Consider the following 230,686-nt stretch of genomic DNA (forward strand, 5'->3'; position numbering starts at 1 on the left):
GTACAAGTCGACGGTCGCCAAGAGCCGCAAGCTCCAGCGTGACGCCGGCGCCATCCGGCACGACTACGCGACCAAGGAGCAGGACGCGCTGCGGACCCTGCTCGGCTGGAAGACCGACCAGTACCGCCGCACCGGCCGCACCGACAGGTTCGCCAGGCCGTGGATCGTCCAGCTCGTCGAACGGCTCCTCGACACCGACAACGAGCACTTCGCCGGTGTGCTGGACATGATCTACGTCGACGGCCGCCCGGTGGCCGGCCACTTCGGCCTGCGCACCCGGAACACGCTCGTCGGCTGGTTCCCCGCCTACGACACGACGTTCGCCAAGTACTCCCCCGGGCTGATCCACCACCTCGCCCTGACGGAACGCGCCGCCGAGGCGGGCATCCAGGTCTTCGACCTGGGCCGGGGCGAGAAGGAGTACAAGGAGAAACTGAAGAACGGCGAGTACTTCGTGGCGGAGGGCCGCGTCGCCAGGCGCAGCGTGGGCGCCGGGGCCCACTGGATACTCCAGGTCCCGGTCCGCAAGGTCAGGAACACCGTGCTCGCCAGCCCGTTACTGCGCACCACGGCCGACCGCGCCCTGAAGACGTACGGCCGGCTGCGCACCGCACTCCAATCGTGAACGGCCTCCAACGGCGCTGCCTGGCACTCCCGTCGAACCGCCTCGGCCTCTACCTGGCGCTGCGCCACTGGTGCACGCCGGGTCAGCGGGTGCTGATGTCGTCGGTCTCCGCCGACGAGATCCTGTTCCTGGTGCTCGCCGCCGGGCTGCGGCCGGTCATCGCGCCGCTCTCGCCACGTGACGGCAACATCGACGTCCGGGCCGCCGACCTGGACGGGGTCGACGCGGTCCTGACCACCAACCTGTACGGCCTGCCCGACGACGTGGCCGCGCTCGCCGGTGACAGGATCCTGATCGAGGACGTCGCGCACGCGATGGAGACCACCGTGAACGGCCGGCGGATCGGCACCTTCGGCCACGCCGGGGTGTTCAGCCTCTCCAAGCACGCCGGCGCGGGCTCGGGCGGCGTGCTGGCCGTCGAGGACGAGGCCGACTACCGGGCGCTGGAACGCGAACGCGACCTGCTGCTGAAGCCCGGCGTGCTGCGCAAGGAGATCGTCTCCGTGCTGACCTCGATGGCCAGGCAGGCGGCCCTCCGCCTCGATCTCGTACGGCCGGCGCTGAAGCTGGCGCGGGCCTTCGGGATGCAGGAGGAACGCGAGGGCTACCGGATCGCGTTGCGGGCGGACGAGTTGTCCCTCGCCATGAAGACGGTCCCCGGGCTCCCCCCGTTCGACCCCTGGGTCAGGGCCGACCTGCACGGCTACCGCACCCGCCGGGGCCCGCTCGCGCAGTGGTACCAGCGGCGGCGGGTGGCCAGACTGCCCAGGGAACGGGATCGCCGGGTGGCCGGAGTGGACCGGCTGGCCGATCTGCCGGTCGTGGCGCCCGCCGTACGGGAGTTGAGGGACCAGCCGTTGTTCCGGGTTCCGCTGCTGGTCACCGACCGGGACGCGGCCATCGCGGCGCTGGAGCGGGACGGCGTCGCCACCGGGTACCTCTACGACCCGCCGTACGACGACTACGCCCCCGCCTTCATCGAGCCCTCACCCGCGCCGGAGGCCGCCCGCTGGTGGGCCAGGCACGTCCTTCCGGTGGATCCCCTGTACGCCCACCGCGCCCTCCCGGTGATCAGCTCGCTCCGGCCTGCGCCGCCCGTGACGGGCTGACCGCTCAACGGTCCGCGAGCAGTTTCGCCACCACTTCGCAGCCCTTCCTGACCTCGTTCACGGTCGCGGAGCCGTACCCCAGCACGAGGCCGTGGACCCGCAACGGGCCGTGGTGGTGCCGCTCGGTCGAGTCCAGCATGACGCCGCGCTCCCACGCGGCGGCGACCAGCGGCCGGACGGCCGCGGCCGGCAGCTCCACCAGGACGTGCAGCCCCGCCGTGTCGCCGCGCACCCGGTCGCCGAGGATGTCCACGATGACCGCCCGCCGCCGGGCGTACTCCAGCCGCATCCGGCGCAGGTGCCGGGCGAGGTCGCCACGCTCCAGCAGCACCGCCACGGCCGCCTGCACCGGCCCGGGCGTCTTGTCCGCCAGCCGTTTCCTGGTGGCCGCGAGCCCGTCGAGCAGCTCGGGCGCGGCGAGCACCCACCCGACGCCCACATCGGGCGCCAGCGACTTCGACAGCGTCCCGAGCAGCACGACGCCGGCCGGATCCAGCCCGTAGAGAGCGGGCAACGGGGTGACGTCGTAGCGGAACTCGGCGTCGTAGTCGTCCTCGATCACGATCGCCCCGGTACGGCGCGCCCAGGCGAGCAGCCGTTCCCTGCGGGAGATCGGCAACCTGCCGCCGACCGGATACTGGTGGGCCGGCGTCGTGTACAGCAGCACGAGGTCGTCGGGCAGTTCCTCGACGATCACGCCGTCCGCGTCCACCGGGCAGGGCACGATCTCCGCTCCTCGCGCGGCGAAGATATGCCGGGCCGTCCGATATCCCGGCTCCTCCACCCCCACCCGGTCCCCCGGCCGCAGCAACGTCGCCGCCACCAGGTCCAGCCCGTTGCCGGTGCCGCTGGTGACCATCACATCGCCCATGGCCGCCGGGACCGCCCGCGTCCGCCGCAGATGCGCCGCCAGCGCCTCCCTGAGCCGCGGCATCCCGTACGGATCGGGCCGGTCCGTCGGCGCCACCTCCCCCGCCAGCCGCCAGGCCCGCCGCCAGGCCACCTCGTCGTACCCCTTGACCCAGGGCGCGCCCGGCCGCAGATCCACCATTTCGCCGGCGCTCGCGCCGAGCGGCGCGGGCCGCTCGGCGCTCAGCGGCCTGCGGCGCGGAGACCGAGGGGCGGGGGCGGCGTGGGCGTAGTCGGGGAGATCGGCGACGCGGGTTCCCGAACCGTGCCGGCCTTCGAGCCAGCCCTCGGCGTAGAGCTGCTGGAACGCCTCGGTGACGACGGTACGGCTGACGGAGAGCTGGCGGGCCAGGGCTCGGGTGGAGGGCAGGCGCTCGCCCACGGAGAGCACGCCCGCGCGCATGGTCTCCCGCAACTGGCCGGCGAGCTGGCTGGTGAGGGACGCGGCGGCCGCCCGGTCGAGCACGATCGGCAGTTCGGGAACGTTCCGCCCGACCGGACGCGGCGAAGTGGTCTCCGAAGAATGGCCCATAGTGGATGTATTATCCCAGACCACCTCAGGGCAGCCTGGAACCATGTCAGCAACGCTCTCGCCCACGCCCCGGACCACCCTCAACCGCGCGAAGGAACGGGCCAGGACCGAACGCGAGGACCTGTACGGCGTGCTGGACGCCGGACTCGTCTGCCACCTCGGCGTCCTCGTGGACGGCGCGCCGATGGTGGTCCCGACCGGCTACGGCAGGCTCGGCGACACCCTCTACCTGCACGGCTCCACCGGCGCGCGGTCACTCAGGAGCGCGCACGGCACCCAGGTGTGCGTCACCGTCACCCACCTGGACGGCATCGTGCTGGCGCGGTCGATCTTCCACCACTCGGTCAACTACCGCTCCGCCGTCGTCTACGGCACCGCCGCCGTCGTCGAGGACCCCGACGAGCGCCTCACCGCCCTGCGGGCCCTGTCCGAGCAGCTGGCCCCCGGCCAGTGGGACACGGTCCGCCAGCCGACCGCCAAGGAACTGGCCGCGACCGTCGTCCTCTCCCTGCCCCTCTCCGAGGCGTCCGTCAAGATCCGCCAGGGCCCGCCCAAGGACGACGAAGCGGACTACGCGCTCCCCCACTGGGCAGGCGTGCTCCCGCTCACGACCGTCTGGGGCCCGCCGCAGCCCGACCCGGCCCTCCCCCCGGGCCGCCCCGCCCCCGCCCACATCACCGACCGCGCATGACCCACGGCCCCGGCGACCGTACGGCAGGCGGCCTCCCGGCCGCCCGCCGACCACGGCGGTCCTCGCCGGGCCAACGCCCGATTACCGGGCCGACAAGGTCGTGATCCGTTCGCTCGCCGAGTTCTGTCTCGTCCTCGACACCGTCCTGGCCGTGGCGATCGTGATCGTGACCGCACAAGCCTGAGTCTCCGGGCGCCTCGAACCTTGTGGATCAATTGCCGGCACCGCCCGGCGCGGATGTGAAGATCAGCTTTCCATGCCGGTAAAAGACCTGGTCACCTGCGCCGCCGAGGGCTTCGCCGTACGAAAGTCGGGATCTTCGAGCCGCCTTTCTCTCACCGGCGGCAAGTGGTGCATTCAATTCGATCACAAAACGCCACATGAACCACATCCATCCCAATTTCCTATTGATTATGAGGAATGCTGCCAACCGGATGACAGGATTGGACGTCTCAAGGGTCGGAACCCCGTTCCCCCGGCAGGACTGGAGATCGTCATGGCGGCGACCGGTGAGTGGCGCGTGCCCGGCTATACCGAGGTGCGAGGGCTCGGCACGGGAGGGAGCGGCCGCGTCGTGCTGGCCACCCACGACGCGTCGGGCGGCACGGTGGCGATCAAGTATCTGGCCGACGTGCTCAGGGCCGACCCCGCGTTCCTCCAGCGCTTCCAGCAGGAGGCGCGGATGATGGTCGAGCTGACGGATCCCCACGTCGCCCGGCTGTACGAGTACGTCCAGACTCCGCAGGGCGCGGCCATCGTGATGGAGCCGGTGAACGGGGTCTCGCTGCGCGCGCTGCTCCGCGAGAACGGCTCGACGGGGCCCGAGGCGGCGCTGGTCGTGCTCAAGGGCTCGCTGCTCGGGCTCGCGGGAGCGCACCGGCTGGGCCTGGTGCACCGGGACTACAAGCCCGAGAACGTGCTGGTCCAGACCGACGGCGTGAGCAAGCTCGTCGACTTCGGCATCGCGGTGCGCGCGGGCGAGGGCGGGATCGCCGCAGGAACGCCGCCCTACATGGCCCCCGAGCAGTGGGAGGGACGGCCGGCGTCGCCCGCGACCGACGTCTACGCCGCGACGGCCGTGTTCTTCGAGTGCCTGACCGGTCACCGGCCCTACCAGGCGACCGCGCAGATCGTGCTCAGGTTCCAGCACGAACGCGCTCCGGTGCCCGTCGGCGAGGTGCCGGAACCGGTTCGCGAACTGGTGGCCAGAGGACTGGCCAAGGACCCGTTCGCGCGGCCCGAGGGGGCGGCGGCGTTCGTGGCGGAGCTGGAGCGGGTGGCACGCCAGGCGTACGGCGAGGAGTGGGAGGAGCGAGGGCGGCGACGGCTCGCCGCGCTGGTGGCGCTGCTCGCGCTGCTGCTCCCGATCCAGCAGCCGCCGGTCCCCGCCGGCGGCAGCACGCTGTTCCGCACGACACTCGACTCGCTCAGGCGGTCGGCGCGCGGGAACGCCAAGCTGCTCGCGGTGGGCGCCGGCGTGCTGATCGTGGCGGCGGGCGCGACCACCTACGTGCTCGCGGCCGACAGGCCGCCCGCCCAGCGGATCGACATCGTGGCGGCCGCACCGACCGAAACGCCGACCCTGCCCGCTCCCGCGGAGATCCTGCCCCCGGTGGAGACCTCCCCCACGCCCGTCGACCCACCGCCGGGCGGGGAGGACTCCCCCGAGGCGGACCGTCCCACCAGTGAGCAGCGCGCTCCCACCGGCCCGGCCGCCACCCCCAGCCAGACGGACGAGCCCACCGCCGCCACGGCCACGCCCACCCCCAAGACGCCCACCCCCAAGGCCCCCAGAACCACGCCTCCCCGGACCACACCCCGCGTCACCCCGCCCCCCACCTTGAACCCCACCTTGAACCCGCCCACCAGAAGACCACCCACCAGAACGCCGACACCGACACCGACACCCACGCCCACACCGACACCGACGCCCACACCGACGCCGCCGACCACGGTGCGGAACCTGGAGATCACCGGCCTGTCGGTGGACCGCGCCCCCGGCCGTACCCTCCGGGCCGCCTTCTCCCTCACCACCACGGGCACCGCGAGGCTGACCATGCGAGCGGACGTCCTGGCCGCCGGCCGTACGGTCGACAGCAGGCGGTCCACGCTGAGCGGCGACACGTCCTACACCCGGCGGGTGTCCTACACCTTCCCCGAGCGGCCCTGCGGCACCACCGTGGGGATCAGGGTCACCGTCGGAGCGAAGACCGCGACCCGCCAGGTACGGGTGACCTGCCCGCCCAGCGTGCGCTCCGTCGAGGTGCTGCGGGCCGTGGTGGGCCAGTCCGGCGGTGAAGGCGGCGAGACCAGGGGCAGGTCCGCGGCCGCCGCGGCGGGCGAGAGGATCGGCGCGTCCGCGACGGTCCGGGTGATCACCGGCAGCACCGCTCCCGTACGGCTGAGCGTGGCGCTGCGCCTGGGCGGCCAGACCTTCCGGGCGGGGGTCACGCTGTCGGGAGAGACGTCCTACACCACCACGGTCACGCTCGACGCCGGGAAGATCCCGTGTGGGACGGCCTGGCAGGTCACCGCGGCGACCTCGCCCACCGCCGGGAACGGCTCCGACACCTTGACGGGAAGGACCGCGGCCTGCCCCGAACCGACGGAGGAGCCGACGGGGCAACCGACCGAGGAGCCGACGGAGCAACCGACGCGGGAACCGACCGGCAAGCCAGAAGAGTCACCCAAGACGAAGAACCCCGAGATCGGATGATCTACGATACAGATGCGTGATTTATCGGCGGATGTGGCTTCCGCTCATTAAGCTACGTCCGTCTGATACGGGTGGGGGCCCAGGCATAAGGGAGAACGTCTATGTTCGGCATGCCGTCAGCCTGGCAGGTCCCCGGGTTCACCGAGATCCGCGAGCTGGGCTCCGGTGTCTCGGGCCGCGTGGTGATGGCCAGGCACGACACCGACGGCCTGATGGTGGCGATCAAGTATCTGTCCGACGAACTCCGCGAGGACGTGGGGTTCGTGGCCAGGTTCCGCCGCGAGGCACGCTTACTGGAGTCGCTCGACGATCCACAGGTGGCCCGGCTCTACCAGTACGTGGAGTCGGGCGAGGGCGCGGCCATCGTGATGGAGCTGGTGGACGGCGTGGCGCTGCGCGCCCTGCTCCGCACCGAGGGGCCCACCGGGCCTGAGGCCGCGCTGACCATCCTGAAGGGGGCGCTGCTCGGCCTGGCCACGGCGCACGCGGCGGGCGTCGTGCACCGCGACTTCAAGCCCGAGAACATCATGGTCGGCGACGACGGCGCCAGCAAACTCGTCGACTTCGGCATCGCCGTACGCTCCGGCGAGGGCGGGAGCGCCGCGGGGACCCCGCCGTACATGGCGCCGGAGCAGTGGACGGGCGCGCCGGCCGGTCCGGCCACGGACGTGTACGCCGCGACCGTGGTGTTCTTCGAGTGCCTCACCGGCAACCGGCCGTTCCGGTCGCGGAACCTCGCCGCGCTCGCGCACGACCACCAGTCCACGCCGCCGCCCGTCGAGGAGATCCCGCCGCCGCTGCAGTCCTTCGTCGAGCGCGGCCTGGCCAAGCAGCCGGCGGGGCGCCCGCCCACCGCGGCGGCCTTCCTGACCGAGCTGGAGGCCGTGGCCGCGGACGCCTACGGCCCCGACTGGGAACGCAAGGGACGGCGCCGCCTGGCGGCGCTGGCCGGGTTGCTGGCCCTGCAGTTCCCGCTGGCCAACCAGCCGCCCGGCTTCGACACCTCGCTCGCCGAGACCCGGCTCGGCGACAACTCGGGGCACGCCCGGAACACGGGGCGCGCCCGGAACACGGAGCGGGGCGGGAACTTCGGCGCGGACGCCGAGCCGAACCTCGCCGCCGAACTGGCGGACGTCCCGCTGCGCAGGCTCGGCGTGAAGATCGCCGTCGGGGTCGGATGCGTCGCGATGGTGACGGTGGTGGCCATCGCGCTGCTCAACTCCGGCGGCGAGGACCCCGAGCTCAGGGCGCAGACCTCCACGGCCACCCCGACCGTGTCGCTCTCTCCGGCCGAGGAGCCGACCGCCGACCCCACGCCGGAGCCCTCCGAGCCCGTGGCGGAGGAGCCCTCGCCGACACCGACCGCCACGGTGAGCGCGGCCCCCACCACAGCGCTCCCTCCGGTGCCCACCTCGACGCCGACGCCATCCGCCAAGCCGTCCAAGACACCGTCGAAGAAGCCGACCGAGAAGCCCGCCAAGAAGCCGACGCCGAAGCCGACGCCCTCTTCCGAGGCGACCCCCAGCCCGACGCCGGAGCCCTCGATCAGCTACGGCGGGCCCGAGGACCCGAAGCCCCGCCCGACACCCACCCCCACGCCCTCGATCACCAGTCCCCCGCCGCAGCCCCCTCGGCCGTCGCAGCCGACGACCCCGCCCCCCACCCCGACCCAGACGACGCCCACCAAGACGGAGAATCCGCAGGCCACCGGTGAGATCTCGCCCAGCGCGCCGGCCACCCCGACCCTGCCCCAGTCGCCGTCCGAGAACCCATCCGAGAACCCGTCCGAGAGCACGGGAACCGCTCCCCGGATCGACGTCAGACTCTCCCTCGGCGGCCCGGTCACCCGATCCCCGTCCGCGGACGCCGAACCCGGCCACCGGCTCGACGTCGAACTCTCGCTCAGCGGACCTGGCCGGTCCCCGTCCGAGGGCACCGAACCCGCCCCGCGGCTCGACGCCGGACTCTCACTCGGTGAGTTGTCGCTTCTCGGCCTCGTGACGGCGGGCCTGGTTCCGTTCACACTGGCGAGGAAGCAGGGACGGCACCGGAGGCGGCGCTAGATGCTCGGAGTGATCAGGCGAGCGTGCATATGAACGCGCACAGGGGGCGGATCGCCGGGTTCCGGCTGGCCGGACGGGGCAGCCTCGGCGAGGTGGGGACCTGGAGCGATGCCCTGGCCCCGGACGGCTCGCGGGCCGGCGCGCTGCTGTTCGACGAGTTCCTGGTGGCCGTGCCGGGTGCCACCCAGCGGCTGGCCGCGACCGTGGCGGCCGATCGCCGGCTCACCCAGGGCGGGCAGACGGGCCTCCTGCCGATCGTGGACCTGGTGGCCGCGAGCGGCGAGGTCTGGCTGCTCACCGGTCATCCGGCGAGCCCGGCCGTGGCCGATCTGCTGACCGGTACCGGCGGCCCCGCGCCCGATGCGGGAAGCGCGGCCACCGTCCTGGTGGAGTCGGCGCAGACCCTGCTCGCCGTACACGCGGCGGGGCTGGCGCACGGCTCGCTCCAGCCGGGGAACGTCGTGATCGGCGACGACGGCGCGACGTTGCTGGCGGAGCGTGGCCTGAACGACGCGCTGCGCGGCCGTACGCCGGCGCCCGAGCAGGACGTCGCGGCGTGGGCCTCGCTCGCCCGCGCTCTCGCCCCGGGGTGGGCGGGCGCGTCTCCCGCCGCGGCCGAACTGATCGAGCGGGCCGCGACCACCTCGACCACGTACGGCCTCGCCGCGGCCCGCGACCTGCTGGTGGCCGGGCGCGAGCACTTCCCCGACGGGTTCGCCGGACGTGACCGGCTGGTGGCGGCGACCCGCTGGTGGCGGCACGACCAGGGGGCCACGGACGTGGGCCCGACCGCGTACGGCGACCGCGACGAGGGCGAGATCGTCACGTTGCTGCACGTTCCTTCACCCGTCGTGGCCCCGCCCGTTCCTGCTGCCGTGCCTTCGGAGGCGTCCGCGCCCATGCCGGTCTCCGCGTGGGAGACCGACGAGCCGGAGGTCCGGTTCGGTCCCGGTCTGCCCACCGAGAGCACCGCGGAGCAGATCTGGCGGGCCGGGCGGCAGGAGAACACCGTCCACCAGCAGGAGCGGCGGTCGGCGGAACGCGCCGCGTCCAGGAAGCGCCGCCGTACGGCACTGTCCGCGGCGGTCTTCGCGCTGGTCATCGCGGGGGCGGTGCTGGCCTGGCTGCTGCTGGGCGGCAGCGGGCCGACGCTGGCCGTGTCGGGGGTGGACGTCAAGGCGCCGAAGAAGACGCAGGGCTGCGACTCGGCCATCGTGATCACCGGGGTGATCACCACGAACGGGGCGGACGGGCAGGTGCGCTACGAGTGGCGGCGCAGCGACCGCAAGCAGGCCATCCAGCAGACCGAGGCGGTGCGCGCGGGAACCACCTCCTACGAGGTGAACCTGAGATGGACGGTGAAGGGTGAGGGATCCTTCAAGGGAACCGCCACGCTGAGGGTGCTCTCACCGCCGGGTGAGAAGCGGATCCAGGACAAGGCGACCTTCACCTATCGATGTCGGTAGCCGCTGGGATGCCGCCCGCAAATGCACGGCAAAGCGGTTCTTACTACTCTGGCCGCCATGACCACGCAAACCCCCGCCGGCTGGTATCCCGATCCCTACGGATCCCCACAACTCCGTTGGTGGGACGGGAACCAGTGGACCGATGCCACCCACCCGCTGGAGGGCCCTGGCCGGCAGACACCCCAGACCGGGCCGCAGCAGCACCAGCCGGGCCCGCCGACCGGGCCGCAGCACCACCAGCAGATGCCCCAGACCGGCGCTCAGCAATACCAGCAAGGCCCGCCGACAGGGCCGTCCGCCGTTCCCTCCGCCCAGCAGGGCGGCCAGGGCCAGCCTCAGGGCGGCATCGGCGCTCCCCCATCGCAGTACCAGGACGGCGCCGACGCACCTCCGCCGCAGTACCAGGGCGGACCTGACGCACCTCCGCCGCAGTCGCAGGGCGGACCTGACGCGCCGACCGACCGGGTTTCGCAGCAGTACCAGGGCGGACCCGACGTGCCGACCAACCGGATGCCGGGGCAGCCCACCGGTCAGTGGGGCGGCCAGCCGAACTGGCAGGGCGGCACTGCGCAGATGCCGGTGCCCGACTTCGGCCCGCCCGGCGGCCCGCCCAAGCGGACCAACGTCTGGCCGTGGGTCCTCGGCGGCGGCGGCGCGCTGCTCCTGGTGGCCGCGATCATCGTGGGTGTCATCTTCGTGAACCGCGGCGCCGACACCGTCGCGGGCCCGCCGACGCCGGCCCCCACCTCCCCGAGCCAGGGCCCGGAGATCCTGCCCTCGCCGCTCCCGCCCCTGCCCACCGGGCCGTCGGCAGGCCCTGAGCAGGTCCCGCTCCCCCAGCCGCAGGACGGCCGGATCACCGACCCGAAGACCGGCTTCTCCTTCGAGGTCCCCGAGGGCGACGAGTGGAAGGTGCCCGCCGAGGGGCTCAACTCCGCCGACCCCGCGCAGCAGAAGTGGTCCAGCGGGGTGCAGGCGCTCTCCCACGAGAACTACCAGCAGGACAGCGACTGGATCGGCAACATCTACACCGGCGAGTTGCACGAGTCCTTCCCCTACGCCGGCCCCGCGTCCCTCCGCAGCACCACCGCGACGCTCTTCCAGCTGTACGAGAAGGAGTTCTACGCGCTGCCGCACAAGGGCAAGGTCGTGAAGAACGAGGCCATCAAGATCGGCGACAGGGACGCGTGGGTGCTGGAGTTCGAGCTGGACTTCTCGGCGGACGCGGAGAAGAACGGCTGGAAGTGGAAGACGGAACGGGGCGCCATCGTGCTGCTGGACCGTCCAGAAGGGGCCCGTCCGGCTCTGCTCTATATGTCCGTGCCGGACAACCTGGGCACCTCGACCGTCGGTGAGGTGCTCAACTCGCTCAAGGTCTCCTAAGAAGGGCACTACGCTGTCTCTATGAGTGACCTGCTGGTCTGGATCGACTGTGAGATGACCGGGCTCGACCTCGGCCGTGACGCGCTCGTCGAGGTGGCCTGTGTCATCACCGACGGTGAGCTGAACCAGCTGGACGAAGGCGTGGATGTGGTCATCAAGCCTCCGCCCGAAGCGCTGGAGCAGATGTCGGATGTCGTGCGCGAGATGCACACCGCCTCCGGTCTGCTGCCCGAGCTCGGCGGAGGCGTCACGCTGGCCGAGGCCGAGTCCATGGTGCTCGACTACATCCGCACCCATGTGCCCGAGTCCAAGAGGGCGCCGTTGTGCGGCAACTCGATCGCCACCGACCGCGCCTTCATCTCGCGTGACATGCCGACCGTCGACTCCTACCTGCACTACCGCATGATCGACGTGTCCTCGATCAAGGAACTGGTCCGCAGGTGGTATCCGCGGGTCTACTTCGCGGCTCCCGAGAAGCAGGGCGGGCACCGGGCGCTGGCCGACATCACGGAGAGCATCCGCGAGCTGCGCTACTACCGCGCGGCGGTGTTCGTGGCGCAGCCGGGGCCCGACTCCAACACGGCACGCGGGGTGGCGGAGCTGATCATCGGGTCCTGACGCCGGCGGGCGAATCGACTGCGAAAAACCGCTACACTTCTAACGTGCCGCCACGCGGTGGCCATGGTGGGTGTAGCTCAGGTGGCAGAGCGCCAGGTTGTGGTCCTGGATGTCGGGGGTTCAAGTCCCCTCACTCACCCCATGAAAACGGCCGGTCCTTCGGGACCGGCCGTTTCGCGTTGGTGAGCATCCGCTTCGGGTGACACGTCCGTGGGCGACGAATGTTTTTCGCCCTACCTGACCGACTTAGCCCCCAAAGTTTGATATTGGGAGTTATGCTCGCTGTCAACCGATACGCCGGAAGGGCGGGGGCCTCGGCGACTGATCGTGCCACCGGAGGCCGGATGAGAGTCGACGACCCCGCGTACGGAGCCGGAAGCACCGATGTCCGGCTCGCGACGGGACTCAGCAAGCGGGAGACCGAGGTCATGGACCTGATCGCGACCGGTCATTCCAACGGTGAGATCGCCCAGCGCCTGTTCCTCAGCGAGAAGACCGTGAAGAACCACGTCAACCGGATCTACGCCAAGCTCGGCGTGGACTGCCGTGGCACGGCGATCGGCCTGTGGCGCAGCCTCACTCCAGGCGAGAAACCGGTCTGACCTCTTCCCCGATCCGGTTTCCCGATTCGATTTCCCCGATCCGGGCCAAGGGCTGACCGTGCACCGGAACGAGTCCAGCACCCGGTCAGCCCCTGGCCGCGCTGTCATTCCGGCCAGTGGTCGCCCGGTGGAGCGGAGTGCCGGACCAGCGCACCCGCGATGGCGGCCACGCCGTACTCGATCTCGTCGGGTGTGACGGACAGGGCCGGGCGGAGCCTGATCGAGCGCTCGCCGCACGGCAGGACCAGCACCCCGCCGTCCTCGCGGATGCGGGCGACCATCGCGTCACGCACGGCGGCGTCCGGCAGGTCGAAGGCGCACATCAGTCCTCGCCCCCGGGCGGCGGTGACCAGGTCGGGGTGATCGGCCTGGAGCTTGTTGAGCCCGGCGAGGAGCCGTTCGCCGAGGATCCCGGCGTTCTCGATCAGGCCGTCGCGTTCGATGATCTCCAGCATCCGCCGGGAACGGACCATGTCGACCAGGCCGCCGCCCCAGGTGGAGTTGATCCGGCCGCTGACCGTGAAGACGTTGTCCGGCACCTCGTCCACCCTGCGGCCGGCCATGACCCCGCCGACCTGGGCCTTCTTGGCGAAGGCGACGAGGTCGGGGCGCAGGCCGAGTTGCTGGTACGCCCAGGGCGTGCCGGTCAGGCCGACCCCGGTCTGCACCTCGTCCAGCACGAACAGGGCGTCGTTCCGATGGCACAGCTCCTGCATCGCCTGGAGGAACTCCGCCCGCAGATGGTTGTCGCCCCCTTCGCCCTGGATCGGCTCGGCCACGAAGCAGGCGATGTCGTGCGGATGGGCGGCGAACGCCTCCCGCGCCTGGGTGAGCGCGCGCTCCTCCGCCGCCGCCACGCCGCCGGGCTCGTCCTGGTGGAGGTGGATCGCCGGGACCTCGACGCGCGGCCAGCCGAACTTGGGGAATCGGTCGGTCTTGAGCGGCTCGGTGTTGGTCAGCGACAGCGTGTAGCCGCTGCGCCCGTGGAAGGCCCGGGTGAGGTGCAGGACCTGGGTGCCGAGTTCGGGGGATCTGCCGTTGGCCTCGTTGTGCCTGCTCTTCCAGTCGAAGGCGGCCTTGAGCGCGTTCTCCACGGCCAGCGCGCCCCCCTCGACGAAGAACAGATGGGGAAGCTCCGGGTCGCCGAGCACCCGGGAGAAGGTGTCGGCGAAGTCGGCCAGGTGCTCCGTGTAGAGGTCGGAGTTGGCGGGCTTGTTGGCGGCGACCCTGCCGAGCAGGGCCATGAACTCGGGGTCGTCGCCGAAGGGGTTGACCCCCAGCGGCGCCGAGGCGAAGAACGTGTAGAAGTCGAGATAACGGCGGTGGGTCCGGGCGTCGACCAGCCAGGATCCCCCGCTCAGGTCGAGATCGGGTTCGAGGTGGTATCCGTCGATCAGCAGATGGCGGGCGAGCCGGTCACGAAGGTCCATGTCCCCTCCACGTTGAGCTGGACAGTACCCCGATGATTCCCCGCCATCCGCTTAGTTATACGGAAGACTTACGCTCATCATGGACATTTGAGGGAGAATATTCAGACCACCGCCGTTCCGCCCGGCATCCCCGGCGCGTGCCGCCCGGCCGTCCTGCCGCCCAGCTTCCGCACCCGGAAGGCCAGGACCAGCAGCGAGATCCCGTACACCAGAGCCATGGCGCCGATCAGCCACGTCACGGCGAGCGCGCCCGTCGCGGGCCAGACGAAGAGCAGGACTCCGAAGACGACCGCCAGCACTCCGCTGAGGATGAACATCCACTCGCCCTGGATCTCCTTGCGCAGCCGGATCCCCGCGATGATCTCGATGATCCCGATCACCACGGCCCAGATCGCGATCAGCATCAGCAGCGCCAGCGCCGTGATCCCCGGCCAGACCAGCGCGATGATGCCCGCCACGATGCCCAGCACCCCGGCGATGGCCAGCCACCAGCGCGACTCCCCCGGCGTCCCGCCGAAGGCCCCGAACAGCGAGAAGATCCCGTTCACGATCGCGTAGGCGCCGAAGAAGATCACCAGCGCGAAGACCGTGATGCCCGGCCAGACAAGGGCGAAGAGACCAAAGACGATCGCGCAGATCCCCCTGATGAGGATCATCCACCATGTGTCCGCTACCCGACCCATCTCGCCCTCCCTTCCTATGAAGAGGACGTTTCCGGCCACAGGCACGCGGCACACCACGCGTGCGTCAAGACTTGGCCGTGTTTACGGCTCAGGATGAAGAGACGACCATGAATACCGCGACGTACTGGACGACGTAGGCGGCGAGGGTCAGGGCGTGGAAGACCTCGTGGAAACCGAACCAGCGGGGCGAGGGGTCGGGACGGCGCAGGCCGTACACGACGCCGCCGGCGCTGTAGAGGACGCCGCCGACGATGACCAGCACCACCGCGGCGACGCCCGCGCCCGCCACGAGTTGCGGCAGGACGAAGACGGCGGCCCAGCCGAGCGCGATGTAGAGCGCCGTGTAGAGCCAGCGGGGCGCGCCCAGCCACAGGACGCGGAACAGCACGCCCGCGACCGCTCCCGTCCAGATCACGGCGAGCACGGCCACCCTGGCCGGGCCGTCCAGGGCGAGCAGCGCGAACGGGGTGTAGGTGCCCGCGATGATCAGGAAGATGTTGGCGTGGTCGAGCCTGCGCAGCACCTCGGCCGTACGTGGGCCCGGGGTGCCCCGGTGATAGGTCGCGGAGACGCCGAAGAGCAGGGCCGAGGTCACCGCGTAGATCGCGGCGGCCGCCCGCGCCTGCATCGTCTCGCCCATGGTCACCAGCACGAACCCGGCGACCACCGCGATCGGCAGCGCGCCCGCGTGCAACCACCCCCGCAGTCGCGGCTTCACGGCCAACCCGGCGACGCTCATCACAACACCTCCACGTAACCTACGCTAGCGTAGGTTACGCTCCAGTAGGTTGTGATGTTGGTTACCCCTTGGCGGCGCGCCCCGCACCAACGGCATCGCCTCGGGGCCGGTCCTGGCCTCACGGACACCCACCGCCGGGTGGCCGCCGTCCTGGCCTACCTCGGCGCTCCTCCTGGCGGGTCTGCGGACTAACCGTCATAATTACCGAAACCGACGAATATTCCATCAGGAGTTCGCGTATGCCGCTCTCGGACCTCCAGCCCGTGCCCAGGGACCAGCTCCACTTCCCGCTGCCGCCGAAGTTCGAGGACGTCAGGGAGGAACGGCAGCACCGCAAGGAACGGCTCGCCGCGGCGCTGCGCCTGTTCGGCCGCTTCGGCTTCGAGGAGGGCGTCGCCGGGCACATCACGGCCCGCGACCCCGAGCACACCGATCACTTCTGGGTCAACCCGTTCGGCATGAGCTTCAAGCACATCAGGGTCAGCGACCTCATCCTGGTCAACCACGAGGGCGCGGTCGTCGACGGCCGCCACCACGTCAACGAGGCCGCCTTCGCCATCCACTCGATGATCCACCAGGCCCGCCCCGACGCGGTGGCCGCCGCGCACAGCCATTCCGTGTACGGCAAGGCGCTGTCGTCCCTCGGCACCCTGCTGGAACCGCTGACCCAGGACGCGTGCGCGTTCTACGAGGACCACGCCCTGTTCGACGACTACACGGGCGTGGTGCTGGAGACCGAGGAGGGCCGCAGGATCGCCCAGACGCTCGGCTCCGCCAAGGCCGTGATCCTGCGCAACCACGGGCTGCTCACCGTGGGCGACACGGTCGACGCCGCCGCCTGGTGGTTCATCACCATGGAGCGCTCCGCGCAGGCCCAGCTCGCCGCCAAGGCCGCCGGGCAGACGGTCCCGATCTCGCACGAGAACGCCAAGCTCACCCACGGCCAGATCGGCAACGACTTCGTCGGCTGGGTCAACTTCCAGCCGCTGCACGACCAGATCGTCAGAGCCGAACCCGACCTCCTGGACTGATCCCGGCCTCGGAGCCCTGCCACGATTCCGCTCCGCCGTACCATCCGGTGACCGAGTGGGCGACCGCCGAGGAGAGGCCGCGGGCCACACCTTCCAGGCCCCTGGCGGAGCCGGGGAAGCTCCGCCGGGGGCGCACTTCATTGATCGTCGAAAAAGAGCTCTTCGATCTTCAGGTCGAACAGCTTGGCGAGACGGAAGGCGACGGGAAGGCTCGGGTCGAACTTCCCTGTTTCGATCGCGTTGATCGCCTGCCTTGACACGCTGACACGCTGAGCCAGGTCAGCCTGCGTCCAGGCGCGTTCGGCCCGAAGGTCCTTGATGCGGTTCCTCATCGGTATCTGATCTTGCCGACGACGATGGTGATCAAGTAGACGACTCCTAGAAGCACGGGGAAGACTGCGATATCGACGTCGTAGACGACGAGGCCGGCGGCGTCCGCGACGACGTAGGCGAATCCGCCGACCCACCCCACTCCGAGGGCGACCGCCAGCGCATCCTGAATGATCTTCCGTTGAAACTCATCTTGTGCTCGGAGAAAGCGCGCGAAGGCGACGATCCATCCGATGCCGACGACAAGATTGGCGGCAACTGCGGCCCAGCTCGCCACCGGTTGCCGAGAATCCCACAAGAGTCCGGGACCGAACTTGGCCAAGGCAAGGGCCGCCGCCCAAGCGAGCGTCCAGAGTACAAGTCGAACGGCTGTCTCGATCGAGTTCCGATAGGCCCCGGTCTCGTTGTGTGCTTGCACGAGCTGCCCTTCCTGCGGCGAGAAGTCAAGTACACCTGACACGGTAAAAGGCACCCCCGGCGATGTCAAGTTCACCTGACAATGGCGCTGACCCCTACGCGCTCAGCCGGCCACCTTCGCGGTGCTGATCGGCTGGTCGCTGCTGTACCGTCGGCGGCGGATGAGCAAGGCCACGGCCGGCTGACGAAATCCCGCAGGCCGATCGGCCCGTGGGAAGATCCCTTGGCGATTTCTGCTGTTTCCGGTGAGGAAGAGGACGATGTACGCGATATCCCTGGGCGATGACGGTGCGGAGCTGCGCCCGCTCGAGCCTTGGCTGGCGGAGGAATTCCTGACCCACATCGACCGGGGACGGGAGTTCATCGGGCAGTACATCGGGATGCCGGACGCCGTCACGGACCTGGAGTCGAGCCGTTCGTTCCTCCGGGCGTACGCGGAGAAGGCGGTGACCGACACCGGGCGGATCCACGGCATCTGGACGGACGGCAAGCTGGTCGGCGGGGTCATGTTCCGGACGATGGACGTCGAGCGGGGCATCGCCGAGGCGGGCTGCTGGCTGGAGCCGTCGGCCGCGGGCAGGGGCCTGGTGACCCGGGCCGTGCGCGTGATCATCGACTGGGCCGTCGAGGAACGGGGCATCCACCGCGTGGAGTGGCTGGTCGCGGCCGCGAACGAGGCCAGCATCGCCGTGGCCCGGCGGCTCGGGATGACGAAGGACGGCGTGCTGCGCGAGATGTACCTGTACCGGGGCGAGCGGCACGACATGGAGATCTGGTCGATGCTCGCACCGGAGTGGCGGGCGGCCAGGCAGCCGTCTCGGAATCCCGCCTAGCCCTGCCGTACCGCGGCCTTCAGGAACCCGCCCAGCCTGCCGTACGGCGAGGCCGGGCGTGGGCTCAGGAGCCGAAGACGGCGGGCGGCGGCACCGGGGCGATGACCGTCTGGCCGTCGTGGATGGGGTGGGCTCCGGCGACGAACCGGGTCAGGTCGTCCCCGTGGACGCAGCGGGCCTGGGTGAGGCCGCCCGCGGCGCGGCGGGTCAGGTCCCGGAGCGGGAGCTCCACCCGGGAGGCCGCGACGATGAGGTTGCCGAACCTGCGCCCGCGCATGACGCCCGGCTCGGCGAGCAGCGCGACGTGCCGGAAGGTGTCGCGGACCGTCGCCACGAACCTGCGCGCGAAGGCCAGCCCCTTGCCGTCGGCCAGGTTGACCAGCAGGGTGCCGGGGTAGCGGAGCACTCTGGCCACGTCGGCGAGGTACTCGGCGGTGGCGAGGCCGACCGGCATGACGGCCCCGGTGAACGCGTCGAGCACCACCAGGTCCGCCGAGTCGTCCCAGGTCGCCTCGACGGCGGCGCGGCCGTCGGCGATCCGCACCTTCAGCAGCGGCACCGACTTCAGCCTGAGCTGGTCGCGGACGAGCTGGACCAGCTCGGCGTCGGGCTCGACGACGGTCTGCCGGGATCCCGGCCGGGTGGCGGCGACGTAGCGCGGCACGGTGCAGCCGCCGCCGCCGACGTGCACCACCTCCAGCGGGCCGTCGTCGATCAGGTCGATCACGTCGGCCATCAACCGGACGTACTCGAAGTCGAGGTACTCCGGGTCGTCGAGATCCACGTACGACTGGGGGACCCCGCCGGAGGAGAGGATCCAGCCGTTGGGCCGGTCCAGGTCCTGGAGAAGCTCGACCTCGCCGAAGCTGACCGGGTAGCGACCTGGCACGGGCTCGCGTGGCACACGTCTGGCCATTAAGCCGGATCCTTCATGTTCGGTTCCCTTTAGTGTTGTTCGTTCTGATATACCCCTGGAGGACACGCCCCCCGGGAGAAACCGTATGCCGATGAGAAGGCTCCTCGTACTGCTGGCCGCGGTACTCGTCATGGGAGGAGCGGCCAGCCTGGGAGTGGTGGCCTGGTTCGGGCAGGTCGACGGCACCGCCGACGACACGGCCAGGTCCTACCTCGCCGCCTGGGAGGCGGGCGACCTGGAGGGGATGCGCGCGCTGGTCGACGACCCGCCGAGCGACTTCGCGGACCGGCACCGCCGCTTCGACGAGGACCTGCGGGTGGACTCGCTCACCCTGAAGAGGGGGACCATCGTGCGCGGCGACGACTCGGCTGAGCTGCCCCTGGAGGGGACGAGACAGATCCAGGACCTCGGCGCCTGGCCGTTCGCGACCACGCTGCGCCTGGCGGTCAGAGACCGCGCCTGGAAGGTGGTCTGGTCCCCGGAGACGCTGCACCCCGCGCTGCGAGACGACGGAGAGCTGAAACTCAGCCAGGTCAAGGTGCCCACCGCCGAACTGGTCACCCGGACCGGCTCGCAGCTGCCGAACGACAGCGCGGCCGAGCCGTACCTCGCCGAGCTGAACCGGCGGCTGGGCCGGAGCACCACCGGCTGGACGATCGAGTCGGTGCGGGGCGGCGTGTCCAAGCAGCTCGTCGTCTACCAGCCGGAACCGGCCAGAAAGGTGCGCACCACGCTCTCGCGTGCCGTTCAGGCGGCGGCGGCCCGTGCGCTGGACGGCGTGCGGCAGCCCGCGACGCTCGTCGCCGTGCGCACCGGCACCGGGGAGGTGCTCGCGGTCGCGGACCGCCTGGGCGACGGGCGGCGCGCCTTCGACGAGACGTACTCCCCCGGCGGGGCGTTCATGATGGTGACCGCCGCCGCGCTGTTGTCGGCGGGGCTGACGCCGGAGAGCCAGGTCTCGTGTCCCGCCGGGTACACGCCGCCGGGGGGCCGCTCGGTGGACAACGCCGGGCGCGCGGCGCACGGCACGGTCTCCCTGGCCGAGGCCCTGGCGCTGTCGTGCAACACCACGTTCGCCCAGCAGGCCGTGGAACGGCTCACCGCGGGCCGGCTGGCCGAGCAGGCGGGGGCGCTCGGGTTCGGCCGGCGGCTCGGCTCCGGCGTCGGCGGTACCTGCGGCCGGACCCCGTCGCCGAAGCAGGAGGACGGCCGCCTGGCGCCGGAGGCCATCGGCCAGGGCAAGGTGACGGCCACGCCGCTGTGCATGGCGCTGGTCGCGGCGGCCGTGGAGAACGGGACCTGGCGCTCCCCCAGGCTGGTGACGAAGAAGGCCGCGGCGGCCCTCGACAAGATCACCTCCAGCCAGGCGGAGGTCCCGGCGGACGTGCTCGGCGGGCTGCGTGACATGATGCGCGCCGAGGCCGCGCAGGGCCGCCTCCCGAAGGGCTCGGCCGGGCACTCGGGAGTCACCCGGCCCGGCTCGGACGGCCGCGCCGACGCGTGGTTCGTGGGTTACCGCGAGAACGTGGCCTTCGCCGTCTTCGTCAAGGACGGCCGTACGGCACGCGCCACCGCCACCCCCATCGCCTCCCGCTTCCTCCGCGCCCTCTAGTGCCGCCCGCGACCGCGCTGAGCCGCCTCGCCCTTCGGGGGTGGCGTCATCGTGGGCCGGCTTTGCTCAGGACGCGTTCGGTGAAGCGGGCGGCGTCGACGACGACGCGCTCATGGGTTCCGGTGCTGATGACGTCATAGCCGTCGTCGGCCGCCACCTCGAAGGCCAGGCGGCGGCCGTCGATGCCGGTCAGGCGCACCCGGCAGGTGACGCTCAGTCCGGGCGGGGTGGCCGCGCAATGGCTGACGGCGATGTGGGTTCCGACCGTCTGCTCACGCGGCCAGTCCAGGTACGGCACCAGCGCCCGCACGCACGTCCACTCCAGCAGCCCGACGAGGAACCCGGTGGCCAGCACGGGTGGCATCGCCGCGAACTCCGGCGACTCCGGGTACAACGCCGCGACGATTTCGCCGTGCGAGATCGGGAAGGTGAACTCGTGCTCCAGGTCGCTCGGCAGCTCACGCATCGGTCACGCCGATCAGCCTGGCCGCCGGACGTCGCCGTCCGACGAGGTGGCCTTCTAGTCGTCGGACGGGTTCAGGGTCAGGCAGGCGACCCGGTCACCGGCCTGGCCGGCCTGCGGACCCGTGGTCGTGGTCTCCTTGGCGTGGATGACCACCGAGCCGGGGAGCCTGTCCTTCGTGAGGGCCCACGGCTGGGTCGCGTGCGCGTCGCCGTCGCCCTCGCCGTTGGTGCTGATGTCGAGCCAGATCTCGTTCTCGCGGGTGGCGGGCTGGTTGGGAGAGGCGCTGGGCGACGCCTCCCACCGGAAGTGCGGGCCGGAGTCGTCGGGCTTCTCCCCGCACGCGTTGACGTGCAGGTGCGCGCCGTACTTCCGGTTGGGGAGCATGCCCTCCAGGAACAGCTCGGACTCGGTCTCCGTGCCGGTGGACTCGATCGTGGCCTCGCCCATCGCGCCGGAGGGGACGAGCTTCTCGTCGTAGACGACGGCGGTCGCGCCCTGCTTGTAGGGCTCGAACGTGCCCTCGCCGACGAGATGGACTTCCTTCCCGGTCGGGGAGCCGGTCGGGGAGCCCTCAGGCGTGGCGCCGGTCGGCGAAGCGGAAGCCGGGACCGCGCCGGGACCTCCGTCCTGGGGAGCCACCTCCTGCGCGGCACAGCCGGCAGCCAGAAGTGCGAATATGACAACAGGGAGGTGGCGGCGCATCTCGGACATCCCCTTAACGGAGCCTACGGAACGCCACCGACTCTAACAAGTAATCGATCGACTACACGCCGTGACTCTCCGCGATGCGGTCGATCTCGCCCGCGAGTGCGAAGTCGGCCTCGGTGAGCCCTCCGGCGTCATGCGTCGTCAGCGCGAGGTGCACCTTACGCCAGCGGATGTCGATGTCCGGATGGTGGTTCCGTTCCTCCGCCCGCACGGCGATCTCGTCCACGACGCGGATGGCGGCGGGGAAGTCGGGGGCGGTGATGGTGCGCCTGATCTCCCGGCCGGAGAGCCGCCACTCCGGCACCCCGCGCAGCCTTTCGGCAATCTCTGATTCGTCGAGCATGGGCCCACCCCACCACGGCCGGGCCGCCGTGTCCAAGCTCAACACGAGACCCGCGCGCGGCGGGCCATCGCCGCGACCCCGCGCACCATGGCGGTGGCGTGGGTCTGGGTTCGCGAGGTGGCGGCCTGCTCCAGGATGGGCGTCAGGCACGGCATCAGCTCGGGGAGCCGCAGGAGGCTCCACTCGTGCCAGTCGGACAGGTCGGTGCCGCCGCCGTCGCGATCCTCTCCCCGGTAGGCCAGCAGCACCGGGCAGTGCCGGTTGATCTCGTGCAGCCACCGTTCGAGGTGGGCGTTGAAGGCCGCCACCCGGGAGGGCGCGGCGAACAGCCAGCCGTCCTCGCCGAGCCGGTCGCGCTCCCCCTCCGCCAGGGGATACCTCTTGACCAGCGCGGAGTGCAGCGAGAGACCGCTGGCCACCATGAGCTGCCGCCCGTCGCACCAGTCGAGGATCTCCGCGACCGGCTGCGGGATTCCGGCCTCCAGCTGCGACCGCTGGTAGCTGGAGGGCTCCCTGGCGAAACGCACGTGGACCTCGGCCCACATGTAGTAACGGGCCTCCCCCGCCCCGAAGAACGGGAACGGATAGGTCTGTTCGAGTTCAGCCATGGTGTGGAATCTCCGCGTGGCATCGGGTTCGAGGGGTGCGGAGAAGAGACGTTTCGGACTACCAACTGGATTACCGGCGAACCAAACTATTTAACAGCACCGGTAGTCAGGCCGGACTGAATCTGCCGCTGGAAGACGATGTAGACCACCAGCATCGGGAAGATCGCCATGCTCAGCGCCGCGAACAGGCCCGGCCAGTCCGCCTCGTAGCCCGCGATCGTGGAGATGTCCGCGATGCCCTGGGTGATCACCCATTTCTCCCGGTCGCCCGACAGCAGCACGATCGGCAGCAGGTACTGGTTCCACTGGCCGAGGACGTTGAAGACGGCGATGCTGACCAGGCCCGGTCTGGCCATCGGCAGCATGATCTGGAAGAACGTCCGGGTGTGCGAGCAGCCGTCCATCATCGCCGCCTCCGCCACCGAGGCCGGCAGGGTGCGGAAGAACGCGGCGAGGAAGAACACGGTGAACGGCAGCGAGTAGGCGATGTAGACCAGGACCAGGCCGGTGTGCGTGTTGAGCAGGCCGAACTGGTCGACCACGAAGAACAGCGGGACCAGGGCGAGGAACACCGGGAAGGCCATGCCGGAGACGAACAGGTAGTAGATCAGCCGGTTGCCGGGGAACCGGTAGCGGGCGAGCACGTAGGCCGCCATCGACCCGAGCAGCATGGTGCCCGCCGTACTCACCGCGACGACCAGCACGCTGTTGAGCATGTAACGCCCGACGTGGGCCGTCTCCCAGGCGCGGGCCCAGTTCTCCCAGCGGATCGCGCCCGGCAGCGTCCAGGCGTCGCCGAAGATCTCGGTGTTGTCCTTGAAGGAGGCCAGGAAGGTCCACAGCAGCGGGATGATGACCAGCAGCGCCCAGACGAACAGGGCCGCGTGCGACAGCGCGGCGAACGGGCTCCACCGGGGGCGCTTCGAGGGTACGGCCATGCTCAGTACTCGATCCTCTCGCGCCTGGACACCCGCAGGGTCAGCGCCGCGAACGTGATGGTCATGAAGAACAACGCGACCCCCATCGCCGAGGCGTAACCGAACTTGGTGTAGCTGAAGGCCGTCTTCCAGATCTCCAGCGGCAGCACGGTGGTGGCGTTCTCCGGCCCGCCCCGGTCCACCGACAACACCTGGACCAGGGCGAAGCCGTCGAAGGCCGCGATCCCCAGATAGACCCAGCCGACCTGGAGGGTGTCCCAGAGCAGCGGGAGCGTGACGCTGAAGAACAGCCGGAACCGGCCGGCGCCGTCCAGGGCCGCGGCCTCGAAGACGTCACCGGGGATGGCCGCCATGCCGGCCGAGAACAGGACCACGTAGAAGCCCACGGCCTGCCAGACCATCACCGCGAGGATCGACCAGAAGGCCAGGCTCGGCTCGGTGAGCCAGCCGACCGGCTCCAGGCCCAGCCGGATCAACGCGCCGTTCAGGACGCCGCTGTCGTCGGGCCGGTAGATCGCCTGGAACAGCACGCCGACCACGGCCACCGCCAGGACCTGGGGAAAGAAGAACACGACCCGGTAGAACTTCGATCCCCAGATCCCGGACATGACCCCGCCGCGCACGCCGCCGCCCAGGTTCAGCAGGAAGGCGAAGACGAGCGCGATGGAGATCGTGAGGAGCGGCAGGGCGAGCAGCAGCACCCCGTGGTGCCGCACCGCCTCCCAGAAGACCTCGTCGTCGACGAGCCTGGCGAAGTTCTCGAACCCGATGTACTCGGGGTTCGCCGAGATCCCGCGCCAGTTCGTCAGCGCGATCTGGAACGCCTGGAGGTACGGGCTGATCACGAAGACGACGTAGAGGGTCACCGGGGCGATGAGGAAGCCGACGATGAACAGGGGCCTGCGGTGCCGCCCCATCCCTAGACGCTCCGAGTCTGCTTGCTGACGGAGGAGTCCTTCTTGATGGCGTCGGCCTTCTTCTGCATCCGGTCGGCGAACTCCTCGGGGGTGATCCGGCCGGCCATCGCCGAGTTGGTCTGCGCCTGGGAGTAGTCGAAGAGCTCCTTGTACCAGCCCTCGAACCGGGCGTCGGTGATGATGTTCCGGCCCGCCGCGTCCTGCACCTTGGCCGCGCTCCGCAGGCCGGGGGGCAGGTCCAGTCCTTCGGCCGCGCCGTTGACCACGGTGAGGTTCTTGGTCTTGTCCGTGAAGCCCTTCGCGCCCTCCTTGGAGAGCATCACGCGCAGGTACTCCAGGCCGCCGGCGGGGTTCTTGCCCTTGGCGGACACGAAGAAGTTCTCCCCGACGCCGACGAAGAACGCCTCGGGCGGCATCTTGTCGGTGGCCGTCACGTTCGGATTGGGCATCACGGCGTACTCGAAGCCGGCCGGGGTGTCCTTGACCATCTCGTTCTCGATCCAGGAGCCGCACGGGTAGAGCGCGACCTTGTTCTGGAGCTGCTTGAGCTGGGTCTGGGTGTGGTCGAGGCCGAAGTACGCCTTGTCGCCGAACCGCTTCTGGACGTCGGCCCAGGCGGTGACCGCCTGGACGACGGCGGGGTTGCGCCAGGCGTCGTCGACGAGGTTGTCGATGTCGATGAGCACCTGGTTGCCGCCGGTCTTCGCGGCGGTGTAGAGCAGGTTCCACGTCTGGTAGAACGGCCCGACCTGACCGGGGTAGGCGAACGGGGTGATGCCGGCCGACTTGATCTGCTCGCACAGGGCCAGGAAGGCGTCCCAGGTGGTGGGCACCTGCCAGCCCTTCTCCGCGAACAGCTTGGCGTTGTACCACAGGCCGCGGTGCGAGACCGTGTAGTTCAGCACGTGTGGTTTGCCCGCGACCAGGGAGTTCTCCAGCACCCCGCCGGTCAGCGTGTCCAGCACCTTCTTGGCCGGGTCGTCGATCGAGGGCGCCTCGAACAGCGGCGTCAGGTCGGCCAGGTGTCCCTCCTGCTGGAGGGCGACCAGGTCCAGCGTCTCGGCCCCGGAGTTGTTCACCACGTCGGGCACGTCGCCGCTGACGAAACGCGGCCGGAGCTGGGTGCCGATCTTCTGGGTGGCCGTGTGCTTGATGACCGACTGGGCGTAGGTCTTGTTGAACAGCGGCTCGTGGATCTGGGTGGCGTAGGCGTCGGTGTAACCGCCGCTGAAGATGACCACTTCCAGCGGCGCGGCCGCCCGTACCCCGAAGGGATTGGCGGCGGAGGTGGCGGCGGCGGACGCGGTCGGGGCGGTGGAGGAGGCGGAACCACCACCGGCGGTGGCGCAGGCGCTCAGCAGGCCCGCTCCGGGTCCGGCGGCGAGCGCGGTCAGGCCGATGCGGCGCAGTACCTGGCGCCGGGTGATGTCGGCGGAGTCGGACATCAGCCCTCCTGATTTCGGGGGGATCAGTTAGGAAAGTTTCCTAATGTACTGCCCGAAGGTACGAAGCGACCCTCGCGGCCGTCAAGGGGCCCGCCGACGTCTAGATCGAGCCGTGACCTTCACCGCCGGACACAGAACGTCCACGGATCGGACAACTCACGCATCCCTCCGCGTAAGTGGCTAACGTGGCCATCTGATACGGCCCTCCGATACCCCGAGGAGCGATGGGTTGCCGCTGCAGATGACGGGCGCTCCGAGCGATCCCGACCTCATCCGCCTGCCCTGGGACCTGCCGCTGGAGACGTGGCCGGCACACCACCTGGTCACGCTGCCGCGTGGCATCTCACGGCACGTCGTGCGCTTCGTCCGGCTCTCCGGCCGGGTCTACGCGATCAAGGAGATCAGCGAACGGTACGCCAGGGGTGAATACCGCCTGCTCTGGGACCTCAACCGGATGGACGCCCCCTCGGTCGAGCCCGTCGCGGTGGTCACCGGCAGGACCGGCGAGGACGGCGAGCCGCTGGACTCCGCCCTGATCACCCGCCACCTCCAGTTCTCCCTGCCCTACCGGGCGGTCATGTCGGGCACCCTGCGCCCGGAGACGCTCACCCGGCTGCTGGACGCCCTCGCCGTACTGCTCGTCCGCCTGCACCTCTACGGCTTCTACTGGGGCGACTGCTCGCTGTCCAACACGCTCTTCCGCAGGGACGCCGGCTCCTTCGCCGCCTACCTGGTGGACGCGGAGACCGGCGAGCTGCATCCGATGATCAGCGAGGGCCAGCGCGCCCACGACATCGACATCGCGCACACCAACATCTTCGGCGAGATGCTCGACCTGGAGGCGGGCGGCCTGCTGCACCCGTCGATCGACCCGGAGCAGATCGCCGGGGAAATCTGCGAGCGCTACCACCGGCTGTGGCGCGAGCTGACCCAGGACGAGATCATCGAGGAGGTCGACTGGCACCGGGTCGAGCAGCGCATCCGCCGCCTCAACTCCCTCGGCTTCGACGTCGCGGAGATGATGGTCCGCCGCAAGGCGGGCACCGGCCGGCTGATCGTCCGGCCCAAGGTCGTCGACTCCGGCCACCACCAGCGCCGCCTGCTCCGCCTCACCGGCCTCGACGTGGAGGAGAACCAGGCCCGCCGGCTGCTGAACGACCTCGACTCCTTCCGGGTGCAGAACGGCCTGCGGCACGAGGACGAGGCGATCGTCGCGCACCGCTGGCTGGCCGAGATCTTCCAGCCCACCGTCGCGGGCATCCCCGTCGACATGCGCCGCAAGCTGGAACCCGCCCAGCTCTTCCACGAGGTGCTCGACCACCGGTGGTTCCTGTCCGAGGACGCCGGGCAGGACGTGGGGCTGCCTGCCGCCGTGGACTCGTACGTGAACAAGGTGTTGGTCTTCAAACCCGATGAAAAGGCACTGATCACCGAATGACGCTGCATTTCCTTCTATGTAGTTGAAATATCATTCCACTCGGTGCAGGTTCCTTGTATCTCGCGATCTCGGCGGCGAAACAGCGACCCTGCCTGCGCTTACGCTGGCCTGACTGATCCTTCCGGGCGGCGTGAGGCGTGGGAGGAGCAGCGCTCTGCGACGTGCGCGCGGTCCCACGCCCTCACACCCACTATCCGGGGCCGGGGCCGTGCGCACTTCGTCGGTTCACGCCGTTCGGCGTGGCAAAAAGACGACGGGCGCCCTCGGGGGGAACGAGGGCGCCCGTCGGAGCGGTCACACGGGCGAGCGGGCCCGCGCGACCTGTGGGAGAGGGTCAGCGGGAGAACAGCCGGCGGATCCGGTCGCGGCCCACGTACAGGCCGATGCCGGCGACGCCCACACCGGCGAGCGCGGCCACGCCGCCGGAGGCGCCGTTCTCCTCGCGCTGGCCGAGGGCCTCGGTCTTGGCGGTGTCGCCGGCGACGTCCTCGCCGCCGTCCGCGACCACGGCGCCGGTGTCCGCCACGTCGTTCCCGGCGGACTTGCCGGGAGCGGCCTTCACCTGAGGCCGGGAGACCTCCGGCGGCTTGGCCGGGTTCTTGTCCTTCTTGCCCCACGCGCCGGTGGAGAAGGCGACCGGGTGGTTCTTCTTGCCCACCCCCGCACCCCACTTGGTGACGGTGTAGTCGACCTTGATGTGGCCCATGCCGCCGTTGCCCGTGACCATCAGGGAGGAACTGTTGAACTTCCCGCCGGTCAGGTCGGCGAAGGTCTTGGCGTCGATGTCGAGCATGACGCCGCTGTTGGAGGGCGTGCCCGGGCCGCGGTCACCGATGAAGAACTCAGCCTTCTTGCCCTTGTAGGTGACGTAGCCCTCGGTGCCGAGGGGCCAGCTCGGGCTGGCGAACATGCCCTTCTCCATGGGCTTGCCGATGGCCGGGAGGCCGGTGTCGCCGGCGCGGCCGGAGGCGTCGTCCCAGAAGTAGGACGCCTTGGTCGAGCCGTTCAGCAGGGCGCGCTCGTTGTCGTCCGCGTGGGCCGCCGTGCTGGTGCCGAGGGCGGCGGCTCCGGCGAGGGAGAGACCGAGCAAAGAGGTCACTAGAATTCGGTTCGGGCGCATGCCAAAGGTGATGTTCATTAAAAAATGGGGCTCTTTCGCGAGGCAACAGGGGGCAGCCACGTGCGCCACGAAGGGCAACAGCACGGGCGAGGGGCGCTCAGCAAAGGGTTGGGGAAAGACGTGGCGACGACAGATCGCTACACGGAGCGCGGGGTCAGGCAAAGGCCGCCGAAGTCACGGCGACGGAGATCGTCAGATGCCGACCGGCAAAGGTGGGCCCTCGGAAGGGCCATACGGGTGGGGGCGACCCATAGGGGTTCTCCTCTCCATTGCGCCTACCGGGTTAGCTGTCGGGTTCGGACATGGAGCTGCCCTACCGTGCGATTACGGATTCACCCCAAGGAGCACATACGCTCCCAAAGTGGGTCCCCGGCTCCCGCGACACCCCTCGCAAGGGGGGTCCGAGACTCGGCGTCGATCAGCCGCCCTTCCGGAGTGAAGAGCGTGTCACCAATCGATAACAAAAGGGACTCTAGTGTCCATCCCGGGGCAAAGCAAACAAAACGCCACGAACAGGTCAGAAGATCTACCTTTGGCGACAAAGGGCGGCGCTTGCCTACGGGGGTGATCATCTCCGGATTTAGGGGCGAGTTTCCCCGCACTTTGGCCGGTCCTCACCCGTGAGGACTAATGCTCGATAGCGTGAGCCAGACATCCCAGCCACGCATCGTCGTGGGCTTCAGCCACTCGATCGCCTCGGCCTCCGCTCTGCTCTGGGCGATCCGCGAAGCCCAGCTCCGCGGGGCGGTCGTCGAACCCGTGCACGCCTGGCAGTGGTCCGGGGAGGGGCGCGCGTCCTACGCTCCGATGGACACCTGGCGATGCCCTGACGACGAGCAGTCGGCGATCACCCGCAGCACGGCTCTGGCCATCTCCGAACTCGCGCCGGGCCTGCGTCCCGTGGTGCTCCAGGGGCCCGCCGTACAGGTGCTGCTGCACCAGGCCGAGGCCGCCGACCTGCTCATTCTCGGCAGCCGGCCGTTCGACCCGGACACTCCCGCCACCGTCGGCCCGGTCGTGGGGGCCTGCCTGGTCAGAGCGCCGTGCCCGGTGGTGGTCGTCTCGCCAGACGTGGTCCCCGCGCAGCGCGCCCGCCCCCGCCACCTCGCCTACGCCGGCATCCCGCCCCGCCCCGGAACGTAGGGTCACCGAAGGGCATGTCCAGCGGGCGAGGCGTTACGGCGCCCCGCCGCATCACCCCGGTGAGCGCCGGTGCGCGGACCTCCGCCCCGGACGGCGGGCGGCCGACACCGGGCCTGCCGTAATCTGTGGCCTCAACCGGTGAGCGGGCCGTTCTTGGCCTGGGGGAAGTAGTTCTTGTCGTGGGGCGCGTCGCGCCGGTAGACCATCACCGACCGCCGCCAGGACATCACCTCGTCGCCGTCCTGGTTGAGCCCCCGCGTACGGCAGGACACGATCCCCGCGTACGGCCGTGACTTCGACTCGCGTTTGTCGAGCACCACCGACTCCGCGTACAGCGTGTCACCGAGAAACACCGGATGTGTGAGCTTTATCTCCTCCCAGCCCAGATTCATCAGCGCCGTCTGGCTCATGTCCACCACGGACAGCCCGAGCACGATCGCCACCGTCAGCCCCGAATTGGCGATGATCTTCCCGTACGGCGCGCGGGCCGCGAAGTGCGCGTTGAAGTGGTTCTGGTTGGTGTTCATGGTGAGCAGGGTGAACCAGGTGTTGTCCGCCTCGCTGATCGTGCGTCCCAGCGGATGCTGGTAGACGTCTCCGACCTCGAAATCCTCGTAGTAACGGCCGAGGCCGGGTTCGTGAACGGTCACCTGCGCCACTGTGCCAGCCGGACTCCCGGTGATCAAGGGATGAACCTCCCACCCGCCACACGCGTACCTCGCGTCGTAAGCGCAAGCCGACGAGAGAAGGAGGCCCCATGCGGCCACGCATCGTCACGCTCTGCGCCGCGGCCCTCGTGCTGGGAACCACTACCGGCACCATCCCCGCGCAGGCAACCTCGGCAGGCACTACCACCACCCCCGCCACCCGGTTCACGCAGACCAACCTGGTCTCGGACGTCAAGGGACAGGCGGCCGTCCATGATCCGAAACTCATCAACCCCTGGGGACTGGCCCTGGGCAAGACCCTCTGGGTCTCCGACGCCGGCTCCGACGTCTCGACCGTCTACTCGGGCCTCCCCGGGTCCGTCAAGAAGGAGCAGACGGAGGTCCACATCCCCGGCGGACGGCCCACCGGCCAGATCTTCAACAGCACGGAGGAGTTCGTCGTCAAGGGCAAGCTGGGCTCGGGTCCGGCGACGTTCATCACCGCCAGCCCGAGCGGCGCGATCACCGGCTGGAGCGCGAAGGCCGACCCCAAGCAGGCCGTCATCGCCGCCTTCACCAAGGGCGCCGACTACAAGGGCCTCGCCCTGATGGAGACCAACCAGGGGCCGTTCCTGCTGGCCGCCGACTTCGCGCACAACCGCGTCAACGTCTTCGACGGCGACTTCGACCGCGTACGGCTCGCCCGCGACGCCTTCAAGGACCCCCGGGTGCCCCAGACCTACGCGCCGTTCAACGTCGAGGTCGTCGGCCGCTGGGTCTACGTCGCCTACGCCCTGCGCGACGCCGCGACCGGCAAGTCGGTCGCCGGCGCGGGCAAGGGCTTCGTCAGCCGGTTCTCCGCCGAAGGCCGCCTCGTGGGACGCCTGGCCGGCCGTGGACCGCTCAACGCCCCCTGGGCCATGACCATGGCCCCGAGCAACTTCGGCAAGTACTCCGGCGCCGTGCTGGTCGGCAACTTCGGCGACGGCTGGATCAACGCCTACAACCCGCGCAACGGACGTCACCTGGGCGCGCTACGGCACGGGAACGGCAAGGCGATCGCCATCTCGGGACTGTGGGACCTGGAGGTCGGCAACGCCGCCAACGGCGGCCCGAACGCGCTGTGGTTCAGCGGCGGCACCGACGGCGGCAAGCACGGCCTGCTCGGCGTGATCACCGCCGGGGGTTCGCGGACGTCCTCCCCGCCCCCGACCAACAGGCAGGATGACGACGACGACGGCTACGGCTCCTACTGATCGAACGGGTGTGGGGATCGGGGGGTCCCCACACCCGAAAGGCGACCGGTTAGACTAGAACAACATTCGGTCTCACCGGGAGCACAGATGACGTCGTGGTTCACCTCACCCTCCGAAGTCCATGACCGGCTGGCCGCCGTCCACTACCTACCCGACGCATCCATCGCGACCTCGGTGTTCCTGGCCGCCGCCCTCGGCAAGCCGCTGCTCGCCGAAGGGCCGGCCGGAGTCGGCAAGACCCAGCTCGCCAAGGCCGTGGCCGCCGCCACCGGGGCCCGGCTGGTCCGCCTGCAGTGCTACGAGGGCCTCGACGAGGCCAGGGCGTTGTACGAGTGGAACTACAAGAAGCAGTTGCTGCGGATCCAGGCGGGCGCCGGGGAAGACTGGGACTCGACCCACGACGACATCTTCACCGAGGAGTTCCTGCTCGAACGCCCGCTGCTGAACGCGATCCGCTCCCCCGAGCCGACCGTGCTGCTGATCGACGAGACCGACAAGGCCGACGTCGAGGTCGAGGGACTGCTGCTGGAGATCCTCTCCGACTACCAGGTCACGATCCCCGAACTGGGCACGATCAGCGCGGTGCGCAAGCCGTACGTGATCCTGACCTCCAACGCGACCCGCGAGCTGTCGGAGGCGCTCAAGCGGCGCTGCCTCTACCTGCACCTCGACTACCCGACGCCGGAGCGGGAGCGGGACATCGTGCTGGCGCAGGTGCCGGGCATCCAGGCGGGGCTCGCCGAGCAACTCGCCCGGATGGCCGCCACCCTGCGCACGCTGGAGCTGAAGAAGTCGCCGTCGATCGCCGAGACCATCGACTGGGCGCACACCATGATCGCGCTCGGCCGCGACGACCTCAACGAGGCCGCCGTCGCCGACACCCTCGGAGTGGTGCTCAAGCACGCCTCCGACCAGGTCCGTGCGCGCAAGGAGCTGGGCTTTTGAGCATTGTCGACCGGCATGTCGGCTTCGTGCACGCGTTGCGCGAGGCGGGATTGCCGGTGTCACTGGCGGAAGGGCTCGACGCGGCGCGGGCGCTCGGCGTGATCGACCTGGCCGAACGCGAGTCGCTGCGGGCCGCCTACGCCGCGACGCTGGTCAAGCGCCCTTCGCACCGGCCCGGCTTCGACATGCTCTTCGACCTGTGGTTCCCGCCGGTCACCACGGGACTGGCCGCCGCGCGCGGCACCCGCGACACCCGTGACGACCAAGACACCGGGGACGCGGCGAGCGACGAGCGCGCCGAGCACCGCGACCGGCTGGCCGACCTGCTGATGGGCGCGCCCGGGATGGCGGAGTTCGTCCAGGCCATGGTGGAACGGTACGGCAGGCAGCAGGCCGCCGCGGGCCGGCAGAACTGGTTCTCCTACTCGGTGCTCCGCGCGCTGTCCCCCGAGACCCTGATGGCCAGGATCCTGGCCGAGGTGCTGGCCGGCCAGGAGCGCGGCGGGCTCGCGGAGAAGATGGCCAGACAGCGGGTCAACGCCGGGATCAGGGAGTTCGAGGACGCGGTGGCCGCCGACGTCCGCCGCAGAATCGCCGAGGACTCGGGCCGGGAACGGATCGCCCGCTCCGCCGTACGGCCGCCGCTGGACCAGATCGACTTCCTCCGGGTGACCAAGGCCGACCTGGCCAACCTGCGCAGGGAGGTCTATCCGCTGGCCCGGCGGCTCGCCACCCGGCTGACGATCAAGCACCGGCATGGGCACCGGGGCCGGCTCGACTTCCGGCGCACCGTGCGCGCCTCGCTGAGCACCGGCGGCGTACCGCTCACCACCCACAACCGGCCACGCCGCCCACACCGGCCCGAACTGGTCATCCTGTGCGACACCAGCGACTCGGTCTCCTCCTTCGCCCACTTCACCCTGCTGCTGACCTACGCGTTGCGCGAGCAGTTCGCCAAGGTCCGCGCGTTCGGGTTCGTGGACACGGTGGACGAGATCACCCGCTTCTTCGTGCCGGGCGCCGATGTGGTGGAGGCGATGACCCGCTTGGCCAACGAGGCGGACATGTCACGCTTCGGCCGTACGAACTACGGGCACTCGTTCGAGCGCTTCGCCGAGTCGTACGGCGACGCCATCGGGCCGAAGTCGTCGCTGCTGATCCTCGGCGACGCCCGGTCGAACTACCAGCCGCTCGCGCTGCCCACCCTGAGACGGCTCGCGGACCAGGCCAGGCATGCGCACTGGCTCAACCCGGAGCCGCGCCGCCAGTGGGACACCGGCGACTCCGCCGCCACCGCGTACGGCGCAGTGGTGCCGATGCACGAATGCCGCAACGTGACCCAGCTCACCGCCTTCATCGAGGACCTCGCCTAGCGGCACCGCCTCGCCGGTCGGCCCGGTCGGGGCCATCGATGGCGATGAGGACGCGAACATGCTCTGACCAGCAGTCGAAGGCGGCCACGGATCCTTCAGGGGTCCGACGGACAGTGGATAGACGAGATGAATCCGGGAAAGGCGAACTAGTGAAGGCCTCTCTGTAAGGCCGCTGCTTCCCGTAAGAAGAGGAGACGACATGTCTTCTGCTATGCACCGTTCCATGCAGGTCGCCGAGCCTGGCGGGGACCTGTCTCTGGTTCAGGCGGCTACCCAGGAGCCGGGCCCGAGCCAGGTGCGGGTCACCGTCGAGGCGTGTGGGGTGTGCCACTCCGACGCGTTGATCACCGGCGGACACATTCCGGGCACCACCTTTCCCGTCACGACAGGGCACGAGATCGCGGGACGCATCGACGCGATCGGCGGCGACGTCACCGGCTGGTCAGTCGGTGATCGGGTGGCGGTCGGCTGGTACGGAGGCAGTTGTGGCCACTGCGACGCCTGCAGGGAGGGCGACGGCGTCCTGTGTCCCGAGCTTCAGGTGCCGGGTGTCGCCTACGCCGGCGGGTTCGCTGACTCCGTCGTGGTGCCGGCCGTCGCCCTGGCCTCAGTCCCGGACGAGCTGACGGCGGTGGAGGCCGCGCCCCTGGCCTGCGCCGGCGTGACCGTGTACAACGCGCTGCGCCGCAGCTCCGCGCGTCCAGGCGACACCGTCGCGGTCCTCGGTCTGGGCGGCCTGGGGCACCTGGGCGTTCAGTTCGCTTCGAAGATGGGCTTCAATACCATCGCGATGGCCCGCGGTCCCGAAAAGGCGTCGCTGGCTCACAAGCTCGGCGCGTCTCACTACATCGACAGTGCCACCGAGAAGACGGCCGACGCGCTGCGGGCCCACGGGGGAGCCAAGGTGGTGTTGGCGACGGTGACCAACGCCGCGGCGATGTCCGCGACGGTCGACGGGCTGGGGCGCCGCGGCGAGCTCATCATCGTCGGCGTCGCCATGGAGCCGGTGGACGTCACGCCCCTGCAGCTCGTGAGCGGGGCTAAGCGGGTGTACGGGCACGCTTCCGGCATCGCGGTCGACACCCAGAACACCATGAGGTTCGCCGCCCAGAGCGGCGTCCGGTCGTGGACCGAGGAGGTTCCGCTGGAGGAAGCCGGTGCGGCGTTCCAGAAGATGCTCTCCGGCCAGGCCCGCTTCCGCATGGTCCTCACCACCGGCAACTGAATACCTCGTGGGAAGGGGGAGAACCCATGGCCGAGACGTACGACCCCCGCCGCACGGCGGTTCTGCTGGTCGATCCCTACAACGACTTCATCTCCGAGGGCGGCAAGCTCTGGCCGCGACTCGAGCCCGTAGCGAAGGCGGTCGGCCTGGTGGACAACCTGCGTTCCGTGGTCGCCTCCGCCCGCGAGGCCGACATCCAAGTGGTGTTCGTCCCGCACCGCCGCTGGGAGCCGGGCGACTACGAGACCTGGGCTCACCCGAACCCGACCCAGCGCGCCATCGAAGAGCGGCATACCTTCGCCCGGGGCTCCTGGGGCGGGGAGTTCCATCCCGACTTCCAGCCGCAGGCGGGCGACGTCGTCGTCCACGAGCACTGGGCGCAGAGCGGGTTCGCCAACACCGACCTGGACTTCCAGCTCAAGCAGCACGGCATCACCCACGCGGTGGTCATCGGCGTGCTGGCGAACACCTGCATCGAGTCCACCGGTCGTTTCGCCATGGAGCTCGGCTACCACGTGACGCTGGTTCGCGACGCCACCGCTGCCTTTCTCCCCGAGATGATGAACGCCGCACATGAGCTGAACGGCCCCACCTACGCCCACGCCATCGTCACCACGGGAGAGCTCGTCACCGCATTCGATTACCCGTCCAAGATGCGGTGACGGGCCACTAGCTCATCTTGTGCAGCTCCCTGGCGGCCGTCCTGGCCAGGACCTCGACCTGTTCCGGTGTGTAGGCGTCGGTGGCGCGGGCCCGGATCACCCGGGGAACCAGGCGCGGCTTGAGCAGGATCAGTCCCTCGGCGCTCACCATGCCGCCGCGCGGCATCCGGCCGCCGAAGACGGCCAGGATCGGCTCGATGGTGACCTGGATGCCGGACTGCCGGGTGAGGATCTCGGCGAGGGAACCGGCCGCGTCGCCGAGCCCCTTGGCCATGGTCGCGCCGTACTTCTCGCCGAAGAACAGCCGCCCGCCGTACTGCGCGATGTCGATCTCGGGGCCGAAGGCCTCGTTGTCGACGATCCACACGCCGCCGGGGCCGATCACCAGGTGGTCGATGGACGCCTGACCGCGTACGGCGCGGCCGTTGAGCACGCGGTAGCCGTCCTTGGCGAGCCTGCGGCGCAGCGTCCGGCCGGTGATGACCTCGCCCCTGCGCTTGCCGCGCCAGACGGCGGTGTCCTCGTGGGCCCGCCACGCGAGGTACGCGTCGACGGCCGCGACCACGATCGCGGTGAACAGGCCGACCGCGACCGGCCAGGGGATGGCGAAGCGGATGGCGAGCGCGATGCCGGCGGCGAGGCCCACCACGGCCTTGACCACGCGCATCTTCCTGCGCTCGCTGATCGCCTCGACCCAGAACTTCTCATACATCTGCTGGGGGGACTGACCGGTGAACTTCTCGTCCTCCGGCACATAGATGGACCCGCCTGGCATGGCACACCCCGGGAGCTCGGCCTGCTGTGGCACTGATTTCTGGCATCTGGCATGACTCGGGCACAGATTTGGGCATGGTCGAGCAATCTGCCACGCTGAAGCCCTCGCCGCGGATGGGATTCCCCGCTTGGCGACAGGGGAATCAGAAGGTGACGTAATTAGGACAACTCCGCCAGTGTCCCCGCTAGTTGACCGACCAGTCGGTATCCTTACCTCGGCGGCCGGTTTCGCCGCCAGATGGGAGGTCCCGCGATGGCCAGAAGCGGAACGGCGGCCAATGTCGAGCAGGTGGAACCTGTGCGCCGGCGCCTGCTCGGCGAGGCGACGCGGTTGTTCGCCGAGCGAGGCTTCGAGAGCACATCCGTCCAGGAAATCGTAGCGGCAGCGGGCGTCACCAAGGGCGCGATGTACCACTACTTCGACTCCAAGGACGATCTCCTGAAGGAGATCTACGGGCGGGTGCTCCGGATGCAGATGGAGCGGCTCGCCAGGTTCGCCGACGGGCCGGGCACGGTCACCACCCGCCTGCACGCGGCGGCGGCCGACGTCGTCCGCACCACGGTCGAGAACCTGGACGACTCCAAGATCTTCTTCCGGTCGATGCACCAGCTCGCGCCCGACACCTACAAGGCGGTCCGCGCCGATCGCCGCCGCTACCACGAGCGGTTCAGGGACCTGGTCGCCGAGGGGCAGAAGGAAGGCGTCTTCCGCGCCGACGTGCCGGCCGACATCGTCGTCGACTTCTTCTTCGGCTCGGTCCACCACCTCGGCACCTGGTACCACGCCGACGGCCCGCTCTCGGGCGCCGAGGTCGGCACCCACTTCGCCGACCTGCTCCTCACGTCCCTCCGCCCGGCCTAGCCCCCAGCCGCTTTCGGCAGACGTACGGCCCGCCAGATTTCGGCGGCTCGCCGTTGGTGGCGAGGGTCTCCGGGGCCAACGCTTCTCGGGCGAGCGCGGCCGGTCGCCGTCACGGCCGGCCAGCTGGACGTGTTCTCCGGTTCAGACCCGTGATCGCATCTGTGGTGTGCGGGTGGCGTCATGGGAGATCACAGACAAATCCATCGCTCTCGCGTGAGGGCGAATGTCAGAATCGCCGCCATGGAGCCCATTTCGCTGACGACATCCCGTCTGCTGCTGCGTCCTCATGATTCCGGCGACGAGGATGTGGTCTTCGCCGCTTGCCAAGATGCCGGCATCCAGCGGTGGACGGACTTTCCGACACCGTACGAACGCCAGCACGCGGCCTTCTACCTGGATCAGATAGTGCCGCGTGGCTGGCGTGATGACACGATGTACCACTTCGCGGTGGAAACCCGGGACGACGGAGATCTGGTCGCATCGGTCAATGTGCACCGTCACCATGACACGTGGGCGGTCGGGTACTGGACTGTGGCAGAGCATAGGGGCCGCGGCTACGCAGCAGAGGCGGTACGCGCCTTGGCCACCTGGTCCTTCACCGAACTGGGGGTGCAGCGCCTGGAGTGGCGGGCGGAAGCAGGGAATACGGCCTCCTGGGCGGTGGCGAAGAAGGTCGGCTTTGTCATGGAGGGGGTTCTGCGTGCGGCGCAGACCAATGACAATTCGTTGCGGGATACCTGGATCGGCGCTCTCCTGCCCTCCGACCTCGGTTTGCCTTTCGCCATCCCCCACCACGCCGCGCAGGTGAACGCTCCGGCTTGACGAGTCCTGGCCAGGCTCTGCGGTGTCGTGCGCGAGGTCGGCTGGGTAGGCAGGCACACCCAACGCGCGACGATCCTCAGATGGTGATCGCCGAAGAGCGGCAATGGACGGTCGAAGGCAGCGGAACAGATGCGAGCACGGGCTTGAACCGAAGAGCCACTTCAAGGGCCCATCGGTTACGGCGGTCAGCCACCCACGCCCGAGTGCCATGAACCCACGGACGCCCGCCGCCTACGGCGAATGGCGCCGACTTGGCGTGCCGTACGCGAAACATACGCGGACGTGGGGCGGCGCGGGGAATTAGGCGGGGGCGGGGATGTCGGCGAGTTGGGCGGTTCGGGTGCGGTGGTCGCCTGGGGTTCCCAGTGCTATCTGGGTGGACTTGGCGCGTTTGAGGAAGAGGTGCAGGGGGTGTTCCCAGGTCATCCCGATGCCGCCGTGAAGTTGCAGCGCCTCCTCGGCGGCGTGCACGGCGACGTCGGCGCACCAGGACTGGGCGACCGCGACGGCGAGGCCGGGGTCCTCGGCCGAGGCCAGCGCGTCCGCGGCGTTGCGGGCCGCGGCGCGGGCCCGGACCACGTCCAGCCACAGGTCGGCGAGGCGGTGCTTGATCGACTGGAAGGACCCGACGGGCCGGGCGAACTGGTGACGCTCCTTGACGTAGGCCAGGGTCGTGCTCAGGCACCATTCGGCCACGCCGAGCTGTTCGGAGGCGAGCAGGCCCGCGCCGTACAGCAGCGCGTCCCCGATCCCCTCCCCCACCGCCTGCGCGGGCGCCGAGGCGAGGGTCACGGTGGACAACGGCCGGGTCTGGTCGAGCGAGGGCACCGGCCGGGTGGTCGCGTCCGCCGCCCGCACGGCGTACAGGGTGGAACCGGACGGCACGAGCAGCACACTCGCCGCGTCCGCCCCGGCCACCGCCTTCACCTCGCCGCTGAGCGTCCCGTCCTCGTCCCGCCTGACGTCCCCGCCGACCGCTGAGTACGGCGACGCGGCGAAGGAGACGGCGAGGGCGGCGGTGGTCTCACCGGAGGCGAGCCGGGTCAGCAGCGCTCCGGCCGCCGGCGTCCCGGCGGCCAGCAGGGCACGGGTGGCGAGGACGGCGCTGGTCAGGAAGGGCACGGGGGAGGCCGATCGGCCGATCTCCTCGCACACGACCGCCGCCTCCCGGGCCGACGCCCCCGCTCCGCCGTACTCGTCGGGGATGAGCAGGCCGGCGACGCCGATGTCGCCGGCGAGGGCCTTCCACACGCCGGGATCGGGCGGCGAGCCGAGCCCGGCCAGGACCGAGGCGGGCGCGCACGTGTCGGCGAGCAGGTCGCGGACCGCCGACCGCAGTTCCTCCTCGACCTCCGTGTAGAGCAGACTGGTCATCGAATCTCCTTGAGCGGCCAGGGCGAGGCGGTCAACGGGGGAGGTCCTTCCAGGGCACGTCCTTGTCCACCCGGGGTTCCGAGGGCAGGCCGAGCACCCGCTCGGCGATGATGTTGCGCAGGATCTCCGAGGTGCCGCCCTCGATGGAGTTGCCCTTGGCGCGCAGGTAGCGGTAGCCGATGTCGCGGCCGGCGAAGTCGACGGACTCGGACCGGCGGAAGCTCCAGTCGTCGTAGCCGAGCCCCTCCTCGCGGTGCATCTCCAGGTCGAGCCCGGTGAGCGCCTGGTTGAGCGTGGCGAAGGAGAGCTTCATGCCGGAGCCCTCCGGCCCCGGCTGGCCGGCGGCGAGCTGCTCGCGCAGGCGGGCGCCCGCCAGCCTGGTCACCTCGGCCTCGATCCACAGGCGGACGAGCCGCTGGTGCAGGTCGTGGTCGCGCAGTTCGGGCCGGTCGCGCCAGGTTCGGGTGACGAGGCCGATCATGCCGCCGCCCCGGCGGGCGGGCGCGCCGCCGATCGCGACGCGTTCGTTCATCAGCGTGGTCTGCGCCACCCGCCAGCCGTCGCCGACGCCGCCGAGCCGCAGGTCGTCTCCGAGGCGCACGCCGGTGAGGAAGACCTCGTTGAACTCGGCCTCGCCGGTGATCTGCCGCAGCGGGCGCACGTCGACGCCGGGCGCCTGCATGTCGCACACGAAGTAGGTCATACCGCGGTGCTTGGGCTGGTCGGGGTCGGTGCGGGCGACGAGGATGGCCCACCGGGCGTGGTGCGCGCCCGAGGTCCAGACCTTCTGGCCGTCGACGACCCACTCCTCGCCGTCGCGGACCGCCCTGGTGGCGAGCGTGGCGAGGTCGGATCCGGCGCCCGGCTCACTGAAGAGCTGGCACCAGATCTCCTCCCCGGTCCACAGCGGACGCAGGAAGCGTCTCTGCTGCTCCTCCGTGCCGAAGGCGAGGATGGTGGGGGCCGCCATACCGAGTCCGATGGCCTGCACTCCGGGCCGGAGCTGGGGGGTGGACTCCAGCTCCCGCTCGACCACCTGCTGCAGTTCGCGCGGCGCGCCGAGGCCGCCGAGGCCGGGCGGGAAGTGCACCCAGGCCAGTCCGGCGTCGAAGCGGGCCCGCAGGAAGCCGAGGCGGTCGGCGGCGGGATCGTTCGCGGCGAGGAACTCCCGCACCCGCTCTTTGATGTCTTCTTCGTTCAAGAGGGTTCCTTGTCAAACGTCGGCGACCATGTGCTTCTTGAGTTCCCGGTAGGCGAGGGAGCGCTTGTGCACCTCGTCGGGCCCATCGGCCAGGCGCAGCGACCGTGCCCCGGCCCAGAGCCCGGCGAGCGGGAAGTCCTGGCTGACCCCGCCCGCGCCGTGCACCTGGATGGCCTTGTCCAGGATCCACTCGACGTCACGCGGGGTCGCGATCTTGATGGCCTGGATCTCGGTGTGCGCGCCCCGGTTGCCGACGGTGTCCATCAGCCAGGCGGTCTTCAGCACCAGCAGCCTGAGCTGTTCGATCCGCACCCGCGACTCGGCGATCCAGTCCTGGACGACGCCCTGGTCCGCGATTGGCTTGCCAAAGGCGGTGCGGGCGAGGGCCCGTTCGCACATGAGCTGGACGGCCCGCTCGGCGATGCCGATCAGCCGCATGCAGTGGTGGATGCGGCCGGGGCCGAGCCGGGCCTGGGCGATGGCGAAGCCGCCGCCCTCCTCGCTGATCAGGTTCGCAAGCGGCACGCGGACGTCCTCGAACAGCAACTCGGCGTGGCCCCCGTGATCGGCGTCGGAGTAGCCGAAGACGTGCATGCCGCGCTTGACCGTCAGGCCAGGGGTGTCGCGGGGCACCAGCACCATGCTCTGCCTGCGGTGTTTGGGCGCGTCGGGGTTGGTCTGGCCCATCACGATGAAGATCTTGCAGTTGGGGTTCATCGCGCCGGAGGCGAACCACTTGCGGCCGTTGATCACGTATTCGCCGCCGTCACGGGTGATCGAGGTCGCGATGTTGGTGGCGTCGGAGGAGGCCACGTCGGGTTCGGTCATCGCGAACGCGGAGCGGATCTCGCCGCGCAGCAGCGGGTCCAGCCACTCCTTGCGCTGCCACTCGCTGCCGAACTCGGCGAGGACCTCCATGTTGCCGGTGTCGGGGGCGGCGCAGTTGGTGGCCGTCGGGGCGATGCGCGGGCTCCTGCCCATGATCTCCGCGAGCGGGGCGTACTGGAGGTTGGTGAGGCCGGCGCCGTGCGCGCCGGGCAGGAACAGGTTCCACAGCCCTCGGCCGCGTGCCTCGTCCTTGATGTCCGCCAGCAGCGGCGGGCTGCTCCAGCCGCTCTCCGCGGCCTGCTCCTCGAACGCCGCCTCGGCCGGGTAGACGCATTCCTCCATGAACAGGGTCAGTCGTTCCCGCAGGTCCTCGGTTTTGGCGTCATAGGTGAAGTCCATGGGCCCTCCTGTCTAGCCAGTGAGCGTACCGACCAGCCGGTATGTATGTCGACCTTCGTTCTCCGCTTTACCCTCCAAACATGGAACCATCGGCGTCACCGTCGAACGGGTGAACTCGCCTATGGGGGCGGTGTATGTCGCGGTCCTCGGTCGCCTCGGAGGGGGACCCTCACTCCCGCACAGCACGCCTGTCGCCGGCGCCCAGGCAGAGCGGAAGCGCCTGAATGATCAGCTTGCTCGTCGCTTCGACGCGGGAGTCGTCGACGGTCTGGCCGGTGTTGAGGACACGCCACTGCGTGAGCCCGACCAGTAGGTCGAGGGCCAGGTCGAGGTCGAGGTCGGCGGGCAACTGGCCACGCTCCACCGCGCTCCTCAGAAACCGCTCGCACGCGGCCCTGCGCGGCTGCCGGATCGCGGTGTCGAATGCCGCGGAGAGCCCGGGATTGCGAGCGGCCTCGGCCGTCAGATCGAGCACGATGCGCATGACCACGGGATCCGACAGCGTATCCGCCGCCGCGCGGACGTAGGCTCGCACGTCGCTACTCAGGTCACCGGCCCCGCCTGCCGGGACCTGCTGGGAGGCGACGACGTCGATGAGGTCGACCACCATCGCCTCTTTCGACGGCCACCGCCGGTAGAGCGCGGCCTTTCCCGTACCGGCCCGCCGGGCCACCGCGCCCATTGACATACCGGCATAGCCTGCCTCCGCCAACTCGGCGACCGCCGCCGCGACGATGGTGTCGGTGACTGTCTGGCGCAGCACGGCGGCGCCACGACCACGCGGGCGGATCTCAGTCATATCGGCGATAGTAACACGAGACGGAACGGTTGCGTCCCGACTTCACGGTCGCTTATTCTTCAAATGGAACGGATAGGTTCCGTCCCGAATCGAGGGAAGACATGACCGACGTAGACGTACTCATCGTCGGAGGCGGACCGACGGGGCTGACGCTGGCTTGCGAGCTGGCCCGGCGCGGCGTCACCTTCCGAGTGATCGACAGATCTCCCGAATTCCACCACCAGTCTCGGGGCAAGGGCATACAGCCGCGCAGCCTGGAGGTGTTCGACGATCTCGGCGTGGTCCAGGACTTCCTGGACGCGGGGACGTCCGAGATGCCGGCGCGGATTTACATGGACCGCCGGTTCATCGCGGAGCTGCACCTCCTGGCCGGTGTCCACTCGCGGCCGGATGTGCCGTACCCGACGCTCGTCCTGCTGCCGCAGTGGCGCACCGAGCAGATACTCCGCGCCCGCCTGACCGAGTTGGGCGGCCAGGTAGAGCGCGGCCTGCAACTGACCGACCTCAAGCAGTCCGACAGCCAGGTCGTCGCGCAGCTCGCCACGGGTGAGGTGATCCACGCCTCCTACCTCGTAGGCTGCGACGGCGGCGGTAGCGCCGTGCGCGAGGCCGCCGGGATCACCTTCCCCGGGCTGGTGTCGGAGACCGAGCACTACCTGCTCGGCGACGTGGAGGTGGACGGCCTGCCTCGCGACGGCTCCTATGTCTGGTACGCAGCGAACGAATCCTCCGTGGGCCTCGCGCTGCTACCCGGCACGCTGTCGTGGCAGTTCGGCCTCACCGTACGCCCCGGCGAGGAGGGCGCCGGCCAGGAGCCCTCACTCGAGCTTTTCCAGCGCCTGTTCGCGCAGCGCACCGGCCGGACGGATGTGCGCCTGCACAACGCCACCTGGCTGTCGCGCTTCAGCTACAAGGTACGGCTCGCCGACCGCTACCGTGCCGGCCGCGTCTTCATCGCCGGAGACGCCGCCCACGTCCACCCGATCGCGGGCGGGCTCGGCATGAACACCGGCATCCAGGACGCCTACAACCTCGGCTGGAAGCTGGCCCTCGCGGTACGCGGCCGAGTCCCCGACAGCCTGCTCGACACGTATGAGCGGGAGCGCCGCCCGGTGGCCGAATCCGTGCTCAAGACCAGCGGCGCCGGCATGACCGCGCTGTTCTCCACCAAGCCTCTGATGACCTTCCTGCGCGACTGGATCATCCTGCCGCTGATGCGCAGCCCCGTGGTGACCAAGGCGATCGTAAGCAAGACCTCCCAGCTCGGCGTGAACTACCGCGACTCCGAGCTGTCCGTCGGCGACAAGGGCAAGGTCCGTCCCGGCGACCGGGCGCCCGACTCGCCGTGCCGGCACCCAGTGACCGGCGAGCAGTCGCGGCTGTTCGACCTCTTCCGCGGCCCCCACTTCACGCTGCTCCAGTTCGGCGCGGTGATGCCAGGTCTGGCCGAGCGCCTGGACAGGCTCTACGGCGACGACATCCGCGTCTACCAGCTGGAGCCAGGCCCCCCGAGCAAGCGCTACGGCGCCAACAGGGGCACGCTCGTCCTCGTCCGGCCGGACGGCTATGTGGCCGTACGGACCCGGTCAGGCGACGCAGTGGTCGACTACCTGAGGACGATCTCGATGGCCTGAACCGGGACGAGCCGCTGCCAGCCGCTGCTGCCAGATCCGCTCCAGCTCGGCTCACTCGGCCACACCGGATAAATCGATGTTCAGCAGCACATGATCCCCGCCGCCTACGCGCGCTGGCTGCGCGAGCATGGGGTCCACGCTCCCGGCGGGCGCGAACTGCCCGAGTGGAGCCCGGCCCTGGCGCTGGAGCTGATGTACCGCCAGGGCATCGCCGCCGCTGTCCTGTCTGGTCGCAGGAGGCCGCAAGACCATCGAGGTCCGCGACGCACAAGTGGTCTTCGTCTCCGGCCGGTAAGTGGACGTCCACATCGTCCGCTCCGCCGTCTAATGTCATCCGCATGACCGCCCATCTCCCCGTCCCCGTCACCCTCGACGGCCCCGCCGTACGGCTGGAGCCGCTCGCTCCGGCGCACGTCCCCGACCTCTTCCTGGCCGCGGGAGGCGACGACGACGTGTGGCGCTGGCTGCCGACGACCACCCCGCGAACCGTGGACGAGTTGTCGCGGATCGCCGAGGGACTGATCGCCGATGACGCGCACACCCCGTTCGCGGTCATCCTGAAGGAGACCGGCCGCGCCGTCGGCTGGACCACCTACGGCGGCGTGCCCGGCTTCGACGCCAGCGTGGAGATCGGCTGGACCTGGTACGGCAGGGCCGTGTGGCGGACGGCGGTGAACACCGAGTGCAAGCTGCTGTTGATCGACCACGCCTTCGACAAGCTCGGTTTCAACCGGGTGCTGCTGAAGACCGACAGCCTCAACACCCGTTCGCAGGCCGCCATCCGGCGGATCGGCGGCGTCCACGAGGGCACCCTGCGCCGCCACCGCCGCCGCCCGGACGGCACCTGGCGCGACACCGTCTACTTCGGCATCCTCGACGACGAGTGGCCCGCCCACCGAACCCGCCTCACCGCCTGAGCTTCCACGGAGGCAGCCGGGAATACGCCGGAAGCGGACCGCAGCCGCCGAGACCGTCATGATTCCCGGACCAGGAGCCGGCGCGGGCCGGTCCCCTCCGCTCCGAGGCGGTCGTCGGGATTGCGCAGGACGCATCGGTCGATCGACAGGCAGCCGCAGCCGATGCAGTCGGATAGGTCATCGCGTAGCCGTACCAACTGCTCAATGCGGAGATCGAGTTCGGCGCGCCACCCGGCCGACAGGCGCGCCCAGTCTTCACGGGTGGGCGTCCGGCCCTCGGGAAGGGTGGCCAGGGCTTCGCCGACCAGGCGCAGCGGGATGCCGACACGCTGCGCGACCCGGATGAAGGCCACCCTGCGCAGAGTGTCGCGCGGGTAGCGGCGCTGGTTGCCGGGTGTCCGCCGGCTGTGGATCAGGCCCTTGTCCTCGTAGAAGTGCAACGCCGTAACCGCGACGCCGGAGCGGGCGGAGAGCTGGCCGACCGTGAGTTCCTTGGCGATGTTCATGACCGGATGCTAGGGATTGACCTCTACTTTAGTCGAGGTTTCAGACTTGCGTTCATGACCACTGCTTCTCCGGTACGGGCCGGACAACGGGCATGGATCGGCCTGGCCGTTCTGGCTCTACCCGCCCTGCTGGCCTCACTCGAACTGACCGTCACGAACCTGGCGCTCCCCGCCATCGGCGCCGATCTGAGCGCGAGCAGCACCCAACTGCTGTGGATCGTGGACATCTACGCCTTCCTGCTGGCCGGCTCGCTGCTCGTCATGGGCGCGCTCGGCGACCGGATCGGGCGGCGCAGGCTGTTGCTAATCGGATCCGCGGCTTACGGCGTGGCCTCGGTCGTGGCCGCCTATGCGCCCAACCCGGAGAGCTTGATCGTCGCGCGTGCGCTGATGGGGATCGCCGGATCGACGCTGATGCCGACCACGTTGTCGCTGGCCGCGTCCATGTTCACGCACCCGAGGCAGCGGACGGTGGCCATCGGCGTGATCATCTCCAGCGTCTCGGGCGGAACGGCCATCGGCCCGCTGGTCGGCGGCTGGCTGCTTGAGCAGTTCTGGTGGGGTTCGGCGTTCCTGCTGGCCGTTCCGGTCATGGTGCTGATCCTGGTGGCGGGGCCGTTCCTGCTGCCCGAGCATCGAGACGGCACCGCCGGGCGGCTGGACGTGGCGAGCGCCCTGTTGTCGCTCGCGGCCGTACTGCCAGTGGTCTACGGGCTCAAGCAGATCGCGGCGGCCGGTCTGGAGGCGGGTTCGGCGGCGGCGGTGCCGGCCGGGCTCGTGATGGCCGTGGCGTTCGTCCGCAGGCAGCGCCGCCTGCCCGTGCCCCTCATCGACCTGCGGCTGTTCGCCGACCGGGCGATCAGTATCCCGGCGGTCACGCTCGCGCTGGGCATCTTCGTCCTGTGGGGATCGAACTACGCCCTGGCACAGTACCTACAACTGGTGCACGGCCTGTCGCCGCTGGAGGCCGGGCTGTGGACGGCTCCTGCGGCCATCGGCACCATCGCCGGGTCGATCCTGGCCCCGCGGATCGTGCGCCGGGTGAGCGCGCCCGTCGTCATCGGCACCGGGCTGGCGATCTCCGCGGCCGGCTACCTCGTGCTCACCCAGACTACGGAGAGCCTGGCCGTCCTGGTCACCGGAGCAGTCATCGTCTCGGCCGGGCTGGGCCCGATGATGGCGCTGGCGACAGACCTGATCGTCGGTTCCGCGCCGCCGGAGCGGGCCGGTGCGGCGGCCGCGATCTCCACCACGGCTCCGCAGATCGGCGGGGCACTGGGCATCGCCGTTCTCGGCAGCATCGTCACGGCCGTCTACCGGGGACAGATGTCCGCGGCCGCCGTGCCGGAGGCCGTCCATGACAGCCTGACCGCCGCGGTGACGGCGGCCGGGAACGCCCCGGCCCTCCTCGATGCCGCCCGCGCGGCCTTCGTCCAGGGGTTCCACGTCGCCGCGCTGGTCAGCGCCGCGCTGATGGCCGGCATCGCCTGCCTGGTCGTGGCACTGCTCCGCAGGACGTAGGAGACGGTTGCCCGCAGGGTTGGGACGACCGCGAGAAGTGGCCGTCCTCGGCATGGCCGGCCGGGCTCGTCCTGCGCATGGGCAGGGCCTCCGCCGAAACTCGAACCCGGCACGTCTCCCGGCGCACGCCCTCGACGACGCGGGCATGCTGATGGGCGCGGACGCCGCGACCAGGTCGGGGTGCTCATCCTCCCAGGCCGTGATCGCATGCAGCAGCCGGTCAAAAGGTCTCATCGTCCATACTGGACTCGCGGGACCCGTGGTACGCCTCGGCAGTTTCGATGATGTCGGGGTGATTTCGCTGGGTGGTGGGGGGACGTGGAACAGGTGCGTTCGGTACCGGCGCTGCACACCGTCTCCCCGCATCTGACACGAATGCTGGTCAGGGCGGCCGTCACGGCAGGGCTCGATCGGTCGCAACTAGCCATCGTTCCCGGCATGGCCGTCCTAGGGGAGGATCCGGATCGGATTCCCACCGCAACGATGCTGCGGATCTGGGAGGTGATCTCCGCTCCGCTGCGGGAGGTGGGCGGGAGCGGCCAGGTGATGCAGCTGTGGCGGCCGGGGACACTGGGCGTGTGGGATTACCTGTTCCACCCTGCCGAGACGCTCGCCGGCGCGCTGCGCGACAGCGCCCGTCACTTCTCCGTCATCGCCGACCCCGCCGACGAGGTCGTTGTGGTGCGCGACGACGACGGAGTGACCGTGAGCTGGAACGGTCCCTACATCGACCATCCGAGTTACCTGCTGATCGCGGAGCTCGTGCCCGCCATGTTCCTGACGACGGCGAGCTCGGGGGTCGGGCGTCCGCTCACGCCGGCGAGCGTACGGCTGCCCCACAGCGCCCCGGCCCGGCACGACCGCCTGATCGATCTGTACGGCACCCGCCGCATCGATTTCGACGCCGGGCCCCCGTCGGTCACCTTCGCCGAGGCGGACGCCGACGCGCCGCTGCCGCGCGCCGACCCGGCGCTGTCGGCGATCCTGAACGACCACGCGCGGACCACGGTCGCCACCGCCCGGCCGGTGCTGGGCTGGCTGGACCGATTCCAGGCCGCACTCCAGACCGCGGTCGACAGCGGATGCCCCGACCAGAGCCGGGTGGCGCACCGGCTCGGCATGAGCCCTCGCACGCTGCAGCGCCATCTGCGTGAGAAGGGGACGAGCTGGCGAGAGGAATTGGAGACGTACCGGCAGCGGCGGGTGGGTCAGTTGCTGCGGGAGACCTCGCTGAGTGTGGAGTCGATCGCCGCGAGGGTCGGCTACTCCGATCCTCGCGCGCTGCGCCGCGCCATCCACCGCTGGTACGGCCAGGGCCCGGCCGCGACCCGGACAGCAACGCGGCAGCGCATTCTCTGACGCGTTTGGTCCTCCTCGTGACGCGTTCGGCCCTCCCACCGCCAGAGCCGCCTTTCTAGCGTTTCCAGCATGAATACAGAGAAGAAAGGGAAGGCCGGACCGCGGGAGTGGTTGGGCCTGGCGGCGTTGCTGCTGCCCACCATGCTGCTCACCGCCGACCTCGGAGTGTTGTGGCTGGCCACGCCGTACATCACCGCCGACCTGAACCCGAGCAGCGCAGAGCTGTTGTGGATCACGGACATCTACGGGTTCATGACCTCCGGGTTCCTGGTCGTCATGGGCACGCTGGGCGATCGTGCCGGCCGTCGCCGGCTGCTCCTGAGCGGCGCGGCGGCGTACCTGCTGCTCGAAGTGGCGATGCTGGTGTCGGCCGTGGTGGCCAGCCCGGAACTGCTGATCGGGGCGCGCGCGTTGCTCGGCGTCGCGGGAGCCGCGATCCTTCCGTCAACGTTGTCGCTGATCAGCGCCATGTTCACCGACCCGGGGCAGCGGACGAGAGCCATCTCGCTGTGGGCGACCGCGCTGGCTCTGGGCGTGGGGCTGGGCCCGGTGTTCGGCGGGCTCATGCTCGGCGGGTTGTGGTGGGGATGGGTGTTCCTGATGGGCGCGCCGATCATGGTGCTGGTTCTGGCGGTGGGGCGGCTGCTGCTGCCCGAGCATCGTGACACCTCTGCCGGGCGGCTGGATCTGGCCAGCGTGGTGCTGTTCCTGCTGGGTATCCTGCCGGTCGTCTACGCGGTCAAGCGGATCGCCGAGTACGGCTGGCAGGCGCCCGCCATCGTGGCCGGGCTGGCCGGGCTGGTCTTCGCCTACCTGTTCGTACGCCGGCAGCGCCGGCTGACCTCCCCGCTGCTGGATCTGCGGCTGTTCACCAACAGATCCTTCGCCGCCGCGCTGGCCGTCCTGTTCGTGGGCATGATGGCGCTCAACAGCGTGGAGTACCTGGTCCCGCAGTTCCTGCAACTGGTCGGTGGGCTGTCGCCGCTGGCGGGCGGGCTCTGGCTGCTGCCGTCGGCCGCGACGTTCCTGCTCGGTTCGCAGCTCACCCCGATGATGGTGCGCCGTTTCCAGCCCGCGTACGTCATCGCGGGCGGCACGCTGATCTCCCTGATCGGCTATGTGGTGGCCATCCAGGCCACCACCCCGCTCGCCGCCGCCGTCGCGGTGACGATCATCATGCTCGGCATCGGCCCGATCAGCGTGCTCGGCACCGACCTGGCGGTGAACGCCGCCCCGCCGGAGAGTGCCGGATCGGCCGCGGCGGCCGGGCAGACCGCCTACGACCTGGGCCTGGCCATGGGCATCGCGGTCACCGGCAGCGTAGCCGTGGCCGTCTACCGCGACAGCATGGCCACGACCACACCGGCCGGAACGCCGTCCGAGGCCGCCGAGGCCGCCCACGACACGCTCGGCGCCGCCGTCGCCGCGGCCCAGGACCTCCCGGATTCTGTCGCCGCCCAGCTGGTCCAGGCGGCCAAGGACGCGTTCGTCTCGGGGTTCCAGGTCGCCGCGACGGTCAGCGCGGTCCTAGCCGTGATCGTCATCGCCATCGCCGTCACGGTGTTGCGCTACCGGCCGACCACGGCGGCTGAGGCAGAACCCCAACTCCAGAAGGTCACATCATGAATCGCGAGGTCCTGCTCACTTCCCGGCCGGTAGAGGACGTCGGTCCTGAGCACTTCAGGTTGGTCCGCGTCCCACTGCCCGAACCACGCCCCGGCCAGATCCTGGTCCGCAACACCTGGATGTCGGTCGACCCGTACATGCGGCAGGCGATGCGGGGGAACCCGTATCTCCCACCCCTTCAACCGGGCAACGTCCTGCACGGCGCAGCCATCGGCGAGGTCGTGGACTCCCGAGCCGCGGCCCTCCCGGTGGGCACCCCCGTCTCCCACTTCGCCGGTTGGCGAGACTACGCCGTCGTCGACGCCGCGGACGCGACCGTCGTCGACACCACGCTCGCGCCCGCGCCGGCCTACCTCGGTGTGCTGGGCACTACGGGCCTGACCGCCTACGCGGCCATGACAGAAGCGGCGCCGGTTCGCCAGGGCGACGTGGTCTTCGTGTCAGCCGCGGCCGGCGCCGTGGGCAGCATCGCCGGCCAGCTCGCCAGGAAGCTCGGCGCGGCCAAGGTGATCGGCTCGGCCGGCGGCCCGGACAAGGCCCGCAAGCTCGTCACGGCCTTCGGCTTCGACGAGAGCATCGATTACAAGGCGGGGCCCGTCGCCGAGCAGTTGGCCAAGGCCGCCCCCGACGGCATCGACTACTACTTCGACAACGTCGGCGGCGAACACTTGGAGGCGGCCATCGGCGCGCTGCGCGAGCGGGGCCGGATCGCCCTGGTGGGCGCGATCGGCTCCGCGGGCACGGGCCCCGGCAACCTGATCGATCTGGCCTTCAAGAACGCCGGCCTGCACGGCCTGCTCATCGACGCCTACGGCCACCTGCGCGCGGAATGGATCAAGCGCGCCGGCGGCTGGCTCGCCGACGGCACCCTGCACGCCGAACAGACCGTCATCGAGGGTCTTGAGCAGGCGCCCGCCGCCCTCATCGGAGTCCTGCGCGGGAGCAACACCGGGAAGATGCTCGTCCACCTCGGTACAACCAGGTAAAGGAAGAACGATGGACAACGAACTTTACGACTACAGCCCGATCGTCGAGCGCGAGCCTGTGCGCTGGCCGGGTGGCGCACGTGTCGCGTTCTACGTGGGGCTGAACGTCGAGCACTTTCTGATCGACCGTCCCTCGACGAGCCTCAATGAGGCGACGGCTCCCTTGGTGCCGGATCCGCTGAACTATGGCTGGCGCGATTACGGGCCGCGGGTGGGCATCTGGCGGATGATGGAAAGCTTCGACCGGCACGGGATCCGCCCGAGCGTGTTGCTCAACTCCGATGCCGCCGACCGGTACCCGCACATCATCGAGGCCGGCCGGGCACGGAACTGGGCCTGGCTGGCCCACGGCAAGAACAACTCCGTCCTGCAGGCGGACATGGCCCCCGACGAGGAACGCGCCTTCCTTACCGAGGTCATCGCCACCATTGAGAAGGCCACCGGTCAACGGCCGCGCGGCTGGCTGGGGCCGGCGCTCACGGAGACCTTCCAGACCCCCGCGCTGCTGGCCGAGCTCGGCCTGAGCTACGTGCTTGACTGGACCAACGACGACCAGCCATATCGGCTGAACGTGCCAGGGATGCTGAGCCTGCCGTACTCCGTCGAACTCAACGATCTCGGCCTGTTCACCATGAAGAGCTTCACCGGGCCGGATTTCGTGCAGATCGTCAAAGACCAGTTCGATCAGCTCCACGCCGAAGGCGGCCGGGTTATGGCGCTGGCCCTGCACCCCTTCGTCACCGGCCAGCCGTTCCGCCTCAAGTATCTGAACCAGGCCCTCGAATACGTCGTGAACCACCCTGGGGTCTGGGTGACCACAAGCGACGAGATCGCCGAGCACTACACCGAATGCCACGACCGTTCGTTGAACTCGTCTCTTCAAGGGTCCTAACGCAAGCACCGGACGAGGTCGCCCCGGCAAGGCCCGGCCGGGGCGACCGTCAGGAGACCGGCTGCGGGACCGGGGCGGGCTGGACGTGCTTGTCGGGGGTCAGCCGGCCCAGTGTGATCGTGCCCGCCACCAGCACGGCCGCGGCCAACAGCGCGGGAATGGCGGTACTGGCCCCGACCGGCAGCGGCTCGCCGAGCAGGATCGCCCCCGCGAGCACCGACGTGATCGGATCGACCACCTGCACGCCCGCGTAGGCGATGCCGAAGTAACCGACGGCGTACGACTTCTGCAGCAGCACCACCGCGAAGATCAGCATCACCGGGATCACCGCGCTGAACCAGTGCAGCAGCCTGCTGAAGTCGCCGCCGAGCCCGCCGCCGACGACCCGCACGAAGGTGGAGACGGTCGCGGTGACCGCGCCCGCGCCGATGGACAGCAGCAGCGCCTTGGCCGGGCCGGACGCCTTGCGCGCCACCAGATGGCACACCACCACGATGCCGCCGACGCAGGCGAGGAAGCCCAGCGCGCCCCCGTCGCTCAGGTACGGCGTCGACACCTCGTGCGGCACCAGCAGCATGAGGCCGATCAGCCCGCCGGCGACCGCGATGGAACCGAGGATCTCGGCCCGGCGCGGTCGCCTGCCGTACATCATGGCGGCCAGCGGGACGGCGAAGACCAGCGTGGCCACGCTCACCGGCTGGATCGCGACGAGCGGCGCGAAGCTGAGGGCAACGGCGTGCAGGCAGGCGCCGGTGAAGCCGATGATCCCGCCGATCACCCAGCGGGGGCGCCTGATCAGCTTGAGGGTGGCGCCGTCACGAACCGCCTCGAACTGCTGGAGTGCCGCGCCGAGCGCGTATCCGAGCGCTCCCACGAGGGCGATCGACACTCCGACCCAGATCATCGGTGGCCGCCGGGGGAGTCCCCGATCGAGGGCGTGGCAGAGGGATGGCGTCGGGACAGCATCCCCCAAGCTTAGGCAATTACCGGCGCGGTCGGGCCGTCACGACTTCTCCGGGCAGACGCAGAACATGTGCCCCTCGGGGTCGGCGAGCACGGTCCAGCCGTCGCCCCCGGGCTGGAACTCGGGCTTCGTGGCCCCCAGCGCGAGGTAGTCGGCCACGGCCCCGGCCACGTCGGGAACCCGGAAGTCGAGGTGGAACTGCTTGCCGGGCCCCGGCCACGCGGCGGGCACCCGCTCCGGCACCCGGCCGAAATAGAGGTTGGTCGTGCCGTCGCCGACGGCGGCGTACTCGTCCTCCGAGTACTGGATCTCGAAACCGGTGACGGCGGCGTAGAACGCGGCGAGCTTCCTGGGCTCCGCGCAGTCGATGGTGAAGGCGAAGAGCTTGGCGGTCGTTGTCATGACGGCCACTCTTCCCGGCTTACCTGTCAGGTCGTGTCAGGTACCGGAAACACGGTTGCGCGCTCTCGATACGCTCGGCACGTGTACTGGGTCATCTCTCCGCCGCCCGCCCTCTAGCGGGCGGTATTTCTCCATATAGCCGGATCTGGGCGATCCGGTCGATGGTCGCCGCCCGCACACGGGCCTCCCTCTGACGACCATCCCTTCTGGAGAGATCTCGATGACGCACGTCTCCGTACGGCAGGGCCTGCTGTACGTGTCCATCGCCGCGACCGCCTGGGGTACCGGCGGGGCCGCCGCCGCGCTGCTCCACCGGTTCGGCGACCTCGGCCCGATCGGCGCGTCCTTCTGGCGGTGCCTCATCGGCGCCGCCCTGCTGGCCGCCGTCCACCGCCGGCTCCCCCGCAACCCCCGGCACCTGCTCGTCACCGGCGCGGGCATCGCCGTCTACCAGACCGCCTACTTCGCCGCGATCGAGGAGTCGGGCCTCGCCGTCGCCACCGTCGTCACGCTGGGCGCCACACCCGTGCTGGTCGCCGTGTTCGCCGGGCTCGCGCTCGGCGAACGGCTCGGCCGTGCCGGGGCGGCCGGCATCGGCGCGGCCGTCACGGGCCTGCTCATGCTGACGCTCGACGGCGTCTGGGGCGCCACCTCGGGCGGTGTCGCGCCGGCCGGGCTGGGCTGGGCGCTGCTGTCGGCCGCCGGGTACGCGGCGGTGACCATGGCCAACCGAGCCGTCCACGACGACCCGTACGGCGCGGCGGCCGGCGGCCTGGCCGTCAGCGGGCTCTGCCTCCTGCCCCTCGCCCTCGTCTCGGGCGTGCTTCCCTCCGGCGGGGATCCCCTGATTTCCGCCGGGCTGATCCTCTACCTGGGCGCGGTGCCGACCGCCCTGGCGTACGGGCTGTTCTTCGCCGGGCTCACCGCCGTGCGCGCCACCACGGCCTCGGTGATCGTCCTGGTGGAACCCGTGGGCGCGACGGTCATCGGCGTGCTCCTCCTCGGCGAGCGTCTCACCGTCCTGTCGGCGGCCGGCGCCGCCGTACTCCTGCTCGCCGTCGCACTTCCCGCACTCTCCGAGCGCGGCTGACGGCCTCCCGTACGGCGGTGCGGGGGCATACTGAGGGACGGAGGGGAACGCCACCCTCAGACAGGTCGTTGGAGGGTACGTGGCCTCGATACCTCAGTTGTTCCGGCGCTTTCTGGAGCGTCCCGGCTCGCTCGACCTCGCGCCCTTCGAGCGTGTGGTCGCCCGCGCCGCCGAGCGGGAGGAGCGGATCAGGGCTCTCGACGAGCTGCCGGTCCCGCCCACCGACGATCTCGCGGAGTTCTGCGCGATCGCCCGCGAGGCGGCCCACCGCACCCTCGGCCTGCGGCCCTACGACGTGCAGCTCGTGGGCACGCTGGCGCTGCTGGCGGGCAACGTGGCCGAGATGGCCACCGGCGAGGGCAAGACGCTCTCCGGGGCCATGGCCGCCGCCGGCTACGCGTTGCAGGGCAAGCGGGTCCATGTCATCTCGGTCAACGACTACCTGGCCAGGCGCGACGCCGAGTGGATGGGCCCGCTGTACGAAGCGCTCGGCGTCAGCGTCGGCTGGATCGGGCAGACCTCCACGCCCGAGGAGCGGCGCGAGGCGTACGAGCAGGAGGTCACGTACGGCTCGGTCAGCGAGATCGGCTTCGACGTGCTGCGCGACCGGCTCGCCACCGGCGCGGCCGACCTCGTCCTGCCCGAGCCGAACGTCGCGCTGATCGACGAGGCCGACTCGGTGCTGGTCGACGAGGCGCGGGTGCCGCTGGTCCTGGCCGGAGCGGCCGACCCCGGCGCGGCGGTGCCGAAGACGGCGGCGCTGGTCAGGCAGTTGATGCGGGGCCACCACTACGAGATCGACGAGCAGGGACGCAACGTCTTCCTCACCCCCGCGGGCACCGACGCGGTCGAGACCGCCCTGGGCGGCGACAACCTCTACGACGCGCCCGAGACCGTGAGCGAGGTCAACCTCGCGCTGCACGCGCACGCCCTGCTCACCCGTGACATCGACTACATCGTGCGCGAGGGCAGGGTCCAGCTCATCAACCACTCGCGCGGCCGGGTGTCGCTGCTCCAGCGCTGGCCCGACGGCCTGCAGGCGGCGGTCGAGGCCAAGGAGGCGCTGCCGGCGAGCGAGACGGGCGAGATCCTCGACTCGATCACGGTCCAGGGGCTCATCACCCGCTATCCCGAGAAGTGCGGCATGACGGGCACCGCGGTCGCGGTGGGCGAGCAACTCCGCGAGTTCTACGACCTGCAGGTCGCCGTGATCCCGCCCAACGTGCCGTGTGTCCGGGCCGACGACCCCGACGTGTTGTTCGCCACCGTGACCGACCGCGACATGGCACTGGTCAACAAGATCACCGAAGTGCACGCCACCGGACAGCCGATCCTGATCGGCACGCTCGACGTGGCCGAGTCCGAGCGCCTGGCCCTCACCCTGAGCGGGCGCGACCTCGACTGCGTGGTGCTGAACGCCAAGAACGACGCCGAGGAGGCGTCGATCATCGCCAAGGCCGGCGAACGCGGCACGATCACGGTCTCCACCCAGATGGCCGGCCGGGGCACCGACATCCGGCTCGGCGACGGCGTGGCAGGCCTCGGCGGGCTGTACGTGATCGGCTCGGGCCGGCACTCCAGCAGCCGCCTCGACGACCAGCTCCGCGGCCGGGCCGGCCGGCAGGGCGATCCGGGCGGCTCGGCCTTCTACGTGAGCCTGGAAGACGAGCTGATCACCAGGTTCGCCCCCGACGAGCGACCGCCCGCCGCCGAGCGCGACGGCGTCGTCCGGAACAAGCGCGGCGGCCAGATCGTCGGCCACGCCCAGCGCGTCGCCGAGGGCGCCAACCTGGAGATCCACCGCAACACCTGGCGCTACACCCGCCTCCTCGAACACCAGCGCGCCCTGGTGCTCGAACGCCGCGACAAGGTCCTGCACGGGGACGCCGCCGCCGACGCCCTCGCGCGGGCCCGTCCCGAACGCTGGGCGGAGCTGCTGGAGAGCGCGGGCGAGGCGGTCCTGCACGAGGCGGCCAGGCAGATCGTGCTGTTCCACCTCGACCGGGCCTGGACCACCCACGTGGCGTTCCTATCCGACCTGCGCGAAGGGATCCACCTGCGGGTCCTCGGCCGGATGAACCCGCTCGACGAGTTCCACCGCGAGGCCGTCACCGCCTACCAGAGCCTGCTGGCCGAGATCGAGTCCGAGGCCGTCGCCACCTTCGAGACGGCCCCGATCGGCCCCGACGGCATCGACCTCGACGGCGCCGGCCTCAAACGGCCCACCGCCACCTGGACCTACATGGTCCAGGACAACCCGTTCGGCACCGCCTGGGAGCGCATCCTGAAACGCGTCACCGACAAGGTCCGCGGCCGGTCCTAGCCCGGCCGGATCCCCGACGGAGGCGGCGACTGCGGGCGTCGCCTCCTGATCACCACCGGCGGGCCCCGCACGACCTGGGCGACCTCATCACCCGCACCCGCGTGTCAAAGCACCTCGATCACTGCGCGGGCCGGTGACCCGCGTGGCGGTGTCGCCCCCGACCACCCACCCGCGTGCAAGCCAACCCTCGATCACCACGGCGCGGAGCGGGGGCGACCGGTGACCCGCGTGGCGGTGTCGCCCCCGACCACCCACCCGCGTGCAAGCCATCCCTCGATCACCACGGCGCGGAGCGGGGGCGACCGGTGACCCGCGTGGCGGTGTCGCCGAACACGAAGGGGCTCGGCTCGCACTCGGCGATGAAGTCGCCCGGGAAGCCCAGCTCGAAGTCCACCGCCGACTCCAGTTGCCGGATCGCCTCCTCGGGCAGGTGGACGTCGACCGAGCCCAGGTTGTCGGCGAGCTGCTCGACGCTGCTCGCCCCCATGAGCGGGTGCACGCCGGCGAACCGGGAACGGGTCCAGGCGAGCGCCACCTGGGCCGGGGTGACCCCAAGCTCGTCGGCGACCTTCTGCACCGCGCGGGCGGCGGCGTGGTCGCGCTCGGTGAGGGACGCCGGGTCGACCCGGCTCCCGGGCTTGACCCCGCCGGGACGGGTGACTTTCCCGGACAGCACCCCGCCGGCGAGCGGCGCCCAGGCCGCCACGCTCATCCCCAACCCCTCAGCCATCGGCAACAGCTCTCGCTCGACGTCCCGTCGCAGCAGGTTGTAGGGAACCTGAAGGCCGGCGAACGGCGTCCAGCCGCGCCACTCGGCCAGGGTGTTCGCTCGGGCGACCACCCAGGCCGGCGCGTCGGAGATCCCCACATAGAGGATCTTCCCGGCGCGCACGGCGTCGTCCAGGGCGCGCATCGTCTCCTCCACCGGCGTGTGCCGATCCCAGATGTGCACCCAGTACAGGTCGATGTAGTCGGTGCGCAGCCGCCGCAGGCTCTCCTCCAGCGACAGGGTGAGGTTCTTGCGGTGGTTGCCGCCGGCGTTCGGATCGCTGTGGTCGCGGGAGAGCGTGTACTTCGTGGCGAGCACGAAGCGGTCGCGACGGTCGTCGAGGATCTCGCCGACGATGCTCTCGCTCTCTCCGTACGCCGAGGCCGTGTCGATCACATTGCCGCCCGCCTCGGCGTACAGGTCGACCAGGCGGCGGGCCGTCTGCGGGTCGCCGAAGGTCATCGCGCCGAGGAACAGCTCCGACACGCGCAGCCCGGTCGTGCCCAGCAGTCGATAACGCATGGAATTCTCCCTTTCAGTGCTGTGTCACGTCGCGTGCGGACAGCTCGAACGAGCCGTTGTCGATGCCCCACGACAGGATCCGCCGCGGCAGGACCCGGATGTACGCGTGATCGAACGGGAACCCGGCGTCGAGGCTCTCGCCGACCTCCTTGCCGCCGTCGGTGTGCGTCTCCGCGTGCCCGCGGATCTCGATGCCACGGGGGGTCCACGGATCGACGGCCGCGAGATCGTCGATGACCAGCGCGACGTCCGGCCGGCGCTCGGCGTCGCGGAACTTCCTGCTCGCGGCCATGTCCAGGCCGCCGATCACGATGGCCTGGGTGCCGGGCTCCAGGAAGAATCCCACCGGTTTGACCTGCGGCCTGCCGTTGGGGCCGACGGTCGCCAGGCGTCCGAGCGGCTGGCCGTCCAAGTAGGCGACTTCGGCGTCGGTGAATGTGGTCAACGTCTCTCCAAAGGTAATGGTCGGTCGGGCGCCTCACCACCATGCTGGGCCGGTCGCTCGGGAGGAAGGCCGGGCTGAGGGTAGCCCTGGCAGGGCCACGCTGGGATGAACGGCTCGGGCGAGGCCCTGCCGTGTGATCGCCATCGGCACGGGCGAGGCCCTGCGAGACGGTCACCACCGCCACAGACCAGACCCTTCCAGGCGGTCACCACCGCCACCGGCCAGGCCGTTCCAGACGGGTCGCCACCGGCACGGCCACGCTGGGCGGTCGTGGAGCCGGTAGGCTCCGTTCGTGACCGATAACGCGCTGGGCACCTTCCTGCGCAACCGCCGGGAGGCTGTCGCACCCGCCGAGGTGGGGCTCCCCACTGGTTCCCGTCGGCGCGCGCCCGGTCTGCGCCGGGCGGAGCTCGCCACCCTCTCCGGGATCAGCGTCGAATACCTCACGCGGCTGGAGCAGGGACGCGACCGCCGCCCTTCCCTCCAGATCCTCGGCGCGCTCGCCGACGCCCTGGGCCTCTCCCCCGACGAACGGGTCCACATGCACCGTCTCGTCAAGCTGGGCGACGGCGGATCATGCCTCGGAGCCCAGCCGCCGCCCCAGGTGATGCGCCCCACCGTGCGTGCGCTGCTCGACCGGCTCGACCCCGCTCCGGCGCTGGTGGTCAACCGGCTGGGCGACGTGCTCGCCCGCACGGCCGGGTACGAACGGCTCGCCGGGCCGGTCGGCCTGCTGGACGGTCTACCGCCCAACCTCGCCAGGTTCGTGTTCACCGATGACCGGGCGCCGGCCGTCTTCCCCGACTGGGAGCACGTCGCCGACGAGCGGGCCGCCGGACTGCGGACCGCGGCCTCCCTGGGCGACGGTCCGGCCGCGGCGCTCGCCGAGGAGCTGAGCATCACCGCGGGCGTCTCGTTCGCCGGTCGGTACGAGACGTCGGCCGTCCTCCCCGAATACACCGGCGTCGAACGGTGGGCGCATCCCGTCGCGGGCGAGCTGCGGCTGGCCTACGAGAGCCTGGAGCTGCCCGGCACCGACGAGCACCGGCTCGTCGTCTACCTGGCGGCCGACGACGCCACCTCGTCCGCCCTCGCTCACCTATCCGAACCCGGAGCCGAACCCGGAGCCGACGCGCTGGCCACGGCGACCGCCCGGCGTTGACGGCGAATCGGAAAGCCTGACATCTCTCGGACCCACTGCATCTGACTGTCACCCGTCGTAGACGACGTGGAAGGGGTGTCGCAAGGTTCGTGCGCACTGACGGCCTGTCTCGTCCGGGCCTGGTCGTCTGATCCCTACCGCTGGTCTCTCCTGGGCGCGGGTTCCTGGTGCCGCGGTCCCGGTTGCTGCGGTCCTCCGTACGTTGATCCGGGGTGCGGCCGTACGTGCTGCGGGCCCGCGTGCCGCTGGACCTGGTTCGCCGGTTTCGTGGTGGCCGGTTCCGGCCTGTCACCGCTGGTCAGGGCGAGACCGAAGGCGATCACGCCCAGGGTGCAGGCGATCGCACGGAAATTGTTCGCCGGATTCCAGTACGTCAGGAACCGCGACCATTCGGCCGCGCCCTCCGGTGTGGTGGGATCGACCGCCGCGAGTTGGTCGTTCAGTGGGACGTTGATGGCGGTGGTGATCATCATGCCCGCGAGGTAGAGCACGGAGCCGGTCAGCGACCACCACTTGCCCGGGCTGTCCTGGATGAGGCCGAGCACGGGAAGCACCAGGCAGACCAAGCCGGTGCCCATGAGGATCAGCATGAAGAGCGGGTTGTAGATCTGGACGTTGACCACGTTCATCGTGGCGGCGCCCTGGCCGGCCGGCATTCGTTCCAGCGAGCCCATCACCGAATTGCCGTAGGCGAAGAACACCCCGCCCATCAGCGCGGAGCCGGTGAGTGCCGCGAAGGTGAGGATTCTGATGAGGGTCATGTCGACCACGCCCCGGTCAGCGCGGCGCTTCGCGCCCAGTCGGTGAAGTCGCGAGGTTCCCGGCCGAGTACCTGCCGCACGCCGTCGGAGACGTACTCGGAACGGTGGTTGCGGATCACCGTGAACAGGTCGCGGAGGGCCTCGGCCTCGTCTAGGGATGCGCCGCTTCCGACGATCTCGGCGACATGCTTCTCGGGTTCGACGTCGACGTACCCGATCTGCCGGCCGGTCGCGGCGGAGAGCTCGGCCGCGACCTCGGTCAGGATGAGTGTGCGCGGACCGGACAGCGAGTACGTCTCGCCCGTGTGCTTCTCGTTCAGCAGTGCGGTCACCATCACGTCGGCGACGTCTTCGGTGTCGATCCACGGCTCAGCGCCATCGCCTGCCGGCAACCGGAGCTCGCCGGCCACCACCTGGCCGTGGATGAAGTCTTCGCTGAAGTTCTGCATGAACCATGCGGGCCGGACGATGGTCCAGTCGACACCGCTGTCCTTGACCGCGTTCTCCAGTTCGAGCTGACCCTGGTAGACCGCGAACTCGCGGCCGGGACTGCCGACGCCGCGGCCGGACAGCAGTACCACCCGGCGCAAGCCGTCCGCTGCCGCTTGCTTGACGAACCGCCCGGCCTGCGCGAGTCCCGGCGGGTCGACCAGCGGGGCCAGGTAGGCCGTGTCGATCCCGGCCGCCGCCGTGATCCAGGTGCTTTCGTCGTGCCAGTCGAACCGCTGCTCGCTCGACCGCGAGGCCAGCCGGATCGGGACGCCGTGCGCCTGGAGCTGCCCGGCGACGTGGCGGCCGGTCTTGCCTCTGCCGCCCAGGATGAGAATCGGTGTGGTTGTCATAGCCCTAGTTCATCGCGAAGAGATGAGACAAACCATGGTTGTGTGCCGCATTTCCATGTCTGAGAGTCTCAGCTAAGCTGGCGGCCATGGATGTGCTCGACGATCTGCTGGCCGGTACCAAGGCTCGCGGCGGGATCTTCAACCTGACGATCATGGACCCGCCGTGGGCGGTGCACATCGCCGACGAGGCGCCACTCGCGCTCGCGTCCCTCGTGCGCGGCTCGGCCTGGATCGTCCGGGACGGCGCGGAACCCGTCCGGATGGAGGAGCGCGACGTCGCCGTCCTGCGTGGCCCGGAACCGTACGTCGTCGCCGACGAGCCTGGGACCGCACCGCAACTGCGAATCCACCCAGGCGGACTCTGCGAACCTCTGCCTGGAGCCCCCGTCGACTACAGCGCGCGGCTCGGGGTCCGGACGCACGGCGGACGCCCGGAAGGCGCCGCGATGGTGGTCAGCGGCACCTATCAACTCGACGGTGACGTCAGCCGCCGGCTGCTCACCGCCCTGCCATCGGTGCTGGTGGTACCGGCTGCCGAGGTCGCCGGACATGTGATGGATCTGGTGCTCGGCGAGATCCAGAACGACGAGCCCGGCCAGCAGAGCGTGCTGGACCGGTGGCTCGACCTGGCGCTGATCACCACGCTGCGGGCCTGGTTCGCCCGGCCGGAGTCGCACGCGCCGGGGTGGTACCGAGCCCAGAGCGACCCGGTCGTCGGCTTGGCGCTCCGCCTGCTGCACGAGGCTCCAGCGCATCCGTGGAATGTCGTCGAGCTGGCCGAGCGCACCGATGTCTCCCGCGCAAGCCTGTCCCGCCGCTTCACCGCCCTGGTCGGCGAAGCGCCGATCGCGTACCTGACCGGCTGGCGGATCACGCTGGCCGCCGACTCTCTGCGGACGACCGACGACACCGTCGAGACGATCGCCCGTCGCGTCGGCTACGCGAACGCTTTCGCCCTGTCCGTCGCCTTCAAGCGCGTCCGCGGCATCAGCCCGACAGCCCACCGCCGCTCGCCGGCGGCCTGACCGTCCCGACGGCTCAGACGGGGGACGGCGTGGCGGCCATGGCGGCCATGATGCCCTCCTCGGTCACCGCGGGGCCGATCAGCTCGCCGGTGACCGTACCGTCGTGCAGCACGATGACGCGGTCGCAATTCTCCACCAGCTCCGACACATCGGAGGAGATCAACAGTACGGCGAGGCCGTCCACGGCGAGGTCGTCGATCAGTTCCCGCAGCTCCGTCCGGGCCGCCACGTCGACCCCGCGGGTGAGCTCGTCTAGGAGCAGAATCCTGGGGTTCATCGCCAGCCACCGGGCGAGCAGCACCTTCTGCTGGTTGCCGCCCGACAGTTCGCCGACCGGCTGCCGCGGCGAGACGGCCTTGATGCCCAGACGGCCCATGAAGGTCGCGACGATCCGGTCCACCCGCGTGTCGGAGACGATGCCCGCGCGGGAGAGGCGGGGCAGGGCGGCGAGCGCGATGTTGTCGCGCACGGAGAGTGTGGGGACGATCCCCTCGGTGGTGCGGTTCTCCGGGACGAGGCCGACGCCGGCCCGGATGGCTCCCCTGATCGACCATTTGCGCGGCGGGCTGCCCGCGATCGTGACCTGGCCCGCGTCCACGGCCAGCACGCCGGCGATGGCCTTGGCGGTCTCGCTGCGGCCGGCGCCGAGCAGCCCGCCGAGGCCGAGCACCTCGCCCTGCCGCAGGGCGATGGAGACGCCGGACAGCACGTTCCGGCGGGTGAGGCCGGTGGCCTCCAGGATGGGCAGGTCGGCGGGCGGGTCGAAGACGCCCGCAGGCGCGGGCTCGCCGCCGCCGGCCGGGGTGCCGCGGCGGAGCGGGCTGCCGACCATCAGGGAGACCAATCTGACCCGGTCGAGCCCGGGCAGCGGTCCCGTGTGCACCACCTTGCCGTCGCGCAGCACGGTCACCGTGTCGCAGGTGCGGTAGAGCTCCTCCAGCCGGTGGCTCACGTAGATCACCGAACGTCCCTCGTCGCGCAGCCGGGCCACGGCCGAGAACAGGGTCTCCATCTCCGGCGGCTCCAGCGACGACGCCGGTTCGTCCATCACGACCACCCGGGCGTCCATGGAGGCGGCCCGGGCGAGCGCGACGATCTGCTGCGCGCCCGCGCCGAGCGAGCCGAGCGGCCGGCGGACGTCGGTGTGCAGGCCGTACGTCTTGACGATCTCCTGGGCGGTGGTGTGCATGTGGGCGAAGTCGATCAGTCCGAAGCGGCCGCGCGGTTCCCTTCCGAGGAACAGGTTGCGGGCGACGCTCATCGGCGGGACCAGGTTGGACTCCTGGTGGACGGCGGCGATTCCGGCGCGCCTGGCCTCGGCGGGCGAGCAGGACCGGACCGGCTCACCCAGGTAGCGGAGTTCGCCGGCGTCGGGTTGGTGGACGCCGGTCAGCAGTTTGACCAGGGTGGACTTGCCGGCGCCGTTGCCGCCGACGAGCGCGTGCACCTCGCCGGGCCCGATCGTGAAGGAGACGTGGTCCAGCGCGCGGACACCCTGGAAGCTCTTCAGGATGCCGGCGGTCTGGAGAACCGTGCTGCCCATCTCGCGCGACCTTTCAGACGCCCCCGATGAACCGATCGGTGAGTCCCCTGGGAAACATTCCCGTAACGGAACGAACGTTATCGCGTCACAGCCGATCAAATCCAGTCATTCAGAGTCGGGCGACGTGCAGGCGGACGCCCCGGCCCGCGAGCTCGTCGAGCACGTCGCGGGGAGCGCCGTCGTCGGTGACGAGGTGGTCGAAGGTGGGCACGGTCTGCACCATCGTGTCGATACCGATCTTGGTGTGGTCGGCGAGCACGACCACCTCCTCGGCCGCCGCCGCGAGCGCCCGGTCGGTGCTGGCGACCTGCATGTTGGGGGTGGAGAGGCCGCGTTCCGCGGTGAGGCCGTTGCCGGAGATGAAGGCGCGCCGTACGCGCAGGCCGGACAGCGACTGCTCGGCGGCGCTGCCGACCAGGGCGAGGATGGAGCCGCGCAGGGTGCCGCCGGTCAGCATGACCTCCACGCGCGGGGAGTTGGCCAGCGCCTGCGCCACCAGCAGGGAGTTGGTGACCACGGCCAGTTCGGTGTTCCTGTTCAGCCGCCTGGCGAACTCGTGGGTGGTGGTGCCGGGGCCGATCACGATGGCGTCGCCGTCCTCGACCAGGGAGACGGCCAGGTCGGCGATCGCGGTCTTCTCCGCCGAGGCGACCTGTGCCTTCTGCGAGTGGGTGGGCTCCCTGGACAGCTCCCCCGGCAGCGTCGCGCCGCCGTGGTGACGGTTGAGCAGCCCTTCGGCCTCCAGGGCGCGCAGGTCGCGGCGCACCGTGACCTCGGAGGATCGCACCGCCTGGGCCAGCTCACGCAGCGAGACCGCGCCGTTGGCCCGGACCAGCTCGATGATGCGCTGGCGGCGCTCGGCGGCGAACACGGGCCGCCGGCCGTCGCCCGGCGCGTGTGTCTCGCCCACGGTATCCACCTGTCCGTCCGCGCTCGCAGCCTGGCCGAATCCGATCATAGTCGGCCACCGACACCCTCGCGAGCGTGGCTCGCAGGATCGATTTCTGACCGATTTAGAACGAGTCTGATCGTCAAGGATCCCGCCTTCGCCACGCTGGGCCAGGGCGAACTCCTGGGCCTGACCTACCCCGTCTACATCACCATCGCCCTCGCCCTGGGCGGCATGCTCCTGCTCCAGCGCACCGGCTTCGGCCAGAACGTCTACGCCGTCGACGGCAACGAACAGGCCGCCGCCCTGATGGGCGTCCCCGTCGCCCGCACCAAGATCTACGTCTACCTCATGTCGGGCCTGCTGGCGGGCCTGGCCGGAGCCCTCAACGCCGCCCGGCTCTCCTCGGGCGTCACCATCCTCGGCATCGGCCTGGAACTCGACGTGATCGCGGCCGTCGTCATCGGCGGCACCCTGCTCACCGGCGGCGCGGGCGGGCTCACCGGCACCATCTCCGGCGTCCTGCTCCTCGGCGTGATCCAGAGCCTCATCAACCAGGTCGGCAACCTCACCTCCTCCTTCCAGCAGGTGGTCAGCGGCCTGTTCCTGGCCCTCGTCGTCATCGCCCAACGCCTGCTCAGCAAGGCCCAACGCCTCTAAGGAGGACGTACGGCAGGCCCCGTGCCGACCACCCGCCGCCGCCACCGGCGGCGTGCGGGGTCCACGCTCCTCGGCCGCCGTGGCCGATCGCCGTCACGGCAGGCCCGCCGGCCATCTCCTCCGGTTGTTGAGTCCGGCTGCCACAACGGACACGTAAGACCGCGATTTGCCGGTATTGCCCCAGTGGCCACGTGCGCCTATGTGTCCGACGTGGCGATGATCTTGCGCTGCTCCTCCTGCGGGTGTCGGCCGCCGAATCCTGCGGTTGAACCAGCGGATCCACTCCAGCGAGCCAGCCGAAACGGCGATCGGCCACCCCCACCTGAGAAGCGCTGCCCCGCGGACCGTGACCGTCGACGGCGAGCAGCGTCAACGTGGCCTGCCGTACATCCGAAGCACCGGTCCGGGGTGAAAGTTGCAGGACGCGTCGCAGGTCGGCCTGCCGCCCGGACGGTTCTTCTTCCCCAGGACGCTCGCGGCTTCCTACGATCATGCCGGGCTACGACGGGAGACCGGCATGGGCAAGAAGGCGTATCTCACCATTCTGACGGGCTTGGTGCTGGCCCTGGCGTACTCGATCGTGGGGCCGACGAATCCGGCGCACGCGGCGGCCGTGCGGATCATGCCGCTGGGCGACTCGATCACCGGCTCGCCGGGCTGCTGGCGGGCCCTGCTCTGGAACCGGCTGGTGAACGCGGGCCACACCGACATCGACTTCGTCGGCACCCTCGGCCCCCAGGGCTGCTCGGTCGCCCACGACGGGGACAACGAGGGGCACGGCGGGTTCCTGGCCACCAACGTCGCGGACCAGAACCAGCTGCCCGGCTGGCTGTCGGCGGCCAGGCCCGACGTGGTGCTGATGCACTTCGGCACCAACGACGTGTGGAGCAACCGGCCGACGGCGACCATCCTGGCCGCGTTCGGCAAGCTGGTGGACCAGATGCGGGCGAGCAACGCGAACATGAAGATCCTGGTCGCGCAGATCATCCCGATGAACCCGAGCACCTGCGGCGAGTGCGCGCAGCGGACGGTGGCGCTGAACGCGGCGATCCCGGGCTGGGCGGCCGGCAAGTCCACCGCGCAGTCGCCGATCGTGGTGGTCGACCAGTGGACCGGCTTCAGCACGGCCGCCGACACCTACGACGGGGTGCATCCCAACGCGGCGGGCGACAAGAAGATGTCCGACCGGTGGTTCCCGGCGCTGGCCGGCGTCCTGGGCGGCGGCGGCACGCCGTCACCGACGCCGACGCCCACCCCCACGGTGACCACGCCGCCGCCCACCGGCGGCTGCTCGGCGGCCTACAAGGTGGCGAACTCCTGGCAGGGCGGTTTCCAGGGCGAGGTCACCGTGCGCAACGCCGGCCAGACCACGCTGCCGGGCTGGACGGTGCGATGGTCGTTCACCGGTGGCGAGCAGGTGACGCAGTCGTGGAACACGACGCTCGGGCAGAGCGGCGCCGGGGTCACCGCGAAGAACGTGGGCTGGAACGGCTCGCTCGCGCCCGGTGCCACCGCGACCTTCGGCTTCCTCGCCTCAACCGGCGGCGCTCCCGGCAACCCGGCTCTCACCTGCGCGGCCGGGTGAAAAGTCGCCGCGCAGATGCCTGGCCTCAACCGGCGGCGCTCTCGGCAACCCGGCTCTCACCTGCGCGGCCGGGTGAAAGTCGCCGCGCAGATGCCTGGCCTCAACCGGCGGCGCTCTCGGCAACCCGGCTCTCACCTGCGCGGCCGGGTGAGATCCGCTTGTCCAGGCCGAGCGCGTGCACGACGAGATGATCGAGGGTGTCCATGAGGCGTTCGGCATCCGCGACGCCGCCCTGGGCGAGCCACAGGTAGAGGGAGTGGTCGATCATCGCGCCCAGGGCGGCGGCGGCGAGTTCGGGATCGAGGTCGGGAGCGATCCGGCCCGACCGCTGCCACCGCCTGATGGCGCCCGCCGTACGCCTGACCGAGGCGGCGCGGTGCCTGCTGCGCAGTTCCCTGAAGTCCTCGTTGAAGGTGGCGACCTGCTCGATGATCGCCATCATCCGGGCGTTGCGCAGGTACGCCTCGTAGTAGGAGCGGTTGGCGCCGCGCACCAGGGCGAGCGGGGTGCCGCCGGTCCTTCTGCCGCGGTCGCCGCCGAGCATCTCGGCGAACAGTTGCTCGGCGACCTCCCTGAACACCTCCTCCTTGGAGTCGAAGTAGGTGTAGAAGGTGCCGTAGGCCACATGGGCGCGCGTGGTGATCTGGGAGACGCGGGCGTCCAGGTAGCCGACCTCCTCGAAGACCTCCCGTGCGGCGGTGACGATCCGTTCGCGAGTACGGGAGCCTCTGCCGGTCAGCGACCCGGTGAGTAACGGTGTCATGTTGACGATTGTCCCCGCCGAGCCTTGACAGGCTCTTGCAGACGGCAGGCACTTCCTTTCAGGGGCACGATCGTGATCGGGGGCACCGCGCAGGACGCCCCGTATCGCTCCCGAGCGAGGCGGTACGGGGGCGCCCTCAGCGCGGCCAGGTCAACGGGCCTGCTCGACCACCTCGGCGAGCCGGGGCAGGACGGCGTCCGCGACGGTGATCTCCCGGTCGATGAGGCCGTTGGCGAAGAAGAGGTCGGCGGCGCGCTGCTGCTCGGCCACGAACTCGTCGCTGACCGCGTGCAACCCGAACGGCCGCCTGCGCAGCGCGTTCTCCCAGGCGTCGGGGTCTCCGCCGTCGTCGGCGGCGAACAGGGCGGCGGCCTCCCGGTAGTTCGCCTGGATCCAGCGGTCGGACTCCTGGAGGGCGGCCACGATCGCGGCCAGCTCGCCGGGCCGGCCCTCGGCGAAGTCGCGGCGGGTGAACCACAGCGAGCGATGGCTGAACAGCCCGTCGGTGGCGACCAGTTCCCGGGTGGACGCCTCCAGTTCGACCCGGGTGAGCGAGGGATAGGAGCCGACCCAGGCGTCGACCTTCCGGTCCAGGAACAGCTGGGCCGCTTCCGCCCCGGCGTCCACCGGTTCAATGTCCTTCCAGGTCAGGCCCACGCCTTCGAGCGCGAAGAGGAGCAGCGTGGTCTGCCAGGAGCCGTGCCCCAGCGCGACCCGCTTACCCGCCAGGTCGGCGGGGGAGCCGATCGGCGAGTCCTCGTGCACGATCAGCCGCCCGTTCTCGTGCCGGGAGCCGGACGTCGCGACGTAGACGACGTCGTGGCCCTTGCCCTGCGCGGTGACGGGCGGCGTGGAGCCGGTGCCGATGAAGTCGTAGCCGCCGTCGAAGAGGTGGTCGCCGTGCAGCGACGGCAGGCCCTCGGTGGCCGCGGGCCGGTCGCCCGAGGGGAGGCTGCGCAGGTCGACCCATTCGACGTCGGGGATCGACCGTTCCAGGATGCCCCGGTGGCGCAGCACCCACAGGGAGTTGTTACTGGGGAAATATCCGACTCGCAAGCTCATGAGCTAATTCCTTCCAGAAGTGGGGACTGAACACGGAGGTCACGCCCGCGCAGCAACGGGAGGACCTCCTCGCCGACGCGGTACGCCTCCTCCAGATGGGGGACGCCCGCCAGGATGAAGGCGTCGACGCCGAGCGAGATCAGCTCGTCCAGCCGCTCGGCGACCTGCTGGTAGCTCCCGACGAGCCCGAACGCCGGCCCGCCGCGCAGCAGGTGGAACCCGCCCCACACGTTGGGCTGCACCTCGAGGTCGCGGTAGCCGTTGACCGCCCCGGTGACGAAGGACCGGCTGCGCTGCCAGCCGATGGAGTCACCGGTCGCGCCGCGCAGCACGGACGGGTCGATGCCGTCCCAGCCGCGCCGGATCTCCTCCCACGCCTCCTCCTCGGTGTCACGCGCCAGGACCTCGACGCGCACCGCGAACTTCGGCGCCCGCCCGATCGTTTCGCTGTGCTCCCGCACCTGCGCGAACTTCTCCGCCAGCGGCTCGTACGGCTCCAGCCACGAGAGGTAGTGGTCGGCGTGCCGCCCGGCGGCCTGGATCGCCGCCTTGGAGGACCCGGAGAAGTAGATCTCCGGGAAGGGCTGCCGGGCGAGCGGCTCGGGCAGCCCCGCGCCCTCCACCCGGTAGAACCGCCCCTCGAAGTCGTACGGCCCGCCGTTCCAGACGCCCTTGAGCACGTCGAGGAACTCCGAGGTGCGCGCGTAGCGGTCGTCGTGGTCCACCTTGTCGCCCCACCAGAGCTGGTCGGGGCCGCCACCACCGGAGATGATGTTGTACACGACCCGCCCGCCGGTGGCCCGTTGGAGGCTGGCCGACATCCTGGCCGCCTGCACGGGATGCAGGAACCCCGGCTGGAAAGCGATCATGAACCGATAGGTGCTGGTCTCGCGGGCGAGCGTCGCGGCGGCCGCCCACGGGTCGTCCGTGTTGGGGAACGACGGCAGCAACCCACCGACGAATCCGGAGATCTCCGACGCGCGGGCGACGTCGGCCATGTGGTCCACGTAGCTGTAGCCGTCGGCGTGGCCGTCGCGGATGCCGGGCGTCAGGCTGCCCGGCAGCACCGGCGCCCACGCCCCCCGGCTCACCGTCCGCCGCCGCAGCGACTGCTGGTCGCCGTGGGTGCCGATCCGCCAGTAGATGTCAACGGGCATGCTCGTCCTCCTTCACCAGCAGGGGCAGCAACCGCTCCCCCAGCCGGTACGTCTCCTCGATGTGCGGCCGCGCCTCCAGGAAGAAGGTCGTGACGCCTCGCGCGAGGTAGCCACGGATGGCCTGTGCGACGGTCTCGTACGACCCGACCAGCCCGGCCGAGCCGAACCCGGTCCACAACGGCCCCCGCTCCGGAACCGCCTCGGGCTCGCCGCCGCTCCTGATCCACAGGGTGCGCGCCGCCTCCCACGCCTCCTCGTCGTCGTCCCTGGCCAGCACGGGCACCCGGAGCCCGGCCGTCGCGCGTCCCCGGGTCAGCGCGGCGATGCCCGCCTCCAGGTCGTCCTCCGGCCGGAACACGTGCACGTCGGCGTGCCGCGCGGACAGCGCCAGCGCCTCGGGTGAGGTGCCCGACAGATGGATCCGGGGGAACGGACGGCCCGACAGCGGCGGCTGGAACCCGCCGGACAGCACGTGGTAGAACCGCCCGTCGAAGCTGTAGCCCTCCTCGTGCCACACTCCCTTGGCCACGGTGAGGAACTCGTCCGCCCGGACATAACGGTTGGCGCCCGTCACGAAGTCACCCTGTGACCTGGCGACGGACCGATCGAGATCGACCGCCACCTGCCAGTCCAGCCGGTCGCCGGAGAACCGCTGCAACGAGGCCGAGATCTTCGCCGCGTAGACGGGCGTGGCGATCACCGGATGGAACTCCGCCACCACCCGCAACCACCTCGTCTGCCGCAGCAGCCCGGCGGCGACCACCAGGGACTCCTCGCCGCCGGCGTCGAAGGGCGCGAGCGCCCCGCCGAACGTCGCGATCTCCGCCGCCCGCCCCACCTGAGCCAGATGGTCGAAGGGCCCGAACGCGCCCCGCCGTACGTCGGAGACCACCGGAGGCAGTACGGCGTGCGCGCCCGGCTGCCAGTCGCCCCGGTTGCGGCGCAGCGGGTGCCGGCCGTCGCCCCGGGCGGGCAGCGTGATCAGGAACCTGGGCATTCAGGCCACCGCCCGGTGTGCCAGTCGCTCCCGAGCCTGCGCCAGCGGCTCGGGAGCCACCCAGGAGGCGAGGTCGAAGTCGCCGGCGAGGAAGCCGTGCGTCTGCAGGAAGGTCTGCTGGATCGCGAGCAGGCCGAGCCGCTCACTGGACAGGTCGGGGTGCAGGGCGGTGTGGAAGTCGCCCCGGTAGGCGGTGGCCACGGCCTCCGCTCCCGAACCGGTCTCGCCCGCCAGGATCGAGCGGACGCCGTCGAGGTCGTCCGCCGCCCAGTCGGCCGCGCGCAGGCTCTGCTCCAGGAAGGCGACGACCAGGTCCGGGTGACGGTCGAGGAGTTCCTCGTGCACGGTGATCGGACGGGGTGTGCCGTTGTTCACCCGGGTACGCGGGTCGGGGTGCGCGTCCAGGTCGACGGCTACCACGGCGCCGATCCGCCGCGCCTGCTCGGCGGCGCGGGCACCCTTGGCGTACACCGCGTCCACCTCGCCCGAGGCCAGTTCGGCGAGGCCCGGCCAGGACGGGGACGCGCTGCTCGCCACCTCCACGAACGTGACCTCCTCCAGGGTCAGGCCGGCCTGGGCGAGCGCGCCCTTGGCGCCGTGCAGCGCCATCGCGCGGGGGAAGCTCCGCGCGCGGGTCTCCGCCCAGCCCGGCAGCGCGATCCGGGCGCCGCGCAGCCCGGCGGCGCCGGTGATGCCGGAATCCGGCCGGACCAAGATCGACTGCCACTCCTCGATCCAGGTCAGGCCGATCAGCCGGGTCGGCGCGCCCTCGGCGCGGGCCGCCAGCGCGGGAACGTTCCCGCCCTCGCGGAACAGGCCGACCAGCCGGTGGTCGAAGTGGCGCGGGGCCAGCTCGGGCCCGGCGTCCTGCAGGACCCCCAGCTCCAGCCCCGACCGGCCGAACTCCTCGGCCAGCCAGCCGAGATTGTGGGCCAGGCCGCTGGCGGTGGGCACGGGGCAACGGGTGTACCAGATCTTGTCCGGCATGGGACTCCTCAACGGGAAACGGCGACGCCCAGATGGGCGAGGAACAGACGACGGTGTTCGGCGAAGGCCGGATCGTCACGGTCACGCGGATGGGGGAGATCGATGGGCCGGTCCACGGCGAACCCGCCCTCGCGCAGCACCACGACCCGGTCGGCGAGCCGTACGGCCTCCTCCACGTCGTGGGTGACCAGCACGACGGCCGGGCGGTGGCGCTCGCACAGCTCGGCGACGAGCTCCTGCATCTGCAGGCGGGTGAGCGCGTCGAGCGCGGCGAACGGCTCGTCGAGCAGCAGCAGCTCGGGGTCGCGGACCAGCGCGCGGGCCAGCGCGACCCGCTGCGCCTCGCCGCCCGACAGCGTCGCCGGCCAGTGCCGCTCGTAGCCTTCGAGACCCACCTCGGCGAGCGCGTCGCGGGCGGCCCTCCCACGCGCGGCGGGCAGCCCGAGGGTCACGTTGGCGAGCACCCGCCTGGCCTGCACCAGCCGGGGTTCCTGATAGACGGTCGTACGGCGGGGCGCGGCCAGGACGGTTCCCTCGTCGGGGAGTTCCAGGCCGGCCAGGATGCGCAGCAGGGTGGTCTTCCCGGTGCCGCTGGGACCGAGCAGGGCGACGAACTCGCCGCGCCTGATGTCCAGGTCGATGCCCGAGAGGACCTGTTTGGCGCCGAACCTCTTGGACAGGGCGCGGATGCGCAGGGCGAGATCGGCCGGCTCGTCCGGTTGGGCGGTCATCGTGCCGCCACGTGGGAGCGCCAGGGCATGGCCAGCCGTTCCACGCCTCTGATCGCCAGGTCGATGGCCAGCCCGAGCACGGCGTAGATCAGGATGCACAGCACCATGTAGTCGCTGCGGTAGTACTGCTGGGCGAGGGTCACCAGGTAGCCGATGCCCTCGGTCGCGCCGATCTGCTCGGCGGCGATGAGGCCGGTCAGCGCGACCGACAGGCAGATGCGCAGGGCCATCAGGATGCTGGGCAGCGCGCTCGGGATGATCACCCCGAAGGCGAGCCCGAACCCCTTGAGCCCGAACCCGCGCGCCGCCTCCACCACCTTGCGGTCCACACCGCGCACTCCCAGGTAGGAGTAGGCGTACATGGGGCCGGCGGACGCCACCGCGATCAGCAGGACCTTGAACGTCTCGCCGACGCCGAACCAGGAGATGAACAACGGCACCAGCGCCAGGAACGGCACCGCCCGTTTCATCTGCATCGTCGGATCGACCAGCTCCTCGCCGAGGGCCGACAGTCCCGCGACGACCCCCAGCACCAGGCCGACGCCGCCGCCGAGCAGCACGCCCAGCCCGGCCCTGACCGCCGAGGCCGCGACGTAGTCGCCGAACTGCCCGGTGGCGACCAGCTCCCGCAGCGCGCCGACCACGGAGGCCGGATGGGCCAGCACGTCGGCCGGGATGCCTCCGCCGGCCGATCCGACCCACCACGCCGCCAGCAGCAGCGACGGCACCGACACCCTGAGTACCACCGACAACCCAGGGTGCCGTCGCCGCTTCCCCAGATGCTCAGGCTCAGCCAGCCGCTGAGCACCCACCCCCCAACCCTCTAGGCGCGGGCTCACCGCCACATCCGGAGTTCCGCCTACTCCCCCGCCCGAGCCGCCGCCCTGACCGGTGTCGTTGTCCGGATTGGTGTCGTGGTGAGTCGTTTCCAGAGTCATCTGGATCGCCCCGCCTTCAGGTCGAAGATCACGTCGGCAGGGTCGATGTCGGCGGGCAGCACGCCGTACTTCCTGAAGATCTTCGCCACGTCCGCGATGGCGGCGCCGTCGGCGGCGGTGGCGGGGCGCGGGACCTCGGCGTACCGCGCCTTGGCGATCTCCTCGGCGAGCCGGGCGCCGGAGACGGCGGTCGGTCCCTGGGCGAGGAAGACGTTCTGGAACTTGTCCGGCGACTTCCGCGCCTCCTCGGTCAGCTCGGCCATCACGTCGAGGTAGACCTGAACGACCTTCGGATGCCGCTGGAGCAACTCGGTCCTGGCGGCGAACATCGACAGATCCTGGTCCTTCAGATCACGCCCGTGCACCAGCACCCTGGCCCCCTTGGCGACGACCTCGGGATAGGCCCGCACGATCGCCCACCAGGCGTCCACCTTCCCGGTGGCGAAGGCGGAGGCGCCCTGGTCCGGGTTGAGGTAGACCCTCTTCACCTGCTCGGCCGGGACGCCCGCCTCCTCCAGGGCCAGCAGGAGGAGATACTCCCCCCGGCCGCCCTTGTTCACGGCCACCTGCTTGCCCGCCAGGTCCCGCACCGACCTGACCGGACTGTCAGCCGGCACGACCAGCCCGTCGGTCTGCGGGGCCGCCGGATCGGTGACCCGGTCGGTCACCGAGAAGATCTTGATGTCCTTGCTGTTGGCCAGATAGCCGAGCACCGGCGAGAAGGCGCCCTCCAGCACGTTGACCGACCCCGAACGGACCGCGTCGACGGTCGCGGTGAAGGAGGCGTAGCTGCCGCCCCACTCCACTTCGGCCCCCACCTCCGCCAGCCGCTTCTCCAGGACCCCCGCGCGTTTGGCGTAGGCGAGCACCCCGGAGTTCCCGGGATCCTTCAGCTTCAGCACGGCCCCGCCACCCGCCGAGCCCTCCACCTCCGTCGAAGACCCCCCGCACGCGCCGGCCAGACACACGAACACGACAGCGACGACCCAGCCGATGACACGACGAGGAGATCTCCTCATGACCTTCACAGCTCCTTACCCAGTCGAAAGCATTCCCTATATTCCAGGTAGGTTTAAAGGGTGTCAACCGGCAAGCGCTCAGGAAGTTCCACGAAGGAGCCCCAACGATCACCCGCTTCGCAGGCACGCTCGGGGTTCACGACCCGTCGGCACCTTCCACCAGCAGGCCGCCGGTGCGTGCGTCACGCCGGATGCGGATCAGCACCGGGCTGTAGACATAGACGGCGTCACGGGCGAACGAGTCGAGCACGGCCGCGCGCAGGATTCCCACCGCGCGGAGGTCGGGCATCACGCACATGGCGGCGAACAGGTCCAGCACAGCTTGGTGCCGCAACCCGGTGACGCCGGAGCGTGTACGTCCGAGACCGTCGTCCGCTTTCCACACAAAGAACGGAGCGCCTGTGGCCGAGGCTGCCGCGGCGCCCGCGTGTTCACCGTGGCCGCTCACGGGACCTGCCCCTCCGCATCGCGCATCTGCTCAACGAGATCAATGATGCTGCGCCCTCGCACGATCAGCGGGCCGGGACAGTTCCAGGTGGGGACGGCGTAGAAGAATCTGGAGGCCACGCCGTACCAGATGACCCACGATGCCTCACCCTGGTCGAGGGCGACGGCAGCGGCCTTGCGATCGCGATCGAATGTACGGCGCCGCACGTCCACCGTCTTCCCCCCGTGCGCGTGTCGTGCCGTTCTGACGTGTCTCACGAGTCGGGGAAGCCTTCCTTGTCTGGGAGCCTGTCGAGCGTCTTCGGCTCCGGGGCGGATCGCGCGAGATCTTGCTCTGCTAATCGCCGGACGAGTTGAGCACCGTCGTCGGTTCGCAGGTAGTGGACGCAGCCCGCCGCCATCTCGGCTGAGGTCAGCGCTGATCGGCGGGCGGCCCACCAGGTGCCCGTGTCGCTCACCCATGCCCACCAATGATCGAACTTCTCTTCGATCGCGTCGATCGTGGCCGGGACGGTTTCGTCGTCCGCGGCCCACACCACCCTTTCGGTGGCATCACCGGGAGTCACGGACCTATCGTGAACGGAGAACATCCGCTGAGCTTTCAAGGCGGCTGAAAGCCGACATCAGAATCTGGTGGTGTGATGGAAGGGCACGAGCGAGTGGGGACTCGGGTAGCCGCTCTACGCAAGGAGCGGGGATACAGTCAGCGCCAACTCGCCAAACAAGCCCATATTTCCTACAGCTTGCTCACAAAGGTGGAATCAGGTCACCTGCCCGCGTCTCCGGCTTTCATCGGCGCAGTGGCTCGGGCGCTGCGGATCGACGTCCCCAGGATCACCGGGCAACCCTACGAAGATCCGACGACGCGCTGGTCACGGCTGCAGGCGACGATCGAACCCCTCCGGTTCGCCCTTCTCACCTGGGATCTCCCACCGGAAGATATGCGGCCTCGTCCCATAGAAGAGCTTTCAGCAGACGTCCAGCACGTTTCCCAGCTTGGCCGAAATGCGCGCTATCTCCAGCTCGGCCACCATTTGACGCCGCTTCTTGAGGAATTGTCGGTGGCCGTCCAGACAACGGGAGACCCACGACTTTATGCATTACTGGCCGAAGCGTATGGAGGGGTGTCAGGGCTAAGCCACCAACTCGGGTACGCCGACCTCCGGAGTCTCGCACTTGATCGCATCGAATGGGCTGCTGTGCGATCCCAGGACCCCCTGAGGATCGTTCGCACGAAATGGTCTCGCGGGGCGTCACTTCTCGGTGCCACCGCCTACGACCAAGGTCTGAGACTCATGGAGCGTGCGCGTGGCGACGTCGGCGAGGACGTCGGCCGGATGGGCGCTCCCGCGTTGAGCGTCTACGGGTCTCTTCACCTGCGTTCGGCCGTCCTCGCCGCCCGGGCCGGACGGGCGGCGGTCGCGGACGACCATCTGCGAGCAGCCCGCGAGACGGCCCGTCTCCTGCCCGAAGGGCACGGGAATCCCTACGGTATGGAATTCGGCAGAGCGAACACGGAACTGCACGCCGTCTCGGTCGCCGTCGAACTGGCCGACGGCGCAACCGCCCTTCAACGGGCGGGCGCCCTCCGGCGTCCGCCCGGCGTACCGGGCGGACGCCACTGGATGAGCCTGCCCCTACCGCCCGATGTCCCGCCTGTACGCGCGGGACACCACTGGCTGGAGGTCTCCAGGGCCTGGTTCTACCACGGCGACAGACGTCAGTCCTTCAAGGCGCTGGCCGAGGCCAGGAAGGTCTCCCCGCAGCAGGTCCGGCACCACCCGATGGCGCGCGACCTCGTCTACGCCATCGCGGGCGCGGAGGCCCGCCCGACGGAACACCTGCGCTCCTTCATCGCGTGGATAGGAGAGACGGCGTGACCTGGAGGCGCGCCGTACGGAGCAGAACTTCCTGATTCTGCCGGTCCGACGACACGGCGCGTCCAACCCGGATCGGTAGCCGAACAACTCGGTGACCTCGCGGAGGAGTCAATGCACTCTATGTGCAGTTTTCTTTTCGCAGATATGGGCAATTAGGGTGTGATTGGACGGGAGTATTGGACCTGAAAAAAAAGGGGCACCTGCAAGCGATTGCAGGTACGCCGTGGATACCGGCCACATCTGGATGTGGAGGCCTGCTCGGGATTCATTAATGCCGGCTTACGAGTGACGGCGTGACGGTTCACCATTCGGAACTACCTGCCGCTTGAAATGCATAGACGGATTTAAAGCGGCAGGCGCGGGGCCGGGCGGCCTCGTTACCCAATAGACGTTGATCATGTTCGTGGCGGCTCGTTACAGTTGGGCGCCTCGCTCCCCGTCTCCAGGAGTGCCCTCATGCGCCGCCACCGTTTCGGCCGGGTCGCGGCCGCCCTCGCGGCGGTCTATCTGGCCGCCGTCGTCGTCCTCGGCGTCGTCGCGCAGGTCACCGGCGACATCTCCCCCATCTGGGTGGTCGTCGTGGACCGGCATGGCTTCACTATCGACGACTTCCCGCCGTGGTGGTGGCTCGTGGTCGTGCTCGTCCTGATCGCGGCGGTGCAGGCCTGGGCGTACTGGCAGGTGCTGCGCGGCCGCGAGCAGGGCGAGGCCGCGCGGCACGGCAGGGAGGTCCGCCTGCTGCGGGCCGTACTCTACGTCAGCGTCGGAAACAGCCTGCTCCTGCTCCTGCCGATCCCGTACACCTGGTGGCGGGGGCTGGTCTCCGTGCTGATCCAGCTGGTCACGACCTGGCTGTTCTTCCGCGTGCTGCGCGGCACCGCCCCTCGATGGCTGCGGCTGCTCATCCTCGTGACAGGGACACTCTGCGCGGTGAGCGACCTGGCCACCACCGTCGCATGGGGCCTGGGCGGCGACCTGTTCGCCGGTATCACCGGTCTGCTCTGGGTGCAGAATCTCAGCTGGTCGATGTGGATGGTGTCGCTGCTGGTAGCCCAAGCGCGGGACCCGCGCTGGAGCGCGGCGACCGTGCGGTTCGGCCTCGCTGCGGTGATCATGTCGCTCCTCCAGCCCACCTCGTTCATGACGGTCAGCTTGGGGGACGAGGTGGCCTGGGAAGAGCTGTTCTACGATCTCCTGCGCGCGCTATCCGTCTTCGGGCTGGTCTGGCACGCCCGATCCGCGCACGACCTGGGCAGTCTCCCGCCTCCGGCGCCCCGGCCACGGTCCACGCGAGCGCCCGCCAGGCGATGGCCGCTGCCCATGGTGGCGATCGTGCTCCCTCTGCTTCCGGCGGCGGCCAACCTCGCGAACGCGATGCCGTTCTGGCTCGGGCCACAGAACGTGTTGTCGAACGCCGTGCGCGAGAACGGCAGTTTCGAGCTCTCCATCGCCTGGTATGCCCTCGACCTCCTCGTCGGCGTCGGCATCCCATCGCTGCTGATCTTGGCCGCCGTCTGGTGGCGCACCCACCGCCTCCTGCGGGCCACGACGCTGACCCTGTTCTTGCTGGCCGCCATAGCCGTGAGCACGTTCGCCGAGGTGAGCCCCGACCTCCACGGGGAGCTGCCGCTCTATCCGGACAGCCTGTTCGTCAAGGACGGCGCGCTCGTGTCCACCGGAATCTCCCCGCTGTGGTACGGCTTGGCGCTCACCGCCTCCGCTCTCATCCTGCTGATCGGATACGCCGCCCCGCCCACCCAGCGCGTGCGACGCAATGTGCTCGTCGCCTGTCTCGCATCGGTGGTGATGCTCTGCCTCCTCCCCGCGGCGGACCAGGCCCGCGGGCCCGTCACCACGGCCCAGGAGTGCGACCCGCCCGAGCCTTGGGAACTGCAGTTGCGGGAAGGGCGACGAGCGCGCGAGCTGACCGCCGAGCAGATGTTCGTCTGCGCCCTCCGCCAGGAGAACACCGGCCTGCGGCAGTTCGCCGCCACCACGCCCGACCAGATCGTGCTCGGCTACGGCCGCTGGATGTGCGACCTCCACACGCGCAACGACTCGCAGCAGCTGGCCCGCTGGAAGGTCGACCGCGACGACCTGACCTATCCGCTCGCCGGCATCTGCCCCAGCGCCGCCGCCATCGTCCAGGCCGCACAGGCGGAGGAGGACAAGGAGATGGCGCAGCTGGAGGCGGAGTCCCAGCGCAGGTGCGACGCGACGCCACACCACCGCCCGCGCATCGAACCGGCCAAGGCGACCCGGATCAAGGAGCCCCTGTGGACCGACTACGGGGTGCTGCAGACATACGAGAGCGAGGAAGATCCGAATCTGGACCCCGGCAACAGGCTGGTCTCCTCCGAACCCGGCATCCTGACCGTCCTCACCCATTCCGACTTCGACATCTGCGTCACCGTCGAGACCTACACACGCCGCCCACCCGTGGAGACCAAGGGCTGGGATACGGTCGTCGAAGTCGGCTACCACAGCCCCACGGGCGAGATCGTGCTCACTGACTTGCTCAGCGGCACCGAACTGCCCGACCTGTCGCTCAACCGCCGCGCGGGCCACTACCGGATCCGCGTGCACTACGCCTGGTTCCCCTGGAAGGGCGAGGACCATGCCGCCCAGCGGCTGCTGATCATGGCGTACCCGGCGCCCGGCGACAAGGAGATCGTCTACCGCAAGTGATCATTTGGGGCTGGACCAGCGGGTGGGCAAAGGCGTGGCCGGCTGCCCGCGCCGTACCCGCGCAGATGGGAGGTCTCCACGCGTACGCCGCGATCTACCCCATTTTGGACAGCCTGGGCGTCTCCTTCATGCAAGGAGATCGCACCAGCTGCAGGCGGTACGGCCTCGCGTCGCCGTACGTGGTCATCCCTTCATCGCTCCTGAGGCCAGGCCGCCGATGAGTTGTCGTTCGGCGACGGAGTAGAAGGCGAGCGCGGGGACCATGGCGAGTACGACGTAGGCGAGGATGCGTGCGGTGTCGGCGCTGTACTGGCCCTTGAACTGCTGCAACCCCACGGGGAGCGTCCACCAGTCGGGATCGTTGAACACGACCAGGGGGAGCATGAAGTTGTTCCAGCTGCCCACGACCGCGAGCACCGAGACGGTGGCGAGCGCGGGGCGGGCCATCGGCAGCAGGATGCGCCAGAAGAAGCCGAAGGGCGTGCAGCCGTCGAGGGTCGCGGCCTCCTCGATCTCGCCGGGGATGGTGCGGAAGAACTGCCGCAGGATGATGATCGTCACCGGCAGGCCGAAGGCGGCCTGCGGCAGGATCACCCCGAACGGGTTGTCCAGCAGGTCCAGCGACCGGAGCAGGACGAAGAGCGGCAGGATGGCCACCGCGAACGGGAACATCAGCCCGACCGCGAAGAACGTGAACAGCAGCTCGCGTCCCTTGAAGGCGAAGCGGGCGAAGATGTACGCCGCCATGGCGGACACCATGACGACGATCAGCGTGGTGGCCAGGGCGATGACGGTGCTGCTGCCGATCTGCCGCCAGAACGACGAGGAGAACAGGACGTCGGTGTAGTTCGAGGGCACCCAGGGGTCGGGCAGGCCGAAGGGGTTGGTCGAGAGCTGCTGGTTGTTCTTGAAGCCGCCGAGCACGCCGAAGACGATCGGCACGACGATGAAGCTGCCGATCACCCAGACGATCGTGTGCAGGCCGATGCCCTTGAGCCGGACGACCACCCGCGAGGGGGCCTCGCGCGCGTGGTTGCTCATCGAGAGCTCCTTCACTGGAAACCCCGGACTTCAGCCCTGGGGAGGAAAGCGAACGTGCCGTGTAGCGGTGTAAGGGACGTCGGTGCGCCGTCATGGCGGAATGGCGTACCCAGGGGCGGTGCCGCTGTTAGGTTCCTGGTGTGCGGACGGCGTACAAGTCTCGGGCCTATCCGACCCCCGAGCAGGTGGCGGTGTTGAACCGTACGTTCGGGTGTGTGCGTGTGGTGTGGAACCAGACGCTCGCCTGGCGGCGCCAGCGCTGGCACACCGAGCAGGCGTCTACGAGCGTGTCGCAGGCCAGCGCGTTCCTCACCGGGCTGAAACGTGCCGAGGGGTACGCCTGGCTGAGCGAGGTGTCCTCGGTGCCGTTGCAGCAGGTTCTGCGGACCCAGCAGCGGGCGTTCGCGAACTTCTTCGCCCTCCGGGCCCGATATCCGCGTTACAAGTCGCGGCACGGCCGGCAGAGCGCGGAGTACACCCGAAGCGGGTTCCGCTACCGGGACGGGCGGCTGCGGCTGGCGAAGATGGAAACACCACTTGCGTTCGTGTGGTCCTGGCCCGGGGTGGACCCGGCGTCGGTCGACCCGTCCACGGTGACCGTCTCCCGGGACCCCGACGGCCGCTGGTACGTCTCCCTCGCCGTCGAGATCGCCGACCCCGAGCGGCCCCCGGCTACCGGCGCGGTGGTCGGTATCGACCTGGGCATCAAGGACTTCGCGGTCACCTCCGGCGGGCTGAAGATCGCCAATCCCCGGGCTTTGGCCGCGCGGGAACGTAACCTGGCCCGGTATCAGCGCAGGATGGCCCGCAAGGTGAAGGGCTCGAACAACCGGGTGAAGGCGAAGGCGAAGGTCGCCCGGGCGCATCGGAAGGTCCGCGCGTCCCGCACGGATTTCCTGCACCGCACCTCGGCCGGGCTGGTCCGCGACCACGATGTGATCGTGATCGAAGACCTGGCTGTGAAGAACATGGTCCGCAACCGGTCGCTGGCCAAGGCCATCTCCGACTGCGGCTGGGGCGCGTTCCGCCGGATGCTCGAGTACAAGAGCGCCAGGTACGGCCGGCATCTGGTCGTGGTGGACCGCTGGTTTCCCTCCTCGAAGACCTGTAGCGGGTGCGGGCATCTGCTCGCCGAGCTTTCGCTTTCCATCCGGACGTGGCAGTGCCCGTCCTGCGGCACCCGGCATGACCGGGACGTCAACGCCGCGAAGAACATCCTGGCGGCAGGTCGTGCCGTGACCGCCTGTGGAGGTGACGTCAGACATTCCGGGCCTGCCCGGGTGCAGTCGCCGGTGAAGCAGGAACCCCAGCCTGTGAAGGTTGGAATCCCCCGCCTTTAGGCGTGGGGAGGAAGTCAACTCCCGCCTCCCATGTTCGTGACCGCTCCCTGGATGTCTCTGCGCATGACGAATCGCTGGTAGCCGAGGGCGAAGACGAGGCTGATGATGAACATCACCACGCTGATCGCGCTGGCGTATCCGACCTGGAACCTCTTGAAGCCGAACTCGAACATGGTGACCGCCATCGTCTCCGAGGCGTGCACGGGACCGCCGCCGGTGAGCACCCAGACCAGGTCGAAGAGCTGGATGGCGCCGATGACGCAGAGGAAGACGCTGATCCGGATCGTCGGGCCGAGCAGCGGCAGGGTGACGTAGCGGAAGATCTGCCAGCTGTTCGCCCCGTCGATCGCGGCGGCGTCGGTGACCTCGGTGGGGATGCTCTGCCGCCCCGCCAGGTAGAGGATCATGTGGAAGCCGAAGTACTTCCACGTCATCACGATGAACAGCGAGTACATCACCGTCGAGGGTTCGGACAGCCAGGTGGAGGCCAGCCCGTCGAGCCCGACGAAGCCGAGCACGCTGTTCGCCAGGCCGTGCTCGGGCGAGAAGACCATCGTGAACAGGACGCCCGCGATGACCTCGGAGAGCACGTAGGGGGCGAAGAACAGCAGCCGGTAGAGGGCCCGGCCGCGCATCCGCTGGTTCAGCAGCATGGCGATGGCGAGCGCCAGCGGGAGCTGGATCACCACCGACATCAGGATCAGCAGGAAGCCGCGCCAGAGGTCGCCGAGGAAGATCTCGTCGGCGAACAGCCGGGTGAAGTTGTCGAATCCGATGAAGTTGGTCGGCAGGACGCCGAAGCCGTTCCACTTGAACAGGCTGGCGTAGCCCGCGAGCAGGATGGGCGCCAGCACCAGCAGGCAGAACAGCACCAGCGCCGGGAGCAGGAACAGGAGGATGGTCGTCAGACGCCGGACCCGAGGCCGGCGGCCGGCGGCTCCGCCGGCCGCCGGCCCGGACCCGCGAGGCGGCGTCACGCCGTCCCGGGATCGTGTGATCGTTCTCACCACGTCGCTACTCGGTCTTCGCCGTCGCGGTGATCGCCTGCACGACCTGCTCCGGGGTCTTGGTGCCCGCGATCAGTTCGGCGACGCTGTCGTTCACCTGCTGTCCCACGGCGGGCGGGTACGCCTGGTCGAGGTAGAGCTGGAAGCCGGTCGCGGCGGCCAGGTTCTCGGTGATCAGCTTGGCGTGCTGGTCCTTGACCGCGCCCTCCACGCCCTTGACGACCGGCTGGACCACGCCGGTCTCCACGGTCCTGCGCTGGTTCTCCGGGGTGGAGATGAACTTGAGGAAGTCCACGGCCTGCGGCGGCGCGTCCGCTCCGACGGAGAACCCGCCGCCGCCCCCGAGGGCCTCCGTCGCCGCTCCCTTGCCGCCCTCGACGGACGGGAAGGGGAAGAAGCCGAGGTCGGCGCCGAGGTCCTTGGAGGTGTCCCGCTGCACGTTCGGCGACCACTGGCCCATCAGCTCCATGGCCGCCTTGCCGTTGCCCATCGTGGCGGCCTGCCCGCTCGGGGTGTCGTAGTCGGCGCCGAGGAAGCCCTTCTGGAACGGTTCGAGGTCCGCGAGTTCCTTGACCTTCTGCCCCGCCGCGATGAAGTCGGGCTGCTCGAAGGACTTGTCGACGGCCGCCTTCTTGAGCGCGTCGAGCCCGGCGATCCGCATGGCGAGGTAGGTCCAGTAGTAGTGACCGGGCCACTTGGCCTTGCCGGCGAGGGCGATCGGCGTGGTTCCCGCCGCCTTCAGCTTCTTCACGTCGTCGATGAACTCGGTCCAGGTGACCGGCGGCGCCTTGATGCCCGCCTTGGCGAACAGCGGCTTGTTGTACCAGAAGCCGACCATCCCGATGTCGTACGGCACGCCGTACGTCTTGCCGCCGGACTGGTAGGCGGCCAGTGCGGCCGGGGACAGGGTGCCGGACCAGGAGGAGATGTCGGCGGTGAGGTCCTTGATCAGGTCCGCCTGCACCTGTTGCTCCATGACGCCGCCGCCCCAGGTCTGGAAGATGTCGGGGGCCTTGCCCGACTGGGTGACGGTGGTCAGCTTGGCCTTGAACGCCTCGTTCTCCAGCGCGGTGATCTTGATTTTCACGTTGGGGTTCTTGGCTTCGAACTCTCGCGCCAGCTGCTCCCATACGGGCTGCATCGGCTTGATGTTCTGGATGTGCCACCACTCGATGGTCGTGGCCGTGGACCCCGGGTCCGCTTCGTCCTGGCCGCCGCCGCAGCCCGCCAGGAGCAATGCGGTCGCGGCCAGGAGTGCCGCACTTCGCCGACTGAACGACATGTCAGTGGTTCCCTTCCTCGACGGAGAGAGAGGATCGAGGCATGCGAGAGAACGGGCTCACGCTCGCAGCCGCGCGCAACCTGTTGATCCGAAACTTTCGGGTTGGTTCCGATAGTTTCACGTGACGTTACAGTGGGTTTTCAGCCGGATCAACGGCCGTTGTCGGTCCGTTACGCGGACATGCGAAAGCCGCCCCCGCTGGAGGCGGCTTCGGCGATCCCTCAGACTCCGTCGATCTCGGGGAAGTGGCAGGCCACCCACTGGCCGTCGGCGACCGGGCGGACGACCGGCTCCTCCTCCGCGCAGCGCGCCCGCGCCTTCGGGCAGCGGGTCCGGAAGCGGCAGCCGCTGGGCGGCCAGACCGGGGACGGCGGCTCCCCCTTGATCAGCTGATCGGCCGGGGGCAGCGCGAGGCGTCCGCCGGGGATGGAGGCGAGCAGCGCCCGGGTGTAGGGATGGGCGGGCCGGTTCACCAGGGTCTCGCCGGGGGCCAGCTCGCAGATCTTGCCGAGGTACATCACCAGGACGCGGTCACTGATGTTCTTCACCACGGCGAGATCGTGCGCGATGAAGACCAGGGTGAGCCGGTAGCGCTCCTTCAGGTCCTCCAGCAGGCCGAGGATCTGGGCCTGCACCGAGACGTCGAGCGCGGAGACCGGCTCGTCGCAGATCACCACCTCGGGCCGCAGCACCAGCGCCCTGGCGATGCAGATGCGCTGGCACTGGCCGCCGGAGAACTCGTGCGGCCGGCGCCCGGCCGCCGTCACCGGGTCCAGCCCCACCGCCTCCAGCATCTCGTCGACCCGGTCCGCGCCCTCTCCCCACACCCGGGGCCCCTCGGCCACGATGTCTCTGACCTTCCGCCTCGGGTTCAGCGACGAGATCGGGTCCTGGAAGATCATCTGGAGGCGTCTGCGGGTCTCCCGCAGCTTCTCGCCCCTCAGCGAGGTCATCTCGACGCCGTCGAGCCGGATCGAGCCGCTCAGCGGGGCCGGCAACTGCATGAGGGCCCTGGCCGTCGTCGACTTCCCGCAGCCGGACTCGCCGACGATGCCGAGGGTCTCCCCGCGCGCCACGTCGAAGCTGACCCCGGACACCGCGTGGACCCTGCGCCCCTTCCCCGCCGGGAACTCCACCACGAGGTCCTCGACCCTGAGCACGACATCCGCGTCCGCACGAAGGTGGGCCGTACCGCTACCTGCCACGACTTTCCGTCCCCTCGACGATTCCCGCCCCGGTCCCGACGGGGAACCAGCAGGCGTACAGGTGGTCCGGGGTCTCCGCCCGCACGAGCGGCGGCTCCTCCGTCTCGCACCGCTCCCCCGCGTACGGGCAGCGCGGCTGGAAGCGGCAGCCCGGCGGCAGCCGCGCCGGGTCGGGCGGCCGGCCCTCGATGACGCGCAGCCGGTGGTGGCTCGGGTCGTCGAGCCGCGGGATGGCCTGCAACAACGCCTCGGTGTAAGGCATCCGCGTCCGCTCGAACAGCGCCGCGGCGGGCCCGCGCTCGACCACCTTGCCGGCGTACATCACGATGACCTCGTCGGCCCACTGCGACACCACCGCGAGGTCATGGCTGACCAGGATCATCGCCAGGTCGCGCTCCTCGCGCGCCCGGTGGATCAGGCGCAACACCTGGTCCTGGATGGTGACGTCGAGCGCGGTGGTGGGCTCGTCGGCGAACAGCACGTCGGGGTCGCACGACAACGCCATCGCGATCGTGACGCGCTGGCGCATCCCGCCGGAGAGCTGGTGCGGGTAGCGGCGCAGCACCTGGGCGGGCTCGGGGATGCCGACGGAGGCCAGCAACCGCACCGCCTCCTGCCTGGCCCGCTTCCGGTCCATCCCCAGGTGCACCCTGAGCGGCTCCATGACCTGCGTGCCGATCGTCCTGACCGGGTTGAGCGCCGTCATCGGATCCTGGAACACGGTGGCGAACCGGGTGCCGAGGATCTCCCGCTTCTCCGCCGGGGCGAGGTCGCCGATCTCGCGGCCCTCCAGGTAGACCTGGCCGCCGCTGACCGCTCCGGCGCCCGGCAGCAGGCCCAGGATGGTACGGATCAGCATGGACTTGCCCGAGCCCGACTCCCCCACCACGGCGAGCGTTCTGCCGCGTTCGAGGGTGAAGGACACGCCGTCCACCGCGCGGACGGTGCCGCGCGGGGTCTCGAAGTGGGTGCGCACGTCGGCGACCTGGAGCAGGGTGCCCGCCACCTCGTGCTCCCCGGTCGGCAGCGGGGTGGCCGCGCTCGGCCGCGCGGGCTCGAGACCGCTCTGCCGTACGTCGGTGAGCGCCCTGAGCCGGTCGCCGACGAGGTTGAACGAGAGCACGGTCAGGAACATCACGAATGAGGGGGCCAGCACGATGTGCGGGGCCGTCTCCATGATGCCCCGGCCCTCGTTGATCAGGCCGCCCCAGGTGGGGGTGGGGGCCTGGACCGAGAGGCCGAGGAAGGCCAGGCCGCCCTCCGCGACGACGGCGACGGCCATGCCGATGAACGCGTACGACGAGGCGGGCAGCGCCACGTTGGGGACGATCTCCCGCAGCAGGATCCTGCTGTCGCGCGCGCCCAGGGCCCGCGCGGCGACCACGAACTCCCGTTCGGCGAAGGCCATCGTGGCGCCTCGGATCAGGCGGGTCCACGCGGGGACGCCGAGCACGCCGAGCACGATCAGCACGTTGCTCAGGCCGGCCCCGGCGAAGGCGACCACGGCCAGTGCGAAGACCAGCGCGGGGAAGGCCAGCGCGATGTCGTTCACCGCCATGATCACCGCGTCGGCGGCCCGTCTGCGGTAACCCGCGATGAGGCCGAAGGGCGCGCCGATCACGAGACCGAGCAGGACCGCGCCGATGCCGACGCCGAGCGATACCCGCGCGCCGTACACGACTCGGCTCAGCATGTCCCGGCCCAGGCCGTCGGTGCCGAACGGGTGGGCCGGGCTCGGGCCCGACTGGGGGGCGCCCGCGAGGGTCTCGTCGTAGCGCGGCAGCGGCAGCAGGTCGGCGAAGATCGCGGCGAGCAGGAGCAGCCCGATCCAGCCGGCCGACAGCCAGAAGGTCCAGCCCAGCCGCCTAGGCACGCCGGATCCTCGGGTCCACGGCGGCGTAGACCAGGTCCACCGCGAAGTTCACCAGCACGTAGCCGACCGAGATCAGCACCACGCCTCCCTGCACGGTCAGGTAGTCACGAGCGAAGATGGAGTCCACGATGAGCCTCCCGATGCCCGGCAGGCCGAACAGCGTCTCGATGATCACGGCCCCGCCGATCAGGCCGCCCAGGTTGAGGCCGATGGCGGTGATCAGGGAGATCGCCGAGGGGCGCAGGGCGTGCCGCCACAGGATGCGGCGCGGCGACAGACCGCGGGCGCGGGCCAGCGTGATGTAGTCCTCCTGGAGCGTCGCGATCAGGTCGGTGCGCAGCAGCCGCGAGTAGACGGCGAGCTGGCCGACGGCGAGCGTGATCGAGGGGAGCAGCACCGACAGGAAGTTCCAGTAGGGATCGACGGAGATCGGGGTCCAGCCCGTCGCCGGCAGCATCCGCAGGTGCACGGCGAAGACCAGGATCAGCACCACGCCCAGCACGAACACGGGCGTGGAGAGCATGCCGAAGCTCAGCGTGGTCAGGGCCTGGTCGATCGCGCCACCCGCCCGGCGGGCCGCCGCGACGGCGAGCGGTACGGCGAGGGCGAGCGAGATGACCTGGGCGACGACGAGCAGTTCCAGCGTCACCGGCAGCCGGTCGACCAGCGCCTCCAGCACCGGGATGTCGGTGATGTAGGACGTTCCGAGGTCGCCGGTCACCACCCCGCCGAGCCAGTCCGCGTATCTGACGAACAGCGGGCTGTTCAACCCCATCTCCTGGCGGAGCTGCTCGCGCGCCTCCTCCGTCGCCGACATGCCCAGGATCTGCACGGTGGGATCGCCCGGCAGCAGGTTGAGCATGACGTAGGACAGGAAGGTGACGACGCCCAGGACCACCAGGAGCCGGATCACCTTGCGAAGGATCATGACGGGCTGAGCCAGACGAAGGTGAACGGATGGTAGGGCGTCGGCGTGCCGGTCAACGGCACCCCGGGTGAGCCGTCGGGCAGCTTGTGCTCGCCGATCCCCCTGACCTTGCTCTTGTAGACGACCGAACCGGTGGTCATGTGGTCGATGAAGATGTAGGGGACCAGCTCGCGCAGCCGCTGCTGGACCACCGCGTACGCCTGCTTGCGGGTCTCCTCCTGCGGGTTGCTCCGCCCGCTGTCGAGGGCGTTGCTCAGCTCGGTGTCCTTGAGGCGGGTGGCGTTGAGGGAGATCTTGCCGAGATCCTGGGCGTACGACTGGTGCAGCCGGATGTACTCCCCGTCGGGGTCGGCGGAGGTGAAGCCGACCGAGATGGAGACCTCGTAGTCACCGACGATCGCCCGGTTGACCAGGTCGGCCTGGTCGACCTGCTTGATGGAGACGTCCGCCCCGGCCTTGCGCCACATGTCCTGGGCCAGCTCGATGCCCTGCATGGTGTTCGGGTCGGGCACGGAGAGCACGGTGAAGGAGATCGGTCCCTTCTCCGCCTCCACCTCCTTGATCAGCGCGGTCGCCTTGGCCAGGTCGAAGGCCGGATAGTCGGCACCGGGGACGTACCACTTGGAGTCCTTCGACCAGGGGCCGTCGGCGACCTCGGTCAGGCCGGCCCGCAGGGTGGTGGCGAACGCCTCGCGGTCGGTCGCGTGCGCGAGCGCCTTGCGGACTCGGATGTCGTCGAAGGGCGGCTTGGCGGTGTTGAGCATGAAGGTGTACTCGGGGGCGCCCATTCCGGCGACGCGCCGCACGCCGTACGCGTCCTTCATGGCGCCGAACTTGGTGATGTCGTCGTCGCGGGTGGTGCCCATCGCGTCGATCCCGCCGGCCTCCAGGGTCTGCGCCCGGGTCTGGCTGTCGGGCAGGATCCTGAACTCGATCTCGTCGAGGTACGGCAGGCCGGTCCGCCAGTAGGCGGGGTTCCTGGCCACCACCATCCTGCTGCCGGCGGTGTACTCCTTGAACACGAAGGGGCCGGTGCCGACCGGTTCGCGGCTGGCCTTCTTCGGGTCGGCGAGCGACGCCCTGGGCACCATCATGCCGACCTGCGAGACGAGGTAGTTGGGGAAGGCCACCCACGCCTGCGACAACGACACCTTGACGGTCAGCGGGTCGGCCACGGTCACCGACTTCACCGGCCCGAACACCGTGGCGGTGAGCGGCGACGCCTTCTGGGCCTCCAGGTTGGCCTTGACCACCTCGGCGTCCAGCGCGTCGCCGTTACTGAACTTGATCCCGGGCCTGATCTTGATCGTCCACTCGTCGGAATCGGTGTTGGGGGTCAGCGACTCGGCCAGGTTGGCCTTCCACTCGCCGTCGGCCCCGATGCCGACCAGCGACTCCACGATCGGCGAGACCATGCTGTAGGTCTGCGCGGCGAACTGGTCGGTCACCGGGTTGAAGCCCGCCGCGTCCGCGCTGAGGCCGTAGACCAGGCGACCGCCCGCCACGGGTGACGCCCCTGCCGACGGTGGCCCGCTCGCCGCACCGGTGCCGGGCCGGGGGCCCGCGCTGCAGCCCGCCACCGCCAGCGATACGGCAAGAGCCACGAAGATCTTGAAGCGTCTCACTGCGCCTCCCTCGGTAGTCCCCCCGAGTAATTTCACCGATAGTACTATCGGTGAAATTCCAGACAACGGCCCAGCTCCACCTGTGATGCAATCGCTACCAGCGGATACGTCGCGAGGCAGACCGCTGGACCTATCGGCCAACGGCGGAATCGAAGGTGACATGACCACCGCACCACTGAGCCGGAACGAGGCCAAGGAGCTGACCAGGCGCCGCCTCCTCCGTGCTGCCCTGCGCATCCTCGACGAGGAGGGCGAGGCCGGTCTGACCACCGTCAAGGTCTCCCGCGCGGCAGGCATCGCCCAGTCGAGCTTCTACGTCCACTTCCGCGACAAGCAGGATCTCCTCAAGTCCCTCTGGCACGAGGGCGGCGGCCGGCTGCTCCGCGCGACGCACCAGGCCAGGAGCCTCTCCATCGAGGCGCCCACCGATCGCGAGCGGTTCCGTGACGCCTTCCGGATACCGCTGGAGTCGATGTGCCGCCATCCCGAGCTGTTCCGGATCAGCCGGCGCGTCCGGCACGACCCCGGGTCACCGCTCGCGGAGTTCGCCCGCGAGGCGGAGAAGATCAGCCGCGACCTCCTGGTGGAGGATCTGATCGCGTCCGGTTTCACCGCCGGCACCGAGCAGGAGCGGCGCCGGGTGGAGATGATCGCCGACTGCCTCGGGGCGCTGACCGAGCGGATGGCGATCGGCCATCTGGAGGGCCGCTACCCCGATCTGGAGGAGGCGCTCGACGTCATCATCGCCTTCTCCCGGGGGTATCTCTCTTTGCTTCCCCGGGAGAACCGGGCCTAGACGACGTCCGGCCGCCCGAAGCCGGTGCTCGTTCGTCCACACTTGTCCGTATGGCAGAGGTGGAGAAACCCGCGCCGGTGTGGACGATCGCCGCCAACGTCGTGCGCCACCGCCGGTACGGCGACGGCGGCCGGGAACTTCGTCCCGGCACCAAGACGTTCCGGGGCGGCGCGAAGGTCTACGTCCCCGACGGCTATCCGGGGATGGCGTTCGAGAAGGTGACCGCCGTCGGATACGGCCGGAGAACGAGGAGGTACATCGCCGTCGCGACGAGCCTGCGCAACCTGCACGCCTTCCGGGCGGTCCTCGTGCGCAGCCCCGCCGTACTCAGGCTGATCGAGGACGGCTACCGGTACCTCACCTGGCCGACGGACAGGGCGGCGGCGGTGGAGCAGGCGGCCTCCTTCGAACGGATGGCGCGCGCCGACCGCGCGGGACACTGGGGCGACGGGCCGCACCCGGCCCCGTGCCTGTGCGTCGAGTGCGTGACCGAGGCCGGACCGGGCTGACACCGGCCGAACCGCCGGCCGAACCGCCGGCCGGACTGCCGGCCGGACTGCCGGCCGGACTGCCGCGCCGGGCTAGAGGTGGTGCACGAACTGGACCGCGTCGTCGTGGCTCATCCCGGTCTCGCCCCTGACGAGCATGACGGCCCGCTCGGCGTGCCCGGAGTATTTGAGCGCTCGGGCCCGGTCGGCCAGATCGGGGCTGTGCGACGGCGGCCTGGACCCGCCCACCAACCGGACCAAGACGAGGATCAGTGCGACGACCAGTGCGACGATCAGCCCCAGCACGACCATGATGATCAGCAGCTCGACGGGCCCCAGATTCGGCACCCTTCGATCATACGACGGGGGCCTATCGGAGAACGGGCACGGCGGGGGCCTCGATCCGGACGGGACGACGCTGGAGCCTGGCGGCGAGCACCACGGTGCCCAGGGCCGCCAGGACCATGGCGGCGCCGACCCAGGCGACGGAGGGGAAGCCGAAGCCGGCCGAGATGGTCAGGCCGCCGAGCCACGGGCCGACGGTGTTGCCGATGTTGAAGGCCGAGGTGGTGGTGGCGCCGACCAGGGTGGGGGCGCGGTCCCCGGCGAGATAGAAGGCGCGCGAGCTGAGCGCCGGGTTGACGCCGAAGCCGAGCAGGCCGAGCAGGAAGACCAGTACGACGGTGGCCGCGACGCTGCCCGCCGCCACGGCCAGCACGCCCGAGGCGACCAGGAGGCCGGCCAGCCCGAGGTAGAGCGTGCGGAAGGGGTGGGCGTCCGCGACCCGGCCGCCGACCGTGATCCCGATCACGGAACCGGCGCCGAACAGGACCAGCATCACCGGCACCCAGCCTTCGGTCAGCCCGGTGACCTTGGTCAGCAGCGGCGCGAGGTAGGTGAAGACGCAGAACAGGGCGCCCTGGGTCAGGGCGATCCCGGCGTACGCGACCCAGAGGCGACCGTCCGCCATCGCGCGCAGTTCGCTGCCGAGCCCGCCGGGCTTCGCCGTACCCCGGCCGCCGGGGATGGTGGCCAGCACACCCGCCATGGCGAGCACCGACAGCACGGCCACCGCCCAGAACGCCGAGCGCCAGCCCCACTCCTGACCGAGGACCGCACCGGCGGGCACCCCGGCGACGCAGGCGAGGGTGATGCCGCCGACGACCACGGACATGGCTCTGGCCTTGGCGTCCGGGGCGACCATGCTCAGGGCGGTGGCGGCGGCTACGGCCCAGAACCCGGCGTTGGCCACGGCGCTGACGACCCGGCTGACCAGCAGGACCTCGTAGCCGGGACTGAGCGCGCCGAGCACGTGGACGGCGGCGAACACGGCGAGGAAGGCCAGCAGTGCCCGTCTGCGCGGCCAGCGCAGGGTGGCCACGGCCATCAGCGGTCCGCCGATCACCATCCCGATGGCGAACGCGGAGGTCAGCAGCCCGGCGTCGGGGACGGAGACGCCGAGATCCGTGGAGATCTCCAGGAGCAGGCCGGACAACATGAACTCCGAGGTGCCCTGGGCGAAGATCGCCAGCCCCAGGATGTAGACGGCGAGTGGCATGAAGCTCCTCATAGTTTTGAAATGATCAGTACAAAACCAGCGCACAAAAAAATCAGAGGGCGGCCAGCGCGGAGGCGGCGATTCCGTCGAGGGCGGCCCGGTCGGCACCGGTGCGGGCGGCCACGCGCAAACCGCCGACCGTGGCCGCCACGAAGTGCGCCAGGGCCAGCGGATCCCGGCCGGCGTCCAGCTCGCCGCGGCTGCGGCCGGTCTCCAGGGCCGTCCGCAGCGCCTCGATCCGCCGGTCGTAGTCGCGCTTGAGCAGGGCCGCCACCTCCTCGTCGCGCCCGGCGAGCTCGATGCTGGTGTTCACCACCAGACAGCCCTGCGGGTCGCCGCTCTCCTCGTCGACCACCCGCGACAGCAGCTCGCGCAGCTTCTCCCTGACCGGGGCATCGCCCTCCAGCAGCTCGACCTGCCGCTCGGTCATGGTCTCGGCGTAGTGCCGCAACGCCCGGAGGAACAGGGCGCGCTTGCTGGTGAAGGTGTTGTAGATGCTGCTACGGCCCAGCCCCGTGGCCTCGCAGAGGTCCTCGGTGGAGGTCGCCTCGTAGCCGGCGGCCCAGAACGCGCGCATCGCGGCGTCCACCGCCCGCTCCTCGTCGAACTTCCTCGGCCGTGCCATAGCCGCAGCTTACCAATTTTAGACTGCCCAGTACAAATACGTGGGCTAGCGCAACCCGTCGAAGAGGTCGTCCTCCCGGTCCGCGGCGGGAACCCGGCTGACGGTGCGGACGAACGCCTCCTGGCCGAACACCTGCCGCTGAGCCTCGGCGGGCAGCCGCAGCAGGAAGATGTTCTCGCCCTGGCTGGCGTGCGCCTCCAGCGCCTTCCGCTTCTGCTCGACGTACGGCGAGACGTCGACGACGGACGTGATCAACGCCTCCGGGGTGCCGAAGTCGGGCGGCAGCTCCAGGTCGGCGGGGGCCTCACCGGCGGCGCGCATGAGCGCGAACAGCTCGGACACCCGCTCCCTCGGCACGACGGCGTGGTAGAGCTTGCGGGGGATGTCGCTCCGCTCGACCGCGGCGACCGTGATCCGGTGCGCCTGAATGTGGTCGGGGTGGCCGTAACCGCCGTTCTCGTCGTAGGTGACGATGACCTGCGGGCGGTAGCGCTCGATCAACGCGACGAGCCGGGCGGCGGCCTGGTCGACCTCGACGTTGGCGAAGGCCGCGGCCGCCTCGTTGCCGGCCCAGCCCACCATGCCGGAATCGTGGTAACCGAGCAGCTCGACGTGGTCGATCCCGAGGTGGGCGGCCGAGTCGCGCAGCTCGGCCAGCCGCTGCTCACGCACCGCCGCCTCGTCGTGCCCCGGCTCCCCCGGCTTGACCCCGCCCGGCCCGTCGCCCTGCTCGCCGTTCGTGCAGGTGACCAGAACCGTGCGGATCCCCTCTTCGGCGCACTTCGCGAACAGCCCGCCCGTGCCGATCACCTCGTCGTCGGGGTGGGCGTGGACCGCCATCAACGTCAGCGTGTCATCCATAAGTCTTGACCCCTCCGTAACAGACTGCGCTCCACTCTAGGCGGCTTCCCGATCACCGGGGTTCCGGGAGGACCGACCCCCCACCGGTGAGCGCCACGAACCGCGCTCTGACCCGGCGGGTTGCGCGCCCTTCGCCAGGGTGGGGCGATGATGATCCCGCTTCCTCGCCCGATTGCCTGGTCAGGCCGGTCGTACGGGGTAAGGGTGTGGCATGGGGCGAATCGAGATCCGGCGGGTGTACGACGCCGAGGGGGCCGAGGGTGCCGTCTTCCTGGTGGACCGGATCTGGCCGCGCGGGATCCGCAAGGACGATCTCCGGCTCGACGGCTGGATCCGCGAGGCGGGCCCGTCGACGGAGCTGCGTCGCTGGTTCGGGCATCGCGCCGAGCGCTTCCCAGAGTTCGCCGACCGCTACCGCAGAGAGCTGGCGGAACGTCCGGAGGCGGTGCGGCCCCTGCTGGAGGCGGCGCGCGAGGGGCCGGTGACGCTGCTCTACTCGGCCAAGGACACCGAGCACAACCAGGCCGTCGTGCTCCGCGACTTCCTCCGCGACCGGCTGGACCCCACATGACGGCGATCAACGTCGTCGACTGCGAGACCAGGGAGCGCGCGATCCAGCCGGCCGCGCAGGTGCCCGATGCCCGGATCACCACGATGGAGGTACGGCCGATCATGTTCTCGGCGGGGCAGGACAGGTGAGACGCCGGCGGAACGGCCCATCCGTGCGGGCGGGCCGTTCCGGTGCCTGAGCGCGTCCGGGCCGTCTCTCCCGGTGATCGTGAAAGTGAATCGGCGGATCGGGTGATAACAGGTGACCGCCGTTCGCGTTCGAAAGGTCGCACATGACAGGGAGCCCATCGTGACCGCGATGTCCTGGGCCGCTCGCCCGGCAGGGGACGCCGAGGTCATTCAGCTCTCCCTCGACGAGGCCGAGCGGTTCGGCGCCATCTTCAACACCTACTTCGGCGAGATCCACCGCTTCGCCGTCCAGCGGCTCGGCGCCGACCACGCCGAGGACATCGTCGCCGAGACGTTCCTCACCGCGTTCCGCAAACGGGCGCGCTACGACCCGTCCCGCGCCACGGTCAGGACGTGGCTGTACGGCATCGCCACCAACCTCATCGGCAAGCACCGCCGCCTGGAGGTTCGCACGCTGCGGGCACTCGGGCGCTACGGGCACGACCCCGACGCGCCGGGACACGACGATCGGGTCGCGGCGGTGGTCAGCGCGGAGGTGTTGCGGCCGAGCCTGGCCGCGGCCATAGCCGGGCTGCACCAGCGCGATCGCGACGTCCTGCTGCTGGTGGCCCTGGCCGGGCTGAGCCACGAGGAGATCGCCACAGCCCTGGGCATTCCCTACGGAACCGTCGCGTCGCGGCTGAACCGGGCCAGGAAGAAGCTGCGCGTCACGCTGGGCGACACCAACCCGATGCTCGAAGCCGAGGAGGCCGGCCGTGGATGACCTGCAGCCCATCCGCGACCTGTACGGCGAGCCGGAGGCCGACCCGATCCTGAAGGCCAGGGTCAGGGAGCGGCTGGCGGCCGAGCCCCGGCGGCGGTCGCGATTCTCGTGGAAGGTGGCCGTGGCCGGGCTGGCCGCGGCGGCGGTCGCGGCGGCGGTGACGGTGACGGTGACGGTGACGGTGACGATGCCCGGGCTGCTCGGGGAGGGGACGCCGCCGGCTGAGGTGGCGACGATCTCCGGACGGTCGATCCTGCTGGCCGCCGCGAGCACGGCGGCGGGCACGTCCTCCTCCGGCGCGTACTGGCGCGTCAGGAAGCTGCACCGGCAGACGCATCCGGAGCGGCTCGGCACCGGCGAGAACCGCTACTGGCTGGTGGAGTCGCGGGTGACCGAGCAGTGGGTGGCCAGGGACGGCCGGATCTGGTCCGGCTCACGGGCGCTGGGGGCGCGCCCGAGGGGCGCGGCCGACGAGGCGGCCTGGCGGCGCGACGGTTCGCCCGCAGAGTGGTCGAGCCGGGGCGAGGTGTTGTCGGTCTCGGCGGCGAAGGGCGAGGTCAGGCGCATCACCGGCAAAGTGCCCTTCAGCATGGCGGGACGGGAGACGACCTTCGAGGAGATCCAGCGGTTGCCGGCCGATCCCGCCGCCCTGACGGACGTGGTGGCCGAGACGGTGCGCCAGGAGCGGGCGGACTCGCCGGAGGGGGTTCTGGCCGACGCGCTCAGCGGGCTGCTGTGGAGCAAACCGACGCCGCCCGACGTGCGTGCCGCGGCCTACCGGGCCCTCGCCGACCTGCCGGGCGTCCGCTATCTGGGCACGTCGGCCGACCAGCGGGGCCGGCCGGGCGCCGCGTTCTCCTTCGACCTCCAGGGCTCCATCCGGCGGACGCTGATCATCGATCCGGCCAGTTCCCAGGTCCTCTCGGCCACGATCACCGGAACTCCGGGAGGCGTGGACGACCGGGTCGAGGTGGTCCTCGAAGCGGGCTGGACCGACGACCGGCCGGCCGTACCGGACCTGCCCTGATCTTCTTCGGCGGCGCTCGCCGCTGACCCGTTCACCGGCGGCCCGCGGACCGCCCAGAGCCTCATTGGAGCAAACGCTTGCTCAGGCATGCCTGGAGGGCGCTCGCCCTGGCCGTCATCCTGCCCGCCACGTCCTCGTCGCTCACCGGTGGCGCCGCCGCCGACCCGGCGGGCCCGGTCGTCTGCGCGGCCGACCGGTTTCCGGCGATCGACGTGGCCGAAGTCATGGCGGGCCGGGTCAGGTTCGTCGGCCTGCCGCCCGTCGACCTGACGGCCGGCCCGGACGCCGCGATCGACTGGGGGCTCGACCCGCACCGCAACCGCTCGTGGGCGCTCAACCTGCACGCGCTGCGGTGGATGGGACGGCTCGTCGGGGAGTACGAGCGGTCGGGGACGCGGGCCTACCTCGACCGCGCCGCCGAGATCGCCGAGGACTGGGTGCGCGCGAACCCTCGCGGCGGGGGCGGCGTCAGCCCGTGGGCCTGGGCCGAGCATCCGGTCGCGCTGCGCGCACCGGCCCTGGTCTGCCTCAGCGCGCACGTCCGCGCCACCTGGCTGTCGGACAGCCTGGCCGAGCACGCCGAGCTGCTGTCCGACGCCGTGCTCTACCGGGAGGGCCACAACCACGGCCTGGACCAGGACATCGCGCTGCTGGCGATCGGCTGCCGCCTCGGCCGGGACCGCTGGCGCGACCTGGCCATCCGGCGGATGACCCGCTCGGCGGCGCTCGCCATCGACGAGCAGGGGGTGCTGCACGAGCAGGCCCCGAGGTACGGGATCTACGTGCACCGGCGGCTGACCCTGGCGCTGGAGGCGATCAGGAAATGCGGGGCCGGCGTCCCGGCGGACCTCGCCGCGCGACGCAGGTCGCTGGAGGGCTACATCGCGCACGCCACCCAGCCGGACGGCCGCCTGACGCCGATCGGCGACAGCCCCGCCGACGTGCGCCCGGCGGGGTTCAGGCACGGGCCGGAGACGGTGCGGGTGTTCGGCGACGGCTACGTCTTCGGCCGGACCGCCTGGGACGACCCGGCCTCGGCCCACTACTCGATCAGGTTCGGCCCCGGGCGGCGGCTGCACGGCCACGAGGACCACCTCGGCGTCACCTTCCACGCCCGGGGCCGCGACATCCTGGTGGAGGCGGGCTTCCACTCCTATGAGAAGACCGCCTACCAGAGGTGGACCGCCGGACCCGAGGCGCACAACGTCCCGGTCGTGCAGGACGCCGGGTTCCGCCCGGGGACCGCGACCCGCCTGGTGGCCTCCGCCATCGGCGCGACCCGGCAGTCCTACCGGCTCACCGACGACGCGTATGGCGTCAGCCGTACCCGCTCGGTCCTGGTCGACCACGACGCGGACCTGATGGCGGTGCTGGACTCGGTGCCCGCCGGGTCGGCGCTGCGCAACCTGTGGCACTTCGCGCCGTCGTTCAAGGTGGTCTCCAACCGGGACGGCCGGGTGGTGCTGGCGGACGGGGACCTCCGGGTGACCATGGTCCAGCTCGCCATGCCCGGGTGCCGGCCGCTCGGCGGCCAGACGGTACGGCCCGGCGCGATCTCGCCCGGCTACCTCCAGAAGGTGGACGTCTCGACGGTGATCTCGCCGCCGGCCGGCTCCCTGCTGACCCTGATCGTGCCGGGCGAGCCGACGGTCTCCTGCTCGGCTGGAACGGTGACCGTGCACACCGACGCCGGCCCGGTCACCGTTCCCGCCTCCGTCGGCTAGGAGCCGGCGGTCACCGTGCGGTTCGCGTCCTCGGCGGGGGTCAGACGCCGGTGGGTCTCGGGGCTGCGGAACACGCACCAGATCGTCAGCAGGCCGGTCAGGCTGAGGAAACCGGCCACCAGCCAGGGCGTGCCGCCGGCCGACGTCAGCAGGAACGCGGCGATGAGCGGTGTCAGCCCGCCCACCACGGCCGACCCCTGGTAGGCGATCGACAGGCCGGTGTAGCGGACGTTGCGGCCGAACAACTCGGTGAAGAAGGTGGCCTGGCCGGCGAACATCAGCGTCGGCCCGAAGATGTACATGGTGATCAGGGCCAGCCAGATGAGCGCCTCAGAGGTCGTGTTCAGCAGCATGAAGAAGGGGAACGCCGCCAGCGTGACGAAGATGGCGCCGGCCAGGTAGATGGGACGGCGGCCGAACCGGTCGGTCATCGCGCCGAAGATCGGGGTGGCCACGATGCCCAGCGCCGAGGCGACCAGCATGCCGTTCAGCGGCACCGACTTGGCGACCATGAGCTGGGTCGAGATGTAGGAGATCGCGAAGGCGTTGCCCACGTTGGAGGAGACCGCCTCGGCGATGCGGGCGCCGAAGGTGAGGCCGATCGTGCGCGGATCCTTGAAGACCTCGTAGAGCGGCTTCTTGGCCACCGTGCCCGCCCGCTTGAGCTCTTCGAACGCGGGGGTCTCGGCCACCTTGGCGCGGATGAACAGGCCGACGATCAGCAGGACGGCGCTGATCAGGAACGGCACGCGCCAGCCCCAGGAGTACAACTGCTCGTCGGGGAGTTGGGTGACCAGGGCGAAGATGCCGGTGGCCAGCATGATGCCGGTCGAGGCGGCGGCCTGTGGGATGGACCCCCAGAAGCCCCGCCGGTGCCTGGGCGCGTGCTCGACGGTCATCAGCGCGGCTCCGCCGTACTCGCCGCCGAGGCCGAAGCCCTGCAGGAGGCGCAGCAGGACGAGCAGGGCCGGCGCCCAGACGCCGATCGCGTCGTAGGTGGGCAGCAGCCCGATCAGGAACGTGGAGGCGCCGACGATGCTCAGGGTGGCGATGAGCGTCTTCTTGCGCCCCACCCGGTCGCCGAAGTGGCCGAAGACGATGCCGCCGAGCGGGCGGGCCAGGAAGCCGACGCCGTACGTCGCGAACGCGCTGATGGTGGCGAGCGCGGGGTCCTCACCGGGGAAGAACAGCTTGCCCAGGACCAGCGCCGCGGCGGTGCCGAAGACGAAGAAGTCGTACCACTCCATCAGGGCCCCGGCGAAGCTGCCGAGGGCGACCTTGGTCATCTTGGGCGGGGGTGCTGTGCTGGGGGATGGTTGCGGATGGGACACGGGTTCTCCTATGAGCGAAGCGGCGCCCGTGGCGTCGCGAACGGCGTGGTTCGAGACCGGAGGCCAGGTTGCCGGGGGCCTCTCAGGGGGCTGTCAGGCGTCCGGCACGGCCGGGTCGGGCCAGTCGATCAGTACCTTGATCTGGTCGGGGTCGCCCGTCGCGGCGAAGGCGTCGGCGGCGCGTTCGACCGGATGGGCGGCGGTGATGAGCCGGGTCACATCGGGCCCGTCGTGGCCGGACGACAGGTGGCCGAGCACCGCGGCGATGTCCTCGTCCAGGTAGAGGCCGCTGCCGCGGACGTCGATCTCCCAGCGCTGCAAACGGGCCAGCGGCAGACTGGTGTCCCCGGACGGCACGCCCACCACCACGAGCGTTCCGCCGGGCACGATCGCCGCTCCCGCCGTGGCCAGCGTCCCCGCCACGGCGACGCAGTCGTACGCCGTGTCCACCTGGAGACCCGGTGGGAGCTCACCGGGCGCGACGACCTGGTCGGCGCCGAACGCCGTGGCCAGCGCCCGCTTGACGGGAACCGGCTCGACGAGCGTGACGTGACCGGCGCCGCCCCTGGCCCGAAGCGCCAGGAGTACGGCCAGCCCGACCGGGCCACCGCCGATGATCAGCACCCGGCCCGGCCGGGAGGCCCGCCCGGCGGCGTGCCAGCCGACCGCGAGCGGCTCGGTCAGTACGGCGGTGCGGGCCGGCACCCCCGGCGGCACCCGGTGACAGAACCTGCCCGCCACCACCACACGGTCCCTGGCCAGTCCGGGCAGGCCGAACCCCAGCACCTTGGCCGACGCGCACCGGTTGGCGGCTCCCGCACGGCACCGGTCGCAGACTCCGCAACTGATCAGCGGATTGACCACGACCAGGTCGCCCTCGGCGCACGAGGTCACGTCCGGGCCGGTCGCGAGCACCCGGGCGACGCACTCGTGCCCGGTGACGACCGGCGGGGCCACGAACGGATGCGACCGGTGCAGGACATGCACGTCGCTTCCGCAGATCCCCAGGTGCAGCGGGGCGAGCAGGACGTCGTCCCGCCCCTCGGCGACGGCCGCCGGGGCCGCCTCCACGTGCACCGCGCCGTCCGTGCCCAGCACGACCTGACGGCCGCCGAAGCCTTGCCTGTCGTTCACAGTGTGATCACTCCTTTGACGATCGCGGCGGCGCCGCCCGCCGCGGCCACGGCGAGCACGGCCTGCCGTACCCTCCGGTGGCCGACGTGCGGGCTGATCAGGTGCCCGGCGAAGGCGCCCGCCAGCACGCAGGCCGCCGCCGGCGCGAGCATCCGCACCGGCAGGTCGGGCAGCCCTTTCGCCGCGATGGAACCGGCGTTGACGAGTGTTGAGTAGAACTGCATCGAGGCCACGAACGACCGCTGCTCCCAGCCGGTCGCGGTCGCGTAGACGGTCATCGCCGGCCCGCCCAGGCCCGCGGTGACGTTCATCAGCCCGGACGCCGCTCCCGACCCCACCGCGCCGGCCCGGCCGCGCAGCAGGCGCGGGTTCGGGAACCGGCGCAGGGCGTACAACGCGCCCAGGACGAGGACGCCCTCGATGATCAGGAGCGGGCCGACGGAGATCCGGGCGGCGGCCCAGGCTCCCGCGGGCAGGACCAGGAGGGCGGGCACCGCGAGGCGGAACACCTGGCGGGCGTCGACGTCGCGCCACACGAAGGGCAGCACGACCAGGCAGGAGAGCATCGACAACAGGTTGAGCAGCCGCACTCCCTCGGCGGGGCCGAGCAGCAGGGTCAGCAGCGGACCGGCGACCAGCGCGAAGCCCAGGCCGGTGACACGCTGGGTGCCCGCGCCCACGAACACGGCCAGCGAGATCGGCAGCAGCAGCACCGCCGTCATCCCGGACCGTCGTCCCCCGCCGTGGCGCTCATGGTCAGCGGTTCGCCATCGCGGCGTCGACGATCTCGTCCAGTTCCCGCAGCCGGGGCACCGCGTGCCGCTGAAGCGCCTGGGGGACGTCCGAGGCCCCGACGACCTGCCGCCAGACGGCACGTCCCGCCAGGAAACCGGACGCGCCCTCGGCGCAGGCGAGCTTGACCGCGCGGGGGAACAACTCGTGCGGCACCCCGCTGGACAGCACCACCCAGGGGCTGTCGATCGCCTCGGTCAGGGCCGCGCAGCCGCGCCGTACGTCGGCCTCCTCGCCCTCGCCGTGCAGCGGCACCTCCGCCTTGTAGAGGTCGGCGCCGAGCCCGCCCAGCTCGCGGGCGGCGGCGAGGACGCCGGCGTTCCACTCCGCGGGGGTGGGGGCCGGTCCGGTGCGGGAACCACGCGACAGGGGTTCGATGATGCTGATCAGGCCCGCCGCACGGCAGCGCGTGACGAAGTCCTCGACCAGGGCGACGCGCTGCTCAGGACCCTCGTCCGGCCGCCACAGGACCAGCAGCTTCATGGCCGAGCCGCCGACGGACTTGACCCAGGCGCCCGGGACGTCCTCGTCGATGCGCACCTCGGCGACGAACTCCCGCTCGTCGGCGGTGAAGGCGTCCGCCGCGGCGATCAACGCGCAGCCGGGCGCGATCGCGTTCGCGGCGAGCACGGCGTCGAGGGCGAACTGGCGCTCCAGCAGGACACCCGAAGCGTACGGGGTGAGGGCGCGGACGGCCTCGACCTTGAACGCGGTGATCTGCTCGTCGGTCACCGGGGCGGTCTGGTGCTCGGCGAACATGGCACGCAGCGCCTCACGCTGGTCCACGGCGAGCATGGCGAACGCGCCGGACGGCCGCGCCAGCACGGACAGGTCGGGGACGGAGGTGGTGGACGGTGCGGACACTGTGCTCCTTCGATGAATGGAAATCGTGCTCCGGTGCGACGATCACGTCGCGGCACCGGGCGTCTTCTGGGACGGCGACCACGACGCGACGCCACCCCAGATCCGGGACGGTGACCGCGACGCGGCACCGGTCTCGATCCGCGACCCCGACCCCGGCGTGACGCCGAGCCCGATCCGGGAAGGCGACCCTGACGGGACGCCGGGCTTGGTGGTGGCGGCGATCATGTCGGCAGGGCCGACGGGGCGACGCCGAGTGTGGTGGCCGGGTAGAGCGCGGCGACGGCGGTGGTCTTCTCGTGGCCGGGGATGCCGCTGCGGCCGTCCAGCCCACGGCAGGACAACGCGGCGGCCACGTTCGCGTAGGCGAGCGCGTCCGGCAGGGTGAGAGCGCGGGCGAGCGCCGCGACGAGGGCGCCGTGGAAGACGTCACCGGCGCCGAGCGTGCTGCGCACGTCGAAGCCGGTCAGGCCGGGGGCCTGGTAGAACCCGGCCGCGTCGGCGGCGACGGCGCCGGACGCCCCGTCGGTGGCGACGACCCGCGCCGCCCCGCCGGCCCGCGCGGCCCGCAGCGGGGCCACGACGGCCTCGCGCCCGCGGACATCCCCGCAGATGTCCCCGCGGACGTCTTCGCGGACGTCTTCGCGGACGTCTTCGCGGACGTCTTCGCGGACGTCTTCGCGGACGTCTTCGCGGACGTCTTCGAGGGCTTCGCGGGTGTCGCCGTCAACGGCCTCCCGCCGGCGAATGCCGCCGAGCGTCTCGCGAACGGCCTCGCGCCGGGGGGCGTCGCCTTCGGGCCGGGTCGGGGACGGGTTCCGCCCGTCGCGTACGGTCTCCGGGCCGGCGACGCCGTACACCTCGCGGAGGGCGGCGAGTGTGGGGACGTAGACGTCCACCCCGTCCGGGCAGCGGCGGGGTTCGAGGTTGCCGGCGTCGTAGGAGACCAACGGGCGGGGGGCCGAGGCGGGCAGGGCGGCCAGCAGCGGCTCGACCGCGGGCCAGCCGAGATGGTCGACGTGCAGCAGGCGGGCCGAGAGGATCATCTGGCCGGCGGGCGAGTCGGGGGTGATCTCCAGCCGCGGGCCGGGCCGTACGCAGATCGCCCGTGAGCCGCGCGGACGGTCGACGAGCACGACGCAGCTCCCGGAGCTCCGGCCGGGCACGGTGCGCACCTCCGAGACGTCCACGTGCTCGGCGGCGAGCCCGTCCCGGATGAGCGTGCCCTCGCGGTCGGCGCCGACGGCGGCGACCAGGGCGGGGCGCAGGCCCAGCCGCGCGAAGGCGACCGCCGCGGTGGCCGCCGGCCCGCCGCCCGCCCAGGTGATGTCCTCGGCGACCACGCGTCCGTCGGGGGCCGGAAGGTGCGGGAGTTGCGCGACGGTGTCCCACGTGGCGACACCGACGAACACGGCGTCGGGCGACCCGGTCATCGCGACCTCCCATTTGGTGATTAACTAACATTGATTGCGGGAACATTAACAAGCGCTGTCCGCTGGGTCAACGGTCCGTCCTGTTATTTCCTCCAGGTTACGCCGCAGCTCACAAGCGCCGTCGAACCCCGAAGACGGCGGCCGGGCAGACGGCGCACCTCGCGAGGATGGTAGTTTTCCACCATTCGATGACGAAGGAGGCCGGGTGACCTCAAACGCCCTGCGATACGAAGCGGCTCCCGCACGTCGGCAGGCCATCCTCGACCAGGTTCGCGCGAGGGGCTTCTCCTCGATCGCGGACCTGGCCCAGGCGCTCGGCGTCTCCGACATGACGGTCCGCCGCGACGTGCGCCGGCTCGACGAACTGGGCGAGGTGCGCGTCGTCCACGGGGGCGTCAGCCTGCCTCCCGGTCAGGAGTTCAGCGCCCGTGAACACGCCAACACCGGCCCCAAGCACCGCATCGGCGCGGCGGCCGCACGGCTGATCAAGCCCGGTGACACGATCGCGGTGGACGCGGGCACCACGACACACGCCCTCGTCACCGCGTTGCCCGACACCTTCGGCGGCAGCGTGGTGACCCACTCGATCCCGGTCATGCAGGCCCTCCTCGACTCACCGACCACCCGCTGCGTCGGCCTGGGCGGCGACCTCTACCCGCTGAGCAGGGCCTTCGTCGGACCGGCCACCGTGGAGGCGGCCGCCCGGCTGCGGGTCCGCTGGTGCTTCCTCGGCGCCGCCGCCATCGACGACCGGGGCTGCTACGGCGTCTACGACCTCGAACGACCCACCAAGCAGGCGCTGATGGACATCGCCGACTACGTGGTGCTCCTCGCCGACGCCGACAAGTTCCGCAGTTCGGCCCCCGTGCTGCTCGCGTCCATGGAACGGCTGCACACGATCATCACCGACGCCGAGCCCCCGCCCTCGGTACGGCGGGCCATGGAACACCACGGCGTGCGCCTGGTCATCGCCGAGGAGAGCACCCAGTGAACCCGCCGATCAATGGCGTGCTCTCCAACCCGGTTGACACCGACGTCCGGCCACGAGGGAACACACGCGCCATGAACCCGCCGATCGACGGCGTGCTCTCCGGCTCGGTGCACACCGACGTCCAGCCACGAGAGAGCACACCCGCCATGAACCCGCCGATCGACGGCGTGCTCTCCGGCTCGCCCCAGGCCGAGTCCCGCCCACGAGGGAGCTCTCGATGAAGCTTCCGATCGACTCCCTGTCGGTCCGGGTGCTGAGCGCGCCGCTGCGCGAGCAGGTCCCGATGTCGTTCTCCGCCCTGACCGAGCGACGCTCGGTGCTGGTCACCGTGGGCGCGGGCGGGGTCACCGGCACCGGCGAGACCTGGGTCAACTACCCCGGCTGGGCCTGGCGCGAACGGCTGGCGACCCTCGACGGGCTGCGCCCACTGCTGATCGGCGCCGACGCCGCCGACCCCGCCGCCCTGATGTCCGGCCTGGCCGCCCGCCTGCACGGCGTGGCCAGGCAGTGGGGCGCCCCCGGCCCGCTGTGGCAGGCGCTCAGCGGCATCGACATGGCGATCTGGGACCTGCTCGGACACGTGCACGGCCGCCCGGTCGCCGACCTGCTCGGCAACGGGACGGCCACCGCCACACGGGTCCCCGCGTACGGCAGCGGCGTCGGGCCGACCGGCGTGGCGGAGCTCACCGAACGCGCCCTGGAGCTGGGCCTCACCGCCATCAAGATCAAGGTCGGCTTCGGCGAGGAGACCGACCTCACCACCATCCGTGGCGTACGCGCGGTGGCCGGGCCCGGCCTTCCGGTGTTCGCCGACGCCAACCAGGCGTGGGATCCGGCGACCGCGCGGCACATGTGCACCGTACTGGCCGAGCACGGTGTCGCCTGGTTCGAGGAGCCGCTGGCCGGTGACCGGCCCGACGACCTCGCGGCGCTCGCCGCCGCCACCGGCGCGGCCATCGCGGGAGGCGAGAACGTCTACGGCGCGCCGGCCTACGCCGAACTCATGACCCTCCCCGCGCTCGCCCACGTCCAGCCCGACCCCTCCAAGACCGCCGGGATCAGCCTGAGCGACGAGATCGGCCGGATGCCCGGCACGGCCAAGCTGAGCCCGCACTGCTACGGCGGCGCCGCCACGCTGGCCGCCTCCGTGCACCTCGTCGCCGCCGCGCCCCGGCCCGGCTGGATCGAGCTGGACCTGCGGGAGAACCCGCTCCGCACCGACGTCGCCACCGGGCTGGGCGTCGGCTCCGACGGCTTCATCCCGGTCCCCACCGGCCCGGGGCTCGGACTCACCTACGACCGCAGAACGCTGGACCGGTACACCTAGGCCGCCCGCATCACGAAAGACGGAGACTGGACATGCTGACCGCAGCCGCCCTACCTGGAGCCCTGCTCCCCGCACCCGAGTCGGGAACGATCCCGCTGACCGTGATCGACCCGGCCGACGAGAGCGTCGTCGCAGAGGTCGCGGGAGTGCGGGCCGAGGCTGCCGAGCGAGCCGTGACCGCTGCCGCCGCCGCGCTGCCGGACTGGGCCGCGACGCCCCTCGCCGCCCGCTCGGCGGCGCTGCGCGCGATCGCCGCCGACCTGAAGGCCGCGGGTGAGGACACCGGCCCGGACAACCTGGCGCTGCTGATGACGCGTGAGACCGGCAAGCGCCTCGCCGAGTCACGCGCCGAGATCGCCTTCTCCGCCGACTTCTTCGCCTGGTTCGCGGAGGCCGCGCCCGAGGCGCTCGCCGAGCAGCCGCTCAGCACGCCCGGCCGCCGGTTCCGCGTCCGCCGGACCCCGCTGGGCGTGGTCGCCGCCATCACGCCGTGGAACTTCCCGTTGTCGATTCCGGCTCGCAAGATCGCGGCTGCGCTGGCCGCCGGTTGCACGGTGGTCCTCAAGCCCAGCGAGCTGACCCCCGTGTCCGCGCTGCGGCTGGTCGAGATCTGCCACCGGCACCTTCCCGACGGCGCGCTCACCAGCGTGACGGGCGACCCCGTCGGGCTCACCGCCGCGCTCACCGGTGACCCGAGGGTGGCCGCCGTCAGCTTCACCGGTTCCACCCGGGTGGGCGGCATCGTGGCCCAGCAGTGCGCGGCCAGGTTCGTGCCGGCCGTACTGGAACTCGGCGGGCGCGGGCCGTTCGTCGTCGGAGCGGAGGCCGACCTGGACGGCGCGCTCGACGCCCTGATGATCGCCAAGTTCCGGAACAACGGCGCGTCCTGCATCGCGGCGAACAACGTGTTCGTGCACCAGGACCACTATCACCCGTTCGTCGAGCGGCTCGCCGATCGGGTCATGGGGCTGCGCCTCGGCAACCCGGCGGACGAGCGCACCGACCTCGGCCCGCTGATCACCGCCGACCAGCAGCGGCGTCTGACGGGCCTGGTGGCCGACGCGGACGCGCGGGGCGCTCGCGTCCTGACCGGCCCGCAGCACGCGGGGAAGGGTTTCTTCGTCAGCCCCGCGGTGGTGGAGTGCCCCGACGACGTCGCGCTCTGGTCGGAGGAGATCTTCGGCCCGGTCGCGGCCGTCCGCTCCTTCACCGACGAGGACGCCCTGATCGGAGAGATCAACGGCTGGGGCTACGGCCTGGGCGGCTACGTGTGCGACTCGCCCGACCGCGCGCAGCGGCTCGCCTCGGCCCTGCGGATCGGCATCGTCGGGATCAACAACGGCGCGCCCAACAACCCGAGGGTCCCGTTCGGCGGGTTCGGCGCCAGCGGCCTCGGACGTGAGGGCGGCGTCTCGGGCCTGCTGGCCTTCACCGGCGAGCAGACGCTCAGCGAGCCCGCCTGACACCCTCGTTTCGTACGGGACGCAGAACCTGAGGCCGCGGCCCACCCGGCCGGCCGGTTCTCACGTGACGGTGATGAGTTTGATCAGCTGGTCACGGAAGTGCTCGTACTCCTCGACCGCGCCGAGCAGGTTCTCCGAGTTGCGCTCCTCGTGCCGGACCGCGGCCAGCGCCTCCCGGCCGGTAGGGGTGATCCGCACCAGGACGCGTCTGCGGTCGTGCTCGTCGGTCCGCCGCTCCACGTAGCCGGCCCGCCCCAGCCGCTCGATCGTCCTGCTCATCGTCTGGTCGGTCACCCGGCACAGCGTCGCGACCTGCCGTTGGGCGAGCGGCCCGTCGGCGACGTGGTGCAGGGCGATCAGGCCGGCGTGCGTGAGGTCGCGTGCCGCCAGGAAGTCGTCGAACCGTCCTTCGACCACCCGGGCGGCCATCGACAGGAGACGGCCGGTGGGCCAGGAACGGATGTCGGCGCGCACCTTGTCCGGATTCATAGCAATCTGGTGCTCGTCACCTTCAGCCACGCGCCCAGTCTCCCAGAGCCGGGGCACCGATTTGTTCAGCAGGCTGATTAACTGAATAATGCTCAGCATGCTGAACGATTCGCGTCGCACGTTGCTTTGGGGCGTGCTGGCCAGCGCACTGCTGACCGCTCTGGTGTGGTGGCTCGGCCAGCGACTGCACGGCATCCGGTTGCTCCCCGACCAGGGCGCCTCCTGGTACTACTGGAAGCTGCCCGAGCCGACGGCCTGGACCCGGCTGTCGGCCTGGGCGGGGTACGCGGCCCACCAGCTGTCAGTCTGGGGGCTGATCTACTACGCGCAGACCCGGGTCCGCCGCTACACCTCGGGCCTGCACCCGGTGAACGTCGTCGCGCTGGCGGTGAACTTCGGCTTCATCCTGCTGCACACCGTGCAGACCCACGTGTTCTACGACGGCATCGCGCAGGACGTGTCGATCTTCAGCTCGCAGGGGTCGGTGGTGATCCTGCTGGTGGTGGTCCTGCTGATGGAGAACCGGCGCAGAGGGCTCTTCGCCGGCCGTCCCGCACCCATCTCGGCGGAGGTGGTGGGATTCGCCCGCAAGTATCACGGCTACCTGTTCAGCTGGGCGGCCGTCTACACCTTCTGGTACCACCCGATGGAGAACACGTCCGGGCACCTGATCGGTTTCTTCTACATGTTCCTGCTCCTGCTCCAGGGCAGCCTGTTCCTGACGCGCGCCCACACCAACCGCTGGTGGACGATGACGCTGGAGCTCATGGTGGCCGTGCACGGCACCCTCGTCGCGGTGATGAGCTCCGGCCCCGGAGGCGCGTGGCCGATGTTCCTGTTCGGGTTCCTCGGCGTTTTCGTGATCACCCAGATGCACGGCCTCGGCCTGTCCAGGGCGATCAGATGGGTGCTCGCCGCCTGCTACGTCATCGCCGCGCTCGTGGTGTACGGCATGCGCGACGGCCTGACCGGCCTCGACGAGATCGTGCGCATTCCCGCGATCGAGTACGTACTGGTCGCCGTGCTGGCCGTACTGCTGTGGCTGGTGCTGAGAGCCGTGCGGGCGGCCCGGCGCACCTGAGTTCGAGCCCGTACGCCTTCGAACAGGTTCTCACCAGGCCTGGAGGGCACGTCCCACAATTCGCTAGAGAGTGACTCTAGAGCTATGCTTCGTCCATGATCCAGTCCAAGAGCACCGGCAAGCGCGCCGAGAAGGCACGCCAGACGCGACGGCGCATGCTGGAGGCGGCCGGGAAGCTGTTCGTCGAACGGGGGTACGGCGCGACCGCGCTGCAGGACATCGCCTCCGAAGCCGCGGTCGCCGTGCAGACGATCTACTTCACCTTCGGCAACAAGCGCACCCTGCTGAAGGAAGTGGTGGACGTGACGATCGCCGGCGACGACCAGCCGGTGGCCACCATGGACAGGCCGTGGTTCCGCGACATGCTCGCCGCCCCCACCGCCGCGGACCAGCTCCGCCTGCACGTCCACGGGACGGGCGAGGTCATGCACCGGGTCGCGCCGATCATCAGGGTCCTCGACACCGCGACCGCGATCGATCCCGAGATCGCCGATCTGTGGGACGACTCCCCCGACCCCCGGCTCGTCGTCCAGACCGCCGCCGCGCAGGTGCTCGTCACCAAACCCGGCGCGCGCCCCGGCGTCTCGGCCGAACACGCCACCGACCTGCTGTTCGCCCTCCTCAGCCCCGAGCTCTACCTGGTCCTGGTCAACCAGCGCGGCTGGACCCGCCGGCAGTGGGAGGAATGGGCGGGCCTGACCCTCCACGCCCAGCTCTGCGCGACCTGATCCCGCCCCCAGACAGCGGCTTCAGGCCGCGCCATACGCGCGGGCCAGAGCAAGGCTGTCCTCGTACGGGATGTAACGGGTGATCAGTCCGTTCTCGACGGTGAAATGGAAGGCGAACGGCGAGACGAAGAGCCCGCCGGTCGCCTTGACGCGCTGCCGCATACGGCCGAGGGCGATGGCATGCTCACCGTCCACCACGATCCGGTCGACCGTCAGTTCCTCGGCCTGCAGATACTGCGGCAGGGTGCGGAAGAACTCGGCGGCCCCGGCCCGGTCGGTCCGGCGGCCCGTCCACGGCACCTCCTCGGCCCCGTAGATGTCCCAGTCGACCTCCTCGGCGAACAACTCGCCGATCTGGTCGAAGGCGCCGGCTCCTGCCCGCCGGAAGAACTCCTCGACGGCATCCCGGGTCTCGTTCATGGCAGCCTCCTTCGGTGGTGCGAGGGTGCCAACGTATTGGACTGAGCGATACAAAACAAATCACCGCGCCTGCCCATGGCGACCGAACCCACTTCCGCCAAGCCCCGGCTGACTCCTTCCCACCTGCGCGGACGGGATCAAGGGCAGGCGGAGATCGGCAAGGCACCCCGCCGTCGCCCTACCGGCCCTGCACCGAACTCCCGTAAGTACACCGACAAATCGCCTTTTTTCCGTACGTCTACGGATGTCAATACGGATGGTCAAGCCCTGGCCCTGGCCATAACGTCACGCCCAGTTGGTACCAGCACCTCGCGTTACGCATAGCTCCTCACCCCCTGATCCCGCAGTGCCCGCCGCCGGGCGATCCTCGGCTGCGCGGCCACCGCCGACCGCCTATACGGCGAGACGCGACGCGGGAGAGCTACGAAAGGAAAGCACGTGAGACGCAGAGCTGTACTCGCGTCGGCCGTCGGCTTAGCCATGGTGACCGCAGTGGTGACCGCCCCGCCCGCCGCCGCGAAGCCTCCCCCGGGGGCCGCCGACTACGTCCGCTCCGCCGCGGACCCCTCCGACCTCGCGGTCGCCGCCGCGGACCAGGCGGTCGCGAGCGGTTTCGACGAGCTACGCAAGAGCCCGGACGAGATCTACCGGCGCACCGCCGTCACGGCGGGCGCCGGCGGTGTCTACTACGTGGCCTACGAGCGCACCTACAAGGGACTGCCCGTGGTGGGCGGCGACGCGGTCGTGGTCGCCGACTCCGCCGGGCACATCCGCGACACCGCCGCCGCGACCGGCCCCACCGCGAGCGTGCCCCTCACCCCCGAGGTGAGCGCCGAGAAGGCCCGCGAGAAGTCGAAGACCCGGTTGACCAGGGCCGACGACAGCGCCAGCCCGCGCCTGGTCGTCCTGACCTGGGGCGAGAAGCCGCGCCTCGCCTGGGAGACCCTCGTCACCGGCGTCGCGGACGGCAAACCGAGCAGGCAGCACGTCTTCGTCGACGCGCAGACCGGCGAGATCGCCGACTCCTACGACGAGGTACGCGCGGGAACCGGCAACGGCTACTACAACGGCCAGGTCACCATCGACACGAGCGGCTCCGGCACCTCGTACTCCATGACCGACCCGACCCGCACCGGCGTCCGCTGCGGCGGCCAGAACGGCTCCGCCTACACCGGCACCGACAACGCCTGGGGCACCGGCGCGGGAACCAACCTGGAGACCGCCTGCGTCGACGCGCTGTACGCGGCCCAGCGCGAATGGGACATGCTGCGCGACTGGCTCGGCCGCAGCGGCTTCAACGGCACCGGCGGCGGCTTCCCGGCCAGAGTCGGCCTGGCCGACGTCAACGCCTACTGGAACGGCAGCTACACCAACTTCGGCCGCTCCCAGGACGGCCAGCGCCAGGCCACGCCCATCGACGTCGTCGCACACGAGTACGGCCACGCCATCTTCCAGACCACACCCGGCGGCGCGGGCTCCGGCAACGAGAACGGCGGCATCAACGAGGCCGCCGGCGACGTCTTCGGAGCGCTCACCGAGGCGTACGCCAACAACCCGGGCGACCCGCCCGACTACGAGGTCGGCGAGGAGGTCAACCTGGTCGGCGACGGCCCGATCCGCTACATGTACGAGCCGTCCCGGGTGGGCGACCCCAACTGCTGGTCCACCTCGATCCCGAGCACCGAGGTGCACGCCGCGGCCGGTCCCTTCAACCACTGGTTCTACCTGCTCGCCGAGGGTTCCGCCCCCGGCGGCGGCAAGCCGAACAGCCCTATCTGCAGCGGTGGCCCGTCCTCCGTCACCGGCATCGGCATCCAGAAGGCCGGCAAGATCTTCATGGGCGCGCTGATGCGCAAGACCTCGACCTGGCGGTACAACACCGCGAGGTCGGCGTCGGTCGCCGCGGCCGTGGAACTGTACGGCGCGGGCAGCGTCGAGTGCGCCACCACCAAGGCGGCCTGGAGCGCGGTGAGCGTACCGGCCCAGACCGGCGAACCGACCTGCCAGGCGACCGGCAACGACTTCTCCCTGTCGCTCAACCCCGCCACGGGCACGGTCGCCCCGGGTCAGTCGGTCACCTCCACCGTCGGCACGCAGACCACCTCGGGTAGCGCGCAGACGGTCACCCTGACCGCCTCCGGCCTGCCGTCCGGGGCCACCGCGAGCTTCGCCCCCGCCTCGGTGACCTCCGGCAACTCCTCCACCATGACGATCAACGCCGGCGCGTCGACGCCGACCGGGACCTACACCGTCACGGTCACCGGCACGGCCGCCTCCGGCCCGCACACCGCGACCTTCACCCTGCGGGTCGGCGACGGACCCAATCCGACCGACCCGCCGGACATCAGCCTCGACAACGTCAAGGCACACCTGCAGCAGTACCAGTCCATCGCCACCTCCAACGGCGGCAACCGCAGGTCCACCACCGCCGGCTACACCGCGTCGGTCACCTACACCGAGCAGAAGCTCATCGCCGCCGGCTACACCGTGGTACGGCAGCCCTGCACCTCGGGCTGCACCTCGGGGTCCGGTCCGAACCTGATCGCCGACTGGCCGGGCGGCAACGCCAACCAGGTCATCATGGCCGGCGCGCACCTCGACAGCGTCTCCGCCGGGCCCGGCATCAACGACAACGCCTCGGGCTCCGCCGCGCTGCTGGAGGTCGCGCTGACCCTGGCGGCGAAGAACCCCACGATGGCCAAGCACGTGCGGTTCGGCTGGTGGACGGATGAGGAGCAGGGACTCAACGGCTCCGAGTTCTACGTCAACTCGCTCAGCGCCACCGAGCGGGGCAGGATCCAGGCGTACCACAACTACGACATGGTCGGCTCGACCAACGGCGGCTACTTCATCAACAACATCAACACCGCCGCCGCCACCGAGCTGCGGGCGTTCTACACCGCCTTGAACCTCCAGCCGGAGGAGAACACCGAGGGCGCCAACCGGTCCGACGACGCCTCGTTCCGCAACGCGGGCATCGCCACCTCCGGCGTGGCGGCCGGCGCGAGCGCCACCAAGACGGCCGCCCAGGCCGCCAAGTGGGGCGGCACGTCCGGCAGAGCGTACGACACGTGCTACCACCAGTCGTGCGACACCCTCACCAACATCAACGACACCGTGCTGAACAGGGCGGCCGACGCCGCGGCGTACGCGATCTGGAAGCTCGCGACGGGCACCCCCACCAGCCGTGACTTCTCCATCTCGGCGAACCCGGCAGCCGGCACCGTGCAGGCGGGCCAGGCGGCCACCTCGACGATCAGCACCGCGACCACGGCGGGTACCGCGCAGACGGTCACCCTGTCGGCGTCCGGCCTGCCCGCCGGCGCCACCGCCGGATTCAACCCCGCCTCCGTCACCTCGGGCGGCTCCTCGACGTTGACCATCGCCACCACGTCCGCCACCCCCGCGGGCACGTACCAGGTGACGGTGACCGGCACCGGCGAGACCGTCTCCCACACGGTCGGCTACTCGCTGACCGTCCAGGGCACCAACCCCGGCCGCACGTTCCGCAACGACACCAACTACGCCATCAACGACTTCGCCACCATCCTGAGCCCGGTCACCTCCACCGCGACCGGCACCGCCACCTCACCCGTCAGACTGTCCGTCACGATCAACCACACCTGCGCCGAGGACCTGGAGATCTGGCTCCGCGGCCCCAACGGCACCTGGTACCTGCTCGACAGCAGCGGCGGCTCGACCTGCACCTCCTACGGCACGCGGACCTACACGGCCGCCGTGACGCAGCAGGCGGCAGGCCAGTGGTCGCTCGAGGTCACCGACAACTACCTCCTGGACACCGGCACCCTCGACTGGTGGAGCATCACCGTCTGACCGGCGCCTCCGTCACGCCCCCCGGGATCGGCCGTCCGCCGAACCCGGGGGGTTCAGGCGTACGGGCCCGCGCTGACACAGTCCGGGTCTGCACAGACTTTCCCAAGGCCCAGGTCCGGCTGAACGTCGCACGCCCGCCGATCCGGCGAGGTCCGGTGGTCACGGGGTCCGGCTGGGCGGCCTGATCTCGGTGCGGGAGCGTACGCCGAGCTTGCGAAGCACGGTGGCGACGTGGGTCTCGACCGTGCGCGTCGACAGGAACAGCACGTCCGCGATCTCCCGGTTCGTACGGCCCAGCGCGACGAGCCTGGCGACCTCCTTCTCCCGTTGCGACAGCCCTCCGGCGTTGCCCCTGCGGCCCCGTGGCAGCTGGACCTCCATCCCGATGTCCCGCAACGCGCGCCGGCAGCGGGCGGCGTCGTGGGTGGCGCCGAGCGCGGCGAACCGCTCCGCCAGATCGCCGAAGGCCGAGGCCGCGACACGATCACCGAGGGCGAGCCGGGCCCGCGCCTCGTTCTCGCCCGCCCTGGCCGCCGCGTAGGGCTGGGGCAGCGCGGCGTAGGCGGCACGGGCGCGGGCGAAGTGCCCGGCGGCGTCCGCGTGCCGCTGTCCGGCGGCGGCCAGCGCCCCGCGCGAGTCGTGCAGGGCGGCGTTCGCGGCGGGCGCGAGCCGCCCCTCGATCTCGGCCGCGAACTCGGCCACCAGCGCCTCCGCCTCGTCCGTCCGCCCGGCCCTGGCGAACGCGGTGACCGCGGCCGGCACCAGGTAGGCGCCCCACACCCACACGCCCTTACTGCGCAGCCGGGCCACCGCCCGCTCGGCCTCCGCCGCCGCGCGGTCCACCTCGCCGCGGACCAGGCACAACTCGATGTGCCCGCCCTCGGCGGCCACCACGACCGGCAGGTATCCGTCGTCGGGGGCGTTCAGCCCGGCGTCGTGGAGGTGCTTGTCCGCCTCCTCCCACTCGCCGGTCGCCAGCGCGAGCAGCCCCAGCACCAGCCAGACGTCCACCGAGGTCAGCGGCGTCTCGGTGGCCATCTCCGCCACGGCGGCCCCCCGCTCGGGCAGCCCCTCCCAGCGCCCGGTCAGCCAGTCGCTGCGGATCATCGACGCCTCGGCGAGGTAGGCCGGGTAGAGCGCGCCGGTCTCCACCGCCAGCCTGCGCCCCTCCTTGCCGAACCGCTCGGCCTCGGCGTGGTGACCCAGCATGGTCGTCGAGTCGTACAGGTTGCAGTAGGCCCGGGCGGCCTCCCGCCGTACCGCCGTGGAGGGGTCGGCGACCGGCAGGGTGGCCGCGACGGCGAACGCGTCGGGCGAGCCGGTCGTCATCTCCAGCGAGGCCCGGTTGCCGAGGACCGCGGCCGCCAGCTCCGGGTTGTCGGCGGTCACGATGAGCGCCTCGGCCCTGGCCATCCACTCCCGGTGCGTCGCCAGCGGCTCCGCCCCCCACCCGGGCATCGCCAGGCAGGCCCAGGCCCGCGCGGCGAGCATCGGCCGGCTCTCCAGTTCGGTGACGGCGGCCATCAGCTCAGGACGCCCGGCGGCGCTGTCCCCCGCCTGGTTGCACAACATCAGCCCGAGATTGAGCCGCGCCTCGCCGCGTACGTCGCGGGAGAGGAAGTCATCGCGCAGCAGGTGGCGCAGCAGCCGCACGACCCGCTGGTGCGACAGCCCGGTGGCGGCGAGACGGCTCAGCACCAGGGCGAGCGGGCCGCGGTCCGCCGCGGGCAGGTCGGGATCGGCGAGCATCCCCTCGATCACCTCCACCGCCAGGGCCGTGTCGCCGAGCGCGGCGGCCCGGTCGGCGGCGGCCCTGGCGTGCCGTAACCAGGCCGCCATGTCGCCGGCCTGCCGGGCGTGGAAGGCGAGCTGGACCAGCGGCGGCGGGTCCATCGCCGCGAACGCCGTCATCGCCCGTTCGTGCGCCAGCCGCCGGTCGGGGCCCGGGATCGCGTCGTAGACGGCCTGCTGGGCGAGGGCGTGGCGGAAGCCGTACCGGCCGCCGGGGTGTTCGTGCAGGACACCGGCGCGCAGCGCGTCGCCCAGCCCGGTGGCGTCTCCGGCGACGGCGGTGACCAGTTGTTCTCCGGCGGGGAGCCGCAGCACCGCCGCCGCCTGCACGACGCTCACCGCCGTCGCGGGCAGTCCGGTCATCTGCTCGGCCATCGCCTCGCGCAGCAGCACCGGCACCCCGGCGCGGTCCAGCGCGTCGAGCCCCTCCTCGTCGGGTCCGCCCACGTCGGAGAGGGATCTGACCACCTCCTCGACGACGAACGGGATGCCCGCCGTACGCTCGTGCAGCCGGGTCACGAACGTCGCGGGCAGGTCGGACCGGTTCAGCAGCGCGCCGGCCAGGCTGCACACCGACAGTGCGTCCAGCGGCGTCAGCGGGATCACCACGCTGGTCGTGCCCGGCGGGTGCCGGTAGGCGTGCCCGAGCGGCAGCCCGGCGGAGGCCGGGTCCTCCCGGCGATAGGTCGCCACCACCGCCAGCCCCTGGGGCGGCTGATCGGTCAGGAATCGCAGCAGGTCACGGGTGCCGTCGTCGGCCCAGTGCAGGTCCTCGATCACGAGTACGGCCGGCCCGACGGCGGCCAGCAGGGCGCGGATCGCGCGGAACACCCGGTGCCGTTCGGCCTGCGGGTTGTCCAGCGGCGGCGGGGCCGGCGGCAGCGCTCCGGCCAGCTCGGGAAGGTATCCGCGCAGCGCGCCGGTGACCGGGTTGAGCGCGCCGGTCGCGGGCAGCCGGTCCTCGATCTCCCGCAGCGCCTCGAACACGGGCCCGTAGGGAAAGGGCTCCCGGATCTGGTGACAGTAGCCGAGCAGGATGGTCCGTCCGCCGGAGGCGAGACGGCCGAGCGCGGCACGGACGAGCCGCGTCTTGCCGATGCCCGCCTCTCCCTCGACCAGCGCGACCGATGGCGGATGGGTCAGCGCGTCGATCAGAACGTGCAGCTCAGAGGCACGCCCGACCAGTATCGGCGAGGTCACGCTGCTCATCGGCGGCTCCGTGGATGCGAGTTGCGGGACCCCCACGGCCAGTTATCCACGGATCTCAGCCCAAGGTCAATACTTGGGAGTAACGTCGGAGTCGCGGCTCTTTGTAAAGGTTCACTTTCGGCGTCGGCAAATCCCCGGCCCGTCACCTCAGGCCGGGGAGGAGTGCGAGCGATCGACGTCAGCAGCCCCGGGCGGCGAACGCCAGGAACTGGGTGACCTCCCGGGAGTCGAAGTTGTCGTCGGAGCCGATCACCACGCTGCATTCGCCGGTGGCCAGGCGCGGGCCCCAGGCGAGGCTCTCGAGGTTCTGCACCGGCTGGCGGACCGTGCCCAGGTCGAGGACCAGACGCTTGCCGACCGAACGGTAGGGGCCGCCGGTGGCCAGGCTGTTCCTGGACAGGATGTTCGTGGCGCCGCGCAGGTCGATCTCGTACAGCTTGACCTTGTAGTTGACGCCCTCGATCCAGGAGCGCTCGAGCGCGAGGTACCGGTGGTCGTCGATCGCCAGGATCTCCGAGACGCCGCTGTCGGAGTGGCCGGTCGGCGGGATCGGCGCGGCGGGCAGCGGGTCGATCTGGTAGGCGTACTGGGCGCGGACCTGGCCTCCGCGGTCCCAAACGGTGATCCGGGTCGGCGCGCCACGCCGGACCGTCGGCGGCTTGCCGTCCTCGTGCCTGGGCCCCTCCACGACCGCGGCGACCGACCGAGGGGCGATGGCGAGGCCCTCGAACCCGAAGTTGCGGCGCGGACCGCGGTCCTCGCCGGTCAGCGTCAGGTTGCCGGGCAGCGGCAGCTCACCGAGGTCGCGACCGCCCTCGTCGACCCATCGGACGAAGAGTCCGGACACCGGGATGCTCGGACTCCCCTCGTCGGGGCGGTCGCCCTCGTGCGCCCAGAGCAGCCGGCGACTCTGGCCGTCGAAGCGGATGGTCTCCGGGTCGGCCGACTCGGGCTGACCGTAGCCCGGGTAGGGGGTGCCGTCGGACCGGCGCAGGGTGGTGGCTCCGGTGAGGCGCACCCCGGTGAAGGCGCCCGTCCTCGGGTCGATGTCGAGCCGTCCGGTGTAGAAGCGGGCGGGGTTGTAGCGCCAGCGGTCATCGGAGATGAAATACCAGGTGCCGGTGCGGGGATCCCGGTCGATGCCGGACAACCCGCCGACGGTGGTCCCCTCGAACTGCATCCGGTGCGGCAGACGCTGCTCACCGAGAAAGCGGGTGATCCGCACCTCTCTCGGGGCGGCCGCACCCGTCGCGGGTTGCAGATCGACGACCCCTGCCCCCGTCGCCGCCACGAACGCGACGGCGAATGCCCCAAATTTCCGCCAACTACGCATTTCTTCTCCTCGCCTCACGGAATTCGGCATGTACATGAGACCGTGAGTTTGAAGAAATGTCTACGGAAACTTGAACCGCGATTCTTTGACGCCCTCTTCGACCAGATGAATGGCGAACCATCCCGTTATTCAGCGGGATTTCTGATAATCGAATTCGCCACAGACCGGAACGCGCGGACGGCGGCGCCCGAAAGCACCGCCGCCCATGCCGGACGCGTCCTCACTCCGTCGACATGACCTCGTAGAGGTTCCGGGCCACGTCTGCGAAGAACAGCCCGCGCGAGCACGCGGATGATCGATCCGGCCGTTGTCTGGAGCCCACGGCTCACTGCCGTACGGCACGCCGCGTTCCCGGAGACGGCCCGGGATCGCGTCGAACGTGGCGGGATCCACGGTGAAGGCGAGGTGATGCCCCTGGGTGTCCTCGACGGTCATGAAGTCGAGGGTCAGCGTGTCGTTGACCCTGACCGGCACGAAGTGACCGGCACGAAGTGACCGCGAGATCCAGTGGGCGGCAGGCACTCCAGCCCCATGACTCCGGCGAAGAAGCCGGCCGCCTCCTGGTTGTCGGCGGCCGGGACGATGGTGTGGTCGAGGGTGATGGTCACGCGGCTTCCTGCCGGACGGCGCCGTGCAGGAACAGTTCGACGAGATCGGAGGTCCGCAACTCGTCCGGTCCGCCGGACCGCCCCCGGGCGAACAGCAGGCCGAGGAAGACGGCGGCCACCTGGCCCGGGGGGAACCGCAACGACGCCGCGTCCGGCTCGATCAGGTCGGCCACCGCCTCCCTGATCGTCTCCATGGACGTCTCCCTGCTGGAGGGCGACGGCCGCTCGCCGGCCTCCCCGCGCCGATGCCCCGAGGCGTGCAGCGAGCCGGCGACCGTGCCGATCCGGGCGAGGTGGGCCCCCAGCGCGTCGGCGGCCTCGATGAGCCGGCCGGCCAGCGGCTGGTCCAACGGGACGGAGGCGATCTCCTTGACGGCGTGGTCGGGCCGTACGGCCTCGGTCATGCAGGCGTCGAGCAGCTCCGCCTTGTCGGTGAACACGCGGAAGATCGTGGCCTCGCCGATCCCGGCGGCGCCGGCGATCTGGCTGGTCGTCACCGCCGTGCCGTACTCGGCCACCAGGGGGAGGGCGGACGCGACGATCATCGCGCGCCGCTCCTCGGGGCCCATGCCCGGCGCTCTCCGCCGGGGTGCTCTGTCACTCATGCGACGCATGCTAAGGAGTGAGCGCTCACTCCGTCAACGCGGAGTGAGTATTCACTCCGATGCCGCGCCGGCCAAGGACACATTAGAAATCCTTGCCCTTCGTGTTGCCATAACTACAAAGTGTGATTACATCTAGGGGGACGCCGCCCGCTCCAAGCGCTCGACGGGGGCTCCCCCACATTTGTCGAACGGCACAGGCACTCGGTCCCTTGAGCAAGGAGCGCCGCCTGCGGGGGAAGGGGGATGATGCGCTCATTCAAGGCATCACCGTCAGTCCACTGCCGACCTCCACCACGATTCATCGCACCACCATTGTCCCCGGCACGGCCTGTGCCTGCTTGAGATACCTGTCAGATGGATGCGTGGCATGGATACTCCTCCTCGAATAGAGTCTGATTCGCCGTGTCCGCGGCAAACAACGACCGCCCATCCGGAATTTCGCCTCTATTCGATTCTGCGGTGGATCGCCTATCCGATCCTGCTCGCGGCAGTGGTCTCGACGGCCACCGTGGCGATTCGCTACCGGCTTGATCTCGGCCGGGTCGGCATGATCTTCCTGATCGGCACGGTCGCCTACCTGGCGGCCCTGGAGCGACTGATCCCCTACCACCGCGGCTGGCATCCCACCCGCGGCGAGTGGGGCTGGTACGGCGTCTACTTCGTGCTGACCATCGCCGGCGCGGGTCTGGCCCAACTCCCCGTGACGGCGCTCGTCGGCGCCGTGGCGCTGCCGAAGCCGCTGCTCCCCCTGTGGGCGGAGATCCCGCTGGCCCTGCTGCTCGGCTCGCTGGCCAGCTACCTGGTGCACCGGCTGGGCCACACCAACCCGTGGCTGTGGCGCCTGCACGGCGTGCACCACGTGCCGGAGAAGGTCAACGTCGCCAACAACGGCGTCAACCACATCTTCGACGTCGTGCTTTCGCAGTGCGTCGTCCAACTCGCGCTGGCGCTCGCCGGATTCTCCATGGACTCCGTCTTCGCCGTGGGCCTGTTCGTCCTGACACAGGGCTACTTCGTGCACGCCAACATCGATGTCCGCATCGGCTGGCTCAACTACGTCCTCGCAAGCCCCGAGCAGCATCGTCTGCACCACAGCACCGACCTGTCAGAGGCCGGGCACTACGGCTCCGAGCTGTCGATCTGGGATCGCCTGTTCGGCAGCTTCACCTGGCACCCCGGCCGCCGGCCGGACGCGGTCGGGCTGCACGACCCGTCGTCGTTCCCCGCGACCGACGCGGTCCTCGCCAGTTTGCTGCACCCCTGGCGCCCTCGGCGCAGCTAGGCCGGCCGAGTCCGCCTGGCTCAGGACGCCATCCCCTCGCACGCGACAACACAAGGATTCGACGGTGACGGATTCAAGCAAGGCCGCCTCTCCCGACACGATAGCGATCATCGGGATCGGCTGCCGGCTGCCCGGCGGCGCGTCCGACTATCGGGCGTTCTGGCGGAACCTGATCAACGGTAAGGACTGCATCACGCGGACCCCGGCCGACCGATACGACGTCACGACGCTCGGCAGCGGCGACAAGGCCAAGCCCGGACGCCTGGTCGGCGGGCGCGGCGGCTACATCGACGGCTTCGACGAGTTCGACCCGGCGTTCTTCGGCATCAGCCCGCGCGAGGCCGACCACATGGACCCGCAGCAGCGCAAGCTGCTGGAGGTGGCCTGGGAGGCGCTGGAGGACGGCGGGCAGAAGCCCGCCGAGCTCGCGGGCCGCGACGTCGGCGTGTTCGTCGGCGCGTTCACCCTCGACTACAAGATCCTCCAGTTCGCCGACCTCGGCTTCGACACGCTGGCCGCGCACACCGCGACCGGGACCATGATGACGATGGTCTCGAACCGCATCTCCTACTGCTTCGACTTCCGCGGCCCCAGCCTCTCTATCGACACCGCGTGCAGTTCGTCACTCGTCGCCGTGCACCTGGCCTGCCAGAGCCTGCGCCGGGGCGAGACCAGCCTCGCGCTCGCCGGCGGCACGCTGCTGCACATGACGCCGCAGTACACCATCGCCGAGACGAAGGGCGGCTTCCTGTCCCCCGACGGCCGGTCCTCCCCCTTCGACGCCTCGGCCAACGGCTACGTGCGCGCCGAGGGCGTCGGCGTGGTCGCGCTCAAGCGCCTGGAGGACAGCCTGCGCGACGGCGACCCGATCCACGCGTTGATCGTCGGCACCGGCGTCAACCAGGACGGCCGCACCAACGGCATCACGGTGCCGAACCCCGATGCCCAGGTCCGCCTCATCGAGCGGGTCTGCGCCGACGCCGGCACGGTGCCGGGCGCGCTGCAGTACGTGGAGGCGCACGGCACCTCGACCCCGGTCGGCGACCCGATCGAGGCCAACGCCCTCGGCCGGGCGCTGTCGATCGGGCGCGAGCCGGGCGCCAAGTGCTACGTCGGCTCGGTGAAGACCAACATCGGGCACACCGAGTCCGCCGCCGGGATCGCCGGGCTGATCAAGACCGTGCTGTGCCTGAAGCACAAGAAGATCCCGCCGCACATCAACCTGGAGCGGATCAACCCCGAGATCGACCTGGCCGCCGCGCCGTTCGAGATCCCCGCCGAGCCGGCCGACTGGCCCGAGCACGAAGGGCCCGCCCTGGCCGGGGTCAACTCCTTCGGCTTCGGCGGCACCAACGCGCACATCGTGCTGGCGGAGGCGCCGCCCCGCGAGCAGCCCGCCGTGACGCCGACCGAGCCCGGCTACGGCATCCTCCCGCTCACCGCGCGCGATCCGGCTGCGTTCCCCGAGCTGGTCAAGGGCATCCGGCGCGAACTGGCCGGCGTCGACGGCCCGCCGGTGGCACTGACCGACCTCGGCTACACGCTGGCCCACCGCAGGCAGCACCTCGACTCCCGCCTGTCGATCGTCTACTCCTCCCGCGCCTCGCTGGACGAGTCCCTCGCGGCGTACCTGCGTGGCGAGGCGAACCCGCAGGTGCTCCTCGACCAGCGGCGCGACGCGCGGAAGCTCGTCTGGGTCTTCACCGGCATGGGCCCTCAGTGGTGGGCGATGGGCCGCCGGCTCTTCGAGACCGAGCCCGTCTACCGCGAGGCGATCGAGCGCTGCGACCATGAGATCGGCAAGCTCGCCGGCTGGTCGCTGATCAAGGAGCTCAACGCCGCCGAGGACGACTCCAGAATGGCGGAGACCTGGCTGGCCCAGCCGGCCAACTTCGCGGTGCAGATCGGCCTGGCCGCCCTGTGGCGCAAGTACGGCGTGCGCCCGGACGCCGTGGTGGGGCACAGCACCGGCGAGGTCGCGGCGTTCTACGAGGCCGGCGTCTACAGCCTCCAGGACGCGATCAAGATCGTCGTGCACCGCAGCCGCCTCCAGCAGAAGCTGGTCGGCACCGGCACCATGCTCGCGGTGAGCCTGCCCGAGGCCGAGGCGCTGCGCCGCCTGCGGGGCCACGGCGACCAGGTCTCGGTGGCCGCGGTCAACAGCCCGACCGCGATCACCCTGGCCGGCGACGAGGACGCCCTGGCGAAGATCGCCGTCGAGTTGCAGGCCGAGCAGATCTTCGTCAGGTTCCTCAGCGTGCGCGTGCCGTACCACAGCCCGCGGATGGAGCTGATCAAGGATGAGCTGCTGTCCTCGCTGGCCGACCTGGAGCCGCGCGCCGCGCAGGTGCCGCTCTACCTGACCGGGCAGGAGGGCCTGGCGCGGGGGGACGAGCTCGACGCGGACTACTGGTGGCGGAACGTCCGCGACGGAGTGCGTTTCCACGCGGCGATCGACCGCCTGGTCGACGACGGCTACGGCCTGTTCCTTGAGGTGGGCCCGCACCCCGTGCTCGGTCACTCGATCCAGGAGTGCCTCAGCGCCCGGAACGCCGAGGGACGGACCCTGCCCTCGATCCGCCGCCAGGAGGACGAGGCGGCGCGCTTCGCCATGTCGCTGGCCGCGCTGCACAACCTGGGCGTCGACATCGCGTGGGACGTGCTGCACCCCGCGGGCACGCCGGTGACGCTCCCCCGCTATCCGTGGAAGCGCGACCGTTACTGGGTGGAGCCCGCGGCGGTCGAGCAGATCCGGCTCGGCAGGCGCGACCATCCGCTGCTCGGCCGCCGGATGGCCACCGCCGAGCCGACCTGGGAGGCCACGCTCGACACCGAGGCGCTGCCGTACCTGGGCGATCACCGCATCCAGGACAACGTGTTGTTCCCCGCGGCCGGCTATCTGGAGATGGCCACCCAGGCGGTGCGGGCGATGACCGGCGGCACGGAGGTGACGCTGGCCGACGTCGAGCTGCGCAAGGCGCTGTTCCTGACCGGCGGCGAGGCCAGGAAGGTGCAGCTCTCCTTCGCGGGCGAGGGCGCCGCGTTCACCATCGCGACGATGCCGGGCGCCGGTCAGGACCGGATCGTGCACGCCGGCGGGATCGTCCGCGCCGGTCAGCCCCGCCGGCTCGGCGCCGCGCTCGACACCGAGGCGATCCGGGCGCGCGGCGGACGCCGTCTCGACGGCCCCGGCTGTTACGCGGCGCTGGCGGCCATGGGTTACCAGTACGGCCCCGCGTTCCAGGGCATCGAGGAGGTGTGGATCGGTCCCGGTGAGGCGCTCGCCCGTATCCGCCCGGCCGAGACGCTGGCGGGCGACGCCGCCGACCACCATTTCCATCCGGCGCTGCTCGACTCCTGCTTCCAGTCGCTGCTGGCCGCGCAGCTCCCGGACGAGGACACCGGCTCGCCGGGCACCGGCATCCGCCTGCCCCTGTCGATCGGGGAGGCGCGTCTCGGTCCGGTGGGCGACCAGCCGATCTGGGCCCACGCGACGATCGTCAGAGACGACGGCGAGGAGTTGGTCGGCGACATCGCGGTCTACACCGAAGGCGGCGCGCCGCTGGGCCGGATCGACGGGTTCCGCGCGGTCGACGTGGAGAAGGCGTCGGCGACGGTCGGCCTGGGCACGATCGACAACTGGCTGGCCGACCTGACCTGGGTCGAGCGGCCGCTCCCTGCTTGCCCTGTCGGCTCCGCCAACTCTGCTAGCCTCGTCGGCTCCGCCGACTCTGTTGGCCCCATCGGCTCCGCCGACCCTGCTGGCCCCATCGGCTCCGCCCACCCTGCTGGCCCCGCCAACGACGACGTGCTCGCCGCCGAATGGCTGATCTTCGCCGACACGCAGGGCGTCGGCGACGAGCTGGCCACGCTGATCCGGGCCCGGGGCGAGCGCTGCCACCTGGTTCGGCCCGGCTGGAGTTACCGGATGCGCCGGGAACACGGGGAGTCGGCGGTCGTGCCGGGCTCCGCCGCCGATCTCAGGCGATTGTTCGACGAGCTGGGCCCGCCGGCCGGCCCCGTCGTGCACCTGTGGAACCTCGACCTGCCGCCGATCGACGCCACGTCCGGAGACGAGCTGGGCCGGCACGCGGGCACCGGCGCGTACTCCGTCGTCGCGTTGGCTCAGTCGATGCTGTCCGCGCGGGCGGGCGGGCGGCTCCACGTCGTCACCCGCGGGACCCAGGCCGTGGCCGCATGTGAGGCCGTCGAGCCGCTCGGCGCGCCGGCCTGGGGGATCGGCCGGGTGCTGTGGCAGCAGGAACTCACCGCCAACCGGGGCAAGCTGATCGATCTGGACCCAGCGGGCGGCGGCGACCCGGCCACCCGCCGGACCGAGGCCGCGGCGCTGCTGCGCGAGCTCGCGGTCGACGACGAGGAGGAGATCGCCCTGCGCGGCGATCAGCGTTACACCAGCCGGCTGCGGCCGGTCGAAGATCTCACCCGCCCGCTGCCGCTCCGCCTGCGCCCCGACGGCAGCTACCTGGTGACCGGCGCGTTCGGCGCGCTCGGCCGGCTGCTGTGCCGCACGCTGGTCATGCGGGGCGCACGCAGGCTGATCCTGGTGAGCCGGAGCAGGGTCCCCGACCGCGGCCGGTGGCGTGACCTCGACCCGCGTTCGGCGGCAGGCCGTCAGGTGCGGTTCCTCAGAGAGCTGGAAGCCCTCGGCGCGCAGCCGATCCTGGCCCCGCTCGACATCACCGACGAGACCGCCCTGACCACCTGGCTGGCCGGCTACCGGGCGAGCGAGTCGCCGCCGATCCGCGGCGTCTTCCACCTCGCGGGCCGGGTCCGCGACACGCTGATCCCGGAGATGGACCGGGAGATCTTCGACGCCGCGCACGACGCCAAGGTGGTCGGCGCCTACCTGCTGCACCGCCATCTGCGCGCGGAGCCGCTGGAACACTTCGTGCTGTTCGCGTCGATCGCCTCGCTGCTGACCACGGCGGGCCAGGCCAACTACGCGGCGGGCAACGCCTTCCTGGACGCGCTGGCGCACCACCGCCGGGCGGCCGGTCTGCCGGCGCTGAGCATCGATTGGGGTCCGTGGGCCACCGGCATGATCGAGGAACTCGGGCTGGTCGCCCACTACCGCAACAGCCGTGGCATGACCTCGCTGTCGCCGGACGCCGGCATGGCGGTGCTGGAGCGCGTCATCGGCCAGGACCGCGCCCAGTTGCTGGTCGCGACGGTGGCCGACTGGCAGCTCTTCCTCGCCTGGTACACAGCGCCGCCCTCGCTGGTGACCGAGTTGGCCGTGGCCGCGAACGACTCGCCGCCGGGTGAGCCCGGCGGTTTCCTCGACACGTTCCGCGACGCCGACGAGGAGCAGCGCGGGCAGCTGCTGGCGACGCGCTTCACCGCGCTGGCCGCCGATGTCCTCCGGGTCGCGCCGGAGCAGATCGATCAGGTGGCCAGCCTCAACTCGCTGGGCCTCGACTCGCTGCTCGCGATGGAGCTGCGCGCCCGGATCCAGACCGAGCTCACCCTGTCGTTGCCGGTGGTGGCGTTGCTGGGCAACGCTCCGGTAAGCGAACTGATCGCGCAGGCGTACGCGAGCCTGGCCGACCTGGTGGCCGCCGGTGAGGGGGGCGGGGGCTCGACGGCGGAGGTGTTCGGCGACGAGGGGCTCTACCCGCTGACCCAGAACCAGCAGGCGTTGTGGTTCCTGAAGCAGCTCAATCCGGACGGCTTCGCCTACAACATCGGCGGCGCGGTCGAGGTGCGCGCCCGGCTCGTCCCCGAGCTCATGTTCGCCGCCGTCCGCACCGTGATCGAGCGCCATCCCAGCCTGCGGGCCAACATCGTGCACGCCGAGGGGCGGCCGATGCAGAAGATCTCCTCCGGCGCCGAGCCCGACCTCGCCCTGTTCGACGTCCAGGACAGGGCGTGGGACGACATCCACCAGATGATCATCGACGAGTACCGCAAGCCGTACGACCTGGAATGTGATCCGCTGGTGCGCTTCCGGTTGTTCAAGCGTGGCGACGATCACTGGGTGATCATGAAGGCCGTCCATCACATCGTGTCCGACGCGATCTCGACGTTCACCTTCATCGAGGAGATGTTCGAGATCTACGAAGGGCTGCGCCAGGGCAGCCCGGTGGAGCTGCCGCAGGTCTCGGCGACGTACCTCGACTTCCTCAACCGGCAGAACCAGGTCCTGGCCGATCCCGGCGCGGCCAAGATGCTCGACTACTGGCGGGAGCACCTGCCGGCCGACACGCCGATCCTCAGCCTGCCCACCGACAAGCCGCGCCCGGCCGTCCAGACCAACAACGGCGCGTCCGAGTTCTTCGTGCTCGAACCCGAGCTCAGGGAGCGCGTGCACGCCCTGGCACGCGAGCACAACGTGACCGTGTTCGTGGTGCTGATGAGCGCCTACTACATCCTCCTGCACCGCTACTCGGGGCAGGACGACGTCGTCGTCGGCAGCCCGGTGACCGGCCGTACGGAGACGCGGTTCTCCTCCGTCTACGGCTACTTCGTCAACCCGCTGCCGCTGCACGTGAACCTGGGCGGCGAGCCGTCGGTCGCCGAGGTCCTCGCGCAGGTCCGCACGACCGTGCTCAACGGGCTCGACAACCAGGAGTACCCGTTCGTGCTGCTGGTGGAGAAGCTGGGGCTGCGACACGACCCGAGCCGTTCCGCGGTGTTCCAGGCGATGTTCATCCTGCTCGCCCACAAGGTCACGACCGAGCGGTACGGCTACCGCCTCGACTACATCGAGCTGCCCGAGGAGGAAGGGCAGTTCGACCTCACGCTGTCGGCCTACGAGGACGAGACGGACCAGCGGTTCCACTGCGTGTTCAAGTACAACACCGACCTGTTCGTACCGGAGACGATGCGGCGGCTGGCGTCGCACTACGTCAACCTGGTCGACGCGCTGACCCGGGCGCCCGCCGCTCAGCCGATCACCCGGCTGGAACTGCTCGGCGCCGAGGAGCGCGGGCGCGTCCTCGCCACGTGGAGCGGCGCCGACCGGCGGGCCCGCTACGACCTGCCGGTGCACGAGCTGATCAGCCGGATCGCCGCCGAGCGTCCTGACGCGGTCGCCGTGTCGATGCCGTCCGTCTCCGGCCCTCCCCGGCGGCTGACCTACGGCGAGGTCGAGCGCGACGCCCGCCTGCTGGCGCGGCGGCTGCGCGGGCTGGGGGTCCGCAACGGGTCGGTGGTGGCGTTGTGCCTGGACAAGTCGCCCGAGCTGATCGTCGTCCTGCTCGCGGTGCTCAAGGCGGGTGGCGCCTATCTGCCGCTCGATCCGGGGCATCCCGTCGACCGGCTGGCCCACCTGGTCCACGCCGCGGGCTGCGGGCTGGTCATCGTCGACGACTCCGCCCGAGAGCTGCTGGCCGGGCTGCCCGGCGGCGCGCTCACCCTCGGCGACCTGCACCGGATCGCCGATCCGCCGGGGGCCGAGCCGGAGGTCATCGTCGATCTCGACTCCCCCGCGTACGTCATCTCGACCTCCGGCTCGACCGGCCGCCCCAAGGCGGTGCGGATCAGCCATCGCAACCTCGCCTCCGCCTACGGCTCCTGGCGCGAGGAGTACCGGCTGGACCACGACGTCCGGGTCCACCTGCAACTGGCGAGCTTCCCCTTCGACGTCTTCACCGGCGACCTGGTCAGGGCGCTGTGCTCGGGCGGCACCCTGGTGCTGATCTCCCGCGAGCTGCTCTTCGACACGGCCCGGCTGTACGAGACGATGCTGGCCGAGCGGGCCGACTGCGGCGAGTTCGTGCCCGCCGTCGTGCGCGGGCTGATGAGTCACTGCGAGCGCGAGGGCAGAGGGCTCGGCTTCATGCGCCTGCTGATCGTCGGCTCCGACGCGTGGAAGGTCGAGGAGTACGAGCGGCTGCGCGCCCTGTGCGGCCCGCGGACCCGCCTGGTCAACTCGTACGGGCTCAGCGAGGCGACCATCGACAGCACCTACTTCGAAGGCCCGGTCGACGGGCTCGAACCAAGCCAGATGGTGCCGATCGGACGCCCGTTCCCGAACAGCGCGCTCTACATCCTCGACGAGTACGGCGAGCCCGTGCCACCCGGCGTGCCCGGGGAGCTGTGGATCGGCGGTGAGGGGGTCGCGATGGGCTACGCCGGAGATCCGGAGCAGACGGCGCGGCGTTTCGTCACCCTCAGCCTGAACGGCGAGCCCACCCGTCTCTACCGGACCGGCGACCTCGCGCGGTGGGATGCAGGCGGCGGCGTGCACCTGCTGGGACGCGCCGACACGCAGGTCAAGGTGCGCGGCCACCGCGTCGAGCCGGGCGAGATCGAATCCCAGCTCACCGCCTGGCCCGCCGTGGAGCAGGCGGTGGTCACGGTGCGCCAGGACGCGCACGGTGACAGCACGCTGTGCGCCTACTGCGTCCCGGCCGCCGGTGCGGTCCTCGATCTGCGCGAGCTGCGCCGGCATCTCACCGGTTACCTGCCGACCTTCATGATCCCGTCGTACTTCGTCGAGCTGCCCGCGTTGCCGCTGACGTCCAACGGGAAGATCGACACGGCGGCGCTGCCCGCCCCGACGGCCGGCGCGGGCAAGCCGGCCTACGAGGCGCCGGTCACGATCTACGAGCTGCGGATGGCCGAATACTGGAAGGAGTTGCTCGGGCTGGAGGATGCCGGCCTGCACGACGACTTCTTCGAGGCGGGAGGCAGCTCGATCAAGCTGATCGAGCTGATCTACCTGCTGCGTGCCGGGTTCGGCGTCGCCATCCCGGTCAGCCGGCTGTTCAAGGTCACGACGTTGCACGGCATGGCCCTCGCGGTGGAGCAGGCCGTCAACGGGGGGAGCGCCGACGTCCAGCCGTACCTTGTCTTCGGCGGCGGGCAGACGGTCTTCTGCTTCCCGCCGGCGGGCGGCCATGGGCTGGTCTACCGGGCGCTCGCCGCGCACCTGCCGGAGTACCGCCTGGTGGCGTTCAACTATCTGTCCGGCGACGGCAAGGTCGGGCGGTACGCCGACCTGGTCGAGGCCGTCCAGGCCGAGGGGCCCTGTCTCCTGTTCGGCTACTCGCTCGGCGGCAACCTCGCGTTCGAGGTGGCCAAGGAGTTGGAGGGGCGCGGCCGCGAGGTGCGGAACGTGATCATCATGGACTCCTACCGCGTCGCCGAGTCCTTCGAGGTGGGCGACGAGCACATCGCGGCCTTCGAACAGGAGCTGGGCGAGCACCTGCGCAGGCACACCGGGTCGGAGATCGTCGCACAGGAGACGCTCGACCAGGCCAGGGAGTACATCTACTTCTGCAGCCGCACCCCGAACCTGGGGTCGGTCACCGCCACGGTCAGCGTGATCTCCGACGAGGAGAAGGTGGCGTTCTACGCCGCCGGGGAGCGCGGCACCTGGCACGGCAGTTCGGCCACGCGCACCGAGGTGCTCCGCGGCTTCGGGACGCACGCCGAGATGCTCGACGAGCAGCATCTCGCGCGCAACGCCGGCCTGACCCGCGCGACGCTCTCCAGCGCGATGCTCTCCGGCGAGACCTCGGCGGCGGGCGAAGCACCGCCGCCGAGCGGGGCTCTGCCGCCAAGCGGGACCCTGCCGACGAGCGAGACGTTGCCCGTGGACGAAGCACGGCCGGGGAGTGAGACGCCGGTGGCGGGCGGAACACCGTCGGTTAGCCAGACATCGCCGGGGAGCCAGACATCGCCCGTGAGCGAGACGGACGAGGCCCAGGCGGGCAAGGTCCAGGTTCCGGCGGGCGGTGAGACCCGTGTCGCGTGACACCGGACCCGACTGGAGCACCCGCGACCGCCCTCCCGGCTCAGCCCCCCGGGTCATCATCATCGGCGCGGGCGTCGGCGGTATGGCCACCGGCTGCTACGCGCAGATGAGCGGGATGGAGACCCGCATCTTCGAGAAGCACGTCCTGCCGGGCGGCTGCTGCACGGCGTGGTCGCGCGAGGGCTACATCTTCGACTACTGCATCGAATGGCTGGTCGGCACCGGCGCCGGCAACGACGCCAACCAGGTGTGGCGCGAACTGGGCGCCCTCGACGGCAAGACGATCATGAACTTCGAGCAGTTCAACAGGATCACCGACGAACACGGCAGGTCGGTGACGTTCTACAACGATCCCGACCGGCTGGAGCGGCACCTGCTGGAGATCTCGCCGGCCGACGGGCCGCTGATCCGGTCCTTCTGCCGTGATCTGAGGCGATTCATCGACATCAACCTCTACCCCTTCCTGAAACCGTCCTCGTTGCAGACGCCTCGCGAGAAGCTCAGGACGCTGTTGACGGTCCTCCCCGCGTTCCGCCTCTTCTGGCGCACCGCCGCGACGCAGATGCACACCTTCGCCGACAGGTTCCAGGATCCGTTGCTGCGCCGTGCGTTCCGCAACATCTTCTTCCAGGATCACGAGATCTTCCCGCTGCTGCCGTACCTCTTCAACATGGCCAGCGCGTACAACAACAACGCCGGGTTCCCGCAGGGCGGCTCGCTCGGCCTGTCGCGCTCGATCGAGGAGCGGTACACCTCGCTCGGCGGAGTGATCACCTACCGGGCCCGCGCGGAGCGCATTCTGGTCGAAGACGGCCGGGCGGTCGGCGTGGAGTTGCGTAACGGGTCGCGGCACTACGCCGACCACGTCGTCTCGGCGTGCGACGGCTACACCACGATCTACGGCCTGCTGGACGGGCGGTACACCAGCCCGAGGATCGACAAGCTCTACAACGACCTGCTGAAACGGCCCAGCATTCTGTACCCCGGGGTGGTCTCGGCCTTCGTCGGCGTCGACGGCGACTTCGACCCCGGCGACGCGCACAGCACGACCTACCTGCTGTCGGATCAGGAGAGCGCCGAACTGCCGGGCGTGCTGCAGAACAGCCTGGTGGTGCAGGACCGCTCCCGCTACTCCGACGGCTTCGCCCCGCCGGGGAAATCCGTGATCCACTGCACCTATTTCAGCGACTTCGGCTACTGGCAGTCCCTGCGCGGCAGCGACCGCAAGGCGTACTGGGCGCGTAAGCACCAGGTCGCCGACTTCGTCCGGGAGTTCCTGGAGCGGCGCTATCCCGGCCTCGGCGGGCGCATCGAGCAGGTCGACGTGGCCTCGCCGGCCACCACCAAGCGCTACACCGGCAACTTCAACGGCAGCATCCTGGCCTGGAAGGCGTTCTCCGAGGCCGAGGACGTGGTGACCAAGGTGATCAACAAGGACCGGATGCGCCTGCCCGGCCTGCACGGCTTCTCCATGGCCGGTCAGTGGGTCGGCATGGGCGGTCTGATCCGCGCCGCGTCGACCGGCCGTTTCGTCACCCAATACCTCTGCGAGGAGCTGGGGATCGCGTTCAAGGCGTGGGAGAGCCCGGGAGGCCGGGCCTGGCACCGCGACCAGCTCGGCCATCTTCCCCAGCTTGAGAAGTGGCCGGTGCGCTAGCCATGCGAGAAACAATGATCATCATCGGCGCGGGCCTCGGTGGGCTGTCCACCGGCTGCTACGCGCAGATGAACGGCTACCGCACCCAGATCCTGGAGATGCACGAGATCCCCGGCGGCTGCTGCACGGCCTGGGACCGGGGCGAGTTCACCTTCGACTGCTGCATCAGCTGGTTGCTCGGCAACGGCCCCGGCAACGAGATGCACCAGATCTGGCTCGAACTCGGCGCGCTCCAGGGCAAGCAGATGCGCCATTTCGACGTCTTCAACATCGTGCGGGGCCGCGACGGCCGGGCGGTCTACTTCTACTCCGACCCGGACCGGCTGGAGGAGCACCTGCTCGGCATCTCGCCGGCCGACGCCAGGCTGATCAGGAACTTCTGCGACGGCCTGCGCAAGTTCAAGAAGTGCCTGGCCGTCTACCCGTTCCTCAAGCCGGTCGGTTTGATGGGCCGGGCCGAGCGCCTGCGGATGCTGTCGTCGTTCCTCCCCTACTTCAACGTCGTCCGCAAGTCGATCAGCGTGTTGATGACCGACTACTCGGCGCGGTTCAAGGATCCGTTCCTGCGCGAGGCGTTCAACTTCGTCCTCTATGAGAAGCACCCGGCGTTCCCGGTGCTGCCGTTCTACTTCCAGCTCGCCGCGCACGCGAACCTCTCTGCGGGGGTGCCTGAGGGCGGCTCTCTCGGGCTGGCCAACTCGATCGAGCGACGCTACCGGCGGCTCGGCGGGCAGGTGACCTACAACGCCAAGGTCGAGGAGGTGCTGGTCGAGAACGACCGCGCGGTGGGCGTACGGCTCAGCGACGGGCGCGAATTCCGGGCCGACATCGTGGTCTCCGCCTGCGATGGTCCCACCACGACGATGAGCCTGCTCAAGGGCGCCTACCTCAACGACGCCTACCGCCGGCTCTACACCCGCACCCTCAAGGAGCCGGGCATGGTGTTCCCCGGCTACTTCACCGTCTTCCTCGGCCTGCGGCGGCCCTTCCCCGAAGCGGAGCCCTGCACCACCTACCTGCTGGACGACGCCGAGGCGGCCGAGCTGATCGGCATCCGCCATCCCAGCATCAACGTCCAGTTCCGCAGCATGCACTACCCCGAACTGTCGCCCAAGGACACGACCGTCGTCTACGCCACCTATTTCTGCGACATCGCCCCCTGGCGCGCCCTGAGCGAGGGCCCCGAACAGGCCAGCCGCGTCCGCAGGGGCGAGGAGTTCCACACCCTGCCCGTACGGCGAGGCCGCGACTACCAGACCGCCAAACGCCGGGTGCGGAACTCGATCGTGGCGTTCCTGGACCAGCGCTACCCCGGCCTGGCGGACACGATCGCCGTGCGCGACGTGTCGAGCCCGCTCACCCAGGTCCGCTACACCGGCAACTACGACGGGACCGTGCTGGGCTGGCAGCCGTTCGTGGAGAGCGGCGAGACCCTCGAAGTGCTGGTCAAGAAGCACGGACCCCGGCTACCCGGGCTGGAGAACTTCTACGTGTCGGGGGTGTGGGCGACGACGGGCGGCCTGATCCGCGCCGCGGCCGCGGGCCGGCATGTCATGCAGTTCGTCTGCCGCGACGACGGCAGGACGTTCACCGCCGACGTCGACGACACCGCGCCGCCTCCGACGCATCTCGTCGTTCCCGTGGGAGCCGCAGCCACGGGACCCACCGCAATCAACTCGCCGACTAGGAGCATGGCATGAAGATCGAGAAGTGGATCATGCGCGAGCACAACGAGGGGGTGCCCGACGCCGCGAAGATGTACGAGAAGGTCGTCGAGGACGTCGAGGTCAAGCTGGCCGACGACGAGATGCTGTTCCGGACCCGCTACGTGTCCGTCGATCCCTACCTGCAGGGCATCGCCAGGGACACCCCCATCGGTGATCACATGGGCGCCGACTCGATCATGGAGGTGCTGGAGGCGGGGCCGGCCGCCGCCCATCGGCCTGGCGACCTGGTCCAGGGCTTCGGCGGCTGGCGGAGCCATGTCATCAGCGACGGCGCTGCGCTGCCGTGGAAGACGGGGGAGTTTCCCATGGTGTTCCCCGCCTACCGCAGGCTGGATCCGGCGCGCTTCGACGACGCGCTGCCGATCTCGACGGCGCTGGGCGTCATGGGCGGCCCCGGCATGACCGCCTGGGGCACGCTGACCAAGTTCATGACGGTCCGGCCCGGCGACACGGTCGTGATCAGCGGCGCGTCGGGCCTGATCGGGTCGCTGACCGGGCAACTGGCCAAGCGCGCGGGGGCGCGGGTGGTAGGCACCACGGGAACCCCCGAGAAGATGGCGTATCTCACCGGCCTGGGCTTCGACGAGGTCATCCTCTACCAGCAGGGCGACGACACGGAGACGGTTCACCAGGCGCTCGCCGCCGCCGCGCCGGACGGAGTCGACAAGTACTTCGACAACCTGGGCGGCAGCGTCACCGACGCGGTGTTCGCCATGCTCAACATCGGCAGCCAGGTCGCGGTGTGCTGGCAGTGGGCGAGCCAGGTCGGCAATGACCACGTGGGGCCACGGCTGCTCCCGTACATCATGTACCCGCGCACCACCGTCCGCGGCATCTACGCGCTCGAATGGTTCACCGAGGAGAACTGGAGCGCCCTGCACGACGACCTCGGCGACCTGGTCCGCCGCGGTGAGATCACCTGTTCGCAGACCATCCGCCACGGGTTCCACGACATCCCGAACGCCTACCAGAGCCTCTTCCGCGACAGGGCGGCCAACCGGGGCAAGATCCTCGTCAAGCTGTGAGGACGGGCGGCGCCGAGCGACGGCCCTCGTCGGCGCCCCCGCCGGTCATTCATGACCGGCGCCTTATCGAGCGCGGGCGAATTACGTTGATTATTATCGGCGCGCAGTTGACACGACCCCACCCCCATCCTTTAATGTGAATTCCACAGAGAAGGCCGGGCCCGCCACGTGCGGCCCACACGGCGACAGGGGGGTGGAATGATGGACAGGAAGATGGCGGTCACGATGACCTGCCGCACCTGCGGCCGTCACTCCCTCGTCTGTCGTCAGCCCTGTTGTCAGGGCTGAGCGACCTCTCCACCGCACCCGTTCAACCTGGGCCGCCTTGTGCCCGAATGGTGCGCTTCCGCGAAACACAGACTCTCGCGTCATTCTCAATTCACATGCTCGGCGTGTTCTGTTTCGCGTGCCGTACGAATGAATGCGGTTTCGTCGAAACGTGCCCGTTGAATGCTTTCCAGTTTTGGTCGTCCGTTCTATTGAAAGGACGAAGTAAGCGAGTCAGCCGTGGCTGGCTCGGCATGGCCGTGTGCCCGAGTGGCCCAGGGAACCGCCTGCAAAGCGGTAGACACCGGTTCGAATCCGGTCACGGCCTCCATGTCCCGTCGTGCCGCCCGCCCGCTCCAGCGGGGGGCGTCACGAGCCGGCTACGGACAGCCCCCGGCTGGCACACTCACTCGCGACCCCGACGGTTCGGGGGTTCGGTCACTGGAAACCGAGCCGGGCCAGGGGTTCGACGAGTTGGTGCTCCTCGTAGGACAGGTGGGAGAGCAGCGTGTCGGTCAGCAGGTCAACGGCGGCGCGTACCTCGGCCAGGCCGTCGGGGACGGTCACGAAGGCGACCAGCGCGCGGTCCACGCGTTCGATGACCTCGTGGATGGCGTGGTGTTCCTCCTCCAGGCGATCGATCACGGGGGTGAGACGGGCGTCGGATCGGCGCAGGTGGGGGAAGAGACTCTGGTCCTCCAGCAGGTGGTGGTTGGTGACGACCCGGCAGTACGACTCGCAGTAGGCCCCGAGGGTCCAGTTGTTCTGCCGCATGGTCATCGCGTTGAGTCGTGACCGGGCGGTGCCGGGGTCCATGGATCCGGCGGCGACCTGCTCCACCAGGTCGCGCAGCTGTGCCAACTCGGTGCGCAGATGATCGTGCACGTCGATGAGGTGCCGGCCGGCCGCCTGCTCGTGGGGCGTGTAGGCGCGGGCCGGATCCGGCTCCGGGCCGGTGGGCCGGGTGCTCTCGTCCCAGGCCGGGGCTTCGCTGAGCCGTACGCCGTCGTCGGGGGTCGGCGCCGCCAGCGGCCCCGTCTGCCCACGGGCGTCGCGTCGCGCCGTCCCTCCGAATACCCGCTCCCGAAAGGAAGGGGCACTCCGCACATTCTGCTCAGCGACCGCCTTCCGCTCCGAAACGCCCTCCGCAGCGGAACCCGCACCAGGCACGCCACCGCCACCGCCCTCGTCCGGGCGCCGTTCACCAGACACGCCACCCCCTGACGGGAGCCGCTCATCACCAGACGCACCATCCGCGGACACGGGCCGCTCAGGAGAGGTGCCGCGTGCTGTCTCGACCAGTTCGCGTACGGCGGGGGCGACCTCGGCCGCGAACCGCTGGATGGCGACGGCCGAGTCGCTCGCCAGGATGTAGCCGCTGACGCCGTGGGCGAGGGTCAGCTCGGCGAGTTGTTCGGCCCATACCTTGGGCGGCCCCTGCAGGAAGCCGTCGCCGGTGAAGGAGCCGGTGATGTTGTAGAGGCGGCGCACGGCCTCCGGGGTACGGCCTGCGGCGGTGGCCGCCTCGTCGATGACCTGGTTCCCGGCCGGTAGCTGATCGGGGGGCACATAGGACGAACTGGGCAGCCACCCGTCGCCGGCCCGCCCGGTCAGCCGCAGCATCCTCGGTTTGATGGCGCCGAGCCAGATTCCGATGTCATGAACGGGGAACGGCCCCGGCTTCGTACCCTGGACCTGGTAGTGCTCGCCGTCCAGGCGCAGGCCGCGTCCCGGCGTCCACAGCGCGCGGATGAGCCGGATGGCCTCCTCCAGCGCGGTCACCGATTCGGCGGGGGTACGGCGCGGGCCGCCCTGAGCCGCGATGGCCTCCCAGAACGCGCCGGCGCCGAGGCCGAGCTCGGCCCGGCCGCCGCTGAGGATGTCCAGGCTGGCGGCGCTGCGGGCGAGCACCGCCGGGGGGCGGAGCGGCAGATTTGCCACGTTGGGGAACACCCGCACGCGGGTGGTGGACGCCGCGATGACCGACAGCAGGGTCCAGGCATCCAGGAACGCCGGTTGGTAGGGATGGTCCTGAACGCTGACCAGGTCCAGCCCGGACTGCTCGGTGAGCCGTGCGAGGTCGACGACTCGCTCCGCCTGGTCCGCCGCCGGCGTCAGAAAGGTGCCGAACAGCAGATCGTGCCCGTAGTCGGCCATCGGGGGGTCTCCTCCTCCTCAAACGTGCGGAACTCAGGCCGGGATGCGGGCCGCCGCCTGCTCCGCCAGGAATCGGCCGTGACGCCCGGCCGACTCGTGGGCGGCGTGCAGGGACTCCTCGGCCAGTCCCCGGAGGGCCGCCATCTCGGGTTTCACGTCGGCCAGCGTGAGCTCGGCCAAGGCGGTCTGCACCTCCATGCCCAGCACGTCCTGGACGAATCGGACCAGCCAGGGCGTGGAGTGGTCCCAGCCCTCGCGCGGCGTGCCCGGCCCGTAGCCGCCACCACGAGCGGTGACCAGCGTCGCCGGGCGCGCCGCCAGCGGCTGCACGCCCGGCGCCAGGCGCGGGTCGGTCAAGATCAGATCAGCCCAGGTCTTGAAGTGCTGTGACGGTCCGAAGTTGTAGAGCGGCACCGCGAACAGGTAGGCGTCGGCGGCCATCAGTTCGTCGACGAGAGTGCTCGCGAGCGCGGCCGAGCGCCGCTGGGCGTCGGTGCGCTGGTCCGACGGGACGAAGCTCGCGGACACCGCCTGCGACCACACGTCCGACGGCACCGGGTCGGAGCCGAGATCACGCCGGGTGATCGTGCTGTTCGGATGGGCTCGCTGCCACTCGGCCTGGGCCGTGTCGCCGACCTGCCGGGTGATCGAGCCGTCTTCGCGGATGCTGGCGTCCAGCCTGAACAAGATCATGATGACCTGACCTCTCGTAATATATGTTGCTGGACAGACGATATTGCATATCGATGTGTTGTCAAGAAGAACATCATGATGACCACACACCCTGGTAGACTCATGGCATGGCGACTCGTGAACGCAACCTCGCCCAAGTCGGGACCGAGCCCGGCAGCGCCGGCGTAGGCGACGTCGGCTGGGCGCTCGGGGTGTTGTTCCGCGCCTACGCCAAGGCGGTCGGCTCGGCGGTCAGCGATCTGCCCGGCGGCCCTCGCGGCTACCAGGTCATCACCGCCGCGGTCCAAGAGGTCACCACCAACCAGGGATCCCTGGCTCAGCACCTGGGCATCGACCGCACCGTCCTGACCTATCTCATCGACGACCTTGAGAAGGCAGGGCTGGTCGAGCGCCGTCCCGACCCGGCGGATCGGCGCAACCGCCGCATCGTCGCCACCGACGCCGGCCGCGAGGCGTGCGAGAAGCGCGGGCGGCACATGCGGCACGTCGAGTCCTACCTGCTGGGCGCTCTGAGCGACGCCGAGGCCGAGGAGTTCCGCACCATGCTGCAACGCCTCGCGTCGCACGTCAACGCGCTCGACCCGCTCAAGAACGCCTGCGACATCGCAGACCACCTGGAGCCCTGAGCCCCGAGCTTGCGCCCCGAGTCCTGAGTTCCGAGCCCGAGTTCAGAGTTCAGAGTTCAGAGTTCAGAGTTCGGCCGCACGATGCCCGGCCGACGGGCGCGTGGGCGCGTGGGCGAGCGCCACGGTCCCGGTCACCGCGCTGGGAACGAGGGGCGGCGGACCGGGCGCCCGCTCAGCCCACGATGACGATCTCTCCGGACGGCGTCCGCACCGCCGCCATCCTGGAAGGCCTCGACCAGCCTGCCGATACCAGCCTGCCGGTGAGGAGGCGAGCAGCAGGTCTCCCCGCTCTGACAACGCGAGGCGACGGAACCGCACGGGTCCGGGGATCAGCGGCGTTCCGAGCCAGGTAGGCGTTGCCGACCTACGAGAGACTTCGTCGTACAGGGAAGCGACACGAGCTCGACCATGGCGATCCCCCGCCCACCAGTCCTGTCTCAGGTGCGATGAGCAGTCAGTGGATCGACGTGCGGTTGCGATGTGACTCAGATATCGAAGCTAGAATGTGCGAAGGTAAGGTGATTGCTCGTGACGACGTTTCGGATCAGCGAGGCGGCCGTGCTGCTCGGGGTCAGCCCCGACACCGTCCGGCGCTGGATCGACGCCGGGCGGCTGCCGGCTCGCCGCGACGAGCATGGCCATCGGATCGTGGCCGGGGTCGATCTGGCCGCGTTCGCGCGAGCCCAGATCGAGGCGGAGGACGGCTCCGGGCATTCCTCGGCGCGCAACCGCTTCCGCGGGATCGTGACCGAGGTGATCAGGGACGCGGTGATGGCCCAGGTGGAGATCGCCGCCGGGCCGTATCGGGTGATGTCGTTGATGAGCCGTCAGGCGGCCGACGAGCTGGGCCTGGAGGTGGGGGTGATGGCGGTCGCCGTGATCAAGTCCACCAACGTCGTCGTGGAGATTCCCGACCACGCACGCACGTGAGCCGGTAAGGAGCCCTCGTTGTCCAGATCGCCATGCGCCCGGTGACAGCCCGGTTCCGGCCACGCCTCCGCCCGCCCGGAAGGAGCGCGGTGATGACGCGTGCGCCCGTGGCAGGTCGCGTCCCCTGGATGCTGGTGCTGCCGGCCGGGGTCGGCATGGTGTTCCTGGTGCTGCCCCTCGCCGGGCTGCTGGTCCGCGCGCCCTGGCCCACGTTGGCCGAGCGGCTGGCCGAACCGCAGGTGCTGGAGGCGTTGCGGCTGTCGCTGGTGACGGCGACCCTGGCCACTGCGCTGTGCCTGCTGTTCGGCGTGCCGCTGGCGTGGCTGCTGGCGCGGGTCGCCTTTCCCGGCCGGCGGCTGGTACGGGCGCTGGTCACCGTACCGCTCGTGCTGCCCCCGGTGGTGGGCGGCGTCGCGCTGCTGCTCGTCCTGGGACGCCGCGGCCTCGTCGGGGAGTGGCTGGACACCACCTTCGGGATCACGCTGCCGTTCACCACCGCGGGGGTCGTGATCGCCGAGACCTTCGTCGCCATGCCGTTCCTGGTGATCAGTGTCGAAGGTGCGCTGCGCGCGGCCGACCTGCGGTTCGAGGAGGCCGCCGCCACGCTCGGCGCGTCCCGCTGGACCATCTTCCGCCGCGTCACCCTGCCTCTCATCGCGCCGGGCGTCGTCGCCGGAGCCGTGCTGTGCTGGGCCCGCGCGCTGGGCGAGTTCGGCGCCACCATCACCTTCGCCGGCAATTTCCCCGGCCAGACCCAGACCATGCCGCTGGCCGTCTACCTGGCCCTGGAGACCGAACCCGAGGCCGCGATCGTGCTCAGCCTGGTCCTCCTGGCCGTCTCCGTGGTCATCCTGGCCAGCCTCAGAGACCGGTGGGTGAACACCCCATGACCCCGCACGCCCACCCCGCCACCGAACGCCCCGCACCCCCACCTCACCGTCAGACGTTCAGGACCACCGACCACCCCATGCCCCGCACGCCCACCTCATCAGACGGCCAGGGCTGGTGATCACCTCATGACCCTGCACGCCCACCTCGTCGTCGAGCGGCCCGGTTTTCGCCTCGACATCGATCTCGACGTGCCCTCCGGGGAGGTCCTCGCCCTGCTCGGTCCCAACGGCGCGGGCAAGAGCACGGCCCTGCGCGCCCTGGCGGGGCTGACCGGCCTCTCCGGCGGCCGTTTCACCCTGGACGGCGACCCGCTGCACACCCTGGCCGCCGAGCGCCGCCCGATCGGCATGGTCTTCCAGGACTACCTGCTCTTCCCCCACCTGTCCGCCCTCGACAACGTCGCCTTCGGCCCCCGGTGCCACGGCGTCTCCAAACGCGAGGCACGCCGTACGGCCGCCTCCTGGCTGGAACGCGTCGGCCTGGCCGCATACGCCGCGGCGAAACCCCGGCAGCTCTCAGGCGGGCAGGCCCAGCGCGTCGCCCTGGCCCGCGCCCTCGCCGTACGGCCCCGCCTGCTGCTCCTCGACGAGCCGCTGGCCGCGCTCGACGCCCACACCCGCCTGGACATCCGCTCCCGGCTGCGCCGTCACCTCGACGAGTTCGACGGCGCGACCGTGCTGGTCACCCACGACCCGCTCGACGCGATGGTCCTCGCCGACCGGCTGGTCGTCATCGAGAACGGCGCGATCGTCCAGCACGGCACCCCCGCCGAGGTCGCCCGCCGTCCGCGCACCGACTACGTGGCCCGCCTGGTCGGTCTCAACCTCTACCGCGGTACGGCGTCCGGCCACCAGGTCAAGGTCGAGGGGATCCTCTTCACCGTCGCCGAACAGCTCGACGGGCCGGCCTTCGTCGCGTTCTCCCCCCAGGCGGTCGCCCTCTACCGCACCCGCCCGAACGGCACTCCGCGCAACCTCTGGCAGGCCGGCATCGAGGGCGTCGAACGGCACGGCGACAACGTACGAATCCACCTCCAGGGCCCGATCACCGCTTCGGCCGACGTCACCACCGCCGCCGTCGCCGAACTCGACCTCACCCCGGGCCGGCAGGTCTGGGCTTCCGTCAAGGCCACGGAGACCCACGCCTACCCGGCGTGACCCACCTGTCCTGCTCGTCGTGGCGCCCGGCGGCCTCCCGGCGGACCCGGTCATGGGTGTCCTGGCCTCGGCGAACGGCCTCCCGGCGGGGAGGGGATCCGGTTCGGGGGACGCTCGATCACCCTCGATCAGGACACCGGTATGGTTCCCGCATGCAGCGTATGACCGGTATGTTAATTGGTGCGGTTTTTGGAATGGTTTTCGTCCTCGTCAATGCGCACGAGCCCCTCAATCCGCTGATCGGGATCTGCCTGCGCGTGGCCGCCGTGCTCGGCCTCGTCAGCGTGATCGTCATGTGGGTCGTCACCGTCGGGCGGGCGCGGACCGCCGGCGGACAGGCGGACGGTATCCCGGGACCGGCCGGGAACATGTTCAGCCGGGGCTATCTGGTGGTCGTCGCCGCTGAGGCCATCCTGCTCTTCGGCGGGATCGCGCTGCTCAACGCCTGGGGGCAGCCCCCGCAGATGAACGTCGCCTGGGTGGCGGTCGTCGTCGGCGTCCACTTCATCGCCCTCGCCCCGATCTGGAAGCACTACGGCATCATGATGCCCGGCGTGATCCTCACCGTGTTCGGCCTCGCCGGGTTCATCATGGCGGCGACGTCCGCCATCACGTGGGTGCCCTTCGTCAGCGGCGTGCTGTCCGGAGTGACCCTGCTGGCGGGGTCCATCTATTTCGCCAGGCGCGGCATGGCCTGACCGCCCGTCGAGGGTCGGCGGGCTGAGCGGGAGACCGGGATCGCGCTCGCCGACCGGCAGCACCGGCCAGGAATGCGCAGATTTCGTGTCGAATGCCTGGCGGCCTCGGTCGCCAGGCACTGTTCACCCGTTTCCGGGCGCTCCCCGAAGAAGATCGTGCACCGCTCGCGTCGGTGACGCCAGCCCGCCGTACGACCGCTCGCGTCGGTGACGTCAGCCGTACGGACGCCCTTGACTCCCCTTCGGACACCTTTCCCTGTTGCCTGCCGCGCGGCAGTTGGATACTGTGACTATCCAATTGTAGATAGTCGAACTATCCATGGAGCGTCATGTTCACCGTCGTCATCGTCCTCGCGGTCGCCCTGCTGGGCTTCCGCCTGCTGGGCTCGCTCGGGGTCAGCCGGTTCGCCACCTGGTACGGCAGCGCGGCCCACGCGCTGGCGGTCATGCTCGTCATGACCGCCAGCGCCCACTTCGTCCCCGAGGGCGTCACGGTCATGCCCAACCACGCCGACATGGTGGGCATGGTGCCGCCCTTCGTGCCGTTCCCGGGGGCCATGGTTCACGCGACCGGCGTGCTGGAACTGCTCGGCGCCGCCGGGCTCGTGCTGCCCTCGACTCGCCGTGCGGCCGGGATCTGCCTGGCCGTGCTCTTCGTGCTGCTGCTCCCCGCCAACGTCTACGCCGCCGTCGCCGCGCCGTTCAACGCCGACGTGTCCTCGCCACTGTGGCTGCGGATCCCCGAGCAGGCGCTGTACATCGCCGTCGCCCTCTGGGTGGCCAGAACGGCCGGCCCCACCGTGGCCCCGCTGCGATTCGCACCGGTGGGACGTCGTCACTCATGATCGGCCGTTCCGGTTCAGGGCGCGTCCCCGCCCGGTTCCGCCGCCAGGCGTCCGGCCAGCCGTTCATAACGCTGCCGGGCGGCCTGGGCGGTGCCGAGCCCGAGGCCGAAGGCGATCTCCTGCCAGGTGAGGCCACGGCCGCGGGCCATGAGGAGGAGCCCGGACTCCAGCTCGTCCATCTCCGCCCGTGCCAGCGGAAGGAGGGTCAAGGCGGCGGTGATGTCGGCGTTGTCCACCTTCGCCTCGGCCTCCTCGTACCGCGCGGTGCCGCCCGCGAGCAACGTCACGAGCCTGATGGCCTCGTGCGGGCCGAGAACGTCAGGATGGACCTGCCGGGAACGTTGCGCCTCGGTGGCCGCATGCCGTTCGGCGATGCGCTGGAGCGACGCGTACACGCGGTGCGCTCGCACCTGCCCCGGATCGGGAGGAGTGAAGGGATCGGAAGACATGCGGGCAGCCTGATGCCTCAATCAATCATTGTCAACAGTCCGATGCAAACAGACTGTTCAAAGCAAGTAGGAGCCGGCAGCCGCTGCGGACGTACGACAACCTTCATCAGATCGCGATCGATGAAAATTATTTGTACGCCCGTGCTAAGGTCTGCGTATTTTTATGACTTAATGTCCTGAGGAGTCCACATGTCCCGTGGTGCGTTCTCCGCGATCGGCGTCGCCGTGACGCTGTCCATCGCGCTCACCGGTTGCTCGTCCTCCTCCGGCCCCGCGGCTCCCGCCGCCACGACGGGAGCGGCCGGCGGCACCCTCGTCGTCGGCGTCACCAGCGACCCGGACACGCTCTTCCCCTGGAAGGCCACGCAGTTCCAGGCGGTCAACGTGTTGCAGAACATCTACGGCACGCTCACGGAGTTCGACAAGGACCTCAACGTGGTGCCGGGCCTGGCCGAATCATGGAAAACCGCGAAGGACGGCGACTCCCTCACCCTCACGCTCCGTCAGGGGGTGACCTTCGGCGACGGCAGCGCCTTCGACTCCAAGGACGTCAAGCACTCGCTCGACGCGATCATGGACGAGGACACGGCGGCCGTGGCGGCGGCCTCACTGTCCTCGGTCGAGTCGGTGGAGGCGCCCGACCCGCACACCGTGGTGCTGAAACTGAGCGGGCCCGATGCCGCGCTGCCCGCCAACCTCGCCACGGTCAACATGGCGATGCTCTCCTCTGACGACACCGAGGAGAAGCTCAACACGGCCCCCAACGGGACCGGGCCGTTCACCCTGCGAAAGCGCGTCGCGAGCCAGTCGATCACGCTGGGCAGGAACGCGAAGTACTGGGGCAGCGAGAAACCCAAGCTCGACGGCGTCGAGTTCCGGGTGATCCCCGACGAGTCGGCCATCGTCTCCGCGATGCAGTCGGGCAACGTCCAGCTCGCGGTCTTCAACGACCCCCTCGTCGCGCAGACCGCGCAGGGCGGCTCGATCACCGTCGCCAAGACCCCGCAGCTCAGCTACCACGCCCTCCAGCTCAACACGCGCCGCGGCGACCTGGACGACCTCAACGTACGGCTGGCGATCCAGTGCGCCGTCGACCGCAAACAGGTGCTCGACACCGCCGCGCTCAGCGAGGGCGAGGTGACGGGACCGATCACCGCACCCGCGTTCAAGTCGAACCCCCAGCAGCGCCCCTGCCCCGCACGCGACCTGACCAAGGCGGCCGACTACCTCCAGAAGGCGGGCAAGCCGAACGGCGTGGCCATCAAGACGATCGTCTCCCAGGGCGAGTACGCGACCTCCGTCAACGAGGCCCAGAACCTCAAGGCGCAGCTCGCCGAAGCCAAGATCGACCTGCAGCTCGAAGTGCTGGAGTCGGGCGCGTTCGTCGACCGGTGGGTCGCGGGCGACTTCGACGCGGCGGTGGCGCTGAACGGCGGGCGACCCGACCCCGACGGCATGTACGGCCGCTACTTCACCAGCGATGGCAACCTGAACAAGGTCGCCGGCTACAGCTCCCCCGAGCTGGACAAGCTCTTCGCCGAGGGCAAGGCGACGACCGACCAGGCCGCCCGAAAGGCGATCTACGACAAGGTCTCCGCGGAGCTGGAGAACAACGCGGCCTGGATCTGGTTGTTCACCAGCTACACCTACACGGGCACCGCGGCGCAGGTGACGGGCTTCGTCCCGATGGTCAGCGGCTCGCTGCAGTATCTGCGCACGACGACGCTCGGCTAGTCGTGTTCCGTGTCCTGGCGCGCAACCGCGCGATCCGGCGTGTGGCCGGCATGATCGGCACCCTGTTCGGGGTGGCCGTGTTCGTCTTCGTCATGCTCCGGGCGATTCCGGGTGATCAGATCACGGCGGGGCTGGGCACCGAGGCCGCGGCGCTCACCCCGGCGCAGCTGGCGGCGCTGGAGCGCTACTACGGCCTCGACCAGTCGCTGTTCACCCAGTTCTTCTCCTGGCTCGGCAACCTGTTCACCGGGAACCTCGGCTTCTCGGCGCGGTCGCAGCAGAGCGTGCTGGACATGACTCTCCAGTCGCTGCCCGTCACGTTCGAGCTGGCGGTGCTCTCGATCGTGCTGGCCCTGCTGCTCGGGGTGCCGCTCGGCATGCTCGCCGCGTCGAGGACCAACTCGCCCAGGGACGCCGTCGGCCAGCTGGTGAGCCTCGGCGGGCTGTCGATCCCGGCCTTCCTGCTGGCGACGACGCTGCTCTCGGTGTTCGCGGCCTCGTTCGGCTTCAATCCCAACGGGCAGGGGTTCGCGAGCCTGCTGGAGGATCCGCTGCTCAACCTGCAGCAGATGTTCCTGCCCGCGCTCGTGCTGGGCTTCGGCATCGCGGCCCCGATCCTGCGCACCACCCGGACCGCGGTGCTCGACGTGCGCTCGGGCGACTTCGTCAGGACCGCCCGCGCCAAGGGCGTGCCACCGGGCCGCCTGCAGGTCAGGCACGTGCTGCGGAACGCGCTCGTACCGATCCTGACGATGACCGGCCTGCAGTTCGGCTACCTGCTCGGCGGTGCCGTGGTGGTCGAGCAGATCTTCTCCGTGCCCGGTGTCGGCAGGCAGGTGCTGCTCGGCATCCAGCAGAAGGAATACGCGGTCGTCCAGAGCACGGTACTGGTCATCGCGCTGTCGTTCGTGCTCGTCAACCTGCTGACCGACCTGCTCTACCGGGTCGTCGACCCGAGGGTGCGATCCTGATGACCGCCCTGCGAAAGAGCCCGAGCGGGCTCACCGGCATCGTCATCCTGGCGCTGCTCGCCGTCGTCGCGCTGCTGTCGTTCGCCGGGCTGCTGCCGTACGACCCGATCGCGCAGGACCCGCCGTCCCGTTTCCTGCCTCCGTCGGGCGAGCACCTGCTCGGCACGGACCAGTTCGGCAGGGACGTCTTCTCCAGGATGGCTGCGGGGGTGGGCAACTCGGCGCTCATCGCGGTCGTCGCCGTCGCCTTCGCCACGCTGGTGGGAACCCTCGGCGGGCTGGTGTCCGGCTTCTACCGCGGCTTCGCCGACAGCGTCGTCGGCGGGGTGACGAACGTGCTCTTCGCCTTTCCCCCGCTGTTGCTCGCGCTCTCGCTCGCCTCGGTGTTCGACCGCGACTGGTTCACGATCGCCGTCGCGATCGCGATCGTCTACGTGCCCATCCACATCCGGGTCACCCGGGGCCCGGTGCTCTCGCTCAGGGAGATCGAGTACGTGAAGGCGGCCATCGCCACCGGCCAGAGCCGATGGATGATCATGCTGCGGCACGTGCTGCCGAACATCACCTCGATCATCGTCATCCAGGTGGCGCTGTCCCTGTCGTGGGCGGTGCTCACCGAGGCGTCGCTGAGCTTCCTCGGCCTGGGCACGCCGCCGCCCGCGCCCTCGCTCGGGTCGATGATCTTCGAGGCGCGCAGCCTGGTCGTCATCGCGCCGTGGACGCTGATCGCACCCGGTGCGGTCGTCGTCCTGCTGGTCGTCGGCCTGAACCTGCTCGGCGACGGCCTCCGTGACACCCTCGACCCGCGCAACCGGGGCCGGCGGTGAACGCGCCGCCGGGCATCGCCAGAGCCGTCCGCACCCCGTGGTTCGACCTGACCGAGTGCACCGGCCACCGCACCGTACGCTGGGTGGACGGCGAGCGCGTCGGCGAGGCTCCGATGACGATCGACACGCACCACGACCTCGCCTCGATCACGAAGATCCTCGCCACCACGACGGCACTCATCCGCCTCGTCTCCGGCGGCCTCGTCGACCTGGACGCGCCGGTGCGCCGGTACCTGCCGGACTGCCACGACGGCTGCACCGTACGCGACCTGCTGCTGCACCGGGCCGGGCTGTGGGAGTGGTACCCGCTCTACATCCAGCGGGAGATGCCACCGCCGCGCTACCGCCCCGGCCAGGCACGGCACTACTCCGATCTGGGGTTCGTCCTGCTCGGGCGGGTCGTCGCGGCCGTCACGGGGCTCCCCCTCGACCGGGCGGTGTCCGAGCTGGTGACCGAGCCGCTCGGACTCTCGTCGACCCGGTACGCGCGCCCGGCGGGACCGCTGGTGTCCATGAGCGCCCGCGACGACCGGGTCGAGATGGGCATGCTCGACTCGAAGCAGCCCTACCCCGTTCCGTACGGCAGCGCCGACTTCGACGGCTGGCGTCGCCGGCCCGTGATCGGCGAGGTCTCCGACGGCAACGCCCATCACGCCTTCGGCGGCGTCTCCGGGCACGCCGGGCTCTTCTCCACGCTTCCCGACCTGCTGCGTTACTGTGCCGCGCTGTCCCGCTACCGCGAGCACGACGGGCTGTGGCGGCCCGAGGTGGCGGAGGAGTTCTTCGCACCGGGTCCCGACGCCCAGCAGGCACTCGGTTTCCGCAGGTACGACCTCCGGATCCGGGACGAGACCGTCACCGTGCTCGGTCACCCCGGCTATGTGGGCTGCGCCGTCGGCTTCGTGCCCGGCCGCGACATCTCCCTCGTCGTGGCCAGCAACCGGCTGCTGGTCGACGGGACGCCCGTGCCCACGGACACCCTCTGGCACGACCTGCTGACGGCCACCACGCGACGATCGAGGACAGCATGACGAGCCGAAGCCCGATTCTGGCCATCCGGGACCTGTCGGTCGCCTTCCGCACCGGCAAGCAGGATGTCACCGTCGTGCGGAACGTCTCGATCGACGTCATGCCCGGCCAGACCGTCGCGGTCGTCGGCGAGTCGGGTTCGGGCAAGTCGACCACCGCCGCCGCGATCAACCGCCTGCTGCCGGACGGCGGGCGCGTCACCGGCGGCCAGGTCCTCTTCGAGGGACGCGACCTGGCCGGGGTGAGCGAACGGGAGATGACCGCGATCCGCGGGCCGGGGATCGCGCTGGTCCCCCAGGACCCGATGTCCAACCTCAACCCGCTCATGCGCATCGGAGACCAGGTCGGCGAAGCTCTGGAGGTGCACGGCGTCGCCTCGGGCAGGGCGGCCCGCGAGCGGGTGACCGAACTGCTCGACATGGTCGGCATCCCCGACCCGGCGCGGCGGATCAACCAGTATCCGCACGAGTTCTCCGGCGGCATGCGCCAGCGCGTGCTCATCGCGATGGGCCTCGCCTGCCGGCCGAAGCTGCTCATCGCCGACGAACCGACCTCGGCGCTCGACGTGACCGTCCAGCGGCGCATCCTCGACCGGCTCGCGGAACTCACCGCCGACATGGGCACCGCCGTCTTCCTCATCACGCACGACCTCGCCCTGGCCGCCGAGCGCGCCGACGTCGTGGCCGTGATGTACCAGGGCGAGATCGTCGAGACAGGCCCGGCCGCCGAACTCCTGACCGCCCCCGCCCACGACTACACCCGCCGCCTGCTGCGCGCCGTACCCAGCCTGTCGTCAGCACGGCTGACCGACCCACCCCAGGCCACCGACCCATCGGTACGGCAGGCCGACCCACCGCGGGACGCCGGGCCATCGCAGGACGCCAGCCCGCCGCCGGTACTTCGGGCAGAGCCGACGCGCGACACCGAGCCGACGCGGGAGACGCGGGACGCCGAGCCGACGCGGCAGACGCGGGACGCCGGGCAGACGCCACCGGCCGGGGCGGCGCGGGAGGCCGATGACCTCGTCGTGATCGAGGACCTGCGGAAGGTCTTCCCGATCCGGGGCAGCACGGCGGAGGTCACCGCGGTCGACGCGGTCAGCTTCGGCATTCCGCGCGGCCGTACGGTGTCCATCGTGGGCGAGTCGGGGTCGGGCAAGTCGACGACCGCGAACCTGCTGCTCGGCCTCGACGACGTCACCTCGGGACGAATCCGCTTCGACGGCGCCGACGTGACCTCGCTGGGCCGGCGCGAGCTGTTCGCGTTCCGCCGGCGGGTGCAGCCGGTCTTCCAGAACCCGTACGCCTCGCTCGACCCCCGCTACACCGTCGCGAAGTCGATCGCCGAACCGCTGCGGGTGCACCGCGTCGGCACGGCGGCGACCCGCAGGAAGGCGGTGGCCGAACTGCTCGACCAGGTGTCGCTGCCCGCGTCGACGGCCGAACGGCTGCCGCACGAGCTGTCCGGCGGCCAGCGGCAGCGGGTCGCCATCGCGAGGGCGCTGGCGCTCTCCCCCGAGCTGGTCGTGCTCGACGAGGCCGTCTCGGCGCTCGACGTGCTCGTCCAGGCGCAGATCCTCGAACTGCTCGCCGCGCTTCAACGCGAACTCGGGCTCAGCTACCTGTTCATCAGCCACGACCTGGCGGTGGTCCGCATGATCTCGCACTCCGTGCACGTGATGCGGCACGGCCGGATCGTGGAGAGCGGTACGGCGAGCGAGATCTTCGACCGCCCCTCGCACGACTACACCCGCGAACTGCTGGCCGCGATCCCGGGAACCGCACAGCGGGCCTGAGCCTCCGGGACACAAGTCGACCAGCATCTCGATGAACACGCCGGGGATGGCGTGGGCGGCGTCGGTGCTGTAGATGTCGTGGGAGGTCATCAGCGAGCGGAACACCCTGTCACCGCCGAGGAACTTGTCGAGGTTCGCCCAGGCCAACACGCCGTCCTCACGTGCCGGTCTCCTGACATACCGGGCAACGCTTTCCTCGCCCCTTGCAAGGGGATGCGGTCTCATGGAGACCACGACCGCGCTCTCTCACCGTCAGGAGCCCTCTTGTCCATCACCCCGCCCCGGGTCCTGGTCTTCACCCGTACCACCGCCTACCGGCACGACTCGATCCCCGACGGCGTGGCGGCGCTCACCCGTCTGGGAGCCGAGCACGGCTTCACCGTCGAGGCCGGCGAGACCACCCTGGATCCGGACGGCTGCGCGGCCGTCGTGTTCCTGTCCACCAGCGGCGACATCCTGACCCCCGAAAGCCGGGACACCCTGCGGGCGTACGTCGCGGCGGGCGGCGGCTTCGTCGGCATCCACAGCGCCGCCTGCACCGAGTACGGCTGGCCCGCCTACGGCGACCTGCTGGGCGCCAGGTTCGCCGGGCATCCCGAGCTCCAGCCGGGGCTGATCACCGTCGAGGACCACGACCATCCGGCCACCGCGCACCTCGGCGCCACCTGGCGGCTCACCGACGAGTGGTACGACTTCCGCGCCAACCCGCGCGGCTCGGTCCGCGTGCTCGCCTCGGCGGACGAGTCCTCCTACGATGGCGGCTCGATGGGCGGCGATCACCCACTGGTCTGGTGCCGGGAGTACGGCGAGGGCCGCTCGTTCTACACCGCCCTCGGCCACACCGCCGAGATCTACCGCGACCCCGACTTCTGCCGGCACCTGCTGGGCGGGATCGCCTACGCGGCCCGCCTCCCCGGCTGAGCGGTGGCGCGCGAGCCGGGCGCGCTCGTCACGCGCCCAGGCCGCGCAGCAGCAGGGCGAGCCCGCCGGAGAACTCCTGGTCCGCGCCGACGTCACGCGCGTGGCGGGCCGTCTCGGCCAGGTAGGGGAACTCGGCCGCCGGCAGTTCGGAGATGGCGACCGTGCCCTCGCCCGACAACGGCCCGAGGTGTTCGAGCTGGCTCGCCCCGATGACGTAGCCGAGCAGGCCGCGCAACGCGATCACACGCCGCTCGCCCTCGACGCCCGCTTCGGTGAGTACCGCGAGCACCGTCTCCGACCAGCGCAGCACGCTGACGGATCGGTACCGGTGGGTGAGCGTCAGCGGGATCACCGACGGGTGGGCGGCGATGGTGTCGCGCAGCCGCCGGGCCATGACCTCGATCCGCGCCTGCCACGACCCGTCCGGAGGCGGCTCGGTGTCGACGGCGCCGAGCACGAGTTCGACGACGAGCCGTTCGAGTTCCTCACGGTCGTCCACGTACCGGTAGAGCGCCATCGTGCTCGTGCCGAGCTGCTGGGCCACCGCGCGCATCGACAGCCCGGTGAGCCCATCGCGATCGATCACCGCGAGGGCGGCGGTGGCGAGCCGGGTGCTGGTGAGCGAACGTGGGCGTGGCATGACGGTTGACAGCGTACGACATACGCGTACGATGCGTAGGCGTATGCCGTACACCAAAATAAGGATCGCCGATGCGCGTCATCACCGGGCCGGGCTCCATCGTCTCCGCCCGTTCTCTCACCCCCGTGTCCGGCTCGCCGGTCGCCATCCCCGACCCTGACCGGCTCGTCCACCTGCAGTTCCGGCGCTTCGCCGGTTGCCCGGTCTGCAATCTGCACCTCCAGTCGATCGTGCGCCGGCACACGGAGATCGAGGCCGCCGGCATCCGCGAGGTCGCGGTCTTCCACTCGCCCGCCGAGGAACTGCTCGAACACACGCCGGATCTCCCGTTCGCCGTCGTCGCCGATCCCGCCAAGCTCCTGTACGCCGAGTTCGGCGTCGAGTCGAGCCCTCGTTCCCTGCTCGACCCGCGCGTCTGGGGGGCGATCCTGCGCAGTTCCTGGGAGGTCGTCCGGGGGCGGGGACGCGCGCCCGGGTCCAAGCCGAACGGCGGCCGGCTCGGCCTGCCCGCCGACTTCCTGATCGCGAGCGACGGCCGCGTCGTCGCGAGCAAGTACGGCGAGCACGCCTACGACCAGTGGCCGGTCGACGAACTGCTCGACCTGGCCGCTCGCGCGTCGCGGCCCGACCAGCGGCCCCGCTGACCATGGAACCGCGACCCCACCGGGCACCGGGCACCGGGCACCGGGCACCGGGCACCGGGCACCGGGCACCGGGCACCGGGCACCGGGCACCGGGCACCGGGCACCGGGCACCGGGCACCGGGCACCGGGCACCGGGCACCGGGCACCGGGGGGATGATGCCGCGTACCGGCCGGTGTGGCTAGAGCACCTGCGCTATCTGGGTCGCCGTGCGCAGGACCATCGGGGCGATGCGGGTCGCGTCCCGTTCGCCGATGGTCACCACTCCCACGCTGGCCTCGGCCGGGCGGCCGGACACGGTGATCGGCGCGGCGACGCCCCATGCTCCGGTCTGGAGTTCGCCGGCGGTGACCGAGTAGCCGGCGGCGCGGGCCTCGCCGATGGCGGGGCGTTCCCCGGGCCAGTACGGGCGGCCGGCCAGGATGGCGATGCCGGAGGCGCCGCGGTTCGCCGGGTGCCGGGTGCCGGGCCGGTAGGTGACGTGAAACCGCGACACGCGCGGCTCGGCCACGGTGAGCACGACGGCCTGGTCCTCGTCGGTGTCGAGCACCGTGATGAACGCGGTGGCGTTGCAGGAGTCGGCCAGTATCTGGAGCGCGGAGGCGGCCGCGTCGCGGAGGCGGTGCCGTACGGCGGCGTTGAGCTCGACCAGGCCGAGGCCGAGGGCGAAGCGGCTGCCGATGCGGGCCACCAGCCGATGGTTGCCGAGCGCGACCAGATGCCGGGAGACCGCGTTGCGATGAATACCGGCGGCCTGGGCGAGTTCGGTGATCGTCAGTCCGTCCGGATGGTCGCGGAGGATCTCCAGGAGCCGCAGGCCGGTGTCGATGGTCTTCGAACCCGCCGCATGGGACGGCGCCCCTGACGGCTCGGCGCCGATGCCCGCCGAGACGCCGCTTCCGGCGAGCCCGCCGTTGGAGGTGGCCGCGCCGCCCGAAGTGACCGGGCCGCCCGGAGCGGCCGCGCCGCCCGAAACCACAGCACCACCCGAAGTGACCGCGCCGCCCGAAGCGGCCGCGCCGCCCGAAACCACAGCACCACCCGAAGTGACCGGGCCGTCCGGAGCGACAGCGCCGTCCGGGGTGGTCGTGCCGTTGGGGGAGGGTGTGCGGTGCCGGCCGGTGCTCATGCGACGCCTGCCCGGGCGACAGGGGTGTAGCGCACGGGCAGGTGCTTGATGCCGGCGATGAAGTTCGACACCAGCCGGTCCGGTGGTCCGGCGAGTTCGATGTCCGGCAGCCGCCACAGCAGCTCCCGGTAGAACTCGCGAAGTTGCAGGCGGGCGAAACGGGCCCCGAGGCACACGTGGGGGCCGTCGCCGAAGGAGACGTGGTCGTTGGGCCGCCGGGTGATGTCGAACCGCATCGGGTCGGGGAACCGGCGCTCGTCGAAGTTGGCGGCGCCGTGGAAGACGACGACCTTGTCCCCCGCCGAGATGGGCCGCCCGGCGAGGACGGTGTCGCGTACGGCGGTGCGCCGGAAGCTGAGGACCGGCGGCGCCCAGCGCAGCATCTCCTCGATCGCCGAGTCGAGCAGTCCGGGCTCCGCGAGCAGGCGACGGTGCTCCCCGGGGTGGCCGAGCAGCGCGACCAACCCGCCGGGCAGCGCCGAGCGTACGGTGTCGTTGCCCGCGATGACCAGCAGGAAGAAGAACATCGACAGCTCTGGGTCGGTGAGACGCCGGCCGTCCAGCTCGGCAGTGGCGAGCGCGGTCATGATGTCGTCCGCGGGGCGCCGCCGCTTGTAGGCGGCGAGCGCGTGGGCGTACTCGAACATGTCGATGAGCATGGCCGGGGAGCGCGGGTTGACCCGTTCCCCGTCGGGGCCGAGGACGACGGTCGAGTGATCGGGGTCCTGGTAGCCGACGACCCGGTTCGTCCATTCCAGGATCTGGCCGCGGTCGGCGCTGGGGACGCCGATGAGGTCCGCGAGGTTCTGGATCGGGTAGTCGTCGGTCACGTCCACCGGAAGGTCGCATTCGCCCCGTTCGGCGATCTCGTCGACGAGCAGCCGGGCCCGTGCCGCGACGCCGCTCGTGAAGCGCTCGACGCGCTTGGCGGTGAACACGCCGGAGACGATCCTCCGCAGCCGGCCGTGGTCCGGCGGATCGAGGTTGAGCATCATCCGCCGGATGAACGACAGGTCGCCGGGGGCCGGGTCGCGAATCTGGGTGGCGCCGATCCAGGAGCTGTACTCGGGCGCCGTGCGCAGCACCCGTACGACGTCCTCGTGGCGGGTCACCGCCCAGAATCCGGGCCCGGCCGACCAGCCGTCTAGCGCGTGCTCCTCCTGCCAGTGCACGGGGTCCTCGTCACGCAGCCGGCCGTACATCTCGTGTGGGATGCCGCGGGTGTAGACACGCGGGTCGAACACATTGGGCGTCGTGTTCACGTCGATCATGGGCGCCCTTTCGCGCAGACCGTCAAGCGGCCAGGAACCGTTCAATGGCGGAGACGAGGGCCAGCGGCGTCTCCTCCGTCGCGTAGTGGCCGGCGTCGGACAACGTCAGCAGTTCGGCGTTCGGGTACCACTCCAGCCAGGTGCCGCGCATGACGTCCGCGGAGAGGGCGGGGTCGTGCGCGCCGACGACGAGGAGCGCGGGCGTGGCGTTGCCGATGACCTCCGTGTGGAAGTCGGTGTGAGCCCAGGCGTCCAGGTAGGCACGGAAGGCGGCCACCGTGGAGTTGCGCAGCGAGTTGCGGACCATCTCGTCGAGCCACGTGCCGGGAAGCCGGTTGCCCGTGGTGAGGTCGATGATCGCCCGGCGGTTGGCGGGCTCCTCCGCGGAGCCGGCGAACAGCGCCCAGCTCTGGTCGTCGAACGGGACGCCGGAGGCGGGCACCGCGGAGATGCCGATGAGCTTGCGCACCCGGCCGGGGGCGTCCAGCATCACCCGCTGCATCGCCGTACCCCCCATGGAGTGGCCGATCAGGGAGAAGGTCTCCCAGCCCAGCTTGTCGGCGAGCGCGATCACGTCGGCGGATATCTCGGCGAGGGTGTGCTCACCGGTGAGGTCGAGGGCCTCGCCGTAGCCCCGGTAGTCGGGAAAGGCGTAGGTGAAGGCGTCGCCGTCCAGGTAGGGCCGGATCCGGGCGAAGGAGCTCCGGTCGCCGAACCAGCCGTGCAGGACGATTACGCGGTGCGGCCCGGAACCGTGAACGTCGTGGGGAAGGACGACGGAGGACATGGGAGATTCTCCTTCGTGTTCGTGGCGGGGGATGTGGAGCCGGCTGACCTTGCGAACAACGCCTCGCCGTCGCCCAGGCACGCCAGGCTGAACCAGACGTACTTGCCGTCGGCGTGCGGGACCGCGCCCCAGTTGTCGGCCTGCGCGTCCACCAGGAACAGCCCACGACCGCTTTCCGAGAAGAAGTCGGGGGTCCGCGGCCTGGGCAGGGTCGGATCGGGGTCGCAGACCGCCAGCCAGACGACGGCGGACCCCGCCCGCACGTTGATCCTGATGCCGGAGCCGCCGTGCTCGGCGGGGGCCGCGTGCTGGACGGCGTTCGTGACCAGTTCGCTGGTCAGTTCCGCGATCGTCGCCTCGTTGTCGGCGGAGAGGCGCAGCTCCCAGGAGGCGAGCAGGGCCGACACCCAGCGCCGGGCGATGGACGACGCGGTCGGGGACTGCGGCAGGTCGCACCAGCGGGAGAGTTGCCGGTCCGTGAGGTGGCTGACGGCATTCATGGCGCACTCACCCGTATCAGCGATAAATGGCGTGCCCGGTCGTCACCGTGGCGCTTCGTGGTGAACCGCTGCCCACCCGGTTGGCGCGTCCCCGGGATCGCGCCGCCGTGCCTATGGCGTGGAGGACCGGCCTCGGTTCTCAGGCGGTGAATCGCGAGCACGGCGTGGACTTCTCCCCGGATGCCCAAATAATGGGCGTGGTGGTCAAAAGGTGGGCGTGCAGTGAAAGAAAGCATCGGCCGGAACAAGGCTGTTGTCAACGCGAATGACAGAACATGTGGATTAATAGCGTTGACCGCGACATGTCACCGCGAACCGGGCCCAATGGCCTGACACCACCCGTCGGCCGGCCGCCACGCCGATCACCGGCGCGGCCCACCGCATGGTGCCCGGTGTGCTGCGGCGGGCTACCACCGTCCGTGGCCGCGGCGCATGCAGGCCGCTGTGGCGGGACTCGACCTGGCCCGCATGTGAGACCCGACCCCTTGCGGAGGCTGCGGACCAGACCCCGCCCGCCCCAGCCACCCACCATCGGCCGGGCCGCCCCCATGGGCCGCCGGAATTTACGCCCCCGATTTCAGGCGTTCCAGCATCCTGACTGTTTTTCACACTATTCAGTTCCCCGATTACACCAGCGCGCCGGCCCGCTTGTTTCGCCGCGATCCGGAGCGAATTCGATGGATGCCTTATTCGCCTCCGTAGCCGCCATTCCAATCGGAGATCGCGTACGACTTTCCGTTCTCTGAGGCGATCGATCCGGGGGCACGCCCCGGACACGATCGTGACGAGCGCGGAATACGGTCGCCGGCCGACGCCGTCCACGCGCGTCCGCGAGCTGGGACGGCGCAGCCGAAGCTCCCACGACGCCGGGCCGGTCGGATCGGGCGGACTCCTGGTGCCACCTGCCGACCCGGCCCGCCGTTCGGGATTCATGCCGATACCACAGAATCGCTTGAAGTCTCCGCGAAATTCTGCTGAGCAGCAGCCCTGCTCTTTCGCCCGTCAATCCGCCCGGCCGTCAGAGAAATCCCCTGCCAATGGCGCGAATATATGATCATCAGCCAGCTGATCGTCTACGGCCCCGCTTGCCGCGAGCCCGCGGAGATCTACTGATCGCGACGGCCGATTGATCTTTCCGGTGCCCGGAGGGCTCGCCGCTTGGATGCCGCGGCGTCCCTCCGCCGGCGCCTGCGTTCGCCGCGCGCCGTCCCGATTCGACGGGCCTTCGCGTTTCCAGGAGGGGGCGCATGGTCTGATGAGTCACATCTCGTCACCGCCCCCTCACGCCGAGCCGTACCCCCTCGCTCAGTGCGACTCGCGGGACACCTTGTGGCCGCTCGAGCCGACCAGGAAGTCGAGATCGGCCCCGGTGTTGGCCTGCTGGACCGAGTCGACGTAGAGCTTCTCCCAGCCGCGTGCCGGTGACACGAACCCGGCCACGGTGGCCGCCGAGGGGGTGCGTGCGGCGAGTTCCTCCGGCGGGATCTCGATGTCGAGCCGGCGGGCCGCGACGTCGAGCACGATCATGTCGCCGGTCTCGACGACGCCGAGCGGGCCGCCCGCCGCGGCTTCGGGCGCGACGTGCAGCACGACGGTGCCGTACGCGGTGCCGCTCATCCGGCCGTCGCAGATTCTGACCATGTCGCGTACGCCCTGGGCCAGCAGCTTCTGCGGCAGCGGCAGGTTCGACACCTCGGGCATGCCCGGGTAGCCGCGCGGCCCGCAGCCGCGCAGGATCAGCACGGTGTCGGCGTCGACGTCGAGGTCCGGGTCGTCGAGACGGGCGTGCATGTCCTCGACCGTGTCGAAGACCAGTGCGCGGCCCCGGTGCCGGAGCAGGTGCGGCGAGGCGGCGGCAGGCTTGATGACCGCGCCGTCCGGAGCGAGGTTGCCGTAGAGCACGGCGATGCCCGCGTCCTGCCGTACCGGGTGGTCACGCACCCGGATGACCTCCTGGTCCCAGATCCGCGCCTCGTCGAGATAGCTCACCAGCGGACGGCCGGTGACGGTGAGCGCCTCGGGGTCGAGCAGGTCCCGAACCTCCCGCAGTACGGCGAGCAGGCCACCGGCACGGTGGAAGTCGTCCATCAGGAACCGGCCGGCGGGCTGCAGGTCCACCAGCAGCGGCACGCCGGAACCGGTCCGGTCGAAGTCGTCCTGGACGAGGTCGACGCCGAGCCGCCCGGCGATCGCGAGGAGGTGCACCACCGCGTTCGTCGACCCGCCGATCGCGGCCAGCGCGACGATCGCGTTGAGGAAGGAGGCGCGGGTGAGGACGGTGCTCGGCCGCCGTTCCCGCTCCACCATCTCGACGGCGAGCCGTCCCGTCCCGTGCGCCGCCTCGAGCAGCCTGCTGTCCGGGGCGGGGGTGCCGGCGACGCCCGGCATCGTCATGCCGAGCACCTCGGCGACGAGCCCCATCGTCGAGGCGGTGCCCATCGTGTTGCAGTGCCCGCGGCTACGGATCATCGAGGACTCGGACCGCAGGAACTCCGCCTCGGACAGCCGGCCGCCGCGGACCTCCTCGCTGAGCTTCCACACGTCGGTGCCACAGCCCAGCGGGGCGCCGCGGAACGTGCCGGTCAGCATGGGTCCGCCGGGCATCACCACGGCGGGCAGGTCCACCGACGCCGCCGCCATCAGGAGCGACGGAATCGTCTTGTCACAGCCGCCGAGGAGCACGACCCCGTCGATGGGATTGGCGCGGAGCAGTTCCTCCGTCGCCATCGCGGCCATGTTGCGCCACAACATCGCGGTGGGCCGCACCAGCGTCTCGCCCAGCGACACCACGGGCAGGTTGAGCGGGATGCCGCCCGCCTCGTACACGCCCTGCTGGACGCTGCGGGCGACCTCGTCCAGGTGGGAGTTGCACGGTGTCAGATCCGACGCGGTGTTCGCGATCGCGATGTGCGGCCGGCCGTCGAACGCGTGGGCGGGCAGGCCCCGGCGCATCCAGGCCCGGTGAATGTAGGCGTTGCGGTCGGTTCCGGCGTACCACTGCGAGCTTCGCGACTCCATCAGTCAACTTTCCATAGGTTCGTGCTCGTGAGCTGTCTCAGGTCGGTGGGGCGCGTCCGCGAGGGGGACGGTGTGGGTCGGCAGGCGCGTCGTGCTGCCTCTGACGACGAGGGTGGTGGCGAGTTCTATCCGCGTGCCGCCCGAGCCACCGGGATGGGTCACTTCCTCGGAGATCAACCGGACGGCTTCGCTGGCCATGTCATCGAGCGGCTGGCGCACCGTGGTGAGGGGCGGCGACATCATCTCGCACATCAGGGAGTCGTCGAATCCGACGACCGACAGTCCTTCCGGGATGCGGATGCCGCGCTCCGCCGCCGCCTGGTAGACGCCCGCGGCCTGCAGGTCGGATCCGGCGAAGATCGCGGTAGGCCGATCGGGGCGATCGAGCAGCTCGGCGCCGTGGGTCTTCCCGCCGGTGACGACGAAGTCGCCGAACCGCGTCAGGCTGGCGTCGGGGTCGACGTTGAAGGTCCGGTGCGCGGCGAGGTAGCCCTCGTGGCGGTCCAGGCTGCACTGCGTGTCGAGCGGCCCGCCGATGAAGCCGATCCGCACATGCCCCAGCTCCAGGAGGTGGGTCGTCGCCATGACGCCTCCCGACCAGTTCGTCGCGCCGACGGTGGAGATGCGCGGGTCACGCTGGCCGACCGGGTCCAAGAGCACCAGCGGGACGTGCAGGAGCTCGCCGATCGCCGCGATCTCGTCCTGGTTGGCTCGGGAGAGCACCAGGACGATGCCGTCCGTGTTCCGTTTCCGCACCATTCCGATCCAGCGGCGTAGGTCGAAGTCCGGCCCCGCGGACGAGGTCACGACGAGCGAGAACCCCCGGCGCACCGCGGCCTGCTCCGCCCCTTTGATGAGGACCTGCGCCCACGGGGACCCGATCCCGTCTATGAGCAGGTCGATGAGGCCGACGCGCGGCGCGGTCGGCGAGCGGAGAGCTTCGTAACCGGAGGCTCGAACCGCTTCCAGGACCTTGCTCCGGGTCGTGGGCGAGACGTGCTTCTTACCACTCAGCACCTTCGAAACCGTCGGCACCGACACTCCGGCGGCCGACGCGACGTCGGCGAGCGTAGCTCGGGTCACAGGACCTCCTGTTGCTGGGGCGTCGCCGACAAGCGGACGACGCCGACGCGTCGCAACTTTCCGAAACATCAAAGAGCAAGATCTACGGACGAACATGAAGAACAGGGAGATGGGCCGCTATTTAGGGAGGTTATTGACATCACTCCGGGCGGGAGCCTACCGTAACGCATCGGCAATGTCACGGTAAGTTTTCGGATAGTTAACCAGAAACTTTCCGCTCCGGTGAGAGGTGATACACATACCAGCGGCGAGCCCCCGCGCCCTGAACACGAACGGAATCCGTACGGCCCGGCGCGTCACACACCGACCGCCGAGTGCCCGCGCGCGTCGAACACGCGATGCGCGGACTCCCAATTGATCCCGCCGAAGAGGTGCGAACCCGCGCCGCCTCTTCGCCCGGACCCGCTCGCCGCGTGACTCCCGTCCTCCGATCCGGACCAAGCCGATTCACCGTGTGATCACCGAATGAGGTCGTATGCCCGCAAGTGTTGAGCAACAGGTCGTTGAACGCCGGGCACGGCGCGTCGGTGACCTGGTGGCGGAGATGTCACTCGACCGACCGGCGGCCACGGCGCACACGACAGAGCCCCCCGGCCGTGTGGGCTGGAGGGACCGGTGCGGATCGCGCCGGCCGGAAGCGTCGGCCTCGCCGCCGCCCACCCGTGGTCGCACCGCGACCAGGCGACCGGCCTCACCTCCACGATCCTCACTGTCCCAGGCGGCGTAACCGGCTGGCGCCGGCCGCGCGCTCCTCTCCTCCGCCCATTCCTCCCCGGGGCTGAAGCCCGGGGTCTCCAGCGAAAGAGCTCTCGATGAATTCTCGTATGGAAGCCTTCACGCACCGGGTCGGCGGACTCGCGTACGGCGGGGACTACAACCCCGAGCAGTGGGATCCCGCCGTCTGGCGGGAGGACGTCCGTCTCATGCGCGAGGCCGGCGTCAACACCGCGACCCTCGGCGTCTTCGCGTGGGCATCCCTCGAACCGGAACCCGGGAAGTACGAGTTCGGCTGGATGGACGAGGTCATGGACCTCCTGCACGCGGGAGGCATCAGCGTCAACCTGGCGACTCCCACGGCCGCTCCGCCGGTCTGGCTCACGCACCTGCACCCGGAGGTCTTCCCCATCATGGCCGACGGGCAACCGTTCGGCTTCGGGAACCGGTTGCAGTACGACCCGTCATCCCCGATCTACCGCGAATACGCGGCCGGCATCACCACGAAGCTGGCCGAACGCTATTCCTTCCATCCCGCCCTGGCGATGTGGCACATCAGCAACGAGTACGGCCCGACCGCGTACAACGAGGCGAGCTCCGTCAATTTCCGGCGGTGGCTCCAGCGCAAGTACGGTGACCTCGGGAGCCTCAACGAGGCGTGGACCACCCGGTTCTGGGGGCAGATCTACACCGACTGGGAGCAGATCGAGGTCCCCAACATCCCGCGCACCTGGATGAACCCGGCCCGCCGGCTCGATTTCAAGCGGTTCACCTCCGATGCCCTCCTTGAGTGCTACATCGCCGAACGGGACATCGTCCGCTCGTTCCGCGACGACGTCCCGGTCGTGACCAACTTCATGCGCTTCTACCGGAACGCCGACTACTGGAAATGGGCGCCCGAAGAAGACGCGGTCGCGCTCGACATCTATCCCAACCCGCTGGAATCCGACTCACATGTGTCGGCGGCGTTCCAGTACGACCTGTTCCGGTCGCTCAAGGGCGGCCAGCCCTGGCTGCTGATGGAGCAGTCGAGCAGCGCCGTCAGCCAGTGGAAGGTGAACGTCGTCAAGGAACCCGGGCGGATGCGGCTCGGCTCGCTCCAGGCCGTGTCCCGGGCGGCCGACTCCGTGCTCTTCTTCCAGTGGCGGGCGAGCCGCGGCGGGCACGAGCGGTTCCACTCCGCGATGCTGCCCCACTCGGGCGCCGACTCCCGGACCTTCCGCGAGATCGTCGACCTCGGCCGCGAGGTCAAGGCGCTGGCGCCGGTGGCCGGTTCGACCGCGCAGGCCGAGATCGCGATCCTCTTCGACTGGAACGGCTGGTGGGGCCTGGAGGAGACCTTCGGGCTGCCCCGCAACGACTTCAGCTACGTGGAGTCCGTGATGCGGAACTACACCCCGTTGTGGAAGGCGCACTATCCGGTCGACGTCGTGTCAACGGCCTCCTCCCTCGCTCCCTACAAGGTCCTCCTGATCCCCAACGCGTATCTGATCGACGACGACGGCGTCGCCCGGATCACGGAGTTCGTCCGTGCGGGCGGAACCGTGATCATGTCCTTCTTCTCCGGCGTGGTCGACGAGTTCAACCGCGTCCGCCCCGACGGCTATCCCGGCGCGTTCCGGGAACTCATCGGCGCCAAGATCGACGAGTACTGGGCGGCCCGCCCGGACGAGGTGTTCAACGTCGAGTTCGGCGACGGCCGTACGGCGACGGCCACCTGGTGGCGCGACGACATCCACCTCGAAACCGGAACGGCCCTCGCGACCTACCGCGACGGGATCCTCAAGGATCGCGCCGCCGTCGTCGCGAACCGCTACGGCTCCGGCCGGGTCGTCTACTTCGCGACCCTGCTGGACGAGGAGTCCTTCGACACCACGCTCCTGCAGGCGGTGGAGTCCGCGGGCGCCGCGAAGCCCTTCGACGGCGTTCCCGCCCACGTCGAGTGCGCCGTCCGCCGGAACGACGACCATGAGTTCGTCTTCCTTCTCAACCACGACGCCGAGGTGAGCACGACGGTCACCCTCAGCGCGGGCGGCACGGACCTCCTCAGCGGGCGGACCGTGTCCGGCGACATCGAGCTCGGCCCGCTCGACGCCGTGGTCATCCAACGGCCGGCCCGCCCCGCCGAGTAGGAATCGAAGGCCCGCGTCCGAACGGGTTCACACGGTCCGCAGCGCCTCGACCGCCGAGCGGCCCTGCGGACCCGTACGGCGGGCAGCAGACGGCACCGATCACGACCGCGCCGATGCCGCCCACGCCTCGGCAGACGCCCGGGAGTGCAATGTCACGTGCCGATTAAACCGCTCCCGGCGAAAAACAGCGACCCGCGCCGCAGAGGCGATCGACGAACTCACACACGGCCATTCAAGACGCCATTCGACCACCATTAATGATTGCCCAAATCATCGTCCCTACGTGGTGTGACGACAATCGGCGTTCCGCTATCCGCAACCGGGATCGTCTGCGGCTTGATTCGGTCGCCATCCCCTCCCACGTGGGGCGCGACATCCGACTCGGCAAGATTACGGCCTGCCGCCGCCGTACGTTCTATCGGTTGGACATATCCCCCTTTTGAATCACGCCGGTCCCGGCGCCGCCGCTTCCCGCGCGGTCGGCGCAAAATGTCGATCCGCCCTGGCGATTGGCGATTCCACGGTATCGGCGTATATATGAAGCGGACGGCGATGGCGACGGCATCCAAGCCCTCGCATCTGCGGCTTATTGGGGGGAACGTCATTTCTTTTCGGCATGCCCGCGAATGCGGCATCACCGTGGGCCCGCGGGCACCGGCCGGCTCGGCGGAGCCGGGCGACACGCTCGCCCGCCGATTCGACAGCGGGCAGCGGTAGTCGTGGTGCTCCTGGACCCGACCCTCGTCACCAAGGCACTGGCCGAGCTGCTCAGAGCCCACATCAGGCGGTCACCCGCCTGGCCCTTCACCACGTACGGCCAGCCGTTGGTGACCTGCCGGCCACCCGATCTGCTCGCTCCGGGAACCCTCGGGGTCCACCTGTACCACAGCACCGAGGAGCCCTATCTGAAGAACCAGGTGACAGCGGGCGCCGATCCGGGTCCGATACGCGTGATCCCGATGGCCGTGGCACTGTATTACCAGGTCAGCGCCGTGGGAGTGGGCATCGGCGAGCCAGCCGCCGCACAGGAGCAGATCATGATCGGCTGCGCCGCCGAAGCCCTGCACGACCATCCGGTGATCGACGACAGCACGACGGTCCCGCGCGCCGAGCCGCTGCCGCCGTTGCGGGTGCTGAGCAGCGTCGCCCTCGACGGTGTCGGCAACCGGTTCCGCGTCACGCTGCAACCCGCCGCCCACCAGCCGGTGTCCTCGTCGTGGAACGCTCCATCCCCACGGCCGGCGCTGTACTGCCGGCTCGTCGCCGTACTGCTGCGGCGCGCGACGTCCCGGTCCGCCGTCCGGCGTGTCGTCCGGCACGAAGTCCAGAACTTCACCGGGGGCGCTCCCCGGCTCGACGGCAGCCAGAACGCGCTCACCGTCCAGGTTCCCGGCCTGCCGCCGCGGTCACTGGTCGCCCGTCCCGCCGAGGTGCCCGTCGGCGGCGAGATGACCCTGACCGGGTACGCCCTCTCCGGCGACGACTGCCGGCTGCTGGTGCAGCACTACCAGTGGCCGGGCCCGGTCGAGGCCGACGCGGGATGGGGGGTCACCGCCACCGATGACCAGGTGGCCGCGACCGTCCAGCAGCAGGCGGGCGGGCGCGCGATCACGCCGGGACAGTATTCGGCACGGATCAAGGTGATCCGGCGGCGGACGCTTCCCGACGGCACCACCCACGAGTTCCCGGTGATCTCCAACGGCAGCCCGTTCTCCATCTCGGCCAGGATCGACGAACTGGAGGTGGTGGCCGGCGTCGGCACCGTGACCGGCTACGCGTTCGCACCGCCCGACCCCGCGTCGCCCGCGTTCCCGCCCGACGCGGTCCAGGTGTGCGTCGGCGACGCGATTCTGACCGAAAGCACCGGCGCGGCAGCGCTGGCCCACGGGGAGTTCCGGGTGCGGAATGCGGGCACCCTGGAGTTCCGGGTGCCCGCCGACCTCCCCGCGGGGCTGCCCGTGCCGCTGCGGCTGTTCGTTCTCGGCGCCGAATCACCGCCTCGATGGTTCACCCCATGACTCCGTACGGCACGCCAGTGGAGTGAACGCGGCCCGGATCACGTCCGGGCGGCGACGCCCCGTGTCTCCGACTCGGAGAGCGCTCGATTCCAGACGGCCACGTCGGTGATGGCGCCCGGCCAGAAATCCACCGGCTCATCGAAACCGGCTCGCCCGACCGGGCCCGGGGACCCGCCGGGAACTATCCGGTGCCCTTGGGCCAGAACTCGTCGCCCACCGGGACCACCCCGCTGCCCTTGGGCCAAGGGTCGTCGCCCATCGGGGCCACCCCGCCGCCCCTGGGCCAGAACTCGTCGCCGGCGGCGGCGGGGCCTACGGCCAGGGTGAGTCCGGCCGCCGCCGCGGCGGCGGCGAGGGCGGCGGCGATGGCGATCCGCCTCATGTGTTCGATCATCGAAGGGTGCCTTCCCGTGCTGTCGGCGATCGGTCCAGGCCAGTTCACAACGCCACCCTCCCGCCCTTCACCCTGTTCCAGCGTGAGCCGGAACACCCAGGTCACAGCTGCGCGGCTGGTGCCCGTCGACAGGGTGTTGATCGCGTTGCGATTCGCGCCACGGAGTATTCGGGTATGTCCGGGGGAATCTTGAGGATCGTTTTCACGGGTGAGGATCTGGTCAGGGTGCGCATCGCCTCGCGCATCGATGAGCTGTGGGAGACGGCGATGAGCCTGCACGTGCTGCAGAAACCCGGCGGGGGTGCGGACATGGCCGGCTGGCGGCGGCAGGCCCGCGCCGACCTGGCCGAGACGGGCCTGCTGACGCCGGTGCGGCAGAGGCTGGTGCCGCTGATGCCGATCAAGGCCTACTTCCCGGACTTCCTTACCCCGCACCACGCCCAGGCCGGGCCGCAGAACGGCATCGACGCGCTGGCCGACACCCCGCCCTCCCGGGTACGTCGCGAGGTCGACCAGCTGCGCCGGCACGCCGGCCTGCCCGCCACCCTCGACGACCTGGCCCGCGGCAACCAGCGCGCCATCAGCGGCCTGGCCCGCCTGGCCGACTGCTACGGCCGGACCGTCCTGAGGCCCCATCGCACGAGGATGGAGCACGCCCTGGGACGTGAACGCGCCCGGCTCGCCCGCCAGCTCACCGACCACGGGGTAGAGACGATGCTCGCCGCGCTGGCACCTCGCATCCGCTGGCGCCCCCCGATCCTGGAGGCCGACTACGCCGCCGGCCAGTACGAGATCCACCTGCGCGGCCGCGGCCTGACCCTCATCCCGTCCTACTTCTGCCGCTACACGCCGGTCGCCTTGGCCGACCCCAGCTTGCCGCCCGTCCTGATCTTTCCCGTGCCGCGCCGTATCCCGGCCCCCGGCCCGGGGGACGCCCTGCCCGACCTGCTCGGCACCACCCGCGCCCGCACCCTGCGCTGCATCGCCGCCACCGCCGGCTGCACCACCAGCGAACTCGCCCGCCGGACTGGCACCTCACTGTCCTCGGCCAGCGCCCACGCCCAAATCCTCCACCGCGTCGGCCTGATCACCAGCACCCGCCACGGCAACATGGTCATCCACCAGATCACCCGCCTGGGCACCGACCTGATCCGCCACCCCACCCTGCCCTCCGACAGCCGGGCCCACCACAACGATCAAGATCGATAGCGTCAATGGGCCAGCGGGTTACAGGTCTCGGCTACGTGGGCGGCCGGGCTGCGGCCGCGCAGCTCGGGTGCAGTGTGGGCAGGTTGCGGGGCGCTCGCGACTCGCTCGCGCCGCCCATCAAGATCTGCGAGTCCAGAGCCTCTACCCGAGCGTCGTAGTCGTCGCTGTCCGTCGCTGCCGATCCGTCACGCGGCCTCTTGGATCCACTGCCCGTACTGGACCGGGTTCACCGAGCCGAAGGTGAGACGGATGTCCTTGGTCGACTTCTCGTCGTAGAGCGTGGGTTTCAGGGACGTCGCGCTGCGTATCCTGCTGTCCCCTATGGACCAGTTCTGGTTGACGGACTTCACGCTGAGGGGCCTGGTCACGACTCCGTTCGAGCCGGTTCCACGCTCCTCCAGGTAACGGCCGGTCTTCTTGTTCCTGATGAAATACCAGCCTGATCTGAGACCGGGCTCGATGATCCATCGCTGGTAGTTGCGGTCGTTGCATGCGATGGAGTAGACGTCTCCCTTTTTGTTGCTGTCGAGACAGTGGTTGCTGCCCCGATTGGTGAACTTCACGGTCCAACTGGCCGAAGTGATACCGGCGCTGGCGGGGCCCGCGGCCAGGGAGAGCCCGGCTGCTACGGCGATGGCGGCGACGGCGATACGCCTCATGTGCTCGTTCATCGGAAGAATGCCTTTCCTTGCTGTCGGCGATCTGTCCAGGCCAGTTCACAACGCGCCGCCCTCGTGGGTCGCCCTGTTCCAGTCTGGGCAGGAATACCCAGGTCACAGCCACAACAGGAATCGTCGACCGGCTGTTGATCGTTTGGCGATCCGCGCGGCGGAAGGATCGCCTGATTAGCTGATCAACTGGGCGTGCGGGCCGAGGCTAGGGGCGCCGGGGTGGGAGCACGCGGAATTCGTACCGTCCCCGCATCTGGCACTCGCAGCGCGGTTCGCCTATTGCGAAATAAGCAACAAAGTGCGGTAGCTACCGGCCTGATGGATTCGCGAACTTATGGGCTGGTTTGTTCGGAGGTGACCTCGCAGGATACCGTCGAATTCCATGTGTGGCATTGCGGCTCTCTACAGCGACCGGACCGGGAACGACCCCCTCCATACCAGCACCGCGGGGGTGGGGATGCTCTCGCGCATCACGCACCGCGGCCCGGACGACAGCGACCACCGGCTCATCGGCGGGCACGCCTGGCTCGGCCACACACGGCTGTCCATCGTCGACCTTGCCGGCGGACGGCAACCCCTGGGCTCCCCCGACGGCTGGTCCCTGGTCTGCAACGGAGAGATCTACAACCACACGGACATCCGCGAGAGCCTCGGCGAGCAGCATTTCACCACCTCCTCCGACAGCGAGGCAGCTCTCGCACTCCTCAGGGTGCACGGGCCTGAGGCGTTCGACCGGCTCCAGGGCATGTGGGCGTTGTGCGCGGCCGCCCTCGGCGGGCGTTTCATCGCCGCCCGCGACCGGCTCGGCATCAAGCCGCTGTACTGGGCGCGCACCGATGAGGGCGTGCGCTTCGCCTCCGAACTGCGGGCCTTTCCCCTGGACGTGCAACCGGCCGCCGAAGCCTTCCCGCCCGGCTGCCACTGGACGCCCCAGGGCGGCCTGACCCGGTTCGCCGACGCCGTACCGCGCACCGGCCTCCGCGAATGGGACGACACGGCGGGCGAGGTCGCCGAGAAGGCCACCCGCGAAGTGCTGGTCGACTCGGTCCTGCGCCACCTGATGGCCGACGTCGACGTCGGCGTCTTCCTCTCCGGCGGCCTCGACTCCAGCCTCGTCGCCGCGATCGCCGCCGCGGAGTACGCCTCGAAGGGTAGGCGGTTGAAGACCTTCGCGGTCGGCGCCCCCGGCTCCCCCGACCTGCTGGCGGCCCGGGAGGCGGCGGAGTATCTCGGCACCGAACACCACGAGAGCGTCTTCGACGCCGAGCGGGCCGTCGCCGCCCTGGACGAGGTGGTGGCCTCCGTCGAATCCTTCGACGCCAGCCTGATCCGCAGCGCCGTACCCAACTGGTTCCTGTCCGAACTGGCGTCGCGGCACGTCAAGGCGGTGCTTACCGGCGAAGGCGCCGACGAACTGTTCGCCGGATACGACTACTACCACCGCGAGCACACCCCCGCCGAACTGGCGGGCGAACTGGAGCGCACCCTCGGGCAACTGCACGGCCTCAACCTCCAGCGCTGCGACCGGGTGACGATGGCGCACGGACTCGAGGCCCGCGTCCCCTTCCTCGACACGGACGTCATCGCCCACGCCATGTCGCTGCCGCCCGGGATGAAGACGCTGGATGCCGACGGCATGGAGAAGGGGCACCTGCGCCGGGCGTTCACCGGCTGGCTGCCCGACCGGCTGCTGTGGCGGCGCAAGATGCAGTTCGGCACGGGCAGCGGCGCGCAGGGCATGCTCACGCCGCACTTCGACGAGCGGATCGACGATGCCGACCTCGCCACGGCCGCCCATGAGTCCGGCATCGAACTGCGCAGCAAGGAGGAGCTGGCCTACTACCAGGCCTTCCGGCGCGCCCTCCCCTTCGTCCGCCCCGAGGCGGTGCTCACCCGCTTCGCCACCGCCTGAGGCGGTCCTCCCGTCCTCGGCGGTGACGGGAGGACCGCGACCACGCACGCCGCGGCGAGTCTGCTCCGCTCAGGCTCGACGGCGGTTCCGACAGCGGTTCCGGCAGCGCATTCCGCTCCGCAGTGGCAGCCGGCTTGCCGATCAACCGTTTCCCCTGGATCCACCGGACCGGGATGTCAACCGAACAGCCGCACCCCCCGTCTCTCTTGTGCCCATCTGTCGCGACAGGAGTTGCCTTGCGCGTCCGCTCGATTCTCTCGGTCACCGTCTTAGCCGGCGGCCTGACCCTGTTCTCCCCACCGGCGCACGCCACCGGCCCCACGGTGGAGCGCCACTCGGTCATCGCCACCGACATCGTCCTCTACGAGTGCGACGTCACCGGCGAAACCGACAAGCAATCCATCGCGGTCACGGTCGAGCTGACGATGCCGACCGGCGCCATCACCGGCGAGCAGATGACCATCGGCTGGCGCGGGACCTACGCCGACGGCTCCGGGTTGACCGCGCCCGCCGCGGGACTCGCCGCCGGCACCAAGCTGTACGCGTACGCGTCCATCAGCGACCTCCCCGGAGTGACCTCCGCCACCGGAGTGGGCGAACTCGGCACGGTCGGCGCGGATGCGATCATCCCGCTGCCGACGACGGTGGTCGACATGAGGACGACCTCGTCCAACGCGGGCACGGCATCGGTCAAGCCCGCCGCCATCAACTTCGGGACCAGTCCCACCCAGCCGTCGATCGAGTGCGAGGCGACGAACGCCGACACGCTGACGACCTACCCCCTGCCCGTCACCGCGGCCGACCAGACGACCAGCCCCAGCCCCAGCCCCAGCCCCACCGACGGCACCACGAGCCCGACGCCGACCCAGACCGCCACGGACACCACGACCGAGGACCCGGTGGGCGGAGGCGACGAGGAGAGGACTCCGGTGGGCGGAGCCGACACCGGAGGCGGCGGCGAGACCGGCCCCGACGCGCGACCGGTCCTGCTGACCGGCTTGCTGCTCATCATCGCCGCCCTCGCCGGACTGCTGCTGCGCCGCCGTAGCCTTCCCACTCGTTGACCGCCCCGGCACGCCCATCAGGAGCGCACGCCGCTGAGGCCTCGGATCGATCTCGGCGGGCGGCTCCACCGGCGCCGTGACGCTCGCCCGAGGCGGCGGCAGGCGGACGGTGAGCCTTTCAGGGGAAAGATCTTCTGTTGCGGCGGGGAAACGTCCTTGTAATGTACGAACTAGTGAGTTAGTTTCTACCGCACGGGCTGCGGGCCCCCTCGCGGTTCAGGGAAGCACGACGCCGGCACCCCGGCCAGACGGCTGGCTCATCGCGAGCACCGCCGCCCCCACAACTGACCAACTGGTTCGGAACTCGGGTTAACGTGAGAGACCCTCGCGGTCGAGCGATCGAACGGCACCCCCATCGTCGCCCCCGTTTGACCTGGTCATACTCCGACCACGGCAGCGATCGGGCGGCCACAACCCCGACAGAGATCGTCTTGCTGCCGACGCATCGGAGCATTCGCAGAGGAGCATCATCGTGTCCGTGAACCCGGTCGGTCCTGGCGCGGCCACTCCCGCCGCGCAGGGCAAGCCCCGGAAGGCCGCGCTCGCCGCCTGGATCGGGAGTGCGCTGGAGTACTACGACTTCTTCATCTACGGCACCGCCGCGGCCCTGGTCTTCAGCAAGATCTTCTTCCCCGAGTCCTCCCCCGCCACCGGGACGCTGCTGGCCCTGGCGACGTTCGGCGTCGGCTACCTCGCCCGCCCGGTCGGCGCCTTCGTCCTCGGACATGTCGGCGACAAGTTCGGCCGCAAGAAGGTGCTGGTCTTCACCCTGGTCCTGATGGGCATCTCCACCTTCCTCGTCGGCTGCCTGCCCACCTACAGCCAGGTCGGGGTGCTCGCCCCGGTGCTTCTGGTCGTGCTCCGGCTGCTCCAGGGCTTCTCGGTGGCCGGCGAGCAGGCCGGCGCGAACTCCATGACGCTTGAGCACGCGCCGCCGAACCGTCGCGCGTACTACACGAGCTTCACCCTCAACGGCACCCAGGCCGGGCAGATCATCGCGACGGCGACCTTCCTGCCCATCGCCGCCCTGCCGGAGGAGCAACTGCTGTCCTGGGGCTGGCGGGTGCCGTTCTGGCTCAGCATCATCGTCGCGGTGGCCGGGCTCATCATCCGCCGCACGCTGGAGGAGACGCCGGCGTTCGAGCAGGAGGTCGCGAACAACGGCGTCGCCAAGATGCCGCTGGCCGTACTGTTCAGGACGCACTGGGCCGATGTCCTGCGGGTGGTCGTGGCCGCGGTGATCGCCTCGGTGAGCACGATCTTCACCGTGCACGCCCTGTCCTACGCGGTCAACACGATGGGGCTGGAGCGTTCCCCGATGTTGTGGGTGGGCGTGCTGGCCAACGTCGCGGCCGTGGTCACGATCCCGTTGTGGGGGAAACTGTCGGACCGGGTCGGGCGCAAGCCGGTGTTCATCGGCGGGTCCCTGGGCTGCGCGGTGCTGATGTTCGCCTACCTGGGGTCGATCGCGGCCGGCGACTACGTCCTGATCTTCCTGACCGGGATCCTGATGTTCGGTGTGGTGCACAGTGCGACCAGCGGGGTGTGGCCGGCCTTCTACGGCGAGATGTTCAGCACCCGGGTACGCCTCTCCGGTATGGCGATCGGCACTCAGATCGGCTTCGCGATCGCCGGTTTCGCCCCCACCATCGCGACCGCGCTCGCCGGAACGGGGCCGGGCAGCTGGCTCGGCGTCTCGATCTTCACCGCGGTCCTGTGCGTGGTCAACGTGATCGCGGTGGCGACCGGACGCGAGACCTACCGGGTACCGACCGAGGACCTCGGCGCGCGGCGGGCGAAGGCCGGCCCCGCGACGGTTTCCGCCTGACCTGGGAGGTGACGTGAACAGCAGCCGGCCGGACGACGAGTTCCGCGTCTACGCGATCCGTTACGCACAGCGGGACGGGCGGCGTGGTCAGCACTTCCATGGATACGACCCCCGCTGGGACGAATCCCACCCGACGGCCTACTACGTCTGGCTGGCGGTCTCCGCGAACCACACGGTCCTCGTCGACACCGGGATATCGGCCGGCCGGGCGGCGGACATCGACGGGCTGGAGTATCTCGCCTCCCCCGCCGAGACCCTCGCCGAGATGGAGGTGGGCGCGGCGGCCGTCGACCATGTCGTCCTGACCCATCTGCACTACGACCACACCGGTACGGCCCGCGAGTTCGGGGCCGCGCGTTATGTGCTCCAGCGCTCCGAACTCGGCTACTGGACCGGCCCGTGGGCGGAGCGCATCGCCAGGGAAAGGTGGCTGGTCTCCGAGAGCGACCTGGCGCACCTGCGGGCCGCCGGGGAGCGGGTGCGCCTCGTCGACGGAGACGACGTCGTCGTCCCGGGGCTGAGCGTCCATCTGGTCGGCGGGCACACCGCGGGCATGCAGGTGGTCCGGGTGCGTACGGCGCGCGGTCACGTGGTGCTGGCCTCGGACGCCAGCCATTTCTACGAGAACATCGAGGACGACCGGCCCTTCGCGATCCTGCACAGCATGACCGGCATGTACGGCGCGTTCGACCGGATCAGGGAACTGGCCGACGGTCCGCACCTGGTGGTCGCCGGACACGATCCGGCCGTGCTCGATCGCTTTCCCCCCTTCTCGGCCGCTCTCACGGGCAGGGTCGCGACGATCGCCTGACCGCACCGGCACGGGCCTGCCGCCGGGCCGCTTACGGCCTTCCCAGAGGCCGGTTCACTGGGTTATAAAGTAACGTACTAGTTCGTACATACAGGAGCGCCAATGCCCCGCGTACGGGTTCCCCACGGCCCCGACCAGCTCGGCCGGCACGGGCCGGACCCCTGCGGCGGCGCCACGCCGGACGAGGCCCGGCCACCGGGGGCCCGGTGCCATCCGCTGGAGAAGAGAGAACGATGACCTCCCACCTGATCGGGCTGATCGGTGCGGGCGTCGGGCCCTCGCTCAGTCCTCCCCTGCACGAACACGAGGCCGACTGCCACGGCCTTCGCTACCAGTACCGCCTCATCGACATCGCCGAGCTCGGACTCGGCGCGGAGGCGGCCGGTGACCTCGTGCGGGCGGCCCGGCGATTCGGCTACACCGGGCTGAACATCACCCATCCGTGCAAGCAGACCGTCATCGAGCACCTGGACGAGCTCTCACCGGACGCCGCGATGCTCGGGGCCGTCAACACCGTGGTGTTCGACGGAGACCGCGCCATCGGGCACAACACCGACTGGACGGGCTTCGCCGAGTCCTTCGCCCGCGGGCTGCCGGACGCGTCCACCCGCCAGGTCGTGCAACTGGGGGCGGGCGGCGCGGGAGCGGCCGTCGCGCACGCGCTGCTGACCCTCGGCGCCGACCGGATCACCCTCGTCGACGTCCAGCCCGATCGGGCCGGATCGCTGGCCGCCGAACTGACGGCCCGGTTCGGCGCCGGGCGCGCCCTGGCCGCGACCGCGGGCGAGCTGGCCGGGCTGCTGCCGGCGACGGACGGCCTGGTCAACGTCACGCCCACCGGGATGGCGGCGCATCCCGGTCTGCCGCTGCCCGCCGAACTGCTCCACCCGGCCCTGTGGGTCGCCGACGTCGTCTACCGCCCGCTGGAGACGGAGCTGCTCCGCCAGGCGCGGGCGCTGGGCTGCCGGACCCTCGACGGCGGGGGCATGGTCGTCTTCCAGGCCGCCCACGCCTTCCGCCTGTTCACGGGACGCGAACCCGACGCCGAACGGATGCTCACCCACCTGACCGACCTGGTCAGCGCCTGAGAGGCAGGACACAATGCGCAAATCCATCGCCACCGTGTCGCTCAGCGGCACCCTGGCCGAGAAGCTGACCGCGATCGCCGACGCGGGATTCGACGGCGTGGAGATCTTCGAGAACGACCTGCTGGCCAGCCCGCTGTCGCCCGAGGAGGTACGCCTGCGCGCCGCCGACCTCGGCCTGAGCATCGACCTCTACCAGCCGTTCCGGGACTTCGAGGCGGTCCCCGCCGACGTCCTCGAGCGGAACCTGCGTCGTGCCGAGCACAAGTTCGCCGTGATGGAACGGCTCGGCGCGCCCCGGTTGCTCGTCTGCTCCAGCGTCTCCCCCGACGCCGTCGACGACGACGCGCTCGCCGCCGGGCAGCTCCGTCTGCTCGCCGAGCGGGCGGCCGAGCACGGCATCGAGATCGCCTACGAGGCGCTCGCCTGGGGCCGTCACGTCAACGAGTATCTGCACGCCTGGCGGATCGTGCGGATGGCCGATCACCCCGCCCTGGGCACCTGCCTGGACAGCTTCCACATCCTGTCGCGCGGCTCCGATCCCGGCGGCATCGAGGCGATCCCCGGCGAGAAGATCTTCTTCGTCCAGCTCGCCGACGCCCCGCGGCTCGCGATGGACGTCCTGCAGTGGAGTCGCCACTACCGCTGTTTCCCCGGGCAGGGCGGCTTCGACGTGGCGGGCCTGGTGGCGCACGTCCTGCGTAGCGGCTATTCGGGACCGCTGTCGCTGGAGGTGTTCAACGACGTCTTCCGGCAGGCCGACACCGCCCGCACCGCGGTCGACGCGATGCGGTCGCTGATCGCTCTGGAGGAGTCCGTCGCCCGGCACCTGCCCCAGGCCGCGGCGCTCGCCGTACCGCCAGGACCGGTCGTCCCCACCGGATTCGCCTTCGCCGAGCTGGCCGCCTCCGACACCGCCGAGCTCAGCGGCCTGCTGACCGCGCTCGGGTTCGCGCGCACGGGCGTGCACGGCGGCAAACCGGTCGAGCTCTGGGAGCAGGGCGACGCCAGGATCCTGCTGAACGCGGGCACACCGGAGCGGGATCCGGCGCTCGCGGCCATCGGGCTGGAGAGCCCCGACCCTGCGGGTTCCGTCAAGCGCGCGCAGGCGCTGCTCTCGCCGGTCCTGCCTCGCCACCGCGCCCCGCACGACACCCCGCTCGACTCGGTCTCCGCCCCCGACGGCACCGCCTTGTTCTTCTGCCGTACGGCACAGCCGGACCACCCCAGCTGGACCGACGACTTCACCGGCGTCCCGGTGGACGCGGCGCGCGACGAGATCACCCGCATCGACCATGTGGCGCTCACCCAGCCGTGGCACCACTTCGACGAGGCCGCGCTGTTCTACCGCAGCGTCCTCGGCCTGCGCCCGCACGAGAGCCTGGAGCTGGCCGACCCCTACGGTCTGCTCCGAAGCCGGGCCGTGACCGGCGCGGACGGCGCGGTCCGGATCGCGCTGAACGTGGCCCACGTCGGCTCGCACGTCTCCCACCCGGACACCCCCTGGCAGCACGTGGCGCTGGCCTGCCGGGACATCGTCGCCACGGCCCGCCGGCTCCGTGCCCTCGGCGGCGTGCTGCTGCCGATCCCCGGCAACTACTACGACGATCTCGAAGCCCGCCACGACCTGGGGCCCGAGCGGCACCGGACGCTCAGGGAGCTCGGCCTGCTCTACGACCGTGACGCGCGGGGCGAGTTCCTGCATCTCTACACGGTCACCGTGGGGCGGGTGTTCTTCGAGATCGTCCAGCGGGCCGGCGGCTATGACGGCTACGGCGCGCAGAACACCCCCATCCGGCTGGCGGTCCAGCACGCGCCTGCCGACCGGTGAGCGCACCGCCGTAGGATGAGGCCCGACCAGGATTCGTGATCCCAGTGGAGCCCCATGTCCGCCCGACCCGCCACCCGTGCAACCGGGGACCGTCAGCGTGACGCCGACCGCACCAAGGCGGACATCCTCGAGGTCGCCCAGCGCGAGTTCGCCCGGTACGGCTACGCCGGCGCCAGGGTGGACGAGATCGCCGCCCTGACCCGGACCACCAAACGGATGATCTACTACTACTTCGGCGGCAAGGAGCAGCTCTACATCGCCGCCCTGGAGAAGGCGTACTCCGAGGTCAGGACGGTCGAACGGACGATCGACGTGGAGCATCTGGCGCCGGTCGAGGCGATCCGCACGCTCGCCGAGGTGACCTTCGACCACCATGACGCCCATCGCGACTTCATCAAACTCGTCAGCATCGAGAACATCCACCAGGCCGAGCACATCCGCAAGTCGGAGGTGCTGGCGAACCTGGGCACCCCCGTGCTCGACCTGATCACCCGGATCCTCGACGCCGGCCAGGCCGGTGGTCAGTTCGTCACCGAGGCCGACGCCGTCGACGTGCACATGATGATCAGCGCGTTCTGTTTCTTCCGGATCGCCAACCAGCACACCTTCGGCGCGCTGTTCGGGCGTGACCTGACCACACCCGAGCACCGGGACCGGCATCGCCAGATGATCGGCGAGATGGTCGTCGCCTATCTCACCGGCGCGGGCGGCGACCGGCCGTAACCGCGAACCGGCCGCTCGTCGCGGGAGGCGGCCCGCCGGCGCCTGCCGAGGACCGGGCCGCTCGTCGCGGGAGGGCAGGCCCGCCCGCGGCCCGGTCAGCTCGTCACCGGCAGAACGGCGACATGCCGGCCGCCGACTTGATGCCCCCCAGGAGATGCCGCAGGAAGAACTCGTCGCCTTCCAGCGGCTCGTCGGTCCAGGTCCTGACATCGTGTCCGAGCGTGGTCACCCAGGAACGGCCGCCGTCGTAGTACTGGCACCAGGAGACCGGGTGGTTCCCGCCGTGTCCCGGGTGGCCGAGGTTGCCGCGCGCGCCCTGGGCCATGGTGTTCTCGTCGACCTCGGTGAGGACCCGCACCCGGGTGGGGGCCGGCACGAGGTTGTACCACTCGTCGGTGAACGTCCAGCGGCCGGGCAGCCCCTGGGTGGAGACGTCCTTGCGGCCGACGGTCCGCACCTCGGCGGGCTGGTTGGGGCCGTGGTCGTAGAAGTTGGCGTTGCCGAGCAGCCCTTCGTACCAGGGCCAGTTGTACTCGGTGCCGAAGGCGTTGTGCACGCCGACGAACCCGCCGCCCGCTCGGACGTACTGCCGCAGCGCGGTCTGGGCGCCGTCGTCGAGCGCGTCGCGGGTGGTGCTGAGGAACATCACCGCGCTGTACTTCAGCAGGCTCTGCGCGCTGGCGAGCCGGGTGACGTCCTCGGTGTAGTCGACGGCGAACCCGTTCTCCCGGCCCAGCTCGATCACGGCCTTGACGGCGACGTTGTCGTCGTTCAGCGGCGGGTTCAGGCCCGGTCCGAGGGGTGTGCCGAGGTGGGCGTGGCGCGGGCCGGCCGTACGGGTGTAGACGAGCAGCCGGTGGCCGGCGGCGGGTGGGAAGCTCCCCCAGTCGTGGTAGCAGCGGGGGTCGGTGCCGCGGCACACGCCGTAGTCGGGATCGCCCAGATTCTGGGCTCCCCCCTGCTCGTGGCCGCGGACGGTCGCGCCGTCCCGGTCGTGGGCGCGGACGGTCGCCGCGGTGGGCAGGGCGAAGGTGAGCACGACCGCTGCGGTGCTCACGACGGAGATGACGGCGGTGCACAGCGTCGAGCGTCTGATCCGCATGGGGAACCTCTCGCTAGGTCCGCTATATGGACCGTTAGAACCACCTAGAGGATCGTAGAGTAACCAGTGGATCTGCCGCCGACAAGGCCCGCGTGCAGTCCGCGAAACACCGGCGTCATCGCCGATCCCCTCTTGTGCGCGCCTCGCCACCGGCTTAGTGTGCGTCCATTAAACGGTTCTGATGGTCCGTAGAACGGACCATATCCGCTCCTGTCACCGACGCCCGCGAGATCCCGTGTCACTCGGAGATCCCGCATGACCGAGAAGAGGCAGCGCATGCGAGGACAGACGACGGCCGTGGACAGACGGCGATTCCTCGCCGGGGCCGCGGCGGCGACCGCCGGCGCGGCGGCACTGGCCGGCTCCGGCGGTACGGCCCACGCGGACGGTGCACCGGAGCCGGCGTCGCCCGCGCCCAGGCAACCCGGCGGCTTCGGGCAGGCGGGGAAGGACTACCCCAAGGTCTGCGGCGACCTGGCCAACACGAACCACTCGACGCTGAAGAGGATCACCCCGCGCAACGTCAAGCAGCTCGGCGGCGCCTGGCACGTCAACCTCGAAGGCGGCAGCAGGACCAGTTCCCAGCAGAGCACCTGCGTGGTCCAGGACGGCGTGCTCTACGTCCAGTCGACCCAGCAGAACGTCTTCGCCGTCGACGGCAGGACCGGCGAGATCAAGTGGAAGACCAACCTCGGGACCAAGACGACGAACATGCGCGGCGTGGCGGTGGCCGAGGGCCTGGTGTTCTCGACCTCCGGAGCCAACATCGTCTACGCGCTCGACCAGGAGACGGGGGCGATCGTCTGGCAGAAGCAGCTGATCACCGAGGACGAGGGCGGCGAGGACAGCGGGTGCGACCCCGAGAACGGCCAGTGCGGCGGTCTCACCGGAACGCTCGCCGGCGCGGTCGTCCACTGGGACGGCCTGATCTACGTCGGCATGCAGGGCAGCACCGGCGGGGCCCGCGGGCGGGCGTACGCGCTCGAGGCGGCCACCGGTGAGATCGCCTGGATCTTCTGGAGCGCGCCGGGAGAGGGGCAGTTCGGCAACGACACCTGGGAGGGCGAGTCCTGGCGGACCGGTGGCGCGGTGCCGTGGATCCATCCCGCGATCGACCCGGATCTCGGCCTGGTCTACTGGACCTTCGGCGGCTCCTATCCGAGGCTCGACGGATCGAGCAGGGGCGGCGACAACCTGTTCGCCAACTCGATCGTCGCGATCGACGCCAAGACCGGCAAGCGCCGGTGGCACTTCCAGTCCGTCCACCACGACATCTGGGACCTCGACAACGTGATGGCTCCGGTGCTGGTCGACCTCCGAATCGAGCGGCGGACGCGCAAGGTCGTCGTCTACGGCAGCAAGGTCGGCATGTTCTACGTTCTCGACCGGGTCACCGGTGAGCCCGTGCACGGCGTCGAGGAGCGCCCGGTGCCGCAGGAGGCCAGGCAGAAGACCTCGCCGACCCAGCCGTACCCGGGCGGCGAGCCGTACATCACCCAGGCGCCGACCTTCGGCGACGCCACCCGCCCGGTGCCCTTCTACGCGTGGGGCGGGCTCTACACGCCGCACTGGGACCGGGCGACCATCATCTTCCCCGGCGCCGGCGGCGGCGGGGACTGGGCCCACCTGTCGTTCAGTCCGGAGACGGGCTGGATCTACGTCGGCTACGGCCTGATCAACTCCGGCTTCTCCAACTCCAGGGGCGGCCGGGTCAACACGTCCAGGCCGCTCGGCGAGTACTTCGCCGGCGGCATCGCGGCGGTGGACCCGCGGACCAACGAACCGGTCTGGACCCTGGACCGGGAATGGTCGCTGGCCCACGGCAACGGCATCCTGACCACCGCGGGCAGGGTCATGTTCCAGGGCGGCCCCGACGGCGTCCTGCAGGCCATGGACGACACCGACGGCAAGGTGCTCTGGAGCTTCCAGACCGGCGCGGGCGTGCACACCAGCCCGATCAGCTACGAAATCGACGGCGAGCAGTACATCGCCGTCTTCGCGGGCGGCAACGGCCTGCCCTATCCGGACATCCCCAAGGGAGACCACCTGTGGGCGTTCAAGCTCGGCGGCAAGGTGGCGCCGGCGCCCGCGCCCGTCCCGCCCAAGAAGCGCAACGACGTCCGCGCCGCCGCGGTGGCGGGTGACACGGTCACCCTCGGCCGCGTCTGGGACACCGCGAACCAGCGGCCGGGGACGACGGAGAACACGGTCGCCCAGAACGCCATGTCACCGCAGCACCTGCGGGTGCCCGTGGGAACGACCGTCACCTTCGTCAACCCGGCCGACAACGCCTTCGCGCACGCGGCCGTGTCGTTCTTCGAGTCCGAGTTCGACAGCGGGGTCCTGATGCCGGGGCAGTCCTTCACCCACACCTTCACCGTCCCCGGCGAGTACTTCTACAACGACGCGATCTTCCCCCAGAACACCGGAAAGATCGTCGTCCACTGACGCACCCGCCGCGCGATCGAGCGCCTGCCGCCACCCGCGGCAGGCGCCGCGTGCTTGCCCGAGCAGTTCATGTAGACGGCGGCCTCCTCGCCACCGGCCTGCAGCACCTGCCGCCGCTCCGCGTTCACGACCCGAGGTGGACCGGCAGGATCGAGGGCGGTATCGGCCCCTTGTTGCGGCGGCCCTGCTGCGACTCCTCCCAGGCGTGGGCCAGGATCCCCACACTCCTGCTGAGCACGAACAAGCCCCTGGCCAGCGGGGCGGGGAAGCCGAGCTCGGCGTAGACGACCGCGGTCGCCCCGTCGATGTTCATCGGAATCGGCGACGTCCGGCCCCGGTTCAGCACCTCCTCCACCTGGCGGGCGGCCTCCAGATGCCGCCCGGGGACGACGCCGTCGGCGACCGCGGCGTCCACCAGGGCCAGGAGCGGGTCGCGGCGGGGATCCCGGGTGTGGAAACGGTGCCCGAAGCCGGGAAGGTACCTGTTCCGGGTCCGCCACGCCGTCACGGCCGCCACCGCCGAGCCCCGCGACAGAACGTCGTCGAGGAGTTCCACGCACTGCTGGCCCGCGCCTCCGTGGGAGTCGCCCAGCACGTTGACGCCCGAGGCGATCGCGTTGTTGAGGCCGACCCCGCAGGTCGCCGCCATCCGCGCGACCGCGATGGAGGGCGCGTGCGGGCCGTGGTCGACCGAGGAGACCAGGGCGGCCTCCAGGAGCGCCGACCGCCGGGGATCAGGCAGCTCACCTCTCAGCATGAGCCAGATGACGTCGGTGAAACCGACCCTGCCGATCAGGTCCTGAACCGGCCGTCCGCGCAGCTCGATGACGTCGGGCGCGATCCGGGACACGCCGGTCGCCCACCAGCCGGCGGCGTCGGTCATCAGCTGTTCACCTCCTCGACCTGGGCGGAGTCCGTCGCGGCGAACTCGTCGTTGTGCTGGCCGAGCAGCGGCGGAGGGGTCGCCGGCCGCAGGGGGGCGTTGTCGACCAGCACACCGTTGCCGATGACCGTCAGCCGGCGGCCCGAGCCGTCGGGGAACGTCAGATCGGTGAAGAAGCCCCGATGTCTGAGCTGGTCCAGGGCCAGGGCCTGCCGTACCGTCAGGATCCTGGCGGCGGGCACGCCGGCGCCGGCGAGGTCGTTCTCCCATTCCAGGGCCGGCCTGGTGCGCAGCACCTCGCCGAGTTCGCGGTTCAGGGCCTCCCGGTTGAGTTTGCGCGCCTCCCGGCCGGCGAACCTGACGTCGTCGACCAGCTCGGGGCGTCCGATCAGGCCGCAGAGCGACTCGAACTGTTCCTGGCGGTTCGCCGCGATGTTGAGCAGCCCGTCGGCCGTCTCGAAGGTGCCCGAGGGGGCCGCGGTGGCGTTCTGGTCCCCCATCGGCTCGGGCTCCACGCCGCTGACGAGATAGTTGGAGACCGGCCAGCCCATCGCGGACACCGACGCCTCCAGCATCGACAGGTCGAGGAAACAACCCTTGCCGGTACGGCTGCGCCCCGCGAGGGAGGCGGACACCGCCATCGCCGCGACGAGACCGCCCACCGTGTCGGAGACGGGGAAGCCGACCCGCAGGGGAACGGTCTCGGGCGTCCCGGTGATGCTCATCATGCCCGACAGGCCCTGAATGATCTGGTCGTAGGCGGGAGCCGCGCTCATCGGCCCGCTCTGCCCGAAGCCCGAGATGGCGCAGTACACGAGCCGTGGGTTGAGTTCCCGCAGCCGATCCCACCCGTAGCCGATGCGGTCCAGCACGCCGGCCCGGAAGTTCTCCAGCAGGACGTCCGAACTCCGCACCAGCGCTTCGAAGGCGACCCGGTCGTCCTCGTCCTTGAGGTCGAGCTCCACGGACTTCTTCCCCGCGTTCTGCGCGAGGAAGGACGCGCCGATCCCGGCTTCGTTGAGGTCGGGATCGGAGCCGAGACTGCGTGCGAGATCCCCGCGTCCGGGCATCTCCACCTTGACCACTTCGGCGCCGAGCAGCATCAACTGGTAACTGCAGTACGGCCCGGCCAGCACGTTGGTCAGATCGACGACCCGGACTCCCGACAGTGGTAGCTCCTGCATTCGCGCACTCCTTCAGCGGCGACGCCCAGGGCGACGCCGTGTTCCGTGGGCCGACGGGCTAGCTGAGCGGGTGGTCGAAGCCGCGCTCCGACATGCGCTGGGAGACGTTCCGCAGGTCGACGACGAACTCCTGGACGCGGTCCTCGGTGAAGCGCAGGCTCGGTCCGCTCAGGGTCAGCGCGGCGACGACCGTCTTCGCCGCGCCGGTGATGGGCACGGCCACCGCGGACAACCCGGCGTCCCGTTCTCCGTGGCTCGTCGCGTGGCCGTCGCGCGCGGCCTGGGCGACCCAGTCGCGAAGCGTGCTCAGGTGCGCCTCGCCGTACGGGGAGGATCGGGCGATCCGCCTGAGCAGTCCCTCCGGCGCGTCCGTGAGCAGCACCTTGGACGAGGCTCCCGCCCACATGGGCAGCTCGTCGCCGATGCGGACCACGTGACGCAGCGCCTGGGGACTCTCCTGCTGGGCGACGCAGACCCGGTGGATGCCGCGGGCGACGTAGAGGTTGACGGTCTCACGCTGCCGCATGGCCAGGTCGCGCATCATCCGCTGGGTCTCGGGCGGCAACTCCCAGGCGTGCCTGGCCAGGTGCGCCCATCGCCACAACGCGGGACCCGCGGTGTATCCCTTGGCGGTGGCCCACAGCAGCCCCATCTGCTCAAGAGTCTGCAGCAGCCGGATCGTGGTGGTCTTCGCCAGTCCTGTCGCCTCGACGACCTCGCGAATCGTCACCACGGGCCGATCCTCCGTGAGCAGCGACAGGATGTCGAACGCGCGGTGGACGCTGCGAACGCCGCCGGGCTCGCCGGTTTCGGGTGCGGGCACTGATCCTCACTTGTCGGTCGATGACGAACGGGAGCAGGAACGGATCTCTGTTCCCCTCCTCATACCTGTTACCAGGTTCTGCCACGCAAACGGTTCTGAAATCTCCTATTGCCAGAAAGCCAGGCCACCCGTACGTTAACACCCAGTCCACAGTGCGGTCCATAAGTACCGCTTAGTGGATCAAACTAGGGAGTCGTCGGTTGGACACGATCAACCAGGCAGGGTGCCTGATCGCAGGGAAATGGGTGAACGACGGGCCTCAGGCGGAGCGGATCGGCCCCTACCTCGGCAAGGTCGTCAGCCGCGCGCGTCTCGCCGAACCCGCGGACGTCGCCGCCGTCCTGGACTACGCGCGCGGCGCCGCGAAGACGGTGGCACGCGTCACACCGGCGGCGCGGGCCGCGATCCTCGACCGCGCCGCCGCCGCCGTCATCGCCCGCGGGGAGGAGTTCGCACGGCTCCTCGCGGTGGAACTCGGCAAGCCGCTGAAGGACGGCCGGGGCGAGATGCTCCGGGTGGCCGACACCTTCTCGGTGTCCGCCGCGGAGGCGCGCAACCTCGGAGGCGAGTTACTTCCGGTGGCCGGCTGGGAACGCGGCGTCGGCAACACCGCGATGACCTATCGCGCCCCCGCGGGAGTGGCGCTGGCCATCACGCCCTTCAACGCCCCCGCCAACCTGCTCGCGCACAAGCTGGCCGCCTCCTTCGCGGCGGGCAACACCACCGTGGTCAAACCTCCGCCCCAGGCGCCGGCCGTCTCCTCTGCCCTGGTGGCGTTGCTGCTGGAGGCGGGAATGCCGGCGGAGGCCGTACAGCTCCTGCACGGAGACGGCCAGGTCGGCGCCGCGCTGTGCGCGGCGCCCGAGGTGTCGGTCGTCAGCTTCACCGGCAGCGCCGCGTCGGGCGCCGCCGTCGCGCGCGCGGCCGGGCCGAAGCGGCTGGTGCTGGAACTGGGCGGGAACGCCGCGACGATCGTGTGCGAGGACGCCGACATCGAGCGGGCCGCACAGATCTGCGCGCGCACCGGATACAGCAACTCCGGGCAGAGCTGCGTCTCGGTCCAGCGTGTCTACGTGCAGCGTGCCCGCTTCGACGCGTTCGTCGAGGAGTTCACCGCCCAGGTGCGGGCGCTGGTCGTCGGCGATCCCCTTGACCCGGTCACCGACGTCGGCTCCATGGTCGACGCCGTGGCCGCCGAGCGGGTGGTCCGGTGGACCGCCGAGGCGCGGGAGCAGGGCGCCACCGTCACCACCGGCGGCACCAGGAACGGCGCCGTCGCCGCCCCCACCGTCGTCGCCGCACCGCCGCCCGGAGCCACGCTGGTGCGCGAGGAGGTGTTCGGCGCACTGGTCGCCGTGCTGCCCTACGACGACTTCGCCGAGGTCGTCGACCTGTGCAACCAGAGCAGGTACGGCCTGCAGGCCGGGCTGTTCACCCATGACGTGCGGCGGATCATCATGGCCTGGCGCGAACTGGAGGTCGGCGGCCTGGTCGTGAACGGATCATCCAACTTCCGCCTAGATCACGTGCCGTTCGGCGGCGTCAAGGACTCCGGCATCGGCAGGGAGTCGCCCCGCTGGGTGATCGAGGACTTCACCGTCGTCAAGACGCTCGTGCTCCGCGGCATCTCCGTGTGGGGGGACTGATCATGACGCGACAGGAAACGCCGCTCGCCGTGACCGCGGCGCGGGCGCTGGCCGCCCAGCTGGCCGAGCTGGGAGTGGAGTACGTCTTCGGGACGTGTGGCCACAGCAACATCGCGGTGCTCGACGCGCTCGCGGACAGCCCCATCGAGTTCGTCATCGCCCGCCACGAGCAGGCCGCGGCGCACGCCGCCGACGGGTACGCCCGAGCCTCGGGCAAACCCGGCGTCCTGCTGGTCCACGTGGGCCCGGGGCTGACCAACGCCGTGACGGGAGTGCTGACCGCGGCCCTCGACTCGGTACCGCTCGTGGTGATCGCGGGAGACGTGCCCTCCTACTATCGCGGGCGCCATCCCCATCAGGAGATCAACCTGCACGCCGACGCCGACCAGACGGCGATCTACCGCCCGTTCGTCAAGCGGGCCTGGCAGACCCACCGCGCCGATGACCTCTGCCGCAACGTCGAGCGCGCCTTCTGGACCGCGACCTCGGGCAGGCCCGGCGCCGTCCTGGTCAACGTGCCGATGGACCTGTTCTCCCGGGAGGTGCGCGCCGCCGCGCACCCGCCGGTCGAGTACGCGACGCCACCCGGCCTGCCCGCGCCGGTCGCCGAACGCATCGCCGACGCGCTCGCCGAGGCCGAACGACCGCTCGTCTACCTCGGCGGCGGGGCCCGTGGTGAGGAGGGGAACGCGGCCCTGCTGGCGCTGATCGAGCACCTGGACATCCCGCTCGTCCACTCGCTCATGGCCAAGGGCGCGGTGCCCGACGAGCATCCCCTGGTTCTCGGGATGCCCGGCTTCTGGGGGCTGGAACTCGCCAACTCGGCCACCAGGGAGGCCGACGTGGTGCTCGCGCTGGCCACCCGGTTCGCCGAGACGGACGCCAGCTCGTGGGATCCGCGCTTCACCTGGTCCTTCCCGCCCGGCAGGCTCATCCAGATCGACATCGACCCCGCCGAGATCGGGCGCAACCATCCGGTGGAGATCGGCGCCGTCGCGGACGTCGGCCTGGCCCTGCGGGCGATCGCCGACGCGGTGCTGACCCGTCGCCCGGCGAGCCGCCCCGAGCTGAGGGAGCGGATCCGGGCCGCTCGCACCGACCTCTTCGCGTCCAGCAGGGAACGCGGCCGCAGCGACCGGTTCCCGCTCAGGCCGGAGCGCATCCTGGCGGACCTGCGCGACGCGATCCCCGCGGACGCGGTCCTGGTCACCGACGTCGGCTGGAACAAGAACGGCGTCGCGCGGTGCTACGCGCTGCCGCCGGGCGGCCGGTTCATCACGCCTGGCGGAGCCTCGACGATGGGCTTCGGCCCCGCGGCGGCCGTCGGCGTCCAGCTCGCCCAGCCGGACCGCACCGTGGTGGCGCTGGTCGGCGACGGCGGCATGAGCGCCCAGTTCCCCGCCGTGCCCATGGCCGTCGAACGGGGCGCACCCGTGATCTTCGTGGTGATGAACAACCGCTCCCACGGCACCATCTCCGACCTGCAGACCGCCAGCTACGGGAGCGGTTACGGCTGCGACTTCCAGAAGCCCGGCGGCGAGGCGTACTCGCCTGATTTCGCCGCCCTCGGCCGGGCCTGCGGCGCCGACGGTTACGACATCGCCGACCCGGATGCCCTCGCTGCCGCGCTGCGCGCCGCCGTCGTGAACCGCCGGCCCGCGGTGATCGACGTCCCCATGGTCAACGAACCGGTGCCGACACCCGGGCACTGGAACATCAAGGACATCTACCAAGGCGTCTTCTTCGACTGAACGGCCAACCGTTGCGCTTTCGAGATTCCCCGGGCCGAATACCTGTCGTATAACTAACGTACTTGTTCGTACATTACCTCCGCTTATCCGAGATGGTGCGGACCCCCCCGACACCCCCCATGAGGTGAACCGTGTTTCCCAGGAAACTCCACCGGACCATCACCGCAGCCGCAGCCGTCACCGCGCTGGCCACGCTGGCCGCCTGTGCCGCGCCGGGTGAGTCCACCGGCGGCACCGCCGATGCCACCGGGCCGATCAAGATCGCGAATGTCAATGCCCAGAGCGGCCAGCTGAGCCCGCTCGGCAAATGGGAGAACAAAGGCGTAAAACTCGCCATAGACGCCGCGAACAAGGCCGGAGGCATCAACGGCCGGCAGATCCAGCTCGACCTCTTCGACAACCAGGGCGACCCCACCGTCGGCACCAACCTGGCCCGTAAGATCGCGAGTGAGGGCTACATCGCGATGCTCGGAACCTCGGAGAGCGCCGTCACACTCGCGATGGCGCCGATCCTCAAGGACGCCAAGATCCCCAACATCACGTCGGGTCAGTCGCCGAAACTCGCCGCCCTCAAGAGCCCCTTCCTCTTCCTCAACGCCCCGACGAGCGTGACCTACGACGAGACCCTCGCCAAGTATCTGGTGGACACCAAGGGCTACAAGAAGATCGCACTGATCACGAACAACGGGACCTACGGCGCGGGCGAGCGCGACGCCTTCCTCGCCTCGCTCAAGACCCGCGGCATCACCCCGCTGGGCGACGAGGTCGTCACGCCCGACCAGAAGGACTTCAGCGCGTCCCTGACCACCATCCGGCAGCAGGAGCCGGAGGTGCTCTTCATCGGAGCCGAAGAGGTGGAGTCGGGGCTGATCGCCAAGCAGGCGCGCGAACTGGGTCTCAAGGCCGTCTTCGCCGGCGGCGCCCCGATGGGCACCGAGCCCTACCTGACCACCGCCGGCCAGGAGAACGCCGAAGGCTCCGTGGTGAGCTCGCCGTACCTGAGCAACGACACCGACGACGCCAGCCGGACCTTCGCCGCCGCCTACCAGACGGCCTTCGGTGAGGAGGCCGAAGTGCACGGCGCCAAGGCCTACGACGGCGCGCGCATCCTCGTCGAAGCGCTCAAGCAGACGGGCGGCGAGGGCGGGCAGAAACTGGCCGACGCCATCCGGGCCACGAAGCTCGACGGCCTGCTCGGCGACTTCGCCTACGACGAATCGGGCGTCGGCATCCACGCCACCCAGATCGGTCTCGTCACGTCCGGAAAGCTCGTCCCCCAGACCGCGAGCTGAGCACGACCCGTCGCCCGGGGCGGGCCACCGCTCCGGGCCAAGGAGAGACATGCAGGTATTTCTGCAGACCCTCATCGGAGGGATCAGTTTCGGCGCGGTCTACGCGCTGGTCGCGATGGGCTTCTCGATCGTCTACCGCACCATGGGTCTGGTCAACTTCGCGCACGGCAGCGTGGTGATGATCGGCGCGTACGCGGCCTCCACCTTCTACATGGCCAGCAGGCTGCCGTTCCCGGTGGCGATCGTGGTGGCCATCGTGGTGACCGGCCTGATCGGACTGATCATCGAACGGGTGCTCCGCCCGCTGGAGGGCCGCGACTTCGACCTGATGCTGATCGGCACCATCGGCTTCGGCACGGTCCTCGAAGCCCTGGCGATCCTCATCTGGGGCGCGACCGGCCATGCCGTTCCCTCTCCCGTGACCGCGGCGCCGCTCGACGTGCTGGGCATCAAGATCCGGACCTACAGCCTGCTGGTCATCGCCGTCGCCACCGTGGCGACCGTCCTGCTGGCGCTGTTCCTGCAACGGACCAAGAAGGGCGCGGCCATGCAGGCCGTCGCGATGGACCCGCAGGCCGCCACCGCCGTCGGCATCCACGTCGGCCGCAGCAACGCGATGGCCTTCGCCATCGGCGCCGGACTCGCGGCGCTGGCCGGCGGCCTGGTGGGGCCGATGCTGTACGTCAGCCCGGTCATGGGCGGCTCGCTGGGCATCAAGGGATTCGCCGCGGCGATCTTCGGCGGGTTCGGCAGCATCCCCGGCGCCATCGTCGGGGGGATGGCCTTCGGCATTCTCGACTCCGTCGCGGCCGGCGCCTTTCAGGGCTACTCCGAGCTCATCGTCTTCCTGGTGTTCGCCGTCGCGGTGATGATCCGCCCCACTGGCATCTTCGGAGAGAGGACGGTGAACCGGGCATGAAGCGGCTTGTCGTCCCCCTGCTCGCGATCGCCGCGTGGCTGCTGCCGTACGGGCTTGATCCCTACGCGATCCACGTGGTCGACGTGGCGATCATCTTCGCGCTGCTGGGCATCGGCCTCGGGCTGGTGATGGGCGTGGCAGGACAGATCAACCTCGCCCAGGTCGCGTTCTTCGGCATCGGCGCCTACACCTGCGCCATCCTGACCACCCGGGCCGGACTCGGCTTCTGGGTCGCCGCCGCGCTGGCCGTGCTGGCCGCGGTGGCGATCGGGCTGGTCGTCAGCATCCCCGCGCTCCGCGTGCAGTCGCACTATCTCGGCATCGTCACGCTGGGGCTGGCGCTGGCGTTCATCAACTGGACCACCAACGCGGCGTTGGCCGGGAAGTCCGAGGGGATCAGCGACCTGCCGGTCCCGCCGCTGTTCGGGGTGGATCTGAGCAGCGAGTACCTCTTCTACTACGTGGAGATCGTCGTCTTCGCGATCGCCCTGGCGTTCGCGCTCTTCGTGGTCCGCTCCCCGCTCGGCCGCCGGATGCGCGCGATGCGCGACGACAGCCTCGCCGCCGGGGCGCTCGGCGCGGAGATCCCGCTGCTGCGGATCACGGCCTTCGTGCTGTCCGGCCTCTACGGCGGCGTCGCCGGTGTGCTCTACGCGGGGCTCATCCGCTACATCGCTCCCGAGACCTTCAGCATCGCGAACATGTTCCTGTTGCTCGCGATGGTCATCATCGGCGGACGCCAGAGCATCGTGGGATGTGTCATCGGCGCCGTCGCCCTGTCCCTCATCAGGGAAGTCCTGGTGGACTTCTCCGTCTATGCCCAGCTCGGCTACGGCACCGTCGTCGTGCTGATGGTCGTCTTCGCCCCGACCGGCCTGGCCGGGCTCCCCGTCCGCCTGCGCGCCCGGCTGCGCGGCCGTACCGGAGGGGACCGGCGCGGGCCGGCCGAGCTACGCCCCTTCACTCCGTACGGCGAGGCTCCCAGCGGTGACCCGACCGGCGTCGTCCTGGAGATCCGTGCGGTGGGCATGCGGTTCAAGGGGCTGCGTGCGCTCGACGACGTGTCCCTGGAGGTCGGCGCCGGGGAGATCCGCGGCGTCGTCGGTCCCAACGGGTCGGGGAAGACCACGCTGTTCAACATCATCAGCGGCTTCTACACCGCGTCGTCGGGACGGGTCGTCCTCCGGGGAACCGACGTGACCGGGGCCGCGCCGTACCGGCTCGCGCAGCTCGGAGTCGCCCGCACCTTCCAGAACCTGCGCCTGTTCGGCGACCTCACCGTACGCGAGAACGTCCTCGTCGCCCTGGACCGCACCCGCACCAGCTGGATCTGGCGGTACGTCGCCCTGCCCTGGACCGTCGTCCGCCAGGATCGCGCGCTGAGCGCTCAGGCGGACGAACTGCTCGACCGGTACGGCCTGACCGACTTCGCCGGGGCCCGGCCGCAGTCCCTCCCCTACGGCATCCAGCGCAGGATCGAGATCGCCCGCGCCATGGCGATGTCCCCCCGGCTGCTCCTGCTCGACGAGCCCGCCGCCGGACTCAACGGCGAGGAGGTGCGCCTGCTGGGCGAGATGGTGCGCTCGCTCCGCGACTCCGGCGTGACCGTCGTGATCATCGAACACAACATGGGGCTGGTCATGTCGCTCTGCGACCAGGTGACCGTCCTGTCCAGCGGCCGGGTGATCGCCGACGGCCCGCCGGCGGCGGTCGCGGTCGTTCCCGAGGTCATCGAGGCCTACCTGGGAGACTCCACGTACATGTCGCACGAATCGCAGGACACCACGTCGCGGGACGCCACATCGCAGGACACCACGTCGCAGGACACCACGGAGGCGGCGCGATGACCGGGCCGGCGCTGACCGTGGAGGGCCTGAGCGTGCACTACGGCGGGGTGCGCGCGGCCCACGGCATCGGCTTCACCGTCGCCCCCGGCGAGTCGGTCGGCATCATCGGGGCCAACGGCGCGGGCAAGTCCTCCACGTTGAAGGCGATCATGGGCCTGGCTCCCAGAACCGTCCAGGTGCTCCGCTTCGGCGAACGAGACCTCACCCGGACCCCCGCCCACCAGGTGGTGCGCTCGGGAATCGGCTACGTGCCGGAGGGCCGGCACATCTTCCCCGGCCTGTCGGTGGAGAAGAACCTGCTGCTCGGCGCGTACACACGATCGTGGAAATCGGCGGCGCGCGAGTCCCTCGACGAGGTCAACACGCTCTTCCCGGTTCTGGGCGAGATGCGGAACCGGCTGGCCGGCGCGCTGTCCGGTGGCCAGCAGCAGATGCTCGCCATCGGACGGGCGCTGATGTCCAAGCCGCGGCTGATGGTGCTCGACGAACCGTCGATGGGGCTGTCGCCGAAGCTCGTCGGGGAGATCCTGCTCGCCCTGAAGAAGCTCAACGAGGAAGGGCTGAGCATCCTGCTGGTGGAGCAGAACGCCAAACTCACCTTCGAGGTGACCAGCCGGTGTCTGGTGATGGAGACCGGAGAGGTCGCCATGACCGGCACCAGCGACCAGTTGCGCGGCGACCCCAAGGTACGCCGCATCTACCTCGGCCTCTGAGGCGCCGGCCGCTCCTCGTTCCCGTCACCTGTGGTGCGGCGTCCGCCCGAGCCTGGCGACGCCGACCCGGTACGGCCGGCCGTCCGCCCGGAAGGGCTGGTCTCACGTGATCACGAAACCCGACCGGTACGGCCGGCCGTGATCGTGCTCACGGCCGGCCGTACGTCAGCGCCCGGCAGGGCTGGTCGCCCCTGATACGAAACCCGACCGGTACGGCCGGCCGTACGTCAGGGCCCGGAAGGGTTAGTCGCCCGTGATGACGAAGCCCGAGCCTGGTTGCCGCACGATGTCGCCCTTGGCCGAGTTGGTTATGGTCACGTCGGTCAGGGTCGCGTCGCCGCGGGCGCCGCTCATGGCGAGGATGCCGGCGCCGTTGTTGGACTTGTCGATCCGGACGTTGTCTATCTTGACGCCGGGCATCGCGCCGCCGCCCGTCTTGAACTGGATGCCGTCGTAGGTCGAGTCGTGGACGTCGGTGTCGCGGATCGTGACTCCGGGGATGTCCCGGCTCGCCGCGAAGAGCGTGATGGCCCCGAACTCCTGGTCCTCGTTCCAGAAGACGCCGCCGCAACGGAAGAGCGCGTTGTTGGCGATCAGGGTCTGTCCCGAGAAGGGCAGGGGGTCGTGGTCGGTGGCCAGCATGATGCCCGGGTAGTTCATGGTGTCGTAGACGAGGTTGTTCTCGATCTTGTTGCCGTATCCGCCGTAGATCGCGATTCCGGTCGCCCGCCAGGGCAGTTGGATGGTGTTGTTGACGAAGGCGTTGTCGTGCCCGATGTCCACCGCCGGATCCTTGACGTACCGGTTGGCCCAGACCGCCAGGGAGTCGTCGCCGGTGGTGCGGAACGAGGAGTTGAACACCCGCGAGTTCCGCGTGCCGTTGCTGAAGTTGATGCCGTCGGCGTAGGTGTTGCGGATGCGCATGCCGGTGAATTCGAGCCCGTCGCCAGGGCCCCACAGGTCGGGGATGTTGTCGTAGTCACGGCCGACCCAGACGCCCACGTTGGCGTGCTCGATCCAGACGTTGCTGATCTTGGTGTTCTCGCCGAACCGCCCGTTCAGGCCCACTCCGCCCTCGGCGTTGTCGGGCCCGCCACGGATACGGCCCGAGCCGAAGATGGCGATGTCGGAGATCTGGGTGTTGTCGTCGATGTCGAAGCCGAAGTTGCCCTCGTGCGGGTGGTTGATGCCGCCCACCACCAGATGCGGCTCGGTCAGGGTGTACAGCTGGGAGTGCCACATTCCCGCGCCGCGGATCGTGACGTTGCTGATGCCCACCTGGTTGTGGTTGCCGCGGTTCAGCGGATCGTCGGTGAGGATCTTCTGCTCCTGCCGCCACTGGCCCGGCGGGATCCAGACACAGCTGATGACACCGTTCTGGTCGTCCGTCACCGCTCGCTGGATGGCCGCGGTGTCGTCGATCCCGTCACCCGGCACCGCGCCGTACCCCGTGATCGAGGTGCACCCGGCCGGCTGGCTCGCCGGTGGCGCCACCTGCTCCAGGTCGATCAGGTCGACGATGTAGAACGCGGCCGTGTCGGTCGCGTCGCGCTGCAACCGGAACCTGGTGCCCGCCGGGTAGGTCGCGGAGAGCAACGCGTGCGACTCGTCGAACAACCGCCGGGCGTCGGCCTGGGGGGTGTTCGTCAGCGCTTCGGGGCCGTCGGTGTTCCCGTACAGCCAGCTGTGCCGGGAGGAGAGGGTCAGCTTCCGGGAGAAGGTGTCGTTGATGTAGAGGCTGATGGTGGCCTCGATGCCGCCGCCGTTCGGCGCGTCGGGGATGGAGTTGCGCACCACGATCGAGTTGGCCTGGTTGGTGGAGGTGAACTCGACGAACTGGCCCGTGCTGGTCAGCCGCACCGACTCCCGGCCGGACGACTCCGTCGCGAAGTTGGTGTGCCCGAACGTGCGCAGCGGGTCGGACACCAGCAGGGTGCCCTGGTACCTCGCGGCTTCGGCCTCGTACTCGACCCAGGGAACCGCCGCCCCGCGCCCGACCACGATGGACCGGGAGAACGTGTTGTTGTTCTCGTTGGTCTCGGCGACGGTGCCGGTCGCGTCGGCGGTGGCGGTGATGGTGGCTCCGCCGCTGGTGGCGGTCCAGGTGCCGTTGACGGTCACGTTGGCGGTCGCGCCCGCGGCGATCGGCGGGGTGGTGGTGTCGAGGGTGGTGCCGCCCACCGTCAGGCGGGTGACCGTGGTCGCGCCCGTCGCGGTGATCCCGCGGTTGTTCACCGCCACGCTGAACGAGACCGCCGCTCCGACGGCCGGGTTCGGCGGGTTCGAGGTGACGCCGAGGACCTGCAGGTCGGGGCCGGGAGCCTGGGCGACCACCAGCGACGTCGGCGCGGTGAAGGTGTTGTTGGCCTCGTTCTGCTCGAAGACCGTGTTGTCCTCGTCCACCTTGGCGATGACCGGGTACGTGCCCATGGCGCGGGTGCCGATGACGTGGGTCACCGTGGCGGAGCCGTTGACGGCCAGAGCGGGGACCGCGGCGGTGCCGACCAGCGTGCCGCCGAGGTAGAGGCTGACGCTGTCCGCGGCGGAGGCGGCGGTGCCCGCGTTCCTGACCGTGGCCGACAGCGTGATCGCGTTGGTCTCGGTCGGGGCGGCCGGGGTCCACGTCAGGTTCGTGACCGTGAGGTCGGGGTTGGGCGCCGGGACGCCGATGACCTGGAACTCGGCGATCTGCCCGCCGGGCGCGCCGCTGTTGCTCGCGAACTTCAGCTGGACGTCGGCGACGGTCGCGGCGAAGTCGATCTTCACCGAGTTGCCGCCGGCGGCCGGGTTGAAGGTGCGGTCGGCCGCCGGCACCAGGCTCTGGAAGGTCGTGGCGCTCTGCGAACGGCCCAGGATCTGGATGTTCTGCGTACGGGTGCCCCACGAGGAGTCGGGGTTGAGCTTCAGCACGACCGAGCTGACGTCGGCGTTGGCGCCGAGCTTGACGGTCAGCGTGTTCGGGAACGCGCCCGAGTTGGCCTCCCAGTAGGTGGCCACGTCGTTGTCGTTCGCGTTGGCCGCGACGAACGAGTGCACGTGGCCGGACTCGGCCATCTCCTTGCCGATCGCCAGGTTCGTGCCGGGGCCGCCGGTTCCCGTCCTGGTCACGGTGTTGCTGTTGGCCGACCGGTTGCCCGCCGCGTCCCTGGCCCGCACGAAGTACGTCACGGTCGCCGACGCCGGCTGGTCGTCGGTGTAGGTCAGCACGTTGCCGACGCTTGCCCGCAGCTGGCCGTTGGCGTAGACGTCGTAGCCGGTGACGCCCACGTTGTCGGTCGAGGCGGTCCAGGTCAGCCGGATCTGGCCGGTGGCCGGCTGGGTGTAGGCGAGGTTGCCGGGCACCGACGGGTTCTCGGTGTCACCGCCCTGCTCGCCCTGGCGGGTCACGGCGTTGCTGTCGCCCGACTGGTTGCCCGCCGCGTCCTTGGCCCGCACCTGGTAGGTGACGGTCGCGGTCGCGGGCTGGGTGTCGGTGTAGGTGAGCACGTTGCCGACACTGGCCCGCAGCTGACCGTTGGCGTAGACGTCGTAGCCGGTGACGCCCACGTTGTCGGTCGAGGCGGTCCAGGTCAGCCGGATCTGGGTGCCCGAGGGCTGGGTGTAGGCGAGGTTGCCGGGCACGGTCGGGGCCTGGTTGTCGGCGCCGGCGGGGCCGTACACCTCGAACTCGGAGATCTGGCCGGCCGCCCAGCCGGTGTTGGCGGTGATGTTCAGCCGTACGTACCGCGTGGTGACGGCGTTGAAGTTGATCGTCACCGTGTTGCCGCCGGCCGGGTTGAACACGTACGCCGCCGACCCGGAGATGTCGGTGAACGCCGAGCCGTTCGTGCTGCCCTGGACGGCGAGCGTCTGGGTGCGGCTGGGCCAGCCGGAGACCGGCAGTTTCAGCACGACGCGGCTGACGCCGACGGCGGCGCCGAGGTCGACCTGGAGCCACTCGGGGAAGACGTTGTTGTTGCTCTCCCAGTAGCTGGCCTGGTTGCCGTCGCCCGCGTTGCTCGCGACGTAGTTCTGCGAGACGCTGCTGGCGGTCATGATCTTGCCCGCGGCGAGGTTGCCGGAGCCGGGCCCGCCCGCGGTGCCGTAGATCTCGAACTCGGCGAGCTGCGCGGCCGGCCAGCCGGTGTTCGCCGTGACGTGCACGCGCACGTACCGGGTGGTCACGGCGGTGAAGTCGATCGTCACCGCGTTGCCGGTCGCCGGGTTGAAGGTACGGCCCGCCGACGCGACGATCGTGTTGTAGGTCGTGCCGTCGCCGCTGCCCTGGATCGACAGGGTCTGGGTACGGGTGGCCCACTCGGCCGGGGGCGGGACCTTCAGGACGATCTGGTCGATGCCGGTCGCCGTGCCGAGGTCGATCGTGGCCGTCTGGGGAAGGGCGTTGTTGGCGCTCTCCCAGTAGGTGGCCTGGTTGCCGTCGTTGATGGAGGCCACGGCGTGGCCGGCGGTGGCGCTGCTCGCCGAGGCCGTCTTGCCGAGGGCGATGTTGGGGCCGCCCGCCGCGGCTGCCGGTACGACCGACCCCGCGACGACCAGACCGGCGGCGACCACGGTCGCCACCCAGCGTAACGGTCCGTGCATCTTTCTCATTCGCGTTCTTCTATCTCTCGTCAAGCACGACAGGGTCGGGGCGGAAAGGCATGCGCCTTCACCGCACACGGATGGGGGCAGGCACATGGACGCCAGGGCATCCCTGAAGTTGCGAGGAACAGCGAGAAAATGAACGTCGCTTTGCACGATTCTTGCGTAGCGTTGGCCAAAGGTTACATACGCGCTACGGTCGCGTCAACGGGTGTGAAACAGCTTTCTGCACCGGCCCCAGACCGGCCGTGACAAGACGTCAGGCCCACTGTGGGCGGACGGGTCGCCGGGCCAGGAAAGCGGGGCGGCCTACGGCGCGGGAGCGGTGGAGTCGCGCCGGATCAGCTCTATCGGGCCGTCCAGCACCTCGGCCACGACGTCGTCGGGCCCCAGGCTGCCGAGCAGGGTCACCCCGCGCCGGCCGAGCTCGGTCAGCGGCATCCGGACCGTGGTGAGGGCGGGATGGAGGTGACCGGCGAGTTCCAGGTCGTGCACGGCGACGATCGACACGTCCCGGGGGATCTCCAGGCCGGCCGTACGAACGGCTCCCATCGCGCCGATGGCGGAGGCGACGTTGGCCACGAACACCGCCGTGGGCGGCTCGGCGGCGGCGAGCAGCGCGGCCATCGCCACGGCCCCGCCCGCCGGCGTGTAGTCGGCCGCCACGACGAGACCCGCGGGCAGGCCCGCGTCGCGCATCGCCGCCGCGTACCCCGCCGACCTGCGCGCGGCCGTGTCGGCGCCGGCCGGGCCCGCGAGGTGGGCGATGCGACGGTGGCCGAGGCTCACCAGGTGCTCCACCGCCAGTGCGGCGGCCCGCTCGTCATCGAGAACGACGTACCGCCGGACGGCCCGGCTGCGGTGGTTGAGCATGATCCACGGAATGGCCGCGTCGTCGAGCCGGGCGGCGAGGCCGGACTCGTCCCCGGCCCCGGCCAGCAGCAGGCCGTCGATGCGGCCCTGCCCGAGCCGGTCCAGGTACCCGCCGAGCCCGGCGGCCGTGGCGCTGCCGGTGACGAGCACACAGCCCTGCGCCGCCGCCTCGGCCTCGGCGCCCTTGATGATCTCGGCGTAGACGGGGTTGGCGAAGTCGGGGATGAACAGCCCGAACATGTACGCCCGAGCCGTACGCAGGCTCCGCGCCGCGACGTTGGGACGGTAGCCCAGCTGCTCGATCGCCGCCAGCACCCGCTCCCGGGTCTCCGGCCGGATGCTGAGCGTCGGGTCCTTGTTGACGACGCGGGAGATGACGGCCCGGTCGACCCGCGCGAGCGCGGCGACGTCGGTGAGGGTGACGCGGGAGCCTTTCACGAGGCCCCCGGCCGCCGGCTCTCGCCGGTGTCCATCGAGCGGTAGAGCGCGTCCAGCAGGCGCAGGGTGCCGAGGTTGTCCGCCCCGGAGGTCTCCGGCTGCCCGCCCTCGGCGACCGCCCTGAGCAGCGATTTCATCGGCCCGGCCATCGCGTCCGGCAGCCACCGCGTGGTCACCGGGTACGGCAGCCAGCCGTCGGTGGGCAGCGCACGGCTGTGCACCTCCAGCGTGTCGGGCCGGCCGTGCGGATAGTCGTACAGCAGGCCGAGGGTGCCCTTGACGGCGCCCTCGGTCCCGTCGACGCGGAACGACGCCTCCTGGTCACCGGTGCGGTTCTCATGCGTGACGTGCACCAGCGCGCGCACGTCACCCGGGTAGACCAGGGTGCTCATGGTGCGGGTCTCGCCCTTGGCGAGCTGGCCGGGCGTACGGCTGCCGGCGCAGAAGACGATCTCGGGATCGCCGAGGATCGACCGGATCGCGTCCAGGTAGTGGATGGAGTGGTAGACGATCTCCAGGCGGTCGGTGGTGACCAGCCAGTCCCACGCGCTCCAGTCGGTGAGGATGTTCACGGTGAACGTCATCGCCGTCGGCTCGCCGATCCAGCCCGCCCGGACCATGGCGCGGGCGGCGGCGATCCCCTCGTCGAACCGGAGCTGCTGGTTCACCGCGACCTTCAGCCCCCGGGCCGCGGCCAGCTCGACGATCTCCTCGCCGGTCGCCACGTCGGGCGCGAAGGGCTTCTGGCACAGCAGGTGCTTGCCGGCGGCCAGCGCCGCGCGGGCGATGTCCGGCTGCGCCTGTGGCGAGACGGCGACGTCGACCACGGCGACGCGCTCGTCCGCCAGCAGTTCCGCCAGCGAGCCGTACGTCTTCGGCACCCCGTGGCGGGCGGCCACCTCGGCGGCCCGGCCGGCGTCGAGGTCGAACAGCCCGGTCACCTCCAGGCCGGCCTGCCGGTACGCGGGCAGGTGGGCCACGTCCACGATGGCCCCGGCGCCGACGACGGCGACCGGCAGCCGGTGCGCCGCAGGGATGGTGAGGTCGGCCGCGGCGGCGATCGGCGCGAAGATGTCGATCACGATGCCTCCCGGATGCCGTAGAAGCGGGCCGCGGTGCCGCCGAGCACCGCCGCGCGGTCGGCGGCGGGCAGCCCGGCCAGGACCTTACCCGTCTCCCGCCACACCTTCGCATAGTCGCCCGCGAGCAGCGCCACCGGCCAGTCGCCGCCGAACATCAGCCGGTCGGGACCGAACACCTCCAGCGCGTGGTCCACGTACGGCCGCAGGTCGTCGGCGGTCCAGGTCCCGGCGTCCGCCGCCGTGTTCAGCCCGGAGACCTTGGCGTGCACCCCCGGGCACTCGGCGGCGGCGGCGATCAGCGTCGCCCAGGGCTCCCACCCCCGCTCCTTGATCGGCGGCTTCGCGAGATGGTCGATCACCATCCGCAGGCCGGGCACCCGCTCGGCCAGCACCGGCACGTGCGCCAGATGCCGCGGCAGCACCGCGACCACGTCGAACGGCAGGCCGGCGGCGGCGAGCAGCCCGAGGCCCTCGATCACCGACTCCTGGAGCAGCCAGTCGGGGTCCGGCTCGTCGTGGACGAGGTGCCGCACCCCGGCGAACCGGGGATGCCGCCGGTACCGCTCCAGCGCCCCGGCCGCCTCGTCCGGCCGGTGCAGCGGCACCCAGCCCACCACCGCGCCGACGAAGTCGTGCTCGTCCGCCTGCGCCAGCATCGCGTCGGTGTCCTGGTAGGAATCCATCGACTGCACCAGAACCGTGCGGTCGATCCCCGCCGCGGCGAGCTGGGGAATGAGCTCCGCCGGCTCGAAGGTGCGGTGGATGGGTCCGGACTCCGGCGTCAACCAGGGGTAGGAACCCGTCTCCAGGTTCCAGAAGTGCTGATGGGCGTCGACGACGGGCATCCCGGCCTCCTCAGAGGGTCGATCGTTCGAGCGGGGGCTGCACGAGTTCCAGGGTGATCTCGTCGGGGTCGAGGAAGTAACAGGCGAACCCGCCCGCGTTCACGCCCGCCGTGATCTCCGCCGGTGCGGAGACGAAGGACACCCCGGCCGCCGACAGCCGCGCGTGCTCGGCGCGGGCGTCCTCGACGGTGAGCGCCAGGTGCGCCGCGCCGGGCAGGTGACGAGCCGGGTCCCGGCCCACGCCCTTCGGCCGGACGTACTCGACCAGCTCCAGGTCATGCGTGGAGACACCGCGGGGCTGGCCGGGCACCGCGAGTTGCGCGACGCGCAGGACGGCGTCCGGATAGCCGACGAGCCTGCGGGTGTAGTCGTTGTCCTGCACCTGGCGGTGCACCAGGACGAACCCGAGCAGGTCACGGTAGAACGCCACGGACCTGTCGAGGTCGGCGACCGTGAAGGAGAAATGCCAGACGCCCCTCAACACGACTCCCGGGTGGACACGGCCGACGAAGGTACGGCGGTTCCCAGGCCGAACGCGAACGGCCAGGGCGTCTCAGTGCCGGACAAGAGCGCGCACCTCCGCCGTGATGCGAGCGGAGTCGGGCACCAGCGCCCGCGCCAGGACCTGGGCGGCGGGCATCCGCACGTCGGGGGTGCCGATCCGGACCGGCGGCGCGAGCAGCGGCACCCCCGCCCCGGCGACGCGGGCCACGACCTCCGCGCCGAAGCCGCCGGTCACGTTCGCCTCGTGCACGACCACGAGCCTGCGGGTACGGCGAGCGCTCTCGACGACGGCCTCGGTGTCGAACGGGTTGAGCCAGGGCGTCTCCAGCACCTCGGCCTCGATCCCCTCACGGGCCAGGGCCTCGGCCGCCTCCAGCACGCGCTGAGTGATCGCGCCCCAGGTGACGATGGTGACGTCCCAGCCGGCCCGGCGGATGCGCGCCCCGCCCAGCGGCAGCACCGGGCCGCCGACCCGCACCCGCTCCTTCGGGCCGGAGTACAGGGTGCGGTTCTCGACCACCAGGACCGGATCGTCGCAGTGCACCGCGGTGACCAGCAGGTCGTAGGCGTCCTGCGGGGTGCTGGGCATGACCACTCGCAGGCCCGGCACGTGCAGGAACAGCGCCTCCAGACACTGCGAGTGCTGCGCGCACGCGCCCGGCGCGTTGCCCTGCTGGGTGCGGATCGTCATCGGAGCACTCAGCCGGCCGCCCGACACGTAGCGAACGTTGGCCGCCTGGTTGACGATCTGGTCGAGCGCGACCAGCGAGAAATCGGCCCACATGATCTCGACGATCGGGCGGCGGCCCATCATCGCCGCGCCCACGGCGCTGCCGAGGATCGCCGACTCGCTGATCGGAGTATCGAACACCCGGTCGCCGTGCCGTTTACGCAGCCCCCGGGTAACGCCGAAGACGCCCCCGGGCACGCCGACGTCCTCGCCGTAGACGAGGGTCTCCGGCAGTTCCGCCATCAGCCGGTGCAGAGCCGCGTTGACGGCCTCGCCGTACGAGAGCTCGCGGGCTTCCACGAGGTCAGGCATACAGACACCCCCTCGCGTTGACGGCCTCGCCGTACCCGAGACCACGGGCTTCCACGAGGTCAGGCATACAGGCGCCCCCTCACGCTCACGGCCTCGCCATACCCGAGACCACGGGCTTCCACGAGATCAGGCATACAGGTGCTCCCTGGCGGTCGCGGGGTCGGCGGGGGGTGCGGCGAGCGCGGACGTGGCGGCGCGTTCCATCTCGGCCCGTGCCGCGCCCTCCACCGCGTCGACGGCGGAGGCGGGCACCCCGTCGGCGAGCAGTCCTTCGCGCAGCCGGACGATCGGCTCCCGGCGTCCGATCCGGTCCAGTTCACCGGGCTGCCGGTAGGTCTCGGCGTCGCCGATGTAGTGGCCGACCAGGCGCTCGGTCATGCACTCCAGCAGGGTCGGGCCGCCGCCCTCGCGGGCCACCTCCAGCGCGTCGCGCACGTGGAAGCGGACCGCCTCGGCGTCGTTGCCGTCGATCCGGTGACCGGGCATGCCGTACGCCGCGGCGCGGTCGGCCAGACGCGGGGCGCGCACCATGTCGCGGATCGGGGTCAGCTCGGAGTAGCGGTTGTTCTCGCAGATGAAGAGCACGGGCAGGGCGAAGGCGGCGGCGAAGTTCATCGCCTCGTGCACCGCGCCCTGGTTCATCGCACCGTCGCCGAAGACGGTGACGGCGGCGCGGTTCGAACCGTCGAACCGACCGGCCAGCGCGGCCCCGCAGGCGATCGGCGCACCGGCGCCCACGATGGAGTTCTCCCCGTGGAAGCCGTACTCGGCGGCCGTGAAGTAGGCGGAGCCGCCCCTGCCGCCGTTGACACCGGTGGCCCGGCCCATCAGCTCGGCGAAGAGAGGTTCGGCGGGAACGCCCCTGGCCAGCGCCCAGCCGTGACCGCGGTAGGTCGCGAACAACGCGTCCTGCGGCTCCAGCACGTCGCACGCGCCGGCCGGGATGGCCTCCTGCCCGACGCACAGATGCACGGACCCCACGATCGGGCCCTCGGCGCGCAGGTCGCGCACCTTCTCCTCGAACGCGCGGATCCGCCACATGGTCAGCAGATCCGCGAGCCGCCGCTCACTCAACGTCGTTCCCCTCACCGGTCTCGATCCCGTCACCCCTGCCGCTCCGCCAGGCCGCGAGGGCGGCGGCGCAGACCGTCTCGGCGTCGCCGAGGTAGGACTCGGGCAGGATGGGCAGCACGCCCAAACTCGTGAGGTCACCGGGCGCGGCCACCTCGCGCAGGGCGTCGGCCAGCGCGAGCCCGCGCGCCCGCGCCTCGTGCGCCGCCCGGTAGACCAGGTCGTGCGCCTTCTCACGGCCGAGTACGGGGGCCAGGCGCATCATGTACGCCTCTGCCATGATCAGGCCGCCGTCGGCGTCGAGGTTGGCGCGCATGGTCTGGGGAAAGACCCGCAGGCCGGCGGCGACCTCGGCGGCGGTGGCGAGCGCGCCCGCGCCCAGTTCGGCGAGCAGCGGCACGAGGTACCACTCCACCTGCCACTCGCCGGCCGCCCTCTCGTGACCGGCCTCCATCGCCCGGAACAGCCCGGAGCTGAGCGCCCCCGCCGTCCCCGACATGCCGATGACGGCCTCGCAACCGATCGGGTTGGCCTTCTGCGGCATCGTGGAGGACGCGCCGCGATGATGGCCGCCCGCCTCCCGGACCTCGGCGATCTCGGTCCTGGACAGGTCCACGACCTCGCGGGCGAAGCGCGCCGCGGTCGCCGCGAGGCTCGCGCAGGTCACGCCGAACTCGGCGATGCCGTCCCTGGCCACATGCCACGGCACCGCGGTGGTGCGCAGGCCCAGCCGTTCGGCCATGCCCTCGCGCACGGCTGAGGACCGCTCCCCCAGCGCCGCTGAGGTGCCGCCCGCGCCGAACAGCGAGACGACCCGCACCTGCCGCGCGGCGCTCGCGAGCCGTTCGCGCTGCCGGGTCGCCTCCGCCAGCAGCACCGCCGCCTTCGCGCCGAACGTCGTGGGCACGGCCTGCTGGGCGTGGGTGCGGGCGGCGACGACGGTGCCGGCGTGCGCGGCCACCAGCCGGTCGAGCGCGCCGCCGAAGGAGTCGAGCAGTACGGCTAGGCGGTCGAGCGCCTCGCCCATCTGCAGGGCGAGGGCGGTGTCCATGATGTCCTGCGTGGTCGCGCCGTAGTGGACGCGGCCGTCAGGCCCTGCGGGCAGGGCCGCCGCGATCATGCGGACCAGCGGCAGGATGGGGTAGCCGACGTTCGCCGCTTCGAGCCAGAGGCGTTCGACGTCGATGTTCGCCGGCACACAGGCCGCGGCGACGGCTTCCGCGTCGGCCGCGGTGATGACGCCCGCGTCGGCCTGGGCGCGGGCGAGCGCCGCCTCGGCGCGCAGCCAGGCGAGCACGGTGCGGTCGGCCGAGAAGATCTCGGCCATGGCGTCGTCGCCGAAGAGCTCGGGGAGCAGTTTGAAGGTCTGCCGGGTGCCGCGGGTGGCGTGCAAGGTCAGTTCATCTCCAGTCCGCCGTCGACGTTCAGCGCCTGGCCGGTGACGAAGGAGGCCAGGTCGCTGGCGAGGAAGAGCACCGCCGAGGCGACCTCTTCGGGACGGCCCGCCCGCCGTAGCGGCGCACGCTCGCTGACCTCCTTCAGGAAATCGGCCCCCGCGCCGCCGCCGAACCGCCGGTCGCGGTCGTTGATGATGTCGTCCCACATGGCGGTGCGGAAGACCCCCGGGCAGACCGCGTTCACCCGGACGGGTGCGAGCGCCTCGGCCGCCGACTTCGTCAGGGAGATCAACGCCGTCTTGGCGGCCGAGTAGTGCGCCGCGTTGGGACGGCCCGAGCGGGCGGCGACGGAGGCGAGCGTCACGATCGAACCGCCGCCCTGCCCGGCCATCCGCCGTCCGACGGCCTGGGTGAGCCAGAACGTCGCGTTCAGGTTGACGTCGATGACGCGAAGCCATTCGCCGGCCTCGATGTCGAGCAGCGGCGTGGTGTGCATGATCCCCGCGCAGTTCACCAGCACGTCGATCCGGTCGAGCCCGGCCGCCAGCGCCGCGGCCTGGGCCGGGTCGGTGAGGTCGGCCGCCCAGGCCCGCGCGCCGAGGGTGGCCGCCGCCTCGGTGAGCCGCGGCCCCGCGAGGTCGGAGAGCACGACGTCCGCTCCCGCGTCGGCCAGTGCGCGCCCGCAGGCGAACCCCAGACCTCCCGCGCCGCCCGTGACGAGGGCCGTACGGCCGGCCAGGTCGATCGTGACAGCCATCCCGATGGCCCCTTCAGTCGGCCGAGCAGTCCGGTCAATCGATTGACCAGAACATAACAGCGGCCCACAAAGCAAACAAGAGGACAACCAAAGCCCTCAAACTCTCACGACGTAATTTGCACTTCATGGCACCGACCCGAGCGGAGGGCCATGCAGGCCGGCTCGGGCCGGAAGAGTTGTCAAAATCCAGTGGTAGGCGGATCTCGGGGTATGCACAATCATCAGTTATGTCGATGACGCCCCTGACCGGCCCGATGTGTACGCGCGAATCACTCGCCGCCGAGCTGCGTGAGATTGGTGTTCTCCCTGGTGAGACCCTTCTCGTGCACTCCTCCCTCAGCTCGCTCGGCTGGGTCTGCGGCGGTCCTGAGGCCGTCGTTCAGGCGCTGCTCGATGCCCTTGGTGACGACGGGACTTTGGTGGTGCCGACGCTCTCGGGGGACAACTCGGATCCGGCGACATGGGGCAATCCGCCGGTCCCTGAGACATGGTGGGCGGATATCCGTGCATCGATGCCGCCCTATGACCCGCGCACGACACCCACCCGCGGTGTCGGTGTCATCCCGGAGACAGTCCGCAATTGGCCGGGCGCCGTCCGCAGCGCCCATCCGCAGACTTCTTTCGCGGCCCTGGGTCCGCGCGCCGCTGCGATCGTGGCCGGCCACACGCTGGACTGCCAACTCGGCGAGCGAAGCCCGCTCGCACGGCTGGAGGAAGCAAGGGCGCGGATCCTGCTCCTAGGCGTGGGCTTCGCATCGTGCACGGCGTTCCATCTGGCCGAGTATCGGATCCCCGCGCCACAGGTCGATAACTCCTTCGCGGTCATGACCCCGCAGGGACGCCGTTGGAGTACCGTCCGTGACATTTCGATCAGCGAGGAGCGCTTCGGTGATCTGGGGGCGGCCTTCGAAAAGGAGCGCCCGGTGTTCCAGGGCAAGGTGGGCGCGGCCGAGACTCGGCTGTTCTCCCTGGCTGACACTGTCGCATTCGCCGAGGTCTGGCTGGCCGAGCACCGGCCGCGTACCGCCTCGACCTGATGTCCCGCTCTCGGGCCTCAGCTTCGTGGCACCTGGTAGAGGGCGCCGTCGCCCCAGGTGGCGGTGTGCAGGACTCCGTCCGGGTCGGCGGCCAGCGCCACCGGGGAGCCGAGCCCCGACATCACCGCCACGGCCTGGCCGTCCCTTTCGATCCGCTTGATCTGGCCGCCGGACAAGTCCACGGCGAACAGGCGGTCGTCGCGGTCGACGACCATGCCCACGCCCAGGCCTTGGAAATCGTCGGAGAACGGCTCCGCCTCGCCGTCGCGCGTGATCCGGGAGACCACGCCGCCGACGTAGTTGGACACGTAAATCGTTCCTGCGGAGTCCTCGACGACCCCGACCGGCGTGTTGAGGCCACCCGCCACGCGGCTGACCGCGCCGTCCGGGGCGACGCGCATGATCTCGTCGCTGGCCCTGTTGCAGACCAGCAGGTTGCCCCGGGAGTCGAAACTGATCCCCGCGGGGGTGTGGAAACCGGTGGCGAAGGTCTGTCGTTCTCCGGAGGGCATCACCCGGTGGATGACGTCGTCGGAGTAGCCGGCGACGTACAGATTGCCCTTGCCGTCGATGGCCAGGCCCGACGGAGAGGAGATCTCGGCGAAGGTGGAGCGGCGTCCATCGGACGTGATGCGCTCCACCGTTCCCGCGGACCAGTTGGACACGTACACGCTGCCGTCCGGGCCGTAGACCATGCCGGTCGGGGCGGAGAAGTCGGTGTACAGCGGAGAGCCGGGGGTGGCCGGGGACCCAGGAGAGGCGGGGGTCCCGGTGGTGGCCAGGCTGGACGCCGGCGTACCGGCCCGCGGCTGTCCGCCGTCACCGGCGCATGCCGACAGGGCGGTCATCAGCAGGGCGCCCGCGACCAGCACGCGCGGCCCGTTCAAGCCGGAGGCGAAGGGGAACCGCATGATCAGACCTCCCCGGTACGACCCGCGCCGACGGGCAGCAGGCCCCGTTCGGCGAACACACGCTTGGCCACGAAGACGGCGTTGAGCGCCTTCGGGAAACCGCAGTACACGCTGCTGTGGATCAGCGCCTCGACGATCTCCTCGGGCGTCAGCCCCACGTTCAGCGCGGCGTTGAGATGGACCTCAAGTTGCGGCTCGCAACCACCGAGGGCGGTCAGCACGCCGATGGTGACCAGCTGCCGCTGCCGCGGCCGCAGCCCCGGCCTGGCGTAGATGTCGCCGAAGCCGTAAGACACGATGTGCCTGGCCAGATCAGGCGCGATGTCGCGCAGGGATTCAACGACCCGGTGACCGCTCTCCCCATCCACCGTGTCCAAGACCTTAAGGCCGCGCGCATATCGTTCGTCTTCCATCATCGCTCTCCTTCCAGCAGTTCCTCATAGTGGGCGATCTTGGTATCCAGGGCACGGTTGTTCTCCCGCAAACTGCGGATGCGCCTGTCGACGCCGTCGCGGTGCTCGCGCAGCAGGGCCAGGCGCTCTGCCACGCTCGCGTCCCCCTCGCGGCGCAGCCCGGCGAAGCGCTGCATGTTGGCGATCGACATGCCCGTGTCGCGCAGGCGGAGCAGGAAGGCCAGCCAGTCCATGTCGACGGCCGCGTACCGCCGGACGCCGCCGGCTGTGCGGCGCACGCTGTCGATGAGGCCGGCTTTCTCGTAGTACCGCAGGGTGTCGGCCGACAGACCCGTACACCGGGCGACCTCGGCGATGGGCAGCGTCTCATCCTCGTCGAGGGCGGGAGCCGCCGGTGATGTCATGGTCATGGCGGTAACGCTAGAAGTTGGAGCGCGCTCCAACGCAAGCCCGCTTGGGGGGCGTCACGGATGCCGGGGCAGGGCGCCACTTGACCTCAAGTGCCCTTCATCTTTCAAGCTGGATCACACGGCGCATCGGTGTGAAGGGGAACAGAGATGGCAGAATTGAAGATCGGCATCAGCCTGCCCACGATGGCGGAGGTCCTGCCGCTGGGGCCGGGGGCGGTGGCCGAGGCGGCACGCCGGGCCGAGAGCTCCGGTCTGGATTCGGTGGGAGCGGCCGACGTGCTCATCGGCGACGGCACGGTGTCGCTGGAGAGCATCGCCGTGGTGGCCACCGCCGCCGCCGTCACCCAGCGGGTGAGCCTGGACTTCGGCGTGCTGTCGTTGCCGACCCGCCCCACCGCCATGCTGGCCGCGCAGATCCAGACGTTGCAGTATCTCTCACAGGGCCGGATCCGGCTGGGTGTCGGGCTCGGCGGCTTCGCCGGATCACCGTTCTGGGCGGCCGTGAACGCGCCCGCGAAGGGACGCGGCCGGCTCGTCGACGTAGCGCTGGAGGAACTGCCCCGGCTGATCGCGGGCGAGCCCACCCCGGTCGGACCCGGCCCCGATCAGCCGATCGTCACGCTGGCTCCCGGAACCCCGGTGCCGCCGATCATGATCGGCGGTGGCGACGGCGACGCCGTGCTCCGGCGGGTCGTCGCGCACGGCGACTTCTGGCTGCCGTCGTTCATGACCCCCGGCCAGGTCGCCGCCGCGGCGGCCCGCCTGCGCGACCTCGCCGAGTCGAGCGGACGGCGGCGGCCGCCGGGCATCCAGATCGGGGTGCACGCCGTCCTGGGTGACGACCCTGCGGACCGCACCGCACGCGAGGCCATGTGGCGCGAACTCGGACCGGCCTTCGCGATGACGCCTGAGCAGATCGCCGAGGCCACGATCACCGGCGGGCCGGCGGAGGCCGCCGAACGCCTGGCCGCCTACGCCGAGGTGGGCATCGACGAGGTGGGCATCGGCGTGCACAGTGGCGATTATCTGCGCCAGCTCGATCTCATCGCCGAGGTCCGCGCCCTGCTGCGCTGAGCCTGACGTCGTGCCCGTTCTCCGGCGGAGGGCTCTCTGCGCCGCCGAGAGTCGCTGGGCTGAATTCTCGGTGCCGGGAAGGCCACGTCCAGGCTCTCGCGTGAACGTCCCCGGCCCCCGACCGTGCGGCGCGGCGTGTGTCACACCTGGGAGATCACACGCAGGCTCTCACCACGCGCACCGAGCCCTACCGCCACACCGGCGGCCAGGGAAATGATCATTGACGAATTCTGTCGGATGGCCCATCTAAGTTGGTGCCAGTCGCTGTTTTGGAGGAGCCGTAATGACTGAACCGACCGTTGCCGGTGGAGGCGCCTCGCCATGGCTCCGCGGGCCGCTCCGGCCGTTCCAGCACGGGCAGTATCGCTTGCTCGTCGGCTCCCTGACGGCGTCCATGCTGGGCGAAGGTCTGTGGCTGATGGCCATGGTGTGGCAGGTGATCGCGCTTGACGGCGGAGCCGCCGAGCTCTCGATCGTCTCAACCGGCGCGGCGGTGGGCATGGTCGCCACGGTCCTGCTCGGCGGAGTGGTCGCCGACCGGGTCCCGCAACGCCGGATCCTGCTGATCACCGAACTGCTCCTGGCGGGCGCGGCCATCCTGACCGCGACGCTCGCGCTGCTCGGGATGATCGACATCTGGTACCTCGCCGCGGTCGCGTTCCTCCGGGGCGTCGGCTCCGGCTTCTACTACCCGGCCTACTCCGCGATGCTGCCCTCCATCGTGCCGGCCGACCACCTGCTCGCCGCCAACGGCGTCGAGGGCACGTTGCGGCCGATCATCATGCAGGCCGGCGGCCCCGCCATCGCCAGCTTCCTGGTGGCGGCCTACTCGCCGGGCGCCGCGCTGGCGGTGGGCGCCGTGGCACAGGTGGTCGCGACGATCTTCCTGGTCCTGCTGCGCCCCGTTCCGGTACGGCGTGACCCGAGCGCGGACGAGTCGCGGCATCCCGTCCGGTCGATGCTGATCGACGTGCGCGAGGGCTTCGTCTACATGGTCAAGACGCCGTGGCTGCTCGCGACGCTGGTCTTCGCCTCGCTGATGATCCTCGTGACGATGGGCCCGATGGAGGTCCTGATCCCGTTCGCGGTCAAGGACGGCGCCGGCGGCGGGCCGAAGGAGCACGCCATCGTGATGGCCGCCTTCGGCGTCAGCGGTGCGCTGGCCTCGCTGGCGATGGCGTCCCGCAAGTTGCCGAAGCGCTACCTGACCACGATGAACCTGATGTGGGGCATCGCCTGCCTGCCGTTCATCCTGATCGGGCTGGCCAACGACGTCTGGTTGATCGCCCTCGGCGCGTTCATCCTCGGCGCGCTGTTCAGCGCACCGATGGTGATCTGGGGCACGCTGCTGCAGCGCCGGGTGCCGCCGGCCCTGCTCGGCCGGGTGTCGAGCCTCGACTTCTTCGTCTCGCTCGTCTTCATGCCGGTGTCGATGGCGCTCGCCGGTCCGGTCAGCATCGCGATCGGCCTCGTCCCGACGTTCGTCATCGCCGGCATCCTGCCGCTTCCCATCGCGATCCTGGCGATCGTGCTCGCCCGGATGCCGGCCGACGAGCTGGCACACCCGCTCGACCAGGAGGCCGACGACTCCGGCGACTCCGAACCGGAAGACACCGGCGCCGGCGAGCCCGGCGGGGAGGAGCCCCGGGCGGCGTCGTCCACGCACTGATCACCGTCACACAGCCCGCCGCCGTACGGCGAGGGCCCGCATCGCACTGATCACCGTCACACGGCCCGCCGCCGCGCGGGCGAGGGCCCGCGTCGCATGGCCGCCGAAGCTGATGACCTTCGCCTTCCTGCTCGCCGCGATGGCGAGCGGGGACGGCGGACGCAGCCCGCCTTCCGCCGATGGTCACCGTGTGCCGGCAGAAGCAGTGCCGGCCTGGAGCCTTCACGAGAACTTTGTCTTCGTTGTTGACGATGTTCTATGGCTCCACTAACGTCGTCTCCATCAGAGACGGTTTTCAACGCATCCTGGCGACGCGAGAAATCCGGCTTGGGCGTGGTAGTAATGAGATCCGCTGAGGAGGCCGGAAAGACAAGTTGGGTGCACCATGACCGAGCGCTATCTCGGCGTCATCGGCCTCGCCGACGCGCTGGGGGTGAGCCGGCACGCGGTGCACAAGTGGCGCTCCCGCTATCCCCGCGATTCGAACCACCCGTTTCCCGAACCCGACGTCGAGGTCGACGAGTCTCCCGGCTGGCGGGCTGAGCGGCTGGCGGAGATAGTTCGGTGGCGCGATGGCCTGCCGGGTCGCGGCACAGGCGGCGGCCGTCCTTCCGTCGCACGCCAGGAGTACCTCAGGCAAGCGGCGATTCGCGGCCTGGACCGGAGCGAGGCGATGCGCGCCCTCGTCACGTTCACCGAAGAGTTTCCCGAGATGACCGAGCCGGAGCTCTGCGCCTGGCTCGTCGACAGCTGGCGCAAGTAGCGCGTCCGGCGACACCACGTACACGGAAGGCGATGACGCATGCCCGAAATCGGCGGGCACACCGCACCTGGATTCGAAGAAGTACGTACGGCGTTCGCGGCCAATCTGGCCGGCGACCAGGAGGTGGGCGCCGCGGTCGGCGTCTACCTGCATGGCCGGAAGGTCGTCGACCTGTGGGGCGGGATGGCCGACCCCGAGAACGGCCGCCGCTGGGAGCGCGACACCCTGCAGGTCGTGTACTCCACCACCAAGGGCGTCACGGCCGCCTGCGCGCACCTGTTGTCCCAGCGGGGCGAACTCGACCTCGACGCACCCGTCGCCGAGTACTGGCCGGAGTTCGCGGCGAACGGCAAGCAGCACATCCCGGTCCGCTGGCTGCTCACCCACCAGGCCGGGTTACCGACGATCGACCATCCGATCACCCCGGCGGAGGCGATCGCCTGGGACCCGATGGTGACCGCACTCGCCGCTCAGCGCCCGTCCTGGGAGCCGGGCACCGAACACGGCTACCACGGGCTCACGTACGGCTGGCTGGTCGGAGAAGTCGTCCGCCGGGTGACCGGCCGCAGCCTCGGCACGTTCCTCGCGGAGGAGATCGCCGCACCTCTCGGCCTGGACCTGTGGATCGGGCTGCCGAAGGCCGAACGGCATCGGGTTAGCCGGATCATCACCGACCCGCTCGAGTTCGGGACGCCGGCCCAGATCGACCTGGACGCCCTTCCCGACCCCGTGCGCGCGGTGATGGCGGCCTACACCGATCCGACGTCGTTGACCGTACGGTCGCTCACCGTCGTCCAGCCTCCGCTGGACCACAACGACCCCGACGAGCAGTCGGCCGAGATGCCCTCGACCAACGGCATCTGCACGGCCCGCGCGCTGGCCCGCTTCTACGCCGCGCTCATCGGAGAGGTCGACGGGCACCGCATACTCGAACCCGGCACCCTGGCCGCGGCGACCGCGGAGCAGGTCAGTGGCACCGACCGCATCCTGCGCGTACCCGTTCGGATCGGCACCGGTTTCGGACTGCCGACACCCGACGCGTTCTGGTACAGCCCGACCGCCTTCGGGTTTCCCGGTCTCGGCGGATCGCTCGGCTTCGCCGATCCGGCGACCGGCCTCGCGTTCGGCTATGTCATGAACCGCATTCAGGAGAACCCGCCGAACCTGAGAGCCGCCGCCCTCCTCAGCGCGGTCCAGAACGCGATGAAGGCCACAGCCCGCTAAGGACCTGCGCCTGTTTTCGTGTGGCGGGCGGACCTCAACTCTTGACGGACTCTGCGATCTGCAGGGCGGCCTGGGCGGGCGTGAGGTGCGCCCCTGCCTAGGCTTTACGGGCGAGCAGTTGAATCGCCTGGAATTGCCGTCGGTCGGTGGGCTGAGGCTCGCGAACCATCCGGGCCACCTCGGCCAACCCGGACTTGCGCAGCATCGCGGCGAGGTGGTCAGGCGACCACCGATAGGCCAGGGCGACCGCGTGATCGAAGACCTGCGTCAGGTGAGACGGATCCTCGCTTGCCGAAAAGCCGAGCAGAAGGTGGCCGCCAGGTGCCAGCACGCGGTGGAACTCCGCCAAGATGACGGGGAGTTCCTCCGGCGGAGTGTGGATGATGGACCAACGTGAGAGTGCGCCGCCAAGCACACCGTCAGCGATGTCCAACGCGGCCATCGAGCCCACGTCGAACCGCAGGCCCGGATAGGCCTGTCGAGCCAACTCGATCATCGCAGGAGAGGCATCGACACCGAACGCCGCCAGCCCCAGCTCGTCCAGATAGGCGGTGATATGGCCAGGCCCACACCCCAGGTCCGCGACCTGACCGTCCCCACTCGCACTTACGACCTCGGCGAAGACACCCAAGATCGCGCGGTCCAGGGGACTGTCACGCAGCGTGTCCCGGAACAGCTGCGCATAAGTGGGGGCAGCAGCGTCGTAACCCTCGCGGGTGACGCTGAGGGCATCGTGTTCGACCATGCTCGCGACAGTAGTAGTTCCCGGCCCCGAGGCGAATCGACCTGGGCATGCCCGAGAGCCGACGCTCTGCCGGACGTTCAAGCCACACCACCGTCCACCTCGGCATACCCGACTTCCGGAGTAATGCCGGACGTCATGATGCCGAGCTGTGACGGTGGTGCCGCTTCGAATCAGTAGTGTCTGTCCAGGGCTTCAACGAGGGTGCGGAGTTCGCGCGCCCGCCGCCGGGTCATCGCCAGCATCACCGCTTCGAGGTACTCGCGGGCCTGCCGCGGGTCGCCGCAACAGGCCCACTCCGTGCAGCCCTCGCTCTCGTAGTCCCACAGGCGTCGATTCGGCTGGTGGACGAAGCTTCTCCAGCGCACCATCGCCGACTCGATCGAGCCAGGCCACAGGTACTTCTTCTGACGCTCGATCCGTCGGATCTCTGCGAGTGCCTTCGAGGACAGACCGTGAATGGTCGTGATGTCGTCTTGCAACCGGGGCCGGCGCGGAAGGTCGGCACGGACGCGGCCAAGCCGTTTACGCGGCATCGGCCTTTCTGATGATCGTCATGCCAGACATCTTCCCATCAGAGGCTCCATCCGACCAGGATTACCGATGACGCCCGGCCTTCCTCATGAGTCGGATGGAGCCGCTCGTCGAGCCGGACCGCCAGGACGAGCCGCTATCGTGCAGCCGTGACCGGTTCCGGGCGTCCGCTGCTCTTCCTCGATGTCGACGGACCACTCATTCCCTTCGGCGCGCCGCAGCAGTATCCGACCTATCAAGCGAGTCCCGAACCACAGGAACCGACTCGAATCCGCTTCTGGCCAGGATCAATCCCATGCACGGGCCCCGGTTGGCGGCACTACCGTGCGATCTGGTCTGGGCCACGACATGGATGGCTGACGCGAACGAGTGCATCGCACCACGGATCGGCCTGCCGCAGCTGAAAGTGGTGATCTGGCCGGAATCATCCGACACCGACGAGCAGGACGAGCGGAACGGGCTGCACTGGAAGACCCGCGCTCTCGTCGACTGGGCAGCAGGGCGCTCATTCGCCTGGGTCGATGACGAGATTACGAGCACTGATCGAACCTGGGTGTCCGCACACCATCGCGGACATGCTCTGCTCCATCGTGTCGACCCCCGTCAGGGCCTGACCGACTGTGACTACGCCGCTCTCAACGAGTGGCTGCAGAGGACCATCGGGGCGCCGCCATCGCATGGTTCGGCGTGAAACCGGCCACGAGTCCAGTCAAGTACACCTCGCCCGACTTCTGCAGATTTCCTCTGGCGACGCCCTGGCTCCGCGAAAACGGCGGATTTCGTGAAGGCCCCAACCGTTCACCCCCTCTGGAGCGTCTTGTCTACATGACGGATTCCGAGGCGTTCGAGGCCTTCGTCGTCGCCTGGCACCCGCGGCTGCTGCGTGCCGCCATCCTCATCAGCGGTGACAGGCATCTGGCCGAGGACGTGCTCCAAGATGCCCTGATCAAATTGGCGCGCCGCTGGTCGAAAGTGCATACCGACCCGGTCAGCTACGTGCGTACCACCCTGTACAGGGACGTGGCGTCCAGGTGGCGGAGGCGACGGGAATTCGCCTACGGGGAGCCGCCCGAGCAGGCGGATCACGACATCTCGGGAGCTTCGGACCTGAAGGTGGTGTTCGCCCGCGCGCTGGCCAGGTTGTCGGTGAAGCAGCGGGCGGTGCTGGTGCTGCGCTTCTACGAGGACCTGCCCGTCGGGGAGGTCGCCGCGATCCTCCGGGTCTCGTCCGGGACGGTGAAGAGCCAGACGCACGCGGCGCTGAAGCGGTTACGCGAGGTCGCTCCCGAGCTGGAAGAGGTTTTCATATGACGGACCAGAGGCTGCGGGAGCTCTTCAGTGATCTCGCCGAGACTCTGCCGGAGGGGCCGTCCCGCGCGGGCGAGCTGTGGCGGCAGGGCACGCGGAGCCGTACCCGCCGCCGGTGGAGGGTGGCCGCGGCGGCCGCGACGGTCACCGCGCTCGTCGTGGTGGGGATCGCCGTGTCCCCGGAGTCGGTCGAGCGCGGCATCACCGTGTATCCCAGCGTCACGCCCCCGCTCACGCCCACGATCCCGCCGACCCCCGCCACGGACACGGCGCCGCCGCCCAGCGGCGAGGAGGCGCTGCCCACGCTGGCGACCGCGCTGCCGGAGAAGTGGGCCGACATCCCCGTCGTGACCGCGGTTTCCGGACCTGTCCTGGCGCTGGCCGAGTTCGGCGACGGGCGGATCTACATGATGAAATCCGGCGGCCGCATCCCTCTCGATGTGAAGCTGGGTGATTCCGTGGACTCGGCCGGCAACGGCGGGACGCCGCTGAAGCCCAACTCGCTCGCCCCCGACGGGACGATGGCCGCCTTCCCGCAGAAGGACGAGGTGGTGGTCGTCGACCTCGTGATCGGCCGGGCCAGGCGCTACCCGGTGCCGGGGTTCAACGAGGTGGTGCTCTGGCGCGGCGGGCAACTCCTCGTCGAGCAGGAGGAGGCGAACTACCTGCTCGACTTGGCCACGGGGAAGGTACGGCGGCAGCCGTACAAGGGCTTCACGGGTGTCGCGGGCTACCGCGACCTCAGGATCGTCTCGCCCGACGAAGGCGGCTGGACGGTCATCCAGGAGGGCGGGTCGGAGGTGGGGCTGGGCGTCCAGGACATCACCGACGAGGGCAGCATGCCCGTGGGCATCCTGGGCAACCACGGATGGCAGCGCGACGGCCTCGTCGCCAGGTCCGCGTTGGCCCACTCCGACCAGGCGAAGCGAGCCGACGTGGTCGTCGTGGCCGACGTCGCCACGGGACGGGTGGTCAGGACGCTGCTCCTGCCTTGGGGCGATTCTCCTGACATGAGGTGCGGGAAGGCCGGCTGCCCCGTGCGCGGCTGGATCAGCCGGGACACAGTGATCATCGAGAGCGAGGACAGGCTGCTCGGCTGGAACATCAACACCGGCGCGCTGTCACGGGTCGCCGACCTGCCCAAGGGTGTGACCGCCTACTCCCTGCGCAGTGGGTGAGCGGCCGAGCGCCGCGTCCATCGGCACGGAGGAGGCTGGACAGGTCCCAGGATCGAGGCCGGCTCGGCGAAGTCCAGGGACCTGTTGATAGATCGGCCCGGGGGCGATTAGCCTGTATATATGAATAGCTCTTCAGACGAGCGACTGATGGACATCGACGGGTGCACGGTCCGGGTGGTGGACGCGCCCCGGGTCGCCGTGGTGCGCGAACGGATGCCCGACGCGGCGGACCTGACGGACACCGCGGAGGTGTTCGGGCTGCTGGCCGACCCGGGCAGGCTGCGTCTGCTGGTCGCTCTGCTGGAAGGCGAGCTGTGCGTGTGCGATCTCGCCGCGGTGACCGGGCAGAGCGAATCGGCCGCGTCGCACGCGCTGCGGCTGCTGCGGGCACACCGCATCGTCGCGGTCCGCCGTACCGGACGGATGGCCTACTACCGCCTTGAGGACGCTCATGTGCGGATGCTGCTCGATCTGGCGGTCGCGCACACCGAGCACACCCAGGCCATCCACCCCGAACGCGACGGGAACCACTGATGGGCGCCGGGCACGGGCACGGGCACGCCGGAGCACGTCACCGGTGGCGGCTCGCGGTCGCCTTCGCCCTGGTCGGCCTCTATTTCGTGGTCGAGCTGGTCTACGGGCTGCTGTCCGGGTCGCTGGCGTTGCTCTCCGACGCCGGGCACATGGCCGCCGACGTGGTGACCCTGGGCGCCGCGCTGGTGGCCACCCGGATCGCCGCACGACCCGACACCACCGGACGCCGCAGCTACGGCTCCTACCGGGCGGAGGTGTTCGCCTCCCTGCTGGCCGTCGTGCTGATGCTGGTCGTCGCGGTGTACGTCGTCGTCGAGGCCGTGGGCCGTATCGGCGGCACGGCCGAGGTCTCCTCCGGGCCGATGCTCGTCGTGGGCGCGCTGGGCCTGCTCGTCAACGTCATCGCGTTGCTGCTGCTCCGCTCGGGAGCCGCGGAGAGCCTGAACGTGAAGGGCGCCTACCTGGAGGTGGTGGCCGACACCGCCGGCTCCGTCGGTGTCATCGCCGCCGGCTGGCTGGTGGCCGCCACCGGCCAGGCCGTATGGGACACGCTGGTCGCCCTGGCCATCGGCGCCTTCGTCGCCGTCCGCGCGATCTCGCTCGGCCGGCAGGTCTTCGCCGTACTGGGCCAGCACGTCCCGGCCGGCATGGACCCGGCCGCCGTGGCCGGCGACCTCGCCACCATCAACGGCGTGCGCGACGTCCACGACCTGCACCTGTGGACCCTGACGTCCGGCATGCACGTGGCGACCGCCCACCTGGTGACCGTCGACCAGGCCGACCACCACGCCGTGCTCGACCAGGCCCGCCACCTCCTGCGCGAACGTCACGGCGTCGCCCACGCCACCCTCCAGGTCGAACCCGCCGACCACATCGGATGCGACGAACTGGGCTGGTGAGCAGGACCTGCCCGCCTGCCCCTCGTCGCCACCGGGCCGCTACAGCGCCGCCTCCGCCGCGGTCGCGACGTTCATGCGGATGATGTCGAGCGCGAGCCCGTAGTCGATGCGGTCGAGCGTGTCGTCGGCGGTGTGCACGTTCTCGTTGGCGCCGTCCGCGCCCTCGATGGTGAGCACCGCGGGGATCAACGCGTCGATGAACGGCACATGATCGCTGTTGAACGGATTGAGCGAGGTCTGGACGGAGAGCGTGGTGTACGTCCCCGCGGCGGCGGCCAGGTCGTCGATGAGTACCTGGGACACCTCGGCGCCCTCCAGCAGCACGGTCGGCGTCGCCGTGTTGAGCGTCGCGATCATGTCCATGTTGATGACCATGCGGATGTCGACGCGTTCCTCGGGTCTCAGGGCCGAGACGTACTGCCTGCTGCCGAACAGCCCCTGCTCCTCCCCGCCGAACAGGATCAGGCGCAGGTCCTGCCGTATGTCCAGCCCCGCGAGCACGCGTGCGATCTCCAGCAGGCCGGCGGCGCCGCTGGCGTTGTCGTCGGCGCCGGGCGCCGGCGCGGCGGGACCGCCGGCCAGGTTGATCGAGTCCAGGTGGGCCGTGACCACGACGATCTCGCGAGGCAGGCGATGCGCAGCCAGCCGGTTGGCGACGACGTTGAAGCTCTGTCCGGACCCGACGGTGATCGGAACCAGCTCGGCCAGGTAGCCGAACCCCTGCAGCCGGTCCCGGGCTCGGCTCGCCACAGCAGGGAAACCGGCGCTCAGCGAGTGCCGGGTGCCGAAGTCCACCAGCTCGGTCAGGAACTCCCGGTAATCGTCCTTCGACACCTGGTCCACCAAGGCCTGGATCTCCGGGATCGGCGCACGGACGTCCGGGGTCACGGTCCGGAAGGCGACGGCGCCGGCGGGCAGCGGCTCCACCCGGTAGCAGACGTCGGCACGGGGCGGGATCTGCCCGAGCCGCCGCTCATCGATGCTGACGACGAGGTAGCGGCCCTTGTCCACCAGCACGGGGACGTCGGGGTGCTCATGCTGGAACACGCGTCCCACCTGTGTCACCAGACGCAGATCCCCGGCCTGCCCCGGCGCGGGACGCTCCTCCAGGGAGAGCCCCGTGAGGCGGACGCGCTCGTGCGCCCGATCCCAGAGCTCGTCGTCCGCGGTCCAGTACAGCATGGTGTCACCGAGGCGGGTCCAGTTCAGACCGGGCGTCGTGACCCGCGCCGTGGTCTGGTCCCGGTCGACGGGCAGGAGTACGGTGCCGAGCTTCATGGCTCTTCCCTCGCACAGATCATTTGGCGACAGTGAGCACGCCGTCCACGCAGGAGAGTACGTTCAACTCGTACGGCCTGCCATGCCCTTGGGGAAAGGTGACCTGGATACGACCGTCCGGCTGGGCTCGCCAGCGACCGACCATCTCTCGTGGACGATCGTCCGGGCCGGGACGAAGTTCGACGTACGTCCCGTCCGCCCGGAACTCCAGCCCCCGCCGCACGCGCCGCGCGGGGCGGAAAGGGTGATCGCGAGGACGATAGACCGCCGTGGTCTCGGTGTCCTCCTCGAAGGAGTGGAGCCAGGCGCCGATGACGCCGGGCGGCGCGTCGTTCACGCGTCGACCTCCGCCGGGCCCGGTGGTGACCCGATCATTTGCCGGTGTCGCCGGTGACCAGGCCGAGCGCCGACCGGATGTCGGTCAGGATCTCGTTGGTCAGCCGTTCGCTGTCGTGCAGCAACCGCTCCACCTCGCCGTTGTGCGCGGGCTGCTGCTGCGCGGGAACCGCCGCGACGGCCGCCGCCGGGGACGTCGCGGCTGCCGGGGCGGGCATCCGCATCACCTGCCCGACCAGGAGCGATGCCCGGGTCCCTTCCAGGCAGGCGTTCATCCGCGTGGCCTGTCCCTGGGTGAACATGAACATGGCCGCGTCGTCGGTGTAGTCCATGTAGTTCATGAACATGTCGCCGTGGGGGCCGTTGTCGCAGGTGATGCGGGGGAAGGTCGGGACGCCGGTGTTCGAGTCCGCCTGGTTCGGCGTGTCGGCGACCTTGTCGTCGCTGGTGCACGCGCCGTCGTCGTCGCCCCAGATGTGGTACAGGTCCAGCCAGTGGCCGATCTCGTGCGTCGCGGTGCGGCCGCCGTCGAAGGGAGCCGCCGCCGTGCCGGTGGTCCCGAAGGCGGAGTGCAGGATGACGACGCCGTCGGTCTGTGGCGGACCGCCGGGGAACTGGGCGTAGCCGAGGAGGGAGCCGCCCAGCTGGCACACCCACATGTTGAGGTACTGGTCACTCGGCCAGGGGTCGGACCCGCCGGTGGCGCTGGCCTTGACGCCGTTGTCCCAGGAGAAGCTGAGCTGGTCGGTCGGGACCCGGATGATTCCGTCGGTCGGTTCGCCGTTGGGATCGAGCGTCGCGAGCTGGAACTCGACCTTGATGTCCGCCACCAGCGGTTTCCACACCGCCGGCACGTTTCCCACGTCGGAGTTGGTTGCGCGGAAATCCTTGTTGAGGACCTCGATCTGACTGTGGATCTGCGCGTCGCCGATGTTCAGCTCAGGAGTCTTCGGGTTGTAGACCACGTGGACGACGACGGGCAGGGTGACCACTTCGGTACGCAGGGAGGCGCGACGGCCGCGCTCGTACTGCAACGCCCGGTTCTCGATCGCGGCGCGCCGCGATCGGTAGGTCATGCTCTCGTTGAGCAACTGGCGGTGGACGAGCATGGTGGCGCACAGGTCACGGCTCGGCGGCTGCGGAGATCCGTATTCGGTCATGAGAATCCTTCCCGAGTGGAACCGGGTGGCTCACCCGGTCCGGAGCACCCCTGGCACGTCTGAAACGCTCTGCGCCCGACGTACCCACCCTCGAATCCCCTTCAAGCTCCCAAAATCGCAAATAACCGACTAATGCGAATTTTCCCGATTAGGAGGGCCGCTCGGGAGCTTGGCGCTCTGGTTTACCGATGGCGCCGCCGGGCATTTGTGCCCCTGTACTTCCGCGAACGGAGGTGAGTCTCATGGGACATATTGTGGACTTCTCCACAGCCGAATCGCTCGACAGAAGCGCCCAGGAACTGACCGGGGCCGAGCGTGAGCGCCTGGAGGAATTCCTTCAGGAAACGAACGGCGAAGGCTGAGCAACGGCACGACCCGCAACCGAAACGATGGGCATGGGATCGGTTCTCCCATGCCCATGGTCACCGGCCATCCTCGAATCGACGCCGGCGGGAGGTCAAGGAATGGCGGGACGGGGTTCGGTGACGGAGGGGATGCGCGGCCCGCCGTCCGAGCCGGAGCGTGTCGTGTCGCTGGGAGAGGCCGAGCGACGGGCGCTGGCGGCACTGGCCGCCTTGGACCTGCGGCCGGAACTCGCCGACCTGGGGCGGGGCGGCGATCCGACCGCCTGGTGGTGCCGCCTGCTCGCCGGCGACGGGGACCTGCCGCCGACGGCGCGGGGAATGGGGAAGGGACGGCCCGACGAGGCGCGTGTGGGAGCGCTGTTCGAGGCCCTTGAGCACTACCTCACCGGCCCGGCCGGGTTCGATCCCGCGGCAGTGGAGATGGCCACGCCCGCCGAGATCGCCGCCGGGCCGCTGCGGGACGATCCCTGTGCCGTACTGCTGGCCGGGATGCCCGCCGAGCGGCTGGCCTGCCACCGCTATCGCCCCCTGCGAGGAGGCCGGGAGGCGCTGATGCCGCTGTTCCTGTCGGCTCCCTGGTATGTCGACGCCGGCCGCCTGCGCGAGCTGGCCGGGGACGCCTGCGACTACGGCCAGTTGATGCGCTACAGCTGCAACAGCGGCTCGGCCGTCGGCGTCACCGCTGAGGAGGCACTGCTGCACGCCCTCAACGAGGTCATCGAACGGGACGCCTTCTCCCTGCTCCTGGTGCGGTCCTTCCTCCGCCGCGGCGGCTTCCGGCCCACCGTGATCGACCCGGCGACGCTCCCGGCCGAGCCGGCCCGTGCGTACGCGGCGGCCGGGGAGCTCACCGGCGCTCCGGTGTACCTGCTGGACATCACCAGCGACCTCGGGGTGCCGACCATGCTCGCCTACACCGCCCCCACCGTCCGTCACCCGCACCGGCGCGGTGCGGGAACCTCGCTGAACCCCGGCTACGCCGCTTGGCGCGCCCTCACCGAACTCGTCCAGACCACCCTTGGCGAAAGCCTGTCCCGCCACCCGCCACGCGGAGAACCGGCGGGGCTGGCCGCCTATCCCGCGCTGCACGCGTGCGGACGGTTCGACCTCACCGGCACCCTGCGCGGCGCCCGTACCGTCCCGTTCGCCGCGGGGCGCCGGGTTCCCGGTCCTCCACACGCCCAGTTGCGCGAGGTGGTCGCCATCCTGACCGCGCACGGCCACACGCCTTACCACCGGACGGTGACCGCCCTCCCCGGTGAGATCACCGCCGTGCACGCGGTCGTGCCGGGCCTGGAACGCTTCATGCTGATCACGGACGGTAACCTCGTCCTGCCGGGACTCCGGGGCCGGGCCGCCGCCGATGTCCACTCCGCCGGTGTCCTCAGAGGGTGACCGGGGCCCGTTTCCGTGCCGATGCCGACGGTTGGCCTGCACATGGATCGGATCAACTGTTTTACCGCCAAAACAACCTTTCGCTTTATGGTTTTTTAGTGCCTTTTCATGTCACTCAACCGCATAATGGCTTTATGGCGGCACGACACTGGCAACAGAGTCCCAAGGCCAAGGCTTCGGTAGTGGTGGGCCTTTTGTTACTGGCTCTCGCGGCCGTCCTCCTATTCCTGGCCCCCAAACTTCCGATGGGCGGGATAGCCGTCGGGTTCGTGTCGATCGTGTCGGCGACGGCCAGCGTGGTGGCACTCGGGAACGGGATGCTGCAGTTGTTCTCCTGGTGGCGTAAGTCCACCCGGCCCGCGTCCGCCCCCACGACCACCGACATCGAGAAGGCCAAGGACATCCTCGCGGGCCTGGTGACCGAGCAGTGGAGGAACGAGACGGTCCTGCGGTCGCTCGGCGATCCCGAGCCCATGCCGGTGCCCTGGCGGTCGACCGAACACGAAGAGCTGGTCGACCATCCCGACCTGATCGCCAAAGGCGTCCTGGCCTTCCCCAACCTCGACGTGCACATCGCCACCATGGCCGACGACTTCCGCGCGCTGCGCTGCCGGCGCCTGGTCATCCTCGGCGGGCCGGGAACGGGCAAGACGACCCTGGCCGTGCAACTGCTCCTGGAACTCCTGAAGACACGGCAGCCCGATGAGCCCGTTCCCGTGCTGTTCTCGGCGGCACGCTGGGACAACGAGGCCCATCCTCAGTTGCGGGACTGGCTCGCGGCGAGCCTGGCGCTGGACTATCCCGCGCTGCGCGCCGAAGATCTCGGTCCGGACACCCCGAGAACGCTGGCGAGCCGCGGTGAGGTGCTGCCCGTCATCGACGGGCTGGACGAGTTGTCCGACCAGGCCCGCGCCGACATGCTCGCGGCGCTGAACCGGTCGATGTGCGAATCCGACCAGGTGATCCTCACCTGCCGCACGGCCCAGTTCGCCGAATCCGTCGAAGCGCTGGACGATGTGCTCAGCGCGGCGGCGGTCATCGAGCCGCAGCCCCTCTCCCCCGGCGTGGCGGCCGACTACCTGCAGGCGTGCCTCTCCCGCCGGTCCCACCGCAACTGGCCCGCCGTCCTGGACGCGTTGCGCACGACCACCGCACCCGCGCTGGCCGAGGTCGCCTCCACGCCCCTGGGACTCTGGCTGATCCGCGCCACCTACATCGCCCCCGGCAAGGATCCGAGCCCGCTGCTGGACCTCGGACGCCGGACCGCGCCCGAGCTGACCGACCACCTGTGCGACCAGCTCATCCCCGCCCTCGTCGGCGCGCGTCCGCCCGCCGACGCCCCGGCCCAGCCGTTCCGGCCGCAGCACGCCTGGAACCCCGAGCAGGTGGACCGCTGGCTGACCTACCTCTCCCGCCAGCTCATGCTCAGCGGCGAGGACACCCACGACGTGGCCTGGTGGCACCTGGCGCGCTACACCCCCAGCCGTTGGGTACGGCTGGCGGTCAGCGTCGCGTGCGGGCTCGTGGTCGCGGTCGTGATCGGCATGCTGACGGCGAACCCGCTCGCCGGCGCGGTGACCGGAATCCTGTCCGGGCTGGTGGTCATGGTCATGATCGGTTCATGGTTCACCGAGTCGCCCGGCTATGCCGACTTCCAGCTCAGGGGACGGCTCCCCCTCATCCTCCGCTCCCTGCGGGACGGACTGATCGTCGGCATCCTGGGGGCACTCGTGGGCTGGTTCATGGGGCGGCCCTATGGCGCCGGTCTCTACGCCGCGACCCAGATCGGCCTGTTGTCCGGGCTCGGCTTCGTGTTCGTACTCGGCCTGATCCGATGGGTCGAGCATCCCACCCCCGCCACCACGGCGAGATCTCCTCGCTCGACCTGGCAGGCCGACCGGAATCTCACCCTCATCCGGACGATCAGCGGGCTCCTGATCGGCACCCTGGTGGCGGTCATCGGGCTCCGCGACGTGCTGGCGTGGGACACCGCGCTCGTGGGCGGACTCGTGCTGGGGCTGCTCTTCGGGCTCATGCTGGGCAGTCACCACGCCTGGCTGGCCTACAAGCTGACCATTCCCCGGCTCGCCACCAGGGGAAGGCTGCCGCTGCGGGCGATGAACTTCCTCGACGACGCCCACCGGCTGGGCCTGCTGCGGACCGAGGGGCCCTTCTACCAGTTCCGGCACGTCGAACTGCAGCAGCACCTCGCCCGGTCCCGGGAGCGGCCCCCCAGCGGCACGGATCAGGAGGGCCGCGGCACCCGCGGGCCCGTCGCGAGGTCGTGATAGACGTCCCACAACTCGCCGAGGAACAACGTGCCGAACCGCGCCAGGCCGGCCGGCCCGTCAGGTCCCGAGGTGCGGAACGTCGTGAGCTGGCGGAGGAAGTCGGGCAGGCGGATCGTGATGACGCCCGCGGCGACCACGGGGGCCGCTGCGTCCCCGGCGGGCGCCGTGTGCCCGCGCAGCACACGGAGGTGGAGGGTCGAGGTGTCGCGCCACACGTCGGCCCCGGGGTCGTCGCGCACGTCCTTGTGCCCGACGAGGGTCAGCGGTGTGCCATCGCCGGCGAAGTGGAGGCGGTAGAGCATCCGCCGGTGCGCCGGGTCCTCGTCCCGCACGAAGAGGTTGAACCACCCCGCCGTCACCGGCAGGCGTTCGCCGCCGAGTTCGGCGCAGCTCACCCATCCGGTCACGGCGGCCTCGTGCCCGGCCTCCGCCACGAAGCGGTCGACGTCGTCGGTCCTGATGGTCAGGTGGACCATCAGCCGATGGCCGTTCGCGCGGCCCAGCCGTTCGCCCTCGACGGGGTCGGTGACGCCGGGCGCGACGTGGCCGCGCATCTCCTCGGTGAAGCTCAGGCCGGTGGTCTCCGCCGGCGCGGCGGGCCGTACGCCGGCGGCGGAGGCAGCGGTGTGGCGGGCCGGGTGGGGTTCCGCGTCGAGGATGTGCTCGCACGCCCGGTCGGAGAGCGCGGCGATGGTCAGGGAGGGGTTGGTGCCCACCGGGCCGGGCATGGACGCGCCGTCGAGCACGTACAGGCCCGGATAGCCGAAAACCTGGCCGTACTCGTCGACGACGCCTTCGCCGGGGTGCCGTCCCATCGGGGCGCCGCCGAGCGGGTGCACCGTGATCACCCTGCGGGTCCGCCACAGCGGGCTGTCCTGGTAGCCGGCGTTCAGCACCCGGGCGATGTCCCGCATGGTGATGCGCATCTGGGTGAAGAAGGCCATGGAGGTGCTGGTCGTCCAGTCGACGTCGAGGTAGCCCCGGCGCAGGCGCATGACCCCGTCGGGCACGTCCCGGCCCATCCCGAGCAGTCCCAGCGACCCGTCGGAGAGGCGCCCGTCGCCGATCAGCGCGGCCAGCTCCGCGTTGATCCGGGTCTGCGGGGACCGGGTGAGAGCCGCCCTGGCCCTGCCGAGAACGAAGAGACCGGCACGCCTGAGCTGGCCGCGCACCCCGGCGAGCTCCGCCAGCCACTCCACGAAGGGCGGGTAACCGGCGTCCTCGACGTAGAAGCCTCGCCGGCCCGGTGTCGTACGGCCGGCGTCGGCGGCGTCCGGCACCCGGATCGCACCGGTGATCACCGGCCCGCGACTGCCCTCCAGCGACAGATGGCGGCCGGCGTCGTCGCGGGCGCGCACGATCATGGTGAACAGGTCGCCGTTGCCGCAGAACCGGGTGCCGAGCCGGTGACTGAGGCCGGGGAACGCCGCCTTGCAGGTCAGCAGCAGGTAGGTGGTGCCGAGCGTGCCCGCGGCCAGGACGAGCCGGTCGCACGTGATGGTGTGCGAAGGCAGCCGCCGGGTACGGGTGCGCCGCCCTTCGTTCCGGGGATCGTGCACCACGTACCGTACGACGTAGCCGCCGCCGGGGGCCGGGGCCAGCGCTCGCACCTCGTGCAGGGTGCGGAGGTCGGCGCCGGCGTGCCGGGCGGCCGACAGGTAGGTGTGGTCGAGGGAGTTCTTCGCGCCGTCGTTGCACCCCAGGTCGCACTCGCCGCGCAGCCTGCACGTGGTCCGCGGCAGCCCGTGCAGGTTGCCGTACCCGGGATCGGGGATGGGCAGGCCGGGGACCGGATCGGCACCGGGCTCCGGGGCGAAGGCGACCGCCAGCGGGGGCAGCTCCCACTCCAGCCCGAGCCGCTCGGCGGTCTCCCGCATCATCCGGGTCTTGGCCGTCGTGTCGTAGGGCGGCAGGTCGAGGGGGTAGCGCTGGGCCTGCAGCATCCGTTCCACGGCGTCGTAGTGCGGGTCGAGGTCGGCGCGGGACACCGGCCAGTTCTCGTAGCCGCCGCCGGGCAGCGGGCTTTCCCGCACGAACCACCGTTCGGGCTTGCGCAGCAGGACGTTGGCGTAGATGAGGGAGCCGCCGCCGAGCCCGCTGGACACGGCCGCCCCGGTGCCGCGGAAGCTCCACAGGTCGAACAGGCCGTACAGGCCCTCGCTCGGGTCCCACAGGTTGCGGCTCATCGCGGCGGGCGCGCGCGGGAAGGAACCCGGAGGGTACGGCTTGCCGCGCTCCAGCACGACCACCCGCTTGCCGGCCGCCGCGAACCGGTAGGCCGCCACGGCTCCGCCGAATCCCGAGCCCACGATCACGACGTCGGTGTGCTCGTTGTCAGGAGGGCTTCCCTGGTGACGACGATAATCGTTCATTCCGCTCCCCTTCGGCCGACCTTGTCAAGTCGCGGGGGGAGGGCACACAATAAAATGGTAACCGACCGGTGAGCCAAGCACCGGAGTCAGTAGTCCAGATCAGGGCAATCCGGCTCGTCAAGCCCGGGATCGCGGCGATCAACATGGATGGACCACTCGCTACACGGGAACGCGTCATCCCTTTCACCGCCGGTGACGGCATGAATCTCAACCTCGTCAATGTGCGGGGGAACAGTCCGCCCGCAAAGTCCCCGGTCATCGTCGTCCACGGTGCGGGAGTGCGGTCAGGGGTGTTCCGCGCCCCCGTGCCCACGAACCTCGTGGACGCGCTCGTCGCCCACGGACACGACGTCTGGCTGGAGGACTGGCGGGCCAGCATCGACCTGCCGCCCAACGCCTGGACCCTCGACCAGGCGGCGCTGCACGACCATCCCGCCGCCGTGCGCAAGGTCATCGAGGAGACCGGGGCGGACCGGATCAAGGCGATCATCCACTGCCAGGGCTCCACCTCGTTCATGATGTCCGCCTGCGCCGGGCTGGTCCCCCAGGTCGACACGATCATCACGAACGCGGTGTCCCTGCACACGGTCGTGCCACGGTGGTCACGGGCCAAGCTCCGGTACGCCGTGCCGCTCGCCGCCCGGTTCCTGTCCTACCTCGACCCCTCCTGGGGAGATCGTCCGCCACCGGGCGCGGCCAAGGCGATCACCCTGCTGGTCAAGGCCGCCCACCACGAGTGCGCCAGCACGGTGTGCAAGCTGGTGAGCTTCACCTACGGCAGCGGATTCCCGGCCCTGTGGCGGCACGAGAACGTCGGCGCCGGCACGCACGACTCCTGGATCCCGCACGAGTTCGGCCCGGTGCCGCTGACGTTCTTCCGGCAGATGGACCGATGCGTACGGCGCGGCCACCTCGTCGCCTACGAACACCTCGACGGCCTGCCGGACGACTACACCGCCCAGGAGCCCCAGACGGACGCCCGCGTCGTCTTCCTGACCGGGGACCTGAACCGCTGCTTCCTGCCCGAGAGCCAGCGCCGGTCCTACGACTTCTTCGCGGGCCACCACCCCCGCCACCACGCCCTGCACATCCTGCCGGGCTACAGCCACCTGGACGTCTTCTTCGGCGATCGCGCCCATCGCGACGTCTTCCCACTGATCATCGAGGAACTGGCCGGTTCCCCGACGCGCCACCGGGAGGGATCTTGAGCTCATTCTCGGCGGGACACCGGCGTACGGCCGGCCGCTTCGCCAACGTCGACGGCATCCCCTTCCGCATGCCGGTGGGGACCCGGGGCAGCCCGGCCTTGCTGGCCGCCTACACCATCGACCCGGAGGAGGCGCGGGCCGTACTTCCGGCGGAGCTGCGTCCCTACCGGATGCTCGGCGGCGGGGTGCTGCTGATCGGGGTCGTCGACTACCGGGACACCACGATCGGCACCTATGTGGAGTTCTGCATCGGAATCCTGTGCACCCGGAGTTCCCGGCCGGCGCCGCCCCTGCTGCCGCTGCTGCTCGGTTCCTTCTTCGGCACCGGCGTCTACATCTATGACCTGCCCGTGAGCACCGAGATCTCGGTGAAGGGCGGGCGCGGCATCTGGGGCATGCCCAAACGGCGGGCCAACCTCGACTTCGTCATCGGCGACACCACGGTGAGCAGCCAGTACGACCTCGACGGGCAGATGGTCATGCGCGTCGACGTCCCCCGCCCTGCGCGGACACGGCTGCCGTTGCGGTTCAGCGGCGTCGGGTACGGATGCTTCCGCGGCATGCTCGCCAAATCGTCGATCTCGATGCGCGGCCGGATGGGCGTGACCTGGGGAGGCGGCCCCGGCAGCCGCCTGCTCATCGGCGACCACGAGCGGGTGGCGTGGTTGAAGCGGCTGGGCGTCCCGGACCGGCCGCTCCTGACGGCCTTCGTCCCGTCGATGCACGGCACGCTCGACGACCACGTGGAGACGTGGTTCCTCACCTCGGACTCCGCGCCCGCGCCGGCCGAGGACGGCCTGGAGAGCCTGGTCGGCATGGGGCTCGGCCAGGACCGGCTGCCGCCTCCCGACCGCGCCCACAGCGACCGTCTGCTGGGGATGCCCGGATCGCGCGAACACATCGTGAGCAGGTGACCATCGTGAAGAGATCACTCGTCCTGGCCGGCGGCGGCGCGAAGATCGGCTGGTCGTCCGGCGTCCTGCAGGTGCTGCTGGAGGAGTCGGACCTGGAGTTCGACCACATCGACGCCACCAGCGGCTCGGTCTTCAACCTCGGCATGCTGCTGTCCGGCCGCTCCGCCGGGCAGATCGCCGACGCCTGGGGGAACGTCAGCCCACGGGACTTCCTCTCCTTCCACCCATGGTGGCGTTACCTGGCGTTCTGGACGCTGCCGTCGCTGCTCACCCAGGAGGCGGCGGTGCGCACGATCATTCCCAGATGGGGCATAGACCTGGCGCGGATCAGAGCCTGCCGCGAGGTCGGCGGCCATCCGGTCACGGCCACCTTCAACGTGGTCGACTTCACCACGAAGCGGGTCAAGACCATCCCGCACCAGCAGATGGATCTCGACCACTTCCTCGCCGTCGACGCCGTCCCCGGCGTGGTCCCGCCGGTGGCCGGGGACGGCACACTCTACGTCGACGCCATGCTGCTCAAGGACGCCAACCTCACCGAAGCCGTACGGCAGGGCGCCGACGAGATCTGGGTGATCTGGGCGATCGAGGACCGGCCCGAGTGGCGCGGCGGATTCTGGAACCACTTCGGCCACATCTTCGAGATCTGCGCCACGGGCAACCTCAAGCGCGAACTCGACCAGATAGAGGAGATCAACAAGCGGGTCGCGGCCGGCACCGCCGCGCCGGGGCAGCGCCACGTCACCGTGCACGTCGTCCGGCCGACCGGACCGATCCCGGTCGGCTACCTCTTCTTCCGCGGCAGGCGGCAGATGCGACCCACGATCGAGGCCGGCCGGGTCGCCGCCAGGGACTTCCTCGTCAGGACGGGGCACCTGCGCACGGCCACGCCGCAGCCGGTGTGAACACGCCGCAGCCGCTGTGAACGACGACACTTCAGGAGCAGCGATGGACCACCACCAGAGCAGCACCAGGGTCACCGCGCACCGCGCGCTCGCCACCGTCCGTGAAACGGGGCGGGACACCTCGGCGGGGAGACCGCCTCGGCCAGGTCGGCGACCGGCGGGGAGCCGGTGATGGGCCCGCGCAGGCCGGCCCGGCCCGGCACCGCGCCGCACCCCGTCCCCAGAGCCCGCCAGGCCCCGGAACGGCCCCCGCCCACCGACCAGACGCCCACCAGCCAAACACGGGCCGACCAAACACGGGCCGACCAGACGCTGACAGACCGGGCACGAGCCGTCGGCCGGGAGCGGCCCGTCGCCGGAGCGGGCTACCGTCAGTCGTGGTTCTGGACCGTCTACGACGACCTGGCCGCGGCGATCGACCGCCGGTTCGGCTGGGACCGGCTGCCCGCCCCGTTCGGCCTGGCCGTCCTGGTCGGGATCCGGAACCGGCTGCGCAAGCGGAACCTGTACGACACCGGCCGCCTGCCCGCCGTGGACCAGCCGAGCCCGGGGCCCGACTCCGCCGACCACGACGTACGGCGGACCGCCGACGGCTCCTTCAACGACGTCGGCCATCCCACGATGGGCATGGCCGGGACCCGGTTCGGGAGGAACGTCCCGCTCGACCGTACGCACGCCGAACCGCCCATGCGGCTCATGACGCCGAATCCCCGCCTGGTCAGCCGCCGCCTCATGACGCGCACCCGGTTCCAGCCCGCCGAAAGCCTCAACGTCCTCGCGGCCGCCTGGCTACAGTTCATGATCAGGGACTGGTTCAGCCACGGGCGCAGCCCGTCCGAGGACCCGTGGACCATCCCGCTGGAGCCGGACGACGACTGGCCGCGACCACCGCTGACGATCCCTCGGGTCTGCCCCGACGCCACCCGGCCACCCGGGTACGACGGGCCCGTGACCTCGCTCAACACCGCGTCCTCCTGGTGGGACATGTCGCTGATCTACGGCAACGGCATCGAGGAGCAACGCGCCGTACGGACCGGCAGTGGGGGAAGGCTGCGTGCGCGGCCGCGCGGGGTCCGGCCGATGGCGGGCGGCGAGACCGATCCGGCCCTGGAACCGGGGTTCTGGCTCGGCCTGGTGATGTTGCACACGCTCTTCACCCGTGAGCACAACGCCATCTGCGACCGGCTGCACGCGGAGTACCCCGGCTGGGGCGACGACGAGTTGTTCGAGCGCGCCCGGCTGATCAACGCGGCGCTGGTGGCCAAGATCCATACCGTGGAGTGGACGCCGGCGGTGATCAGCCATCCCACCGCGGTGCTCGGCCTGCGGGCCAACTGGT

202 protein-coding genes, 2 tRNA genes, 1 pseudogene and 1 riboswitch (2 of these 206 cut by a window edge) are annotated in these 230,686 nt (G+C 70.4%); of the genes and pseudogenes, 105 read left to right on the forward strand and 100 right to left on the reverse strand.

Annotation, left to right across the window (positions count from 1 at the left end; all coding sequences use genetic code 11):
• On the forward strand, window positions 1-625 hold the 3' portion of the coding sequence (locus MBA17_RS05385; RefSeq protein ID WP_238495148.1) for a GNAT family N-acetyltransferase. 458 nt of this gene lie to the left of the window's left edge; only the last 625 of its 1,083 coding nucleotides appear in the window; the start codon falls outside the window, past its left edge; the stop codon is at window positions 623-625.
• The gene (locus MBA17_RS05390) at window positions 622-1,734 is read left to right on the forward strand and encodes a DegT/DnrJ/EryC1/StrS family aminotransferase (RefSeq protein ID WP_238495149.1); all 1,113 of its coding nucleotides are present in this window, start codon (window positions 622-624) and stop codon (window positions 1,732-1,734) included. Before MBA17_RS05385 ends, MBA17_RS05390 begins: the two co-directional genes overlap by 4 nt.
• Window positions 1,735-1,738: 4 nt before the next feature.
• On the opposite strand, the gene pdxR is transcribed toward MBA17_RS05390, so the two are convergent.
• A complete protein-coding gene (gene pdxR, locus MBA17_RS05395) occupies window positions 1,739-3,175 on the reverse strand; it encodes a MocR-like pyridoxine biosynthesis transcription factor PdxR (RefSeq protein WP_238495150.1) in 1,437 nt (478 codons plus the stop codon).
• Between the two features lie 43 nt (window positions 3,176-3,218).
• Between pdxR and MBA17_RS05400 the strand changes: the two genes are divergently transcribed.
• Entirely contained in the window at window positions 3,219-3,866 is a 648-nt protein-coding gene (locus tag MBA17_RS05400) for a pyridoxamine 5'-phosphate oxidase family protein (protein WP_238495151.1), read from the forward strand.
• 211 nt (window positions 3,867-4,077) lie between these two features.
• Here the strand turns inward: MBA17_RS05400 and MBA17_RS05405 are convergent, their stop codons facing one another.
• Window positions 4,078-4,257, reverse strand: a complete 180-nt coding sequence (locus tag MBA17_RS05405) for a hypothetical protein (RefSeq protein WP_238495152.1) — start codon at window positions 4,255-4,257, stop codon at window positions 4,078-4,080.
• 105 nt (window positions 4,258-4,362) lie between these two features.
• On the opposite strand from MBA17_RS05405, the gene MBA17_RS05410 reads away from it, so the two are divergent.
• From MBA17_RS05410 to MBA17_RS05440, 7 genes are all read left to right on the forward strand, one after another.
• Entirely contained in the window at window positions 4,363-6,582 is a 2,220-nt protein-coding gene (locus MBA17_RS05410) for a protein kinase domain-containing protein (RefSeq protein WP_238495153.1), read from the forward strand.
• Window positions 6,583-6,683: 101 nt separating this feature from the next.
• Window positions 6,684-8,645 (forward strand): serine/threonine-protein kinase, encoded by a 1,962-nt coding sequence (locus tag MBA17_RS05415; RefSeq protein WP_238495154.1) that lies wholly within the window; start codon window positions 6,684-6,686, stop codon window positions 8,643-8,645.
• Between the two features lie 29 nt (window positions 8,646-8,674).
• Window positions 8,675-10,111 (forward strand): protein kinase family protein, encoded by a 1,437-nt coding sequence (locus MBA17_RS05420; RefSeq protein WP_238495155.1) that lies wholly within the window; start codon window positions 8,675-8,677, stop codon window positions 10,109-10,111.
• Window positions 10,112-10,168: 57 nt separating this feature from the next.
• A complete protein-coding gene (locus MBA17_RS05425; protein WP_238495156.1) occupies window positions 10,169-11,494 on the forward strand; it encodes a DUF2510 domain-containing protein in 1,326 nt (441 codons plus the stop codon).
• 21 nt (window positions 11,495-11,515) lie between these two features.
• Window positions 11,516-12,112, forward strand: coding sequence for an oligoribonuclease (gene orn, locus MBA17_RS05430; RefSeq protein ID WP_238495157.1), 597 nt, complete (start codon window positions 11,516-11,518; stop codon window positions 12,110-12,112).
• Between the two features lie 66 nt (window positions 12,113-12,178).
• Window positions 12,179-12,254: transfer RNA gene (locus MBA17_RS05435), tRNA-His, on the forward strand.
• Window positions 12,255-12,456: 202 nt separating this feature from the next.
• On the forward strand, window positions 12,457-12,714 hold the full coding sequence (locus MBA17_RS05440; RefSeq protein WP_238495158.1) for a helix-turn-helix domain-containing protein: 258 nt from the start codon (window positions 12,457-12,459) through the stop codon (window positions 12,712-12,714).
• 104 nt (window positions 12,715-12,818) lie between these two features.
• Here the strand turns inward: MBA17_RS05440 and lat are convergent, their stop codons facing one another.
• The 3 genes from lat to trhA form a co-directional block, all read right to left on the reverse strand.
• Window positions 12,819-14,144: an L-lysine 6-transaminase gene (lat, locus tag MBA17_RS05445; protein WP_238495159.1), complete on the reverse strand. Its 1,326-nt coding sequence runs from the start codon at window positions 14,142-14,144 to the stop codon at window positions 12,819-12,821.
• Between the two features lie 101 nt (window positions 14,145-14,245).
• Complete coding sequence (locus tag MBA17_RS05450; RefSeq protein ID WP_238495160.1) at window positions 14,246-14,827, reverse strand: HdeD family acid-resistance protein; 582 nt, start codon at window positions 14,825-14,827, stop codon at window positions 14,246-14,248.
• 88 nt (window positions 14,828-14,915) lie between these two features.
• Window positions 14,916-15,566 (reverse strand): PAQR family membrane homeostasis protein TrhA, encoded by a 651-nt coding sequence (gene trhA, locus MBA17_RS05455; protein WP_238495161.1) that lies wholly within the window; start codon window positions 15,564-15,566, stop codon window positions 14,916-14,918.
• Between the two features lie 239 nt (window positions 15,567-15,805).
• Between trhA and MBA17_RS05460 the strand changes: the two genes are divergently transcribed.
• Window positions 15,806-16,597 (forward strand): class II aldolase/adducin family protein, encoded by a 792-nt coding sequence (locus MBA17_RS05460; RefSeq protein WP_238495162.1) that lies wholly within the window; start codon window positions 15,806-15,808, stop codon window positions 16,595-16,597.
• Window positions 16,598-16,734: 137 nt separating this feature from the next.
• On the opposite strand, the gene MBA17_RS05465 is transcribed toward MBA17_RS05460, so the two are convergent.
• Window positions 16,735-16,929: a helix-turn-helix transcriptional regulator gene (locus tag MBA17_RS05465; protein WP_238495163.1), complete on the reverse strand. Its 195-nt coding sequence runs from the start codon at window positions 16,927-16,929 to the stop codon at window positions 16,735-16,737.
• Entirely contained in the window at window positions 16,926-17,420 is a 495-nt protein-coding gene (locus tag MBA17_RS05470; RefSeq protein ID WP_238495164.1) for a hypothetical protein, read from the reverse strand. The genes MBA17_RS05465 and MBA17_RS05470 overlap by 4 nt, the downstream gene beginning before the upstream one ends.
• A 184-nt stretch (window positions 17,421-17,604) precedes the next feature.
• On the opposite strand from MBA17_RS05470, the gene MBA17_RS05475 reads away from it, so the two are divergent.
• Window positions 17,605-18,177, forward strand: coding sequence for a GNAT family N-acetyltransferase (locus MBA17_RS05475; protein ID WP_238495165.1), 573 nt, complete (start codon window positions 17,605-17,607; stop codon window positions 18,175-18,177).
• Window positions 18,178-18,241: 64 nt separating this feature from the next.
• On the opposite strand, the gene MBA17_RS05480 is transcribed toward MBA17_RS05475, so the two are convergent.
• On the reverse strand, window positions 18,242-19,093 hold the full coding sequence (locus MBA17_RS05480) for a spermidine synthase (RefSeq protein ID WP_238495166.1): 852 nt from the start codon (window positions 19,091-19,093) through the stop codon (window positions 18,242-18,244).
• Window positions 19,094-19,184: 91 nt separating this feature from the next.
• Here MBA17_RS05480 and MBA17_RS05485 point away from each other — a divergent pair, with 91 nt between their 5' ends.
• Window positions 19,185-20,705, forward strand: a complete 1,521-nt coding sequence (locus MBA17_RS05485) for a penicillin-binding transpeptidase domain-containing protein (protein WP_238495167.1) — start codon at window positions 19,185-19,187, stop codon at window positions 20,703-20,705.
• Between the two features lie 46 nt (window positions 20,706-20,751).
• Here the strand turns inward: MBA17_RS05485 and MBA17_RS05490 are convergent, their stop codons facing one another.
• The 7 genes from MBA17_RS05490 to ngcE form a co-directional block, all read right to left on the reverse strand.
• Window positions 20,752-21,171, reverse strand: a complete 420-nt coding sequence (locus MBA17_RS05490; protein ID WP_238495168.1) for a thioesterase family protein — start codon at window positions 21,169-21,171, stop codon at window positions 20,752-20,754.
• A 54-nt stretch (window positions 21,172-21,225) separates the two neighbouring features.
• A complete protein-coding gene (locus tag MBA17_RS05495; RefSeq protein ID WP_238495169.1) occupies window positions 21,226-21,810 on the reverse strand; it encodes a superoxide dismutase family protein in 585 nt (194 codons plus the stop codon).
• 124 nt (window positions 21,811-21,934) lie between these two features.
• The gene (locus MBA17_RS05500) at window positions 21,935-22,222 is read right to left on the reverse strand and encodes a 4a-hydroxytetrahydrobiopterin dehydratase (protein ID WP_238495170.1); all 288 of its coding nucleotides are present in this window, start codon (window positions 22,220-22,222) and stop codon (window positions 21,935-21,937) included.
• 38 nt (window positions 22,223-22,260) lie between these two features.
• Window positions 22,261-22,830, reverse strand: a complete 570-nt coding sequence (locus MBA17_RS05505) for a hypothetical protein (RefSeq protein WP_238495171.1) — start codon at window positions 22,828-22,830, stop codon at window positions 22,261-22,263.
• A gap of 86 nt (window positions 22,831-22,916) precedes the next feature.
• Complete coding sequence (locus MBA17_RS05510; RefSeq protein WP_238495172.1) at window positions 22,917-23,768, reverse strand: carbohydrate ABC transporter permease; 852 nt, start codon at window positions 23,766-23,768, stop codon at window positions 22,917-22,919.
• A gap of 2 nt (window positions 23,769-23,770) precedes the next feature.
• Window positions 23,771-24,685, reverse strand: coding sequence for a carbohydrate ABC transporter permease (locus tag MBA17_RS05515; RefSeq protein WP_238495173.1), 915 nt, complete (start codon window positions 24,683-24,685; stop codon window positions 23,771-23,773).
• A gap of 2 nt (window positions 24,686-24,687) precedes the next feature.
• A complete protein-coding gene (gene ngcE / locus MBA17_RS05520; protein WP_238495174.1) occupies window positions 24,688-26,130 on the reverse strand; it encodes an N-acetylglucosamine/diacetylchitobiose ABC transporter substrate-binding protein in 1,443 nt (480 codons plus the stop codon).
• A 229-nt stretch (window positions 26,131-26,359) separates the two neighbouring features.
• Here ngcE and MBA17_RS05525 point away from each other — a divergent pair, with 229 nt between their 5' ends.
• Window positions 26,360-27,568, forward strand: coding sequence for a DUF4032 domain-containing protein (locus MBA17_RS05525; RefSeq protein ID WP_238495175.1), 1,209 nt, complete (start codon window positions 26,360-26,362; stop codon window positions 27,566-27,568).
• Window positions 27,569-27,902: 334 nt separating this feature from the next.
• On the opposite strand, the gene MBA17_RS05530 is transcribed toward MBA17_RS05525, so the two are convergent.
• The gene (locus tag MBA17_RS05530; RefSeq protein ID WP_238495176.1) at window positions 27,903-28,658 is read right to left on the reverse strand and encodes a hypothetical protein; all 756 of its coding nucleotides are present in this window, start codon (window positions 28,656-28,658) and stop codon (window positions 27,903-27,905) included.
• Between the two features lie 287 nt (window positions 28,659-28,945).
• Window positions 28,946-29,112, reverse strand: a riboswitch (cyclic di-AMP (ydaO/yuaA leader).
• 218 nt (window positions 29,113-29,330) lie between these two features.
• Between MBA17_RS05530 and MBA17_RS05535 the strand changes: the two genes are divergently transcribed.
• Complete coding sequence (locus tag MBA17_RS05535) at window positions 29,331-29,831, forward strand: universal stress protein (RefSeq protein WP_238495177.1); 501 nt, start codon at window positions 29,331-29,333, stop codon at window positions 29,829-29,831.
• Between the two features lie 131 nt (window positions 29,832-29,962).
• On the opposite strand, the gene MBA17_RS05540 is transcribed toward MBA17_RS05535, so the two are convergent.
• The gene (locus tag MBA17_RS05540) at window positions 29,963-30,481 is read right to left on the reverse strand and encodes a MaoC family dehydratase (protein WP_238495178.1); all 519 of its coding nucleotides are present in this window, start codon (window positions 30,479-30,481) and stop codon (window positions 29,963-29,965) included.
• A 107-nt stretch (window positions 30,482-30,588) separates the two neighbouring features.
• On the opposite strand from MBA17_RS05540, the gene MBA17_RS05545 reads away from it, so the two are divergent.
• From MBA17_RS05545 to MBA17_RS05565, 5 genes are all read left to right on the forward strand, one after another.
• Window positions 30,589-31,734, forward strand: a complete 1,146-nt coding sequence (locus MBA17_RS05545; protein WP_238495179.1) for a TIGR03118 family protein — start codon at window positions 30,589-30,591, stop codon at window positions 31,732-31,734.
• Window positions 31,735-31,821: 87 nt separating this feature from the next.
• On the forward strand, window positions 31,822-32,679 hold the full coding sequence (locus MBA17_RS05550; RefSeq protein ID WP_238495180.1) for an AAA family ATPase: 858 nt from the start codon (window positions 31,822-31,824) through the stop codon (window positions 32,677-32,679).
• The gene (locus MBA17_RS05555) at window positions 32,676-34,052 is read left to right on the forward strand and encodes a vWA domain-containing protein (protein WP_238495181.1); all 1,377 of its coding nucleotides are present in this window, start codon (window positions 32,676-32,678) and stop codon (window positions 34,050-34,052) included. The genes MBA17_RS05550 and MBA17_RS05555 overlap by 4 nt, the downstream gene beginning before the upstream one ends.
• 199 nt (window positions 34,053-34,251) lie before the next feature.
• Complete coding sequence (locus tag MBA17_RS05560; RefSeq protein ID WP_238495182.1) at window positions 34,252-35,277, forward strand: alcohol dehydrogenase catalytic domain-containing protein; 1,026 nt, start codon at window positions 34,252-34,254, stop codon at window positions 35,275-35,277.
• 26 nt (window positions 35,278-35,303) lie between these two features.
• On the forward strand, window positions 35,304-35,939 hold the full coding sequence (locus MBA17_RS05565; RefSeq protein ID WP_238495183.1) for a cysteine hydrolase family protein: 636 nt from the start codon (window positions 35,304-35,306) through the stop codon (window positions 35,937-35,939).
• Window positions 35,940-35,946: 7 nt separating this feature from the next.
• Here the strand turns inward: MBA17_RS05565 and MBA17_RS05570 are convergent, their stop codons facing one another.
• Window positions 35,947-36,714 carry a nuclease-related domain-containing protein gene (locus tag MBA17_RS05570; RefSeq protein WP_238495184.1) on the reverse strand — a complete coding sequence of 256 codons (768 nt, stop codon included), beginning with the start codon at window positions 36,712-36,714 and terminating at the stop codon, window positions 35,947-35,949.
• 252 nt (window positions 36,715-36,966) lie between these two features.
• On the opposite strand from MBA17_RS05570, the gene MBA17_RS05575 reads away from it, so the two are divergent.
• Both MBA17_RS05575 and MBA17_RS05580 read left to right on the forward strand, forming a co-directional pair.
• Window positions 36,967-37,575 (forward strand): TetR/AcrR family transcriptional regulator, encoded by a 609-nt coding sequence (locus tag MBA17_RS05575; protein ID WP_238495185.1) that lies wholly within the window; start codon window positions 36,967-36,969, stop codon window positions 37,573-37,575.
• Between the two features lie 240 nt (window positions 37,576-37,815).
• Entirely contained in the window at window positions 37,816-38,397 is a 582-nt protein-coding gene (locus tag MBA17_RS05580) for a GNAT family N-acetyltransferase (protein ID WP_238495186.1), read from the forward strand.
• Between the two features lie 300 nt (window positions 38,398-38,697).
• On the opposite strand, the gene MBA17_RS05585 is transcribed toward MBA17_RS05580, so the two are convergent.
• The 4 genes from MBA17_RS05585 to MBA17_RS05600 all read right to left on the reverse strand — a co-directional run bounded on the left by MBA17_RS05585 (window position 38,698) and on the right by MBA17_RS05600 (window position 42,998).
• The gene (locus tag MBA17_RS05585; RefSeq protein WP_238495187.1) at window positions 38,698-39,771 is read right to left on the reverse strand and encodes an acyl-CoA dehydrogenase family protein; all 1,074 of its coding nucleotides are present in this window, start codon (window positions 39,769-39,771) and stop codon (window positions 38,698-38,700) included.
• A gap of 31 nt (window positions 39,772-39,802) precedes the next feature.
• Window positions 39,803-40,972, reverse strand: coding sequence for an acyl-CoA dehydrogenase family protein (locus MBA17_RS05590; RefSeq protein WP_238495188.1), 1,170 nt, complete (start codon window positions 40,970-40,972; stop codon window positions 39,803-39,805).
• Window positions 40,973-40,984: 12 nt separating this feature from the next.
• Window positions 40,985-42,199: an acyl-CoA dehydrogenase family protein gene (locus MBA17_RS05595; protein WP_238495189.1), complete on the reverse strand. Its 1,215-nt coding sequence runs from the start codon at window positions 42,197-42,199 to the stop codon at window positions 40,985-40,987.
• A gap of 169 nt (window positions 42,200-42,368) precedes the next feature.
• A complete protein-coding gene (locus tag MBA17_RS05600) occupies window positions 42,369-42,998 on the reverse strand; it encodes a TetR/AcrR family transcriptional regulator (RefSeq protein WP_238495190.1) in 630 nt (209 codons plus the stop codon).
• 101 nt (window positions 42,999-43,099) lie between these two features.
• On the opposite strand from MBA17_RS05600, the gene MBA17_RS05605 reads away from it, so the two are divergent.
• Window positions 43,100-44,632, forward strand: a complete 1,533-nt coding sequence (locus MBA17_RS05605) for an FAD-dependent monooxygenase (RefSeq protein ID WP_238495191.1) — start codon at window positions 43,100-43,102, stop codon at window positions 44,630-44,632.
• A 338-nt stretch (window positions 44,633-44,970) separates the two neighbouring features.
• Window positions 44,971-45,549: a GNAT family N-acetyltransferase gene (locus MBA17_RS05610; protein ID WP_238495192.1), complete on the forward strand. Its 579-nt coding sequence runs from the start codon at window positions 44,971-44,973 to the stop codon at window positions 45,547-45,549.
• A gap of 56 nt (window positions 45,550-45,605) precedes the next feature.
• On the opposite strand, the gene soxR is transcribed toward MBA17_RS05610, so the two are convergent.
• On the reverse strand, window positions 45,606-46,055 hold the full coding sequence (gene soxR / locus MBA17_RS05615; protein ID WP_238495193.1) for a redox-sensitive transcriptional activator SoxR: 450 nt from the start codon (window positions 46,053-46,055) through the stop codon (window positions 45,606-45,608).
• A gap of 54 nt (window positions 46,056-46,109) precedes the next feature.
• Between soxR and MBA17_RS05620 the strand changes: the two genes are divergently transcribed.
• The 5 genes from MBA17_RS05620 to MBA17_RS05640 all read left to right on the forward strand — a co-directional run bounded on the left by MBA17_RS05620 (window position 46,110) and on the right by MBA17_RS05640 (window position 52,439).
• Window positions 46,110-47,576 (forward strand): MFS transporter, encoded by a 1,467-nt coding sequence (locus MBA17_RS05620; protein ID WP_238495194.1) that lies wholly within the window; start codon window positions 46,110-46,112, stop codon window positions 47,574-47,576.
• Between the two features lie 318 nt (window positions 47,577-47,894).
• A complete protein-coding gene (locus tag MBA17_RS05625) occupies window positions 47,895-48,935 on the forward strand; it encodes a helix-turn-helix domain-containing protein (RefSeq protein WP_238495195.1) in 1,041 nt (346 codons plus the stop codon).
• A gap of 69 nt (window positions 48,936-49,004) precedes the next feature.
• On the forward strand, window positions 49,005-50,561 hold the full coding sequence (locus MBA17_RS05630) for an MFS transporter (RefSeq protein ID WP_238495196.1): 1,557 nt from the start codon (window positions 49,005-49,007) through the stop codon (window positions 50,559-50,561).
• On the forward strand, window positions 50,558-51,547 hold the full coding sequence (locus MBA17_RS05635) for an NADP-dependent oxidoreductase (RefSeq protein WP_238495197.1): 990 nt from the start codon (window positions 50,558-50,560) through the stop codon (window positions 51,545-51,547). The genes MBA17_RS05630 and MBA17_RS05635 overlap by 4 nt, the downstream gene beginning before the upstream one ends.
• Before the next feature lie 10 nt (window positions 51,548-51,557).
• Window positions 51,558-52,439, forward strand: coding sequence for a polysaccharide deacetylase family protein (locus MBA17_RS05640; protein WP_238495198.1), 882 nt, complete (start codon window positions 51,558-51,560; stop codon window positions 52,437-52,439).
• Window positions 52,440-52,488: 49 nt separating this feature from the next.
• Here the strand turns inward: MBA17_RS05640 and MBA17_RS05645 are convergent, their stop codons facing one another.
• Both MBA17_RS05645 and MBA17_RS05650 read right to left on the reverse strand, forming a co-directional pair.
• Window positions 52,489-53,343 (reverse strand): DMT family transporter, encoded by an 855-nt coding sequence (locus MBA17_RS05645; protein ID WP_238495199.1) that lies wholly within the window; start codon window positions 53,341-53,343, stop codon window positions 52,489-52,491.
• 99 nt (window positions 53,344-53,442) lie between these two features.
• Window positions 53,443-53,805 carry a VOC family protein gene (locus tag MBA17_RS05650; protein WP_238495200.1) on the reverse strand — a complete coding sequence of 121 codons (363 nt, stop codon included), beginning with the start codon at window positions 53,803-53,805 and terminating at the stop codon, window positions 53,443-53,445.
• Between the two features lie 220 nt (window positions 53,806-54,025).
• On the opposite strand from MBA17_RS05650, the gene MBA17_RS05655 reads away from it, so the two are divergent.
• Together MBA17_RS05655 and secA2 are read left to right on the forward strand one after the other, a co-directional pair.
• On the forward strand, window positions 54,026-54,895 hold the full coding sequence (locus tag MBA17_RS05655) for a DMT family transporter (RefSeq protein ID WP_238495201.1): 870 nt from the start codon (window positions 54,026-54,028) through the stop codon (window positions 54,893-54,895).
• Window positions 54,896-54,974: 79 nt separating this feature from the next.
• Window positions 54,975-57,218 carry an accessory Sec system translocase SecA2 gene (secA2, locus tag MBA17_RS05660; RefSeq protein WP_455432700.1) on the forward strand — a complete coding sequence of 748 codons (2,244 nt, stop codon included), beginning with the start codon at window positions 54,975-54,977 and terminating at the stop codon, window positions 57,216-57,218.
• A gap of 277 nt (window positions 57,219-57,495) precedes the next feature.
• On the opposite strand, the gene MBA17_RS05665 is transcribed toward secA2, so the two are convergent.
• Together MBA17_RS05665 and MBA17_RS05670 are read right to left on the reverse strand one after the other, a co-directional pair.
• The gene (locus MBA17_RS05665; protein ID WP_238495202.1) at window positions 57,496-58,509 is read right to left on the reverse strand and encodes an aldo/keto reductase; all 1,014 of its coding nucleotides are present in this window, start codon (window positions 58,507-58,509) and stop codon (window positions 57,496-57,498) included.
• A gap of 13 nt (window positions 58,510-58,522) precedes the next feature.
• Window positions 58,523-58,954 carry a PPOX class F420-dependent oxidoreductase gene (locus MBA17_RS05670; protein WP_238495203.1) on the reverse strand — a complete coding sequence of 144 codons (432 nt, stop codon included), beginning with the start codon at window positions 58,952-58,954 and terminating at the stop codon, window positions 58,523-58,525.
• Window positions 58,955-59,246: 292 nt separating this feature from the next.
• Here MBA17_RS05670 and MBA17_RS05675 point away from each other — a divergent pair, with 292 nt between their 5' ends.
• Window positions 59,247-60,116, forward strand: coding sequence for a helix-turn-helix domain-containing protein (locus MBA17_RS05675; protein WP_238495204.1), 870 nt, complete (start codon window positions 59,247-59,249; stop codon window positions 60,114-60,116).
• 134 nt (window positions 60,117-60,250) lie between these two features.
• On the opposite strand, the gene MBA17_RS05680 is transcribed toward MBA17_RS05675, so the two are convergent.
• Together MBA17_RS05680 and MBA17_RS05685 are read right to left on the reverse strand one after the other, a co-directional pair.
• Window positions 60,251-60,877 (reverse strand): anthrone oxygenase family protein, encoded by a 627-nt coding sequence (locus tag MBA17_RS05680; RefSeq protein WP_238495205.1) that lies wholly within the window; start codon window positions 60,875-60,877, stop codon window positions 60,251-60,253.
• Window positions 60,874-61,719 (reverse strand): NAD(P)H-binding protein, encoded by an 846-nt coding sequence (locus MBA17_RS05685; protein WP_238495206.1) that lies wholly within the window; start codon window positions 61,717-61,719, stop codon window positions 60,874-60,876. Before MBA17_RS05685 ends, MBA17_RS05680 begins: the two co-directional genes overlap by 4 nt.
• Window positions 61,720-61,805: 86 nt before the next feature.
• Here MBA17_RS05685 and MBA17_RS05690 point away from each other — a divergent pair, with 86 nt between their 5' ends.
• Window positions 61,806-62,744 (forward strand): AraC family transcriptional regulator, encoded by a 939-nt coding sequence (locus MBA17_RS05690; RefSeq protein ID WP_238495207.1) that lies wholly within the window; start codon window positions 61,806-61,808, stop codon window positions 62,742-62,744.
• 13 nt (window positions 62,745-62,757) lie between these two features.
• Here MBA17_RS05690 and MBA17_RS05695 read toward each other — a convergent pair whose 3' ends face one another.
• Together MBA17_RS05695 and MBA17_RS05700 are read right to left on the reverse strand one after the other, a co-directional pair.
• Window positions 62,758-64,287: a sugar ABC transporter ATP-binding protein gene (locus MBA17_RS05695; RefSeq protein ID WP_238495208.1), complete on the reverse strand. Its 1,530-nt coding sequence runs from the start codon at window positions 64,285-64,287 to the stop codon at window positions 62,758-62,760.
• A 109-nt stretch (window positions 64,288-64,396) separates the two neighbouring features.
• Complete coding sequence (locus MBA17_RS05700) at window positions 64,397-65,197, reverse strand: DeoR/GlpR family DNA-binding transcription regulator (RefSeq protein ID WP_238495209.1); 801 nt, start codon at window positions 65,195-65,197, stop codon at window positions 64,397-64,399.
• On the opposite strand from MBA17_RS05700, the gene MBA17_RS05705 reads away from it, so the two are divergent.
• Together MBA17_RS05705 and MBA17_RS05710 are read left to right on the forward strand one after the other, a co-directional pair.
• Window positions 65,183-65,836: an ABC transporter permease gene (locus tag MBA17_RS05705; RefSeq protein ID WP_238495210.1), complete on the forward strand. Its 654-nt coding sequence runs from the start codon at window positions 65,183-65,185 to the stop codon at window positions 65,834-65,836. The genes MBA17_RS05700 and MBA17_RS05705 overlap by 15 nt on opposite strands.
• A gap of 415 nt (window positions 65,837-66,251) precedes the next feature.
• Window positions 66,252-67,421 (forward strand): cellulose binding domain-containing protein, encoded by a 1,170-nt coding sequence (locus MBA17_RS05710; RefSeq protein WP_238495211.1) that lies wholly within the window; start codon window positions 66,252-66,254, stop codon window positions 67,419-67,421.
• Window positions 67,422-67,521: 100 nt separating this feature from the next.
• On the opposite strand, the gene MBA17_RS05715 is transcribed toward MBA17_RS05710, so the two are convergent.
• From MBA17_RS05715 to MBA17_RS05765, 11 genes are all read right to left on the reverse strand, one after another.
• Window positions 67,522-68,184: a TetR/AcrR family transcriptional regulator gene (locus MBA17_RS05715; RefSeq protein WP_238495212.1), complete on the reverse strand. Its 663-nt coding sequence runs from the start codon at window positions 68,182-68,184 to the stop codon at window positions 67,522-67,524.
• 150 nt (window positions 68,185-68,334) lie between these two features.
• A complete protein-coding gene (locus MBA17_RS05720; RefSeq protein ID WP_238495213.1) occupies window positions 68,335-69,246 on the reverse strand; it encodes an ABC transporter substrate-binding protein in 912 nt (303 codons plus the stop codon).
• Window positions 69,243-70,403 (reverse strand): LLM class flavin-dependent oxidoreductase, encoded by a 1,161-nt coding sequence (locus MBA17_RS05725; RefSeq protein ID WP_238495214.1) that lies wholly within the window; start codon window positions 70,401-70,403, stop codon window positions 69,243-69,245. Before MBA17_RS05725 ends, MBA17_RS05720 begins: the two co-directional genes overlap by 4 nt.
• A complete protein-coding gene (locus MBA17_RS05730; protein ID WP_238495215.1) occupies window positions 70,393-71,400 on the reverse strand; it encodes an LLM class flavin-dependent oxidoreductase in 1,008 nt (335 codons plus the stop codon). Before MBA17_RS05730 ends, MBA17_RS05725 begins: the two co-directional genes overlap by 11 nt.
• Window positions 71,401-72,387 (reverse strand): ABC transporter substrate-binding protein, encoded by a 987-nt coding sequence (locus MBA17_RS05735; protein WP_238495216.1) that lies wholly within the window; start codon window positions 72,385-72,387, stop codon window positions 71,401-71,403. It lies immediately after the preceding gene.
• 8 nt (window positions 72,388-72,395) lie between these two features.
• Entirely contained in the window at window positions 72,396-73,118 is a 723-nt protein-coding gene (locus MBA17_RS05740; protein WP_238495217.1) for an ABC transporter ATP-binding protein, read from the reverse strand.
• Window positions 73,115-73,852 (reverse strand): ABC transporter permease, encoded by a 738-nt coding sequence (locus MBA17_RS05745; RefSeq protein ID WP_238495218.1) that lies wholly within the window; start codon window positions 73,850-73,852, stop codon window positions 73,115-73,117. Before MBA17_RS05745 ends, MBA17_RS05740 begins: the two co-directional genes overlap by 4 nt.
• A 200-nt stretch (window positions 73,853-74,052) precedes the next feature.
• Window positions 74,053-75,075 (reverse strand): ABC transporter substrate-binding protein, encoded by a 1,023-nt coding sequence (locus tag MBA17_RS05750; protein ID WP_238495219.1) that lies wholly within the window; start codon window positions 75,073-75,075, stop codon window positions 74,053-74,055.
• Between the two features lie 136 nt (window positions 75,076-75,211).
• Entirely contained in the window at window positions 75,212-75,409 is a 198-nt protein-coding gene (locus MBA17_RS05755) for a hypothetical protein (protein ID WP_238495220.1), read from the reverse strand.
• Window positions 75,410-75,519: 110 nt separating this feature from the next.
• A complete protein-coding gene (locus MBA17_RS05760) occupies window positions 75,520-75,780 on the reverse strand; it encodes a hypothetical protein (RefSeq protein ID WP_238495221.1) in 261 nt (86 codons plus the stop codon).
• Window positions 75,777-76,088 (reverse strand): hypothetical protein, encoded by a 312-nt coding sequence (locus tag MBA17_RS05765; RefSeq protein ID WP_238495222.1) that lies wholly within the window; start codon window positions 76,086-76,088, stop codon window positions 75,777-75,779. The genes MBA17_RS05760 and MBA17_RS05765 overlap by 4 nt, the downstream gene beginning before the upstream one ends.
• A 75-nt stretch (window positions 76,089-76,163) precedes the next feature.
• Here MBA17_RS05765 and MBA17_RS50235 point away from each other — a divergent pair.
• The 3 genes and pseudogenes from MBA17_RS50235 to MBA17_RS05775 all read left to right on the forward strand — a co-directional run.
• Window positions 76,164-76,337, forward strand: a pseudogene (locus tag MBA17_RS50235) (helix-turn-helix domain-containing protein); the annotation flags it as partial.
• Between the two features lie 480 nt (window positions 76,338-76,817).
• Window positions 76,818-77,402 carry a hypothetical protein gene (locus tag MBA17_RS05770; RefSeq protein ID WP_238495223.1) on the forward strand — a complete coding sequence of 195 codons (585 nt, stop codon included), beginning with the start codon at window positions 76,818-76,820 and terminating at the stop codon, window positions 77,400-77,402.
• A gap of 456 nt (window positions 77,403-77,858) precedes the next feature.
• Complete coding sequence (locus MBA17_RS05775; protein ID WP_238495224.1) at window positions 77,859-80,090, forward strand: DUF2339 domain-containing protein; 2,232 nt, start codon at window positions 77,859-77,861, stop codon at window positions 80,088-80,090.
• 183 nt (window positions 80,091-80,273) lie between these two features.
• Here MBA17_RS05775 and MBA17_RS05780 read toward each other — a convergent pair whose 3' ends face one another.
• Complete coding sequence (locus tag MBA17_RS05780; protein WP_238495225.1) at window positions 80,274-81,131, reverse strand: carbohydrate ABC transporter permease; 858 nt, start codon at window positions 81,129-81,131, stop codon at window positions 80,274-80,276.
• A 140-nt stretch (window positions 81,132-81,271) separates the two neighbouring features.
• Here MBA17_RS05780 and MBA17_RS05785 point away from each other — a divergent pair, with 140 nt between their 5' ends.
• Entirely contained in the window at window positions 81,272-82,471 is a 1,200-nt protein-coding gene (locus MBA17_RS05785) for an RNA-guided endonuclease InsQ/TnpB family protein (RefSeq protein ID WP_238495226.1), read from the forward strand.
• Window positions 82,472-82,485: 14 nt separating this feature from the next.
• On the opposite strand, the gene MBA17_RS05790 is transcribed toward MBA17_RS05785, so the two are convergent.
• From MBA17_RS05790 to MBA17_RS05815, 6 genes are all read right to left on the reverse strand, one after another.
• Window positions 82,486-83,478: a carbohydrate ABC transporter permease gene (locus tag MBA17_RS05790; protein WP_238495227.1), complete on the reverse strand. Its 993-nt coding sequence runs from the start codon at window positions 83,476-83,478 to the stop codon at window positions 82,486-82,488.
• A 7-nt stretch (window positions 83,479-83,485) separates the two neighbouring features.
• On the reverse strand, window positions 83,486-84,760 hold the full coding sequence (locus tag MBA17_RS05795) for an extracellular solute-binding protein (protein WP_238495228.1): 1,275 nt from the start codon (window positions 84,758-84,760) through the stop codon (window positions 83,486-83,488).
• Window positions 84,761-84,981: 221 nt separating this feature from the next.
• The gene (locus tag MBA17_RS05800; RefSeq protein ID WP_238495229.1) at window positions 84,982-85,965 is read right to left on the reverse strand and encodes an ABC transporter ATP-binding protein; all 984 of its coding nucleotides are present in this window, start codon (window positions 85,963-85,965) and stop codon (window positions 84,982-84,984) included.
• Window positions 85,955-87,838: a dipeptide/oligopeptide/nickel ABC transporter permease/ATP-binding protein gene (locus MBA17_RS05805; RefSeq protein ID WP_238495230.1), complete on the reverse strand. Its 1,884-nt coding sequence runs from the start codon at window positions 87,836-87,838 to the stop codon at window positions 85,955-85,957. Before MBA17_RS05805 ends, MBA17_RS05800 begins: the two co-directional genes overlap by 11 nt.
• A complete protein-coding gene (locus MBA17_RS05810) occupies window positions 87,831-88,751 on the reverse strand; it encodes an ABC transporter permease (protein WP_238495231.1) in 921 nt (306 codons plus the stop codon). Before MBA17_RS05810 ends, MBA17_RS05805 begins: the two co-directional genes overlap by 8 nt.
• A gap of 11 nt (window positions 88,752-88,762) precedes the next feature.
• Window positions 88,763-90,391: an ABC transporter substrate-binding protein gene (locus MBA17_RS05815; RefSeq protein WP_238495232.1), complete on the reverse strand. Its 1,629-nt coding sequence runs from the start codon at window positions 90,389-90,391 to the stop codon at window positions 88,763-88,765.
• A gap of 160 nt (window positions 90,392-90,551) precedes the next feature.
• On the opposite strand from MBA17_RS05815, the gene MBA17_RS05820 reads away from it, so the two are divergent.
• Window positions 90,552-91,187, forward strand: a complete 636-nt coding sequence (locus MBA17_RS05820) for a TetR/AcrR family transcriptional regulator (RefSeq protein WP_238495233.1) — start codon at window positions 90,552-90,554, stop codon at window positions 91,185-91,187.
• A gap of 50 nt (window positions 91,188-91,237) precedes the next feature.
• The gene (locus MBA17_RS05825) at window positions 91,238-91,696 is read left to right on the forward strand and encodes a hypothetical protein (protein WP_238495234.1); all 459 of its coding nucleotides are present in this window, start codon (window positions 91,238-91,240) and stop codon (window positions 91,694-91,696) included.
• A gap of 72 nt (window positions 91,697-91,768) precedes the next feature.
• On the opposite strand, the gene MBA17_RS05830 is transcribed toward MBA17_RS05825, so the two are convergent.
• The 4 genes from MBA17_RS05830 to MBA17_RS05845 are packed head-to-tail and all read right to left on the reverse strand — an operon-like array spanning window position 91,769 to window position 94,719.
• Window positions 91,769-92,023, reverse strand: a complete 255-nt coding sequence (locus tag MBA17_RS05830; protein WP_238495235.1) for a hypothetical protein — start codon at window positions 92,021-92,023, stop codon at window positions 91,769-91,771.
• Between the two features lie 22 nt (window positions 92,024-92,045).
• Entirely contained in the window at window positions 92,046-93,233 is a 1,188-nt protein-coding gene (locus tag MBA17_RS05835) for a Cmx/CmrA family chloramphenicol efflux MFS transporter (protein WP_238495236.1), read from the reverse strand.
• A 52-nt stretch (window positions 93,234-93,285) separates the two neighbouring features.
• Window positions 93,286-93,858, reverse strand: coding sequence for a TetR/AcrR family transcriptional regulator (locus tag MBA17_RS05840; protein ID WP_238495237.1), 573 nt, complete (start codon window positions 93,856-93,858; stop codon window positions 93,286-93,288).
• Window positions 93,859-93,903: 45 nt separating this feature from the next.
• Window positions 93,904-94,719 carry a PIG-L family deacetylase gene (locus MBA17_RS05845; protein WP_238495238.1) on the reverse strand — a complete coding sequence of 272 codons (816 nt, stop codon included), beginning with the start codon at window positions 94,717-94,719 and terminating at the stop codon, window positions 93,904-93,906.
• Window positions 94,720-94,930: 211 nt separating this feature from the next.
• Here MBA17_RS05845 and MBA17_RS05850 point away from each other — a divergent pair, with 211 nt between their 5' ends.
• From MBA17_RS05850 to MBA17_RS05865, 5 genes are all read left to right on the forward strand, one after another.
• A complete protein-coding gene (locus MBA17_RS05850) occupies window positions 94,931-95,290 on the forward strand; it encodes a DUF488 domain-containing protein (RefSeq protein ID WP_238495239.1) in 360 nt (119 codons plus the stop codon).
• Window positions 95,287-95,418: a YciI family protein gene (locus MBA17_RS49190; protein WP_274385009.1), complete on the forward strand. Its 132-nt coding sequence runs from the start codon at window positions 95,287-95,289 to the stop codon at window positions 95,416-95,418. The genes MBA17_RS05850 and MBA17_RS49190 overlap by 4 nt, the downstream gene beginning before the upstream one ends.
• 169 nt (window positions 95,419-95,587) lie before the next feature.
• Window positions 95,588-96,181, forward strand: a complete 594-nt coding sequence (locus MBA17_RS05855; protein WP_238495628.1) for an RNA polymerase sigma factor — start codon at window positions 95,588-95,590, stop codon at window positions 96,179-96,181.
• Complete coding sequence (locus MBA17_RS05860) at window positions 96,174-97,208, forward strand: CU044_5270 family protein (RefSeq protein WP_238495240.1); 1,035 nt, start codon at window positions 96,174-96,176, stop codon at window positions 97,206-97,208. The genes MBA17_RS05855 and MBA17_RS05860 overlap by 8 nt, the downstream gene beginning before the upstream one ends.
• A gap of 77 nt (window positions 97,209-97,285) precedes the next feature.
• Window positions 97,286-98,932, forward strand: a complete 1,647-nt coding sequence (locus MBA17_RS05865; RefSeq protein WP_238495241.1) for a heparinase II/III domain-containing protein — start codon at window positions 97,286-97,288, stop codon at window positions 98,930-98,932.
• Here MBA17_RS05865 and MBA17_RS05870 read toward each other — a convergent pair.
• The 5 genes from MBA17_RS05870 to MBA17_RS05890 form a co-directional block, all read right to left on the reverse strand.
• Window positions 98,929-100,218 (reverse strand): MFS transporter, encoded by a 1,290-nt coding sequence (locus MBA17_RS05870; protein WP_238495242.1) that lies wholly within the window; start codon window positions 100,216-100,218, stop codon window positions 98,929-98,931. The genes MBA17_RS05865 and MBA17_RS05870 overlap by 4 nt on opposite strands.
• A gap of 138 nt (window positions 100,219-100,356) precedes the next feature.
• Entirely contained in the window at window positions 100,357-101,397 is a 1,041-nt protein-coding gene (locus tag MBA17_RS05875; RefSeq protein WP_238495243.1) for a zinc-dependent alcohol dehydrogenase, read from the reverse strand.
• On the reverse strand, window positions 101,394-102,119 hold the full coding sequence (locus MBA17_RS05880) for a TSUP family transporter (protein ID WP_238495244.1): 726 nt from the start codon (window positions 102,117-102,119) through the stop codon (window positions 101,394-101,396). Before MBA17_RS05880 ends, MBA17_RS05875 begins: the two co-directional genes overlap by 4 nt.
• 34 nt (window positions 102,120-102,153) lie before the next feature.
• Window positions 102,154-103,053 (reverse strand): hypothetical protein, encoded by a 900-nt coding sequence (locus tag MBA17_RS05885; RefSeq protein ID WP_238495245.1) that lies wholly within the window; start codon window positions 103,051-103,053, stop codon window positions 102,154-102,156.
• A 221-nt stretch (window positions 103,054-103,274) separates the two neighbouring features.
• Window positions 103,275-104,483 (reverse strand): carbohydrate kinase family protein, encoded by a 1,209-nt coding sequence (locus MBA17_RS05890; protein WP_238495246.1) that lies wholly within the window; start codon window positions 104,481-104,483, stop codon window positions 103,275-103,277.
• Window positions 104,484-104,688: 205 nt separating this feature from the next.
• On the opposite strand from MBA17_RS05890, the gene MBA17_RS05895 reads away from it, so the two are divergent.
• Genes MBA17_RS05895 through MBA17_RS05910 form a run of 4 tightly spaced genes read left to right on the forward strand, consistent with a single transcriptional unit; the run spans window position 104,689 to window position 108,264 of the window.
• Window positions 104,689-105,474, forward strand: a complete 786-nt coding sequence (locus MBA17_RS05895; RefSeq protein ID WP_238495247.1) for a DeoR/GlpR family DNA-binding transcription regulator — start codon at window positions 104,689-104,691, stop codon at window positions 105,472-105,474.
• Window positions 105,471-105,695 (forward strand): hypothetical protein, encoded by a 225-nt coding sequence (locus MBA17_RS05900; protein ID WP_238495248.1) that lies wholly within the window; start codon window positions 105,471-105,473, stop codon window positions 105,693-105,695. The genes MBA17_RS05895 and MBA17_RS05900 overlap by 4 nt, the downstream gene beginning before the upstream one ends.
• Window positions 105,692-106,801 (forward strand): mandelate racemase/muconate lactonizing enzyme family protein, encoded by a 1,110-nt coding sequence (locus MBA17_RS05905; RefSeq protein WP_238495249.1) that lies wholly within the window; start codon window positions 105,692-105,694, stop codon window positions 106,799-106,801. The genes MBA17_RS05900 and MBA17_RS05905 overlap by 4 nt, the downstream gene beginning before the upstream one ends.
• Window positions 106,802-106,833: 32 nt before the next feature.
• Window positions 106,834-108,264 carry an aldehyde dehydrogenase family protein gene (locus MBA17_RS05910; protein ID WP_238495250.1) on the forward strand — a complete coding sequence of 477 codons (1,431 nt, stop codon included), beginning with the start codon at window positions 106,834-106,836 and terminating at the stop codon, window positions 108,262-108,264.
• Between the two features lie 60 nt (window positions 108,265-108,324).
• On the opposite strand, the gene MBA17_RS05915 is transcribed toward MBA17_RS05910, so the two are convergent.
• Window positions 108,325-108,783, reverse strand: a complete 459-nt coding sequence (locus MBA17_RS05915) for a MarR family winged helix-turn-helix transcriptional regulator (protein ID WP_238495251.1) — start codon at window positions 108,781-108,783, stop codon at window positions 108,325-108,327.
• Between the two features lie 67 nt (window positions 108,784-108,850).
• On the opposite strand from MBA17_RS05915, the gene MBA17_RS05920 reads away from it, so the two are divergent.
• Complete coding sequence (locus tag MBA17_RS05920; protein WP_238495252.1) at window positions 108,851-109,834, forward strand: hypothetical protein; 984 nt, start codon at window positions 108,851-108,853, stop codon at window positions 109,832-109,834.
• 95 nt (window positions 109,835-109,929) lie between these two features.
• Window positions 109,930-110,562: a TetR/AcrR family transcriptional regulator gene (locus MBA17_RS05925; RefSeq protein WP_238495253.1), complete on the forward strand. Its 633-nt coding sequence runs from the start codon at window positions 109,930-109,932 to the stop codon at window positions 110,560-110,562.
• A 21-nt stretch (window positions 110,563-110,583) separates the two neighbouring features.
• Here MBA17_RS05925 and MBA17_RS05930 read toward each other — a convergent pair whose 3' ends face one another.
• Window positions 110,584-110,982, reverse strand: a complete 399-nt coding sequence (locus MBA17_RS05930; RefSeq protein WP_238495254.1) for a nuclear transport factor 2 family protein — start codon at window positions 110,980-110,982, stop codon at window positions 110,584-110,586.
• 438 nt (window positions 110,983-111,420) lie between these two features.
• Between MBA17_RS05930 and MBA17_RS05935 the strand changes: the two genes are divergently transcribed.
• Window positions 111,421-114,816 (forward strand): M28 family peptidase, encoded by a 3,396-nt coding sequence (locus MBA17_RS05935; protein ID WP_238495255.1) that lies wholly within the window; start codon window positions 111,421-111,423, stop codon window positions 114,814-114,816.
• Between the two features lie 159 nt (window positions 114,817-114,975).
• On the opposite strand, the gene MBA17_RS05940 is transcribed toward MBA17_RS05935, so the two are convergent.
• From MBA17_RS05940 to MBA17_RS05960, 5 genes are all read right to left on the reverse strand, one after another.
• Window positions 114,976-117,816 carry an ATP-binding protein gene (locus MBA17_RS05940; protein WP_238495256.1) on the reverse strand — a complete coding sequence of 947 codons (2,841 nt, stop codon included), beginning with the start codon at window positions 117,814-117,816 and terminating at the stop codon, window positions 114,976-114,978.
• A 178-nt stretch (window positions 117,817-117,994) separates the two neighbouring features.
• On the reverse strand, window positions 117,995-119,149 hold the full coding sequence (locus tag MBA17_RS05945) for an esterase-like activity of phytase family protein (RefSeq protein ID WP_238495257.1): 1,155 nt from the start codon (window positions 119,147-119,149) through the stop codon (window positions 117,995-117,997).
• 129 nt (window positions 119,150-119,278) lie between these two features.
• Window positions 119,279-119,584, reverse strand: coding sequence for a VOC family protein (locus tag MBA17_RS05950; RefSeq protein WP_238495258.1), 306 nt, complete (start codon window positions 119,582-119,584; stop codon window positions 119,279-119,281).
• Window positions 119,585-119,595: 11 nt separating this feature from the next.
• Entirely contained in the window at window positions 119,596-119,757 is a 162-nt protein-coding gene (locus tag MBA17_RS05955; protein ID WP_238495259.1) for a VOC family protein, read from the reverse strand.
• Window positions 119,754-120,362 carry a TetR/AcrR family transcriptional regulator gene (locus tag MBA17_RS05960; RefSeq protein ID WP_238495260.1) on the reverse strand — a complete coding sequence of 203 codons (609 nt, stop codon included), beginning with the start codon at window positions 120,360-120,362 and terminating at the stop codon, window positions 119,754-119,756. Before MBA17_RS05960 ends, MBA17_RS05955 begins: the two co-directional genes overlap by 4 nt.
• A 490-nt stretch (window positions 120,363-120,852) precedes the next feature.
• On the opposite strand from MBA17_RS05960, the gene MBA17_RS05965 reads away from it, so the two are divergent.
• From MBA17_RS05965 to MBA17_RS05990, 6 genes are all read left to right on the forward strand, one after another.
• Window positions 120,853-121,644, forward strand: coding sequence for a sterol desaturase family protein (locus MBA17_RS05965; RefSeq protein WP_238495261.1), 792 nt, complete (start codon window positions 120,853-120,855; stop codon window positions 121,642-121,644).
• Window positions 121,645-121,708: 64 nt separating this feature from the next.
• On the forward strand, window positions 121,709-131,368 hold the full coding sequence (locus tag MBA17_RS05970) for a non-ribosomal peptide synthetase/type I polyketide synthase (RefSeq protein WP_455432703.1): 9,660 nt from the start codon (window positions 121,709-121,711) through the stop codon (window positions 131,366-131,368).
• Complete coding sequence (locus MBA17_RS05975; RefSeq protein WP_238495262.1) at window positions 131,358-133,025, forward strand: phytoene desaturase family protein; 1,668 nt, start codon at window positions 131,358-131,360, stop codon at window positions 133,023-133,025. Before MBA17_RS05970 ends, MBA17_RS05975 begins: the two co-directional genes overlap by 11 nt.
• Window positions 133,026-133,027: 2 nt before the next feature.
• Window positions 133,028-134,725: a phytoene desaturase family protein gene (locus tag MBA17_RS05980; RefSeq protein ID WP_238495263.1), complete on the forward strand. Its 1,698-nt coding sequence runs from the start codon at window positions 133,028-133,030 to the stop codon at window positions 134,723-134,725.
• Window positions 134,722-135,777 (forward strand): zinc-binding dehydrogenase, encoded by a 1,056-nt coding sequence (locus MBA17_RS05985; RefSeq protein WP_238495264.1) that lies wholly within the window; start codon window positions 134,722-134,724, stop codon window positions 135,775-135,777. The genes MBA17_RS05980 and MBA17_RS05985 overlap by 4 nt, the downstream gene beginning before the upstream one ends.
• Before the next feature lie 523 nt (window positions 135,778-136,300).
• Window positions 136,301-136,375, forward strand: a tRNA-Cys gene (locus MBA17_RS05990).
• 107 nt (window positions 136,376-136,482) lie between these two features.
• Here MBA17_RS05990 and MBA17_RS05995 read toward each other — a convergent pair.
• Window positions 136,483-138,201: an LLM class flavin-dependent oxidoreductase gene (locus MBA17_RS05995; RefSeq protein WP_238495265.1), complete on the reverse strand. Its 1,719-nt coding sequence runs from the start codon at window positions 138,199-138,201 to the stop codon at window positions 136,483-136,485.
• 33 nt (window positions 138,202-138,234) lie between these two features.
• On the reverse strand, window positions 138,235-138,894 hold the full coding sequence (locus MBA17_RS06000; protein ID WP_238495266.1) for an FMN-dependent NADH-azoreductase: 660 nt from the start codon (window positions 138,892-138,894) through the stop codon (window positions 138,235-138,237).
• A 107-nt stretch (window positions 138,895-139,001) separates the two neighbouring features.
• Here MBA17_RS06000 and MBA17_RS06005 point away from each other — a divergent pair, with 107 nt between their 5' ends.
• From MBA17_RS06005 to MBA17_RS06030, 6 genes are all read left to right on the forward strand, one after another.
• Window positions 139,002-139,520, forward strand: coding sequence for a MarR family winged helix-turn-helix transcriptional regulator (locus tag MBA17_RS06005; RefSeq protein WP_238495267.1), 519 nt, complete (start codon window positions 139,002-139,004; stop codon window positions 139,518-139,520).
• Between the two features lie 528 nt (window positions 139,521-140,048).
• The gene (locus MBA17_RS06010; RefSeq protein ID WP_238495268.1) at window positions 140,049-140,450 is read left to right on the forward strand and encodes a TOBE domain-containing protein; all 402 of its coding nucleotides are present in this window, start codon (window positions 140,049-140,051) and stop codon (window positions 140,448-140,450) included.
• Between the two features lie 92 nt (window positions 140,451-140,542).
• The gene (locus tag MBA17_RS06015) at window positions 140,543-141,340 is read left to right on the forward strand and encodes an ABC transporter permease (RefSeq protein ID WP_238495269.1); all 798 of its coding nucleotides are present in this window, start codon (window positions 140,543-140,545) and stop codon (window positions 141,338-141,340) included.
• 126 nt (window positions 141,341-141,466) lie between these two features.
• Complete coding sequence (locus MBA17_RS06020; RefSeq protein WP_238495270.1) at window positions 141,467-142,498, forward strand: ABC transporter ATP-binding protein; 1,032 nt, start codon at window positions 141,467-141,469, stop codon at window positions 142,496-142,498.
• Between the two features lie 194 nt (window positions 142,499-142,692).
• Window positions 142,693-143,196 carry a hypothetical protein gene (locus tag MBA17_RS06025; protein WP_238495271.1) on the forward strand — a complete coding sequence of 168 codons (504 nt, stop codon included), beginning with the start codon at window positions 142,693-142,695 and terminating at the stop codon, window positions 143,194-143,196.
• A gap of 329 nt (window positions 143,197-143,525) precedes the next feature.
• Window positions 143,526-144,041, forward strand: a complete 516-nt coding sequence (locus MBA17_RS06030) for a DoxX family protein (RefSeq protein WP_238495272.1) — start codon at window positions 143,526-143,528, stop codon at window positions 144,039-144,041.
• Between the two features lie 14 nt (window positions 144,042-144,055).
• On the opposite strand, the gene MBA17_RS06035 is transcribed toward MBA17_RS06030, so the two are convergent.
• Complete coding sequence (locus tag MBA17_RS06035; RefSeq protein WP_238495273.1) at window positions 144,056-144,490, reverse strand: DNA-binding protein; 435 nt, start codon at window positions 144,488-144,490, stop codon at window positions 144,056-144,058.
• Window positions 144,491-144,679: 189 nt separating this feature from the next.
• Between MBA17_RS06035 and MBA17_RS06040 the strand changes: the two genes are divergently transcribed.
• The 6 genes from MBA17_RS06040 to MBA17_RS06065 all read left to right on the forward strand — a co-directional run bounded on the left by MBA17_RS06040 (window position 144,680) and on the right by MBA17_RS06065 (window position 151,767).
• A complete protein-coding gene (locus MBA17_RS06040; RefSeq protein WP_238495274.1) occupies window positions 144,680-146,224 on the forward strand; it encodes an ABC transporter substrate-binding protein in 1,545 nt (514 codons plus the stop codon).
• 2 nt (window positions 146,225-146,226) lie between these two features.
• Entirely contained in the window at window positions 146,227-147,195 is a 969-nt protein-coding gene (locus tag MBA17_RS06045) for an ABC transporter permease (protein WP_238495275.1), read from the forward strand.
• Window positions 147,195-148,022 carry an ABC transporter permease gene (locus MBA17_RS06050; protein WP_238495276.1) on the forward strand — a complete coding sequence of 276 codons (828 nt, stop codon included), beginning with the start codon at window positions 147,195-147,197 and terminating at the stop codon, window positions 148,020-148,022. Before MBA17_RS06045 ends, MBA17_RS06050 begins: the two co-directional genes overlap by 1 nt.
• Window positions 148,019-149,053 (forward strand): serine hydrolase domain-containing protein, encoded by a 1,035-nt coding sequence (locus MBA17_RS06055; RefSeq protein WP_238495277.1) that lies wholly within the window; start codon window positions 148,019-148,021, stop codon window positions 149,051-149,053. The genes MBA17_RS06050 and MBA17_RS06055 overlap by 4 nt, the downstream gene beginning before the upstream one ends.
• Window positions 149,050-150,846, forward strand: coding sequence for an ABC transporter ATP-binding protein (locus tag MBA17_RS06060; RefSeq protein WP_238495278.1), 1,797 nt, complete (start codon window positions 149,050-149,052; stop codon window positions 150,844-150,846). The genes MBA17_RS06055 and MBA17_RS06060 overlap by 4 nt, the downstream gene beginning before the upstream one ends.
• 264 nt (window positions 150,847-151,110) lie before the next feature.
• Window positions 151,111-151,767, forward strand: coding sequence for a ThuA domain-containing protein (locus MBA17_RS06065; RefSeq protein ID WP_238495279.1), 657 nt, complete (start codon window positions 151,111-151,113; stop codon window positions 151,765-151,767).
• Window positions 151,768-151,795: 28 nt separating this feature from the next.
• On the opposite strand, the gene MBA17_RS06070 is transcribed toward MBA17_RS06065, so the two are convergent.
• On the reverse strand, window positions 151,796-152,407 hold the full coding sequence (locus tag MBA17_RS06070; protein WP_238495280.1) for a TetR/AcrR family transcriptional regulator: 612 nt from the start codon (window positions 152,405-152,407) through the stop codon (window positions 151,796-151,798).
• Between the two features lie 71 nt (window positions 152,408-152,478).
• Between MBA17_RS06070 and MBA17_RS06075 the strand changes: the two genes are divergently transcribed.
• Window positions 152,479-153,051 carry a peroxiredoxin-like family protein gene (locus MBA17_RS06075; RefSeq protein WP_238495281.1) on the forward strand — a complete coding sequence of 191 codons (573 nt, stop codon included), beginning with the start codon at window positions 152,479-152,481 and terminating at the stop codon, window positions 153,049-153,051.
• A 179-nt stretch (window positions 153,052-153,230) separates the two neighbouring features.
• Here MBA17_RS06075 and MBA17_RS06080 read toward each other — a convergent pair whose 3' ends face one another.
• The 6 genes from MBA17_RS06080 to MBA17_RS06105 all read right to left on the reverse strand — a co-directional run bounded on the left by MBA17_RS06080 (window position 153,231) and on the right by MBA17_RS06105 (window position 160,837).
• Entirely contained in the window at window positions 153,231-154,178 is a 948-nt protein-coding gene (locus tag MBA17_RS06080; protein WP_238495282.1) for an IclR family transcriptional regulator, read from the reverse strand.
• Complete coding sequence (locus MBA17_RS06085; RefSeq protein ID WP_238495283.1) at window positions 154,175-155,449, reverse strand: cytochrome P450; 1,275 nt, start codon at window positions 155,447-155,449, stop codon at window positions 154,175-154,177. Before MBA17_RS06085 ends, MBA17_RS06080 begins: the two co-directional genes overlap by 4 nt.
• Before the next feature lie 22 nt (window positions 155,450-155,471).
• Window positions 155,472-156,236, reverse strand: a complete 765-nt coding sequence (locus MBA17_RS06090) for an alpha/beta fold hydrolase (RefSeq protein ID WP_238495284.1) — start codon at window positions 156,234-156,236, stop codon at window positions 155,472-155,474.
• Complete coding sequence (locus tag MBA17_RS06095) at window positions 156,182-156,736, reverse strand: ATP-binding protein (protein WP_238495285.1); 555 nt, start codon at window positions 156,734-156,736, stop codon at window positions 156,182-156,184. The genes MBA17_RS06090 and MBA17_RS06095 overlap by 55 nt, the downstream gene beginning before the upstream one ends.
• 1,305 nt (window positions 156,737-158,041) lie before the next feature.
• Window positions 158,042-159,754: a dihydroxy-acid dehydratase gene (locus MBA17_RS06100; RefSeq protein WP_238495286.1), complete on the reverse strand. Its 1,713-nt coding sequence runs from the start codon at window positions 159,752-159,754 to the stop codon at window positions 158,042-158,044.
• A 3-nt stretch (window positions 159,755-159,757) separates the two neighbouring features.
• Window positions 159,758-160,837, reverse strand: coding sequence for a LacI family DNA-binding transcriptional regulator (locus tag MBA17_RS06105; protein ID WP_238495287.1), 1,080 nt, complete (start codon window positions 160,835-160,837; stop codon window positions 159,758-159,760).
• Window positions 160,838-161,649: 812 nt separating this feature from the next.
• Between MBA17_RS06105 and MBA17_RS06110 the strand changes: the two genes are divergently transcribed.
• Window positions 161,650-163,683 carry a beta-galactosidase gene (locus MBA17_RS06110; RefSeq protein WP_238495288.1) on the forward strand — a complete coding sequence of 678 codons (2,034 nt, stop codon included), beginning with the start codon at window positions 161,650-161,652 and terminating at the stop codon, window positions 163,681-163,683.
• A gap of 719 nt (window positions 163,684-164,402) precedes the next feature.
• Window positions 164,403-165,701, forward strand: coding sequence for a Pvc16 family protein (locus MBA17_RS06115; RefSeq protein ID WP_238495289.1), 1,299 nt, complete (start codon window positions 164,403-164,405; stop codon window positions 165,699-165,701).
• Window positions 165,702-165,882: 181 nt separating this feature from the next.
• Here MBA17_RS06115 and MBA17_RS06120 read toward each other — a convergent pair whose 3' ends face one another.
• Entirely contained in the window at window positions 165,883-166,083 is a 201-nt protein-coding gene (locus MBA17_RS06120; protein ID WP_238495290.1) for a hypothetical protein, read from the reverse strand.
• A gap of 201 nt (window positions 166,084-166,284) precedes the next feature.
• Between MBA17_RS06120 and MBA17_RS06125 the strand changes: the two genes are divergently transcribed.
• The gene (locus MBA17_RS06125; protein WP_238495291.1) at window positions 166,285-167,304 is read left to right on the forward strand and encodes an ArsR/SmtB family transcription factor; all 1,020 of its coding nucleotides are present in this window, start codon (window positions 166,285-166,287) and stop codon (window positions 167,302-167,304) included.
• A gap of 185 nt (window positions 167,305-167,489) precedes the next feature.
• Here the strand turns inward: MBA17_RS06125 and MBA17_RS06130 are convergent, their stop codons facing one another.
• Window positions 167,490-167,975: an RICIN domain-containing protein gene (locus MBA17_RS06130; protein WP_238495292.1), complete on the reverse strand. Its 486-nt coding sequence runs from the start codon at window positions 167,973-167,975 to the stop codon at window positions 167,490-167,492.
• A 382-nt stretch (window positions 167,976-168,357) separates the two neighbouring features.
• Here MBA17_RS06130 and asnB point away from each other — a divergent pair, with 382 nt between their 5' ends.
• The 7 genes from asnB to MBA17_RS06165 all read left to right on the forward strand — a co-directional run bounded on the left by asnB (window position 168,358) and on the right by MBA17_RS06165 (window position 177,229).
• On the forward strand, window positions 168,358-169,887 hold the full coding sequence (gene asnB, locus MBA17_RS06135; RefSeq protein WP_238495293.1) for an asparagine synthase (glutamine-hydrolyzing): 1,530 nt from the start codon (window positions 168,358-168,360) through the stop codon (window positions 169,885-169,887).
• Between the two features lie 236 nt (window positions 169,888-170,123).
• The gene (locus MBA17_RS06140) at window positions 170,124-170,951 is read left to right on the forward strand and encodes a hypothetical protein (RefSeq protein ID WP_238495294.1); all 828 of its coding nucleotides are present in this window, start codon (window positions 170,124-170,126) and stop codon (window positions 170,949-170,951) included.
• A gap of 472 nt (window positions 170,952-171,423) precedes the next feature.
• Window positions 171,424-172,779: an MFS transporter gene (locus tag MBA17_RS06145; RefSeq protein ID WP_238495295.1), complete on the forward strand. Its 1,356-nt coding sequence runs from the start codon at window positions 171,424-171,426 to the stop codon at window positions 172,777-172,779.
• 13 nt (window positions 172,780-172,792) lie between these two features.
• A complete protein-coding gene (locus tag MBA17_RS06150; protein ID WP_238495296.1) occupies window positions 172,793-173,590 on the forward strand; it encodes an N-acyl homoserine lactonase family protein in 798 nt (265 codons plus the stop codon).
• A 233-nt stretch (window positions 173,591-173,823) separates the two neighbouring features.
• Window positions 173,824-174,678 (forward strand): shikimate dehydrogenase, encoded by an 855-nt coding sequence (locus tag MBA17_RS06155; protein ID WP_238495297.1) that lies wholly within the window; start codon window positions 173,824-173,826, stop codon window positions 174,676-174,678.
• A gap of 13 nt (window positions 174,679-174,691) precedes the next feature.
• Window positions 174,692-176,506, forward strand: a complete 1,815-nt coding sequence (locus MBA17_RS06160) for a bifunctional sugar phosphate isomerase/epimerase/4-hydroxyphenylpyruvate dioxygenase family protein (RefSeq protein ID WP_238495298.1) — start codon at window positions 174,692-174,694, stop codon at window positions 176,504-176,506.
• A gap of 54 nt (window positions 176,507-176,560) precedes the next feature.
• Window positions 176,561-177,229, forward strand: coding sequence for a TetR/AcrR family transcriptional regulator (locus MBA17_RS06165; RefSeq protein WP_238495299.1), 669 nt, complete (start codon window positions 176,561-176,563; stop codon window positions 177,227-177,229).
• Window positions 177,230-177,332: 103 nt separating this feature from the next.
• On the opposite strand, the gene MBA17_RS06170 is transcribed toward MBA17_RS06165, so the two are convergent.
• Window positions 177,333-178,331 (reverse strand): ThuA domain-containing protein, encoded by a 999-nt coding sequence (locus MBA17_RS06170; protein WP_238495300.1) that lies wholly within the window; start codon window positions 178,329-178,331, stop codon window positions 177,333-177,335.
• A 255-nt stretch (window positions 178,332-178,586) separates the two neighbouring features.
• Between MBA17_RS06170 and MBA17_RS06175 the strand changes: the two genes are divergently transcribed.
• Window positions 178,587-180,779, forward strand: coding sequence for an outer membrane protein assembly factor BamB family protein (locus tag MBA17_RS06175; RefSeq protein WP_238495301.1), 2,193 nt, complete (start codon window positions 178,587-178,589; stop codon window positions 180,777-180,779).
• Here the strand turns inward: MBA17_RS06175 and MBA17_RS06180 are convergent.
• Genes MBA17_RS06180 through MBA17_RS50240 form a run of 4 tightly spaced genes read right to left on the reverse strand, consistent with a single transcriptional unit; the run spans window position 180,728 to window position 183,669 of the window.
• Window positions 180,728-180,907: an asparaginase gene (locus tag MBA17_RS06180; protein WP_238495302.1), complete on the reverse strand. Its 180-nt coding sequence runs from the start codon at window positions 180,905-180,907 to the stop codon at window positions 180,728-180,730. The two genes, MBA17_RS06175 and MBA17_RS06180, sit on opposite strands and share 52 nt — an antisense overlap.
• Entirely contained in the window at window positions 180,904-181,662 is a 759-nt protein-coding gene (locus MBA17_RS06185; RefSeq protein WP_238495303.1) for a citryl-CoA lyase, read from the reverse strand. The genes MBA17_RS06180 and MBA17_RS06185 overlap by 4 nt, the downstream gene beginning before the upstream one ends.
• Window positions 181,662-182,846, reverse strand: coding sequence for a CaiB/BaiF CoA transferase family protein (locus tag MBA17_RS06190; RefSeq protein WP_238495304.1), 1,185 nt, complete (start codon window positions 182,844-182,846; stop codon window positions 181,662-181,664). The genes MBA17_RS06185 and MBA17_RS06190 overlap by 1 nt, the downstream gene beginning before the upstream one ends.
• A 58-nt stretch (window positions 182,847-182,904) precedes the next feature.
• Window positions 182,905-183,669, reverse strand: coding sequence for an IclR family transcriptional regulator (locus MBA17_RS50240; RefSeq protein ID WP_238495305.1), 765 nt, complete (start codon window positions 183,667-183,669; stop codon window positions 182,905-182,907).
• Window positions 183,670-183,869: 200 nt separating this feature from the next.
• On the opposite strand from MBA17_RS50240, the gene MBA17_RS06200 reads away from it, so the two are divergent.
• From MBA17_RS06200 to MBA17_RS06225, 6 genes are all read left to right on the forward strand, one after another.
• Complete coding sequence (locus MBA17_RS06200; protein WP_238495306.1) at window positions 183,870-185,315, forward strand: aldehyde dehydrogenase family protein; 1,446 nt, start codon at window positions 183,870-183,872, stop codon at window positions 185,313-185,315.
• 2 nt (window positions 185,316-185,317) lie between these two features.
• Entirely contained in the window at window positions 185,318-187,066 is a 1,749-nt protein-coding gene (locus tag MBA17_RS06205; protein WP_238495307.1) for a thiamine pyrophosphate-binding protein, read from the forward strand.
• A 131-nt stretch (window positions 187,067-187,197) separates the two neighbouring features.
• A complete protein-coding gene (locus MBA17_RS06210) occupies window positions 187,198-188,358 on the forward strand; it encodes an ABC transporter substrate-binding protein (RefSeq protein WP_238495308.1) in 1,161 nt (386 codons plus the stop codon).
• 49 nt (window positions 188,359-188,407) lie between these two features.
• On the forward strand, window positions 188,408-189,277 hold the full coding sequence (locus MBA17_RS06215; protein WP_238495309.1) for a branched-chain amino acid ABC transporter permease: 870 nt from the start codon (window positions 188,408-188,410) through the stop codon (window positions 189,275-189,277).
• Window positions 189,274-191,124: a branched-chain amino acid ABC transporter ATP-binding protein/permease gene (locus MBA17_RS06220; protein ID WP_238495310.1), complete on the forward strand. Its 1,851-nt coding sequence runs from the start codon at window positions 189,274-189,276 to the stop codon at window positions 191,122-191,124. Before MBA17_RS06215 ends, MBA17_RS06220 begins: the two co-directional genes overlap by 4 nt.
• Window positions 191,121-191,837: an ABC transporter ATP-binding protein gene (locus tag MBA17_RS06225; protein WP_238495311.1), complete on the forward strand. Its 717-nt coding sequence runs from the start codon at window positions 191,121-191,123 to the stop codon at window positions 191,835-191,837. The genes MBA17_RS06220 and MBA17_RS06225 overlap by 4 nt, the downstream gene beginning before the upstream one ends.
• A gap of 243 nt (window positions 191,838-192,080) precedes the next feature.
• Here MBA17_RS06225 and MBA17_RS06230 read toward each other — a convergent pair whose 3' ends face one another.
• The 9 genes from MBA17_RS06230 to MBA17_RS06270 all read right to left on the reverse strand — a co-directional run bounded on the left by MBA17_RS06230 (window position 192,081) and on the right by MBA17_RS06270 (window position 204,427).
• Window positions 192,081-196,427 (reverse strand): discoidin domain-containing protein, encoded by a 4,347-nt coding sequence (locus tag MBA17_RS06230; RefSeq protein ID WP_238495312.1) that lies wholly within the window; start codon window positions 196,425-196,427, stop codon window positions 192,081-192,083.
• A 300-nt stretch (window positions 196,428-196,727) separates the two neighbouring features.
• Entirely contained in the window at window positions 196,728-197,729 is a 1,002-nt protein-coding gene (locus MBA17_RS06235) for a LacI family DNA-binding transcriptional regulator (RefSeq protein WP_238495313.1), read from the reverse strand.
• Window positions 197,726-198,811 (reverse strand): Gfo/Idh/MocA family protein, encoded by a 1,086-nt coding sequence (locus tag MBA17_RS06240; RefSeq protein WP_238495314.1) that lies wholly within the window; start codon window positions 198,809-198,811, stop codon window positions 197,726-197,728. Before MBA17_RS06240 ends, MBA17_RS06235 begins: the two co-directional genes overlap by 4 nt.
• Entirely contained in the window at window positions 198,808-199,656 is an 849-nt protein-coding gene (locus MBA17_RS06245) for an amidohydrolase family protein (protein WP_238495315.1), read from the reverse strand. Before MBA17_RS06245 ends, MBA17_RS06240 begins: the two co-directional genes overlap by 4 nt.
• 10 nt (window positions 199,657-199,666) lie before the next feature.
• Window positions 199,667-200,140, reverse strand: coding sequence for a VOC family protein (locus MBA17_RS06250; protein WP_455432704.1), 474 nt, complete (start codon window positions 200,138-200,140; stop codon window positions 199,667-199,669).
• Window positions 200,141-200,209: 69 nt separating this feature from the next.
• Window positions 200,210-201,202: an alpha-ketoacid dehydrogenase subunit beta gene (locus MBA17_RS06255; protein WP_238495317.1), complete on the reverse strand. Its 993-nt coding sequence runs from the start codon at window positions 201,200-201,202 to the stop codon at window positions 200,210-200,212.
• A gap of 126 nt (window positions 201,203-201,328) precedes the next feature.
• Window positions 201,329-202,276, reverse strand: coding sequence for a thiamine pyrophosphate-dependent dehydrogenase E1 component subunit alpha (locus MBA17_RS06260; RefSeq protein WP_238495318.1), 948 nt, complete (start codon window positions 202,274-202,276; stop codon window positions 201,329-201,331).
• Window positions 202,269-203,666 carry a lyase family protein gene (locus tag MBA17_RS06265; RefSeq protein ID WP_238495319.1) on the reverse strand — a complete coding sequence of 466 codons (1,398 nt, stop codon included), beginning with the start codon at window positions 203,664-203,666 and terminating at the stop codon, window positions 202,269-202,271. Before MBA17_RS06265 ends, MBA17_RS06260 begins: the two co-directional genes overlap by 8 nt.
• Before the next feature lie 2 nt (window positions 203,667-203,668).
• Window positions 203,669-204,427, reverse strand: a complete 759-nt coding sequence (locus tag MBA17_RS06270; protein ID WP_238495320.1) for an SDR family NAD(P)-dependent oxidoreductase — start codon at window positions 204,425-204,427, stop codon at window positions 203,669-203,671.
• A gap of 227 nt (window positions 204,428-204,654) precedes the next feature.
• Between MBA17_RS06270 and MBA17_RS06275 the strand changes: the two genes are divergently transcribed.
• A complete protein-coding gene (locus MBA17_RS06275; RefSeq protein ID WP_238495321.1) occupies window positions 204,655-205,464 on the forward strand; it encodes an AAC(3) family N-acetyltransferase in 810 nt (269 codons plus the stop codon).
• A 17-nt stretch (window positions 205,465-205,481) separates the two neighbouring features.
• Here the strand turns inward: MBA17_RS06275 and MBA17_RS06280 are convergent, their stop codons facing one another.
• From MBA17_RS06280 to MBA17_RS06290, 3 genes are read right to left on the reverse strand one after another with little or no spacing between them, the layout of a single operon-like run.
• Window positions 205,482-206,375: a virginiamycin B lyase family protein gene (locus tag MBA17_RS06280; RefSeq protein WP_238495322.1), complete on the reverse strand. Its 894-nt coding sequence runs from the start codon at window positions 206,373-206,375 to the stop codon at window positions 205,482-205,484.
• 2 nt (window positions 206,376-206,377) lie between these two features.
• The gene (locus MBA17_RS06285; RefSeq protein ID WP_238495629.1) at window positions 206,378-206,743 is read right to left on the reverse strand and encodes a carboxymuconolactone decarboxylase family protein; all 366 of its coding nucleotides are present in this window, start codon (window positions 206,741-206,743) and stop codon (window positions 206,378-206,380) included.
• A 44-nt stretch (window positions 206,744-206,787) separates the two neighbouring features.
• Window positions 206,788-207,198, reverse strand: coding sequence for a MerR family transcriptional regulator (locus MBA17_RS06290; protein WP_238495323.1), 411 nt, complete (start codon window positions 207,196-207,198; stop codon window positions 206,788-206,790).
• Between the two features lie 147 nt (window positions 207,199-207,345).
• On the opposite strand from MBA17_RS06290, the gene MBA17_RS06295 reads away from it, so the two are divergent.
• From MBA17_RS06295 to MBA17_RS06310, 4 genes are all read left to right on the forward strand, one after another.
• Window positions 207,346-208,272 (forward strand): LLM class flavin-dependent oxidoreductase, encoded by a 927-nt coding sequence (locus MBA17_RS06295; RefSeq protein ID WP_238495324.1) that lies wholly within the window; start codon window positions 207,346-207,348, stop codon window positions 208,270-208,272.
• Between the two features lie 283 nt (window positions 208,273-208,555).
• Window positions 208,556-209,941: an MFS transporter gene (locus MBA17_RS06300; protein ID WP_238495325.1), complete on the forward strand. Its 1,386-nt coding sequence runs from the start codon at window positions 208,556-208,558 to the stop codon at window positions 209,939-209,941.
• Between the two features lie 385 nt (window positions 209,942-210,326).
• The gene (locus MBA17_RS06305; protein WP_238495326.1) at window positions 210,327-210,704 is read left to right on the forward strand and encodes a hypothetical protein; all 378 of its coding nucleotides are present in this window, start codon (window positions 210,327-210,329) and stop codon (window positions 210,702-210,704) included.
• A 39-nt stretch (window positions 210,705-210,743) separates the two neighbouring features.
• Window positions 210,744-211,928, forward strand: a complete 1,185-nt coding sequence (locus MBA17_RS06310; protein WP_238495327.1) for a serine hydrolase domain-containing protein — start codon at window positions 210,744-210,746, stop codon at window positions 211,926-211,928.
• Window positions 211,929-212,025: 97 nt separating this feature from the next.
• Here the strand turns inward: MBA17_RS06310 and MBA17_RS06315 are convergent, their stop codons facing one another.
• Window positions 212,026-212,673: a class I SAM-dependent methyltransferase gene (locus MBA17_RS06315; RefSeq protein ID WP_238495328.1), complete on the reverse strand. Its 648-nt coding sequence runs from the start codon at window positions 212,671-212,673 to the stop codon at window positions 212,026-212,028.
• A 170-nt stretch (window positions 212,674-212,843) separates the two neighbouring features.
• Window positions 212,844-213,206, reverse strand: a complete 363-nt coding sequence (locus MBA17_RS06320) for a hypothetical protein (RefSeq protein ID WP_238495329.1) — start codon at window positions 213,204-213,206, stop codon at window positions 212,844-212,846.
• A 350-nt stretch (window positions 213,207-213,556) separates the two neighbouring features.
• Here MBA17_RS06320 and MBA17_RS06325 point away from each other — a divergent pair, with 350 nt between their 5' ends.
• The 5 genes from MBA17_RS06325 (at window position 213,557) to MBA17_RS06345 (ending at window position 217,123) form a co-directional block, all read left to right on the forward strand.
• Window positions 213,557-213,895 (forward strand): hypothetical protein, encoded by a 339-nt coding sequence (locus MBA17_RS06325; protein ID WP_238495330.1) that lies wholly within the window; start codon window positions 213,557-213,559, stop codon window positions 213,893-213,895.
• Window positions 213,847-214,515, forward strand: a complete 669-nt coding sequence (locus tag MBA17_RS06330; RefSeq protein ID WP_238495331.1) for a SigE family RNA polymerase sigma factor — start codon at window positions 213,847-213,849, stop codon at window positions 214,513-214,515. Before MBA17_RS06325 ends, MBA17_RS06330 begins: the two co-directional genes overlap by 49 nt.
• Window positions 214,512-215,690: a hypothetical protein gene (locus MBA17_RS06335; RefSeq protein WP_238495332.1), complete on the forward strand. Its 1,179-nt coding sequence runs from the start codon at window positions 214,512-214,514 to the stop codon at window positions 215,688-215,690. Before MBA17_RS06330 ends, MBA17_RS06335 begins: the two co-directional genes overlap by 4 nt.
• Window positions 215,691-215,810: 120 nt before the next feature.
• Window positions 215,811-216,224, forward strand: a complete 414-nt coding sequence (locus tag MBA17_RS06340) for an ArsR/SmtB family transcription factor (protein WP_274385012.1) — start codon at window positions 215,811-215,813, stop codon at window positions 216,222-216,224.
• On the forward strand, window positions 216,224-217,123 hold the full coding sequence (locus tag MBA17_RS06345) for a cation diffusion facilitator family transporter (RefSeq protein ID WP_238495333.1): 900 nt from the start codon (window positions 216,224-216,226) through the stop codon (window positions 217,121-217,123). The genes MBA17_RS06340 and MBA17_RS06345 overlap by 1 nt, the downstream gene beginning before the upstream one ends.
• Before the next feature lie 39 nt (window positions 217,124-217,162).
• Here MBA17_RS06345 and MBA17_RS06350 read toward each other — a convergent pair whose 3' ends face one another.
• Genes MBA17_RS06350 through MBA17_RS06360 form a run of 3 tightly spaced genes read right to left on the reverse strand, consistent with a single transcriptional unit; the run spans window position 217,163 to window position 219,897 of the window.
• On the reverse strand, window positions 217,163-218,401 hold the full coding sequence (locus MBA17_RS06350; RefSeq protein WP_238495334.1) for a M28 family metallopeptidase: 1,239 nt from the start codon (window positions 218,399-218,401) through the stop codon (window positions 217,163-217,165).
• Between the two features lie 19 nt (window positions 218,402-218,420).
• Window positions 218,421-218,738, reverse strand: a complete 318-nt coding sequence (locus MBA17_RS06355) for a hypothetical protein (RefSeq protein WP_238495335.1) — start codon at window positions 218,736-218,738, stop codon at window positions 218,421-218,423.
• Between the two features lie 34 nt (window positions 218,739-218,772).
• Window positions 218,773-219,897, reverse strand: a complete 1,125-nt coding sequence (locus tag MBA17_RS06360; RefSeq protein WP_238495336.1) for a zinc metalloprotease — start codon at window positions 219,895-219,897, stop codon at window positions 218,773-218,775.
• A gap of 464 nt (window positions 219,898-220,361) precedes the next feature.
• Between MBA17_RS06360 and MBA17_RS06365 the strand changes: the two genes are divergently transcribed.
• The gene (locus MBA17_RS06365; protein ID WP_238495337.1) at window positions 220,362-221,657 is read left to right on the forward strand and encodes a YcaO-like family protein; all 1,296 of its coding nucleotides are present in this window, start codon (window positions 220,362-220,364) and stop codon (window positions 221,655-221,657) included.
• Between the two features lie 194 nt (window positions 221,658-221,851).
• Window positions 221,852-223,945 carry an NACHT domain-containing protein gene (locus MBA17_RS06370; RefSeq protein ID WP_238495338.1) on the forward strand — a complete coding sequence of 698 codons (2,094 nt, stop codon included), beginning with the start codon at window positions 221,852-221,854 and terminating at the stop codon, window positions 223,943-223,945.
• On the opposite strand, the gene MBA17_RS06375 is transcribed toward MBA17_RS06370, so the two are convergent.
• Window positions 223,903-226,320, reverse strand: a complete 2,418-nt coding sequence (locus tag MBA17_RS06375) for a GMC oxidoreductase (RefSeq protein ID WP_238495339.1) — start codon at window positions 226,318-226,320, stop codon at window positions 223,903-223,905. The two genes, MBA17_RS06370 and MBA17_RS06375, sit on opposite strands and share 43 nt — an antisense overlap.
• 200 nt (window positions 226,321-226,520) lie before the next feature.
• Here MBA17_RS06375 and MBA17_RS06380 point away from each other — a divergent pair, with 200 nt between their 5' ends.
• From MBA17_RS06380 to MBA17_RS06395, 4 genes are all read left to right on the forward strand, one after another.
• Entirely contained in the window at window positions 226,521-227,528 is a 1,008-nt protein-coding gene (locus tag MBA17_RS06380) for a lipase family protein (RefSeq protein WP_238495340.1), read from the forward strand.
• Complete coding sequence (locus MBA17_RS06385) at window positions 227,525-228,442, forward strand: acetoacetate decarboxylase family protein (protein WP_238495341.1); 918 nt, start codon at window positions 227,525-227,527, stop codon at window positions 228,440-228,442. Before MBA17_RS06380 ends, MBA17_RS06385 begins: the two co-directional genes overlap by 4 nt.
• 5 nt (window positions 228,443-228,447) lie before the next feature.
• Window positions 228,448-229,347 (forward strand): patatin-like phospholipase family protein, encoded by a 900-nt coding sequence (locus MBA17_RS06390; protein ID WP_238495342.1) that lies wholly within the window; start codon window positions 228,448-228,450, stop codon window positions 229,345-229,347.
• Window positions 229,348-229,518: 171 nt separating this feature from the next.
• Window positions 229,519-230,686: the 5' portion of a peroxidase family protein gene (locus MBA17_RS06395; RefSeq protein ID WP_238495343.1), read on the forward strand. The gene runs 821 nt beyond the window's last position; the window shows 1,168 of its 1,989 coding nt (coding positions 1-1,168); the start codon lies at window positions 229,519-229,521; its stop codon lies beyond the right edge, outside the window.

It is taken from the genome of Dolomitihabitans soli (assembly GCF_022213955.1).
Classification (GTDB): domain Bacteria; phylum Actinomycetota; class Actinomycetes; order Streptosporangiales; family Streptosporangiaceae; genus Streptosporangium_A; species Streptosporangium_A soli.

Bases quoted from the DNA above. Each gene is read 5' to 3' on its own strand.
- MBA17_RS05715 (WP_238495212.1), bottom strand. From the start codon at position 68,184: ATGACACCGTTACTCACCGGGTCGCTGACCGGCAGAGGCTCCCGTACT.
- MBA17_RS06350 (WP_238495334.1), bottom strand. From the start codon at position 218,401: ATGAAGCTCGGCACCGTACTCCTGCCCGTCGACCGGGACCAGACCACG.
- MBA17_RS05485 (WP_238495167.1), top strand. From the start codon at position 19,185: ATGAGAAGGCTCCTCGTACTGCTGGCCGCGGTACTCGTCATGGGAGGA.
- MBA17_RS06160 (WP_238495298.1), top strand. From the start codon at position 174,692: ATGCGCAAATCCATCGCCACCGTGTCGCTCAGCGGCACCCTGGCCGAG.
- MBA17_RS06120 (WP_238495290.1), bottom strand. From the start codon at position 166,083: ATGAGGCGGATCGCCATCGCCGCCGCCCTCGCCGCCGCCGCGGCGGCG.
- MBA17_RS05725 (WP_238495214.1), bottom strand. From the start codon at position 70,403: ATGCCCGTTGACATCTACTGGCGGATCGGCACCCACGGCGACCAGCAG.
- asnB (WP_238495293.1), top strand. From the start codon at position 168,358: ATGTGTGGCATTGCGGCTCTCTACAGCGACCGGACCGGGAACGACCCC.
- MBA17_RS05870 (WP_238495242.1), bottom strand. From the start codon at position 100,218: ATGACCAAGGTCGCCCTCGGCAGCTTCGCCGGGGCCCTGATGGAGTGG.
- MBA17_RS05690 (WP_238495207.1), top strand. From the start codon at position 61,806: ATGGATGTGCTCGACGATCTGCTGGCCGGTACCAAGGCTCGCGGCGGG.
- ngcE (WP_238495174.1), bottom strand. From the start codon at position 26,130: ATGTCCGACTCCGCCGACATCACCCGGCGCCAGGTACTGCGCCGCATC.
- MBA17_RS05665 (WP_238495202.1), bottom strand. From the start codon at position 58,509: ATGCGTTATCGACTGCTGGGCACGACCGGGCTGCGCGTGTCGGAGCTG.
- MBA17_RS05415 (WP_238495154.1), top strand. From the start codon at position 6,684: ATGTTCGGCATGCCGTCAGCCTGGCAGGTCCCCGGGTTCACCGAGATC.
- MBA17_RS06290 (WP_238495323.1), bottom strand. From the start codon at position 207,198: ATGACCATGACATCACCGGCGGCTCCCGCCCTCGACGAGGATGAGACG.
- MBA17_RS05500 (WP_238495170.1), bottom strand. From the start codon at position 22,222: ATGCTCGACGAATCAGAGATTGCCGAAAGGCTGCGCGGGGTGCCGGAG.
- MBA17_RS05480 (WP_238495166.1), bottom strand. From the start codon at position 19,093: ATGGCCAGACGTGTGCCACGCGAGCCCGTGCCAGGTCGCTACCCGGTC.
- MBA17_RS05945 (WP_238495257.1), bottom strand. From the start codon at position 119,149: ATGCGTAGTTGGCGGAAATTTGGGGCATTCGCCGTCGCGTTCGTGGCG.
- pdxR (WP_238495150.1), bottom strand. From the start codon at position 3,175: ATGGGCCATTCTTCGGAGACCACTTCGCCGCGTCCGGTCGGGCGGAAC.
- MBA17_RS05490 (WP_238495168.1), bottom strand. From the start codon at position 21,171: ATGCGTGAGCTGCCGAGCGACCTGGAGCACGAGTTCACCTTCCCGATC.
- MBA17_RS06085 (WP_238495283.1), bottom strand. From the start codon at position 155,449: ATGATCGACGTGAACACGACGCCCAATGTGTTCGACCCGCGTGTCTAC.
- soxR (WP_238495193.1), bottom strand. From the start codon at position 46,055: ATGAACATCGCCAAGGAACTCACGGTCGGCCAGCTCTCCGCCCGCTCC.
- MBA17_RS06030 (WP_238495272.1), top strand. From the start codon at position 143,526: ATGTTCACCGTCGTCATCGTCCTCGCGGTCGCCCTGCTGGGCTTCCGC.
- MBA17_RS05750 (WP_238495219.1), bottom strand. From the start codon at position 75,075: ATGAGGAGATCTCCTCGTCGTGTCATCGGCTGGGTCGTCGCTGTCGTG.
- lat (WP_238495159.1), bottom strand. From the start codon at position 14,144: ATGGACCTTCGTGACCGGCTCGCCCGCCATCTGCTGATCGACGGATAC.
- MBA17_RS06375 (WP_238495339.1), bottom strand. From the start codon at position 226,320: ATGAACGATTATCGTCGTCACCAGGGAAGCCCTCCTGACAACGAGCAC.
- MBA17_RS05400 (WP_238495151.1), top strand. From the start codon at position 3,219: ATGTCAGCAACGCTCTCGCCCACGCCCCGGACCACCCTCAACCGCGCG.
- MBA17_RS06365 (WP_238495337.1), top strand. From the start codon at position 220,362: ATGGCGGGACGGGGTTCGGTGACGGAGGGGATGCGCGGCCCGCCGTCC.
- MBA17_RS05570 (WP_238495184.1), bottom strand. From the start codon at position 36,714: ATGCCAGGCGGGTCCATCTATGTGCCGGAGGACGAGAAGTTCACCGGT.
- MBA17_RS05510 (WP_238495172.1), bottom strand. From the start codon at position 23,768: ATGGCCGTACCCTCGAAGCGCCCCCGGTGGAGCCCGTTCGCCGCGCTG.
- MBA17_RS06230 (WP_238495312.1), bottom strand. From the start codon at position 196,427: ATGAGAAAGATGCACGGACCGTTACGCTGGGTGGCGACCGTGGTCGCC.
- MBA17_RS05405 (WP_238495152.1), bottom strand. From the start codon at position 4,257: ATGTGGTTCATGTGGCGTTTTGTGATCGAATTGAATGCACCACTTGCC.
- MBA17_RS05985 (WP_238495264.1), top strand. From the start codon at position 134,722: ATGAAGATCGAGAAGTGGATCATGCGCGAGCACAACGAGGGGGTGCCC.
- MBA17_RS05575 (WP_238495185.1), top strand. From the start codon at position 36,967: ATGGCCAGAAGCGGAACGGCGGCCAATGTCGAGCAGGTGGAACCTGTG.
- MBA17_RS05645 (WP_238495199.1), bottom strand. From the start codon at position 53,343: ATGATCTGGGTCGGAGTGTCGATCGCCCTCGTGGGAGCGCTCGGATAC.
- MBA17_RS05475 (WP_238495165.1), top strand. From the start codon at position 17,605: ATGTACGCGATATCCCTGGGCGATGACGGTGCGGAGCTGCGCCCGCTC.
- MBA17_RS05730 (WP_238495215.1), bottom strand. From the start codon at position 71,400: ATGCCCAGGTTCCTGATCACGCTGCCCGCCCGGGGCGACGGCCGGCAC.
- MBA17_RS05850 (WP_238495239.1), top strand. From the start codon at position 94,931: ATGGGGCGAATCGAGATCCGGCGGGTGTACGACGCCGAGGGGGCCGAG.
- MBA17_RS05515 (WP_238495173.1), bottom strand. From the start codon at position 24,685: ATGGGGCGGCACCGCAGGCCCCTGTTCATCGTCGGCTTCCTCATCGCC.
- MBA17_RS05605 (WP_238495191.1), top strand. From the start codon at position 43,100: ATGACCGACGTAGACGTACTCATCGTCGGAGGCGGACCGACGGGGCTG.
- MBA17_RS06075 (WP_238495281.1), top strand. From the start codon at position 152,479: ATGCGCGTCATCACCGGGCCGGGCTCCATCGTCTCCGCCCGTTCTCTC.
- MBA17_RS05720 (WP_238495213.1), bottom strand. From the start codon at position 69,246: ATGAGCTTGCGAGTCGGATATTTCCCCAGTAACAACTCCCTGTGGGTG.
- MBA17_RS06335 (WP_238495332.1), top strand. From the start codon at position 214,512: ATGACGGACCAGAGGCTGCGGGAGCTCTTCAGTGATCTCGCCGAGACT.
- MBA17_RS05685 (WP_238495206.1), bottom strand. From the start codon at position 61,719: ATGACAACCACACCGATTCTCATCCTGGGCGGCAGAGGCAAGACCGGC.
- MBA17_RS06025 (WP_238495271.1), top strand. From the start codon at position 142,693: ATGGTTTTCGTCCTCGTCAATGCGCACGAGCCCCTCAATCCGCTGATC.
- MBA17_RS05960 (WP_238495260.1), bottom strand. From the start codon at position 120,362: ATGAGTGACAGAGCACCCCGGCGGAGAGCGCCGGGCATGGGCCCCGAG.
- MBA17_RS05845 (WP_238495238.1), bottom strand. From the start codon at position 94,719: ATGGATGACACGCTGACGTTGATGGCGGTCCACGCCCACCCCGACGAC.
- MBA17_RS05655 (WP_238495201.1), top strand. From the start codon at position 54,026: ATGACGCACGTCTCCGTACGGCAGGGCCTGCTGTACGTGTCCATCGCC.
- MBA17_RS05410 (WP_238495153.1), top strand. From the start codon at position 4,363: ATGGCGGCGACCGGTGAGTGGCGCGTGCCCGGCTATACCGAGGTGCGA.
- MBA17_RS06060 (WP_238495278.1), top strand. From the start codon at position 149,050: ATGACGAGCCGAAGCCCGATTCTGGCCATCCGGGACCTGTCGGTCGCC.
- MBA17_RS06090 (WP_238495284.1), bottom strand. From the start codon at position 156,236: ATGTCCTCCGTCGTCCTTCCCCACGACGTTCACGGTTCCGGGCCGCAC.
- MBA17_RS05925 (WP_238495253.1), top strand. From the start codon at position 109,930: ATGATCCAGTCCAAGAGCACCGGCAAGCGCGCCGAGAAGGCACGCCAG.
- MBA17_RS05550 (WP_238495180.1), top strand. From the start codon at position 31,822: ATGACGTCGTGGTTCACCTCACCCTCCGAAGTCCATGACCGGCTGGCC.
- MBA17_RS05650 (WP_238495200.1), bottom strand. From the start codon at position 53,805: ATGACAACGACCGCCAAGCTCTTCGCCTTCACCATCGACTGCGCGGAG.
- MBA17_RS06345 (WP_238495333.1), top strand. From the start codon at position 216,224: ATGGGCGCCGGGCACGGGCACGGGCACGCCGGAGCACGTCACCGGTGG.
- MBA17_RS05740 (WP_238495217.1), bottom strand. From the start codon at position 73,118: ATGACCGCCCAACCGGACGAGCCGGCCGATCTCGCCCTGCGCATCCGC.
- MBA17_RS06320 (WP_238495329.1), bottom strand. From the start codon at position 213,206: ATGCCGCGTAAACGGCTTGGCCGCGTCCGTGCCGACCTTCCGCGCCGG.
- MBA17_RS05460 (WP_238495162.1), top strand. From the start codon at position 15,806: ATGCCGCTCTCGGACCTCCAGCCCGTGCCCAGGGACCAGCTCCACTTC.
- MBA17_RS05920 (WP_238495252.1), top strand. From the start codon at position 108,851: ATGCTGAACGATTCGCGTCGCACGTTGCTTTGGGGCGTGCTGGCCAGC.
- MBA17_RS06005 (WP_238495267.1), top strand. From the start codon at position 139,002: ATGGCGACTCGTGAACGCAACCTCGCCCAAGTCGGGACCGAGCCCGGC.
- MBA17_RS05425 (WP_238495156.1), top strand. From the start codon at position 10,169: ATGACCACGCAAACCCCCGCCGGCTGGTATCCCGATCCCTACGGATCC.
- MBA17_RS05610 (WP_238495192.1), top strand. From the start codon at position 44,971: ATGACCGCCCATCTCCCCGTCCCCGTCACCCTCGACGGCCCCGCCGTA.
- MBA17_RS06255 (WP_238495317.1), bottom strand. From the start codon at position 201,202: ATGCCTGACCTCGTGGAAGCCCGCGAGCTCTCGTACGGCGAGGCCGTC.
- MBA17_RS05585 (WP_238495187.1), bottom strand. From the start codon at position 39,771: ATGACCAGTCTGCTCTACACGGAGGTCGAGGAGGAACTGCGGTCGGCG.
- MBA17_RS06100 (WP_238495286.1), bottom strand. From the start codon at position 159,754: ATGGAGTCGCGAAGCTCGCAGTGGTACGCCGGAACCGACCGCAACGCC.
- MBA17_RS06310 (WP_238495327.1), top strand. From the start codon at position 210,744: ATGCCCGAAATCGGCGGGCACACCGCACCTGGATTCGAAGAAGTACGT.
- MBA17_RS05995 (WP_238495265.1), bottom strand. From the start codon at position 138,201: ATGGCCGACTACGGGCACGATCTGCTGTTCGGCACCTTTCTGACGCCG.
- MBA17_RS05600 (WP_238495190.1), bottom strand. From the start codon at position 42,998: ATGACTGAGATCCGCCCGCGTGGTCGTGGCGCCGCCGTGCTGCGCCAG.
- MBA17_RS06315 (WP_238495328.1), bottom strand. From the start codon at position 212,673: ATGGTCGAACACGATGCCCTCAGCGTCACCCGCGAGGGTTACGACGCT.
- MBA17_RS06095 (WP_238495285.1), bottom strand. From the start codon at position 156,736: ATGAATGCCGTCAGCCACCTCACGGACCGGCAACTCTCCCGCTGGTGC.
- MBA17_RS05450 (WP_238495160.1), bottom strand. From the start codon at position 14,827: ATGGGTCGGGTAGCGGACACATGGTGGATGATCCTCATCAGGGGGATC.
- MBA17_RS06280 (WP_238495322.1), bottom strand. From the start codon at position 206,375: ATGCGGTTCCCCTTCGCCTCCGGCTTGAACGGGCCGCGCGTGCTGGTC.
- MBA17_RS05795 (WP_238495228.1), bottom strand. From the start codon at position 84,760: ATGTCGTTCAGTCGGCGAAGTGCGGCACTCCTGGCCGCGACCGCATTG.
- MBA17_RS06080 (WP_238495282.1), bottom strand. From the start codon at position 154,178: ATGAGCACCGGCCGGCACCGCACACCCTCCCCCAACGGCACGACCACC.
- MBA17_RS05825 (WP_238495234.1), top strand. From the start codon at position 91,238: ATGGCAGAGGTGGAGAAACCCGCGCCGGTGTGGACGATCGCCGCCAAC.
- MBA17_RS06170 (WP_238495300.1), bottom strand. From the start codon at position 178,331: ATGCGGATCAGACGCTCGACGCTGTGCACCGCCGTCATCTCCGTCGTG.
- MBA17_RS05560 (WP_238495182.1), top strand. From the start codon at position 34,252: ATGTCTTCTGCTATGCACCGTTCCATGCAGGTCGCCGAGCCTGGCGGG.
- MBA17_RS06270 (WP_238495320.1), bottom strand. From the start codon at position 204,427: ATGGCTGTCACGATCGACCTGGCCGGCCGTACGGCCCTCGTCACGGGC.
- MBA17_RS05465 (WP_238495163.1), bottom strand. From the start codon at position 16,929: ATGAGGAACCGCATCAAGGACCTTCGGGCCGAACGCGCCTGGACGCAG.
- MBA17_RS06040 (WP_238495274.1), top strand. From the start codon at position 144,680: ATGTCCCGTGGTGCGTTCTCCGCGATCGGCGTCGCCGTGACGCTGTCC.
- MBA17_RS06215 (WP_238495309.1), top strand. From the start codon at position 188,408: ATGCAGGTATTTCTGCAGACCCTCATCGGAGGGATCAGTTTCGGCGCG.
- MBA17_RS49190 (WP_274385009.1), top strand. From the start codon at position 95,287: ATGACGGCGATCAACGTCGTCGACTGCGAGACCAGGGAGCGCGCGATC.
- MBA17_RS05680 (WP_238495205.1), bottom strand. From the start codon at position 60,877: ATGACCCTCATCAGAATCCTCACCTTCGCGGCACTCACCGGCTCCGCG.
- MBA17_RS05890 (WP_238495246.1), bottom strand. From the start codon at position 104,483: ATGACCGGGTCGCCCGACGCCGTGTTCGTCGGTGTCGCCACGTGGGAC.
- trhA (WP_238495161.1), bottom strand. From the start codon at position 15,566: ATGAGCGTCGCCGGGTTGGCCGTGAAGCCGCGACTGCGGGGGTGGTTG.
- MBA17_RS05940 (WP_238495256.1), bottom strand. From the start codon at position 117,816: ATGAGCAGCGTGACCTCGCCGATACTGGTCGGGCGTGCCTCTGAGCTG.
- MBA17_RS06205 (WP_238495307.1), top strand. From the start codon at position 185,318: ATGACGCGACAGGAAACGCCGCTCGCCGTGACCGCGGCGCGGGCGCTG.
- MBA17_RS06300 (WP_238495325.1), top strand. From the start codon at position 208,556: ATGACTGAACCGACCGTTGCCGGTGGAGGCGCCTCGCCATGGCTCCGC.
- MBA17_RS05640 (WP_238495198.1), top strand. From the start codon at position 51,558: ATGGACAACGAACTTTACGACTACAGCCCGATCGTCGAGCGCGAGCCT.
- MBA17_RS06275 (WP_238495321.1), top strand. From the start codon at position 204,655: ATGTCGATGACGCCCCTGACCGGCCCGATGTGTACGCGCGAATCACTC.
- MBA17_RS06245 (WP_238495315.1), bottom strand. From the start codon at position 199,656: ATGCCCGTCGTCGACGCCCATCAGCACTTCTGGAACCTGGAGACGGGT.
- MBA17_RS06035 (WP_238495273.1), bottom strand. From the start codon at position 144,490: ATGTCTTCCGATCCCTTCACTCCTCCCGATCCGGGGCAGGTGCGAGCG.
- MBA17_RS06070 (WP_238495280.1), bottom strand. From the start codon at position 152,407: ATGCCACGCCCACGTTCGCTCACCAGCACCCGGCTCGCCACCGCCGCC.
- MBA17_RS06110 (WP_238495288.1), top strand. From the start codon at position 161,650: ATGAATTCTCGTATGGAAGCCTTCACGCACCGGGTCGGCGGACTCGCG.
- MBA17_RS05980 (WP_238495263.1), top strand. From the start codon at position 133,028: ATGCGAGAAACAATGATCATCATCGGCGCGGGCCTCGGTGGGCTGTCC.
- MBA17_RS05505 (WP_238495171.1), bottom strand. From the start codon at position 22,830: ATGGCTGAACTCGAACAGACCTATCCGTTCCCGTTCTTCGGGGCGGGG.
- orn (WP_238495157.1), top strand. From the start codon at position 11,516: ATGAGTGACCTGCTGGTCTGGATCGACTGTGAGATGACCGGGCTCGAC.
- MBA17_RS05820 (WP_238495233.1), top strand. From the start codon at position 90,552: ATGACCACCGCACCACTGAGCCGGAACGAGGCCAAGGAGCTGACCAGG.
- MBA17_RS06165 (WP_238495299.1), top strand. From the start codon at position 176,561: ATGTCCGCCCGACCCGCCACCCGTGCAACCGGGGACCGTCAGCGTGAC.
- MBA17_RS06325 (WP_238495330.1), top strand. From the start codon at position 213,557: ATGGCTGACGCGAACGAGTGCATCGCACCACGGATCGGCCTGCCGCAG.
- MBA17_RS06175 (WP_238495301.1), top strand. From the start codon at position 178,587: ATGACCGAGAAGAGGCAGCGCATGCGAGGACAGACGACGGCCGTGGAC.
- MBA17_RS05840 (WP_238495237.1), bottom strand. From the start codon at position 93,858: ATGGCACGGCCGAGGAAGTTCGACGAGGAGCGGGCGGTGGACGCCGCG.
- MBA17_RS05735 (WP_238495216.1), bottom strand. From the start codon at position 72,387: ATGCCGGACAAGATCTGGTACACCCGTTGCCCCGTGCCCACCGCCAGC.
- MBA17_RS05420 (WP_238495155.1), top strand. From the start codon at position 8,675: ATGAACGCGCACAGGGGGCGGATCGCCGGGTTCCGGCTGGCCGGACGG.
- MBA17_RS06015 (WP_238495269.1), top strand. From the start codon at position 140,543: ATGACGCGTGCGCCCGTGGCAGGTCGCGTCCCCTGGATGCTGGTGCTG.
- MBA17_RS05595 (WP_238495189.1), bottom strand. From the start codon at position 42,199: ATGGACTTCACCTATGACGCCAAAACCGAGGACCTGCGGGAACGACTG.
- MBA17_RS05855 (WP_238495628.1), top strand. From the start codon at position 95,588: ATGTCCTGGGCCGCTCGCCCGGCAGGGGACGCCGAGGTCATTCAGCTC.
- MBA17_RS05620 (WP_238495194.1), top strand. From the start codon at position 46,110: ATGACCACTGCTTCTCCGGTACGGGCCGGACAACGGGCATGGATCGGC.
- MBA17_RS06305 (WP_238495326.1), top strand. From the start codon at position 210,327: ATGACCGAGCGCTATCTCGGCGTCATCGGCCTCGCCGACGCGCTGGGG.
- MBA17_RS06360 (WP_238495336.1), bottom strand. From the start codon at position 219,897: ATGACCGAATACGGATCTCCGCAGCCGCCGAGCCGTGACCTGTGCGCC.
- MBA17_RS05635 (WP_238495197.1), top strand. From the start codon at position 50,558: ATGAATCGCGAGGTCCTGCTCACTTCCCGGCCGGTAGAGGACGTCGGT.
- MBA17_RS05695 (WP_238495208.1), bottom strand. From the start codon at position 64,287: ATGGGCAGCACGGTTCTCCAGACCGCCGGCATCCTGAAGAGCTTCCAG.
- MBA17_RS05910 (WP_238495250.1), top strand. From the start codon at position 106,834: ATGCTGACCGCAGCCGCCCTACCTGGAGCCCTGCTCCCCGCACCCGAG.
- MBA17_RS06220 (WP_238495310.1), top strand. From the start codon at position 189,274: ATGAAGCGGCTTGTCGTCCCCCTGCTCGCGATCGCCGCGTGGCTGCTG.
- MBA17_RS05630 (WP_238495196.1), top strand. From the start codon at position 49,005: ATGAATACAGAGAAGAAAGGGAAGGCCGGACCGCGGGAGTGGTTGGGC.
- MBA17_RS05770 (WP_238495223.1), top strand. From the start codon at position 76,818: ATGGAGCGTGCGCGTGGCGACGTCGGCGAGGACGTCGGCCGGATGGGC.
- MBA17_RS05565 (WP_238495183.1), top strand. From the start codon at position 35,304: ATGGCCGAGACGTACGACCCCCGCCGCACGGCGGTTCTGCTGGTCGAT.
- MBA17_RS05905 (WP_238495249.1), top strand. From the start codon at position 105,692: ATGAAGCTTCCGATCGACTCCCTGTCGGTCCGGGTGCTGAGCGCGCCG.
- MBA17_RS06000 (WP_238495266.1), bottom strand. From the start codon at position 138,894: ATGATCTTGTTCAGGCTGGACGCCAGCATCCGCGAAGACGGCTCGATC.
- MBA17_RS05440 (WP_238495158.1), top strand. From the start codon at position 12,457: ATGAGAGTCGACGACCCCGCGTACGGAGCCGGAAGCACCGATGTCCGG.
- MBA17_RS06050 (WP_238495276.1), top strand. From the start codon at position 147,195: ATGACCGCCCTGCGAAAGAGCCCGAGCGGGCTCACCGGCATCGTCATC.
- MBA17_RS06130 (WP_238495292.1), bottom strand. From the start codon at position 167,975: ATGAACGAGCACATGAGGCGTATCGCCGTCGCCGCCATCGCCGTAGCA.
- MBA17_RS06190 (WP_238495304.1), bottom strand. From the start codon at position 182,846: ATGCAGGAGCTACCACTGTCGGGAGTCCGGGTCGTCGATCTGACCAAC.
- MBA17_RS05775 (WP_238495224.1), top strand. From the start codon at position 77,859: ATGCGCCGCCACCGTTTCGGCCGGGTCGCGGCCGCCCTCGCGGCGGTC.
- MBA17_RS06155 (WP_238495297.1), top strand. From the start codon at position 173,824: ATGACCTCCCACCTGATCGGGCTGATCGGTGCGGGCGTCGGGCCCTCG.
- MBA17_RS05950 (WP_238495258.1), bottom strand. From the start codon at position 119,584: ATGACCGTCGAGGACACCCAGGGGCATCACCTCGCCTTCACCGTGGAT.
- MBA17_RS06225 (WP_238495311.1), top strand. From the start codon at position 191,121: ATGACCGGGCCGGCGCTGACCGTGGAGGGCCTGAGCGTGCACTACGGC.
- MBA17_RS05580 (WP_238495186.1), top strand. From the start codon at position 37,816: ATGGAGCCCATTTCGCTGACGACATCCCGTCTGCTGCTGCGTCCTCAT.
- MBA17_RS05930 (WP_238495254.1), bottom strand. From the start codon at position 110,982: ATGAACGAGACCCGGGATGCCGTCGAGGAGTTCTTCCGGCGGGCAGGA.
- MBA17_RS06380 (WP_238495340.1), top strand. From the start codon at position 226,521: ATGAATCTCAACCTCGTCAATGTGCGGGGGAACAGTCCGCCCGCAAAG.
- MBA17_RS05780 (WP_238495225.1), bottom strand. From the start codon at position 81,131: ATGAGCAACCACGCGCGCGAGGCCCCCTCGCGGGTGGTCGTCCGGCTC.
- MBA17_RS05545 (WP_238495179.1), top strand. From the start codon at position 30,589: ATGCGGCCACGCATCGTCACGCTCTGCGCCGCGGCCCTCGTGCTGGGA.
- MBA17_RS06340 (WP_274385012.1), top strand. From the start codon at position 215,811: ATGAATAGCTCTTCAGACGAGCGACTGATGGACATCGACGGGTGCACG.
- MBA17_RS05880 (WP_238495244.1), bottom strand. From the start codon at position 102,119: ATGACGGCGGTGCTGCTGCTGCCGATCTCGCTGGCCGTGTTCGTGGGC.
- MBA17_RS05835 (WP_238495236.1), bottom strand. From the start codon at position 93,233: ATGCCACTCGCCGTCTACATCCTGGGGCTGGCGATCTTCGCCCAGGGC.
- MBA17_RS06185 (WP_238495303.1), bottom strand. From the start codon at position 181,662: ATGACCGACGCCGCCGGCTGGTGGGCGACCGGCGTGTCCCGGATCGCG.
- MBA17_RS06295 (WP_238495324.1), top strand. From the start codon at position 207,346: ATGGCAGAATTGAAGATCGGCATCAGCCTGCCCACGATGGCGGAGGTC.
- MBA17_RS06020 (WP_238495270.1), top strand. From the start codon at position 141,467: ATGACCCTGCACGCCCACCTCGTCGTCGAGCGGCCCGGTTTTCGCCTC.